Here is a 230,686-nt window from a genome sequence, read left to right as displayed (position 1 = left end):
GCTTATGCCGCTGCGGGTGTAACCGGCTGCCATGAGTGCGTGACCAGCGAAGATGTCGCACAGCGCGTGCGCCTCGGGATGTATGCCAAAATGCGCCGCGGATCTGCCTGGCACGATGTTGCAGCAACGATCAAAGCACACACCGAACAGGGCATTGACTCCCGCCGGATGATGCTCGTGTCTGATGACCGCATTTGTGATTCGTTGAAAGAAGAAGGACATATGAACTTCATCGTCAGACACGCGATCTCGCAAGGAGTGAAGCCCGTTACTGCCTTCCAGATGGCGACCATCAATACAGCAGAACGATTCGGTGTCGCAAGAGATGTAGGCTCAATCGCACCGGGTATCATCGCCGATATGATTTTGCTCGATGGGAATCTGGCTGATGTGAATGTCGTGATGACGATCGCACGCGGTGAGGTAGTGGCGGAAAACGGTGAAATGACGCTTGAACTACCTCCGTTCCCTTACCCTGCGTTTGCTGTCAACTCTGTGAAAATCAAGGCCGAGCTCACTCCATCTGACTTCATTATCAAGACCCCTGTTCCGTCTGGGACGATCAAGACGCGCGTGGCAGTTGTTCGCGAAAATCACGTAGAGACGGACGAAGTGTTTGTCGATGTAGCTGTCGCAAATAGTGAGCTTCAGATTACGCCAGAAAGCACCTTGTGCAAAATGGCTGTTTTCGAACGCCATGGGAAAACAGGCGGCTCTGCCATCGGGATTGTCGGCAATGTCGGTTTTAACCAGCCTGCAGCGATTGCCATGACTGTTGCCCACGACTGCCATAACGTGCTTGTCATCGGAAACGACGATGAGCGGATGGCACAAGCAGCAAATGCTGTGATCGGCATGCAAGGCGGTATCGCTGTCGTGACTGGAGACGGCGAAATTGTGGAGCTTCCGCTACGTTTAGCCGGACTGATGTCGACCGAGCCTTATGAAACAGTTGTGCAGCAATCCATGGAGATTAGCCAAGCATTGGTGAAGGCGGGCTGCACGATGAACTACGCCTTTATGACATTGTCATTGCTTGCTCTGGTCGTCATTCCGACCTTGCACATCTCGGATACGGGCTTAATTCGCATTTCAGATGCGGGATTTGAGCGGGTATCACTGTTTGTGGAATAACGACGACATCCCCTCTTTTGCGAATGTGCAGGAGAGGGTTTTCTCTTTTGGCTACCTTATTCTTCGACCAGCTGAACCACTTTGCATAATTGATAGAAATAGAAAACCCCACGCATTTGTACGCGATTCATCTGATCCAGATAGTGCAGCGTTTCCAAAGCGATGTTTCGCGCCTCTTTTACATCCTCTTCATTCATGTTCGAGATGGCTTCCTTTAGCTCCACAACCGATAAAGAATAGACAGCAGGTCGCAGCGTACGAAGCAGCATGATTTTGCGGATTTGCGAGCGATTGAAGAGACGATAGCCGTTTTTCTCATCGCGGGAAGTCGTAATAAGTCCAATCTTTTCCCAGTGACGAATGGTTGAGCTGGGCAGTGAAGTCATGGCTGCTACCTCTCCAATCGTCATCCATTCGCTGTTTCCAACTTTCTCGTACTTTCCTGCTCCACCGTCTTCGAGCATTGCCAAGTTTCGTTCGGCTAACTGCTTGTCCCTCTGTAGATTGGCCTGAGCCTCATTCACACGCCACAGAGCATCCTGCAACTGTCTATCCTGGATCAGTCGCATGACCTGCGCCGTCACTTCCATCCCAAAGCCAGGAGACATGGCTTGAATACAGGTAAAATAAGCGACATGCTCCTCCGTATACTTCCGGTAGCCACTCGCTGACCGTGCGACAGACGGAACCAGCCCATGCGCTTCGTAATTGCGCAAGGCGCTTGTGCTCAGCTTCAGCTTACGTGCAATATCAATGGGGCGTATGGCGACCACGCCTCCTTCCCGACTTTCTTCGATAAAGATTAAAGCTTAGTTGTAAAGTTATTTCAATCTTAACCCGCTTTATTCCTTTTTATTTGGAAAAACCTTCGAATTAGCACGAATGTTGTAAGATGAATGTGACAAGTGGAAGGAGGCGCATTAACCAGTGCACACAGCTGAATTCGAACGGCAACAGACAACTCTCATTCAAAAGGGCTATCCTGAAATGGCGGGCATGACCGCAGATGAGTTTACGAAATATCTGGCCCCGCTGCAATCACTGGCAGAAGCTCTCCCCATTCAAGAAGACGATCAGCAAGAAGGCCTCGTACCCTTTGTTCTCGTTGTGAAAGGCGATTGGTTCGACGGAGAAAAAGCGATGCAAGCAATCGAGCGGCAAAAGAAAGCTGGCTTCAGTGTCATGGATGCAGAAGAAATCCGGCGGTTTACACCTATAGAGGGCATCGAGCTTCCTACAGGAATGGCTTACCTGATAACCGGAATTGATACAGGAAAAGAGACGTTGAACGTCACACCGAATGACGCGATGCCCATCCTCTTGGAGCAACAGCGTTCTCCGCTCACGCTGGAGGAAGGGATAGCCCTGATCACTCACTTCCCGAATCAGGTAAAGAAAAACAACGGCTTTTCTCTGCTCGGCTCTCGCTGTGGCGACCGACGCGTAACAGCCATGTGGATCAGCGAAAATAAACCGAAGCTAGGCTGGTGCTGGGCCGGCAACCCTCATACGTGGCTCGGTTCTGCTTCCTGCCAAGCTCGTTTGGGCGAAAAAAAACCTTGAAGCTCATTCAAGGTTTTTTCTTACTTATTCTTTTTCATTCAATGTAACGCCATTTATTTTCAAATGAGCGCGAAACATTTCCATCATCAAAGGCATTGCCTCTTTTTCTGGCCATGAATCCGTCTTCCATACTCCTGCTTGTTTAAACGCGCGCGGGCAATGGAGGAAGCACTCCTCTACCTTCACGATCACGCCTATGCCGCTTGTTTTACCCTTCCATTCTTGCGCGGCGAGTAGCTCTGCATCTTTTGTAAGGCGGGCTGATCCGTTAATACGCAACACTTCTTCCAGACCCGGAATCAGGAAAATCATACCCACCTGCGGATTGGCAATGATATTCAGCAAAGAGTCGACCCGTTTGTTCCCCATTCGCTCTGGAAAAATAATATGGTGATCATCCAGCACTTTAACGAAACCTGGCTCGTCACCTCTCGGGGAAACGTCACATCTGCCTGAAGCATCTGCTGTAGACAAGAAAAACAACGGCGACATGGAAACGTAATGAATCACATGCGATTCAACCTGCGCGATGCTTTTTTTCACAACCGCCTCGTGCGGTTCTCCCACCAGACTTTTCAGTTCTTCTGCACTGGTGATGAGATCTTTTACTTCCAACGGATTCCACATAGGTTCTACTCTCCTCTCTCTATGTATATCTTTTCTTAGTCTATCGGTGCTTTGGCTACTCGGTTACTGATGTAATCTTTGTAAGCAACAATTTTACGTTCTAGCATACCATCCACATCGATTAAAGTTTTTATTTGTTGCTCAATATAGTGTTTGTGTTCTTCTAAAAGACTCAATCGAGCTGTGGTAGTATGTTCTCCTTCTAAAAACAGTGAAGCGTACTTCTTGATTTTCGAGATAGGCATTTGCGTTTCTTTTAACTTGATAACAAATTGCAGCCATTGAATATGCGAATCGTTATATCGCCTGTCACCGCTTTCATCGCGATCCGGAATAATTATTTTTTCCTTTTCATAATAACGCAACGTATGTGTGCTTATCCCTAATAGATATGCCACTTCACCAATCGTGCGCATGAGAAACCTCCAAATGGATTTTATACCCTTGACTTAGAGTTTACTCTAATCAGTATACTCAATGAAACATTCATTCTCAATTGAAGCTATTGAATAAATTCAGGAGGGATATACATGAATTATACAGTCATTACGGGAGCAAGTTCAGGAATTGGCTTTGAAACTGCACTGGCATTTGCTGCTCGTGGAAAAAACTTAATTTTAGCAGCTCGTCGAACGGAGGAATTAGAAAAGGTAAAATCAAAAGTGGCTGAAATCAACGCAAAATTGGATGTAGTCATTCGAACAGTTGACTTAAGTGTGAATGCAAATGTTCATGATTTTTACGACAGTCTAAAGGATTATGAGATTGAGACCTGGATTAACAATGCGGGGTTCGGAAACTTTGCTTCTGTTGGGGAACAAAACTTGAATAAAATTGAGTCAATGCTTCACTTGAATATTGAAGCACTAACTATTCTATCTTCTCGTTATGCTCGTGACTATGCACATGTTAAAGGAACGCAAATCATCAATATTTCTTCAGGCGGAGGTTACAAAATCATTGCTGACGCCGTGACCTATTGCGCAACGAAGTTCTATGTAAGTGCCTTTACGGAAGGTCTAGCACAAGAATTGAGGGAGAACGGAGCAGCAATGCAAGCAAAAGTCTTGGCACCTGCTGCAACAGAGACCGAATTTGCGAAGCGTTCCTTTGATATTGATCATTTTGAATATGCTGGTGCAGTTCCTAAGTTTCATACAGCTAAGCAAATGGCCGGTTTCTTGCTCGATTTATATGATAGTGAGAAGGTCGTTGGAATAGTGAATGGAGCAACATATGAGTTCGAGCTAAGGGATCCAATCTTTACGTATGTGACGAGGTCAAGAAACTAGTTTTTTTATCACTCCGAGACGCTTTTCGCATAAAAAAGAGGATGAGTAAGTCTCATCCCCTTTTTTATGATTACACCATAACTTTGCAAATGTCGTTCGTAAACTCTACCGGGTCTTGAATCGGCAAGCCTTCGATCAAAAGAGCCTGATTGTACAGGAGGGCCGTATACAGATTAACCTTTTCCTTGTCTGTGTCAAAGGCACCCTTCAACGACTGGAACACCGCATGGTTCACATTGATCTCCAGTACCTTGTCTGCCTTCACATTTGAATTGTTCGGCATCGCATTCAAGATTTTTTCCATTTCAATCGTCACTTCACCCTCTGTCGACAAGCAGACCGGGTGTGACTTCAAGCGTTTGGAGGCTTTGACGGCTTTGACTTTTCCTTCGAGCAGCGATGCCATATAGTCGAACAGCTCTTTGTTGTTCTCGTTTTCGGCTTCGGCTGCTTTTTCCTCTTCGCCCGGTTCAATCCCCAAATCGCCGCTCGATACCGATTTGAATTCTTTTTCCTTGTAGTTCATCATCATTTTGATCGCGAACTCATCGACGTCATCTGTGAAGTACAGGATTTCGTAACCTTTCTCGGATACGAGCTCTGTTTGCGGCAGCTTTTCGATTCGCTCGATCGACTCGCCAGATGCGTAGTAGATGTACTTTTGATCTTCTGGCATTCTCTCTACGTACTCTTCTAGCGTCACCAGCTTTTTCTCTTTGGAAGAGTAGAACATCAACAGGTCTTGCAGCGTTTCTTTATGTGTTCCGTAGTCGCTGTACATGCCGTATTTCAGCTGTCTGCCAAATGACTTGTAGAACAGCTCGTATTTTTCCCGCTCAGTTTTCAGCAAGCTTTGCAGTTGGTTTTTGATTTTGCTCGTGATGTTTTTCGCAATCAGCTTCAATTGACGGTCATGCTGCAGCATCTCACGGGAAATGTTGAGCGACAGGCTCTCGGAGTCAACCATCCCTTTGACAAAGCTGAAGTAGTCTGGAAGCAGGTCCGCGCATTTGTTCATGATCAGTACACCGTTCGCATACAGCTCCAGACCTTTTTCGTACTCCTTCGAGTAATAATCAAATGGCATGCTCTCCGGGATGTACAAAATCGCCTGATAAACAACGGCTCCATCTGCACTGATGTGGATGTGCCCCAGCGGCTTGTCGAAGCCATAGTGCTTGCTCGCATAAAACTGCTCGTAATCCTCTGTCGTCAGCTCGTTTTTATTTTTTCGCCAAATCGGAACCATGCTATTCACGATTTGTTCTTCCGTCACTTGTTCGTACTCGTTTTCGCTTCCCTCTTTTGGCTTATGCTGTGTAACGTCCATTTTGATCGGGTAACGAATGAAATCAGAGTACTTTTTGATAATCGCTTTTAAACGGTACTCCTCCAAAAACTCGTCGTAATTCTCTTCTTCTGTATTCTCCTTGATTTCGAGAATGATTTCGGTCCCGACGGAATCTTTGTGATAAGGCTCGATCGTGTAGCCATCCGCACCGCTGGACTCCCATTTGTACCCAGTGTCGCTGCCCAGTGCTTTACTGATGACCGTAACCTTGTCGGCAACCATGAACGCAGAGTAGAAACCTACGCCGAATTGACCGATGATGTTGTAGCCATCCTTCGCGTCGTTTTCTTTTTTGAACGCCAACGAACCGCTCTTCGCAATGACACCCAGATTATTTTCCAACTCATCCTGCGTCATGCCGATTCCGGTATCTGTCAGGGTCAGAGTTCTGGTGTCTTTGTTAACCGCTACTTTGATGTAATAGTTCTCTTTATCAAACACCAATTGATCATCGACGAGCGATTTGTAGTAAATTTTGTCAATCGCGTCACTCGAATTGGAGATCAACTCGCGCAAAAAGATTTCCTTTTGTGTGTAAATAGAATGGATCATCATTTCTAACAGACGTGTAGATTCTGCTTGAAACTGCTTTTTTTCCATGAAATACCCACCCTTCCGGACTTCTTATGTATTCCTATTTTGATATTAGCACTCTCACCTCACGAGTGCTATTCACTATTTTTATAACAGTCTTAGATTTTTCTGTCAATATGATCCAGCTAGAAAGAAGAACCGCCAGCATGAACAAATCGTGTGTTGTGTTAACCCAACCTCCAAATTCCTCCAAATCATCGACTGAAATATCATCAACACCCCAGGGCAAATTTTCACCATGTAATTTCCCCAAGAATTTAAAGTACCAGTTGGCTTAAGGAAACGTATTGCACTAGATTAAGAGCAGGCCTTATGATGATAAAAAGCAGAGGTGTGCATTTCATGTATTTCATACCATTTACTGATGAGTTAATTTCAGAGGCTGGGCGACTATTGTCCAAACGTCATAAACTATATCGAGAAATCCTTTCGGTACTGCCAAGTGAATGTGAAGATGAAAATTATGCAACGAATGCTGTTAAAACGATATGGTCAAAACCAAACAGTAGCGGAGTCGCAGCAATTGAAGATGGTAAATTAATCGGGTACCTAATTGGACAAAAGGTTGAAAATCCTCTTCGGGATCGACATGTCTGGATGAATTTGGAGGGTCACGCAATTTCTCGCAAAACCTCCGTTGAATTATATAGAGATCTTTATTCTGAGGCTTCTCAGCTATGGGTAGATGAGGGGTATTTCAGTCATTTTGCGCTAATTCCAGCCAGTCAACCCGAATTACTTCATTCTTGGTTCCGTTTAGGATTTGGCTTTGAACAAACACATGCATTACTCTCATTACTTGATCGGGAATCTCCCCTTCCCTTGAGCATTCCAGATGTTGAAATTCGCTTGGCATCCCCAGAAGACCGTAGTTTGGTAGAGGATATTGCAAATATTATTAGAACTCATCAAAATAAGGCACCCGTTTTTGGTTATTCTTTACGTGATGACCCTCAGGAATTACGTAAAGGCTATGCAAGTCTCCTTGATGATCATGAGGTCGATTTCTGGATCGCCTTAAAAGATGGAAAAATTGTTTCTTTCCAAGGATATTTCCCCTTAGATAAAAGTGATGTAAATTTGAATGTGCCCGATCCTTGTGTTGAATTAGGGGTTGCTGGTACTCTAGATCAATATCGCGGGCAAGGTATCAATTATGCACTTACACTACATGGACTTGCCCATGCGAAGAAAAAAGGATATGTCTACTGCATGACAGATTGGAGAGAAACGAATTTACAATCTTCACGTTATTGGCCTCGTCAAGGCTTCCTTCCTGTTTCTTACAGAGTTTCTCGCCTTATTGATAGCAGAATCGCCTCGGTGAAAGAGTAGTTCCAAATCCTCGTTTCAAGAATCCGTCTAATTTTTACAAATTTCCTTCTAAGCTGATCTACATTGGATCAGCCTGTTTACTTTAAGAAATGACACCCCATTGATATTAGTCATAATCATGATGTTCCTGATAATTCGATCATTCATATCGAGGTTTATGGAAATGAAGCTGAGCGATTGGGCTACAAGCCCCGCGATAATGCCGAAGCTTATGTCTCCGAATTCTCCGAAAGCACAAGTATTTGCTCATCATGGTCCCTCCTGCAGCGGCATTTCTCTCTCTACATAGTAGAATCAATTTACCTAAATGCATGTCAAAGCTGAAGAAGAAACCCTCGGGTCAATCGCCCAAGGGTCTCCTTTGCTCGCTACTTTTTATTTCACCGGAATATAGCCCGTTTTTTCTACTAATTCTTGTCCCTGTGGAGACAAAATCCATTCGATCAGTTTCTCTGCATTCGGATTGTCCGTTCCAGCTGTCACTGCGTAAAACTCGGCCGCAAACGGATACGCTCTGTTTTTTATCGTTTCCTTAGTAGGCGTAACCCCATCAATTGCGAGTAGACGAATGTTTCCGTTTCGCACCATTTCAGTGGCATAAAACAAGAACGAGTAACCGATGGCATTCGAATAATTTTTGTAGTTGGCTGCTTGCTCGATGACCCCACCCATTCCCGTTACCACGTCTTCTTGTGGAGCGGTCATGAGCTCCCTATCCCCCATGATCTTCTGCAGCATCGTCTGACTCCCACTATTCTCTGGTCGCTGAAAGGCGCGAACGAGCTCATAGCCGCCCCCGACTTCATCCCAAGAAATGATGTCTCCCGCATAGATATCCTGAATCTGTTGGGTAGTGAGTCCTTGAACAGGATTCTCTGCATTGACGAAAAAGACAAAGGCTTCCCTACCGATTGGTGTCAGTTTAAGCTCTACGCCTTTTTCTTTTGCTGCTAGGAGCTGTTCCTCAGAAGGACCTGCAGCAAAGATGACATCGACTTTGCCATCCAGTAAGTTTTCGTACGCTTGTGGTGTCTTGCTTACCATGACTTCGCTGTCGTAGAGGTCGTATGCTTTCTCGGGATAAACAGCCTGCACAAAGGAAGCGTAAAGAGGATACAAGGCGGTCGCCCCATCTATTTTGGGCAAATCAGACTGTAACGACAGTGTCGCTGGTTGATCAAGCTTTTGAATTTTGGAGCCTGCACCAAACGGTTTATACTGTTCCAGATCGACCTCCGCCTCACTGACCACAGGAATGCTGTTATGGTAATAGCTACTGATCTCATATCCTGCAACTGGCAGCGTACAAAAAAGAAAATAGACAAAGAGGGCTCGGTTCCATAACCGACTCTTTTGAGGGGCGAACATTTGGCCGATGATGTAGATGATAAAAACGACCGTTGTGACAGCCACAAGAAGAGAATAAACTCTTCCCTGTGCGTTCAGGGCAGTCATCACCACCGCCACAACTCCGATCACAGTGATGATCGCACCCAAAACGACACATCCAAAGATTTTCCCTACCAATTCTTTGTTCATTCCTTCTCCTCCCAGTTCTCCTACCGTTATTATAAATGATTGGAAGAGATTAGGAAGGAGAAGCATACCAAAAGAGCCAATTCACTCGACACCTAACCATTCCTTGTAATCTTTTGCCCATTTTTGCAAATCATTGATGAACAGGCTGGCATGATATCCATCACAAACTGCATGATGGACCTGCAAAGAAACTGGCAATAACGTTTTGCCTTCTTGTTCGAAATACTTTCCACTTGTAATGATCGGCAGCAAATACCGCCCATCTCCCGAAATATTCAGATTAAACCCACTGAAGCTAACCCAGGGAATACACGAAACAGGGAAAGTATAAGGCGGTTCCAGTTCTTTCGCCACAAGACCTTTGTTGTCCCCGTACTGTTTCATATCCGCTACGTAATTTTGATAAAACACAGGGAACTCGTCAGTGAATTCCGTCCACATCGTAGAAAAAGTTTGATCGTCCTGATGAAAAAAAGTATAGCTGGGTATCATGCTCTCCCAATAGCCCAACTCACCATCTGCATGAAAGGAAGTCCGAAATTCGCGATGCACATTGACTACATTCGTCACCATATACAGAAAAGCTGGGTACAGCTTCATCCCCTTTTGCCGTAGAGCGGGGAGCAATTCCGTTATATCAATATTAGCCGTCATACTGAAGGTGCAATTCACCCGGTTCAGATAATGCTCGAAATACGGCTTTCTGTTCCATTTATCTAGATCGATTCGCTGAAATTTCATTGGGTACCCCTCCTAAAATAGAAAACATGCTGTTTTAGGAGGTGATTCTGCGTGTCCTTTTCATAACACCAACCCCTTCTCCAATCCTGCCTTACCCCTCCAGCATACCATTTGCATCTCTTTCTGACATCAGCCTGTGTATAGCCGCCATGTTTAAGCAGAAATAGGGAAGGGAAAAGGAAAGAGATGGTAAAGGAGGAACATGATGAAAAATATCATTTTATGCTTAGCTCTTTTCGTTTCTATTCTTTTTTCAACTCCTGTATCTGTACACGCCAATCAGTTCAGCGATATCCCTGATGGACATTGGGCTGGGGAATCGGTTGATTTCATGGTGAAAAAAGGGGTTTTAAGTGGCTATTCCAATGGAGCCTTCAGACCGAATGAGGCGATTGACAGAGCCGAACTGACTGTTATGGTTCATAAGCTGTTTAATAAGCTTCGTCCGAATCTCAACCCATCAATCCCAGAAATGAAAATACAGAAGTTTGAAGATGTCCCCAAAAACCATTGGGCCTATCAGCCATTGATGGAAATGTACGATGCAGGCTCCTTTGGAATTGTTGCATGGTATGGAGGCAAACCATATATTTATCCCGAAAAAAAGGTGACACGCTGGGAAGCTATGTATATTTTTCAAACCTTCTTTGCTCAAAAGATGTATCAAATGCCCGACGATCAAGTCTTGCCAATACTTGTAGGAATTGACGACATTACCGTACAGTCGTTTGATTCAACTGGGTACTCAACGCGTTCTCCTGGTTCACTTGCTATAGATAAAATTGATGACGGTGAATACACGATTAGCTATAGTTACCTCGACACTGGAGAACTCATATTTGCCAACGGTGACATTGACACATTAAAAGCATATGCACTCGCATGGCTCGTCGGCAACGACATCATGAGTACGTGGGAAAACCAATTGGAAATACACGATCCACTCACACGAGCGGAGGCAGTGGTGATGCTGCAGCGTATTTACAATGTCTTATTGGCAGACGGTTCTCTATTAACTTATACGAGTAAATAATCCTCTCCCAAACTCTTATCTTGAAAAAGGAGCCCTCCCTTTCGGAAGGCTCCTTTCTAAGCAAGTCCCTCTTTACTCCATCTGCATTTTGCTCATATCCATATAAAGCACATTCCACCGATGACCATCCAAATCAGCGAAGCCTGCCCCGTACATTCCCGGACCATGCTCCCGCGGCTCACTGAAAACAGTGCCCCCAGCCGCTTTCACCTGATTCACCAGTTCATCCACTTCTTCCCTGCTCCGGGCATCGATCGAAAACAACACTTCCGTTCCGCGCTTCGTATCTGCCAGCTCATTTTGCGTAAACGATTGGAAGGTAGCCTCCGGGAACAGCATGATCAGCATATTTTTTTCGCCGATAACCAAGCCCGCTACATCTTTGCTATTCTCATGGCGAGGATGAAAAGAGAATCCAATTGCAGCAAAAAACGATTTGGACTTATCGATGTCCTTGACGGGCAAATTGATCCAAAGCTCTTTTGACATGGGAAATTCTCCTTCGCGTTTTATTATATGATGCTTGTTATTCTCCTTTAAGAATAGCAGAATCATGCTTGAAGGCTTCTTCCCGATTGCTATTTTTAGTCAAACCGTTCATTCGTATTATCCGATATTGACACTCGGAATTAGAACCGATAAAGTATTGGATAAACTTGGCTATACAAGTGCGAAAATTCAAAAATTAAAAACGAGGTGGGCACATGGCAAACGAGCTGATTCAAGCAATTACCCTGTTAAAACAAAAAGAATGGGTGGATCTCACGCACACATTCGGTCCAGAGTCTCCGCACTTCCACGCCTTTGACGCCGCCGAATTCCAAACGCTGTTTACGCATGACGACGGCTTTTTTGCCCAGCGCTTCTCTTTTCCTGGACAGTATGGTACCCACTTAGATGCACCGATTCACTTTGTGCGCAACAAGCGTTACTTGGACGAGATCGAACTGAAAGAACTCGTATTGCCACTCGTCGTCATCGACAAATCAAAAGAAGCCGAAGCCAACAACGACTACTCACTTTCCGTGGAAGACATCTTGCATTTCGAAACCGAGCATGGTCAAATCGAGAGCGGCTCCTTCGTCGCCTTGCGCACAGATTGGAGCAAGCGCTGGCCAGATGTAGAGGCCTTCAACAATAAGGATGCAGATGGCAATAATCACGCACCTGGCTGGTCATTGGAGGCCTTGAGATTTTTGTTCGAGGAAAGACAAATCAAAGCAGTCGGTCACGAAACCTTCGATACAGATGCGACGATCGATTACCGGAAAAACGGAGCGCTCTTGGGCGAATATTTTGTGCTTGATCAAGATACGTATCAAGTAGAGCTGCTCAAAAATCTCGATAAGCTCCCGGCCAAAGGCGCTGTCATTGTAAACATTACACCAAAGCCTGAAAAAGCCTCCGGGTTTCCTGTTCGTTCGTTTGCCATATTGCCTTAAAGTCAAAGCCGAGTAAACGCAGGTATCATCACCGATCACCTTTCATTCACTCGGCTTTTCATTTGAAAATGCCCTACGTATTCAACGAGGATTGACGGATAACCGCCACACTGGACTCCCTTACAATCAACCGCGGTTCGAACTGGACGCGTTCGTACGCCCCTGCTCCCTGCTCTCGAATCCGTTTCAGCAAAAGCTCAGTCGCCAGCCGCGCCACCTCTTCCCCCATGATCGAAACAGAACTGATCTGCGGAGTCGTAATCGTCGTCCACACATTGTTGTCAATTCCCACGACCGCGACATCTTCTGGCACGCGGACTCCGAGCTCCTTGAACCGATTCACGATCCCGATTGCCACCATGTCATTGACCGCATAGATGGCGTCCGGCATGTTTTTGAGGCTAAAAAAGTAATCAGCGGCACGAAGCCCTGTCTCAAACGAGAAGTCCTCACCAAAATACACCAGCGAAGGATCGACGTGCTGAAGTGATGCCTCATAGGCAAAATACCGCTCCTCGATCTTGTCCTTTGGCGCACCTGCGTAAGCGATTCGTGTCCGGCCAATTTTGATCAGATGCTCCATGACGAGTCGACCTTCTTGACGGGCCATGCTGACCACATCTGCTTTTACATTGTCTTCGAGCTTTTTTCCATAGTTAATAATCGAAACCGGAACACTCGCTTTGTTAATCATCTGGACCAACGTTTTTGGATAGGCGAGCGGCATGATAATCAGCCCGTCTACATGCAGCTTTTTGACCTCACGCACAGTCTCAAGCTCCATGCGGGCATTTCCTGCTGTATTAATTTGTACGACGCGGTAGCCATGCTGCTTGGCCGCTTGCTCGACCGACCAAGCGATATCTGGAATGATGGCATTGCGAATGTCAGGGACAGCCAGTGCGATTTGATAGGTTTGGCGCACCTTCAGACTTTGCGCAGAAGTGTTCGGAATAAAGCCCAGCTCGTCGATCACCTGCAAAATCAACGCTTTCGTCTTCGGACTGATCCCCCCGCTGTCATTGATGGCCCTCGATACCGTTGCGATTCCTACGCCCGCCTTCTTCGCTACGTCTTCTATTGTCACTTTATTTTTTGTATCCAACGCCTTGCTTTCCTTTCCATTTCGGAATCGTTTTCTATGTTTCCGAGCTAAAATGTGTTTTCCTACCGCTATTATAGCATACACAAAACCAGTGGTAACGAGGCATGAGCAAAACGTGCCAGGCAACCCCGCACCTGTTGCACAACACGTATACATCTTCTCAACTTAGCGAGAATCAACATCCTCTCCTCAACCGATTGCACACCACCCCCACTCTTGCCTAGGAAATCAAATTGACAAGATGTCAAACTTATGACATATTATTTTTCGGAAACGTTTCCTGTTTTACTTGCTGAATTTCATATAGAATCCAAATCGAACGAGGAGATGGCAGATATGAAAGCGTTACGTTGGCACGGTTTGAAAGACCTCCGTTTGGAAACCATTTCGGAACCGATTGCGTCCAAAGGTAAAGTGAAAATCAGAGTCGAGTGGTGCGGTATTTGCGGAAGCGATTTGCACGAATACGTGGCTGGCCCGATCTTCATCCCACAGGGAGCTGAACATCCGCTTACAGGCGAAAAAGCCCCGATCGTAATGGGTCATGAATTTTCCGGACAAGTGGTGGAAATCGGGGAAGGCGTGAACACCATCAAGGTTGGCGATCGCGTCGTTGTCGAGCCGGTTTTCGCTTGCGGAACATGCGCTGCGTGCAAACAAGGCAAATACAATCTTTGTGAAAAAATGGGCTTCCTCGGTTTGGCCGGCGGTGGCGGTGGCTTCTCGGAATACGTGGCTTGCGATGAGCACATGGTCCACAAAATCCCAGACAGTCTCTCTTATGAGCAAGGCGCTCTTGTGGAGCCATCTGCCGTAGCCCTTTACGCTGTCCGTTCAAGTCAGTTGAAAGCTGGTGACAAAGCTGTCGTATTCGGTGCCGGTCCTATCGGCTTGCTTGTCATCGAAGCACTGAAAGCAGCAGGTGCGGCTGAGATTTATGCAGTGGAGCTGTCCCCCGAACGTAAAAACAAGGCAGCTGAGCTGGGAGCTATCGTCATCGATCCAAAAGAATACGACGTAGTCCAGGAAATTCACAACCGAACAAATGGCGGTGCAGATATCGCCTTTGAAGTCACAGGCGTGCCTCCTGTCCTCACTCAAGCCATCGAATCTACCAAAATCGCTGGACAAATCATGATCGTCAGCATCTTCGAAAGAGAAGCGTCAATCAAACCGAACCACATCGTCATGAAAGAGCGCAACATGACAGGCATCATCGGCTATCGCGACGTATTCCCTGCTGTCATCAGCCTGATGGAAAAGGGCTTCTTCCCGGCGGACAAGCTGGTCACCCAGCGCATCAAGCTCGACGACATCGTGGAGCATGGCTTTGAAGCACTGCTGAAAGAGAAAAACCAGGTGAAAATTCTCGTTAGCCCGAGAGCATAAGCGAAAACGATTCCATAAATATCGTGCTGTTTCCTTCCACAGAAGGAATTACGTCATTCCGCTACTAAAAAACGGAGTGGAAAGCAGGGTTACTTCCTGTTTTCCACTCCGTTTTTTCTCGTTACCCTCTTCGATTTTTAACCTTGGGGTACCACCAACAAAACGCGGATTTCGTACGTTATCAAGACCTAAATTTTATAAAGTCATAAAAAATAAAGGATGTTACATATTAGTCATGTATAATATGTGACATCCTTTTACTTGTTGTTAAACAAACGCGCGCCCGATTGTTGAAGATCGTTATTGAACTAATGCCCCCGTTAGCTGAACAAGATAATTATATAAAGTACTGTTAACTTTTTTAATGAAAATCTCGGAACTGTAATATTTGATTTACTTCACCAATTTGTGGGTTCTACCATTCTTCTCTATCATGATTTTCCATATAAAATTGTTCAACAACACTGACAATCATAGTTAGCTAATTATTTATACAACAATAAAGAAATTCCATCCTATTAATAATGCAAATAATAAAGTTAACAAAGTAATTGTAAGAAAATAAAATACTTTACGTTTTTTAGAACTTACTATTTTTCTCATATATTTGATAGAGAAGAAGGCTGCAATAACTGTACATACGAGTAAAGGATAATTCAGTAAAAGATGAGGTTTGACCTCCGCAAAGGTACGGAATTTATTCATCATAATTCTTGTAATACATATTAGATTGTTTAAAAGGGTTATTGTACCACATAATATTAACATTGAATAGTAGAAATTAAATCTTTTATCTTCTAATTCTAATTGTTTCTTTCTATTTTTAAATTTAAGAATGAGTAAAATCAGTGGTGCAATTAAGAAATACAGAGTTGTACTTAATAATACTAAAACACTAGCAATTAAAACTGGGATTGTTCTATCAGGTGGTAGTTCAGATAAATCCATACCATGTCCTACAATTATCTGTTTCACTTTGCCTTCTTCCATTTTGAATTGTAAAATGGGATACGCATTTCTAAAAACAGGGAAATTTTCTTTAACAAGTTCATAATAATATGGTTTCGTCTGTACATAAGTACCTTTATATTGCCCTAAACTCATTGTGATTTCATTTTTGTTCGTTGCACTAACAGTATATAAATTTTGATAATTTGCAAATTCCAAAAAATTTCCCTCTTGCCGTTGAAATGGAACATATTTTCCATCTACTTCATTTGAAGAAGGTAGTTTTAGATAAGGAACTTTACTCTCTGTATGCTTTTTACCAATTAACAATTCTTGTACTCCAAATAGAATGTCCATTTCAGCACTTGCATTTGTAAGGATTACAATTCCAAATCTTTCTTCAGGTACTATCGCAAATTGACTTGAAAATGTTGCAGTATTACCTCCATGACCAATAGTACGGTATTCTCCCACATATTCAAAAAAACCATGTGCCGTTCCAACCATTTCTCCATCTAAACTGTAACTTGGTGAAAACATAGTTTCTAATGTGTCTGAATTATCAAATAGTGGTGACTTTTGACCTTTTTCTGGAGTTATTGCAATTGCATATTTTGCCAAATCTTCTACCGTACCGTTTATAGAACCTGCTGGATAATGAGAAACATATGACCAATTACCAAGTATGAAACCTCCTTCTGGATTTGGTAAATATCCCTTTGCTTTTGTTTCTAAAAGTTTTTTATTATCATCAAATGTTGTATTTCCCGTTGTATTATTCATCTCAAGTACATTAAATAAATGTTCCCGTTCATAATCATGAAATGGCTGTTTACTTATACATTCCACTACATAACCAGCAAGAGATGCTCCATAGTTACTATACGAACTAGCTGTTCCCACTTTATAATACTGTTTAGATTTATCAAGTAGTAATGCTTCTTCAAGAGGGAATAATCCATCCTTTGAAAAAGCAATTGTATTAAAGGCGTAGTCTCCAAATCCAGCAGCATGATTCATAAGATCTCTCATTGTAACAGTTTGTTGGAAATTAAGTTTTTTTGCAAAGTCAGAAGGTAGATATGTTTTAATATCCTCATCTAAATCAAGTTTACCTTGTTCAACTAATTGCATTGCAGATGTCCAAGTGAATAATTTACTTATGGATCCCCATTCAAAAACTGTCTTTGATGGATCAACTGAAATTTGCTTTTCAACATCCGCATATCCATAGCCTTTTGAGAGAATAATTTGACCATCTTTCACAACTGCAATTGCAGCCCCTGGTGTTGTTTTGTCTAAATACTTCGATACATATTGATCTATCTTTTCTTCCATCTCATTCAATGGAATACCCGAAGGTGTTTCCCCGTTAATTTTCTTTAATTCCGCTGCAAAACTAAGTTTTGTACTTAGTCCAAAAACAGTCAAAAACATAATAATACTAACTGTTAATATCAATCCTATTCTTTTTATCATTTTCGTATCCCCTCTCATAAAAGTATTAGTCTTAGATTAACGCCCTTAGAGAAAAGCTATAAAATCAATATCTTTAAGAGCATTTAACTCTGCATAACCAAACTTTATTATCGTTATCGATAATGATAAAGTAAGAGTTGAATGATTGCAATAATTATTCTCATTATTTATAATAGGAATGAAAAATTGGATGAATAAGAGGGGATATTATGGTCAATAAAGTTGATGTTTTAATGCATCCCGTTAGAATGAAAATTTGCCAATCATTAATGAGAAATAAAGAAAATGGATTAACACCTTTAGAAATGGTCAAAATCATTAAAGATGTACCTCAAGCAACTCTATATAGACAGTTACAAATTATGATGGATTCTGGAATTATTCACGTTATTAAAGAAAAAAAAGTGAAATCAGTTTCTGAAAAATATTATGCTTTAAAAGAAGATGAGGCTAGAATCGATGCGGAGGAATGGAAAAAAGCATCGCAACAGCAGAAACTTGATTATGTTACTTACTACCAATTATCTCTTTTGTATCAATATCAAAGTTATCTTAAAAAATTAGAAGAGCAAAACAATTCAGAGGATAGTGCTACTTTTTCTTTAGCCGCGTTAACGTTAGATGATGAAAAATTCAAGCAATTCCAAAATGAATTAAACGAATTAATTATTAAGTACTACCATAATACAAGTGAAAATAATGGAGAAGATACTCCAGTTCGAACAGTTGCTATTACAATTATTCCAGATGCTTAAGAGACAATAATGCCTCTTAAGCATCTAGCATTGCACCCTAGTATTCTACGTTCTTCTTCAGCTAACCTGCCCCGTTACTTTAAGTACAAAACTTCACAATCTCTTCTAAAATCTAACATAAATATCCAATTTTCATTAAAGTGTTATTCAATTAAATGGCCCTTTAGTTGAATAAGGAGGGAACGATGTTCCCTTAGATTTTTTTATAAACCTCTGCATAAGCAAATTTTAACTGCTCACGTAGTTCTTTATTTTCTTCATCCAATTTCTTAATTTTACGTTTTAAAGATACTATAATTGCATCTTTATTATTCTCATCCATCTCACGTTTTATCTGCTTTGGAGTTGAAACTTGGGCTTGCTGCTCTCGTAACGATTCAATTCGTTCTCGTATTTCTGGTACCCCACCTTGCTGTCTGGTTGGAGCCAGCGCGATCTCGCGAATGTTTTCTTACCCGCAATCGAGCTGATATTTATAATCATACCCGTCTTCCGCTCGTATGCTTCAAAATGGCTTCGATGACGATATCCCAATCCCCACGTGGAAGCTCATGCCCTGTCCCTTCCAAGGTGAGCAAGACTGCTCCCGGAATGTTGTTCGCAAGATGTAAGGCATGCGCGAAAGGGATGAGTAAGTCTTCTGTACCGTGAATCACGAGAGCTGGCACAGCGATTTCCGCTGTCCGCAACAGGTACGGTTCACTGGCCGTCACAAAGGCGTGATTGTTCTTACTCGCATAATGATTGCTTCTGGCGATATCTATTTGGGCCAGTTCACGAACGCGCGACTCGTCAAAAGGATGCTTGGAACCGATCAGAACTTTCGAACTCGCCACTGCAACCGCTAAAACCTCTTGTTCATCCTCCCAGTTGATTTCTCCCATATTACTGAAAAACTCCGTCAGCTTTTCATCAATTGGCGGTAGGCCAGGAGCAAAATTTGAGGATGCGTGCAATGTGATTGTTCGAACTCTTTCGGGATGTCGCAATGCAATGATTTGCGCCAGCATTCCGCCCATCGACATACCGACGATGTGCGTCTGCTGTACCCCGTATGCATCCAGGACATGAACGGCATCATCCGCCATATCTTCAAACGTATAGCCCGGTTGGCCAACCTCATAAGTCGTGGAGCGTCCGACATCCCGATTATCAAAACGAATGACAAAGCGCCCTTCGTCAGCTAACCGCTGGCAAAATTCTTCCTCCCACCAAAGCATGGACGTCTGGGCTCCCATAATCAGCAAAATCGCCGGATCTGTGGGCTTACCAAAGCTTTCCGCACATATTTCCACACCGTTCACTTTTACTATCTGTTCTGCCATTATAAGTTTTCCTCCTCAACGAACTGAAATAAAAAAAACACAGGCTAGGCTGCCTGTGCTTACGTCATCGAAAAAGGAAGAAGAAACGAAAACCATAAACATCAGATACCAGCATCTGATTGTACAGAATTGGTTCCATTCTCTTCGTAGATCATACAAATAGAGGAGGTCATCACGCTTGCCTTCCTCACTCCATTTGCCCATGATTCAATTGGGTTACCGTAGCGGCAATCCATTTTTCGATTCGTATGCACACAACATAGCCTTTTCACGCTATTTCATCGATTGTGTTGTGCGAATAAAGTATCGAAAAATTAATTTGCCACACGTAACCCTCCGTTCCTAATAAGTTGTGCCCATCCTACCACATGCTTTTTCATCTGTCAACGATTGGCAGTTTCAATGGTTGTTCGTATCCCTAGCTCCGCAAAAGTCGTCTCAACGTCTCGGGTAAGCCGCAGCTCAACCACTTGATCACATGCCAGCTTGGAAAGAATCTGGTCATGCGTGATAATGACGATCGTTTTGCCTGCTTCGGCCAGCTTTTTCATCCATGCGGCTACCTTCAGCACTCCATCGCCGTCAAGTCCACTTGTCGGTTCATCCAGCACAATCAGTTCTGCCTCGGAGCAATAAGCGGCTGCCATCGTGACCCGCTGCTTCTCTCCACCGGATAATGACGCAGGATGCCGATCGCGAAGCTCGCGCAAACCGAAAGCATCCATCGCCTCATACGCCTTTTCGCGGAGCTCTTCATTCAAGACTTTTCCCAACACGATTTCGTTTCCGACACTGTCTGCGTAGAGCTGGTAGTCCGCATCCTGCATCACCAAATAGCTCACAGCTCGTCTTTTGCTGGCGGACAGTGAACGACCTTGGCGGACAATCGTTCCTTTTCGCTCACGAAGAAGACCGCATAAAATTTTGCATAGTGTCGTCTTGCCCGTACCGTTCTCTCCAGTCAACGCTGTTACGCTCCCCTCCGGAAGCGAGATGTTGATATCGGTGATTCCGTCGTTTTTCTTTTTATAAAAATAGCTAAGCCCTCTTGCTTCCACCATGAATTCGGACATCTCTGGCTGCTCACGTTTCTTTGTTGTCTCGGGAAGCGTCATGTCAGGATGACGCAAACCGTACATACGCACGTCATCATGAGATAGCTGATAGAATTCGTCCTTCGTCCACGTATGTGCGATTTTGCCATTTTCCATGCAGACAAACAAATCGACAACGGGTAGAAAAGGAACTAGCCGATGCTCGCTGATGAGCAAGGTGGTACCGTTTTGCTTGAGCTTGCTTAAGATTTCAATCAGGTTTTGCGTAGAGGAAGCGTCCAGATTCGCAGTAGGCTCATCCAGCAAGAGAAGTGGCGGTGTCAAAACGGATGCAGCCGCTATAGCCACCCGTTGCTTTTGCCCGCTGGACAGCTTATGTAAAGAGCTATCGAGCAAGTGGGAAATCCCGAGCTGGCTCGCCTGCCTATCCATCCGGCTTCGAATCTCGTCTGGTGCCATCCCGATGTTTTCTGCGGAAAACGCCAGCTCATCCCGGACGGTTTCCATAAAAAATTGGCTGCGGGGGTCTTGAAATACGACGCCCATTAGCCGGGTACGTTCCTCTGGCAGCATGCTCGCAGGACTTTTGCCACCCACGCTTACTTCACCCGTGAGACGTCCGGCATAAAAATTCGGTGCGAGACCATTGACCAGCCTCATAATCGTACTCTTGCCGCAGCCAGACCGCCCACATAGTACGACACACTGTCCGGCTTTTACAGATAAGCTGATCTTTTTCACGCCAGTCTCAGTGTCATGTCCCTCATCATCCTGTCCATAATGAAACGTGACATCGTTCAGCTCAATCACGAAATCATCCCTCCCGTCCAGTAAATTGCCGAGCCTATCAGCGCATACACCCCGACGACGATGCCATCTATGGTCTTGAAGCCAACTGGATAGATAGAGGTCCGCGCGTTTGTGCACTCGATGCCGCGGAGCTCAGCAGATGACGCTAGTTCTGACGACAGCTTCAGGCAACGGACGACCAACGGCATAAAAAAACATTCGTAGGCCATGGCCGGATGCTTCAGTGCGCTGTACCAATGTGGAAAAATCCCTCTGGCGCGGATCCCGTCACGAATCGCTTTCATTTCCAAAATGACCACGGGGAAAAACCGGATCAAAATGCAAATCATCACCAAAATCGGTTTGGGGACTGACATTTTCTCAAACGCACTCATGATACTACCAGGTGGTGTATAGATCAGAACCGTGCCGATCATGATGACAGGCATCATTCTCACCATCGTGTAAACAATGAGCTTCATCGTTCCCAATGCCAACGCATTCGGCATGAAAAACACAAAAGCCATGCACACGCAATAGAACACGACTAGTTGAAACGCCTTTCTGGACAGGTGATTCCATACCAAGTACACTACACTTAGTGCCACCAGTAAGTGCACCTGTATATCATCACGAACGGTCATGGCCAAGATACTCGCTATTACCAGCACCAACAGATGTGTTCTGGGACCGAGACGTCTCGTACGCGCTGTTTCTTTTTCATAAGCTTCTTTCTTCATCCGACAAACACCCCTACAACCGAGATCACACACAAACTTCGCCCTTACAAATCGTAATGATAATGATGATCATAATCTCTAGCAATACGACAGGTAGATATACGTCTTTTCGTAGTATGTTTTCGTCCGATCACGGCATGGGTGGTGACTATAATGAAAGATATTTTGACGGAACTACATACCCCGTGTTTAATTCAATGCGGCTTTTATCCTGACGACGACCACGGTCCATACAATCGCGAGGGTGTTTGCTTTTCTGTTTTGCCAGAGAAAGGGCAGGGGCGCTACTGGACTTATACGCGTGACAACCTGTTTTCGATTTCGATCCAAGATTTCGTCTTTTACGAGGATTTGTTTCTGGAGTTCCAGCAACCCAAGTACCTAAGCTTCAATTATTACGATTCCGTCTCTGGAGAAGAATTCAACCCGTATAAACGATTGTCATGCGGCTGCATCCGCGTCCATATCGGGTATAACAATGTGTATCGGGCCAGCTATCGCAAAAACATTCCCATTCGCTCGACGGCTATTGAAATCATGCCGGAGTATTACGAGGATTATTTGAAAAGCAAATATCCAGTAGAGTATAAGGACCTGCGCTCGTCCTTTATTACGGTAGATGGGATGACGAACTTCGCGGAGCTTGTTTTCTTGCTCCGACAGATACGGAATTTCCGGGGAACGGGAATTGCCGCAAAGCTGTACTACGAGGGGAAAGTCGCAGAAGCAGTATCACTGATCGTGGAGAAGGCCAAAGCACACAAAAAAACGCATCCAACCAAAAGCATATCCCGACAGGATTTGGACGGCCTGACCGCTGTGACCGCCTACATTGACGATCACTTCGCCTCCGAAATACACTTGGAGCACCTCGCCCGGATCGCCTGCATGGGACTCACCAAGCTGAAATACACTTTTAAGCAAGCAAACCAATGCACCATTACCGAATATATCCAAAACAAGCGCATGAATCACGCCGAGCAACTGCTCACGAGCACCGATTTGCACATTAATCAGATTGCGTATATCGTGGGCTACCACAACTCCAGCCGCTTCTCCCAGCTATTTCGCAAAAGCACCGGACTGTTGCCCAACGAATACCGGAGATTCACGGTTACAACCAAATAGGATCATGGAAAAAGCTGTAGCCGATGATGTGGCTACAGCTTTTCACTGAAAAACAGTTTTCGCACACGCTCATCCCGCAGCCACAATCCGCCCCACATCAAAATCGCGAGGTAGACAGCAAACAACGTATGGGAAAAGAGTGGTGCATCTACACGGATCTGGGTAGCAATGACCCCACCGAAAAACCCAGTTAACAGAAGTGCACCTAAAACTGCTGTCCGGGGAATCGCATACAGCACCGTTGATACAAGGGCGAGAATTCCAATCAAGCCAATGTGATGCTCCGCATAGCCGAGTACGAGGGTTCCCTCTACGACAGGGGCAGGCTGGATGAGTTTGAATACACCGTCAAATAGCATAAAAAGAATGACAAGTCCTCTCATAATCCGTGCAATCCACAGACGTGTTTTGGAAATTTGACTCCGCATGGGGGTCCCACCTTTCATTTTTTTCCTAAGCAGATCGTAGCACAATCAAAGCGGCAACATTTCTTCTGTATTGCTCTTTTGAGTTGAGGAACTGTCTTTTTCTAAAAACGAAAAAAACCTTCTCAAATGAGAAGGTTCTGAATTCGTATCAAAGATTAAACGGGAAGTGTAACTCTGTAACCTGGTTGGTTCTTTGGATGGTTTTGATTCACGAACACACCACGGTCATTTTTCAACACGATTACTTCAAAGAATGGACGGAAACGATCTTCCGAAATACCAAATGCAGTCAAGAACTTGCCAAACAGCTCTTGCTCTTCACGCTCAGGTTGGCCATCTGCCAGGGAGGAATCGATCAGGTTGACCAGGATGCACATTTTTTGAGCATCTGTGAGCAATGGAGTTACTTCGCTCAGGAATTTCTCGATAGAGTTATTGCGTGTATATTTCATTGCGTTTTCGAGCAACTGTCTGTTATTAGCACCTACACCAATCACGCCGTTGCTTTCTTCGCCGCCCAATACAGCGAGCAATTGACCAATTTCCTCGTGGTCCATTTCTCCATCCGATTTCATCATGTAGAGCAAGGAGCATGCGAATCCAAAATGAGGGGTCATTTCTTCCCCTTTGTCCGTCTTAAACATATCAAACAAGCCCACGCAAAATACCTCCTATGTATGCCAAGATAGTATAATTTTACTATCAACTGGAGAATGTTAGCAACAGTTGTCCGGGTAAGCAATTTTTCGGTAAACAAAAAAGAAGTGCCAGCCCGCGCCGACACTTCCTAATCTAGCTCTTATTTCAGTTGTTGGACGTTATAGCCCTTGGCTTTCAAATGATCAATAACCATGCCCTTCATTGAAAAGTGGGCTGCACCTACCACGACAAAAGAAGTAGTTTCCCCTTCTTTCTCCAACACCTCTGCCAGTTTAATAGCCATGTTTTTGTCTCGCTCACCGAGCAGACGCTGATTTACTTCGCCTTCACCGAAATCGCCATGTTCTGTCATGATCTTGGTAAAGCCGCCCAGATCACCTTCTACCCATTCTGTCTGCATATTTTTTAGCATATCTGCGTTTTCTTGAAGCCCTTTTTCGGTCAAAGCAACATCCAAAATGATATTCAATTCCTTCTCCTGTTGCTTTGCCGGAACACCTGAGAGCAAATCTGCTTGCAGCTTTATGCCTTCCAGCTCATTGATCGGCTTCTCATCCAGCATCGCCTTTGTCAGGAAGTACCTGTCGATACCGGAAAGCATTCCGAACTGAAGGTCTGTGTCGGTCTCTACGTAGCCCAGCGATGGCACAGACAAGGAAATGGCAAAAGGCTTGTAGGCATCAAAGGAATTGGCTGGCAGCTCCAGCTTCGCGAGCAGTTTTTGCAGCTTTTGATATGTCTCAGCAGATACATGATCCTTCAGTGTCTTGCCATCTGTATAGACCATTTTTTGCGTGAGATAATCACTGTCCCCATTAATAATGTCTGCCTCAACCCACAGCTCGTCTGACTCTTCATACGCTTCCCGGATGTCTTTTTGCATCGGGTACATCTCTGGGATTCCCACATGAATTGAGCCGAGCAAGTACATGGTGTTTTTATCGTTGGTCACTTTCCACATCAGACCTTCGGCACCAGCACCAACCGTATCGTATGCGAACTCAACCAGTCTGCTTGCCATCACCGTTGCTTGCTCCACCGTGCTTGGCTGTTTCAGCTCAAGACCAGCACTCGTCCCATTTACCAGGCCCTTTTTCTTCATGTAGTCAATCGGGGGCTCCCCGTTCATCTCGAATGCTGCTGGCAATTCGTAGTTTGCCAAAAGCTTGTACAAAGCAGTCGTGACCGCTTCTCTTGTCATGACCTTATCCTTTGCAAGCGGCAAAGTCGCATTCTTTTTCTTCAATCCCAGACGGTCCAGCTTTTTCGCTGTGCCTTCCAGCAAGATATTGAACTTCTCAGCAGAAATGGCTTGTTGAAAAGAGGCATCCTCATACCACGCCAGTGGAAAAATTCCGTATTTTTCCCCTTCGTTCAACGTAGTGACAGACCAAGGGCTGATAACAGGGGCTACGGGTGTCTGCCCGTGCACAGGCAACACATATCCCAGCAAAAGCGCCAAGCTGAGTGTACCTGTTCCCGCCCAGCGAGTCAGTTTGCTCCAGCGTTTGTTTAGTTTCATCAAACTTTCTCCTCTCGATTCTAAGCTGAATGATTGATGCCATTCTTTCTTAGTGGTAGATTATACCACATATTTCTGGAAGAGATACCCGAATGATAGAAAAGAATAGAAAATACGACCATTTTCACTATAAATAAAAAGCATCGACATTGATCGTCGACGCTTTCTCTATGAATCCGCAAGTTATCGATTCGGCTTGGTCAAATAAAGCCGCATCGTCAACGGAGCAAATATGACAATCAACAGCACACATAAAAAAACTCACCCTCTTATTTTACAGGAGGGTGAGTCCTTTTTCGAAATCGTTACTTCATGGATGCTTCTTCAATTTCTTTATACGCCCAATGACCAGGTACGACATCCGGCCATCTTTGCGGGCCAGCCTGGTTCTGCGGTACGCGATTCAGTACACGATTGAGAATCGTTACAGCTTCGGCACGAGTCAGCGCTTTCTCTGGCTGGAAGGTGCCATCGGGATAACCTGTCATGTAGCCTTTTGCAACAACTGCTGCAATGATTGGAGATGACCAGTGATCTCCCCTCACATCGAAAAAGGCAGTGCCCCCTCCTGTACCTTGCAAGGCCTTGTACTTGTAGATGACCGCGGCTATTTCCGCTCGGGTAATGTTGGCCGATGGACGGAATGTGCCATCTGTGTAGCCGCTCATCATACCCGCTGCACTTGCTTGATGAATCGGATTTACTGCCCAGTAGTTGTCGGCTACATCGAAGAACCGTCCCTTATTCACAGAAGACTGGTTCACCATTCCAGCGTTCAGTAAAATGGCAGCCATCTCCGCACGTGTCACCGTACGATCAGGTTGAAACGTTCCGTCAGGATAGCCATTGATATAGCCATGTTGGCTCTTACTTTTCTTAGTGGTTGCAGGGCGTTCCTCTTTCTTATCGGTAGAGCTGCCTCCAGTGAAAAAGCTGTTTGTCGGTGTGGTATAGGAATCTTTTTTACGGTCTCTGTCCCGGTCCCGATCTCTGTCACGATCATCGTCATCCTCTAGATTTCTCCATGCTTTCTTCAAATCGTACAGAGCGTCGTCTACCTCAGACTGCGTGGCACGTGGATCGTCGATGACATCCCATGCATGTTCGAGTGCATCTTCCAAATCACGCCAGCTTGATCTGGTGTAGTCGTCTTCATCCAAGTCTTTGTCCTCGATCTCTTCCACTTTGACTCTCAATTCTCTTTTATATACCGCGTCATCTTGTCTCTTCAAATCTTGTCTCGCTTTGATCAGTTTCTCAAGGGCCACATCTACGACAATCTGGCTCGCATGCGGATCATCCAGCACAAAGTAAGCCTGCCCTAGTCTATTCTGAAACTCTTTCCAGCTTGCCCTCGTGTAATCTTTTTCTTGCAGCTTTTCCACTGCAATTTCCTCTACTTTCGTTTGCAGTTTACTCTTGTCGACTGTACCTTCCTGCTTCTTCAGCCCTTCTCTTGCTATGACTAGCACGGACAAGGCACCATCGACTTCTGCTTGGGTGACGTTTGGCTTCGTCAGTACGGCTTTTGCAGCATCCAACGCATACACAAGCTTGCTCCAGCTGTCGGGCGTATATTTTTCCTGGACTAAATTTTCGGCGTTAATTTCATTGACTTTTCCTTGTAAGTGACGAAGATCTACAGTGGTTTCTACCGCGGCAGGTGTTTCCTCTGCACTTGCTGCTTGGCTTACAGGCACGAATATGGATGCTTGGAAGATCAAGCAAAAGAGGCTAAAGAAAACAAAACTCGTTACTGCTCTTCGAAAACGTCCCAATTCCCATCCTCCGTTCTTTACGATGACCTATCTGATCATCTTTTTCCAATCATTGACATTATATGTTGGAGACCGATAAGAGGATTCATATTTTTAGAGGCCAACAACCAAATAAAAAACCAAGTAGCCAATAGAGCAGCTGGTAATATCCCCTCATGGTTGACTGTGTTTAAAACCCCACTGTTACAATTGGGTAAGACACAATTGATCAGAGGGGATTTTTTTATGGCTAAAAAAGGACAAACATTTAGAGTTTATACGGAAGAGGAAAAAATGGAAGCCGTACGTCTTTACGAGTCCGGAGTATCTTCTAGAGAAGTCGCCAGAAGATTAGGCATTCCAGAAAAAAGACAGGTGTTGGACTGGGTTAATAAGGTTCGTAATGGGGAGGCACTAACAGCTTCTCGATCAAATCAGGCATGGCGAAAAGGGCGTCCAAAAACCAAATTCACAAGCGTTGAGGAAGAGTTAGCATACATAAAAGCGGAGAATGAATATCTAAAAAAGCGATATCCAAATCTAAACGGGGAGTGACTTCGAAGAAAGCAAGGTTCTCAATTATTGAACAAATGCAAACCAAATATCGATTATCATGGCTGCTCAGTTTTGCAAAAGTATCCCGTGCGGGATATTACAAATGGAGAAAGTCCAGAGAGGCATCTGTTCGACGTAGCGAAAAGGAAGCCAACCTAAAAGAACATATCCTAAGTATCCATCGCTTGCATCCTTATTATGGTTACTTACGAGTGACAGTTGCCCTTCGCAAAGAAGGTTTACAAATCAATCACAAACGTGTCTATCGAATGATGAAGGAATTAGGCATCCGCTCAGTAATTCGTAAAAAAAGACGATTCTTCGGCAGACAGGCATCAGTTGTAAACCCGGATCGTCTGGAAAGACAGTTTAAAGCAGAAGCACCTCTAAAGAAGCTGGTAACCGACATCACCTATCTACGAGTCGGAGAACGATTTTTTTATCTATCTGCTGTGCAGGATCTGTTTAATAACGAAATCGTTGCTTGGCATGTCTCTTCCCAAAACGATTTGTCACTCGTGATGAGCACCGTAGATAGTCTTTGTAAGGGAAGAGAGATGAACGGTTCCGTCCTACATTCGGACCAAGGTTTTCAATACACTTCCAGACACTACAATAAACGTTTGGATGAGTACGGAGTACTAGGAAGTCATTCGAGACGGGGAAATTGCCTGGATAATGCCTGTATCGAGTCATTCTTTTCTCATCTGAAGACAGAAATGATGTATCGATGCTCGGCAAAATCATTTTAGGAATTAAATCAATCTGTTGAAACATACATTGCATTTTATAATCAGAGTCGTTTTCAGAAAAAACTAGGCGACCGTTCCCCGATTGAGTATCGGAAAGCGATCGCCGCGTAACTATGGGTTTTTAGGCAGTCTACTTGACAGGGTTATGACCACAGCTGCTTGGTTTTTATTTTCTGATGCTAAGCAGATATAGGTTTTTCCGGGCGTTTCTTTGTCTCGCCGGAGATTGAAAAATTCGTCCACATTCGCAATAGTCGTTCCACTGGGCCATAACGGAACCGTTTTAGATACAGCGGGCTTAAGAAAAGCTGTCCCACATAAATCACGATCGCTAATCCGCAGCCAGCCAATACCCCGATCTTTCCAAACCACCCGAGTCCATAGCCATAGAAGATCGTCGTACATATGACGGTTTGCAAAAGGTAATTCGTTAAGGAGAGTTTTCCCACGGCTTGAAACCTTGGCAGCCAAGTTGATTCCGTGCTTCTGGAAAAGAACCAAACAAAGGCGAAAAGGTAACCGATGGCAAGGATGGTTCCCCCCGATATCTCACCGACGCCGCTCCACCAAGTTCCCGGCAGATACACATGCAACGCTTTTAACAAAAGTCCAGCTGGCAGGAAGATCAGCATGTTTCGAAGATACGAGGTGCGTTCTTCCTCTGGCTTCTCGAACCACCTGCGCTTCGCAGCATACATCCCAAAAAGGAACATGGGTGCACTCATAAGCGGCGTGATCAACAGTAAAAAAACTATCATGTATTCCGGCAAGCCAAGCGGATCTTCACTGTTTCTATGATGCACGATCTCCTCGTATGTGCCCGTGCCATAGACGGTCATTGTTTTGATGACATACACTTCCATACGAGCAGGGTCGGTAGTACTCGCAGGATCATTCGGATCATCTGGAATAAGACCCATTAAGCTGATGAGGCATAGTAGGACAATCCCCCAAATGAGCAACGTCTTCGGTTTACGGTTCATGAACAGCAACAGAAAGAAGCCCATCATGCCATAAAACCCCAAGATATCCCCTTCCCACAGGAAGTACGAATGAAGGAGACCAAGTCCGATCAACATTAGAAACCTGCGGGCAAGGTAGCGTTTTTGCCTCAAGCCTTTGGCAGCCAAGCTTTGCTGCATCTTGATCATACCAAAACCAAACATGAAGGTAAAAATCGGCATAAAGCTGCCTTCCACAAATATTTTCACAAGCTTATACACAGTCATTTCGTAATCGGGAAGGGCGTATAAATCCATTTCTTGGCTTCCCCAAATCCCATATTGGAAAATCAGCATATTCGCCAGCAAAATCCCTACTAAACTAAATCCCCGCAAGCCATCGATGATGCGAATGCGATTCTGCTTTAGCTCCATGACTATCACCTCAAGCCTGATTGTAACGAGCTAAGCTTAATGGCTTCTAAATCGCACCTTATCGTTACCTTAAATTTACATTCATCGTGGCTTGCGTATGGTGGACGATCAGGAGAACTTCAACCGATCAAATATCGCGACGAATATTTTAGCGATGTTTCTGGCATCATCCATTCCACGATGATGAGTACCTTCGAGAGGGATATTCAACATCTGCAATGCCTTCCCCATCCCCACACCACGCTCGACTCCAATGATCTTGCCGTGTTGATGCTTAATGCTGATATGATGACGAATCCAGCTTGATGGCACATTGTGTAATTCACAATCCATTTTCAATTGCTTCTTGTCGTAGAAGCCCCATGAACAAAGGTGATACTCACTGCCTATCCAGTTTTGAAAGTGGCTGATTGCTTCGCCAAAGCTCGGCGCTTGATCCACCTCTTCTTGAGAAATGGATGTTAATTTTTTGCAAAAGTCTGAGAGAATCGGGTTTAGCTTTGGCTTGATAAAGGTTTGAAACTCACCGATCACGGCAAGGTTCTCATCCAGCTTTACTGCTCCAATTTCTATGATTTCATTTTGCTTCGTCCTGTCGTTTTCCCAGCACGTAGCCTCCAGGTCAAAGATGATGTAATTCATAGTCAATCCTCCCCCATAGAACATCGCATCATAAACCTTGTATGGTTTCTTATGCAAGTATACCAATTTTCCCCTAAAAGCTAATGTTACATTATCAATCGAAATTGATCTTGTCTGCACCCAATATTGATCTCGTCTGCACTCGATCTTGATTTCTCTATTCTATGATATGGGTATATTGCAAGAAGGAGTTATTGCGTATGAAAATGGTACAACGATGGGTTAGCATTTTTCTGTCAGCGGCGATACTCTCGGCCCTCGTCGCCTGCAGCGCGGCCGACGACAAGGGTCAGACTCAGCTCGCTACGACGCAGGCGCCTGTAGGAAGCGCTCAGGAATTGTTCGGCAGCAGCTTGTTCGTAGGCGACTCCATTATCGGAGGACTGACGAACGATGACCTGCTGCCTGAAGCGAACGTTATGGGGGGATTGGGTGCAACGGTTCAATCTACGCTGGACAACGTCGAAGAGATCACGAGCCGCAAGCCGTCGCATGTGTTCCTGTCAATGGGGCAGAACGATCTCGGGGAACCGTCGAAGGAAGCGAAGAAGACGTTCATACAGCAATACACCCGGCTGGTCGATCGTATAAGGGAACTGCTGCCGGCGGCGCGCGTCTACATGCTGTCGATTACGCCTGTAGATGCCGCATCGCCGTTCGGTGCGTCCATGAACCCGCAGATTGAAACATTCAACGCAGCCCTGCAGAAGATGGCGAAGGAGAAGGGCGTAGACTACATTGACCTTACCCCCATTTTCCAGCAGCACAAGATTCTATACGATGAAGACGGCTCTCATTTCACGAACGCATTCTCCCCAATCCTGCGGGGCTATTTGAAGGAGTGGACGGATCTGGCCCATCAGCCGCGCGGTCCGGCGGTCACCGATACGAACGAAGCCTACAAAGCAGCGTTCAGGCACAGTGTTTTCCTGGGAGATTCCATCGTGGGGGCGTTGTCCTATCTGAACAAAGTGGATACGGCGAATGTCATCGCCCCAAGCGGCGCGACTCTCTCTCGCCCTCATGAATGTCGAGAAACTTGCCAGCCGGGCGCCGGAGCATGTATTCATTCTGCTGGGCAGCAATGACATTCAGTTGTCGGACAAGCAGGAATTCGTCGAGCGCTATCGCCAGCTGATCGGCAGCATCCGGAACAAGCTGCCGAAGACCAAGCTCCACATCCTGTCGATCCCGCCAGTCGCCGAGGAAGCCCTGAAGCAAGTGCCGCAGTATACGAACATTCCGGACTTCAACCAAGCGCTTGAACAGTTGGCCGATGAAGTCAAAGTCGATTACGTGGACTTGGCACCCCTCTTCTCCGCCAACAAAATCAAATACGCGGACAACGGCGTTCACTTCAAGCCGGATTTCTATCCGCTGCTCCTGGACTACTTGAAGGGACTTGTAAAGTAGGGAAATGACCGGTTAGTTGGCAAGCATCAAACAGCCCCCACCTTTTAACTAGGGTAGGGGCTGTGTATTTTAGCATTTTACAAAGTGGTTCCTGTATCCTTCCGTATTGATTTCCAACGCATTTAGTTGTCCACCAGAATAGCTACACCCGCCATCTATTCCTATTTTATCACCTGCTGTTGAATACCAAATTTGATTGGGTTCTGTATTCGATTTTATTCTAGAGGTTGGGGTATGTCCAAATATCACAACTTTGTCAATGCCTGTTGGACTTTCTATAAAATTCTCACCTATCCAGACAAAATCAGAAGGTGTTGTTTCTCGCCAATTCCTTGGACAAACTCCAGCGTGTACAAAAATATGTCCTTCATCTTCAAAGTAATAAGGTAAATGATTTATAAAATCAATTTCTTCTTTGCGCTCCACTTTGAGTGTTCTTTTAACAAGCTCTATATCGTTAAAAACTGAATCATCAACACCTTGAAGAAAACTTTCTATTGCGTTCATACCACCCATTTGATGGAGAAAAAACAAATCAAAGGAAGGGTTTCGAGAGTCTAAAAATTCAATTAAAGAATATTCATGATTACCCATTAAAGCAATTGCACCTTCCTCCTCCACCATTCTTTTTATCTCTGAAACAACTTTTAGAGATTCAGGTCCTCTACTTATATAATCACCAATAAAAATAACTTGGTCCTGTATAGGCTTATAATTTATTTTTTCCAGTAGCTGCGTAAGTACATGAAAATATCCATGAATATCACCAATAATAAGTTTCCGTTTCATAGCTACCTCCTTCCTGCTTACTCTTATTATCTCATATTCAGATTCTTTTTCCGAAAACTAGCAACAATTCTTTCGATCAAACGTACAACTCTTAGAAGATACATCATTTACCAATGTAATCGAGGTGTTAACAAGCATGGAAGCATCAATCTCAATTGTCACCTACCGCCCTGAGTTGGCCGCAGCGGTCGCAGATATGTGGAATGCCAGCCGAGATAGCTGGGGAGGCGGAAATTCGATTACGACAGCCGAACAAATCAGACAAGAAGAAGCAGCCTCTGACGCTATCACCGTCTATCTCGCAATGGAGGGTGAGCCGGTCGTTGGTTATTGCAGCCTGGCCGAATATCGGGAAGATACCGGTGCCCTCTACATCCCGTTGCTCAATGTACGTCCCGACTATCACGGAAAAAAAGTCGGCCGGATGCTGCTTTCATGCGCACTGGAGAAAACGATTGAGCTCGGCTGGCCCCGACTTGATCTGTATACGTGGGCAGGAAACACGAAGGCTGTTCCGTTGTATAAGAAGTTCGGTTTTTTCTGGGAAGACCGTGACGACGCCACCCATCTGATGAACATGATTCCTTCTGTGCTCCGTACTGAAGCGATCGCCCACTATTTTGAGGAGCTTGACTGGTATCAGGACTCCACGCGACAGATCGTTGTAGAGCCAGATGGACGTAAGGAAAACGGCTTTGATTACTTCACATACTCCTGGGCAAAAGGAGAAACGAGCTTGCGCGTGGAGTTTGAGCGGCGGGGTCGAGGCATGCGCCTCATCGAGACGGAAGATTATCTCGTGTCTGCCGAGGTGGAAAAGCTGGAGCTGGTCTTTGGACGGGAATATCAAATTCACTACCGGATCGTCAACAAATCGGGCAAGCCGTTACAGATTTCGTTTAACGGGCAACCGGGCGACACGATCCGCTTTGATTATCAGCACGAGCTGGCTGTGACAGGTGAAACGACGCTGTCAGCAAACTTTTTTGTCGACCCAATCACAGAAGAGCAAAGCATCTGGCGCACACATCCGCGTGTTTGTACCCACCTGCTGATCAACGGCAAGGCAGCTCTGTTTGAGGTAGGAATCCTTCCCAAGTTTCCTGCTACCCTTTCCTTGCATGTACCTGGCCTATCCTATCCGGGACAGACAACGCTGTTTTATTTGGACGTGGAAAACAACTTTGCGGAAGAAGCCGAATTTTCATTCGAGCTGCCGGTTTGTTCATTTTTGGGCTTACAAGAACAACGCCACACTTTGAAACTGTCTAGCAAAGAGCGCATTTCGCTTCCGCTGAACGCTGACCTGTATGAACACGGCTTTTACGAAGCCAACGTACAGGTGGAGGCAAAGCTCGCAGATGACAGATCGGTTTCTTTTGCCAAAAAAATCGGAGCTGCCTTTACGGGACTCGGTGCGATGGTGTCGGGAGAAACGGAACAGGCATGGCAAGTTCACCATGGCCGCCATACGCTCTACTTGAGCAAAGAAGATAATGAGATGACTGTTGTCGGCGGGACAGGTGGGGATCCAACCAACGTCCTCTATCCCAAGCTCGGCAAACCGTTTTCCAGCGAGTTCTCGAAAAAGCGTGCCGAGAAAGTTGAGTTTATCGTGGAAAAGGGAGCAGTCGGCATCCGTGCAACGTATCGCTCCGGTGCATACCCACAAATTGCGCTGGTTAGCAAAACGCTCCTGTTCGGAGATGGTACCGTAGAACACGGATTGGAGATAGAAAACCACTCTGCTGACAAGCTGACTACTGAGCTTTGGCTAAACCAAGGCTTTCATCACAGTTTTCATCGCCCCATTGTGCCGTACCAAGGCCGTTATGTTGAAACACCATCCTCGTATGGCAGCGATATGGATTATTGGGATGCTGAGTCAGTCAGTGAAAACTGGCTGTTTACACAGGATGAAACGGCCCCATGGGGAATGTGCTGGCCACCTGAATACCGTTTTGACATTCAAGGCTGGTATGTCACACTTGAAACCAATCTCGGCATGCTTGCTCCACATGAAAAAAAATCGTTCGGTCCCTTCCACTTCTCGCATGGGGGCTATGCTGACTGGAAAGAGTTCCGTGCCTTTGCCCGTAGAGAACCTATGCCAGCAGACCTGATCTTGACCTCTCACCTAGAGTTGAGCGCAAACGGGCAAAATCCGTTTGTCACAAGCAAGGAACTGGATGTACAGGTGAAAGAGTACAAGCAGCAGTACTTGGACGGAGAACTGATCGCATCTCTTTTGAATGAGTCAGCTTCCGAACAAACGCAGAGCTTTACAGAAGATGAGGAAGAGACGGAATCTGGCTTCTCCTTCATGACGCCGGAAAAACCATATGACCTCGTGCAAGTAGAGGGACGTTTTGATACGCATGTGACGCATTTGCAGAGCGCAATTTTCCCAATCGGTCAAGGCAAGGTCATCCAGGAGCAAACAGTAGAAGAGGGACAGCAGGTCTATATCGCCGACAATGGACGATTGCGGATCAAAGCCGCTCCAGATTTTGCTCCGACGCTCTACTCGCTTACAAGCAATGGGCAGGAGTGGCTGGACAGTGCCTTCCCTGAGAGGAAGCCGAAATCTTGGTGGAACCCGTGGACAGGTGGAATCGGCAACTATATGGAGGAGTTAAGCGCGTTTTCACTGGTTAAGGAAGAACGTACTGCTTCCTTTGTCGAGCTAGTCGACAACAAGAAAAATGCGTGGCAGGGAATCAAGGTGAGCTATCATGTGAAAAAGCAGGAGAAATATCGCGGGTTGACTTGCCACCAATATTACTTGCTGCTGCCAGGAGTACCTGTCCTCTGTCATACAGTAGAGATCGAACAAAATACCGGAACGTACTTTGCTGGCAACGAATTAGCCACTGACATCTTTTTGCAGCCAGGAACCGAGGACGAGGCGGTATGGCTGAAAACTGTCGGTACGAATGGCGAGGAGCTCAGCTACAAGCTGGCACAAGGTGAATTGGATGTCCTTGAAGTTTCAGATTATATTCTCCGGCGAGCTACCAGCAAAGATCAGATGCATATCGTGACTGACCTCGATACTGCGGACCTCCAAGTATATGCAAACAAGGAAGTGGCGGTAGCTTCTGTCATACGCGAACTGAATCTGCCAAACAACAGCACTACCTTTACTCCGCCTGTCTTTTTCCTGTTTGCCGACAACACGCTTCCGTCCAATGCCCTATCTGACTTACGGGCGATACGCTTTGCCAAATAAGGGAGGGCAACACAATGAAAATCATTGATGCGCATATGCATTTGTCCCATATCGAGGAATTCAAGCGGACGGCGGCAGAAAAGTCGTTTGTTGATTACTCCGTCGCTGGTCTCTTGCAAGAATATGCCGAGAATGGCGTGGTCCTTGGGATAGGCATGGGCTTGACAGAGACTCAGCCAGACGGCTTTCCCGATGTGGAAGCTGTCACTCCCATGGGACTAGACCTGACAGACGAGTTGCCGCCACAGTTCGTCTGTTGCCTAGGAATCAACCCGTTCAAGCTGGATGAAGCGGCAGTGGCACGCTTGGAAGCTGACCTGCAAAAGCCCAACGTGGTCGGGTTGAAAATCTATCTGGGCTACTATCCCTTCTACGCCTACGATAGCGTCTACGATCCCGTCTATGCACTCGCTGCCAAATACCAGGTGCCTGTCGTCTTTCACACCGGCGATACGTACTCAGAGCGTGGGCTCTTAAAATACTCCCACCCTCTCACACTGGACGAGGTGGCGGTAAAGCATCGAGACGTTACTTTCATGATGGCCCATTTTGGAGATCCGTGGGTACTCGATGGGGCAGAAGTCGTTTATAAAAACCGCAATATGTTTGCGGATCTCTCCGGCTTAATGGTCGGTGATGCAGCCAATTGCAAGCGACTTGCGGATTCCCCTCTCTTCTTCTCCCATCTGCGCCACGCGATCACCTATTGTGATCATTACGACAAGTTTTTGTTCGGAACAGACTGGCCCTTGGCACCAGTGAAGCCGTATATCCAGTTTGTACAGGACCTGATCCCTGCGGAGTATCACGAGGATGTGTTTTACAAGACAGCATTGAAGGTGTTTCCTAAAATCAAGCCGTTTGTTGAGTAGACGATACAAATCCCATGTCTCTTCCTCTCGAAGAAACATGGGATTTTTCTTGTCTGTGTCCCCTTTCCAGAATCCTCTCTCATTTGTTCAATAAAACTTCTTCTATTTACGACAAAAAACGACAGTTTTCGTATTATGATAGTATATGCGAGTTTGCTTATACAACATCAGTCTCGGACAACCATGAAGCTTTCGCTAGTAAAGATAGAGCAAGGTTTCTACTACAATGGGGGAGGACATGTTTCCTTGAAGAAAAAAATTGCCTGGGTTACAGACAGTACCGCACTCATACCTGATCGCATCCTGGAAGAGCATGACATCTACGTCGTTCCACTAGAGATTATCTTTGAAGATGGTACTTATGAAGACGGCATTGATTTAGCGCCTGAACAGCTTTATCAAAAAATTGTGCAGGCCAATTATGCTCCCAAAACGTCACAGCCTTCCTTAGGAAAATTTGTGATGCTCTACGAACGATTAAGGGAAGAGTATGAATGCGCGATTGCTGTCCACCTCTCCTCTGATCTGAGTGGGACCTACAATACAAGTGTAACGGCAGCCAAGATGGTAGACTTCCCTGTCGAGCCGGTAGATTCCAAGCTGATGTCGTACCCGATTACCTCGATAATCTTAAACGGAATCAAGCAAGCCAAAGAAGGAAAAGGCTATCAGGAGATTGCAGCTTCCTTGCGCGAGGAATACAAAAAGTTTGAGAACTATATCCTGGTCGGCAGTCTCGACCAGTTTTACAAAGGCGGCCGAATGACCGGCTTGCAATATTTCATCGGCAATCTGCTTCAGATCAAGCCGATTTTCCAAATTAAAGATGGGCTGTTTGAAGTATATGAAAAGGTTCGTACCGAAGGGAAAGCGGTCAAGCGCATGCTGGAACAGCTGGAGAAAGCCAAGCAGAATTACTCCGTGAAGCACGTGCAGATTTTGCATGGAAACGTCTTGGACAAAGCGCTGGAACTGAAAGAGAAAATTCAGAGCAAGTACTCCGATGTCGAGGTGTTGGTTGGACCGATCAGTTCGACGATTGGGGCGCATGCTGGGATGGGGACGCTGGCGTTGGCTTGGCGGAATGAATAAGAGCAACATCTAATGAACCATTACTACTAGAAAATGGGGCAGCTTCACATGCCGATTTTTTTCGGCAAAGAGCTGCCCCATTTGTATGTCATTTTGGCACAATTTCATCATGTTCCAACCTTGATCACGACATTCCCCTTCTTCCGCCCTGTCTCCACATACCTATGTGCCTCCGATACTTGTTCCAACGAATAACGTCTATCAATAACCGCTTTTATCTGCCCCGCCTCCATCAACTCTTTAAGAAAATCCAAATCCTCCGTCCGCACCTTTGCAATCCCTTGCCCATCGACTGTCAGGAATATCCCGTTCGGCGCTAATAGTTTTACGCACTCCGATTTCGTTGCTTTCCCTACGGCATCAAATACAATGTCATACCGCTCTTCTGTTTTCGTAAAATCTTCTTTCGTGTAATCGATGACGTTATCGGCTCCCAACGATTTCACCATTTCTAAATTGGCGGTACTACATACCCCAGTCACCTCAGCCCCAAAATATTTGGCAATCTGTACCGCGGATGTCCCTACCGATCCAGAAGCCCCGTAGATCAGCACTTTTTGTCCCTTTTGAAGCTTTCCCTTTCGAAAAAAATGCAAGGCGGTCGTTCCCCCAAAAGGAATCGCGGCGGCTTCTTCATGTGTTACATTTGTCGGTTTTAACCCCACGATTGCGTTTTCATGCAGACAGATGTACTCTGCATGCGCACCGCATCGCATCCCGCTTAATGCATAGACGTGGTCGCCTTTTTTAAATCGCTTTACATGTTTTCCGATCGCTTCGACTTCCCCTGATAGCTCTACACCAAGAATAGGATTTCTCGGTTTTGTGAGACCGAGTACGAGGCGCATAGGAATCCAGAGCAAGAACGGACTTTTGAAGGCGCGTATTCTGCAGTCTCCAGATGTAACCGTTGTTGCATGAACTTTTATCAGGATTTCATTATCCTTAGGAATAGGCTTCTCTACTTCTCTTAGCTCCAGAACATCTGGCGATCCGTATTTCGTGCATACCACGGCTCTCATTGACATCCCCCTATCATGCACTTTGCCATGAGTATAGCGAGAGCATGGTATTGGTATACAGATACTTAAGTATTGTTTTGGAATTTACAACAAGCCCAGCTGGCGAGCCCGTGCGACTGCTTCCGTCCTTCGCTGTACCTGCAGCTTGTCAAAGATATTCCGGTTATGCCCTTTCACCGTGCTGAGTGCGAGGAACAGCTGCTGGGCAATGTCACGATTCGATAATCCTTTTTCGATGAGCTGCAAAATTTCAAGTTCTCGCTCACTAAGTGGCTCGATCAGGGAATTAGCATGGTGGGACTGATTCGAGTTGCCCCCTTCCCTTTTCGGCTCTTCCTCTTTCCATTCCGCAAGCAGCTTTTCTATATAACGTGGCATCGTCCCATAGACTGCCGCATCACACAATAGCCTTTTCATCGGGATACCTTCGTCGACAAAAGTACGGATGAAGCCACCGGGCTCCGCTATTACCAAAGCGTCTTTTACCATTTGCGCAGCTTTTGCTTGATCTCCATGCGCATGCAGAACAACGGCTAGCAAAAGCATGATCTTGAGTTGTTCATCCTCTAACTGTTTTGCCTCTGCCTGCGCGAGTAGTGGTTCGAGCACCGCAAGTGCTGCGGACGTATCTCCCTGTGCCAGAAGTACACGGGCATGGAGCATAGGAAGGTCATGCTTCTGTGCCAATCCGGCTGCCGCTGTCAGGTTGTCCTGCTGCAGTAATAGAAGGACTTGTGCTTCCGCAATAAGGGGCATCTGCATGACAAAGCAATGCTTGCGAGCATCATGCTCAGCATTTGCAAGCATGGCAGCCGCTCCACTAACGTCTCCCTGTGCTAGCTTCAGTCTAGCGAGTAACACCTGCGCTGCCACGACTCTGTCCGTTTGTTCCAGTTGACGTGCTAATTGAATGGACTGTTGACCATGATGTTCCGCTGTATGCAGGTCGTTCCATTCATAAAAAATCCGGGCCAAGCCTAGATGCGCTTCACAAGCAGCTGGTAGCGGAGGGGAACCAGCCAATTTTCGTACATGCTGATAAGTCTCAGCCGCCATATGGAGCTGATTATCTGCCTCCTGTAGCTTCGCTAGTCCAAGCGTAGCCATCATGGTGATCACGACATGGCCAATCTTCTCACTGTTCGATAATGCATCCTGATAAGCCTTGCTGGCAGCGGTACGATTCCCTTGGAGGTGATAGGCATACCCCAACGACCAAGTAGTGGCTGTGCGGACAGGCAAGTTGTCAGGATGCAGGTACTCTAAGGCTCGCTTGGCCTCGGCCATGATGTCGTCTGATTGATGCTTGCTCACAGCCAATGTGGCGCGTATAGCAGCGATATGCCCAAGAGTATCTCTGGACCTGGCATCTTGCTCCAAACCTTGCAGTGCTTTTTCGGCGGCTAGCAATTTCCGTTCAACGCCAGTCATTTGACCAGTCATCAGCAAAGCAGAGGCGTACATCACCAAAAGCGCTGGCCTTGCATCCAACTCCTCGTGTGGTAACGACTCCAGCCAGTTCAGTACAGGGACTACCCCTCCACGAAAGAGCAGCGGCATCCTTTCTCCCTCCACCAGTCGCGTTGCTCGCGATGGATCATTGGCGGCCACTGCATGGTGAAAAGCTTCCATCTCCAGACCATTGTCTTCATACCAAATGCTTGCCCGTGTATGTAATTCTGCGACAATTCGCTCGGCCTCGCCTGTTGTCGATGAAAAACGCTGACGGAGCCTCTGCCGCAGCAAATCAGCAAAAAGATGGTGATAGCGGTACCAGCGCCGCTCGCTGTCCAGCGGAAGGATAAACAAATTGGCTCGTTCGAGGAATTCTAACGTTTCCTGACCTGAACTTGAACAGATATCACTCTGGCCAAAAACGGCGTCACAAAGAGGACCGGACAATCGGTCGAGGATGGATGTATGCAGCAAGAATGCTTGAATGCTCGCAGGTTGCTGGGTAAGCACTTCTTCCACCAAATAATCGAGAATAAAATGGTGACTGCCGGAAAAAGATGGAAGGAAGGCTGCGACATCCTTTTGTTCTTTCATGGAAAGAGCGGCTAACTGTAGACCGGCAATCCAACCTTCTGTGCGGGCTTCGAGCAGGGCGGTGTTTTCCGGTGATAGCTCTAACCCCATCACCTTCTCCAGAAATTCAGCTGCTTCCGAATAGGTAAAGCGCAAATCGGATGCGCGTACTTCATTCAATTGGTTTCGCACACGTAACCGGGCGATAGGCAGACGTGGTTCCTCACGGGTCACAATTACCAGTTGAATCTGCGGGGGCATGCGTTCAAGCAGGAATGAGATGGCATCATCGAGTGGCCCCGTTTTTAATACGTGGTAATCATCGAAGACAAGAACAAACGGGTTGGGTACTGCGATTATTTCATGAAGCAGAGTCGTGATCATCCATTCGATTGGTAGAGGTTGAGGAGAATGGAGCAAAGGGAATATGTCCGCTCCAATATTCGGGCCAATGTTTTGCAGAGCTGTGAAGAGGTATGTAAGAAAACGCGCAGGATCATTATCCCCTTCATCCATGGAAATCCAGGCAAAGGGTCGATCACCGCTGGCAAGCCATTCACTGACAAGTGTCGTTTTCCCGGAGCCTGCTGGTGCTGAAATGACCGTCAGTTTACGGTTTAAGCCCTCGTGTAACTGCTCGATCAGTCGATGACGGGTAACGGTCTTCAACCGTGGCGGGGGCATATACAGTTTGGTGGTTACAATTGGAATCGTCATAATAGAAATTATAAGGATCGCCGTCTCTAAGCGTCAACTCCGCCGCTTTTTGATTTAGCGGCAAAATGCACCAGATTTCCATGGAGGAGATCTCCTTTCTCGATTCAGAGGTGAATGCCTTTATTATCCCCAAACGTGCATGACACAAAAAAACACGCCGAGCTGGCGTGTTTTCGTTTTGGTGGCAAGGATGCTATTTCGTTATACGTTTTCCAATAGCCTCCACGAGCTCCCTCGTTGTCTTCGGCAGATTGGATTTTAGAATGGAATTGATCATGGGGCCCTTCACACCATGGGCGGTGATATCCAGACACCCCGTCATTTTCGTCCGCGCCTCACCCAATGCCTTCGCTTTGAAATAACCCTCTCCGGTAAAATTCCCGCTGATCCCTGTCAGGTTGAACCTCACCTCAGTAGGCGGAGTCCATTCGGTGATATCCACTTGCAGGCTGATCGTTTTCTTCATGATGCCGATATCGCCTGTAAACGTCCAAGCGACACGACGTTCATTGATTACCTCGTGGCTGATGTAGCCAGGTACCAGTGGAACCCAATTCTCCACTATACTCACAAACTGCCATACCGCCCCGATGGGCAGGTTCAGCTCCACATCATGTATTCCTTGAGGCATGATTTGCTCATTCCTTCCCCCAGTGTTCTTTGGTATCTTGTTATGTTTATTGTCGGAACACGGGAGATATTTCAGGAATATGGCGAGTTAATCCCACCAAAAATACCACACATCCTGTTTCATCAAATAATCGGCGTAATGCCCTAAGGAAGGAAACTCATCCAAGACGTACTGACAAAAGATGAAATGCTCTTGTGCCAGCTTTAGAGCCTCCTGGTTGGTCTGCGGTCTTGAACCGGCTTGAAAAATCCAAGTATCCTCTGTCACAGCGAGAATCTTGATCCCATACGCCTCCTGCCAGTGCTTTACGATAACGGACTGGTAAACGGGCAATGGGCATTCATTATAGCCGCCCATTGGAATCCACAACGGTGCTTCATAACCAGATGCTAGCGGCAATTCCAGGACAATCAAGGCCTCATCCTCTAATCGATCCTGTACCCATTCTTCACTGATTTGAAAGGACTCCGTCTCTGTTTCACTGAGTTGTTCATCGAGTAGCTCCTGGCCTTCCCATATCAGAGAATATGCCTGATAGATCTCTTCAAAGTTTTTCCCATCCAAATTTTTCAACTCGGAAGAAATGTCTGTATATAAAAGTCGAGATTTTGCAATGTGCCGAAAGACTTCCTCTACGGATAAGCGATGGGCTTCCTCTAACCGTTTATGTACATAATCAGAGAGTGATCCTTCTTTGTCTACAGCTTCTTCTATCATCTCAAGTATATTATAGCTAGGCAGGACCAAAATGCTGTGCTTATCTACCTTTGTGGCAGGCACCGAGAAGTCCTCCGCAGCAACCACTTCTATGTCACATTCCTTTAGGTAATTCGACAACTCTTCTACCATCGTCACACCTCTTTTTTCTGTTGTTATGTTCAAATCATAGGATTACTCATCCATTTTACTTCAATTTCCAGATACAGTGGAAATGAACAAAAAGCAAAAAGAAAAATGCTTGGATTCCCAAGCATTTATGATTTGGCAAGAAACTGTTCCGTAAAGATTTTCAGCAAATATTCGAGTGTGATCGGATCACTGTAGGTAGAAGCTTCCGTGTCAATCTCAATGATGCGATTTTGTTTGACAGCCGGAACGTTTTTCCATGTCGCGGATTGCAAGAAATCATTGGTACTACCATTTCTTCTGCTGAGGATGAGGTAATCACCAGCATAGTCAGGAATCGCTTCCAACGATAGCTTATAGTAACCAGGACCGAGAACGTCCTTTTCTACTTTGTCTGGCATGTTTAAGTCCATTGCTTGATAGAGGATTTCCGTACCACGCGCCCAGTTATTTCCGAAAACATAAAAATCTTTCGTATCATACTCGAAGACAGATACCGTTGCGTTTTCACCGATTTTCGCTTTAATTTGTTCACCAGCTGTTTTTGCACGGCTCTTGAAATCATCAATCCACGTCTGGGCTTCCTTTTCCTTGTTCAAAAGCTTGCCGATCTCCAACTGCTGCGACAAGTAATCCAATTTGCCCCACGTAAACACGACAGTCGGCGCAATTTTGCTAAGCTGATCAAGATTTTTCATTTCTGCTCCCGCCACAATCAGGTCAGGTTTCAGGGCAAGAATTTTCTCCAGATCTGCATCCGATACGACTTCCACGTCTTTTAATTTTTCTGTAAAAAGCGGATTTTGCTTCGTGTATTGATCTACTCCGACAAGTGTACCCTTCATCGATACAAGATTTGGGGCATTTGTTAGACCGATAATACGTTTCGGTTGCGCTGGAACCTCGACAGGTCCTTTTTCCGATTGGTAAATCACCATTGCCTCTTTCGTTTCGTTGCCTGACGCTGATGTCTCTGGCTGTGCAGGTTGAGCTTGTTGAGATCCACAAGCGCTAAGCAAGAGCATGAACATGAGAATGACAGGGATGAATGCTTTTTTCATGGTAAGCGATCTCCTTACTCCTGATCCTATTATTATGAAACTGATTATCAATCGCAATTACTCACCTACTATAGTAATTTCTCTTCTACTTGTCAATATTGGGAACTTTACGAGGTTTGGCCTTCGCTAATTTGCGCAGAACGTGAAAAAAGAGATAGTTCATCCCTTTTGCTTGATAGGTAGTCTGATTGAAGCTCCCGATCAGATATACTTCCATATTGGGGAAATAAAGCATATAGCTGCCACTCGCCCCTAAGTGTCCCCACCCCGTATACTTTTGCGTCAACGGAAGAAAACGCATCCGCATGAGTCCATAGCCATAATCCATGCCGATCCGCATGTTGTTCCACTGCTGCATAATCTCGAGGGTTTCTTTTTTGATCAGCTGGTTCTGGACGAGTGCTTTCATGAACCGCAGTTGATCTTCCAGTGTACTTACGGTTTGGCCTCCCGCGTAAAAACTGCTGAAGCTGCGGTAGTTTTCTACGTTTATTTTTATCCCATCCAAATAGAGATGGGCTACCGGATTTTCACTTTTGCTGACGGGCTTGGAATACTGAGATAAATAAGAGTGATTCATGTGAAGGGGCTTAAAAATGTAGTCATAGAGAACTTCGTGGTAGGGTCTGGTAGTCACCTTTTCAATCACGAGCCCTAACAGATTGTACCCTGTGTCTGTATAATGAACCCGTTTCCCGGGATCAAAGCGCGGTTGTAAGTGCTTTTTCGACCATTGTATGGTTTCTTGCGGCGTCCAATAGCGTGAGGAATCCTCCAGAATCTCTTCTAAGAAACCTTTTCCCTGCTTCGGCTTTTCTTCAAAGAAATCTGGTAATCCAGAAGTATTGTTGAGTAGATGCTTGATCTGGATTTCGTTTGTGTAATCTTTTCCTTTCCAGATGTGGAGATCTTTTCGAATCTCTGTGGGTAAATAGTCAGCAATGGGGTCGTCAAACGTGACGAGCCCTTTTTCTGCTAGGATCGATACGATAACAGCTGTAAAAGCCTTGCCCACACTAGCTGTGTGATAGGGTTGATTCGGGTTGGCTGTCCCTCCATCTGTACTGCCAACCGCTATTGGCCAGTGGATATCCAGCTTATCGGAATGGATTAACATGTACACATTGTGCAGTTGTGGATCAGAAGCTACTTTTGCCTTCAGGTTGTTCTCTATTTCAATTCTTATCCTTTCATTGCTCATTCGTCTCCCCCCACTTCATTCACCTGCAAGGACTTATGCACCCGCTACTGATAAGCTATGTGCATTCTCTTGCCAATTATTAATAGAGGAATAAATAAGCTCGGAATCGAGTAAACGATACCAAGCTTTGTTCCAAAATACTTTACGAATTTCTCCTTATTCTTTATCTATGCTTTTCGCATAAGCTTTCAGTTCCATCAATAAACGAGCTACATCAGCTTTTGTCAAAATCTTAGTAGGCTGCCCGGCTACTGACAGAGCTTCTTTCTTTTCTCTATTCCCTTGTAGCAACCCGGCAATCATCTCGTTTGCTCCCGCATTTGTGAGATTGCGATCTGGATCGAATTGCTTATTGCTGGTTGTTTTTTGTATCAAACCTCTTTCTATAGCATCTTGCACGGTTTCATAGAGGGGATGACCTTTATCGATATCCGTAAAAAATTGCTCATCTCCCGCAACTTCATAATAGTCTGGAAAGAAGTCGTAGGACTGCTGGGCTTTGAGCAGAATGCGCAGAAATTCTCCACGCGTAACAGGCTGATCAGGATCAAGCTTGCTGTTTGTGACAGGGAAATAACCGTCTTTCACAGCGTACAAAAGCTCCAAATAGTGAGGGTGAACAGCAATATCCTTTGGAATTTTTGATTGCTTGTAAGCCGTATAGCTCACCCATTTTCCAGAATCCGCATCAACCACACCATCGTCTCCTACCATTCTGTAAACCAGCTTTGGTTCACGACTGACCAGATAGGTTCCGTTTCGCCATTCTGAATGTGGCATGAAATAGGTGAGACGAAGCTCCTTGTTTCCCTTTTCTACCTGCTTTGCTTTTTGTTCATCGATTCTAGCTTTTTGTACCTGAATCATCTCGAGTGGTTGATAGGCTGGAAAGATGTGCATTCCCTTTACCTCTCCATTGACAGGGTCTACGGTTACCCCTGTTTCGAGGTTTTGGACAGGTATTCCTTGCTTTAACCAGCCAAAAGAAATGTAGTAACCACCATTTCGCTTAAACAGCCATTTCTTGCTCTCTTCTGTTGGAGGTAGATGGATCGCATACAGCTCTCCTTGTCGATCAGGATCCGTCAGCTTTTTTTGTTCCTTGCCCAACGTTCTGGTTGATGTTCCTATCGAGATTCGCGAATGCTGACTGATACTCTCCCCTAAAATCGTCATGGGTTGATTCGTCATCGCATCGATGAAGACTGGTGCTTTTTCATCGTAAGCATAAGCAAGAATCATTTTCTTCTGCGGAAATCCATATTTTCCGATCTGTTCCCCAGTATAAACATAATGAAGCGCTGGCTTCACCGACTCATCCCACCGTCTTCCTGCCTCTTCCGCTGATATGGCTGGAACAGGAGATGGCAGCTCTCCATCGTACCATTTGCGGCTGTACGTACCGATTTCACCTTGTGAATCGACAATCACTTGAAGATAGTTCTCCAAGAATGGAATCTCATTTTCTACGCGAACAAAATGAAAAACATGATTCATTACCTGCGGAGGAGTGGAATCGTCAACCTGATATTCATTTGCCTTGGAAATATGCCCTTGCACTTCAGGGGCTACCGTATTTATGAAGGCTTCTGCCTTTTTTAGAGCCTCTTCTTCTGAAATGATGTCCACGGCTGCTTCTTTGTTTTGATCATCCGTAGATTTTGTAAACTGAACTAACTTGCCTGTTTTTGCGTCCACATCTATGTATAGACTTTCATTCCCGCCTTTTTCTTTGACCCAGTAGCTCGTCCAAACCGCTCCGTTTTGACCAAAAGCGATAGTCTCATCGAGATAGATATCTTCCACGATGTAACCATTCGTATCGATAGGTATCTTTTTCATGAGAGGGATAACCTGTTCCTCTGTAAGATAAGAGGCAGGTCCCGCTGCAAGTGCAGTTGTAACGATACCTGTTTTTTCATTCATCGCTGGTACGCTGGAAAAATTACAGCCCATGATTGCTAGCATTGTTGCTGATTTTATGAAAAGAGAACGATTCATGATCTCACCCTGATATTTTAAATTTTTCTTGATTATACCAATAAGGTATTTTCATCATGTGCGATCATGAAAAAACTGCACCCTATTGAGGTGCAGTTTATATGCGACGAGAACTCATTCAATCGATGTGGAGACATTTTGCCTGATTTCATTCAAAACCTCTTCCCAATGAAGCTTCATTTGCTCCCTTGTGTTCATGTGATCCAAATTCTCTTGATGAAAACTAATCGTCGTGCGATCAGGCTTGTCTGATAGCAGCCGAATTTGCAGTGTAGAAGGCTTTTCCCAATCCTTCATCGACCACTTCAAACGAAACTGCCTGAACGGCTTTACAACACGAAATTGACCCGATATTCCATCGCTGGAAGTAAAGGTCTCCCCCTCGCTAAAGGTAAGATTCGATACATGTCCAAGCCATAATTTCACCCCTTCGGACGAGGTTAAAAACGCCCATGCCTGTTCTGGGGTAATAGGCATCGTTCTGCGTACACCTACTTGGAAGCCTGTCGCTGCCGTTTGTCCAACAATTTTGGATGATTCGGTATTTTGATTCTTCATCGTTAACACCTCATCTAATCGTTTTTTACTCCGTGCTTGGAATCAAACTTTTATTCTCGAATGTTTTCGAGAGCACAATTAAAGGTGTTGAAAATCCGTAAACATGGCATGTGTCCAAAAAGGCAGCCAGTGACTCGGTCGTCTCAGTCAGCACCTTCATCAAATAATTGTACTCCCCGCTGATCCTGTAGAGATCGACAATCTCAGGTGCTCGTTCGCAAAATGCAATGAAATCCTTACACACACTCGTTTTAAACAGTACAAATGCAGTGGTGTGCTTGCCGAGCTTATGGGGAGAAAGCTCCGTCCGATAAGCAGTGATGACGCCTTGTTCCTCCAGCTTTCGCACTCTTTCCGTTACAGCTGGCTGCGACATCGCGATTATTCGGCTCAACTCGGAAATGGGAATCCGGGCATGATCGTGAAGCACCGACAAAATTTTATGATCGATTTGGTCCATCCACACAGCACCTCATTTTTCAAAACTGAAATATCGAAAACAAATAAAAATGTAAGGTATATGATTTGAAATACCTTCAAAAACTTATGTAAATTATAAGCCATCTCCCATAAAATGTCACTCATAAACAGAAGAGGAGAATGAGAACATGACATTTACCGTAAACGACCCCATAAACATTGGCAGCTTGCGCTTAAAAAACCGGATCATCATGTCGCCCATGCAGCAGTATAGGGGAACTCCTGAAGGTTTTGCCACGGACCATCATATCGAATTTTACAGCCGTAGGGCCAAGCATGTGTCTCTGGTGATAGTGGAATCGACCGCCGTCTCAGCCAACGGCAGACTGTTTCACAACGACATCGGCATTTTTACCGACCAACATGTGGAACCTTTGCGCAAAATAACAGAAGCGGTTCACTCAGAGCACACCCCTATCTTCATCCAGTTGTCGCACGGCGGAAGGAAGGCTTCGCCTGATGTAACGAATCAACTGGTCGCTCCAAGTGCGATTGCGTACGATGATTACTACGGGACCCCTAAGTCGCTGTCTCTTACCGAAATAAAGAGCATCGTAGAAGAATACCGTTTGGCGGCAAAGCGAAGCGTCGAAGCAGGCTTTGATGGCATTGAACTTCACGCGGCGCACGGCTTTTTGCTTCATCAATTTTTATCGCCTTTGTCTAACACGCGCACGGATGCCTACGGTGGTACTTCCGAGAACAGGGCAAGATTTCTGAAAGACGTACTTCTGGCAATTCGAGCCGAAGTGGGACGGGATTATCCGGTGATCATCCGTGTTTCTGCCACAGATTTTGTCCAAGGCGGTCTAACCCCAGAAGACTGGGTGCAAATGCTAAAGCCGCTTGAGTCCGAATTGGATGCAATCGATGTCTCAACAGGAGGACTGCTCCCGATCCAGCCTAGTGACGTCTATACGGCTTATCAGTTGCCTCACGCAGCTGCGATCAAACAACATGTCAGCATTCCGGTCATTGCCGTGGGAAAAATCTATAGCCGCAGTCTCGCCAATCGAATTCTCGAAGACCAGCTCGTCGATAGTGTCGCGATTGGTCGCCCTCTCCTGGAAGACCCTGATTATGCAGAACGCCTTTTGATCCCATAATCATACAAAAAACACGCCCAAGATTGGCGTGTTTCCTTTTTTAAAGGTTTTTCATGACCATCAAATATAGGATGACAACCGGTAACAGCGTCGCGATGATACCAAAAACGGCCCATCGACGAGAAGCAATCGTGTATGCTGGGGAAATTTCTCCGCTTGCCATGCTTGCTGCGCTATGTCGTATCATGGCACGCTGCAAGGGAATGAGAACCGCTAGCCAGACAATTCCTGTGACGCCGAACAATAACAACGAAAGTGTAAGCCAATTCATCCCGTGCACTTGCCAATTCGCTGTCAGAGCCATTTGAATTCCCGAGATGATGATGAGAAGAAGTCCAGGCAGCGTAAAGACGTAATCAGCAAGCATCACGTTTTTTACTGTACTGTGTATCACCGTGGGGTCTTTCTGCAAATCCGCCCGAACCTTCCAAAACGCCGCCGTAATGATATTCCCCAAGAAGAATACGACACCGACCAGATGCAGGAGCAGCCATACACTCATGTGATCATCCCTCTTTATTGTGATTTCAACAAGCTTGCCATGAACGATGATAAATCTTGGGCTGTACAAGATGTAGACGTAATCGGAAAGGAAGAACGAACGCGCAGACCCAGCGTTAAAAGCACGAACAGCTCCGCCATCTTGTCTGGATCGACCGACTTTTGAATCACACCATGCTGCTGACCACTCATAATCCACTCTTTGGATAACTGCACAGAACGTTCATAAAAATGCTGGAGCACTTCCGCAATGGCTGGCTCATCTTCCTTGCCAATCAAGTAGTGAAGAACTTTGTTCGTCACATCATTTGCGTTTTCCAAAGCAGCCAAATTATTGGCGATGACTTGCATCGGACCTTCAAACGTTTTGCGGCTTTGATTCACTTCATCCATGAAATGGTGATGGATGGCTTCCAGCCGTTCTTGCAGGACCCAGGCGAAAATTTCGTCTTTGCTTTTCACATAATGAAAAATCGCCCCCTTGGATAATGCCGATTTTTCCATGATGTCTTTCATCGTAATCGCGTGACAGCCCTTTTCTTCTAACAGCTCTTTCGTTGCATCAAGCAATTGCCGGATGGTTTGTTCTCTTCGTTCCTCTTGTTTCAAAAGTAATTCCTCCATGACCGAACCAGGTAATTTTTTCTATATGCCTCATCATACATACCAACCGTTGGTTTGTAAATGGTTTTTAGAGGAGAAAAGCTGCATTCGAACGAAATCTAAGGAATACGCATGTTATATCCCTAGGGAGGAGCATGACCATGACCATGACGAATGAAGAGGTAAAAGGAATCATTGAAAATTATGTGCAGGCCTACAATTCATTTGATGTCGAAGGTATTGTGAAACTCTTGCATTCGGATATAGTGATGGATAACAAAGTAGAAGTGCAGATTGATTATGAAGGAATGCTCGCGATTGATTTGCCAAACGGATTTAAGGCTGGAGATACGATCCAATTAAAAGGGAAATCGCTATTTATGATGAAGGAAGAAAAAGTTTCCCTGATTGAAGATTACAGTTAAGAACACGGCAAATGAAATACACCGCCCTCATGATATCGACACAGGAATGACCCGAATTTGTTCACTTTCTTCATCAAAAAAAATGGTAGGATAGAGGCATCACTTCATAAAAAATGAGGAGAGTCACAAGTGCGGGTACATCCAATTTACTTTTTACGTCTTACAGGCCTATTCGATGGCCTTTCCTTATTAGTATTGCTGGGCATCGCGATGCCGTTGAAATACGTGTGGGGCTTAGACAAAGCCGTAACCATCATAGGAAGTATTCACGGCGGGATATTTTGTCTGTATGCTCTGGCGATACTCTATGCGGCCATTCGCGTGAGATGGAGCCTGCTCTGGTCTCTTGCTTCGTTGCTCGCCGCTTTTGTACCGTTTGGGAACTTCTTTCTGGATCGCAGACTGAAAACGGTACAGGATGTGTATCCTCTGAAGCCGTTTAACAATGCCCTGCTCGTATACGCCATCGTTTTTTTCTCGTTCTTTGATTTGTTCTCGCAACTGCCGGTCATGAGTACATTTGCTGCTTCCGTAGGTGCCAGCTCATTTGTTATAGGGTTTGTCATCGGTCTGTATTCGCTAGCCAATACCTTTGGCAATATTATCTCAGGCATACTGACAGATAAGGTTGGTCCATCCAAACCACTGTTGATCGGATTGGTTTTATCAAGCTGTGCCTTGCTGCTGTATCACATCGTCGATCAGCCGTTTCTGTTGATTATCGTGCGAATCATTCACGGATTTGTTGCTGGTTTGATCGTTCCTGCTGCTTTTACTTTTTCTGCCAATAACACTGCACATGAGCAGCAAGGACGAAAGGTTGCTTTCACCGGTACCTTTGTGGGACTCGCAGCGATTATCGGACCTGCATTCAGCGGCATTATGGCAAGCAAAACCTCCGTGCCTTTTGTCTTTACATGTGTAGCTGTTATGGGCTTTTTCCTAGCCATCCTGTCCGTCATTTTTCTGCAATCCACTCAGGCCTGCAAGAAAGAAAAGCTTAAGAAGGACGTTCCAACCTCAGCCTTGATCTTCAATGCTGGGATAATCAAGGCTTACGGCGGTGCCTTTTTGCTCATGTTTTCACAAGGTGTGATCGCTTACCTTTTGCCCTTGCATGTCCAATCGCTCGGATACGATTCAAAATTAAGCGGTACATTAATGAGCACTTTTGGGATGATTGCCGTCCTGCTTTTTGTACTTCCGACCAACCAAATTTTTGATCGTGTAGCTCCTTCCAAAACGATGTCCATCGGAATTGGCTTCATGGGCGTGAGTCAGCTGCTTATTGGTCAATCCAACACGACATTGGCACTGTACTGCATGTTAGGACTATATGGGATCGGCTTTGCTCTCTTGTTTCCCTCTGTCAATACGATGCTCATTCAATCGACGCCGCAAGAATTGCGGGGGAAAGCACACGGTTACTTATACGCCTTTTTCTCTCTCGGTGTGGTCGTCGGCTCAGGCCTTTTAGGTTGGCTGCCCTTCTCCATCGAGGAAGGGTTTCTGTTCACAGGATGTCTCCTGCTCGTGTTTGCCGCTTTCATTGCCGTGCATAAGCGGCGAGAACGCTTGCTGAATCAACAAAATAATCAATAGCAGCCATCGTTTATAACAACAAAACCTCCTCAACCACTAAGCTAGTGGCGAAGGAGGTTTTGTGCTAATTGCTTTCAACCGCGTAATCACTGCGAATTAGGCATGCAGCCAACAGACCAATCCCTAGTACAATTGCAAGCAGTACAAAAGTAAGTTCATAGCTTCCAAAATTCATTAATCGGATGGACAATATCGGCCCAAGACTTGTTCCCGAAAACAGGATAAACGTATAAACCGAAACCGCAATTCCCCGCGATTTGCCCCCTAGCTGTCCAACAAGCGTGATCACGGAAGGAACGGATAACGCAATTCCGGCAACGAAAAGCACACTCGTACCGATCAAAAGAGCCAAGTTAGATATCATACCGAGGGAAGCCATACTGACCACTGCCAGACCTAATCCGCAGCGGAGCACGGTACGTAAGCCAAACCGTTTTGCCAGTCCGCCCGCCAGCGGAGAAATGAGCATGCCCACTACACCAATCGTTCGAATTAGCAGAATCTCCTTGTTGCTAAGCCCAAAATCAGATCCCGCCAAATAACTGCCCAAGACCGTATACATATTAACGAATGACATAAGCAATACAAGAGCGATTATGTAGCTCAAGACGATATTTTTTTGTTTGAACATGGAAGGAATTCGCTTAATCGGCTCCCAAATATTAACGGTAGCAAGGGGGCTCTCTTCTTTTGGCAGCCACCTTATCACCACAAACAGCGTCACGAAATAGATAGCAGCAAGCATATAGAATACGGCGTGCCAACTGTATTGTTGACTCATTACGGTGCTGAGCACTTGACCAATGATTCCTGCCGCCAAAAATCCTGTGCTGATAAATCCGATTGCCGTTACCCGTTTTGCCGCAGGGAACATTTCCACAGCATAGGCGAGTGCAACAGGCGAGAACGTAGCAGCGGCAGCACCTTGCAAGCCCCTGAGTACAATGATCCATACGAAATCATTTGCACTACCAAGCAACAAAGAAAATAGAGCAAGGGCAATCATCCCGATCACAATAACGTTCTTGCGGCCATACTTTTCGGACAACGGTCCGTAAATCAGGCACCCTATGGCAAACCCAACCGAAAATGCGCTGCCTACTGCTGCAGCCTGTGTCAACGTAATACTGAAAAGATCGGCAAATAGGGTCATAAGGGGAATCGTAACGTATAAGCTCGACATGACGACGATTCCAGACCAGCATAGGATTGCCGTCATGAGTGAGTAATTTCGCTGTGACATCGCACACCTCTGTTTCAATTTTTTACACACATTATAGTTAGATTATCTAATTATATTCACAAAAAAATATGATCTTATCTTCCCACCCCCAGTTTCTTTTCCATGCTGCTATTCAGCTTCGTCAAGATTTTTTCCAGCAGCATCCGTTCTTCCTCTTCTAATTCACTCATAATGGAGGCGCAGGCAGACCAAAAAACTGGCAGTGCTCTGCCTACTAATTCTCTGCCTTCCTGTGTTATTTTGACATGAATCTTGCGACCATCCAGCGTGCTTTGCTCTCTGATTATCCAGTGCCTTTTTTCCAGCCAGTCCAGCAAAGCTGTAACAGAAGCACGCCGAATACCCAGCCTGTCTGCAAGCGAAGAGGGGGTGATAAGTTCTCTGTCTCTATGTAACGTAAGCAACAGCAATACGTCCCATTTACACTCCGTTATGCCGAATTTCTCCAAATTCAAATCAATGATGTCTATGACGTTATCCCCCAGCCATAGCATCAATAACCCCAAATGAGCCAATTTGCGATCCGTATTTTGCAGAGCTGTTTTTTCCATTAGATTCAAATACGGCTGAATACCAAGCTTCGGCAATTGATCGGATGTATGCTCGCACTTGTTTTTTCTGCTCATGATCCACCTTGAATATAATTAGATTATCTAACTAAAGTCAATATAAAGGATTTTTTTGGTTTTTGCAACCCCCCTGGCAAGACGAAAGCCGAGATCATCAATTCGAAACGTGGGGTGACTGCGTCTGCGGCACGTCGCCCCACAGCCTCTGGCCTCTTCCGCCCAGCTGCCACCGCGAAAAATTCGGTAGGAGCCGTATACGTTCACATCATAAAGGTCCCAGCACCACTCCCAAACATTTCCCAGCATGTCGTAGAGCCCCCACGCATTCGGCAGCTTTTGTCCTACCGCATGTGCTGTACCCGTAGCGTTCTCTTGGTACCATGCGATCTCATCCAGCACTCCGTACCGATAACCACCTGTCCCTGCTTTGCACGCGTACTGCCATTCCGCCTCTGTCGGCAGACGATAGCCATCCGCTTCCTCGTTCCATACTATACGCTCACCATCTTCACTTATCGAGTAGCATTCCGTGAGACCCGCTTGCTGAGATAGCAGATTGCAAAACGAAATCGCATCGTTCCACGAGACATTCACAACCGGAGCCTCTGGGTGGTCATTCGGTCCAGCTGCTTTTTGGGCAACCGAGAAGTATAACGCATTCGTAACAGGAACTGATGCGAGTAAAAAAGAGTTCACCTCGGTTGTCCATGTGGCCTTGATTCGATCGTCCCGTAATTCGATTTGCCCTGCTGGGACGTTCACCATGGTGTACGCTCGTTCCATCTTTATTTCACCTGGCTTAACTTCTCGATCGCCTGCTCTTCGGTCGGCAAGAAAAAGATGTCGTTACCGTTGTTGGATTCATAGATGAAGTCTTTTAGACTATTACTTGTGTACACCGAAAAGTCACCTACAATTGCTATTTTCACCCGATAATTGATGAACTTCTGAAGGATTTCGCCAGCAAGGCGTGTTTTCAAATCGAAAAAGCTTTCGTTAATCAATGATTTGTTCATAATGATACGATTACTGTCTGCCTCATAGTGTACGGTTGCAATCAGATCCAGGGCTGACTGCACATCAATAATCAATACCTCGCTTCCGCTCACGATCGCAATGTTTCCCACAGCTGCTTCTACCTTTGTAATATTCATGTATATCCTCCTCACTTTCTATTGGTAATCTGCCTCACATAATCCTCACAAATATATCGATTGTCTTCGCCATTTGCTGGTGGAATGTTCGCCACTCGAAAGAAGCTCAAGCCCACAACCATCGCCATGAGTCCGTAAGCAGCGCTTTGCGAATCCTCTACAGACATGATTCCGGTTTGATTGCCGTAATCAAAAATCTTGGTGATGCCCTGCAAATCTCTCGTATAACTTTTCGCAACCACTTCTTGGAGATTGGGGTCCAATGCGGCTTTGGAGAAGAATTGTACAAAGAGTCTTGCTTGATCTTCATGCGGGATGTACATCTCAGCGATGCCATCCAACTGCGAAACATTGATCCGTTTTTCCTTGTCGTTAACGTATGGCGGCAAGATATGCGTAAGCGTAACGTCCATCATTTCCTGGGCCGTCATGGTGTTCTCAATGTCAGATTCGATTTTCAAGCCATAATAGGCCAAGAATGCCTGAAAGGCTTCACTCGTCAAATTATCCTTATTCTTAAAATAATACGTGACGACACCCTTTGAGCAGTCCGCATACTCCGCCACCTTATCCAGCGTCATGCCATCAATTCCGTGATTGCTAATACATGTTAGGGTCGCATTGATGACATCTGCTCGGCGCTTTGGTTCCATTCCTAATTTGGGCATGATCTTACCTCGTTTATTTATACTGTACGGTCGGAATAAAAAATTGTACACAAAAATTTTCCAGTTTGTCAAACAAATAGGTTCGACAACAAAAAACACGCTTACTCAGCGTGTTCCTTCATGACGTTACATGGCAAGTGCTTGGCGACTGATCCGATATTGCCCTGGTGTCAGCCCTGTCCATTTCTTGAAAGCATTTTGAAAGGCGCTTGGATCTGAAAAATGCAGCAGGTACGCGATCTCTCCGATGGAATGCTCCGCTTGCTGTAAATACCCCATTGCCATTTCTTTGCGGACATTCGTGGACAATTCATGATAGGAAGTGTCCTCCGCCTTTAGTTTCGCTTGCAGGGATCTCGTACTCATATGAAAAGCAGCAGCAGTTTGCTGTAAGGTCGGAAAAGCCGCAGGCATACATCCCATCATCCATTGAAACACGCGGTCCGAAAATTCCCGCCCTCTGATCAGCTTCTCTCTAATTTCTTCCGCGATGGGTTCAAAAGCTTTACGCAGCCGGACATCTGAATACAGAATCGGGTATTGCAAAACTTCTTTGCCTACCAAGAGCCCATTTTCTTTTGCACCAAAGTGAGGCTCCATTCCGAACAAATTCAAATAAGGTGCGATATCGGCCGTAGCGTCGTGTGTGAATTGTATCGCCTGTAACGGATTAGACCGATGACTCATACGGACGATCAAGTGGTACAAGGAGCTGACCATATCCTCCATGCAATGTCGAGAAACGCCCCCTGGGCTTTGTCTATGAAACCGCAGGAAAACATCGTTCCCCCGCTCTTCCCAATCCAGCTCGTACCCGCTGCAAAGGATCACGTGATACCGCTGATAAGCCTTCAATGCATCGACGATTTTCTCCGAATGCATCATGACATAGCCAAGAATACCCAGATCGGCAATATCCGTTAACTGTCCTTGATGCAGTCCGAAATGATCATCCTGCGTGTATATGGCAGCTTCTTTCATCAAGCGCTCAAGCTCCGCTTCGTCAATGCGAGCCTCTACATCTTTTAGCAAGCTGCTATCGAAAGAAATATGATCACAAAAACGCTCAAAATCAAGCTTCTTGTGAGTAATTGTTTTCATAATCGGATACACCATCGAAATCGCAAACCCATGCGCATTTTCCAAGTACGGAACCTCCTTTGCGTGAATCTACAACATTTATGCGCTTTCGATCATTCATCTGTTCCATTCCACACGATATGCTGAATACAGTTCAGTTTACCACGATCTGTCGGTTATGGAATCAACTCTACAGGGGGATATGAAAATGAACATTCTCGTTATCATCGGACATCCAGATCCCGAGAGCTATTGCTCTGCGTTGGCGCACGCCTATATGAAAGGAGCTAAAAGCAAAGCAGCACAGATTCGAACCATTGATTTGAGCCAAATCTCTTTCGACCCGAATTTGAAGTACGGATATCGGAAAAGAACGGAGCTAGAGGATGACTTAAAAGAAGCGCAGGACCTCATCCGTTGGGCGGATCATCTGGTCATTGTCTATCCGACCTGGTGGGGCACGATGCCCGCTATCTTGAAGGGGTTTTTCGATCGTGTCTTGTTACCCGGATTCGCCTATAAATATCGGGAGGGTTCGCCACTCTGGGATAAGCTGTTAACGGGTAAAACCGCGCATGTGATTGTGACGATGGATACCCCATCTTGGTACAACCGCTTGATCTACTGGCAAGCCGGACATCTTGTGATGAAACGCAACATTTTGAAGTTTTGCGGGATTAAGCCTGTGAAGGTAACGGAGATCAGTGGAGTGAATGCCTCAGCGGAGGAAAAGCGCAAGAAGTGGCTGGAGAAAGTGAAACAGCTTGGGGAGAGGCTAGCCTAAGCGTACGGTGAAAAAGCCGGATCAAAGCGACAAAACAAAAACTCAAGCCCTATTTCAGCTTGAGTTTTTCCTGTTGCCTTACTTATCGAGGTGCTTTTGCACACTTTCTAGAAACTTGATGCGGCTATAAGCGGGGCCGCCTTCCAGCAGCGGATCAACCACGTTGACGTATACATGATCTTGTTTAAAGGCATTCGTGCTTTGGATAATCGGATTCTTTTTCAATTCTTCAAAGGCATTCTTTGCATCTTGCGTTTCACGTGTGGAGAACTGTACAAACAAATAATCTGGATTCATTTCAGCCAGCTGCTCGACAGAAATCGCTTCTTGCGTTTTCGCCTTACTGATCTGTTCCGGAACTTTCAGACCCAATTCATCGTACAAGACCGGGTTGAAATAGACATCTTTCGGGTAAACGTAAGCTTGTGTACCACGAATGCGAACAGCGGCTACTTTTTTCCCCTGTAGCTTTTCTTTCAGGGCTGCTTTGACTGCTTGTGTATTTGTTTCATATTCGGCTAGAACCTTTTCTGCCTCTGCTTGCTTCCCTGATAATTCACCCATTAGCTTCAGATTGGATTCCCAGTCGGTCGAAATATGCGACACCAAAATGGTAGGAGCGATTTTTTGCAAGTTCTCCATCACTTCTTTTTGGAACTTGGTGGAACCCAAAATGACGTCTGGCTTCAATTGCAATACTTTCTCGAAGTTCGGCTGCTGTTTTTCACCAATGGATTCCGACTTACCCGTTACGGAAGCAAATATTTCTGGAAACTGTCCACCTACCGATATGGCCCCTACTGGATGAACGTCGAGGACTACTGCATCCTCCATCGCTTCCATCGCTCCAGCGATCACTATTTTTTCTACCTTTTCTGGAACGGTATACTTTTTGCCTAAATACTCAATCGTTCTTGTTTCGCTTGTTCCTGTCTGTTGTGCATGATCTCCGCTGATGCTAGCGGTTGAACTTGATTCTGCCTGTTTGCCTGCCCCACATGCTGCTAAGACAAGCATCCAGACTGCTATCATGCCAACCAGCATTACTTTTTTGTTCATTTTTCTCCTGAACCCCTTTTCCAAGGCTTATCTTATTCCTAAATGTTCTCGCAAGGTGACACCCGCATACTCGCTTCTGAACAAGCCTCTTTCAACCAATTGCGGCATCAGCTTCTCAAAAAATAATTCCATCGATTTTTCTGAACCGCCTGGAAGGGCAATAAATCCGTCCATAGCTCCAGACTCAAACCGCTGAACAATATCGTTCAACACGTCCTCAACCGTTCCAATGGAAACCCAGTGAGCAGACCCGACAACCTCTGGCCTTGCCAATACCTCTTCCACTGTAGGCCTATGATTTATGATATAGCGGCGCAACAGATCAGCGTGTGTACGGCTGCGCACTGGCTGATTCGGATCAGGGAGCATATCGACAGTTACGGGATGATCCAGAGTAAAGCTGCGCAAATCAAGGCCCAGTACGGATTGGAGCGATGCATGTCTGCGTTCCAAACTCAAATGCGCGTGTGCTTCTTTATGTAATTCATGCGCTTCCTCACGGGTATCGGCCAAGAAAAAATATAATCCAGGCAAAACTTTGATAGCGTCCGGACTACGACCTTGTTCCTCGGCTCTTCTTCTCAAGTCGTTTCGCAATTCCACTCCCGATTCCAGATCTGGCATCGCCGCAAATATCGCATCTGCTACTTTAGCGGCAAAGCTCCGTCCCGTATCCGACGCTCCTGCTTGAAAGAAAGGAATGGAGCCAGATGGATGGGCAGGCAACGTAAGCGGCCCTTTGACACTGAAAAACTCACCCGAATGATCAATGGCGGTAACCTTCTGCCTATCAGAAAACATGCCTGTCTCACGGTCCATCACAATGGCTTCGGACGGAAAACTATCCCACAGCTTTTGTACGACCTCCGTAAATTCCGCTGCTCTCGCATATCTTTCTTGGGGAGAGGGCATAGGGGAATCACCGAAATTTTCCGAGCCCTCAATAGAAGTGACAATATTCCAGCCAGCACGCCCATTGCTCAGCCAATGCAAAGATTGAAGCTGCCTGGCAACAACATATGGCGGATTAAACGTCGTGGAAATCGTCGTAACCAGTCCGATCCGCTCGGTTTCTCGGGCAATCGCTGCGAAAATCAGCGTAGGGTCAGGGCTGCCGAAATTTGCGGAATCGCCTAACATCGTGGGGTGAACATAAAGATAATCCGCACGGAAAAGAAAATCGAGCTTTGCCTTCTCGGCCATTTTAGCCAAGTCAATGTAATAGTCGATGGAGCCCATTTTCTCCACACCGCTGTCTGGACGCCGCCAGCCTTCCCCTTTCATCCAAGTTGCGTTTATGGATAATCCAATGCACAATTGTCTGTCTTTCGTCATTTTTCTCTACCTTTCCTACACTTTTATTAAAAATGATTCTCATTATCAATAAACAGTGTAGCAAGGCCTGGCACAAATGCAAATACACAAATCCCCAATGTGATATGCATCATTATTGAAACTGGCGACGAAAGGAGCGTTTATTGACTTGTGTAAGAAGAGGGAGAGACCCCGAATTTCTTTTTAAAAACTCTACTGAAATATAGCGGATTGTCGTACCCCACACTGAAGGCTACATCACGGATGGAATAATTGCCTGTTAGAAGTAATTCGCCCGCTCTCTCCATCCGATACTGGATGACATAATCGATTGGACGGACCCCCGTATATTTGTGGAAGAAGTAAGAGAAGCTTTTAGGAGTCATTGCATGCAACTCCGCCAATTCATCAAGCGTCAATGGATTCCTATACTGTCCGTTTATGTATGCAATGGCTTGCTCTATCACCTTTTTACTAGGAGAACTCTCACTCTCTCGATGCCTGCACCCCACCAAAACTTGATACATAATACCAAGGAATAATTCCTTGATACGAAGCTTCCCTATTCCGTCAACGGCCTTGGCACTCTGATGAAGCATCATCAGCAATTCGGTCACTCTTGGATTTGCTCCCGGTTCCAGCTTGAAATGGGCGTCGCATTCTTGTACGCCAACTTCATCATGTAGGTTATCAAATCGATACGTAAGCAAATAATACTCGAACTCTGCTTCGCCAATGACTCGCGTGTCCAGCAGCATGTCTGGCGCCGCATGAAATACGGTTCCTGGATGTAATTCGTAGACAGTCCCATTCACACACATTCTGGCTGCTCCGCGAATGGTAAAAAGAAAACCATGCCATACGGTCCTGAATTCACGCAATACACTGTTCGGCTGAATGACTAAACGGTAGGTACCTACTATCTCAGAGGAACCACTAGCAAATACTTCGGCTAGTTTATCCAAATCTGTCACTGTCTTTGCACCTGCTTCCTGTCCAAGATATGGGTCCATTTTTACAGCCATATTTTATCACATGCCTTTATCCAGCGTATCTCTTCCATTGGAATGATTTACCTAAGCAAAGAAATCGTGCAAAGTGTATTTATTATGTAGCTGATTCTGAGTATGATAATAGTAAAAATAAGAAAGAGGCTGTCATATGGATTCTACTTTTTCATCAAGAAAAGCAACAAAGACGAAAACCTTGGTTATTAACGCACTTTTTATCGCTTTTACTCTCGCAGCCACCATGTTTATTAACCTAAGACTCCCGATCATGGGTAACGGTGGCCTCATCCATCTCGGTAACGTGCCTCTTTTGATCGCAGCATTTGTGTATGGCAGAAAAACAGGGGCCATCGCTGGAGCTTTTGGTATGGGCCTCTTTGACCTTATCTCTGGTTGGACAGCATGGGCGCCGTTTACCTTCGTAATCGTAGGTGCAATGGGCTATGTAGCTGGCCTCATCGCCGAAAAGATGCCTGGCAATCGGGTATTTGTGTACACACTCGCAGTTGTCGCTGCCTTGGTGATTAAGATTGTGGGCTACTACTTTGTTGAGGTTATTCTTTACGGTAACTGGATTCAGCCGTTTGGCTCCATTCCGGGGAACGTTTTGCAGGTGGTTGTAGCAGCGGTTATTGTCATCCCGCTGGTGGGACGCTTGAAGAAGATTGTAGGGCAAGGGTAAAAAAGGAAGGATGGGGCAGAGCTCCATTCTTCCTTTTTTACAAAAATAAAAAGATCGGGAAACGTGTAGGAGCAGTACAAATTACCTTTGGGAAAGGCCGGCAGCACAAAAACCAGATTATCGCCCATGACTCCAAAGCTGTCTTTCCTACTCCTTGCCCAGATCTAACTGATACAAGGCGATATTGTGCTAGAGCATAAAATACTTCTTGTTGCCCAAACTCCACATATTCAGAAATGTCAGCAAAGGCAATCTTCATGTACTCCGCTGCAATTCGCTGCACACTCATTCCCAACTCGGCTGCCATTGCTACTTTCTGTCGCTTGATCTCTGCCTGAATCTGAGGTTTCCTCAAGTTCTCCCATCCGATGGCATAAGCGGTTTTCTTACTGTAGCCGACAGCCATTGCAGCACGAGTAGCGATGAAGTCTCGAAGGTACTCCAAAACAAAAAGCCTATGCTTTTCAGTCAGAGACCCATTGTCGTTATGGACTTCAGGTGGAGGATAGAAGCGTTCCTTTAATGCCTTGTCTCGGTTTGGGTCTCTTGCTCTTCCCACTACATCACCACCACCATTGTTTGAGTTGTTTTGCAAAAGAAAAAGCACCACTTGGGTGCATTAATCTCTCGTTGCCTTTATGTAATCCATTCCATTTTGATTTATTTTCATATACACCATGGTTATTTTTCCGGAAGTTCTTAGAAAGCTTATATTGTCAGCTAAATTACTGCTCTCAATAAAAAGCGCCGCCTCTTCAAATCCCGCCGGCTCTCCCATGCCCCTCCACGATGCAAAGCCACTACCTTTAGCCTTCTCCAGCATTGATGTTACTAAATCTGCATTAATATTAATCGCCTCTTTATTACCATTTTCATACTGACTATAACGCTTGTCTATTAGAAAATCCCGCACAGTTTCCCAGGCGGAAGAAGGGGTTCATTCGCGAAAGACAAAGTCCTTTCACTTATAGGTGGCAATTGCACGACAAAAAACCAGCATCCGCAAGTTGACAGTTTAATCAGATGTCACTATGCAAAGGCTGGTTTATAACTTGGCATTGTAAAGTTTTATGACAAGTTAAGAGCAACTCAGTGATTAAGCAAACCAACGAGCATGCCTAATAATATTATGACTGACAGGATGACTGGAACAATAACGAGCTTATGTTTGCTGTACTTTCTTGCATTAAAGAATGCGATGACATTCAGTACTATTAAGAGGAGGATTAATGAAATCATTATCGCCAAGTATTCTCACATCCTTATAGTCCTGATTTATAACTAATTTAAAATTATAGTTCATCGAAATCGATAACTTCAATTCTTCTGAAATTTGAGTGTATATCCTTACGGATGTCTTGGGCATCTCCAAACAAAGAAGCAGCATAGACTGCAGCTCCTAAAGATAACGCGATTCCGACAACAGTAGAAACACCAGCAGTTACTGGTGCAGCTGCTACACCAGCAACAACAGATGCCACCCCAGTTGCAAGCGCTGCCTCAGCTGCTCTTTGTTTGCTTCTTAAATTTTGCATTTGACCTGAAAATTTCTCCAATCTTGAGGAATTTGCTGATGCTTCCCAAGTTGTCTTAGTGTCTTCACCATCTGAGAGGTTCCACAACATCTCATTGATTTCATAATAATCGTAACTAATTACGTATGCATCCCACCAATAATCCTCATAATCATCAACCACATCGTAGTCCCCAAGGTCAACCTTCGCTTGAAGAGCTGCCATTTTTCTTTCAGCTTTTGGCCGTTCTTCTGCTAAATTGATTTCGTACGTTTCTCCATTTTCTTCAATTCTTAAAATATCCCTTTTTTTGTCATACTCTACTATGCTTGTCTCGTTTTCTGCAATAACTTTTACCTTTTTGACATTCTCATCGTCCTTTTGAATCTGAGCACTTATTCCCAATTTTTCATCTTTAATTTCCTGAATAAATGCCTCATTTTGTTGCGCTGAGACAATTTGTGCACCTGTGCTACTGGCCAAAATGCTTAAAGATAGGACGCTTGCAACAGCTATTTTCTTCATGTTTACAACTCCTGTTATTTTTTTAATTTTTACATTAATATACTATTTCTTTCGCGATACATATGTCAATATTTTCCATTCAAATACTTAATTGAAAATAAAAAAAGTCTCACCCAACGAGGAAGAGACTGTTTATAACACGTTCTGATATTTTTGTTGTGCTCTCTTAATGTGAGTGTCCACGCTGCTCTTCGATATTCCAAGCATACCCGCAATTTCTGAATGGGAGAAGCATTGTCCATATGCCAATACATAACACTCTCGTTCCCGATCACTCAATACGCAAAGTGCTTCTTCTATCTGCTCGTGCTGCCATTCCGTTAAGTTTGCTGGGCTGCCAGTTGTACTCCGGGAGACAAACGCCTGCCTTCTTAACGGGTCCATAAGCTTCTCCCGTTCATAATCGGCCCTACGTTCTATCCCGCGCTTGTTCCCAGGTCGTCTCCCTGTCTCCAGCCATTCAATGATCCAATCCACTTCACCGCGCATCTCACCAATCAATTGACGCTCAGCCATTGCCTCCTCATTACCTACCTCAGCACCAACTCTACGCTGCTCGTAGGCGTCGTTTAATCCTTTCTTCGTCTCTTTTAGCTCTTTAGTAAATCTTGCATGAGACCCCCTCCCCAATGCGTCTATTTACGTCCGTTGCTTTTATATTTCAGGAACTGCCGTCTTCCTGTGTCGTCCATCAATCGTTTTATCTCTTCGATCGTCATTACTTCAGCCGGCCTTGCAGATACCGGCTTTTGCCCTTTCCAAATGCTTTGCAAAACTGAACGGCTCCTTTCGACGCTTCTGCTTCTCATGCATGATTTCATAGAGTCTAGCCATGGCTTGTCCTCCTCTCAGGCAAAATAAAAAGGACGCCAGAACACACCGATAGTAGGTGTGAATCTGACGCCCTCCCGTTTCTCGGTATCAGGCTTATATTAAAATAATTCGCTCTCGCGGTAATCAACTTTGGCAATCTTTCCCTGACTCGATTTTACCACGGTTTCACCATGTTCTACCAGTGGGACTATCTTTGCTTTACCTTGTTTTGGATCTACCAGAATCATAGCTGGATTTTTCCCTACAGGTACTGTGATTGTCATGCTTTCAGTGTGTATCTGTACTTCTTTTGCTCGTGCGCTCATAATCCGTTCCCCCTGTCCAGTTACTTATGGTATAATATGGTTACAAATGCATATTCAAGCTCCCAGATGGGGGCATTTCTTTTAGGAGGTCATTCAATGCCAGAAATCTCTCTAGGGATGCCAGCATGGTTAGAAACCTTTCTTTTCTTGGGAACAATCACTTTACTTTCCTTGAGCTTTTATGCAAAGAGCAGGTAACTTTCCTCAGCCGCACTCCTTACTAGGAAGTGTGGCTTTCGCTTTTCACTTGAAATAGTATGTTAAATAGACGTTTTACTTAAAAAGGAAACAACAACCATATTTTTACGTATAACATGTAAACGAAATATTGGAGTGATAATAGAATGTTCGCAAATGACTTTGGACCATCTTTCTCCAGTGGTTTTGGTCCACCCTGGTGGTTTTTAGTGATTGCTGGAATAATTGTACTTGTCATCTTAGGAGCGATCATAAATGGTATCAGGATTTGGATGTCAAATAATTCCTCCCCACTCTTATCTAAACCTGCAAAAATAATTAGTAAACGCACAAGAACTTCAGGTGGCGGTAATGATACCAGTGTATCAACATACTATTACCTTACTTTTGAACTAAGCAATGGAGAAAGACTAGAATTCCATGTAAAAGGTAGTGAGTATGGCTTACTGGTCGAAGGAGATACAGGCACATTAACTTATCAAGGCACCAGATATAAGGAATTCAGCAGACGACCTTTGTAAAATAGGGTCGTCTTTCTACATTCCTATCTCCTTTCTATACCCCCTCGTCACAATTTCTCTTTTGTTAAATCAGTGAAACCTATTACTCCCTGTGACGTAAACTTGGGTAATACTAAAAAGGGGAGTCCATTTTGATTATTAGAAAAGTGGGAAATAAAACTACTGCTCTTATTATTGGTTGTTTTTTTATTGCAGCTTTTATTTTTACTCTCTATTCATATTTTGCTGGAAAATCTGCTCATAAAGAAGTGATTCAGGAGTTCATTGGTTCCAAGGGTGGAGCTGTAATTAGTATCGAAAGTGTTTCCTTAGAATCAACACCGTTCCCCGTCTATTCCGAAAATGGGCGACGTAGGCTCGAGGCAGGGCATCAATTTTATAAAGTTACCTACACAAAAAACGGAAGTGAATATACTGCCTGGTACCGTGGTGTCAATGGTCCGTTTGCAATACATAAACAAACTCAGACAAGATCAGGTGTACCTATAGAAGAAACACCAGAGAACGAACAATTTATTTATAGTTATGGTGAACGCTGGATCTTTTCTGACTAAATACAAGTAATGTTAAGTTAAGTCCTCTTCCCCAAAAACTGCGTCCACTTTGGTATTCAACACCATCTGAACTTTTCGTCTTCTTGAGAAATCCATCTTTCCATAATCGCCATCGAAGGAGAATCCGTTATAAACGATCTGGTTTGCTACTGGAAGGATCGTCACCTGATCGACCATAATCACCGAGACACTATCAGGGTCTTCAATCAAAAAGCGCTGGTTTTCATCGAGTTCTAAAACGATTTCTGTCATGCACGAACCTCTCCTTTACAAATCGATTATTTTGTTAATCCCTCATCACTTGGATCCATCATGTTGAAATCAAAATCTGTAAATATTGACATATTTGTAGTACGCTTATTTTGCCCGTTGTAAAAATCCTTCTTATCCGTTGATGGAACGCCGTGTGCGATGAAAGTCGCCCGCACGGTGTAGGCTCGAACGAAAACCCTCACGAAGAGAAGGGAATAAGTCGAGAATAGCTATACTGATCCAATATTCACTTTGCAAGACAATCTAAATGGTCAATATCCCTACCATTTCGTTGAAGGCTCCTCCCAATACCTTATGCCAAAATTTCTCGCCACCCAGCCATTAAGAAACGCGACTCTAACTTTTGATTTGAATGATGTTTTCACTCCAGATGCAACCGATTTGTATTACATTGCTTCTGGTCGCAATGAAATTGGTGCTGATAAAATTAATGGCTCCGTAATTACGATTCCTAATGTTACTCTTGATAAAGGACAGTTAATCATTTTTGACTTAGGATCTTACACAATGCCTTCTGCAGGAACGTATAAATTTTTCATTTCTGTTGATTCAAAACACACGCAAGAAATGGTATTGGATATTTCTAAAAATTAATTATCCATCAACAGCCCTCGGGATGGACCCGGGGGGATATTTTTTCGTCGAGACTGAAGGCTCGCCCCCCCCCCCCCGCTGCAACTGCCCCTCTATTTATCAAATCGTGTGTTTTGTTAACCTCAGCTCTTTAATAACACAATCACAGAAAGTTATAACTTTAGTTAGCGGACAATTTAGATTGATTGGCGTAGCGTTATATTTGCCCGTTGTAAAACATTCTTTCTTATCCGTTGATGGAACGCCGTGTGCGATGAAAGTCGCCTGCACGGTGTAGGCTCGAACGAAGACCCTCACATTTAGTAGGGAATAAGTCGGGAATAGCTATGAATTGATTGCCAGACCTGCTCAAATTTTGCAACCAGCTGGACTTGCGATTAGCCAAGCAAACGTCATCGTTAAGTATGGTGAGTATACGTATTGGTCGTATACCCCTTCATCGAATGACCTTGTTTTGGTTGTCGTCGCATTTGATTCCAACAATCAGGAAGTCAAACGCTGGGAAGTTCCGGGTTATAGGTATACAATCGACATTGGGATCGATAACCAAAATAAAACAGTGGTGTTCTACATGTGGCAAAAGGTAGGAGTATTTGAAAACGGTTCTTATCCGGTTTCGTTTACCTGGGAACAGTTGAAAATCAACTAATCCACCATCAACGGCCCCCGGGTTAATCCCGGGGTATTTTTCTCACCAAGTTGGGGAATTTCCTACTTTCTACAATTACCGTTTTGTTAAAGTGACCACTTTCAGTGCTGCGTTACAGATCGCTTCTTGTACCGTCATCCCAGTGCCGATCTTCTGGACAGACACATCATCAAAGTCTGCTTGCCAAGCGTACTTTTCATTGTCCTCGGCGTAACTAAGGACAAAGAAGTGCGTTTGTTCTTTGATCTTCTCCACCACTTGCCACGCATCGGCTATGTTTTGGAGTGGGTTCCAGTCTTTTTCCTTTGTTTTAAGCAAGCCTTTTTCAAACCAAAACAGCTCTCCTGCATGCCTGCCAAGCTCCCATTCCATCCCCTTCGTTGCCAGCGTTTCTATGATTTGTTTTTCGGTCATTGTCATTTTCCACCCAACCCTATTTTCATCGGCTCCAACACTTCCCTTGTGTCCACATCTACAATCTGCCACTTACAAAAGCTGTCGGCGTACCACCTAGCTACATACGAAACGTGCCTGAAGTCGCTCCAATGAGTAGCTTCCTCGATACTCTCCACATCATCATACGGATAGGCGCACGGATTGTAGCTCCCGTTATGCTTCAGAAACGACTTAGTCTCCTTGTTTTGAACTGCGTATTTCTTCGGCAATTTGATCTCCCTTTCATTAGCCATCATCGTACTTTCTACAGCTAACAAAATGTCTTCGATTTCCTTTCGGGTAGGTCGCCAACCAGCAGCCCACATCTTGATCCTGACTTCTTCCAGCATATCGGGAGGTAATCTCCAACCCTTTATTGCATCTTCCGCGCTAGCTCAAGGAAACATATCTTTCACCCCTGATTTTTGTTTGGAAAGAAACTCGGTAGTTTCTTATGTTTGTCGCAAGCGTTGACGGTTACAGGTGCCAGTCTATCGCTCTTGCCCTTCTTCGTGAACACCGTCCCTTTCGTCGTAGCCTTTTCGGTGCATCCGTTGTAATTGCAGTCGCCCACTTCGTTCACTCCCTAACTATTTCGATAACCCCATCGACACATATCTCTTTCACTTCTGATAAGATCGATAAGTTGCCAACTTGTCGTTTCCCACCCGGTTTTCATTACTGTGATATAATGAAAATAAAAACAATGGGGTGTATTGTTGAAGAGACAGTTTTTGATGATTGTAAGTGATGTAACAAAACCACAAATGGATAAAGTCACCGAAGTAGTAAAAGATTTTAACGAATTTATTGACTTGATTCCAATTGAGTCTAAATCTGATGGAGGCTATAGCCTATACATCGACATTCAAAAAGGCGATGTTGCTATAACAGTCTCAGATACACGAACATTCCTGAGAAATTGGTTTAAGCCTTTAAAAATAGAATGTGATTCAAATCCACGAGACTTTTATTAAAAGTCTTTTTTAATACACATTTTGTAAAACTATATCCCCTCTTGTTCCTAATACTGATGTACAGTAAGATTTAGGAAAAACCATTAGGGAGTGGAAAAATGGTCACTTGTTACGTGAAATATGTTATTGATCCATATCAGGTAAGTGTTTTTGAAGAATATGCAAAGATGTGGATACCTCTTGTCAACAAGTTTGGCGGACATCATCATGGCTATTTCCTTCCTCATGAAGGTGCTAATAATATTGCTTATGCCTTATTTAGTTTTCCTAGTTTGGCAGAATATGAAGATTATCGAAAGAAAATACTGGTCGATGAAGATTGCCAACTTGCCTTCTCACTCGCAGAGCAAACAAAGTGCATCATCAGTTACGAGCGAAGTTTCTTGCGTCCGGTGTTTGAATAATTTTCCTTCAACCTTGTCCATCCTTAGATAGGATGGGCTTTTTTATATAATGAGCATTTTGTATCCATCCGCTATATGCCGGGCAGCGAGAAGATTGTCTGCTGCCCCACTTGATCAGCTGCCACTGGATTGATTCAGATAACTTCTGTTCTGATGCGCCCCACTTCCGCCAAAGCTACCCTTCTCATCCTCGTCAAGTCGAGCAACTGCGTCTCTGCTGTTTACAATCTCAAGGGCAGCGCAAACGTCACGGGCCAAAAACCAAGGTTCTCCATCCTTTACCACTACTCGAATCTGTTTATCTTGATAGTTAAAAACGTTTTGAAGTGCCTGCATTGTATATTCCTCCCCTAACTTCTCGTTGTCCTTGAACTTCTCATGCGATCCAGCATTCCCATCAGTTTCGGGTCATCCCGTAACAAGCGCGGTGATTCCCGTGACTGGAAAACCCCTGCAGGCCGTTTAGGAGGCTCTAAAAGAGAAGGGAAAACCTTCTGTCCGTGTAAGAGTTGCTTTCTTTTTTGCGTTCGTACGAGATCGGCGCGGAAATACGAAAAATCGCTCAGAGGATCATCTATCCCTTGAGCGATTTTTCGTATTTCAACGATATAAAATGATTGATTCCAATTTTTTGAGCTCTCTTTAAAGGGACAGGCTTCCGGCTGTATACTTGGAACCCTAATTTCTGGTATAACTTCATAGCGGGAATATTCGTATCTGCTACTTCTGCGATGAGAAATTGTTCATACGGGGTATTTTCCATCATATGACGGAGAATCATCATTGCCGCCCCCTGCCCTCTGAATTCGGGAGCCGCTCCGACGAAATCGATTGAGCATTTCACGGGAGAAGGATCAGACAGAGTAGCTTCAAATTCTTTTTTCAAAAAGAGTCCGGCGAGGGTACCTTTATAGAATCCCAAGTGTTTTCGCAGCTCTTTTTGATTCAGTTTGACCGAAGAGACAGTGCCATCCGTGCATGCAGCCATACCAGCAACTTTGCGATCCTCCGTTACCGCTACATAAAATTGATTTAAAACGAACATGTGAGCAAAAGCTCTTGCAATGGTTAGCTTGTCATTGGAAAAAAAGCCAAGCCACTGCGTGAATCCCTCCGAAAAAAATGTGAGACATTTGCTCTCTTGCATCGAATTCTACTTGATCCGCCCTGATCACTGTAAACATGTACGGTTATTCTCCTTCCTTGTATAGAAAAGAAGTGAGGATAGAGGATGAAGGCATCGTGAAGTGGTTTTTTCGCATCATTTTCATCATAGCTAACCCGTGTAGTGTCGAATAGAAAAATACGACCATTTCATCTGGGTCCCCTGATCGGAATTCGCCGAGCGCCTGACCTTTTTTGACAAGCTGGGCTGTAGCGTGAAACAACTTGTCGCTAAGGCGAGCTACCTCGGTTTGTTTATCGCTTGTTCCTCCCCCCGCTAGAAACGATTGAGCCATCAATATCAGCAAATTCGCAAACTCTTCGCCTGTCGTCATGTCGCTGTGAATTTCTTTCACAAACTGATCCAATGCTTGTTTGGGTGAAATAGCTGACTCGAAGAAATCGATGTTTTTCTTCAAGCCTGCAAGTGCGTAATCCACCAGGTCGTCAAACAAGGTTTCTTTCGATTTGTAATGCCGATACAAAAGCCCGATGCTGATGCCAGCCGTATCCGCAATGTCCTGGACATTCGTCGACCCGAATCCTTTTTGAACGAATAACTGCATGGCTGCTGATTGTATTTTCTGCTTTGTCGCGTTGCGCATTTGTTCGTATTGTTCTTTAGTGCGGGGCATTGGGGGACCTCGTTTTTTGAGTGAGTTTTTACTCATTATAAAAGCAGGAGTTTTGAAATGCAATCTTTTACAGTTCGGTAATGCAAAAAACGGCATCTCTGCCGTTTTTCGTTGCCCCTATATTCTTCAATCTAGTCCTTTGCAGTGTTCAGCTCAGCTTCGATCTGGGAGTTTTTCGACGACTCACCCATGCGCCAGTAAACGAGGAGGCTTATGGCAATACAAGCTGCTACATAGTAGTAAAAGAGAGACTCGTTCCCGATGCTTTTGAACCATAGCGCGATGAATTCCGCTGTTCCTCCAAAGATCGCGACAGTCACCCCGTATGGAAAGCCTACACCAAGAGCGCGAATGGCGGTGGGAAACATCTCGGCTTTCACGATCGCGTTGATGGACGTATAGCCAGTAACAATGATAAGACCAGACAGCATCAACAAGAAAGCTACATAAGGGCTAGTCGTTTGTTCCAGAAGCAAGAACATCGGTACGGTCCACAACGTTCCAAGAACACCGAAACCAATCAACAGCGGGCGCCGTCCAATTCGGTCAGACAGCATACCGGCAAGCGGCTGCAAGACGACGAATACGAGCAATGCGGTAAAGTTAATCCAGCTAACTACCTCTTTCGGCATTCCTACCGTAATCACCATGAATTTTTGCAAATAGGTCGTGTAGGTGTTAAAGGCGATGGTTCCCCCGAGCGTAAGGCCGACGACTGCCAGCACCGCCTTCGGATGCTTCATCAGCTCTCGAAGCGTACCCGCCTTCTCCTTGTTTTTCGACTCCATTTTGGTATACTGCTCCGATTCATCCATACTGCGGCGCAGCCACAACACAGCTACTGCCCCAAATGCTCCGATGATGAACGGAATTCTCCAGCCCCATGCCATCATCGCATCTTCACTTAGTATTTGCTGCAGGATAATTTGCACACCTAGTGCCAGCAATTGTCCACTGATCAGTGTGACGTACTGGAAGCTGGAATAGAACCCTCGGCGACCACTCGCCGCCATCTCGGACAGATACGTTGCAGATGTTCCGTATTCCCCGCCAAGCGAAAGACCTTGGAGCAGGCGGGCAAGAACGAGAATGATAGGAGCAAACACGCCGATGGTTTCATAGTTTGGTGTTACGGCAATCACCAGAGAACCACCTGCCATGATAGTAACTGACAGCGTCAACGCGGCACGGCGCCCATGACGGTCAGCGTATCGGCCCAGGAGCAAGCTCCCGATCGGTCTCATTAAAAATCCGATAGCAAAAACAGCGGCAGTATTCAGCAACTGGCTGGTAGCGTCGCCTTTAGGAAAAAACTGAGATGAGAAATACACCGCAAAAGCTGCATATACGTACCAGTCGTACCATTCAATCAGGTTCCCCAGTGAACCTTTAAAGATGTTGCTTGTGATTCGCCGCGTATTTTCACGATCACTCGATGGCTTCATTGCTGTCCCCTCCTTATGTTTGACCCGAATCCATTCGCAATTAGGATTATTTAACCGCTTTCAAATGAAACAATGCTTTGAAAGGGTTTACATATTTACCAGGATGGATTCTCGAAGAACTGTTTTTATTCTAAGTTGTTTGTTTTGCTAGAATCTATTGAATACTTCCGGATGTGCAAAAACGGCATCCGAGCTGCCGAAAAACCCAGTTGAGTTACATTGATTTTTCGACCGGATCGGGCTACCCTTTTCCATAGGGAGGCGGCTGTTATGACAATCACTATGCTTCTGGGACTGCTTGAAAACATCTCTGTAATTGCAGTCATCGCCCTTATCATCGGCCAACTGGATTACTTTCGGAACATCGTGTACGGGAAAAACAACTGGATGCGGATCGTGATCCTCTCTACGCTGTTCGGGTTCCTGTCGGTAATCGGAACGGAGAATGGACTACGGGTCGATGACGCACTCGCCAATACGCGCATTGTCGGTGCCGTCGCGGGTGGGTTGATCGGGGGGCCTGTCGTCGGTTTTTTTGCCGGCCTTATAGGAGGTATTCATCGCTATTCGCTAGGTGGATTTACCGCATTCGCCTGTGCCATCTCGACCATAATGAACGGCTTCTTAGCCGGGATCGTAAGTACAAAAATGAATATGCTGCGTCTGAAATGGCAGCATATCGTACTGATTGGCGTTGCAGCCGAGCTCATTCAAAAAGTTTTGGTGCTTCTCATGGCCAAGCCTTTTTCTGCGGCACTTGAACTGGAAGTAAAAATCGCGATCCCGACCACAATTATGACCATTGCAGGACTGCTGCTTTTCACTCGCGTTTTCCAAAATCTCAAAATGATGCAAGACCAGTCCGGCGCATTGGGGGCAAACCTTGCCTTGTCGATTGCAAGCCAGACGTTGCCTCATCTGCGGACGGGGCTAAATCAACATTCTGCGAAAAAAACCGCTGAACTGATCCGTGAAATGGCCAGGGTGGATGCAGTCGCCATTACCGACCGCGAAAAGCTGCTCAGTGCAAAAGGCCATGAACTGGAGAATCATTTTCAGAAAGAGACGCTGTGCGCACAAGTAGCGGAGGCTGTTTTGACCCACCCTACAGGGGTATGGCGCGACAAAGATTTTGCTCTTCCGCGTCCGCCTCGCCTAAAATCGATCAGCGCCGCATCGTTGTATCATCAAAACCAGAAAATCGGGACGTTGCAATTCTACTATAAAACCTCTTCCTCCAAGACGTCCCAGACCAACGAGAAGTTAGTGGACGGCCTCGCCAAGCTGCTGTCGGTCCAAATTGAACTGGCGGAGATCGAGCATCAAGCGAAAATGCGGAAGCAGGCTGAAGTGAGCGCCCTGCAAGCACAAATCAATCCGCATTTTCTGTTCAACACGCTGGGGACGATTATGTCCTATTGTCGTACAGACCCTGATCAGGCGAGAAACTTGATCGGTCATTTAAGTGACATCTTCAGGCGCAATTTGAAAAGCAAGGGAAATCATCACAGCTTGCAGGAAGAACTGGACGGAATCAAGTCGTATTTGGAAATCGAGAAGGTCAGATTTGGCAACCGATTTAAGGTGAACATGGAGATCGACGAAACTCTGCTGACCCGCAAATTGCCTGTCCTGACTTTGCAGCCGATCGTGGAAAATGCTATTCACCATGGACTTTCTCCAAAAGTTAGCGACTGTCTGCTCACGATTCGAGTAGAACCGTATGACCAAGAAGTGAAAATCAGCATTGAAGACAATGGAGTTGGAATCAGTGAAGAGCGTTTGGCCGAAATCTGGAACAACCAATCGAAAGGGATCGGCCTCGTCAATGTCCATTCACGGCTTCAATCCATTTATGGCAAAAAATATGGCCTCACGATTCAAAGCAAGCCTGGTTTGGGAACAGTCGTATCCTTTGTCGCTCCGTTATCCGTATTTGTAAAGGAAGTGCATCCAGATGCTCCTGAAAACGATCATCATTGATGACGAGCCAGCCATTTGTTCCGAATTGGAATATTTGCTGAAAAAATATATTGATATCCAGGTGGACGCAATCTATACCAATCCGCTGGAAGCATTGCCCCATATTATCAATTCCGAGCCTGATTTGCTTATGCTTGATATTCAGATGCCCGGGATGAATGGGCTTGAATTTGCCAAAACATTGAGTCAGATGTCCAATCCCCCATTGATCGTTTTTTCGACCGCCTATCATGAACACGCTCTGGAGGCCTTTTCCACGCTGGCTGTGGGATATTTAACCAAACCGATCATGGAATCGAAATTGGACGATGTGATCCAAAAAGTGAGGACACTGAGGAAGCGCTCGGTCATGAATGACCGCACCGCGGCAGTTCCCCCGATGGAAGAGCATGTCTGCATCAGGAAGACCAACAAAATCATCCCGATCCCTGTAGGGCAAATTTACTTTGCGTTTGTGCGGGAGAAAGATTTATATGTTGCGACAAAAGAGAGTATCGACAAGTGCGACTTGTCCTTAAATGAGCTGGAGGAGATTTTGAACCGATCCCGCTCTTTCTTTAGAAGTCATCGGAACTATATTTTGAACGTGAAGCATATTAAAGAAATCATTCCTTGGTTTAATAATACGTATTTGATTAAGATGAATGATGACAGTCAGACGGATATTCCTGTAAGTAGAGGGAAAATGAAAGCGTTTCGGGGTTTGATGAATTTGTGAGTTTGGGGGAAGAAGGATTAGGAACGGAGCGAGGAGAGAGTAGCTTTTCGCTCCTTTTTCTGGATAGCGCTTTATTTTCAAGTTCGAAGGATGGTTACTCAAGCTATAAGGTTTCCGAAACCTCCGTCGAAATGGGGGATTTGTTATACAAAAGATACAAAATGAAAAAACGGCATCTCTGCCGTTTCCGTAATCATTATATGGTGGACCTATCGGGATCGAACCGACGACCTCTTGACTGCCAGTCAAGCGCTCTCCCACAGTGCTTAGTTGTACTACCCGGGATTGCCAAACTTAAGGCTTGTATCTGAACACGGTATGGCACGCTCAATGGACATCTCTTTATTTGAACCGCTGGGCCTGCCTTGAAGGCATAATGGTCAGTTCCGGAATGTTGACATGCTCAGGCTGCTCCAGTGCATAGAGTGCCGCCTCTGCAACATCATCGGGATGTAACGGCAAGACCCTCGAAGCAAACGCGCGAATTTCATCCTCGGAATACCCGGCCACCTGAGAAAATTCTGTTGCCACCGCCCCGGGCTGAATCGTAGTAACGCGAATTCCCTGAGAGATTGTCTCCAAACGCAATGCAGACGCTATGGCGTTAACGCCGTATTTGGTGGCACTGTATGGGCCTCCTCCGGCAATCACTTCCTTGCCCGCAATGGAGGAGATTATGATGACATCTCCCTTACCCTGGCCCAGCATTGGCGGGAGTCCGTACCGCAACGTCAGCATAAGACCGTGTACATTCGTCCTGTACAGCTCCTCCCATCTTTCCAGATCTACTTCTACCAAAGGACTTCGATACCCTAATCCGGCATTGGCGACTACAATGTCAAGACGCCCCCAGCGGTTAATAATGACATTGACAACATGCTGTACTTCTTCAGCTTTTTGAATATCGGCAGGTACCGCCATAACCTCGTACAATCCCTCTTTATACAAGTCGTGAACCAGCTCATCTAATAAATCTCGTCGGCGTGCCACTACGGCTACATATGCGCCACGCTTTGCCAGTTTCCTGGCAATCGATGCCCCAATGCCGCTGCTGGCGCCTGTCACCAAGACTACTTTTCCGGCCAGACTCTCCTTCGTATTCCAAGATAACGCCAAATCATCCAGTTTCATTACGCACTCTCCCATTCCAACATTATTTTGTTAAAGGCAGGCGATGAACACCCTGGCTGCCTCCTGGCGCAGTTCCTATATATAAATATCCGTTATGGCTTGCAGCCGTAGTAACGCCATACAGTGTGCCTTCCGGATCGTGCCAGCTGCCGATAAGCTCCCCCTGCGGGCTGAATTCCGCAGCAAGCCCATGCTTCGCCGGTGCGCTTGCGCCGCTAAGCAGCGCCTGCGGTACTTTGGCCATGATACTGGCCAACCAAGGGTTGCTATGCATCTGATCTACAAAAGCAATGCGAGTCGTGAAGATACCGACCCAGAAATGACCTTGCTCATCGCGCGTAATGTTGTCTGGAAAGCCTGCGAGATTGTCTGCGAAAATATCAGATGTACCCTTCTTTGGACCTTTCAGCCAGTATCTGGTCAACTGATAATGATACGATTCCGCCACAAGCACAAAATCTTCATCCGCAGACAAGGCAATCCCGTTTGCAAAATAGAGGCCTTCTAACAGGACGGTCGTCTGTTTGGTCATTGGATCGTACTTCAGCAAACGTCCATGCGGCTTGTTCTCGGCAATTTCTTTGAAGGTCACGCTGCCGTAGTTCGAGGTATCGGAAAAATAAATCGAGCCATCCTGGGCAATATCAAGTTCATTAGCTAAATAGATCGGCTGGCCGCCCACTTGATCGGCCAATACTACTATGCTCCCGGATGGGTTTATAGACAGCAGTCCCCTCTTGATATCAGTAACAATCAAATTTCCATTGGCGTCGAATTTAAGCCCATTTGGCGTGCCTTTGGTGTCTGCAAACACTTGAGCCTTTTGCGGATTGCCCTTTGCATCGAAAGCAACCTTGTAAATTTTCCCGCCCGAATCTCCAGTATACAGAACGCCTTCCTTATCAAATGTAATGAACTCCGGGAATCGGGGAGCATCCGTAACAAGCTGAGCCGAGCTCAGTTTGTTGTTCTGTTTCCACGGACCTTCCTGCTGAAACGAGGGGGGCGTTGGCGCAGACCATTTGGCCGGTTCAACAGGTGAAGGCGCCAGCAAGAGAACAGTCACTCCAATCAGCGGAACCGCAAGAAGCGCCAGCCCCCATCTTAGTACTCGTTTAAGCGAGGAGCGTTTCCGACGATTCGTGTCTTCAGCAGTTTTTTTGGAGAGAGCTGATGTATGAAGGGGCATTAGTTAGTCTCCTTTATCATGTAAGCAAGATTTTTAGATTTGGACTACTATTTTGCCGAAATATTGCTTTCCTTCAGCCAAGAGCGTGAATGCTTCTCCAATTCGATCCAGCGGGAACACACGGTCGATGACGGGATGTAAAGATTGATGAGCAATCGCTCGGTTCATCCGCTCAAAGTGATCGCGGTTACCGACTTGACTGCCGCGAATTGTTGCGGCTTTCTGCAAAATGCCAGTGACATCATATTCTGGAATGGTCAAGCCCGATAAGAACCCGGCCAAGCTTAAGGTTCCTCCAATGCGAAGCGCATTTATGGATTTTTCCATCGTTTCAGCTCCTCCAACATCCAGAACATGATCGACGCCGCAGCCAGTCAGCTCTAACGCTGCCTTATCCCAATCGGGAACTTCCGAATAGTTGATCGTTTGCCATGCGCCGAGAGCTTTCGCCCGTTCCAGCTTGGCGTTGCTGCTCGAGGTAATGATAACCCGTGCTCCTGCCATAACAGAGAATTGAAGCCCGAAGATGGAAACACCGCCTGTTCCTTGCAGCAATACGGTGTCACCCGCTTGCAAACCACCGTATTCGATGAGCATGCTCCACGCGGTTAATGCTGCGATCGGCAAGGTGGAGGCTTCCTCCCAAGAGAGGTGATCCGGAATAGGGACAACTCCGTTTTCCGAGAGAACGACATACTCGGTCGCTACTCCGTTCAACGGACCTCCCAGGCTTTCTCCTAACACATCCGGTCTTGGGTTGCCGGCAATGAAGCGTTGTTGCAGATTACCCGCTACCCGGTCTCCAACCTGAAACCTTGTTACTCCCTGGCCAACGGCTACAATTTCTCCCGCTCCATCTGATAATGGAATGAAGGGAAATTTGATTTCGACCGGCATGAATCCATTCAGGATCACCAGATCCCGGTAATTAAGAGAGGCGGCCCTCATGCGAATCAGTACTTCTTGTGGGCCCGGCGTTGGTATTTCGAGTTCCGTCAAGGCCAAATTATTTAAGCCGAAGCCATTTGTCAGTTGTATAGCTTTCATCGAGTTATTCCCCCTGCAAGATCAGATTGATTTCCCGGATTCTTGTAATTACCGGATCCTTCGCGCGGACGAAGCATGCTTCCCACAAGCCGAAGGCCTTGCTTTCGTGTCATGAATCGCGATAGCTGCGCTCCGAAATAATTCTGTACACCCGGAACCACATACAGTTTTCCAGCCTTCAACGCGCGAAGTGCAACCTCTACGACTCTTTCCGGACTGTCTTTCTTACCGACGGAGGCTTCTTCCGCTCCTACAACATTAAAGAAACGGGTGTCCGTCGAACCGGGACAAAGCGCGAAGAACTTTATGCCGCGGTCGCGGTTTTCCCACCATAACGCTTGAGTAAACGACAATACGAAAGCTTTCGTCGCCCCATATACGGCCATATAGGGAAGTGGTTGAAATCCGGCGGTTGAAGAAACATTAATAACTGCACCTGAGCTCCTGCGCAACATGTCCGGCAAGAACAAGTGGGTCATATCTACAACAGCAGCGACATTGAGCATGACCTCTTCATGCTGACGCTCACCTGATACTTGCTCAAACAAACCATGCGTAGCAAAGCCTGCATTGTTGACCAGCAGTTCGATCCCCACTTTCAAAAGTTGGCATTGCTGATATAACTCGCTAGGCGCGCCCTCCTTCGCAAGATCCATGGAGATAACCACGGCTTTAATGTCATACATCTTTTTGAGCTCGGATGCCAGGCTCTCGAGCTTGCTCTCCGATCTGGCCACAAGCACCAAGTGGCTGCCTTGTTTGGCCAGTTGCCTCGCGAATTGCTCACCAATACCGGAAGAAGCTCCCGTGACGAGCGCCCATTTTCCTTTGATTGTCATAGCATTATTCTCCTTTTAGATACTATGTTTTAATTCAGAAACACCGTTACTGTATGATCAAAAATAAACCCCAACTTCCAAGAAAGTTAAGAATCATTGAACTTTAAAGGTAACGGTGTTTCCATTGGGACTCATTGTAATCTCCCTTTTCTAGAAAGTCAATATGATCTTTGAACATCCATCGTCACATTGACAACTGCCCAACAACTATATAAAATTCCTGATAAGAGAATCGGAAACTTTGTTTCCTAACGAAAACGCGATAACCAAAGGTGATGATTATGAGAGACCGAGATATCTCCTCCAATGCGAACACACGAATGTTGAAAACCTACCAGGAAGCTCGCTTGCAAAATATTGAAAATCTCCGCAAGCTCGTTGTTGATGCTGCGGCAACACTCTTGCAAGAAGAAGGTCCGGAAGCCGTTACCGTGCGTAAAGTAGCGAAGAAAATGGATTGCTCGACAAAAATCATATATAGCTTGTTTGTCAATAAAGAGGGCTTGGCTCAGCAGTTGTATCTGGATGGTTGTAAGCTTCTCACTAACCAATTAGAGGGGGCGCCGCAAGCTGCTGATCCATCACAGCAATTGTTGAATTTAGGGGAAGCATTTTGGCAATTCGGGCAGCGTTATACCAGCTATTATAAGTTGATGTTTGGAGGAGCCTTCGCAGATTTCAAACCAGACGAGAAAAGCATGCATGGCACTGTAACAGCCATGCAACAATTATTGATCGTGATCAACAATGCGAAAGAGCGAGGACTGATTCCCGACCAATATGACACGGAATCTGTTGTACGTATGTTCTGGGCCTCACTCCACGGCGTTATTCATCTTTACATTGGTGGACACTTGGGAGATGTACAATCCGCCTATGCGGTTTACAGTCAAACGTTGTCTTTGATTGTCAGCTCGTTGTTGCCAGATCATAGCACCTAAAGAGGTCTTCAGAAAATCTTGTGCAATAATATGGTATGATTGTGTGTCTTTATGGCATCCCATAGAGGGATGAGCTAATTTTGATCTAATGGCTGACAATTCATACTCGCTGGGGACTTTTAATGGTAGATTCAGATGCCGTGCTCCTCCGTAAACGCCAAATAACCCCCAACTTTTGAAAAGATGGGGGTTATTTGACGTTTGCCAGATTCTATTATGTATTTGAAGTTACAGACGAGATGCAAGAATTAAATCCAATTACCATCAAATTATTAATGAAATAATTGAAAGCAAATATTTTTTATATGATGGTTGTTAAGTATTGTAAATCCAGACGCCGTGCGCGGCAATCTTCTAGTCTCAGCTCATATTGTGAAAAAACAAAAAAGCGGTATCTCTGCCGTTTTGAAGGTCAAGTATGGTGGAGACAAGGGGGATCGAACCCCTGACCTATTGACTGCCAGTCAAGCACTCTCCCGAAGTGGTTAGTTTCACTACCTATTTGAATATTAAGGATCATCATCATTAAGGTAAATGTGTTAGGTTAAGCCCAAATCGGCATCCTTAACACAGCTTCATTCTTATGCTCGTTATTTACCGTCCAAATTAATTGTCGCTGTTTCCAGCATAGATTTCCAATCAGCAAAATCCGTCTCCCTTGCAACATACCGATTAAAAAGTTCGTCAGGAATATTAGTAATATCTTCTTGCGTCTTTATTTGAAAGTTGCCTTTCTGTACAAACTCTCCAAAGCTCTTAAAGCTGGAATGCTTACTCATAAATGCTTCATTAAACAACTTCTCTAATGAAATATGAGTCGGATCTTCTTGAATCGTTCTCTGGCCTTGTAAGTCCTTCAGCAGTTCATCAAACGACATTGGCTTTTGCTTTCTCAGAATACCACCCCTAGATCTATTTTATCGATTCCTTGCTACCTTGTCGACAACGAAGCTCACGTGTTTTCAAGCCACTTCCCAAAGTCAGCGCCTTTTTTCCTTGGCGGTAGTTGAATATCTTCGCCAAATTCTTTGAGCTTACGGAATGCAGCCTCTTGAACTTTATACACGGCATCATTCTTCATTCTATTCGTGAGTACAGCGATGGTTTGTTTGTTTTTCCACTGACCTAACTCTTCTACAGCATCTAAACGTTCTCTCCAATTGGATGCTCGGCTCGCAGATATTTTTAATTGCTCATAATTTGAAGGTAACTCATTTTTAAATTCATTTTTATCCAAATGATCCCATCCTGTTTTATTTTTATTGCCTACATTTCAGGCTTTGCCGCCTTTTTGATTACCGGAAGTGGTTCCGCCATCCTGATTCGTGCCTTTGCTTTTATAGGGTTTTGGTGCGTTTTTTGCTCTGTTGTCACTAGCTTGCCAACGGTTCCAGCCCTTTTTGTCTGTTCCCCTGCCTGTTCCACCCTTGCCCTTAGCTTTACTCAATTAATCACCCCATTATGGCTTATGATTAACTTCTCACTACTAACATACGGCACTCCACATGCGTGATATACATGAAGGAAACCATAGCGACTTCATCGACTTAGAACAGTATAACTTAAGTATTTAAAAAAAACGACATCTCTGCCGTTTCCGTAGTAGTTAAATATGGTGGACCCTATCGGGATCGAACCGACGACCTCTACACTGCCAGTGTAGCGCTCTCCCAGCTGAGCTAAGGGCCCATATATATGGTACTTCCAGCGTTTACCGCTTCAGTAAAATCAGTATAGCATACGCCCGCCGTACACTGCAAGCGAAAAAAACCGATAAATCCCCGTCCCAACTGAAAAAACCACGAAAAAAAGCCAACCGATCTCAACCGGTTGGCTTCTCTCATTTCCCAATCAATCCTACTATCTTACCGTCACCACAATCGGTGTCTTCTTCCCACCATACTGCACATAAATCGTTGCTTTACCCGACCCTGTCGCTTTGATGACGCCGTCCTTCACATCGGCTACCAACAGGCGAGAAGTGGTCCAGAGAGCTGGCTTGGTGACATTTTGCTCAGAGCCATCCATGTACGTCGCGATGGCGGTCACTTGCTTCACTTCGCCTTTGCTCATCACGAGCTGGACGACATCTGTCTTCAAGTATTTCAACATATCAACATCGACTGGGATGGACACGCTCTTGTCGTTGTATCTCGCTGTAACCGTCGTTTTGCCGTAGGCACGTCCTGAAACGAGGCCTTTGGTTACATCTGCTACCTTGTAGTTGCTCGTCTTCCAGTCAGCCAGATTGGTAACATCCATCGTGCGGCCATCTGAGAAGGTAGCTGTCAAGGTTACTTGTACGTTGCTGTTCGACTTCGTAGATACGAAGCGCTTGTTTGCTTCCAGCTTGCTCACGATTCCGACTTCTACCGGGATGCTGATCGATTTGCCGCCGTATTTCGCGGTGATCGTCGCACGTCCGTTTGAGAGACCTGTTACGCGGCCGTTTACCACATCCGCTACTTTCAACGAGGACGAGGACCATTCTGCATCGTTGGTCACATTGTCCGAATTGCCAGCGGAGTCTGTTGCGTTCAGCTTGATCTCTTTTGATTCATTGACGTTCAAGATCAGCATGCGAGGATCAACAGAGAGATTCGTCGCTTGGTCTACTTCTACCGCAATCGTAACCGATTTGCCATCGAAGGTACCCGTTACGGTCGTTTTCCCTGCTCCTGTCGCCGTGATCTTCCCGTTCATGACTTCTGCTACAGCAGCAGAAGCCGTGCTCCATGTCGCTGTATCTGTTACATCCTTGGTCGTTCCATCTGCGTAAGCTGCTGTCAGCTTAACGGTTTCGGACTTGCCATTTCCAAGCACGATCTTTTTCTTGTCTACCGTCAATGTCTGCATGACGCCAACCGATACGGAAATGTTCACTGTGCGTGTTCCGTATGTAGCTGTCACAGTCGCTGCACCTGTCGACACACCTGTAATCAAGCCTTGACGCACGCTTGCTACGTTTGGTGCACTCGAAGACCAAACAACTTTTTGTGTGACATCTTCAGCAGGAGTGCTTCCATCTGGATACGAAGCCTTTACCGTCACTTGCTTCGCGCCCCCTACTGGGATCGCTACAGTCGTGATATCTGCGGTCAAGTTTTGCGGTACATCTACATCGACAACCAGTGTCGCTGTTTTTCCGCCGTATTTAGCGGTTACATTCGCCGTTCCAGCTTTGTAGGCGGATACGGTCTTGCCGCTTGCAAATACAACATCTGCATTATCCGAAGACCACTCTACTTTTGAAGTGATATCTTCACTTTTTCCGTTTGCGAAGGACGCGTTTACAATTACGTCTTTCGTTGTTCCGCTTTTCATCGGCAGGTAAGCTGGAACGATATACAAGGAACGAGGTACTTCTACATCCACGCGTACCTGTACAGATTTGTTTCCGTACTTGGCAGTAATCACGGCTTCACCGGACTTGACCGCATGGATTTTCCCGTTGCTGTAGTACGCAACCTCCTCGCGATCAGAGGACCATTCGGCCTTATCATTCACAACTGTGGAACCGCCGCCGTTGGCATAAGTTGCTTTCAGCTCTATGTCTTCTTCCTTGCCCACATTCATAAAAATGTTTTGCTTGTTTAGCTCCAATTTTTGCGTTGTATCCACATCGACTTTGATCGTCGCTGTTTTTGTTCCATACTTCGCCGTAATGGTTGCTGTACCCGCGCCATAGGCCTTGATCGTTCCTTTGAGCGCATCGGCTACAGCGGTATTGTCTGAAGACCATTCAGCCTTGTCGGAGACATCCTCCGTTACACTTCCATCCGGGAAAATGGCCTTGAGCTTGATTGTTTCTTCGCCGTTCAGCAAGAGTGAAACCTGGTTTTTGTTAGGCTCCAGTCTGTGAGCAATCTCTACGTTTACAGAGATCGTCGTCGTCTGGCTGCCAAACTTCGCTGTCACGGTACCAGTTCCTGAATTCAAACCTTTGATTGCACCGTTGACTACAGTCGCAATCGCAGGATTATCGATGGACCAGTCTGCTTGAGTTGTTACGTCTTCTGTTGTCCCATCGCTGTATACTGCTGTCAGCTTTACGTTTTCCGTGTTGCCGATCCGTACGTTCAACGTTTGATCTTCTGTCGTCAGTGCCTTTACCTTTTTCGTTACGGTTACACCTACTACAACAGGCTTACCCATATACGTAGCTGTTACGGTTGATTTTCCTACCGATTTGGCTGTAATCTGTCCCGCATATACAGAGGCTACATCCGCATTTTGCGTGGTCCATTCTGTCTTGACGGTGACGTCTTCCGTTTTTCCGCTCACATAAACAGCGGTAGCCGTCAGTTTGGTAGAATCTCCATTTTCCAATGTTACCTCGTTCTTGGACAGAACGAGTCGGCTGATTTCATCGGCAGCCAATCCTACCCCTGCGTTTCCAGTCCCCACTAATAGCAGGACGGCCAGAAACAAGAGCATCGTTTTTTTCCAGAACATCACTAGCCTCCCTCGCAAGTATGAAATTTGCTGTTCTTCGAAACCACTCCACCATTACTATATCGGCAAAGAGCAAGGAACAATTTACTAGTTTTTCGTGTCAGGCGTGTGTCAAGGTTTGTAACTAGCTCCCCTTTCAAACGTCTAAATAAAGAGAGCGACTACGAGGGAGATTTCGAAGAATGAAAAATCGAACGATAAACGCACAGCGTCCTTGCTGGCGCGGGATATGGATAGTATTGGGGATTGTCATGCTGCTCGGTCTGATATGGTCGGGCTACAACTGGTACCGCATCGAACAGACGATTGAGGGAGCTAACGCCCGGCCCGCAACGGTCGGCATTGTCCTGGGTGCAGCTGTCTGGGGTGAGGGGCCTAGTCCTGGTCTGCGCGAACGTCTGGAGCAGGCGGCGACTCTGTATGAAGAAGGTTATGTATCGAAGCTGTTGGTCACAGGCGGCCTTGGTGAAGGCAAAACAATCACGGAAGCTGCTGTGAGCAGAAATTACTTGGTTGCCAAAGGAATTCCCGAAGAGGACATTTTGCTAGAAAGCAAGTCTACCAGCACATACGAAAACCTGCTGTACGGCCAGCAGGTCTTGCAGGAACACGATATTCAAGACGCCCTGATCATCAGCCACGACTATCATTTGGCCCGTGCAATGGTCATGGCTGACTCACTGGGAATTGTCGCCTCGCCTGTAGGGACGACGTCACACGTCCTGTTTGGACCGTATCATAAGGCGAGAGAAGTACTCGCACTCACGTATTGGGAGCTCTCTCGCCTCTGGACACAAGTGCTAGGAACGGTGGTTCTCGCGTAAAATTTCATACACATCGACAAAATGGCGGATTCGCTCCATGATGCGAGCCGCTTTTGTTTGTTCAATCCGATTTCCGTTGGAGATAGATAGATGCTCTTGCAGTTCATTCAGCGCGTAGTTTGAGGTAAACAGCGTTGGCAAATGGTTGTTTGCCCGCTGATTTAATATTACCCCCAAAATCTCGTCCCGAACCCATGGTGTCAGGTTCTCCGCACCGATATCATCGAGGATCAGTACCGGTACTTCTTTCAGCAGCTCCAGCTTCCCCGCGTAGGATTGATCCGAGATAGAGTCCTTCATCTCCCGGATAAAGTCAGGTACATAAACCAGCAAGGAAGCGACATTGCGCTCCGAGAGCTCGCGACCGATTGCTCCCATGATGTAGCTTTTTCCAACCCCAAACGGACCGTGCAGATAAAGCCCTTTTACCCGCTCGCCTGTTCCGACTTTTTCACAGAACTGAATCGCCGCATCTACGGTAGCCAAATTCCCGGAGTCAATGACCAAGCCCTCAAAGCTCGCATTCAAGGTCTCTTCGGAAACGTAATAGCTGCGCATCAGTCGGCGGCGGCGAATCTCTTCCTCGTGCGACAGTTGCTTGGAACAGGGCGTCATCGAGCTGATAATATGCTGGTGAGCCAGCTCCAATTGAGTGCTATGCCCCTTGACCAAATTCGGGCATTCGCCAAGACCCGGACAACGCTCACACCAATACTGCTCTTTGACTGCCGTATAGATGTTGGAGAGCGAGCGGAGGTAATCGTCCCTGGTCAATTCGGGATGCTCTTGTTGAAATGCTTTTAAATACGCGGACGAACGGAACATTTTATCTAACTGCTGATCCGGTGTCAGCAACTGACGCGGTGTTCGTTTGGCGAGCTCTTGCATGAACTCACTGATAGATTCCACGTTCCCTCACACTCCTTATTTCCGTTTTCGCAAGGTTTCCAGTCTTTTCTGCAAGTCTGGAAAATCCTGAATGGATTGTTTCTTTTCAGCGTCCGATGCGGATTTCTCCTGCGACAGCTGCCACTCGACAGATGCTGGCAGCTTGTCCTGCAAAATGGCTCGACCATTCCGTCTGACAGGGGCCGATTCCTTCTTGCCCGCTTTTGCCTTCTCAGCGGTTTGTGCCCGTTGATCCGCACGTTCGAGGATCTGCTTGACTGCCTCGTCAACTGTCGCGATTCGCTTCGCTTTCCAGCTGTCACGAATCGTCTCCATGTACGCTTTTGGCAACTCCATTTGCATGCTGGCTAGCGTATGGATTAACAGCGCATTGACGACTTCCGGTTGCATCCCATCCGCAAATACAAGCGTTTCAGCCCGTTCCAAAAACACCTTGCTGATTCTGCCACCAACGACCTTTTCCAACAGGGTCACCGGAGATAACTGGCGACAAGCACGGATAAAGGCTTCGCTGCCTGGCTCAGGCAAGCGACCAGGACCCCATCCATCCTCTGTCGTATCAGTTGCAGGCGCAGTTCGGTATAGCTTGTCTTCTGTGTAGCGTTGCACCAAACGCTTGCGCAAAACTTCTCCGTCCAAACTCCGATCCGATTTGTACAACGTCCAATCACGCAGCTCCTGCCCCATCCCCCAGCTGTCCAGCTGATAGAAATGGCACAGCGAGAACAACAGCTCCATGCTCTTGCCTTCCAAAACTTTGACCGAGTCGGCATTATCCGGCAAGTACAGGCGCAAGGACGATACACTCAACGAATGGTTGACTTGTGCCTCGTAGCCAGATTTCATCGGAGCTTGCGGGAAGCTGGTTTCCATCTCGGTTAAAAACTGATCGCGCTCCGATCCTTTTTTCACTTCCAGCTCCGATTGTTTTAACGACTGGAACACATCATGGAAGTCTTTCGTGACGTTTTCCACAATAGAGTATTCTTGATCCAACTGACTGCCAAGCGTATCTGCATAATGCTGGCGCAGTTGCGAATAGCGAACGTTTTCGATTTTGTTTAACAACATCAACGACAGTACATAGTCTGCAAAAAACTCAGCCGGACTAAGCGGCGGTTTGATCAAGTACTCGTAATAATAGTCACGCTGCTGATTTTCCCTGCGGCGCACCTCGACTAGCCCGATTGCCTCCAGACGTTCACGCGCATCTAATAGCCGATCCAGAGAAAGCGAAGTCGTCAGCATCAAACTGCGATGGGTCCCCTCCGAGGAGGCTCCGCTCACCTCCTGCACGCCATGGACGAGCAGTTGGTAGAGAGCGTACGATTCGACACCGATGATCGGCAAGTATAGCTGCGTAACAAAGCCCATTTCGGCAAAGCCAATCGGTCTTGCCATCCGCACCAGATAACGATCCTTCGGCAACAATTCGTTCCAAACTAAACGACGCATCAGATCTTTCCTTCCTGACAAAATTCGATTCTTTTATTATAGCACGACTACCCATTCATTCGCGGAAAAATCAGCTGGAAAGCCAAAGAAGCCCTGGCGGATCGGCCGCAAGAGCATGAGGGAGAAGTGCGAGTCTGGTAGAAAAAAGCTTATCTATTCTTTTGGAAACGAGCTGTTTCGCGCTTGAGCCAAAAGCTCCTCCAGCTCTTTCATAAATACATTGATATCTTTGAATTGGCGGTATACAGAAGCGAAGCGCACATATGCGACCTCATCGACATGGTATAAACGCTCCATGACCTTCTCCCCAACGTCATTGCTTGGGATCTCCGCTTGCCCGCAGCTGCGCAATTCTTTTTCAATGTCGTTCACTACATTTTCAAGCACTTCCAACGGCACTGGACGCTTTTCGCAAGCACGCACCAACCCGCGTAATATCTTGTCTCGACTGAATTCCTCGCGTGTTCCGTCCTTTTTCACAATTAACAAAGGTGTTTCTTCTACCATTTCAAAGGTAGTAAAACGGCGCTCGCAGGCTTCGCACTCACGGCGACGACGAATGGATTTATTATGATTGAAAGGACGTGAATCCAGGACTCTAGTCCCATTATATTCGCAAAATGGACAACGCATATCAGAATCAACTCCAATACTGACAATACTTGTCTACAGTGTCCCTCATATTCCTGTCAGAAGTCAAGTCAATCCTTGTACCTATTTAAAGCATAAGTCGAATGGAGTACAATTATGGTACTGTTGGAGGGATAGTCATGCGTTTAGTATCTTTAAGGCACCTACAGCCTGGAATGAAATTGGGACGTACGGTCTTCACAGAAGATGGAAAGGTGCTACTTGGAACTGGTATGCAATTAACGGAACGACTCATTTCCGGATTAGAGCGAGCTGGTGTTGATTCGGTGTATATCGATGATCCCCGTACCAATGACATCGTTGTGGAAGAAGTGATTCGCCCACAAACCAGGCAAGTAGCTGTGGAAGCCATCGAGAAGACTATGAAACAAATTACAAACTCAAACAAGCTGGCCCGGAAAATTTCCTTAAAAGAAATGGGGCTTCATTTTCAGCGTGCCTTTAGTTCGATTTTGGACGACCTGATGCAAAACAAGCAAATGGTTGGACATTTGACGACGATCTCTTCTCATTCGCCATCCTTATACCATCACTCCGTGAATGTGGCCGTGCTGGCGACTGCTGTGGGCATGTCTCTGGGTTACAATCGCACACAGCTCATGAACTTAGGGGTAGGCGCCATGCTGCACGATATCGGCAAAGTGAGCCTGCCTGAAGAGCTGATGCAAAAAACAGAGCGTTGGACGGACGAAGAGAAGGAAATCGCCAAAGAGCACACGATGCTTGGCTTTAATTTGTTGCGAAAGCAGCATGACATCTCGCTTTTGTCAGCACACGTCTGCTTGCAACACCATGAACGGCTAAATGGAAGCGGCTATCCGCAGGGATTATCTGGCAAGCAAATACACGAATTCGCACAAATCGTCGGCATCTGTGATATCTATGACTCCTTGACTTCCCCACGTCCATGGCGCAAGCGGTACATGCCACAGGATGCTGTGGAATACCTGTTTGGATCTGGCGGTACGCTGTTCGAGCATCATCTAGTAAATGCTTTTATCAAGCACATAGCTATCTTCCCGATTGGAAGCAGCGTCGTTTTGAATACCGGAGAAGTCGGGGTAGTAAGTCGGGTTGATCCGGACTATTCACATCGCCCTACTGTACGTGTGCTAAAAGACGGCCGAGGAAACGATGTTCCTAGCCCTTATGACCTCGATCTCAAGGCGAACATCCGACTGTTTATTGTCGGCTTTGAAGATGATGATCTGTTTAACGTGAACTCATTAGATGAATCTTCTACCTCATCGTAAATACGAAGCAACGAAAAACCCCTTTGCTCGAAATCAGCAAAGGGGTTTTGTTTATGCTACTTATTTCACACCTACAGCAGCTGCTTCTTTTGTTGCAGCTTGATTGTTCTGCTCGGATACGTGGCGAACCAAGTCTACGACACGGCAGGAGTAGCCCCACTCGTTATCGTACCAAGCAATCACTTTCACCTGATTGTCTCCCATTACCATCGTAGACAGACCGTCGATGATCGAGGAGTGATCGTTGCCATTGAAATCGCTGGATACGAGCGGCTCGTCGCAGAACTCGAGGTAGCCTTTCATGCTGCCTTCGCTCGCTTCACGCAGGACGCGGTTTACTTCGTCCAATGTAACTGGCTTCTTCGTATTGACCACCAAGTCTACAACAGAAACATTTGGAGTCGGTACGCGCAAGGAAAAACCGTTCAGCTTGCCATTCAATTCTGGCAGAACGATTCCTACTGCACGAGCAGCTCCTGTCGTCGTTGGAATGATGGACTCGCTAGCTGCACGTGCACGACGCAGGTCTTTATGTGGATTGTCGAGATTCACCTGATCGTTTGTAAACGAGTGAATTGTAGTCATGAGACCTTGTTCGATACCGAATGCATCGTTGAGTACTTTTGCCACAGGTGCGAGACAGTTGGTCGTGCAGGAAGCATTGGAGATAATGTGGTGATTGGCATGGTCGTAGGTGCCTTCGTTTACACCCATCACGATCGTGACGTCTTCTTCTTTCGCTGGTGCTGTAATCACAACTTTTTTCGCACCGCTTTGCAGGTGCTTGCCAGCGCCTTCGCGATTGTTGAACTTGCCTGTAGCTTCTACTACGATCTCTACTCCGAGGTCGCCCCAAGGCAGCTTCAGCGGATCACGGTCAGACAGTACAACTGTTGCTTTTCCATCTACGATAATCTTGTTGTCTTGGACTTCCACTTTATTTTGCAGGCGTCCGTGGATCGTATCATATTTCAACAAATGTGCAAGCGTCTCCGCTGGGTAGCTGGCGTTAATTGCAACGATTTCAATGTTGGGGTCCTGGATAGCGCGGCGGAATACCATGCGGCCAATACGTCCGAAACCATTAATACCGATTTTAATTGTCATATATAGAAACCCCTTTCGAATTGAGTTACGCTTATCTGATACTTTTATTATAATAAGTATGACACAATTATCAATGTGTTTTACTGAAAAATAAATATTTGGACGATTTACCCTACCCAAAAATAGAGAAAAAAGCCGCTCTCTTATCAGCAAGAGAGCGGCTTTTCATGATTTTTAACGTAATTGAAAGTCGTATATATTTTTGTAACGATCATGATAATAGAGCACTCGCTGGACATATTGTCGGGTCTCCCCATATGGAATGTCCTCAATCGTCTCTCGAGTTCCGTTCCATTGCTCACTCGCGAGCCATCCGTTTACTTTGCCCGGACCGGCGTTGTAGGCGGCAATGACTTTGACAATATCCCCATCATAGCGGGATAGCAAAAAATCGAGATACCATGTCCCAATATCGATGTTCATGACAGGGTCGTACAAGTATTGACTGTCCTTTGGGCGGAAGCCTGCCTCCTTGACGATCCACTGCGCTGTTTCCGGCATGATTTGCATGAGCCCGACCGCACCTTTTTTCGAAACGCGATCTGTCGCAAACCCACTCTCGGAACGAATGACGGCCAATACCAAATGAGGGTCCACCTCGTATTTCAGTGCAGCCGTCACAATCTGTTGCTCATATTTGATCGGGTACATCCATTTCCACACCAATGGCGTGTTTAGCAGCAGAAATACACTCGCCAAAACGAGCAAGATCAATGCTGCACGTTTGCCAAAACTCATGATTGACGCTCCGATCGAATCGCGGCCAATACGGCCTCCACTTGACGCTCGGTTTCTTCACGCGAACCAGAATTATCGATCAAAAAGTCTGCACCCTGCTTCTTCTGATCAATGGGAAACTGCGCCCGCAGTCTTTTTCGTGCTTGTTCTTCTTCCAATTCGTCGCGCTCCAGCATTCTCGCCAATTGCATCTCGTAGGGCGCATAGACGACCACGATTTTTTCTACCATATGCGTAAGCTTGCTCTCATACAGCAGAGGAATGTCCATAAAGACGATCTCCGCTCCATTCGCTTCCGCTGCTTCGGCCTCTTCCCGCATGACGCGGCGTACCTCGGGATGGACGATGGCGTTCAGCTTTTGACGCTCGGACTCGTCCGAAAACACGATCTCACCTAGTTTTTTCCGATCAATTTGACCATCTTCCAATAGGATTTCTCTTCCAAAATGGCGCACGATCGCTTCATAGGCTATTTTACCTGGTTCTACGACCTCTCTGGCGATTTGGTCAGCGTCAATAACAGGAATTCCACGCTCTCGAAGCATACCTGTCACCGTGCTTTTCCCAGTGGCAATTCCGCCTGTTAACCCTAGTATCATGCCCATCCTCCTCCCTTGGTAGAAATGTTATTGCTGCTTTGTGAAAAACTTCTCGAAGTTTTTCATGAAAATATAATGACCGCTTGCGGTCGCCAAAAGAAACGGTCACTACCGGTTCTTTTGGCAGTCCGGGCAAATATGCGTCCCTCTGCCGCCGACTACAAACCGAATGATTTCGGCCCCGCACTTCGTACACGCCTCATCTTTTCGTCCATAAACTAATAGAGATTGCTGAAACATTCCCATCTCGCCCTGTCCGTTCACATACGACTTGATGGAGCTACCACCTTGTTCTACCGCTTCTTGCAAGGTAGAGACGATGCTTTCATGCAGTCGGATAACTTCTTTATCTGTCAGCGTTGCTGCTGGTTTCTCCGGATGAATGCCTGCTTTAAAGAGTGACTCGTCCACATAAATATTCCCCAGCCCTACAATACATTCCTGGTTTAGGAGAAGCGGCTTAATTTTTGTTGACCGTCCTTTTAACAATTTCCCCAAAACTTCAGGAGTAAAACTTTTATCTAGCGGTTCTACCCCCAGTTTTGCCAAAGGTCCGACGGTTGTTTCCTTCCCCTTAGGGAACAAATCCATCGTCCCGAACTGGCGAACATCCCGATAACGCAGCTCCGTTCCGTCCGTAAAATGGAAGACGACATGGGTATGCTTCTCAACGGGATCATCCGCCTGATACACGCCATAGCGCCCTTCCATTCGCAGATGGGACACGAGCACGTCCTCGTTTAAGAAAAACTGAATGAATTTTGCCCGCCGTTGGATATCCTGGATGGTTTGTCCCACCAAAAGAGATTTGAAAGCTTCCACATCATCTGGCTGACGCACAATACGCGCCAAATGAACACTTACTTTCTCAATCGTTTTTCCCATAACCAAGCCACGCAGAGTCCGTACGACGGTTTCTACCTCCGGCAATTCTGGCATATGCCCTCCTCCTCTCGCTGTCTATCGATCTTTATGTTCTAGGCATGCCTACTTCGCATCATACCAGGTACGTCCATCACTGACGTCCGCCTTGAGCGGAACGTTGAGGGACAACGCACTCTCCATTACTTCTGGCACCAGCTGGCGCATGACCTCAAGCTCATTTTCTGGCACTTCAAATACAAGCTCATCGTGCACCTGCAAAAGCATGCGGCTAGCGAGACCTTTCTCCTCGATTGCCTCCTGCATGCGAATCATCGCCAGCTTGATCACATCGGCAGCTGTCCCCTGGATCGGCGTATTCATCGCGGTACGCTCAGCAAACGAACGCAGGTTAAAGTTGCTGCTGCGAATATCAGGCAGGTAGCGGCGGCGGTTCAACAAGGTCGTCACATAGCCATCCGCCTTCGCCTGTTGAACAATCTCGTCCATCCAGCGCTTCACACCGGAGAAGACATCAAAGTAACGCTCAATGAAGTCCCCGGCTTCTTTACGGGTAATATTGAGGTTTTGCGACAGACCGTAATCGCTGATGCCGTATACAATCCCGAAGTTGACCGCTTTGGCCTGACGGCGCATCAGCGAGGTCACTTCTTTCTCACTCACACCAAATACGTCCATGGCGGTGCGGGTATGAATATCCATTCCTTTTTGGAAGGCGTCAATCAAGTTCTCGTCTTGTGATATATGGGCCAAAATCCGCAGCTCAATCTGGGAATAGTCGGCCGCCAGCATGTACCAGCCGTCCTCTGATGGGATAAACGCCTCGCGAATCTTGCGTCCTTCTTCCATGCGGATCGGGATATTTTGCAGATTCGGGTCCGTACTGGACAGGCGCCCTGTCGCCGTTGTCGCTTGGTTGTAAAGCGTATGCACCTTGCTCGTCTTCGTATGGATTTCCTTGGTCAAACCCTCAATATACGTAGAGCGGAGCTTGCCGAGCTGACGGAAGGTCAGGATCGCATCGATGATCGGATGATACGGCGCGAGCTTCTCCAATACATCTGCACTGGTAGAAGGCCCTGTTTTGGTCTTTTTCAATACAGGCAGAGACAAGCGGTCAAACAAAATCTCACCCAATTGCTTCGGCGAGTTGATGTTGAATGCTCCACCCGCCAGCTCGTAAATTTGATCTGTCAGACCCGCGAGCTTTTTGTCCAAGTCTTCCCCCATTTGCACGAGGCGCTCACTATTTACCTTCACGCCTTGCTTTTCCATGAGTGCCAGTACCATACTCAGCGGAGCTTCCAATTCGCCGAGCAGCTTTTCCATTTCATTTTCTGCCAGCTGCTCACGCAAAACAGGCACGCTCTGCCAGATTGCGGCCGCTTTATGCGCCACATGCTCGCTCAGTACGTCCATTTCAGGAACAAGACGCTTGGCACCCTTGCCGTACACCTCTTCATCTGACAAAACCCGTGTCTGTGCGTATTGTGCCGCAATGCTATCCAAGGTTGGGTTGCTCTCAGCCGCATTCAGCAGGTAAGAAGCGAGGTACACATCAAAGCTGATGCCTTTTATCGCCAATTCATGCCAAGCGAGTCCAACCGTGTCTCGCTTGCCATCAAATACCCACTTCTCCTTCGCCGGATCAGCCAGCCACTCACAGAGTGCCTTCCATTCCTTGGCTACGTCCCATGGAACGAACATCACCGTATCTTCCGCAGCCAGTCCCATTCCGAGGAAAGGCGCATGATGATAGTTTTCCCCGTCCATTTCGATGTAAAGGGCCATTGGCGAAGTCAGCTTGGACTCGTACGCCGCTTTGTTTTCCTCTGAAATCCTCTCAAACGAAAACGGCTTAGCGTCTGCTTGTCCGCTTCCATCTGCTGGTTGTGCCACTTTGATCTTGGACAAGAGCGATTTGAACTCCATCTTTTTAAAGAACTCGCTGAGAGGCACGCCATCATAGCCTTCATAGCCGGTCTCTTGCACATCCAGCTCCACAGGCGCTTCACGCAAAATGGTTGCCAAGGCTTTACTCATGTTCGCCTTGTCCACATTCTCACGCAGGTTCTCTTGCAGCTTTTTGCCCGAGACTTTATCAATGTTTTCCAGTACTTGCTCGACAGAGCCGTATTCGTGCAGCAGCTTCAGCGCTGTTTTCTCTCCGACACCAGGGACACCTGGAATGTTGTCGGACGAATCGCCCATCAAGCCTTTCAGATCAATTATTTGCAGCGGCTTAAGGCCGTACTTTTCTTGAATTTCTTGCGGAGTATACAGCTCGATTTCGCTGACTCCCTTGCGCGTCAAAGCGACGGATACATGCTCAGACACGAGCTGCAGCATATCTTTGTCTCCGGTAATGACAGTCGTTTTCCAAGCTTGCTCATCTGCCTGCTTCGTCAACGTACCGATAATGTCATCCGCCTCGTAGCCTTCCAGCTCGAAGCGTTTGATTGAGAAGGCATCCAACAGCTCCCGAATCAATGGAAACTGTTCAGACAGCTCCGGCGGAGTTTTGCTGCGTCCCCCTTTGTACTCTGCATACTCGCTATGGCGAAACACGACTTTTCCCGCGTCAAAAGCAACCATAATATGCGTTGGCTTCATTTCCTCCAACACTTTTAACAGCATAGTCGTAAAGCCCAGCACTGCGTTCGTATGCAGTCCTGCCGATGTGGACAATAAAGGGAGCGCATAAAACGCCCGGTTCGCAACACTGTTTCCATCAATCAACACAAAATGACTCAAGGAATTCGACCCCTCTCGTTACAAAACTACTATCTTTAATCGTAACATAGGGCAAACATCAAAGCCAAGCCGTAGATATGGCGGGTAAAGCACAAGGTGATTGAACAAACTAAGAAAAAAATGGACAAGGAAGGTGATTGGATGAATTGGAGGAGATTGCTTCCTCTCTTGCTCGCATTATTTCTATCCTTTGGCTCGTTGCCAGTGACGGCCAACCCTAGTGTGGAGCCCAAACCCACTGGAAAAAAGCTGATGGCATTTGTCATCGATGATTTCGGAAACAACATGCAAGGAACAGAGGAAATTTTATCGATGCCCATCTCTCTAACTATCGCCGTCATGCCGTTTCTGCCAAGTACAAAGAAGGATGCCGAGCTCGCCCATCAAAAAGGGCATGATGTAATCTTGCATATGCCTATGGAGCCGATGAAAGGAAAACGCTCCTGGCTTGGTCCCGGTGCCATTACGGCTGATCTGTCCGACGAAGAAATTCGCAGTCGCGTCGAGAAAGCGATTGACGATGTGCCTCACGCGATTGGCATGAACAATCATATGGGTTCAAAAATAACGGCTGACGAGCGGATCATGCGCATCATCATGAAAGTGGTCAAAGAACGCGGGCTGATTTATTTGGACAGCAAAACGACCGACAAGAGCGTTGCAGGTAAAGTTGCAGCTGAAATGGGCGTGCCTTTCGCAGAAAATCTATATTTTCTCGATGATATCTATACTGTTCCCCATATTACGAAGCAAATGGAAAAGATCTGCCAAAGAATCGGAAACCATCCGATCTGCATCGCGATTGGTCATGTTGGACCTCCTGGTAAGAAAACAGCCTCCGTTCTGCGCCAGTACATCCCGCGAATTCAGAAGGAGGCCGAGTTTGTAACCATTTCAAAGCTTATCCAGCAAACTGCTCATTAATTTTCGCCACCAGCTCTCCTCAATACTCGCCTCCGTTTTCTTATTTCCCGACAACTTTACGTATTCGCTCACGGCTTCTGTAATGGCCTGAGCGATTTTTTCTTGTGCTTTGGGATTCGTTAACATTTCGCGGTCCTGCGCGTTGCTGATAAACCCCATTTCCACGATGACAGACGGACAGTAGTTATGACGGAGCATGTAGTACGTCTTGCCCCTGACTGGCTTTTCGTTGGTTCCTGTGAGCTTGTTTAGCGAGTTTTGCAGCAGCTCTGCCAACAGGTAGCTCTCTTCTGTGTTTTGATGCAAAATAATCGCGCCCCTGCGCCGAGGACTGGGCGACCAGTTTACATGCAAGCTGAGCATCATCTGTGGACCGATTTCTTTTGCCAAGTTTTTGCGCTGTGCCAAGTCTCGTATATGCCGCGATCGGTTGTCTAACCAACGATTGTCATCACTCAGGGCAACATCCTTGTTCCGATTCAAAGCCACGGTGTATCCCGCTGCTGTCAATTGTTGATACAGTCTTTTGGCTATTTGCAGATTGATATCTTTTTCGTGCAAATCCCCATAAGAAGTGCCCGAATCTACCCCTCCATGTCCAACATCAATCAAAATGTGAAACGGGGTGAGCGGCAATGCCTCGCTTCGCGTCGGGATACAGATCAGGATAAGGATGAAAGCAGCGATACGGAAAATAGCCTGTAAGTTTCTCATGCCAGTAGGATAACCGGATTGAAAAAAAACCTTACAAGCGGCTAGGTACACATAACATTGTGAATTTTTTAATCCGACTGTACAATTACAATAATGAAACATGACCTTACCCGCATAAGAAGGTGTACTGATGAATCAATCTTTGGAAAAACCGTTATTCCCCCCGTATTTGGCTCTCTTAATCGGGGTGATCGCCATTTCCTCTTCTGCGATCTTTGTAAAGCTATCGGATGCGCCTGCTCCGATTATCGCTACGTATCGCCTGATTTTTTCCGTTCTCTTAACGCTTCCTTTTTTATTCTGGAATCGTGGCGCCATCGCAGAGATTGGAAAAATGTCCAAAAAAGTGTGGCTACTCTGTATTTTATCCGGAGCCTTTTTGGCAAGCCACTTTCTGTTGTGGTTTGAATCGCTGAACTACACGTCTGTAGCGAGTTCTACTGTGCTCGTTACCTTGCAGCCATTATTTGCATTCATCGGCGGTTATTTCTTTTTTGGTGAAAAAGTTCGATTTCTGGCTCTATCCGGCGGCTTGCTGGCGATTGCGGGAAGCTTCGTGATTGGCTGGGGAGATTTTCAGGTAGGCGGCATGGCTCTGTGGGGTGATTTCCTCGCATTAATGGGAGCTGTCACCGTGACGGGCTACTGGCTGGTCGGGCAGTACGTTCGCCAGCATATGTCCTCCTTTGCCTATACTCTTGTCGTCTATACGGCCACCAGCGTGATTCTGGTCGCCTATGATCTGGCTCTCGGGTATTCGCTCGTCGGTTACCCTGCGGCGGATTGGGGCTGGTTCTTCTGTCTCGCCCTGTTCCCAACCTTGCTTGGACATTCTATTTTTAACTGGATCATTAAATGGCTCAATACGACGACGATATCCATGGGGATTTTGGGAGAACCGATCGGGACTGCAATTCTCGCTTACTTCATCTTGGGTGAAGTGGTAACGCCTCCGCAATGGATCGGCGGCTTGATCATTATCGCCGGCATTTATGTGTTCATTCGCTTTAACCAACCTGCTAAAGGAGTGTCCTCCATTGAACAAGCAACCGGAGAACCGAAAAAGCTTGCGTGAATTCGTCAAGAGACTGAGTATTTGGGCGAAGATTGGCTGGACAATTCTTCTTGGCTACATCGTAGGACGGATTTTGTACTGGTTATTTAAAATGATGTCCTAACAGGCAAAAGGGGCAATTCCAAAGAAGTCTTCGATAAGACTTGCGGAATTGCCCCTTGCTATTAGGCTGTTGCCTTTTCTGTTGCTGGCACCTGTTGCGCTTTTTTCGGCTTTTTATGCAGGAAGTACAGAAGTGGAATCGAGAGGACAATAGGGATAACTGAGACGAGGAAAGTATCCCCGATGCCTTGGACCAACGATTCTTTAGCGATCATTCCGTACAAAATCGCGCTGGCTCCCCCTGTCGCACTCGCCGCATCTACCCCTACTTGCCCATACATTCCTGAAATACCACTGATAAACTGCATCGCCATATCCGTATTCAAGTTTTCAGAGATGGAGGCCATGTGAAAATTTTGACGCGCCTGCATGATCACTGTCAGAATCGCAATGGCAAACGAGCTCATGACCTGACGCAATACGTTGGACAGCGGAGAGGCATCCCCCACACTTGCACGCGGAACGGCGTTCATCCCGACGGTAGACAGCGTCATCATGCACAATCCGATTCCAATCCCACGAATGGTCAAGATCATATCGATCCACGAGTGCATGCTGTCAGCAGATAGATTGTGCAGTTCATACGTCGTGATGCTCATGATGGTCAAACCGACCAATCCAATTGGTCCAATCCCGTATTTATCCATCAGCTTCCCGCTGATTGGCATCATGATCGCCATGGCAATCGATTGCGGCATCAGCAGGATTCCTGACTCCATAGCCGTCAATCCCTGAATGTTTTGGAGGAAAATCGGCATCAGGAAGATACCGCCCATCATCCCCATCATGACGAAGCCGGAAGTCAAAATGCTGATGGTGAAGGTAGGAATCTTCAAAAGCCGCAAATCGAGCAGCGGACTTTCTTTCCCCAGTTCCACCCAAACAAACAGGATCAAGCTCATCACGGCAACGAAAAACAGACTGACGATGAAAAAGGAGGTCCAGCCCTCTGCTTGCCCTTTACTTAAGGCGAGCAGCAGGGTCCCGAAACCGACGATGGCAAGAAATGCTCCCAAAAAGTCGAACTTTAACTCTGGCTTTTTCGGCGTTTCCTTGAGCAGAACGATACTCATGATCACCGCAAAAATACCAAAGGGTACACCGACCAGAAAAAGAAATTGCCAGCTTAAAAATTCAATGAGATATCCACCCAATGTCGGGCCCAGCGCAGGGGCAGTCATAGAAGCAATCCCGAAAATCCCCAATGCCATTCCGATCTTTTCACGCGGAACGATCATGTAAATCATCGACATCCCGATTGGCATGATCATCCCCCCACTGACACCTTGCACGACGCGAAAAGCAATCAGCGAAGAGTCACTCCACGCCAAGGCACAAAGGATGGACGAAAAAGTAAACGCGGATAAGGAAAATACAAATATTTTTTTCGCCCCGAATTTGGCAGACAACGAACCGCTCATCGGAATCATGACGGCGTTTGCCAGCATATATCCGGTCAATACCCACTGCATGGTCTCGGTAGTCGAACCAAAAATATTGACCATGGCAGGCAGGGCAACGTTAATCAAGCTATTGTTCAGAATCGCAACGAAGGTTCCTGAGAGGATGGCGAGAAGAGACAGCCACATGCCGCCGTTCCCGCTTTTCTCCTCTCGGTGTGCCACCGCTTCCGCCATGTGTCAACACCCCCGTTAGTTTGCAATCACCTTGCTGCCCTCGGACAGTTTGTCTGTCGGGTTCAGCACAATTTGATCATTGTCTTTGACGCCATTCGTGACAGTTGTCCAGTCGCCGCTTGCGTTCTCTACCGCAACTTCCACCTGGTGTACAACGTTGTCGTTTACGGTATAGATGTAATGCTTGCTGTCCTTTTCCAGCACGGCTGACGTCGGTAATTTTGTTCCTGGCGTTGCTTGGCCCTGGAGCATGACTTCTGCTACCATACCTGCGCGCAGCAAGCCGTCCTGATTATTTACCTTCACTTTGACTGGGAAAGAACTGCTGTTGGTATCCGAAATCGGAGAGACAAACTCAACGGTACCCTTCAGCACTTTCCCACCCAGACTGCCGACCTTTACATCAACAGTAGAGCCGACCTTCACTTGGTTGATTTGGTTTTCCGGCACGCTTGCTTCTACTTTGACATCTGCCATATTCACAAGCACCATGAGAGGCGTCCCCGCTGCTGCCATTTCTCCCGGGTCAACCGAGCGCTTGGCGACGATACCTGTGATTGGCGCACGAATAATGGTATTATCATAATTGCTTTTCGCCAGCTCCAGATTGGAGCCCAAACGGCTTACTTCTGCTTGCAGAGCCGCTACCGTGTCGGCAGTTGGGCCTGCTTTTGCCAGATCGTATTGGGCTTGTGCTTGTTCAAGACCTGTGCGCGCCTTTTCCAATTCCAGCGAAGATTTCTCCAGCTCAGCTTGGGACAATGCACCTGCATCAAACAGTGCTTTCATCCGATTGTAGTTGCTCTCGACCACCTTCTGGCTGGCTTCTGCCTGGGTGACAATACTTCCAAGCTGCGTCAGCTGCTCATTGCGCGCACCTGCTTTCGTATCTCTCAGCTTTGCCTGAGCGCCTGCAATGGCTGCCTGGGCCTGATTGATCTGCTGCTGATAATCGGCTGCCTCCAGCGTGACCAGAACATCGCCTTGCTTGACGACTGCACCTTCTTTTACATTCACGCTCGCTGCTTTTCCAGATACTTTAGAAACGACTTGGATCTCCTCAGATGCTGCCACCTTACCATTGGCGATGACACCCGTAGAGGCAGAGGTCACCTTCCACGTCTTCACGACAGGGACGTTCTCGCTCGTTTGCGATGCAGAAGATGTCTCGCTACAGCCCGCCGTAATAAGCGAAACGGCCGCCATGACTGCAGCGATTGTTTTCCATTGTGCTGTCTTTTTCATGCTTGATTACATCTCCTTCACGTGCACTTTGATCTCGGCATTCAATCCGGCCACGAGGTCCAGACCTGCTGTGTCATCTATGGCGATTTTGATCGGGATACGCTGGGTTACCTTGGTGAAGTTCCCGCTCGTGTTGGTCGCTGGCATCAAGGAAAATGTAGAATTCGTCGCCTTTCCGATCTCTATCAAATGACCGCCCAATTTCTTACCTGGGTAAGCGTCAATCGTAAAATCGACTTTTTGGCCGAGTTTCAACCGTTCGATCTCAGTCTCTTCCAAATTGGCGGAGATGTACAATTTGCTTTCGTCAATCACGAGAGCTACCGATTGCCCTGTCGAAACAATCTCTCCCTCTTTTGCTTGCGTTTTAATCACGGTACCTGTAATGGGAGAACGCAACACGCTATTTTCCAGCATCGTCGTTGCTACGTTAGTTGTATCTTGCTGCCCTACGATTTGGTCCGCTATAACGGTGTCGCCTTCTTTGACAGCGAGTCCGGTCAGTTTGCCTGTCATTTTTGGCATGACGCGATAAATGTCTCCCGCAATCCGAGCATCTTGTGTGGTCACATAATGTGTACCTTGATACCAATAGTAGTAACCGATTCCTCCACCACCTGCCACGAACAGGAGCAAAATGACATACAAAACCAGTTTTCGCTTCATGGTTTCTCCTCAACTTTCTCGTTCTTCTAGTTTCGCAATCAATGTTTCCATCGACTGAATAATGATGTCTAAATCCTCATCGGAAAATCCATGGAAAATACGCTTGTAAAAGTTCTCTGAGAAAAAATCAACCTTTGCGAACAGCTCAGAAATCTTCGGTGTTTTACGAATCCAGACAACACGCCGATCATTCTCATCACGTACACGTTCTACGAGTTGTTCTCGTTCCAAACGATCTATAATGCCAGAAACGGTGCTGTACGATAAGTCTACAGCTTTGCTTATCTGACCGATCGTTTTGGGATCAGGATGTATTTCTCGAATGACCATCAGCTGCGGGACAGTCACACCATATTGGGACAGTTCTTTTGTGGCCATTGTTCCAAATGTCTTGTTCAACCGTTTTAACAAGTCCCGAATATGCAGTGATTTATTCATAGCGCACTCCTTTCTTAAGTAATATTTCGTGTACGAAATTTATCACATGAAAACTATACGATGTTTTTCTATCCATGGCAACTATTTCTTTAGGTTAAACTTTAACTAGGCAACCTTTTAAAAGCAGTCGTTGGTCGAGCTGTAGTGCTGAGGAGGAAACAGGAGAAAACGCTCAGATTCTAGGTCCACCCGCTGTAGGATTGACTGCCCGGCTCCATGAAAAAAAGCGAAACCCGCGTCCAAAGTCGTCCATTCAGGAGGCGTCTCAGAGGTGGACGCTAAGAGCTTGTTTCTCTTTTTTTCATTGCGCCTCGGTCGGTGGTCCCTAAGATCTTCGCTTATTTCTCCTGTTTCCTCTACGAGCTTTTCTTGTAAACCGGGGCTTAAATGCCTTAAAAGATGGAAGAATTTGAGCAGTTACGACAGAGAAGAATATTTCCGGACGTAGCGACTTGTGGAGTCCTACCGAGCGGAGAAGGGATTTGCGGGCAAAAGAAACGCAACGTGCCCTAACTTCGAAGCGGCTACCACTTTTGCGTTTCCCCGCAAATCCCTTCGGAGCGGACAGTCTCTACCCTCAGCGGGACGGAGCCTGGAGCCTAGACTGGAAATATTCTTCTCCCCACCGCAGCCTCATACTAAAAACGAAAAACCGACACCCCTTTTCATCTCTAAGGGATTGTCGGTCGATTTTCATTCAAAATAGATGGAGTATCCGGTGCTTCCTCTGGGGTCGTACGGCGTACGCTTGGTACATTTCGTGGTTCATGCTCAATTTCTGGGAAAGAGTGAACCGTCACGTACATGCTTCCGTTGCTCGCGATCGCACGGATCAAGACGGGATAGGCGTATTTGTTTTGAAACACAAAATCAGGGCCGTACCAGCTCACGGTTGCATCACGGCCTGGGGGTACGTACGCTACGTTTCGGCTGTGAGAATAGCGCTGCATAATGTGCAAGCCTGCCTGGTCTACCGCATTGAACAAGGTAGACGATACTTGGCAAATTCCTCCCCCGATGCCCTCTGACAGCTCTCCTCTGACAATGATGGGCGCCTGCAAATACCCTTTTTCTTTTGTACGCTGGCCCACTACCTTATTAAAAGAAAAAATTTCTCCCGGCAATACGACGTAATTGTTAATCGCCTGCGAGGCGAGCTTGATGTTGTGTACACGATTTCGGTTACCTGCATTGAAATAGGTCGCATATTGTCCGATCCTTTTTTTCCGAACCTGACTCATGAGAGACTTGTCTATCTTCGGGAATATCACTTTATAGCTGACATTCATGCTTGCGGCTCCCGTACCGTAAAAATAATCGTAAAAACGTGCGCGAAATGCCAGGTCATCTAACCTTCTTCCCTTGGTTTCTGGAACAATGGCCCCGGCGTTATTAATCGTCGCATTGATGGGCTCGATGTGCGCTTTTTTCGCCAACTCTTCCACCATTCGCGCAAGCTTGCTTTCATCAACCAAAGGAACGCCATCAAAGGGAAGAGAATAATCAGCCCGATTGAGAATAGCTACCGTCCTGTCCTCCATCTCTATTTGCAAAAAATTCGTTGGGTCGAGGGGATTGATTAACAGTAACAGAGCCAACGTCATAGCAAAACCCATCCGGCTGCTCACCTCCTTCACTCAACAACGATCATCTTCCGTTATTGTAGTATGAGCAGTCGAATGGGTTTCATTCCACGATTTGAATATGATTAGCTCATCTTCGTCAGTCTGCTGACGATTGCTTGCGTAACTGCCTTGAGACGCTGCTGATCCACTGCTTCCTGATAAGCGTTGTTCAACTGGTCACGCAGCTCCTTGGCCGCAAGAAGATTCGCCGTTGCTTCTTTCACTTTCTGCTTATATCTTACCTTGATATCCATTAATTCTTCTTCATATACCTCATCTGTGCCAGGTTCAATTGCCCGTTCGTACATATCGATAACCTCATCTGTATCTTTACTTGGAAAATACTCATGAGGTGCGGTGCTGTCAAAAATAGCGAGGCCCTTTTCAGGAACTATTACCATATCGAGGCTGTGCGGGTCTAGACCGCAGTGGTACACTTCCACGTCAAAGCCTCGTGTTTTGGCTTCCTCCACCAGCTTTTTCAGCATAGTGGACTTGCCAGAGCCTGGTCTGCCCTTAATAAAGTAGCGTTTCTCCAAATGGTCGGTCAGCTTCATGATATGATCCACGGGTCCCTGCGGCGTCGCTGCCCCCAAATACATGCGCCGTACCTTTGTTTCCTTCGCCAGCTGCTCCTCCCCGAAGAACAACGCTTTTACTTCCTCCGTGACGCGATTGGCTTCTTCTCTGTTCAGGTTCTCAATATAAGGAGCCTCCCACTCATCATGGATGCGCAGGGCCTCTCCAAAAGCTTGATATGCCTCTTCACTCTTCCTAAAAATCTCTTCGTACCAGCCGGCAATCTGGTCTTTGTAATCCACGAGCTGATCAATGTGGACCATCGACTGCAAATTGACCTGAATTTCCTTTACACCAGGAGAAGTGGGTCTCCAAATCCGGGGATAGCTACCATCCATAATCGCCACTTTATATTTGGGAAAAATGACACCATCAAACTGTCCGTTCACAAAAGGGGAATGAATCCACTCCACTTCGTCTGTTTTTCGTGCCATTTGATTTCCAATAGACTCGATCAATGGGGATGTAATTCCTTCCACTGTCCCTGTCAAAATATAAACGCGCTCCAAGCCTTCCAAAACGGAGTCATAAAATGTCTTGTATCCTCGCGCAGTATTCCCTGCGGCATATATATGGCGCACTTTTTTCGTCATTGCTTTTCCCTCCTGTACTTCTTCTCGCTGCGGTTGAGACGATGTATTGTATGCACAACAGGAGAAATAGGCGTCTGTCTACAACGTGGAAAAACCGCTGCAAGCTATTATTCTTAGCTCACAGCGGCTTTTTGTCTTTCGGGTATTATTTATTCAAATCCGTCATTTTACCAGTAGACATGTAAATAATCCATTCGCAGATGTTCGTAACATGATCGGCAATCCGTTCCAAATATTGCGCGACCAAGAGCAAATGCGTTCCTTGCGAAATGGCCTGACTGTTTTTTGTCATCAATTCAATCAGATCATGGAAAATCGTGGAGTACAGTTTATCAACAATGTCGTCGCGCGCGGCAATCTCTTCTGCTGCTTCTTTATTGCGTGCAATATATGCATTTAAGCAATCGCGCACCATAGCCTTGACGTGATCAGCCATCATCGGAATGTCGATGAGGGGTTTCACGTACGGGTCCGCCATCAAGCGTCGGGTCGTCTTCGCAATGGAAACGGCATGATCACCCATTCGCTCCAAATCCGTCACCAGCTTCAACATTGTTCCCAAGCGTCGCAAGTCACCTCCGACTGGCTGCTGCAATGCAATGAGACGGAAGCAATCGCTCTGTATTTCTTGCTCCAACTCATTGATCACAGGATCGTTTGCGATAACCTGTTCAGCCAGTTCAGCATCCCGCTCAACCAGACTCTTAATGGATTTATGAATAGCTTCTTCCACCAATGTGCCCATCGTCATGAGCTTGCGGTGCAGTACATCCTGCTGTTCTTCAAAAGCGTGCCGTGACATTTCCCTCTTCCCCCTTCTAGTGTCTGACATGTCAAATGGTACAAGGCGATTGTATTGTAGAAGTAAAGCTACTATTTTGTTTGTGTAAATGTTTTTGCAGTAGCTTTTTTAGGTAAGGGGAAGTGTAACTGTGAAGGTTGTCCCTCTTCCTTCCTTGCTCTCCACGCTAATATGTCCGTGCAAATTTTCCACGAGATGCTTCACAATGGCGAGGCCCAAACCTGTTCCACCTGAATCGCGGCTGCGCGCCTTGTCTACGCGATAAAACCGCTCAAAGATACGCGTGAGATCCTTTTCCGGAATGCCGATCCCGGTATCCATGACTTGAATAGTGATGTTTTCGCTGTCTGCTTCTGTCTTGACGTTGATTTTACCACCTTCTGGCGTATAGGCGATCGCATTCGTCAACAAATTCAAGATGATCTGCTGCAAGCAATCCTTATCCGTCATCAACCAAATATCTGGTTTCGGTGAGGGAAGCGTGATCGTCAATTCCTTGCGCTGTGCCTGGTCATGCATGATGGCAACTGCCGAACTGATCAAATCCTGCAAGTGAACCTGACTCAGATGCAAGGGGATTCGCTTCTGCTCGATTTTGGACAGGTCCAAAATATCGCGGATCATCCGGTAGAGTCGCTCGCTCTCATCCGAGATGATTTGCAGGAAATTGCGACATGTTTCCTCGTCCTGCATCGCTCCTTCAAGCAAGGTCTCTGTGAAGCCCTTGATCGAGGTAATTGGCGTGCGTAGCTCATGCGATACGTTTGCCACGAAGTCACTGCGCATCTTCTCCAGGCGGCGAATGTCGGTGATGTCATGCAGCACTACGACTACACCCCTTGACTCCCCCTTGAAGTTAATATAGGGAGCAAAATTCACGTCGAGGATGCGTTCCTGCGGGTAATAGATGTGTACCTCTTGGCGGAACTTCTCGCTTCTGTCGAGGCACCTGTCGATGTATTGGCTGAGCCCAAAGCTCTTGCCTGCCTCGATATGCAGCTTCCCTACGATCTCATGTCCAGCGGTCCCCAACAGCTTTTCAACGGCGGGATTGACCAGCATGATCCGACGTTGCTCAGAAATGAAGATCACGCCACTCGTCATATTGGTCAGCACCCCTGCTAGGCGCTGCTGATTCTCCGAGATTTCGTACATTTGCTGCTCCAGGCTCGATGCCATGAAGTTGATCGCACCTGCTAGCTGACCGATCTCATCCTTTGCTTTGATTCTCACACGGCTCTCATATTGGCGCTGTGTAATGTTGCGGGCTACCCGGGTGATCTCCTCGATCGGACGAATAATGGAAAAGGAAATGCGGGAAACGACAATCGATCCGACTACCAAAGTAACCAATAATCCTGTGAGCAAGCTGTACCACATTCTGTGGATCGTATCCGTAATATCTTTCATCGACATCGCTGAACGAACAACACCGAATATTTCGTTGTTCAGTTCAACAGGTACTGCAACGTACATCATGTCATAGCCGAGCGTCTCACTGAAACGGCGGGAAATCCCTGTTTCTCCTTTTAAGGCTGCTATCATCTCCGGTCGGTCCTGGTGGTTTTCCATCTCTTCCGGGTGGGAGGAGTTGTCGTACATCACCTGACCATCCTTGTCGATAATGGTAATCCGTACTTCATCCGTTGGCGCTACTTGTGTGACCCGATCCGCTAACGTCGCCTTATCGGTAAAGACGTCCGGGAAACGGACTGCCTGAGCGATGAGCTTCGACTCGCGGGACAATAGCTCATTCAGTGATTGGAGGTAGGAATTCTCCAGCACTTTGGCAAAATACATCCCCATCACCAATAGTACGAGGGAGATTAAACCCAAAATAGTCAAAGTGAGTTTGATTCGAAAGCGAGTCAAGGTAAATCCTCCGTTATCCTTCCAGTTTGTATCCTAATCCGCGAACTGTTTTGATGTATTTCGGGTTCTTCGTGTCATCCTCAAGCTTTTCGCGCAAATGACTGACATGCACGTCTACAATTCGAGAATCCCCGATGAAATCGTAGTTCCAAACAGCGTTCAACAATTGATCGCGCGTCAGTACACGCCCTTGATGGCTCGCTAAATAGTTAAGCAGCTCGAATTCCTTTGGCGTCAGCTCGACCTTGACGTCTTTACAGAACACCTCGTACTTCTCCGGGTAGATGCGAATATCCCCAAATTGGAGTAGTACCTCTTGCGGCGCTGTAGTTGCTTCTGGCGTGTTCTGAAACCGGCGAAGTATGGCTTTCACCCGGGCAATAACTTCTCTCGGGCTAAAAGGCTTTGTCAAATAATCATCGGCACCGAGCTCAAGCCCCAAAATCTTGTCGAGCTCATCATCTTTCGCTGTAAGCATCAAGATCGGCGTATTATTGCGTTCCTGGCGCAAGGTTTTGCATACGTCCATTCCATCCATCTTGGGAAGCATCAAATCAAGAATGATAAAATCTGGCTGCTCGCTCTTAACCATTTCCAAGGCCTGTTTACCGTCAAAAGCAGTTACGACCTGAAAACCTGATTTTTCAAGATTAAATTGCAATAGCTTTACAATGGAAGCTTCGTCATCCACTACCAATACTTTAATCATCTGTCTGTTTCCCCCTAGCGTTGCAATGCTTGCGCTCGATTTTCTAACCTACGTCCCCTGAAAAATGCTTCTCTCTACAATACTCAGTCTGCCAATGCTCATTGCGGAAAACAAGTAATTTTTTTGTAAAGACATGCTGAATGGGCATATAGAACTTGCTTGGCAATAGTATTCCTCTTTTAGGTAAAGGTACTATATCAAAAATGCCTTCAAACTGTAGTGGTCGGGAGAAGCCCTGCCACATGTTTTCCAGTCGCCTGTATCCTCTCTTCGTTCGGGCGGTCTCCTTCCAAACATGTGACAGTGCTTTCGTACAGCTGTGGATGCCTTTCGTGCTTTTAGTACGTTTCGCAAGTCAACAAAGCGGACCTTTTGAAGGCACTTCTTTGATTCTACTTTAAGAATAAAGGAAAAGCTGCGCAGAAGAAGCGAATTTCCAGTCCAAGCGCCTCTGGAGCCCATCTTAGCTTCGGAATAAATGGCGGGGAATTTCAGCTTCACCTATGGACTACCTCTTCGGAACTTCTACGTTTGAAGCGCTCCCGCCATTTATTCCGAAGCGTAGACTGGGAATTCGCTTCTTCCCCTACCACAGCAACTTTCATTTATTCCTAAAAAAAGACGCCTTCCCATAGAAAGGCGTCTTACATGTATTGATCTTATTTCAAAACAGCCATTACGCTGCGTACGGAGTCAGCAGATTTGTCGAGAGCTGCTTTCTCTTCGTCAGTCAGATCCAATTCAATCACTTTCTCGATCCCGTTTGCGCCGAGCAGAGTCGGTACACCCAGGTAGAGATCATTGTAGCCGTACTCTCCTTGCAGAAGAGCGATGGATGGCAGAATGCGTTTTTTGTCCTTGATGATGGCTTCAGCCATTTGTACCAAGGAAGCCGCGGGTGCGTAGTAAGCGGAACCGTTCCCCAAAAGGTTTACGATCTCGCCGCCGCCCTTGCGGGTACGCTCTACGATCGCATCCAGACGGTCTTTCGGGATTAATTTTTCCAATGGGATACCACCAGCATAAGAGTAGCGAACCAATGGAACCATGTCATCACCGTGACCACCCAAAACGAAACCCGTTACGTCTTCTACAGATACGTTCAACTCCATAGCCACGAAGGTACGGAAACGAGCCGTATCCAGAACGCCGGATTGACCGATTACGCGCTCTTTCGAGAAGCCGGACGTTTTGAAGAAGGTGTACGTCATCGCGTCAACTGGGTTGGACAGTACGAGCACGATAGAGTTAGGTGCATATGTTTTTACTTGCTCTGCAACAGATTTCATAATGCCAGCATTGGTGTTAACCAAGTCATCGCGAGACATGCCGGGCTTGCGGGCAATACCTGCTGTGATGATAACGAGATCAGCATCCTTGATGTCTTCATAGTTCGCAGTACCTGTGATGTTTGCATCAAAGCCTAAAACTGGCGAGGATTCCATCATGTCGAGCGCTTTACCTTTTGTTGGGTTCTCCAGTTGCGGAATGTCAACCAATACGATGTCGCCCAGCTCTTTTTGCCCCAAAATGAATGCAGTTGTTGCACCAGTGAAGCCACTACCGATAACAGCGATTTTTTTACGGTTGAATGCCATGAACTATTCCCCTCCAAAAATGTAAGTGTAAAAATTTGTACCCAAATCTATCTTACATGTTTTGAATCAGAGCGTCAGCAAACTCGGAGCATTTCAGTTCTTGTGCGCCTTCCATCAGACGAGCGAAATCGTATGTTACTGTTTTCGCGGAGATGGTTTTTTCCATGGAGTTGATGATCAAGTCTGCTGCTTCGTTCCAGCCCAGGTGACGCAGCATCATTTCTCCGGACAGGATCACGGAGGATGGGTTTACTTTGTCCAGACCAGCGTATTTCGGAGCTGTACCATGAGTTGCTTCGAAGATCGCATGACCAGTCAGGTAGTTTACGTTTGCACCTGGAGCGATACCGATACCGCCTACTTGTGCAGCCAGAGCGTCGGAGATGTAGTCACCGTTCAGGTTGAGGGTTGCTACTACATCGTACTCAGCTGGACGAGTCAGGATTTGTTGCAGGAACGCGTCAGCAATAACATCTTTCACGATGATTTTGCCAGCTGCTTCTGCTTCTTTTTGAGCTTTGTCAGCGTCGCCGCCTTCAGCTTTGATGCGATCGTATTGTGCCCAAGTGAATACTTTGTCGCCGTATTCTGCTTCAGCCACTTCATATCCCCAAGTTTTGAACGCACCTTCAGTGAACTTCATGATGTTACCTTTGTGTACGAGGGTAACGGATTTACGGTTGTTTTCGATAGCGTAGTCGATCGCTGCACGAACCAGGCGCTCTGTACCATCTTTGGATACAGGCTTGATACCGATACCAGAAGTTTCTGGGAAGCGGATTTTCTTCACGCCCATTTCGTTTTGCAGGAAGTCGATTACTTTTTTCACTTCTGGAGTACCTTCAGCCCACTCTACACCAGCGTAGATGTCTTCAGTGTTCTCGCGGAAGATTACCATGTCAGTCAATTCAGGATGTTTCACTGGGGATGGAACGCCATCGAAGTATTGAACAGGACGTACGCAAGCATACAGATCCAGCTCTTGACGCAGTGCTACGTTGATAGAACGGATACCACCGCCTACTGGTGTAGTCAGAGGACCTTTGATTGCGATCAGGTATTCACGAACAGCAGTCAGCGTATCTTCTGGCAGCCACTCGCTGTATTGGTTGAAGGATTTTTCACCTGCGAATACTTCGAACCAAGCGATTTTCTTCTCGCCTTTGTAAGCTTTTTCTACAGCTGCATCCAGAACGCGAACGGAAGCTTTCCAAATGTCAGGGCCAGTACCGTCACCCTCGATGAAAGGAATGATCGGATTGTTTGGAACTACTAGTTTACCGTTATCCACAGTAATTTTTTCGCCTACAGTTGGTTGCGTCAGGTTTTTAAACACAAAAAATCCCTCCAGTGTTATATATATTTGGTGATTATGAATATTTCCAGACGTAGGAGAACTACCACTCACTTGTGGTAGTTCTCAAGCTTGCGCTCAGGAGCGATCAGCCTGGCTGACCACCTGCCCTCCACGCTCGAAAATAGCGAGTTCTTAGCGGCGGTCAATTGGAACGTAGTGTTGGTTGACCGGACCGGTGTAATCCGCGCGAGGGCGGATCAGGCGATTATTTTCATACTGTTCCATGATGTGTGCCGTCCAACCGGACATACGGCTGATAGCAAAGATCGGTGTGAACAGGTCTGTTTCGAGACCGAGTGAAATGTAAACAGATGCGGAGTAGAAGTCAACGTTTGGCTTCAAGCCTTTTTCGCCGGAAATCATCTCGTCGATCTTCACAGACATCTCATACAGCTCAGGGCGACCGATTTGCGCGGTCAGTGCTTTGGACATTTCTTTCAACCATTTCGCACGTGGATCACCGTCTTTGTATACACGGTGTCCGAAGCCCATGATTTTTTCCTTGTTATCCAGCTTGGTGCGGATGTAGGATTCTACGTTAGCCATGCCGCCGATTTCGTTCAGCATTTTCGCTACTGCTTCATTAGCGCCGCCATGCAGAGGGCCTTTGAGTGTACCGATTGCAGACACGATACCGGAATAAATATCAGTCAGGGTCGCAACAGATACGCGAGCAGAGAATGTAGATGCATTAAACTCATGGTCAGCATGCAGGATCAGAGCAACGTCAAACGCTTTTACTGCCGTTTCTGTTGGCTCTTGGCCTGTGAGCATGTAGAGGAAGTTTTGTGCAATCGTGAAATCTGCACGTGGAGCTACTGGCTCCAGACCTTTACGCATACGCTCGTAAGCAGCGATCAAGGTAGGAGTTTGCGCCATCAAACGGATGGATTTCCGATAGTTGGCTTCAGGAGACATATCTTGCGCTTCTGTGTCGTAGAGCGCTAGCGAAGAGACAGCTGTGCGCAACGCCGCCATTGGGTGTACGCCTTTTGGATAGTGGCGAATGCTTTCCAGCACTTCTTGGGCCACTGCTGCATTTTCACCCAATTGTTTTTTCAAAGCGTCTAGCTGATCACGCTTCGGTAACGCTCCATGCCAGAGCAAATATACAACCTCTTCAAAAGTTGCATGTTCTGCCAGCTCATCGATGTTGATCCCGCCATAGCAAAGAACCCCATCGACGATCGAACAGATGGATGATTGAGCGGCAACAACGCCTTCAAGTCCACGAGTAGTTGTCATAGAACTCCCTCTCCTTTTCCACTCAAGTAGTAGTGCTTATCTAGTCTTCGCTTGTCCGCCATGACTGATAAACGACCTGATCAAGTTCAAAAAGACGACTTTTTGAACATCCTATCTATGAAATTGTAAGCAGCGGTTTCTTTCATCCACCACTCTTGACAGGGAATGTATCCACGCAAATCCTCACAAGGTCGTACATGAATATGACGCTCGTGTAAGGGGAGAGGCGAGAGAAAAGAATCCACTAAGACGACCCAATTATAAAAGATTATTGCGATTTTGTGAATAAGGTTGGCGAAAAAATGTTTCGAAGGGTGAAACGGAGTTTTGTTTTTTCGCGATTCTTGCTCCACCTATCAGGCATGCTGCATAATAGAAACATCAGTAATTTGTTCGCACCTTCGCGGCGGAAAGGAGAAATCGTTTGAATCAGGAAAACTGGGTAGAGCGCCTCTTTCAAATCATTCGCTTGTTATGGGTTTGCCTTCTTATCTATGTAGGGATTTGGGTATTCCAACATGCAACACCCTTACTGTACCCATTTATAATCGCTTTAGTCATTGCGCTCATCATCAACAAACCAGTTACGTTTATGACTAGAAAGTTCCGGATTCCACGCTGGCTTTCGGTCATTATCGCGCTCTTGGTTTTGATGCTGCTCGCGGGCGGAGTGGTCACACTGATTATCACGGAAACGGTCGTGGAAATCGGAGAGTTGGCCAAACGTTTGCCAGTCGTTTCACAGGAGCTGGCCCATTATTTGCAAAATACGATTTCTCAAGACTTCTTGATGGGTATTTACAATCAGATTCAGTGGTTTTACGATCAGCTCGACCCAGGTTATAAGGATAAGCTTGCCAGTACGGTAGGCAGTGCCATCTCGACCATCACGAATGTCGGACAGGACTTGATCGTCAAATTCCTGGATGGATTGAAAAACCTGCTTGTCTCCCTCCCAAATATGGCGACAGTTTCCGTCATTTCCATCATGGGTGCCTTCTTTATCTCCAAAGACTTTGCTCTTTGGGAAGCGCGGGGTCGCCGTCTTTTGCCAAAAGGGGTAAACAGCCGTCTCGATCAAATTTTTATCGATTTGCGCAATGCCTTATTCGGATTCGTCAAGGCGCAGTTGACTCTCATCTCCTTAACTGCTGCCATTGTGATTATTGGTCTGTTGTTCATGCGTGTCGAATACGCAATTACGATTGGCTTGATCACGGGCTTGGTCGATCTCTTGCCTTATCTTGGGACAGGGACCGTCTTCGTTCCTTGGATCATTTACATGTTTTTCAAAGGCAATTACACGATGGTCATCGGCTTGTCCATTTTGTATGGGGTCGTCTTGATTTTCCGGCAAATTATCGAGCCAAAAGTCGTTGCGGAAAACGTCGGTCTCGACCCGCTCCTCACGCTGGTCGCGCTGTTTGTTGGCCTCCAGCTGTTCGGATTCTTGGGCTTGATCATCGGACCTGTTTCACTCGTCATGATCAATGCTTTGGTAAAAGCCAACGTCTTCGTCGATGTATGGGGCTACATCCGCGGGAAGAAAACCTGACCCAATATAAAAAGAACCGCTTGCGAGCAGCTTGTGCACAGCTCGGAGCGGTTCTTTTTTACAAGAAATGTCTGTCTGTATTAGCGGCGGAAAAACAATTGAACACGACCAGACGAGATGAGGTTCCACAACCAGCGCTTCAACAGATAACGAATAATCATCCGTGTGTACGGAATGAGGAAGACCAGTCCAATCACATCCGTGACGAATCCAGGCAACAAGAGCAAAATACCACCGATCAAGATCAAAACACCATCGATGAGCGAATCCGTAGGCATTTGCCCACGCCCCAGCTGGTGTTGGACCATCCGAAATACTTGCATCCCCTGCTGCCTCGCGAGCCAAGCTCCCAAGATCCCCGTGAGAATTACCAGCACGACTGTATTCCAGCCGCCAATCCACGATCCAATGGTAATAAGCCCCCAAAGCTCTAATCCAAACGCGACGACAAACAGAATGGCAAAAAAGCGGAACATGCCTATTCCCCTCCTTTATGCTGGGAGTCCAACCAATCATAGATGTCGGGCTCTGCTCGCGACAAGCGAATCGGCCTCAAAGCTGTGTTGGTAAATACATGCATCGTCTCTCCTGACACCAACAGCTGTTGGTCAGGCAATCTAACAATCTCATAAGCAAAAGTGAGACGGACAGGACTGATCTCTTTTACACGCGTCCGTATTTCTACCTCATCGTCATAGCGGGCGGGCTGTTTGTATGAGATATTAGCGTCAGTGACAGGCAGAAGTACGCCTTTTTCCTCAAGCTCACGATAGGTGATCCCCGCATGGCGAATCAATTCTGTTCTTCCTACTTCAAACCAGTTCAAGTAATTCGTATGGTAGACCACACCCATCTGATCGGTTTCGCCATAGCGGACGCGCAATCGATGGGAATGAATAATGGGAGTCATTTTGGATCGCTCCTTTCTCTATAGGATGATTGTACCATAGTACCCCTATTTGGCTGTAGTGGTGGGGAGGAAACAGGAGAAAACGCTCAGCTTCTTGTCCCACCCGCTGGGGGATTGACTGCCCGCCTCCATGCAAAAAGCGAAACCGCGTCCAAAGTGGTCCATTCAGGATGTTATTTCAGAGGTGGACGCTTAAGGGCGTGTTTCGCTTTTTGCATTCCGTCTCGGTCGGTGTACCAAAGATCTTCGCTTTTTTCTCCTGTTTCCTCTACGAGCTTTCCAAATTGATCGTTTTTTTAAAGAAGTGAAAGAATGAAGAACCTATTCAGTTACGTCAGAGAAGAATATTTCCAGACGTAGCGACTTGTGGAGTCCTACCGAGCGGAGAAGGGATTAGCGGGCAAAAGAAACGCAACCGTGCCCACGCGACGGAGCGGCTACCACTTTTGCGTTTCCCCGCTAATCCCTTCGGAGCGGGCAGTCTCAGCCCTCAGCAGGACGGAGCCTGGAGCCTAGCCTGGAAATATTCTTCTCTCCACTACAGCCACATAAAAAAACAGGAGCAGACCGTTGTCTAACAGTCTCCCCCTGTCTCAATTTATTCGGATCGCTTAACGAATCGGGCAAGCTCCGCCTTCGCAAGATTCAGCCGTGGACAGATCAGCCTCGCCGCCGGTTTCATACTGCTGCAAAATCGCAGGATCAAATGACTTCATGGACTGCTTCAATGCCTCGTACTGTTCTTTGGTGCACTCTTCGTATGGAGCCAATTGGTAGTTTCCGCCATCCAATTGCAAGAAGGATACACCTACGAAATTATCCCAGTTATCGTAAACGATGTCTTCTACTTCTGCCCATTCTTCCTTGCGTACCGTAATGGTGTTCGAAGAGTTGTGCTCGGTATATTCTTTCTGGAAACGGAAGTACGTATCGAATTGGCGTTTTGCACTTACTTCGTTCTTCGTTTCTTCTGCGCCTGATGCTACAGGGAAATCGATTACGAGTGTACGTGCATTTGCCATGCGCTCTTCATAGGTTTCGCCTGGTGTTCCTACCTCTGGGTTGACTGTCCAGCCGAGAGTTTGTACCGCTTTTGCCAATGGGTCCTCAGCATTGATGCGAATGCGGCGGATGTAGTACGGCGAATGGGACCAGTGCAGACCGCTGGAGACACCACCAGCTACTTGAGACAGCGTACCTTCCGGCTTCACGGTCGTTACCAAGAGTGGAGAGTTCACACGCAGCTCATACGCATAACGGTTCGCCTCGTCACGAGCAGCATCGCCCAGCTGGCGCAGCAGTTCGAGCTCTTGCTCTTCTGTATAGCCAAGGGATGCCAACGCATCCTTCACACCAGTAAGGGAAGTTCCGAGCAAACGGTCACGCTGTTGAACGGTATCCCAATGCGGCAGTTCCAACGTAACCAGTGTCATGCGCAGACCGGCACGAGCAGATTTGCGTTGTGCTTCCAGCAAGCCATCGAGATCCAGATACTTGGAGCCATCCTCGCGATCCTTCACGAATTCAACCAGATTGACTGTCGTCAGGTTGCAGACGCCATAAGAATCGAGCAGGATTTCTGCACAAGGGTTCAAGCCTTCTGCATTTGGACGACGACGGTTTGCTTCTTCCAAGTTGATGAAGCCTGGTTCGCCTTCCAATTGCATCAAGGTGAACACGAGGTTCAAGAATGGCTTGGTCGGTTGTTTAGTAAAGGCGATGGAGTTGTTGGACATGCGGCGGTGATCCAGACCGAAGCGTCCGTCTCCTACATTTTGGATGCTGTCAAACCATACAGGCTTGTGCTCTCCCAACAGCTCTCCTACACGACGGTGGTGGTTCAGCTGATCCTCTGTCCAGAAGCCGTTGATCCCGTATTTCGCCAGCATGCACTCGTAGTCATCGTGATCGAACAGGAAAATTTCCGCTGTACGGCGTACGCCACCTACTACAACGTTTGCTCCGATGAGGTTTCCAATGTCGAGAATATGGATCGGACGGATTTTGCCGTATCCTTTTTCATCACTCTCGATTGGTGCCAAATGCTGGTCGATTTGGTTTTTCAACACTTTATCGATTCCTTCAAACATTTCACGAAGCGGCTCATGACCACTAGCAGTCCCGCCAAAACGCTTCAGTCGCTCGCCTTTCGGACGCACGCTGTTATAAGAGATTTTCACGGTGTGAATGTGTTCGTAAGTGGAATCTGTCAAAATTTGCAGGTAGAGGCGGAGGGATTCTACCCAGCCTTCTTTACTGTCTCCCACATAAATTTTGGCAAAGCCGTTATCCAGTACATTCAGCTCAGAACGCTCCAGGCGTTGATGCTTTGGTAGCGGTCTGTATTCAGAAGAGAGCAGGGAAACATTCGTGCGAATCGGGCCCAGTCCAGCAGCCATTTCCTTCGTGCATTTGAAGCCTACTCCAGTTCCTACCAAGAGAAGGTAGAAAAGATCGCCCAAGTCATCCCAAGACTTGATGTTCAGGAAGGAGCAGTTGAAGTTCGCCAACGGATACAAATCCGCTACGCCGTTGTCTGCACCGCCAACCCACAAGGTACGGCCAGACAAAAACTGGCGAAGGTTGAACATGTTGTCAAACAAACCTTCTGCCTCTTTTTCCATTGCGCGAGAATCAGCGTACATTCCGATTTTGTTCAAATGCTGATAAGCCAGCTTAATATTGTAATCCACCGAGCGGCGGCAAGTTTCTTTCCACGTTTCCCGTCTTCCTTTTTCCGGTACAAAGCGAGAATAAGTACGGTAGTAAACAAATTGTCCCAGAGGACTCATATGGATCGGAAAATCAGGATATTGATCTAAGAATTCATCCCGCAAAAATTGAGTTCGGGATACGGTTTCGGTCGCCAGCATATCGTTCCTCCTTCGAATCTTTCCTCTCTAGTTTAACTATCTTTATCTGTAAAACTCAATAGCTTTACCTATATATTGTGTGAAATAATTTTCGACAATACCAGATGTTGTGTTTGCTCCAAAAAAACACTTGACACAAAATCCCGAACATTGGACGTACAAAAGGACCGTTTTATGTTCAGCCTTTTTCTGGCAACAAGCGCTACAACACCCATTCTGTCATGATTTGGAAACCCCGAACGTATGGATTTCATCCGCACTGACACAAAGCCACCGACCGATTTTAACAGATTCCCACTCGCTTTGCACCACCTAATAATCACCGTTATCTGGGAAAACTTATCAGGTAGTTCGTCGGCTAATCCTTTTTACACCAAGCCAAAAAAGGGTGACCCTTGGTCACCCTTCAGAGGCATTCTCCATTAAAGATGAATAGTATTACCTACAAAATCCGAGCATGTCCTGAGTAAATATGCCCACGTTCAGAATCCACGGTTACGATTTGTCCGTCCTTCAATACATCCGTAGCAAATTGCACACCTACGATGACTGGAACGCCGAGATTCAGGCCTACGATGGCTGCGTGAGAGGTAAGTCCACCCTCTTCGCAAATCACCGCTCCAGCCTTGCCAAACGCTTCAATCATATCGGAGTCAGTACCGATGGTTACCAGGATTGCTCCTTCTTCTACCTTCGCCAGCGCCTCTTCAGCGGATCTAGCAATTACTACCTTGTTTGTGACAACTTTTCGTCCGATTCCTTGTCCTTTTGCTACCACATCGCCAATAACGTGAATTTTCATCAGGTTCGTTGTCCCAACTTCACGCACAGGCACGCCTGCAGTGATCACAACGAGGTCGCCATGACGAACGAAGCCTGCATCGAGCGCCTCCTGGACAGACATCTCCAGCATTTCATCGGTTGTATTCGCCATTTCGCCCTTCACCGGATACACACCATTTACGAGTGCAAGACGGCGAATAATCGCTTCATGCGGCGTTACAGCCACGATTGGTGCTTTTGGACGGAACTTCGATACCATGCGAGCTGTGTGTCCGCTTTCGGTCGCTGTAATAATTGCTGCTGCGTCCAGATCCAATGCAGCATTAGATACAGCTTGGCTGATAGCATCCGTAATCGTCACTTGTTTGAGTTGTGCTTGTGCATACAAGATCTCACGATAATTCAGCTCTTGCTCTGCACGTACAGCGATGCGCACCATGGTCTCGACAGACTCAACCGGGTATTTACCAGCAGCCGTCTCTCCAGAGAGCATGATTGCGTCTGTACCATCGAAAACGGCGTTCGCAACGTCACTCGCTTCCGCACGTGTTGGACGTGGGTTGCGTTGCATGGAATCGAGCATTTGTGTCGCCGTAATGACTGGCTTCGCGAGTTCGTTACACTTCTTGATCAGCTTCTTCTGAACAAGTGGTACTTCTTCTGCCGGAATCTCTACGCCCAAATCACCGCGCGCAACCATGATTCCATCTGTTACTACCAGAATATCGTCTACGTTATCGACGCCTTCCTGGTTTTCGATTTTCGCGATAATATCGATACGCACGCTATGGCGCTCCAGGATTTTGCGAATCTCCAAGATATCCGATGCTTTTCGGACGAAGGAAGCCGCAATGAAATCGACACCTTGTTCAATACCGAATTCGATATCCTGCGCATCCTTTTCTGTGATACCTGGCAAGTTGATTTTGACACCCGGAACATTGACGCCTTTTTTGCTCTTCAGTGTTCCACCGTTTTTGATCAAGCAGACGATTTCAGTGTCACTTACTTCTTGTACAGTCAACCCGATCAAGCCGTCGTCGATCAAGATTGTATCGTCAATTTTTACATCACGAGGCAATTCCGGATACGTAATGGAGACGCGCTCTGCGGTACCCGCTACTTCTTCAGTGGTGAGGATCAGCGTATTTCCTTCTACGAGCTCAACTGCATCTACTGCAAGCGTACCCGTGCGAATTTCAGGACCTTTTGTATCCAACAGGATTGCAACAGGTTTCCCGGTTTCTTTTGATGCCTGACGAATGTTTACAATTCGTGCCGCATGCTCCTCATGGGAACCGTGCGAGAAATTCAAACGCGCTACGTTCATCCCTGCTTCAATTAATTTTTTTAGTGTTTCAACCGTTTCACTCGCCGGTCCGATGGTACACACGATTTTTGCTTTCCTTAACATAGGATGTAAGCCTCCTCTACACTCCGAAAACTGTCAGTTTTATATAGATAGCGTGCGCGCCAATTGATAAATGGATAAATCCAATTGATGCTTGTTCGCCAATGCTTCTTGAAAATCAACATCAACGATCTGGTTGTTCTGAATCCCAACCATCCGGTCCTGCTTGCCTTCCAGCAACAAATCGACAGCTGCTGCACCCATTCGGCTCGCCAGCATTCGGTCCATCGCAGTAGGGGAACCACCGCGCTGGATATGACCCAGTACCGTTACGCGAGTCTCCCAGCCTGTCTCTTTCGTGATCGCTTCGGCATAAGAGGTTGCACTTCCTACCCCTTCCGCCACAATGATGATGGAATGCTTTTTGCCACGGCGTTGTCCAGCATGCAGACGCTCAATAATATCGTCCATCTCCTGCGACGCTTCCGGGATAATAATGGACTCAGCACCCGCTGCAAGCCCTGCCCACAATGCCAGGTCGCCAGCATCTCGCCCCATCACTTCAATAATGTACGTGCGTTCATGCGAGGTGGCTGTATCGCGGATTTTATCGATCGCTTCCACAACGGTATTCAATGCCGTATCAAACCCGATCGTGAAATCGGTGCATGGAATATCATTATCAATCGTACCCGGCACGCCAATGGTCGGGAAGCCTTTTTCGGTCAGCTTCTGTGCACCGCGAAACGACCCGTCTCCCCCAATCACAATCAGACCCTCAATTTCATGAGCACGTAATTGCTCCACTGCTTTTTCCTGCCCGGCTTCCGTCTTGAACGTTTCACTACGAGCAGAGTAGAGAATGGTTCCCCCCCGTTGGATAATATCCCCAACAGAGCCCAGAGACATCTCCTTGATATCTCCCCTCATCAGCCCTTCGTATCCGTGGTAAACCCCAAACATTTGTACCTCATGAAAATGAGCACGACGTACAGCCGCCCGGACTGCGGCATTCATTCCAGGAGAATCTCCACCGCTAGTGAGAACTGCAAGTTTCCGCATGGAATCCACCTCTCCAATCGTATCGTCTTTAGCATGCCATTTAACGGAAACAGTATGTACCATACTTTGTATGAAACACGCTGTATCACTCAATTCCTCATATCTGTTATACACTCAAAAGATATGTGCCATACTTTTTGAAAGCTCTGATAACTCTTTCATTCGACTTCGATTGTAGCAGATTTTCCTCGGAGAAAAAAGAAAAAAACGCCCCCTGTTTCTTACAGGGAGGCGAATTCTCCGATCTGTTTAAACTTCTCGTAACGGTCCTGTATCAATTCATCTGGAGTTAAACGGCCCAGCTGTTCTAGTTGTTCCGTGATGACCGCCTTGACCATCCCTGCCTGCGCGATCAAATCACGATGGGCTCCTCCGAATGGTTCATCAATAATTCCGTCAATGACTCCTAATTCCAACAAATCAGGTGCCGTAATTTTCATCGTCTCCGCTGCACGCATGCCCAAGCTGGAATCTCTCCAGAGAATCGCAGCGGCACTCTCCGGTGCAATCACGGAGTAATAGGAATTCTCCAACATATAGATGCGGTTGCCTACGCTGATCGCCAAGGCTCCGCCGCTTCCGCCTTCTCCGATAACGATACAAATAATCGGCACACCAAATGTCGCCATTTCACGCAGATTGCGAGCAATTGCTTCGCTCTGACCGCGCTCTTCTGCCGCTTTTCCAGGATATGCCCCTGATGTATTGATAAAGCAGATGATCGGCCGACCGAACTTGTCCGCCTGCTGCATTATACGCAAGGCCTTTCGATAGCCCTCTGGGTGAGCCATCCCGAAGTTGCGCTTGATGTTGTCTTTTGTGTCTTTCCCTTTTTGGTGACCGATGATCGTAACCGGGCGCCCATCCAGCTTGGCAATTCCACCGACAATAGAATGGTCGTCTCCGAACAAGCGGTCTCCATGAACCTCGATAAAATCAGTAAAAAGTAGTTGTATATAGTCCAAAGTCGTTGGCCGTTCCGGATGACGAGCCAGCTGTACGCGTTGCCAAGGAGTCAAGTTGCCGTAAATTTGCGCAGCAAGCTCTTTTGATTTTTGTTCGAGACGCTGTACTTCGTCAGAGAAGTCAATTCCCTTTTCCTCTGTAAAACGGCGCAATTCCTTAATCTTATCTTGTAATTCTACTAATGGCTTTTCAAAGGAGAGCTCGCCTGCCATGTTTCTACTCCTTCCCGAGACGTGTGCATCTCTACCAGTTTGGACAGCGTATTTCGCATATCCTTACGGTGTACCACCATATCGAGTTGCCCGTTTTTCAACAAGAATTCCGCTGTTTGAAAGTCTTTTGGCAACTCCTGACGGATCGTTTGCTCAATGACTCGACGCCCAGCAAAACCGATCATAGCTCCTGGTTCTGCGATATTGTAATCTCCCAACGAAGAAAAGCTGGCTGATACCCCACCATATGTAGGATTCGTCATGACCGAGACAAACAGCAAGCGTTCGCGATCCAATCGAGACAACGCTGCGCTGGTTTTCGCCATTTGCATCAGGCTCAATACGCCTTCTTGCATACGCGCTCCACCAGATGCACTGAACAGAATGAAAGGCAAACGCCGTTCGATCGCTTGCTCAATTGCGCGCGTGATTTTTTCCCCGACGACCGATCCCATACTCGCCATACGGAAACGAGAATCCATGACCCCAATCACGATCCGGTTCCCACCCAGGAGACCTTCGCCTGTAATGATCGCCTCGTTCAAGTTGGTGTTGGCCATATCTTGCTCCAGTTTTTCCAAATAGCCAGGAAAACCGAGTGGATTGGCTGTAATCAAATTGGCATCAAATTCTTCTGTCAGAACCCCATCATCCAGAAACGCTTGCAGACGCTCTGGAGCGGACATGGAGTAGTGGAACTGGCAGCCTTTGCAGACGCGCAAGTTCTTCTCCAAATCCTTCGAGTAGTGAATCGTCCCACAATGTGGGCATTTATTCATCAATCCCTCAGGGACTTCCTTTTCTTTCGTACCCGCTTCCTTGCTAGTGTTGGTGGAAGCAGGGACACGTGCTAGTGTCTCTGAAGGAACTGTAGCGAATTTGCGCTTTTTCCCAAAAAGATCTTTAAGCACAGGTACACCCACCTTTCTCTTCAGTGAAGGATCGTGCCGAGTACATCCCGGACTTCGTTTAGTTCGCTCTCCGGCACAAGAATCTCGTATTGCTTCGAGACCTTACCTTCGCGAACCTTTACCAAAAACCCTTCATCTGTCAAACGTTGCTGTATCCGTTCTGCAATTCTAGCGCTAGGAGCGATGTAGATGACCGTCCACATGCTGGCTTCCTCCTCAATCGTCCAATACAGGTCTGCATCATCATATCACAGCGCCAACGCCCCTCGCAAATTGGGGGAAAACTAAAGCTTGCTGTTCTCCAAATGCTTTTTCATTCTCTCTAATGCGACGTTCACATCGCCTTCGCGAATGGCTTCCATAATCTGTCGATGCTCTACGAGTGCTGCACTCGCTCTGCCTTCACGCGACAGTGATTCAATACGGATACTGTTGCTGTATTCAACCAAAGGCGTCCAGATGCGATGCAGAATCGAGTTGCGACTGGAGCGACATATGACGCGATGAAACTGATAGTCTTCCTCCGCTGGTACCTCGCCTCTTGCTACTCTTTCCTCTGCAATGGCCAGTATGCGTTCCATTTCATCAAAATGCTTGTCAGTCGCCCGTCTACAGGCTAAGCGGACAGCATCCAGCTCTAGCATTCGGCGCATTTCGATCAAGTCCTTCTTGGTTTTGGTATCCCGCAGGATAAAAAAGCCAAGAATATCGATCAGCCGATTGTGTCGGTAATGCTTGAGGAAGGTGCCTTCCCCGCGACGGGTCTCAATGAGCCCGAGCAACTCCAGAGCCCGAAGAGCCTCGCGTACAGAGGAACGACCTGCTCCCAGTTGCTCGGACAGCTCTCGCTCAGACGGCAGCTTGTCCCCGGGCCGCAAGTTTTGCTCCTGAATGATTTCATGCAGTTGCAGGAGAATTCCTTCGTAAACCTTTCGATCTTGGGAAGAGTCGAGCACGATTATCCTCCTTACTCGTACCTTCAACGAGGAGCACCCTCCACGTTTATAAAAAGCCTACGTTTTTGCGGAGGGTGTGTTTGCGAATGCCTCGATAAAGAGTATGTTACGCTTCTTGGTAAGAGATAGCTGTCAATTTCGTTGTCTTTTGTTTTACTTCTTCCGGATCAACTGTGATGCGAGCAACACCCGTTTCCATCGCTGCTTTTGCTACTGCCGCAGCTACGTTTGGCGCTACACGTGGATCGAATGCGGAAGGGATCACTTTATCCGCAGTAAGCTCTTCTGGCGTGATCAGGTCTGCGATTGCATATACAGCAGCCAGCTTCATTTCTTCGTTGATCTCCGTTGCACGTACATCCAAAGCGCCACGGAAGATTCCCGGGAATGCCAGTACGTTATTTACTTGGTTCGGGAAGTCGGAACGGCCTGTACCGATTACTGCCGCACCTGCTTCTTTTGCTTCTTGCGGCATGATTTCTGGTACTGGGTTTGCCATAGCGAAAATGATCGGATCGCGGTTCATCGAACGAACCATATCCTGTGTAACAGCGCCAGCTACAGATACACCGATAAATACGTCAGCGCCCTTCATTGCATCAACCAGGTCACCTTGCAGCATGCTGCGGTTCGTGATTTTCGCCATTTGTTCCTTCACCGGATTCATACCGAATGGACGGCCTTCGTACACGATTCCTTTTGTATCAACCATGATCACTTCTTTAACGCCCATGGAAATCAAAAGCTTCATGATTGCGATACCAGCTGCACCTGCACCGTTCGCTACTACGCGGATATCTTCCAGCTTTTTGTCAACCACGCGCAGAGCATTGATCAGTCCTGCCGCTGTAACGATTGCTGTACCGTGTTGGTCATCGTGAAAAATCGGGATGTTTGTTTCGCGCTTCAGACGCTCTTCGATTTCGAAGCATGCAGGAGCTGCGATATCTTCCAGGTTAACGCCACCAAAAGTAGGCTCGAGCAGTTTTACTGTCTCTACGATTTTATCTACATCTGTTGTATTCAAGCAGATCGGGAATGCATCTACGCCTGCGAAGGATTTGAACAAAACTGCTTTACCTTCCATAACCGGCATTGCTGCTTCTGGTCCGATGTTTCCGAGACCCAGTACAGCAGTACCGTCGCTGACTACTGCAACCAGATTGCCTTTCATCGTGTAATCGTACACTTTGGACTTGTCATCAAAAATATCTTTGCAAGGTTCAGCAACCCCAGGAGAATAGGCAAGACTCAGATCGTAAGCATTGCGAACGGGTACCTTGGTCACTGCCTCCAATTTTCCTTGATGTTTTCTGTGAAGCTCCAGTGCTTCCTCTCTCAGGTTGGACATGAGATCCCACTCCATTTCACGATAATAGTTTCTATGATTGCTTGTAGGCAGTAAAAACGCCTGGGTTATTCCAAGTGGTCTGACCACTCATTGAGTTATGCTCTCAATATAATAAAAAACTGTTCTCCTGTAAACCTGCCGAAAACGGCGAAAAAGGGAGGACATTCCTCATCCTCCCCAATTTATAGGCATTTCTTTCCGAATTACGCTGTCAGGCCCCACAATTTCTCGCGCTTGCTCCAAAAATGACTCATCTACGTCAACCCAATTTGCTTCTGGCAGGCGAATTGTCTGTCTTTTTCCTTCGTAGAAGAGGATAACGGGAATCGTTCCTTTTTTTTCGACAAACAGCCGTGAAAGTCTTTTCAGCGTCGAATCGTGTTCTTGCTCTGCCGATATTTTGACAAATAATACGGTCTCGGACTTTGGCTGGGGCAGCGTTTGTGCATCCCAGAAACGGGAAGCCAAGAGCTTGACCATATCGTCCTGATGATCGACTCGGGCTTCTGCCACGACGATTTGCTCGCGTTCGAGCAATGGCGCATACTTCTGATACACCTGCGGGAAGACGACCAGCTCTACGGGCGCCGTTTTGTCCTCTAGCGTAATAAACGCCATCGGGTCCCCTTTTTTTGTTTGGATGCGTTTGGCTTCTGTTATCATTCCGAATACTTTTACCGTTTTGTCGCGCGGCACATCCCCCAATGAAGAGATCACTGCTACTTCCGGGCGACTCGCGACATGGGCAAACTGGTCAAGTGGATGACCGGAGATGTATACCCCGATCAAATCCCGCTCCTCTTTTAATTGCTGCGTATGTGAGAGCGGCGGTACCTCAGGATATTCTGCCAGCTCGCGCAAAGGTGCCGCATTTTCTTCTCCCGCAAATAGATTGAGCTGGTTGGCGTCTCGCTCAATTCTCTTGCTGTTTGCCTTCCCTACCGCTTCATCCAGCAATAGCAAAAGCTGACTGCGATGTCCTGGCAGCGAGTCCAGCGCGCCGCATAAAGTGAGTGACTCTACTACTCTGCGATTGACTAACCGTGCATCCACGCGGGCACAAAAATCAAAGACGTCGCGATACGGTCTGCCTTTGCGCTCTTTCACGATCGATTCAATGGCACCGTAGCCGACGTTTTTCACTGCGGCCAGACCAAAGCGAATCGCATCCTGCTCCACTGTAAAGTAGGCCAGGCTCTTATTCACGTCAGGCCCGAGCACGGTAAGGTGCAGTCGCCGCGCTTCTTCCGTGTACTCGGCAATTCTCGTCTGACTGCCAATCGACAACGAGAGTAGCGCTGCCATGAACGCAAGCGGATAAGTTGCTTTCAAATAAGCCATCTGGTAGGCGATGACCGCATAAGCCACCGAATGGGCTTTGTTAAAGCCGTAATCGGCAAAGCGCACGATCAAATCGTAGACTTGATTGCCCAGCTCTTCTCCGTACCCTTGGCGGACACAACCAGCCACGAACTTCTCCCGCTGCTCCGCCAATAGCTCCCGTTTCTTTTTCCCGACCGCTCGGCGCAAAATATCTGCCTCACCAAGACTGAAGCCTGCCAGTGTCGAGGAAATCTGCATAATTTGCTCCTGATAAATCATAAAACCGTGCGTCTCCCGCAAAATCGGCTCAAGGACAGGATGAGCGTACTGTACTTGGCTAGTCCCGTGTTTGGCGGCGATGTACTGCGGGATGATCTCCATCGGCCCCGGGCGATACAATGCCAGAACCGCAATGATGTCATCGAGGCTGCTCGGCTTCAAATCTCGCAGCACATTGCGCATCCCCGAAGATTCCAGTTGGAAAATGCCAGTCGTCTCCCCACGCGAAAGCATACGGAACGTTTTCTCATCGTCTGTCGGTAGCTTATCCAGATCAAGCGATATTCCCTGCTCCTGCAAATGACGTAACGTCTCCTGAATAATTGTCAAATTGCGCAAGCCGAGGAAGTCCATCTTCAACAATCCGACTTCTTCGAGAATTTCCATCGGATACTGCGTGAGCGCCAAGCCTTCATTGCCCGTCTGTAATGGAACGTAATTCGTCAGCGGTTCACGCGAAATGACGACACCCGCCGCATGTGTGGAGGCGTGGCGCGGCAAGCCTTCTACGCCCTTTGCTGTTTCGATCAGTTGTGCTGCCTGTTTGTTTTCCGCGCATAGCTTGCCGATATCCGGGTTGATCTGCATGGCTCGTTCAAACGTCATGCCTGGCGATTGCGGAATCATTTTGGCCACGCGATCCACGATGCCCAAAGACAAGCCTAGCGCCCGCCCAACATCACGCACTGCTGCACGAGCCGCCATCGTACCAAAGGTAATGATTTGGGCAACACGATCATGACCGTACTTGCTCGCTACATAGTGAATGACTTCGTCACGGCGCTCTACGGAAAAATCAATATCAATATCGGGCATCGTCACCCGCTCCGGGTTAAGGAAGCGTTCAAAGAGCAACTGAAAGCGAAGTGGATCGACATTCGTGATTTTCAAAACGTACGCGACCAGACTACCTGCCGCAGACCCGCGTCCTGGTCCAGTCGGTATCCCGTTTTCGTGAGCGTATCGCATGAAATCCCATACAATCAGGAAGTAATCGGTGAAGCCCGTCCCTGTAATAATCGCCAGCTCGTGATCCAGACGCGCTTGCACCTCCGGCGTAATCTCGCCGTATCGCTCCAAGCAGCCCTTTTCACATCGTTCACGCAAATACTGTGTTGAATCTTGTCCCTCTGCCAAGGGAAATTCCGGCAAAATATGCGCGCCAAAGGTAAGGTCCAGCTTGCACCTGTCTGCAACGGCTATCGTATTCGCTAACGCCTGGGGTGCAAAGGCAAAGAGCGCCGCCATTTCCTCAGCACTTTTCAGATAGTATTGATCCGTCTCGTAGCGAAAACGGTTTTCTTCGCCAATCGTCTTGCCTTCTTTGATCGCCAACAAAATATCATGCTGCTGGTGATCCTCCCTGTAGATGTAGTGAACATTGTTCGTCGCAATCAGCGGAATCCCCGTTTCCTGACTCAGTTTCACGAAACGAGTATTCAGCCTGCGCTCCACTTCCAGGCCATGATCAGCCAGTTCCAAATAAAAATGCTGTTCACCAAACATTCGCTGATACTGGAGGGCTGCTTCTTTCGCAGCGTCTGCTTCTCCAGCCAGTAGCAGCTTGGCTACTTCTCCTTGCTGGCAGCCGCTCAGTGCAATGAGGCCGTCTGTATGCTTTGCCAACACCTCTTTGTTGAGACGCGGAAGAATGTAGTTGCCGTCTGTATTCGCGATTGTCGCCAGCTTCAGGAGATTCCGGTAGCCTGTTTCGTTTTCAGCGAGAACGATCAGATGACTAGGCGGCGGTGCATTTCGCACGCGATCTTGAAGATTTCCTTCTATTACGTATATCTCCATACCGATAATCGGTTGGATGCCTGCCTCCAGACAAGCTTTATAAAACGGGATCGCCCCGTACAGATTGGCATGGTCTGTCATAGCCAGTGCATGCATGCCCAATTCATGGGCTCGCTTCACTAGCGAATCGATACGTGCTGCTCCATCCAGCAGACTGTACTCCGTATGAACATGCAAATGGACAAAGGAGGTCATGATATTACCCCTCTCACTTTTCACGATTGAAACTTTCTCTCTTACATTATACCGGAAGTATAGCTCATACGGACGTTAAGAACAAACGTTCTTACTTGTATTTGACCGTTCTCCCCTGATTTTGGTAGGATGGGTAATACCAGAATGGCTAGAAAGGATGAATCCATATATGTGGTCTGCCTTTTACTTGACCGGTGTTCTCGCTTCCCTGGTAGCCAGCGTCTACTATAGTATCCATGCGCGCAGACGAGGCATCCATCCGCTTGAATCGCGTATGTTGCTGGGGAAAATGAATGTGTCATTGGGGATACTCGTTTCTTTGTTCGGCATCAATCAGTTTACTTTTGATTCTCTCGATACGATCCGCATTGTTGTTGCGTTGATCATGCTGATTGTAGGGGCTATGAATTTATTTTTGGGAACTCGCAATTATTTCCGTTATCGTACAGCTTGGCAGGCAGAATTGAAAAAAGGGGTATAAGTGTTCAAAACCTCAATAAGAAAAAGGCATGGGAACAAATTACGTTCCGCATGCCTTTTTCATTTTTGGGAAAACGATGACTGGAAATACTTTTCCTCTATTCCCAGCTGTTTATCATACAAACCTGATAGAGCTCTCGCTATAATGAATTTGTGTGACATTCTATTGCTTCGACAACCTGAGCGGCAGTGCCGAAGGTTGTCCTTTTTTCTGTTCAATTCAGAAGGAAACAATTTCCCGCTATTGCAGGTCTTCGGCTTTTGCCCAGATTTCCTCCGGGTTCAGCTCATAAATGCTCTCTTCTCGATACATATAATGATTCATGATGAATTCCCGGCGAATCGTAGCATAATCCTCGTGGAATTGGCGAATGTATTCGTTGATCTCTTGTTCCTTGTACTTGCGACCTTTTTCTAACCCACGGACCATGTATTCAAAGACGATCAGCTTTTTCTTACGCTGGGACGGGATTTGTTTCAGCTTGCCATCTGCCGTAATAAAGCTGCGAATGACCTGCATTTTTTCCGCTGCCATCTGGTGCCTCCTCTGAACATGTGAGTTGTCTTGCTCAAAAATGTCCTCTGCTGTCGAATCCTTTGCCTTTTCCATGACGTTCACGATTGCTTGCGACTGGCGTTTTACATTGGCTTCGTGCAAGTAGAAGTAAATGGTGTTTTTATCACGACGTTCGTAAACGACACCTGCTTCTCGAAGCTTTGCCATATGGTGGGTAATGGTGGGAGGTGTCACGCCGAGCTTGCCTGCCAACGCCTGTCCGTGCAGGGGGCCATTTGCCAAAATCGCGAGAATGCGCACGCGCGTCGGGTCTCCGAGTGCTTTGTAAAAGGTGACGAGTTGGTCTAATTGCAAAACGGGGCACTCCTTTCTTTGTTTAATCGCTCTGATTAGATGATATTCTAATTAGATGATAAGTTGAATTGCTTTGCCTGTCAATTCGTGGGCGACATAACCATTCTATATCGTTACTGTTGGTGACAGCGGAAAAAGGAGAAAACACTCGAGCTTCTTGGGCCCCCTGCATGGGGGTCATTCCTGCACGGCTCCGTGGAAAAAGGGAAACCGCGTCCAAAGTAGTCCTCCAGGGAGCATGTTCAGAGGTGGACGCTTAAAGGCGTGTTTCCCTTTTTCCCCTGCGCCTCGGCTGGTGTCCCAAAGAGCCTCGCTTATTTCTCCTTTTTCCTCGAAGCGGCTGTAGTCTTTGTTGAAGCTTATTTTGTCAGTCAATCAGGGATGTTTTTTACTTCATGGAAGAACTTACAAGATGCTTTTTTACCAAAGCTGCGTAGAAGAAGCGCATTTCCAGTCCAAGCGCCTCTGGAGCCCTACTCAGTGTAGGAATGAATGACGGGGAATTTCAGCTTTTATTACATACAAAAACGCATTTGCGTTTTCTGGTTTGAAGCGCTCCCGCCATTTATTCCGAAGCGGACAGTCAATCCCCCAGTGGGGCGGAGGCCGAAGCGTAGACTGGAAATGCGCTTCTTCTCTCCACTACAGTTACTTTTCCAAACAAAAAAGAACAGTCATAAAGAGACTGTTCTTTTAACGCTCAATAATTTGCGCAGTAATCATTGCCTGCCCCACGAGCTGTTCGCCGTGGAATACGGATACTTCGACTTTTCCGAAGCGGCGGCTGATGTCCAATAGGCGCGGCTTAACTTCGATGTGACTTTCCATCTGGACAGGCTTCAAGAAATAGACGGTGATATTTTCCGGTACCATGTCGCCACGACGATGGTGGCGCAGCAGGTTACAAGCAGCCTCGACCATGACCGTCGTCATGATTCCGCTGGCAATCGTACCGAGATGGTTGGTCATTTGTGGGCTCACATCCCCCAGATAGACCATCTCATCTGCCTGTCGCTCCTCACGGAAATGCGACATGATCAAATTCGGGAACGTTTCACTCATCTGTGGTTGCTTGGCTGTAAATTGCAGCGCTTTTAACACGTCGTTGCGGCTCAAGACCCCTACGAGCTTGCGATGGTTGTCAACGACAGGCAAAAGCTCGATTCCTTCCCACACCATGGTGTGCGCAGATGACGCTACGGATACCCGTGGTGAGGTCGTAATCGGGTTCTTTGTCATGACCTTGTCGATCGTCGCAGTTTCCTCATGACCAATGATGTCTTTGGAGGTAACAATCCCAATCAGGCGCATCTGCTCGTCAACGACGGGGAATCTCGTATCCTGATACAGCTCCGTATACTGGTGCCACTTGGCAACAGAATCTGATGTCAATAATACAGGCGTTTCTGCAAGCGGCTTCAAAATATCCTCTACCATTACAATTTCTTTTTTGATCAGGCGATCGTAAATGGCTCGGTTAATCATCGATGCTACCGTAAAGGAGTCGTAGCTGGAGGAGATGATTGGCAGCGCTAAGCGGTCAGCCAGCTGCTTGATTTCCTCACTTGTATCGAATCCCCCGGTAATTAATACGGCAGCCCCTTGCTGCAAAGCGATTTTGTGCGCCTGATAGCGGTTACCGACAATCAAGAGACTCCCCGCATCAATATAGCGCATCATGGCTTCGAGCTGCATGGCCCCTATTACAAATTTATTCAAGGTCTTATGTAAGCCTTCACGTCCGGCTTGCACATGACCATCGACGATGTTCACAACCTCCGCAAAGGTCAAACGTTCAATATTTTCCTTTTGCTTCTTCTCGATTCTCACCGTACCGACACGCTCAATGGTGCTGACGTATCCTTGCGTTTCCGCTTCCTTGATCGCGCGGTATGCAGTCCCTTCACTCACATCCAGGTCTTTCGCGATCTGCCGCACGGAAATCTTCGAACCGATCGGAAGGCGATCAATATGTTGCAAGATTTGTTCATGCTTCGTTGCCATATTGCTATTCCCCCTTCCTTTTCTCCCACCCGTTCCATGTACGTGCGCTCCTTCGACCAATATACCCGAAGGCGGGGCAAAAAAAAAGGGTAGCTTTTTCGAAAGCTACCGACCAGAAAGTATATCATTAAGGGGGTTTTCATCGTGCTTTTATCATACCCAAGGAATATTACAGGATTATTACAACACAGTTACAGTTTCTTTTCAGTTTTTGAACTTCCTTTTTCTTAGCCGAGGAAGTTTGCCAATAATCCTTGGAAAAGCCCAATAATCGCGCCAAGGATAAATCCGAGCACGGTAATCATGCGGAATTCCTTGCCTGAGATTCCGACTACCATCTCTTCAATTCTTTCAATCGGGAAACCCTCTACTTGCCGGGTAACAATATCTCGAATGGCCAGGCGCGAAAATATTCTCTCTATGTTTTGTTGCAGCGTGTCCACCATCCACTTTGCCAAACGAGGAACGAGTTCCGTTGTCACCGTCTCAGAAAAAGGCGCTGTCAAACGAGACAGAGGCTCGTCCACGATGCGCAGGCTTTGCTCCTCCAGCTTGGCAAAAAGCTTCCGCGCCCAATCGTCCACTTGATCTCGCCCAATCCAGGCAACCACCTCGCCCACATTTTTGTCCAAGAGCTTGTCCGCTTCCTTATGCAAAAAGTAGTGCACGCGCTCCGAAAGCTCTCTGCTTTGCAAAAGCTCATCGAGATACGGGAGAATCTTGCCCAAAATCTTGTCATCCCCAAGAAACATCCCGACTAAGCCACCAAACATGCCTCCGCCTCCACCGAGCAATCCGCGAACCATGTTTTGCAAGGTTTGCTGGCCTTCCGGAGAATGTAAATATTCGCGAAAACGTTTCAAGAGCAGTTCGCTCACACTGCCAAGTGCAGCATCCAGACGCTCTCGTCCGTTGTCCGTAACCAACTCTCGCAGTTTTTTCTCTTCATATTGTGCCAGAACCCGTTCGACAAAAGTACACCATTTCGCCTCGATAGGCGCGCGGACACCGTCACTCCACGTTCCGTCTTCCTTAAATAACTGTGGCATCACCGTGAGCAACGCTTGACGTAGACTACGCTCATCTGTCATCCAGTCGCGAGCAATGGTGTTCATCCATCCTGTCAGTGTGCTCTCCAAACCACTCTGGTTCAGCGCACGCTTGACCCCCTCTGTCGTCAGCAAATGTTCTTCGACGAGTCTGCCCATTTGTATCGCGATATCGTCCCGTCTTCTCGGAATCAATCCCGGGGTAAAAGGCACTTTCCACCTGCCTATATACCACGGTTTTACTGGTTTAAACAGCATTCGGATGGCTAACTCATTCGTCACTCCACCGATGACAGAGCCTACTGCAATGTTCACTAATAGTATCCAAGCGTTCATAAATCCTAACAACCTCTCTTCTCTACATGGCACCAAACGTTTTGGATGCTCATACCATAGACTAACTTTGCCTGATGGGAAGGGGATACTCATGTCCTACGTTCCAACAATCGTTGTCGAAAACGAGATAATATCAGAAGTAGACCTTTACCTGCCCCAGGCGCACTTGCGCAAATGGAATCTTTCAACACCGTCCACCATTGCTGTTCAATTTGGGAGCAAAACCGTTTCCGCACGCGTAGGCGGATGGGAACGGGGAGGCAAAACCTCGGGTAAAACCTTCATTCGACCATCTTTAGCTCAATCACTTCATCTGCCCAGGGGCGTTCCACTCTTAGTCCGTTATGATACGAGTCAGAAAACAATCGTTTTCGGACCGTATGTAGGTGTTCTTGTTTCGAGCTACAATGCAGCGTTCTCGCAAGGACCCTTTGGACACCTAAACTCTTTCTTTCAGGAGATGTCCGATATCACCCGTAAACGCGGAGGTATCCTTTGCGCATTTCGGCTTCAGGATGTCAACTGGGATGCGGGAATCGTTCGCGGCCTCGTTAGAAAAGGGGGCGTCTGGAGACAAACCTTTCTTCCGCTTCCACAATGCATTTACAACCGGCTCGTATCCCGCCAACGCGAACGAAGTGAACAGATGGCCAACTGGGTTCAACGCTGCAAGGACGCTTCTATTCCCTTTTTTAACGAGCGTTTTTTGAATAAGTGGCATGTACACGCCGCTCTCGAGAATCAACCGACAGCCTCCGAACATCTTCCCAGTATGGTTCGTTATTTGAAACAGGAAGACCTGCGGCAAATGCTATCTACGTATCGCACCGTTTATGCAAAACCAGCTAACGGCAGCATGGGACGCGGGATCATTCGAGTTCGCAGTTCGCCCGAGGGATACCAGCTCGCGTTCCCCGGAGGATTGCGCAAATCATTTGCTAGCATTCAAGGCTTACATCAGTATTTGCAAAAAAGGACAAAAGGTACATCCTATTTGCTGCAACAAGGGTTACCGTTAATCGGCATCCAAGGACGACCGACAGATTTTCGTGTATTGGTACAAAAAGACCGAAAAGGCGAATGGTCCATCACTTCCATGGTAGCTCGCCTGGGATTAAACCACATTGTTTCCAATATATCCAGAGGCGGGCAGATGATGACTCCCCTTCAGGCGCTGCGAGTTTGTGGACCACGGGCGAGCGCGATTCGACCATCCCCTCAAACGTTACGCGCAGTAGCACTTAAGCTCGCCATCCTTTTAGAAGAATCACTGCCCGGGCAGTACGCAGAATTCGGAATTGATCTGGGAGTCGATGTCCATGGACGGGTGTGGCTATTGGAGGTTAACAGCAAGCCATCCAAGTCAGCCAAAACTGTTCCATTGCCTGAGGGTGCCGAAGAGCTACCTCGGCGTGCTCGCCCTTCTGTCATTCGCATGCTGGATTATTCCGCCTTTCTAAGTGGTTTTCCCCGGACCATTCAACCACAAAAGACGATAAAAAGAAGACCGAAGCGCAACAAAAACAGGCGAAGGTGACCTACATGACAGCATCCGAGAGAAGTCTTGGCATCATGGCCCGGTGCCAAGGCTCCCACTTTGTAGACAAAGGGTACTACAAAAAGCTTACGCTCTATGGACGCAAGCACGGCATTCGCGTCTTCGTTTTTTCACCACGTCAGGTTAACTTTTCCACCCGTATGGTAAAAGGCTTCGAATATCGCAATGGGTCCTGGCACGCAAAAGACTTCCCAATCCCCGCCTTTATCTATGATCGTTGCTTTGTGGGCCCATCTTATCGCCACTATAAACCATTTGTGGAAAAGTTGCAAAACGATCGCAACATTACGTTTTTGGGGCATGGTCTGTCTGGAAAATGGCAAGTGCACCAGTTGCTCGTTAAGTCCCCTCTCCTCGCCCCGCTGCTCCCGCCTACTGAAATATTCTCATATCCTGTGCTCCATGCAGCCTTGCAAAAATACGGGGCAGCCATCATCAAGCCGATGGCGGGAACTCACGGTATTGGCGTCGTGAGAATCAAAGAAATGCGCAGTGGCTATGAAGCTTCTGGACGAAACCGAGACAATAAGCCTTTCACCAGGCGAATTCCTGACATTGCCGGATTAAAAAGTTTTGTGTCTGTCTTTACTGCTGGCCGCAAGTTCCTGGTTCAGCCCTATTTGGAATTGCATACCCAGGATGGTACCCCATTCGATGTCCGTGTTCTCGTTCAAAAAAACGAGCTGGGTAAATGGGGGACAACTGGCAAAGCTGTGCGCCTGGGAGACAAACGCAGTATCACCTCCAATTTGCACGGAGGAGGGAAAGCAACACCTCTGGCCTCTTTCCTGCCCATTCACTTCACATCCGCAAAAGCGGCACGCATCGAGCAAACAATCAACCGAGTGGCGGAAGAGCTTCCCCGTTTTTTGGAAGAGTCACACGGCAGACTCGTTGAGCTGGGAATCGATATTGGCATCGACACCGCAGGTAATGTTTGGATCATCGAGGTAAACAGCAGACCAGGGCGAACCGTTTTTCGCATGATTGACGACCCGACTGCACAACTGCATTCGATTACTCAGCCTGTTCGCTACGCCCACTATCTCATGAAAGAGCGTGTAGGAGGTTAAAGCATGGAAACGTTCAGAATGCGGCTTCGCTTCCTTTCAAACCCCCGTATCAGTGGGATTATCCTGCCAGCTACTCTCTTCCAACAGCTACAGCTACGGCAACGCCAAAAAATTAAAGTCTTACTGGGTAAAAAGGAAGTAGTCGCAACTGTCTTACAAGATAAACGCAATCCGGATACGAACGTCATGAAAGTGACGACGCTCTTGCAAACGGAGCTGGGCATTCCACACCCTGGCTTGATCCAGCTCAAACTTGAGGGCTCCGCACTCCGGATCGGTCCTTCAATCGGGATCGTTACGACTGGCATAAGACGAGATCCCAAGCAGCCCATTGGCCCTCGAACCTCGTTTTTTTACAATCTGTTACAAGCTCAAGAAGGGAAAGGCGTTTTCTACTATATCTTTTCCCCAACCGATGTGGACTGGGAATCCAATACGGTCAAAGCTTGGTTTTTGCGAAGAAGCAAGTCAGGCGGCTACTTTTGGAAGAAGCATGTTACCGCCATGCCCGATGTCGTCTATGATCGTATCCCCTCTCGTTCGGCAGAAAAACATGAAGCTGTTCAAGAATTCAAGTATCGACTCGCCAGTTACCCCAATTTACCGATGTTCAATCAGGGCTTTTTTAACAAATGGGGCGTGCACCAACTGCTGTATCCGAATCCAGAAGTGAATGAGCATATCCCGGAGACTTACACCTCTCCTTCTCTTACAACTGTTCGAAACTTGCTGCGTAAATACCCCATCGTTTACTTGAAGCCCAAAAATGGAAGTCTCGGGTACGGTATTGTCAAAGTTGTTCGCCAGGCAGGCGGTGGCTTTACTGCCTCCTATCATACAGGCAGCGGCAATGTAAAAAGACAATTTTCCAAGCTATCCAGCCTTTATCAGCATGTCTTCCGCAGTCGTCGCGTCAGTTCGTATCTGGCACAACAGGGCATTTCGCTCATGACATTCCATGGACGACCGTTTGATTTCCGTGTTCACTTGCATAAAAACCAGCAAAACGAGTGGGTCGTCTCCTGCACGGCAGCCAAGGTTGCCGGTTCTGGCAGCGTAACTACCCACGTACGCACAGGTGGAACTGTCATCCCCGGCGATGACCTGTTGCAGCACCTGTTTGGCAAACAAAAACCCCTCATGACTCAGCGCATTTCTGACGCGTCGATCCGACTCGCTACCGCAATTGAACTGGCAAAAGGGATTGATTTAGGAGAATTGGGGCTAGACATGGGGATTGATACCCAAGGCCATGTCTGGATGTTCGAAGCGAATTCCAAGCCTGGCCGTTCCATATTCAAGCACGCCCGTCTCAGGCAGGCTGATCACGAATCACGCAAGCTGCTCGTCGATTATAGCTGTTACTTGGCCAATTTCTAGTCGCACGCGATCTGTACCGTTTTTCAGGAAGGAGGAACACCATGCTTCAGCAGCGTTCCGGGTGGCTGACGATCCTCCCTAGCGGTAGATGGTTCGTACAGTTACCTCGGCTAGTCCTTAAACGCTTGCCAAAGCCACTGGTCGCCAATCTCGGTCCCTTTTCTCATACGAAACGGATATACGCTGGTTTACCCCGCGTGCAAGCAAGCCGTATTCGTACACGTATTAACTGGAAAATGGCGGGCGACTCCCTGAAGCTTGGCCCATTATTTGGCATATTGACCGTTGGTGAAGGGGCAACATTTTTAGGAAATCGCGAGAACTTCAAGGATATTACGCAATCGGGAAAGCAATGGGGTGCACTCGTATATGTGTTCACTCCACAAGGAATCAATTGGGAGAAGAAAAAGGTGCGCGGCTATTTGTACAACAATCGTCTAAACTCGTGGCAAGAGGTGATTCTACCTTTCCCCCATGTGGTTTACAACCGAATTCCGACGAGAAAAGCAGAACGGCGACCTGAAGTCCGAAGAGCATTGAACCGTATTCATGAGATGCCAAATGTCACATTGTTTAATCGTGCCTTTTTTGACAAGCAACAGCTGTTTACGATGCTTGAGTCCCACCTAGAAGTTCAGGCTTTTCTACCAAAGACGAAACAGCTGGACACCTTGGCTCGCTTTCGAAGCTTTTGCACGGAACATCGCTTTGTCTACTTGAAACCTGTGCGCGGTAGAGCTGGTCAGGGAATTATGCGCATTGATTTCAAAAACGATAAGTGGTTCCTGCAACGGTTAAAGGAGCAAAAGGCCATTACTCGCCGCTTTTCCAATTTGAATGACGTATGGAAGCACATTAGACTTCATGTCAAACAGCAGAAGTACATCATGCAGCAAGGTATCCGGCGTGCCCGTTACAACGGCAAACCTTTTGATGTGCGCGTCCTCGTACAGAAAGATGGCGAGGGAGAGTGGAGCATAACCGGAGTTGGCATCAGAAGGTCTGGCTCGCAAAGCATCACCACTCATGTACCACGCGGCGGCTCAATCCACTCGTTATCAACCGTTATGCAAGCCTTGTTCAAAAATGATCACGAGCAAATGGAAAGACACATTCACGATACGGCGCTCGCCATCGCACAGTCTTTAAATGCAGAATGGACGGATTTGGCAGAGATGTCGATGGACCTTGGCTTGACAGAAGAAGGAAAGCTATGGTTTTTTGAAGCGAATGCAAAGCCGGAGAAATTCGATGAACCATCGATTCGACGATTATCGTTAGCAAATTTGATTCACTACGCACAGCATGTCTCCCGCTTGCAAAACAAGCGAGGGAATGCCGCAGGATAAGGGAGTCGAGCAGCACTAGCTGATTCACAGACGACCTTGGTGCGATTTGCCCGTCAGGAAGGGGAACGGCGCATCACCCAACGAACGACTGGCTGACGCGATTGACCCCCAGGATGTTGGCTCTTTAGGCTCAAAAACGTGAAAACATTCGCCGTTTCCTGTTGGAAATGGGGTCAATCCTTCCTGGTTGTAGATAAACGCTACCGCAATGGTGAATCGGCATGCTGGCTGTACGTGCGGTAGCACTGAACACGGAGGCAAGTCTCACAATTTGATCTAAAGGAACATGCCGTTTAGACACCGGCATGTTTTTTTCGTTATCGGATGCATGACAAATCCAAGCTTGGAAAAAATACTCCATGGAGGTGGTCTTAACCATGACCTACACAAATAACAATATGATGCAATCCCAGCAACAACCTCAATTTTTCGGAGCAGTAAGCCCTGCAGGTTCTATGTTCCAACCAGGCTTCGCCGGAACAAACGTACAAGAAGTACAGTATTGGAACCAAGGCGGTCATGCACAATCCTTAGGAACTCCTGCATTGGGTATTTCCTCCGGTGGGGCACAATCCATTTTCTCCCCTGGTTTTGCGAATACCAATGTACAGGAAGTAAGACAGTTGAATAACACTGCTTACCCTCAACAACAGCAGCAATACAGCTATGGGCAAAATCCAGCGCTTCAGTCCATGCAAAACCAATTCACTGGCTATGCACAAGGCCAGCAAGCTTCTTACGTGCAGGCACAGCCTCCCTATCAGCAATCGGTTGGACAAGGCTCCATTTTCTCTCCAGGCTTTGCCGGGACAAATGTGCAAGAGGTTCAAGCTCGCAATCAAGCTGGCTTTAGCGGCTATGGTGGACAAGCTGGCTATACGAATCAAGCAGCGTTTCCTCCAGCGATTACAGGCAGTATTTTTTCACCGGGCTTTGCCAATACCAATGTCCAGGAAGTTCGCCAATTGAATAACACTGGCTATGGCTTCCAAGCACAACAAGGTCAGTTGCAACAAGGTCAGTTGCAACAATCTCAGTTTCAGAATCAGGCTGGCGCAGGAGCGCAATCGATCTTCTCTCCTGGCTTTGCGGGCACGAATACGCAAGAGGTTCGCCAATTGAACGCTCCAGGTCAGGCTGCTCCACACACAGGGTCAATCTTCCCTGGCACTTTCTAAATAAGAAAAGCGTGACCATCCATCGCGACGGTCACGCTTTTTGTTATGGTGAGGGTTCAGCGATCTGCATTTTCCCAAATCGCCTGATACACAGCATGCAAATCTTGCAGACTCTCTTCATCCACTGTAAAAATGATGTTGCCAAACACGTAGGCATCATTCTGCACGCAGGACCATCCATCCCCGGTTGGTTGAAACTGCGCCTCTACACACGCCTCTGTCTGATCCAGCAGTTGCCGTACCGCTACATGCTTTTCCAACGATGGTCGATATCTTTCCATCACTTGCGCAAGGCGTTCATCCTGACGGGCCAGCCGATACAGGGCAAGCTCAATCTGGAGCCAGCAGGTCACATAAAAATGGAACTCCAAAAATAACGTGTGTACGGCTGCACGGATTTTGTTGTGGTCACCAGCTTCCAAGGCTACACGTGCTTCCTGCTTTTTCTCCTGAATCAGGTCAAAATGACTGACTGCTCCGCGGTAAAACTTGCGCACCACGTTGTACAACATCTCTGGCGTACGCTGTGGAAGATTTCGATGTCGGTTTTGCACATCTCGCATGGCTTGTTCTCCTCTTTCCGACGCTCGTTTTCTTCTATTGTACAACAATGGTGCACGATGCAGGCAGCCTACTCTTTCCCGTTTTTCCAGTAGTCATAGGCATGTATGGCTAGCCCCCAATACGAGGAGTACCGATCCAGCGCTTTTGTCACCAGATCCAGCTGCCGATCCATTTCGCCCATGCCTTCCTCGTGAAAGGTAATCCCGTTCCCTTCGTGGCTCTCTTTTGTCTCCACGGCGACGACCAGCTTTTTCTGGAGGCTCTCTGCGTACTTCATCTGATTTTCAACCAAGCCGATGATGCCAGGAGCCCGATCACGAAAAGCCATCAAGGTCGTATGATCAAGCTGTTTGATCATCCAATGCGAAAACGGTAATTCGGGCTGACCCGGAGTCGGTGTCTTGTCCAGCCATGCAGCGAGGTCGATGCTTGCTTCCAAAGAAGTTCCGTTCTTGGTCTCTTCGACAAATGCTTCGATGTTGCCCATCCACTGGCGCAAGACTTCCTCTTTATCCTCGCGCCAGACAGGAAGGACGTACGGCTCAATGTCTAAGTGAATGCCGTGAAACTGCTCTTCTGTCGAGACAGCCTCATTGTAAGCTCTCACCCAATTCACGAGCTTCATGATCTTGCTCCGACTTTCAGACAGAGCCCAAATCGGATGACCGCCCATCGCATGAACCTCGATACCCGCTTCACGAGCCTCTCTCACAAAATCGCGATAATAGGAAATCGGCTGCTCCAAATCAAGACGAACATAGAGGAGATTCACCCCGTTTTGTTCCGCAAAGGAGAGAATTTCCTCCTTTTCCGTGCCAATCAATTCTGCACGCCATATGTAGGTGCCTTTGTAGCGTTGCTTCGTTACCGGGGGCAGTGGAGTCGCCTCCTTCCAGTAGCGGTAATCGTGAATCGCGACACCGGAGAAGGACGGATGCTGGGCCAAATGGGCAGGCAATTGCTCTAATCGCTGGTTCATGCGAGCTGGGCCTTCCTCTGCAAAAGAAGAGTGGTCTTCATCCAGCGGCTTCATATTCACAGCGACCAAGACACGTGCCTCTAATTCATCCGCTTCCTTCATTTCCTGATCAATCAAATTCAGGATGCCGTTTTGACCGGAAAGTGTGTCACGGTACGCCATGATACATACCGTATCAAACTGGCTGATCATCCATTTGGACAGAGACATCTCTTCTTGTCCCGGAACGAGAATATCGTCCAGCCAAAATGGAATGGCTGCACTGGCAACCAAATCCTCATCTTTTGACACCTCGGCTGTGAACGCCTGCACATTGGCTTGCCATTCCCGAATAATCCGCTTCTGATCGGTCTCCCAAAACGGCAGGAGATACGGCTCGATGTCTAACTGAATCCCGCGAATCCGCTCATTTTTTTGCGCTTCACGGTTGTAGCTTTTTACCCAGTGGACGATGTTCATCATCCGCTTTTCATTGCTTTTGAGCGCCCACGCCGGATGACCGGCTACCGCATGAACCTCGATCCCCATCGCTGTCGCTTCGCGGATAAAATCGCGGTAGTATTCATAGGGCTTGTTCATTTCGATTCGCAAGTAGACGAGATTAATATCGTTACTTTTGCAGAAGTCGAGAATCTCTTGTTTCTCTCTCCCGATCATTTCGGACTGCCAGATCCACGTTGCTTTACTCTTCTTCTCCGCGGGGGAGAAGCCGAACAGAAAGCCGACCGTCAGGCAGAGAACACTCAAATAGATGCGCGCAGCTTTCATTCGTCAAAGTTGCTCCTCTCGTTGACTTGCGTGCTTCCAGCTCTCGTAATCATGGATCGCACTTCCTGCAAACGCCGGATTGTTTGACAGCTCCTCCTGTAAAATGGCCAACTGGTTGTTCATCTCTTCTGTGCCTTCTTCATAAAAGCTCACATGAGCGCCTTCCATCGTTTCCATGATGTTGACGCCTACGATGACTGACCCTTTTTTGCGTACATTGGCATCATCGACGATCTTTTCTACGATTTCGACGATCCCATTTTGCCCAAGGGCTTGATTGCGGTAGGCCATTAACGTAATACTGTCGAGTCGCTGCACCATCCAGTTGCTCACTTTCTCATCACTGCCAGGAACGTTTACGGAGTCGATCCAAAAAGGCAAGTCGGCACCGACCGCGAGATCCGTATCCTTCTTCGTCTCTGCTGCCAGATAGCTGACATTTTTCAACCATTGCTGGACGATTTCTTCCTGGTCTTCCTTCCATGCAGGCAACAAATACGGCTCGATATCGACGTGAATCCCCGAGAATCGTTCATCTGACTTGGCACTGCGATTGAAGGCCTTCACCCAGGAGATAAGATCGTCGATGCTCTGGCGATTCGCTGTTAACGCCCAATTGGGGTCACCGCCAAGCGCCTCTACCTTGATGCCTGTCTGGTTGGCTTTTTCAATGAAGGCACGGTACGTCTCTGGCGCAACAGCTGCTGGTTCAACGTGAAGATAGATCAGGTTGATGTCGTTTTTCTCGGCAAACTCGATCATTTCATCAGTTTGGGCCTCAATTTGCTTGGCATCCCATATCCAGGTTGCTTTTGTCAGGGCGGAGCGGGTGTTTGCCAACGACAACATGATGATCGAAGCCACTGTCACAAGGAGCAGGGCTATCCAAAGCCAGCTATATCGACGAATTACCTGCATCAGTGCTGGTCGATACCGTACTGTTGTGTCGTCGCTCCCACTCCCGCAAAAGCCCGCTCACCAAACGTACTGCCGTCAACCGCTGAAAACGGCTGAATTCTAGTGTAATCCTCGATGCTCTTGTTTTTGACCAGCGCGTGCGGCCCGATCTGGCAGCCTTCACCGATCTGTGTGTCGCCAAAAAGGCAGGTTCCTGGATAGAGCACCGTATCACGCCCGATCATTACGTCAGAATCGATGTACGTCGAGCCCGGGTCTATCATCGTAACTCCGTTTCGCATATGGAAATCGTTGATTCGCTTGCGCATCAGCTGTTCCAAATCAGCGAGCTGCACACGATCATTGACGCCATTGCCTTCTTCGGGATCATCCGTTGCAAACGCCGCTACCAAATGACCTTGCTCTTGCAAAAGCCCAAGAACGTCTGGCAAGTAAAACTCCCCTTGCGCGTTTTCGTTTGAGACCATCGGCAGCATCGAAAACAGCTTTTGATTGTCGAAGCAAAAGATTCCGGTGCTAATCTCGTTCACCTTTTTTTGTCCCAAGGTCGCGTCTTTTTCCTCAATAATTTTTCGGACATCGCCGTTCTCGTCGCGAATGATCCTGCCATAGCCAGTAGGCTCGTCCACAATGGAGGTCAAAACCGTGGCTGCTGCCTGTTTGAGCTGGTGATACTCAAGCAAACTTTGCAGTGTTTGTTCTTGCACCAGCGGTGTATCACCATTCATGACAATTGTTACGCCATCCTGCGCCCCGAGAATTTCGTGGCTCATCCAAACAGCATGAGCGGTGCCCAGCTGTTCCGGTTGATACGCATACTGAACGCGGTTTTTCAGCTGCTCTTTCACCACTTCTGCTCCGTGACCGACAACAACGACCAAGTGGCGAAGTGACAATGCTTCCAATGTCTCTACGACATGTTCAATCATCGGCTTCCCGCAGATTGGATGCATGACCTTGTAGAGCGAAGATTTCATTCTGGTTCCTTTTCCTGCTGCCAATACTACTGCATGTATGTTCATCCTATCGCCTCCGTCTTGGTCAGCTCCCCTTTTGCAAGCTGACCTTGTTGGATTTGCTGATCGAAGTATGGTTTCAATTCATAGGTCAGTGTGTCAATCATCATGCTCAAATTAATGTCTTTCCTCTGCACGCCCAGCTGATAGGCCTGAAGCATAATCTCCAGTAATTTCTCCTGATTCAACGTCCGCTTCGAGGTGTTCATTCATCTTTCCCCCTTTTTCCTATTACTCTCTTACTTCATAACGACTGACGTTTGTATTTACTCAACTGTTACACTTTTAGCCAAATTTCGTGGACGATCTACGTCATTGCCGAGCGCAACAGAAGTGTAATAGGAAATGAGCTGGAGGGGGATAACGCCTAGAACGGGTGTAAGCAAGGCATCTGTCTGCGGAATCAGGCAAACATCGTCAACCGAGCGGTGCAGCTCTACATGTCCATCTAAGGTAATACCGAGAACCTTTGCTCCACGGGCTTTTACTTCTGTAATATTACTGATCATTTTCTCATGCAGCTCATCCTGGGTAGCCAAGGCGATGACTCTCGTTCCCTCTTCGATCAGCGCCAGCGTGCCGTGCTTTAGCTCCCCTGCCGCATACGCCTCCGAGTGAATATATGAGATTTCCTTCAGCTTGAGCGAGCCTTCCATAGATACTGCATGATCGAGTCCTCGTCCGATGAAAAACAGATGCTGCTCGTCCTTGATCGATTCAGCGAAATGACGTATCTCATCCGCATGCGCGAGAATATGCTCGACTTGATCCGGGAGTGCGGTCAGTTGGTGAAGCAGTGAGGCACGGGTGCCAGCATCCAGTGTCCCCTTCGCTTGCGCCAAATAGATGCCGAGCAAGTAAAACGCAATCAGCTGTGAGGTGTATGCCTTCGTTGAAGCCACCGCGATTTCCGGACCTGCATTTGTTGTAATCACGTCATCGGCATCACGGGCAATCGAGCTTCCGACTACGTTCGTAATAGCGAGTACTGCTGAGCCGTTTCGTTTGGCTTCACGCATGGCTGCCAATGTATCTGCTGTCTCCCCTGATTGGCTGACGGCAATCGTGAGCGTATTGGGTTGAAAGAGCGGACGACGGTAACGGAACTCCGACGCTACATCTACTTCTACCGGAATCTGTGCCAGTCGCTCGATCACATGCTTGCCGATCAAGCCCGCATGATAAGCGGTACCGCATGCGACAATGTAGATTTTCTCCACACGTTTGGCACTCGCTTCTGATAACTGAAGATTAGGGAAAATAACCTTTTGCTGGCTAGCATCGATTCGACCTGTCATTGTATTGCGCAGGGCACGCGGCTGCTCGTAAATTTCCTTTTGCATATAGTGAGCAAAGCCGTCTTTTTCCGCTTGCTCCTTGTCCCACTCAATCCGTACCAACTCTCGTTCGATTGGCTCCGTCGTATCCAGACGCATGACGTGAACTGAATCTTTGGTCAGAATCGCCAGGTCTCCGTCTTCCAGAACGTACACATCACGCGTATGCTCCAAGATCGCCGGGATATCAGAACCGATGAAATTTTCATTCTCCCCTACCCCGATAATTAACGGGCTCGCCATACGAACTGCAATCAGCTTGTCAGGCTCATGCTCCGTCATCACACCGAGGGCAAATGCTCCGCGAATTTTGCCAGCGACCTTCTGTACTGCCGCAACCAGGTCGTTGTCGTATTCCTGCGCCAAAAGGTGCACGATGACCTCCGTGTCTGTCTCCGAAGTAAACGTCACGCCTTTTTCGATCAACTCCTGCTTGAGATCCAGATAGTTTTCGATAATGCCGTTATGCACGATCGAGAACTTGCCGGATTGATCAAAATGAGGATGAGAGTTTTCGTCAGACGGTCTTCCGTGTGTCGCCCAGCGCGTATGACCAATGCCGATGGAGCCCTGCAAGCCGGATTTTTGGGTTTGGCTCTCCAGTACGTCAATTCTGCCCTTTGCCTTGCGAATGCCGATGGTTGCTCCGTCACAAATCGCAATGCCAGCTGAATCGTAGCCTCTGTATTCCAGCTTTCGCAGCCCATTGATTAGAATCGGCTGCGCTTCCCTGTTCCCGATATATCCCATGATTCCGCACATGTTTTCGGTTCCTCCCTTGTTGCGTTGCGTAAAATGTTCGGACTTTGTATTATGCCAGCAAGCTGACGACTTCCTTCTCCTGCCTAATAGCGACGGAGGTTCCAATGCGATATACATTCGGATTCGTGATGCCCTCAAACGCATTGCGTGTATCGATAATGGCCACTCCCAAGTCCGCCAGCTCCTGATAGGCAAAGCATTGGTGATTCGTAATGAGCACCATGCAATCGTATGTCTTGAACGCCTCGTAATCATTGGCGATGGAATGGACAACCTCACCCTTTTTATTCACAAAGCTCTGCGCATACGGGTCGTAATAGTCGACAGTTGCTCCGCTATTGGTGAACAGCTCGTAAATTTCCAGACCTGGTGATTCACGCAGGTCATCTACTTCTGGCTTGTAGGCCATGCCGAGAATCAAGATGCGCGAGCTGTTGATTGCTTTGGCGTAAATGTTGAGCACCTGTGCTGTCTTATTGCGCACATAGTCCGGCATGTTGTCGTTAATCGATTGGGCGATCTCAATAAATTGGCTGTGAAAACGAAAGCCCTTGGCCTTCCACGACAAATACATCGGATCGAGCGGTATGCAATGCCCACCGATTCCGGGTCCCGGGTAAAACGGCATGAACCCGAAAGGCTTGGTCGATGCGGCCTTGATTACTTCCCAAACATTGATGCCCATTCTGTCGCACATCATTGCCATCTCATTCATGAAGGCAATATTGACGCTGCGGAAGGTGTTTTCCAAAAGCTTGGACATCTCCGCCACCTTTGGCGAGGAGACTGGCACGACGGTTTTGACCAGGCTGCCATACAAGAGTGTGCCTAACTCCATGCAACGTTCTGTCGTCCCACCGATCACCTTTGGCGTATTGTACGTACTGTATTTCCGATTGCCCGGATCGACCCTCTCCGGCGAATAGCAGAGGAAGAAGTCGATGCCAGCACGATAGCCCAGCTTTTCAAATTCGCGCTGGATCAGCTCTTCAGTCGTTCCCGGGTAGGTTGTGCTCTCCAGCGTAATGAGCATTCCTCTTTTCATGAATCTCTTGATTTGCTCGACAACGTTTGTAATGTAAGAGGTGTCCGGGTCCTGATTGGGACTGAGTGGAGTAGGAACGCAAATGCTAATCGCATCCAGCTCCTCGATTACACTATAATCAGTCGTCGGAAAAAAGCGATTGGTTGCGAGGCATTCCTGCAAGGTTTCATTGGAAATATCCTGAACGTAAGACTCTCCTCTTTTCAGGCTCTCGATTTTTCCGGCATGCAGATCGATTCCGATTACGGTATAACCGCTCTTGATCGTCTCTACCGCCAGCGGCAGCCCTACATACCCAAGCCCAATGACACCCACTCTCGCTGTCTTCCGTTGAATCTTTTGTTGCAGTTCCTCGTATCTCGCCATCCTCGTTTCTCTCCCTTTCTCTTTCTAGAATTATGAAATCAGCCTTTTCACCCTGGCTTCCAGTTCTACCGGGGAGAATGGCTTGGTAATGTAGTCAGATGCTCCCATCGCAAACGATTTTTGCACGTCTTCTTCCAGACGTTTGTCTGTGAGTACCATAATTTTGCTCATCGAAGCGCTGATATGCTTGATTTTTTCCATGAGCTGGTACCCATTGAGAATAGGGAGATTCAGGTCGGTAATTACAAGATCAGGGGCGACCTCCTGATATTTTTCCATGCCGTCCATCCCGTCATTGGCTACCGTAACGAGATACCCTTTTCGCTGAAAGTAGATGCTCAAAAACTCGTTGACAGTCTCATCATGGTTCACCAGCAAAATACTTGCCGGCTCCTCTTTTTGAGCGGGATTCTGCTCGTAAATCTTGATCTCCCCATGAGCGCCTGGCTCTCTCATCTCCTGGATCATCCGCATCAGCATTTGACCAGACGAGCGCGAGCTTTCAGGAAAACTCGCAATCAAAAGGCTGCCCGCAAGCAATTTGTGCTCTTGCAAATAATCTTTTACACGCAAAGCATAGAAGTGGGTGCTCGAAAGCTTCTGTCCCTCAAGCAATATTCCGAAGAGCTGCTTGTTTTTGTCATACGCGAAGTGCAAAGCAATCTCGGAGCCGTCTCCTGAACGAGTGCCCAGGTCTTGCTTGATCAGCTCCATTGACTCTTTCGTGAGGGTTTTGCAAGCCGCCAGAATAACCCCACACGCTAATTGTTTCTCTTCCATCTTGCTCAGATGCTCGTAAAAAACAGGTACGAGATTACTCATGATCTAGCCTCCAAACTTGAAATGTTTTCGCTGCCCTTCGTCTGCCAGCTCGTCCGCGTCATCGTTCCCCAGGAGTTGTTGTTGCGCAAATATTCAATATGACCAAGGAATCTCCAGATGACGCCGATTTGCCGATAGCCGAAGAACATCAGAATCGTATAGAAAAGCATTTTGACGATGTCCCGAAAACGCGGATACCGTCGAAACGCGATTTCCTCCAGCAACAAGGAACCAATGCCAAGCAGCATGCCATACAGCACATTGAGCAAGCCGTAGATTAAGAGGACGTAGCCGTTGGTCATATCCAGCAAGGTGTAACCGATAAGGGCCAATAGACCCGTGATGCGGAAATACGGATTCAAGGTTTCAAACAAGATATTGAACGGTAGCGTGAGCATCCCGAACAGCTTGTACTTGGGGCGAAACGCCATGTGCCTGCCGTACTCAATCATGTTTTTCAGATTGCCGCGTCCCCATCTGCGCCGTTGACTGCCCAAAATTTTGAGCGTATCCGGCGCTTGTGTCCAGCAGACCGCATCGGGGCAAAATGCCACTCGGTACGGCAGCTTATTTTCCAGCATGTACTTGTGCAGCTTGATGATGATGTTCATGTCTTCACCCGGATACCCCTCGCGATAGCCGCCTACCTTGATGATGTAATCCTTGCGAAAAACACCGAATGCGCCTGAGACGATAATCAAACCGTTGATCGCGCTCCAGCCGATCCGTCCCCCGAGAAACGCCTTGAGGTATTCGACGGATTGCATCATCGGCAAAAACTTGTCTGGCAAACGAATGTCTTTCACGACACCGTCTTCGATCTTGCAGCCGTTGGCAATACGGATATCTCCGCCGATGGCAACTGTTTCATCTGGGTTTTCCATATACACCTTCGCTATGCGAATCAGCGCGTCTTTTTCCAGCAAGGAGTCTGCATCAATAGAAGCGATCAACGGATAGTGGGAGAGATTGATCCCCGCATTGAGCGAGTCAGCTTTTCCTCCATTGTCTTTGTCGATCAAATACAGATTCGGAAAAGCCGGATTGTGGTAGACTCCCTTGATCTTCGACGTATGCAGAAGCGGCTGCACCGGCATGTGCTCGGAGTAAACCAGCGAAAACTCGTTAATCAATACCTGTAAGGTAGCATCCTTCGACCCATCGTTGACCACGAGCACCTCGTAGCGCGGATAGTTCAAGGATAAGAGCGACCTTACATTTTCAATAATCGTCAGCTCCTCGTTGTATGCTGGCACGAGAATCGAAATCGGCGGAACGTGCTCAGAGCCTGAAAGTGTCTGGAATCTCGAATAGATGGAGCTTTTTAAGATTCCCATGATGCTCTTGAACGAGAACAGCATGATGATGAAGTACAAAGAGTTGATCACGATGACGTAATAGACCGCAAATACTCCGTAGTAAAGTAGAAAATCTCTCATGGCAGCCTCCTTTCGCTCTATCTTTCCAGTGCCTGAACCGTGGAGATCGTTTTGCGATACGACTTGCGGTACAGATGGAGCTTTTCGTTGTATTGCACGAGCTTCTCTGTCGCTGTCGCACTCTGTAGAACCAGCTTCTCTTTTTCCAGCTCCTCCTGGATCACTTGATGAGCCATCTCGCTCTTATGACCGTTTTTCTCTTCCTGCAAAATTTCACACAGGGCCGCAAAGCCTTCGACCTCTAGCTGCACCAGGCTACGCGCACTGTGATGACGAACCCACCAGTTCGCATCGCCCACCGCCTTTTTCAGTGAGGGGATGTACGAATGCAATTTCAGAGAGCCAATTGCCTTCGCTGCCATTGCCCGAATTTCCCAATCTTTGTGATTCATAAAATCAATGACTGTCTGCTCATTCATATAGCGGAAATCCCGACACATGAGCTTGACTGCCTTAATTCGGACTTCCTTGTCAGGCGATTGAATGAGGTGGTATAGTGCAGGCTCAATGCCGGGCTGGGCATGCACGGCGTAGCCAATCAGTCCGATTTTGACCAGTTCAGCATCGGATTCTTGTAAAAACTGTTCAAAAAGCGGTGCCGTATCCACCTGCGAATCACTGATGATGTCCACGATGAGCTGGTGGACATTTTTCTTCGCTCCGACAACGTGGGTCACCATTTCCCGCAAATCTTCTGTGTTGCGTGCACATTTGGCGACGGATCGCGCAATGATAAAAACACTGATGTCATTCGTGTTTTTATGCAGGAGGGTTAAGAGAGCAGGCACGGCCAGCTTGGAGCGCATGATCCCCAAATTGTAAGCGGCATCCACTCTCGTCCATTTCCACCAGCCATTTAGTCTTTGCATGTCCAGCTCTACGAGTCCCATATCCTCGCAGAGCCAGATCAGCTTGTCCCGATGAATGCCTGTGAAGCACTCCATCAGCTCAAACAACTTTTTCTGAATGATTTGCTTTTCTTTTTGCGTCACATCGCCATAAGGCACTTGCAAGCGCTCCTCTTCTTCCCCGTGTGCTTGCAGGTAAACGAAGTAGTCGCGATATTTTTCCAAACAACGCATGGTCTGTTTCTCCACCGAAATGTTGCGCAGCTTCAGTGCGAACAAGACAAGCAAGCCTAGTACTGTCAATCCACATAGCGCGTACAGAAAAACAATTGCCGTCGCCAATGGTGTTTGCACGTTTGCCACTCTCCTATCCAATTAAGGTCGAGTCCCGTTCTTCACCGGAGCCTCAATCTCGTGGAATGCTTTTTTTAGTATGGAATAGCTCTGTTTTTTGCGTTCGTGATAGCCGACCTGCTCCCAGCCTTGCCATGTATACATCGGGAGCTTCGTCACTGCATAATCGTTTTGCCCGACGATTTGTTTCGTAGCTGTATCCACCAGGAGCGGCAGGATGCGAATGCCTTTCGCCTTCTTCGTCGTGAAGCTTTTGCCAGCATCTTCATAGCTCATGACGGACAAGGAGCTCGGGTCTGTAAATCCAAGCAGCATCCACGGTACTCTCAGCTCTACCACTTTGCCCTTCGCTTGCCACGCGGTTCGTGAGTCGTACTGCGGGTCTTGGGCATCTGTCGTTCCCCGGGGCAACTTACCAACCTCGACTTCCTCAAACGGATAGTACTTCTTGCTGTCTGGCGGCTCCATCTCCAGGCTAACGGCCAGCTTCCACGGCTTGAAAATCCCGGAATTGTCTTTTTGCTCCTCTTCCTTGACCGCAAGCATGCCATAGCGTTTTCCGTATAAGCGTGCATGAAAGTCGTAATTGGCAGCGATTTGAATCTGGCTCTCGTCTGCTTTTCCTAACGCGATCAGCGTCTCTAGCCCCTCGTCCAGCGTCAGGCCGGGAAGCTGAGCAGCATGCTTGTTCCCGCCAGGAAGCGTATCAACACCCACATAGAGTTGTTGTTTCGCCGGATCAAACTCTTCCTTCAATTGAGCAAGGAAATAGACATACCCCTCATCATGTGTCATCCAAATTTCGTCGACGCCCGGGACTTGAACATCGAGGCGTTGCTTTTCTTCCGGCACGAGCTGATCCCAATCTGTGCGATTCCCATCGATGGTCAGCACGCCTTCTTTGTTCGGGTACATGCCGAGGACGCCAAACAGAGACTCGTTGGTCAACACATTGATCCACAGGGAGCGTCGATCTTCGGGCAGCTCAAAGCGCATCGTGTTCCATGTCTTTTTGAACCACTCGTCATGCCAGACGAATACGATTGCTCCCGCATACCCTTCCTGATGGATTTCTTGCAAAAGCTCGACATCGATCTCTCCCTGCTGCTTTTCTGAATGACCACCCTGATTGCGCCCCAAATTGCCAAAATGGGCGACTCCCACCGATGCTGGGACCCCGAATTCCGTCACCATGATCGGCATGTTTTTGTGATACTGCTTCAGTTGTCGCAAATACGCTTTGTACGTATCGATTTTCCCTGCAGCGTTTTTCAGCTGTTGCAGGGTAGTGTCGTAGCGGAAGAAATCCGGATAATACGGGTAAACGTGATAGGAAGCGAAGTAGCCTGCCTCCCACTGCGTTGGCTCTATATGGGTAGGATCGACACTGACCAAATCTTCATGATGGATCGGCTCTCCCGGATGCGATAAGGGGTCTGTTGTCACCCAATTGGTGAAGGTCATCGGATGCTGCCAACCGTATTTGCTCTCCTCCACTGCGACGGTATCCACCATTTCAGCAAGCCATGTCTCAAAAGCGGTTGCATTCGGTGTCGCGTGGAAGTACTTCCCTTGATAGGGGGCAACTTTTTGATGCAGGCGGTTGGTGTTTTGCACCATCCCGGGGTCCCACTCGGTCCCTGTGTGCCAGCCGATCAAGTATTTGCCCGCATTGGCACGGTATGTACCACTTGCCTTTCCCGGTTTTTCTGGCAGAGTGATGTCTCCGTAGACAGCGCCGACTGCATCCTTGATTTCCTGTCGAAACTCCTCGCGAATCTCTGGCAGATAGGCGTCTTTCTTTTCAATCAACAGCTCTTCTGGACTCCAAATGCCCTGCATCAAATAGAGAGGGTCCCCTTCTTTTCGCCGATTGTAATCGACCAATGCTTCGTAAAAGACAGGAGCATGGATGGTATACACACGAATAACGTTCGCTCCCATCTCGTCGATCATCGCGAACCAGCGCATGTAATCCTCTCTTGTTATGGGAAGCTCACCCGGATAATGACCCGGTAACGATGCTCCCAGATTGACGCCTTTCGCGAAAAAGGGCTGCCATTTCTGATTCTGATAGACCTCGAACAGCTCGCCATTCGCGCGAAATTTTAATTGAGCACCTGCAGTCGTCTCCATGCTTTCCACACGATCTGCTGCCCAAAACCACCAGAAGGCACTTGCCCCCACCACGATCAGCATGGTCAGGCTCATCCAGCGCCATCTTTTTTTCTTTGTTGGCTCCATTTCTCGTCAACCTCCGATATGTTGCCACGTCACAGTCATTGTAAACATAGGGAGCAAATCGTTCCCATAGACAAAATTCACTATTGTGTCTTTTTCAGATTTGTCATGAAAATGTAATGTTGGGACGGATTCGCCTCCATCGTCCTACGTTTTTTGGAGAGAAGTCCTGCAACCGGGACGGTCTTCTGGCCCACACTTTTTCTCAATTAGGTATATTTACTCTTCCTTTTTTTTCCTTTTGGCTTGTGAAAATGGTAGGTTGCTACTATTTGGAAGTTGCTGGATTTTGCCGAAATAAGGGATTATTTACAAAAAGAATACAAAGTGTTTCTCGGCTTGATTCTTGGGAAGGTTTGTTTATAATAGATATCAAGAATCTATAATAGATTCATTAATTGTGCTGGGTGCTTCTCTTAGCCCCAAGCTTCTTGCAGGAAACTAGAGAGAATGAGCTTTTGCTTTCGTATTATAGATATAAAGAATCGATAAAGGTGGTATACAGACATGAATCAACTTATTGATGTAGGAATTATTGGCGGCGGACCAGCAGGTATGAGTGCCGCTCTCGCACTTGGCAGGGCAAGAAAAAGTGTAGTTGTTATCGATGAAGGCCGTCCACGCAATCGCGTTACACGTGAGTCGCATGGCTTTCTTACGAGAGACGGCATCACTCCGAGCGAATTTCGTCACATTGCAAGGGAGCAAATCAGCGCCTATCCCTCCGTTCACTTTGTGGAGGATACAGCTGTAAAGATCACGGGGTACGATGGAAATTTTCTCATTACAACTGCACAGGGGACGACTTATCAAAGTAAAAAGCTGCTGTTCGCAGTGGGAATGAAGGATCTTCCTTTGGCTGTTAACGGATTAGCAGACGTGTATGGAAAAAGTGCTTTTGTCTGCCCGTATTGCGATGGATGGGAACTACGCGACCAGCCACTCGCCTTGATCGCCAACGGAGAAAAGGCATTGCATTTGGCAAAAATGCTGTCTGGTTGGACCAATCAATACACCATTTGCACCAATGGACCAGATGAATTCACAGAAGAACAAAGGTTGGAGCTGTTGCAGCATCGCGTTCCGGTCTTTGACTCCCCCATTGAGCGCATTGACTCTGTCGATGGGATGGTACAACGTGTTGATCTTGCGGACGGCAACAGCATTTCGTGCACGGGGATCTTTTTTGCTCCCAAGCTCGTGGCTGGTTCTGACTTGCCGGAAGCATTAGGCTGCCAGGTAACAGAAGCAGGTACGGTCATCATCGACAATTTTGGAAAAACGAGCGTACCGGGTGTCTACAGTGCAGGTGATGCAGCAACTACAAACTACCAGGTGATGAGTGCCGCAGCTCTAGGCTCTGTGGCTGGTATGAGTATCAACAACGAACTGCTTTTAGAGGAATGGAATCGTCAACGTTAGTCCCTTCTCCACGTGTTCCTTCCATAAAAAAAGGACAATCCCTCCGTCTGTAATAGACGAGTAGGATTGTCCCTCTTCTTTATTATAGAAGCAATAGCTCTTTCTTTGATTACAATGTCTTCTGTCCTGGCTTCCAGTTCGCCGGGCACAGACCGCCAGCTTGCAGGGCTTGCAAAATACGAGTTGTCTCTGCAACGCTTCGGCCTACGTTCATGTCAGTAACCACTTGGTAGCGCAGAATGCCGTCTGGATCGATGATGAACAAGCCACGGTGAGCTGCACCGGTCTCTTCGTCCAGGACACCATACGCTTGTGCCGTCTCTTTTTTGAAGTCGCTCGCGAGCGGGAAGTTTACTTCACCAATGCCGTTTTCATCGCGCGGTGTTTTGATCCATGCCCGATGCGTATGTACGCTATCCGTGGATACGCCCAACACTTCGCAATCCAAATCTTCGAACTCTTCCATGTTGTCACTAAACGAAGTTACCTCTGTCGGGCAAACGAATGTGAAGTCGAACGGCCAGAAGAACAAAATCAGCCATTTTCCTTTGTAATCAGCCAGCGACACACGTTCTTCCAGTGTCTCGAGGTTTTTGGTCGTGAGCATGTTAAAGTCAGGTGCTGGTTTTCCTACTTGAAGTTGAATCATTTGCTGTGTTGTCATGATAAATCTCTCCTTTTTTTATGGTGACTGATGAAAATTACTTCGCAGCCTCTTCCAATGCTGCCAGTGCTTTTTTGATACGTGTCGGGTTGAAGCCCAAAATTTGCTTCTCACCAATGACTGTCAAAGGAACAGACATCATTCCTAAACGGCTCAGCTCCTGGCCGTACTCTTCTTTTTCATCGATGTTTCGCTCTTCGAAAGAAATGTTTTGTTCTGTCAAATACGTCTTCAATTGCTTGCAGAAGTTGCAATTTGTGCTGGAGTATACGATTGCTTGTGCCATGTTTGTTTCTCTCCTTTTCTTCTATTTGTATTGAGGGACAACTTTGGAACGCTTGTTGATGTATTTGTCTACAGCCATAGCTGCAATAGCACCGTCTGCCGCAGCGACTACTGCTTGCTTCACAGGTGTTTTGCGCACCTCACCCGCTCCAAATACGCCTGGAACAGAAGACTGCATGAACTCATCTAGAATCATAAATCCTTCCTCATCGAGGGGAACTTGGCCATCCAAGAAATCGGTACCCGGCTTGCTGCCAGACAGGAAGACGAATACTCCATCTACGGACAGCATTTCTTCTGTTCCTTCTGCTGTGCGAATGCGCAACCCTTCGACCGATTTCTCACCCACAATTTCCAATGGGCGCGTACGGAAACGTATTTCGGTATTCGGCAGCTCAGGTAGTTCTTCTACCCCTTGAAGATCAGCACGCGGCACCAAGAAAGTGATTTTGTCCGTAAATTTGGTCAGTGCATGCGCTTCTTCCAATGCTTCCTCCGTATCACCGATGACCGCAACGTGCTTGCCTTCATAAAATGCTCCGTCGCATGTCGCGCAAGTGCTCACGCCTCGTCCGAGCAATTCCTCTTCTCCTGGAAGCATACGGTTACGTCCTTTGGAACCAGTCGCTACGATCACGGCCTTCGCTTCGAAAGTACCATGAGCCGTGAAGATGCTTTTTTCCTCATCCTCTACATCTACTGCAGATATCGTAGTCTGGATGAATTCTGCACCGAATCCCTCCGCTTGTCTGCGCATTTTATCCAACAGTTCTTTCCCAGTCATCTCGCCTTCCACCCCTGGGTAGTTAGCGATTTTATGTGTCAGGGCAAGTGCCCCTGTTCCGGGTGCCTTATCGATGACGAGCGTCTTTAGATTTCCACGAGCTGTATAAATGGCAGCGGAAGTACCAGCTGGTCCTCCACCGATGATGATGACATCATACATGAACGGCTCCCCCTTCCTTATTATCAAATTATAATTATTATCAACTAGTAACAATTATCATTGTACTTGATATAATTTGAAAGTCAATATCTTTTTATAATAATTTTAAATAAGGGTTTTAAGATTCGTCTAAGACTTTTGAAGGCCGTCCATTTTTAGCAGTTGAGAAAACAAGTCCAATCAAATAAGAATTTTTTCGAATACGCTACCTTACATCTTCTGAAAAGAGGTGATCTCTCTTGAAAAAGAAAAAATCCAAGAAGTTCAAGAAAATAAATGGTCGCTTGGTACAATGTTCACCTGGTCCTAATCCAGCTCCAGATTTTTGTCGCCTTTGTTACTGGCAAGAAACTTGGGGGCGATCATGCGGATGGTGTTGTAGATTTCCAGAGTAGTTTGACTTTGCCTATAAAAATAAAGGGACAATTCCTTCCGTCTATACTAGACTTCAGGGATTGTCCCTCTCCTTTTCTCCTTACGATTCGTCTCACTCGGACCCCTACATACTTATCTGTATTATTTTACGATTCCGAATTCACCCCATCTCGTTGACGAAACAAGTAATTCAGGATAAAGTACCACTAACACTTGAACGCACGAAAGCAAAAAAGCAAGAAAGCAAGAAAGCACAAAAGTACGAAAGTAAAAATGTACCTTCTCACTGCTTCAGCCTGATTTAACAAGGAGTTGCCATTATGAACAAGCCATTATCTTTTTCGCAAAGTATTTGGGTGCTTGTCACCGTATTCGGAATCTTGTTTCCCGCCCTTTTCTGGGGCAAAGTTGAGCCGCACATGCCGCTCTTCCTCGCAACCATTGGAGCTGCCACTCTTCTCTTCCTGTTCGGCGTTCCGTGGAAGCAAATGGAGGAGGGCTTGATCAAAGGAATTCAAACCGCGATCGCCCCCATGCTGATTCTTTCCTTAATCGGAATTTTGATCGGGGTATGGATGATGAGTGGAACCGTTCCGATGATTCTGCACCTCGGCATTTCGATCATTTCACCAGAGTACTTCACACTCTCCGCCCTGTTTCTGACGGTAATCGTTTCTACCGTTACAGGAAGCTCCTTTACCACGATTAGTACGGTAGGGGTCGCTATGATGGGGGTCTCAACTGCTCTGGGGCTTGATCCATTGATTACAGCCGGAGCCATTATTTGTGGAGCATGCTTCGGGGATAAAATGTCGCCGCTCTCCGACACGACCAACTTTGCAGCAGCCATTGCAGGCGTTTCCTTGTCAGAGCACGTCAAGTTCATGTCACGCACTGCCGTTCCTGCCCTTGTCATTACCGCGATTTTCTTCGGAATTCAGGGACAAAGTGCCAGTGTGAATCTAGACGCCATTCAAGAAATCCAGCTTGCTTTGGAACAAAACTTCTCGCTTGGCCTTTTATCGTTGCTGCCAGCATTCGTCGTCCTGTTATGTTCAGCACTGCGAAAACCGATTTTGCCTACATTGGTATTCGGGATTTTGAGCGGGATTGTCACAGCTGCTCTTTCGGAAGGGGTTACTTCTCCAGTCGAATGGATGACGGTCATGCAAAAAGGCTTCGTCAGCAATATCGCCAATGAAGCCGTTGCATCAATTGTTGACCGTGGTGGACTGTTGTCGATGACCTGGTCCCTCGCCTTGATTTTGATTGCCTTGTCTCTAGGTGGCATTCTGCAATACAGCGGTGTGTTTCATTCACTCTTTTCCGGATTCATCAATCGAATCAAACGAGACGCTGAGATGGTCGGACTTGCCGGATCTTCTTCTATTCTCGTGAATCTTTTGACAGGAGAACAATATTTGTCCATCCTACTCCCTGGACAGATGTTTCGTGAAGCATTCGCAGCTCGCGGAATGGCGGGCAGACGACTGTCTCGTACTCTAGAAGACTGCGGGACACTCGTCAACCCACTCATTCCATGGGGGGTAAGTGGTGCATTCTTTACCGCTACCTTGCATGTATCCACACTGGAATACTTGCCTTACGTCATCTACCTGTGGATCTCGCCAATTTTGACGTTTCTATTCGCCATGCGTCGGCAAAAAGCTTAGCCGGCTGCATACACGGTCGTACAGTTTTTTCCTTTGCGCTTGGAGCGGTACAGTGCCTCATCTGCTGCCCGCTTCAAGCCATCTGCCGTGTTTGCGTCTTGAGGGTAGCGCGCAATGCCGACACTGACCGCAATCAAGATGCAGCAATCGTCCTGTGTTAAGGGGCGCAAGCGCAAATACTCCCGAATGGCATGTGCTTTTTCCTCCGCTATCTCCAGGGACGATCCTGGGCAGAGCAGCATGAACTCGTCTCCCGCATAACGATACGCATTATCCTCTGGTCCCGCCACTTCTTTCATCGCTTCGGCAATTTGCTTAATCAATGCATCCCCTGCGTGATGACCATAATGGTCGTTCACGGCTTTTAAGCTGTCTGAATCCAGCATGATCAAAGAGACAGACGCATCCTCTTCACTTAGTAACTTTTCCAAATCACGATGGAACGCACGATAGTTCGCAATCCCTGTCAGCTCATCCTGAAACGACATCTGGTACATTCGCTCATACAAACGCGCCGTTTCGATAGCACTTGCTACCTGAAAACCAATGATTTTCAGTAGTTCCTCGTGCTCTTTTTTATAGGCGAATTCGCGATAAGACTGGGCAGAAATAACGCCCTTGATCTGGTTCCCCAGCATGAGTGGAACGAAAATGCATGTATTCGTATCAATTTCCGGGCTTCCCCAGCGGATCATTTCTGGCTCGCTTGGCTCGTCTTTCATCGTCTTGATGTGGATTGTTTCCCGTGTATCAATCACTTTGGATACCATCGCTTGCCCATAGGGAATCGTGAGCGGACCATAATTGACCCCATCATCGATGCTGATCGGAATTTTGATCTCGCTGTCGCCTTCATCATAAAAGGCAATAAAGAAAGCATCTGCACGCATCACGCGCGAGACCAGCTCGAATGCTTTCCACAAAATTTTGCTTTCCTCAAACGTTTTCGCAAAAATGTGGCTGAGATCATGCAAAATCTTCATATGCTCGGAGATCCACATCATTTCGGTTACCTTATTTCGCAGCTCCACAATCTGCTTTAGCAGTTCTGCATGCAAGGCACTGTCCTGTTCCGACAGCATACTGTCTACCTCACGGGATAACGCTTCAACCTCGCCAAGCTCGACTTCTTCTATGTTGCCGAGCCATTGGCTATAACGCTCCAACAACTGTCTTGCATACGCTTCTCTAACCTCGTGCTTCTCATGCATATTTAACCCGTTGCCAAAAGATTATAAAAGTCTACACATCTTTTGTTTGCTTCCTGCTTCTTCGTGTCTGCTTTTGCCGTAGCTAATTGCATTTGGTGTAACACTCCACAGGCGTAAATTCGGATACAACGAATCCTACACATTAACAGCAACTTGCCGGTGTTAGCCTGCTAATTTCGCTAGATTGATAGAAGCGTTGAAGTCTCTCTCCAGTTCTAGACCACAACCACACTTAAATACCCGATTGGATAGTTTCAAGTCTTTCTTTATTTCTCCGCAATCAGAGCAGGTTTTTGATGATGGATACCATTGCTCAGCTTCCAGGAAGCCAATACCATATTTCTCACACTTGTACTGTAATTGTCTTTTGAACTCATACAATTTCTGTTGTGCAATGGCTTTCGACAAGTGGCGATTCTTCATCATACCTTTAATATTTAAGTTCTCCATCACTACTTTGCTAGGTTTGGTTTTCACGATAGCATTAGTAGCTTGATGGATATGGTTTGTACGGATGTTCGTCAGTCTCCGATGAAGCAAACGAATCGATTTTTCAACTTTTACAATGTTACACGTTTTGACGAAACGGTTCCCCTCCTTGTTCATTTGGTATTTACAAGAAACCCTACGCTGCAACCTACGCAAACGCTTTTCGGCTTTCTTTACTGCTCTCGTTTTGTTAATGTTTTTGAACACCATTCCATTCGAGCAGACAGCAAGATTTTTGATTCCTACATCAATTCCAAGAGCTTCACCTGTTCGTTCCGGCTTTTGAATCTCTTGTTCAAAACCTACAGATATATACCAATACTTACCATCAAATGAGATACGGGGATTGTTATACTTGACATCCATGGGAAGTTGTTTCGATGTAGAAACCCAACCTACCTTCTCGATGAGAACGCGACCAAGCTTTGCCTTTAGCTTCACAGGGTCGTTGTAAAACGATGGCTTAGTACGTCTACGGCTCTTGAATCTCGGTTGATCTGCCTGTCTCTTGAAGAATCTCTTATACGCATCACATGCGTCTTTGACAGCTTGTTTGGTAATATTGTTAGAGACATCGTATAACCAAGCATATTCCTTTGACTGTTTCAGTTTTGTGAGCTCTTTTCTCAAGTCTCCATCTAACAGAAACGCGCCACCTTTATGATAGTTTACTTCTTGTCTTAATATCGTCCAGTTGTATACCCAACGAGCAGTTCCTGCAGATTTCCAAAGTTGCTGTTCTTGCTCAGGGGTTGGCTTGAGCCTAATCTTCTTCGCCAGTATCACCCTCAGCCAACTCCTTTATCATTTTCTTAGCTTTGGTTGGTCTAGTTCCTTGGATAACTCAATCTATTAAGTTGCAGTAGTTTACGTCTTTCTCAGTTGATGATTCTACCAATCTTACAGTTTAATGTCGTAGGCTAAGGTAGCTTTACGCTTTTTTTTCATGATATCGCTCAATAGCTGCACGGATGGCTTGCAAGACAGCTCCCTGACCAGGTGCTAAAAAACGTTCTTGGATCGCCTTTGTGATCTCCTGCATGCCATCTGCAACCGTCTTGCCTACAAGCAAGCTCACCAAAAACTCGCTCGTCTTGTCCATGACAAAGGTAAAGCTGGCGTCGCAAATCACTTCGGCGTCTACATCAATGATGAGTACACAGCCTACCATGGTAGAAACCTCGTACAAGGTAGTTCCCTTGGGGATTTGGGCGAAGCCTGCTGTCAGTACCGTATTTTTGTTCATCCAGTCGTCCTCCTAGCTGCTGATCGGCAAGCATACCTCGACTGCCGTTCCGTTACCTGGGGTGCTTATCAACCGCAGAGTCCCCCGATGGTTCTCGATGATTTTGCGGCTCACCATCAATCCCAGGCCCGTCCCCGTTTCCTTCGTCGTGAAAAAAGCCTCTCCCAACCTCGCCATCTGATGGGCCGGGATACCCACTCCATTATCTTCAAACCGAATGACGACTCGGTCATCCTCACACCGCAGTCGAATCACAATTTCTCCATTCCCTGCGGTTGCTTCGATCCCATTTTTCAAAAAGTTAATGAAGGCTTGCTTCAACTGATTCTCATCGCAATGGATCAACGGGACCTCCGATTCGAAAACGACCTGAATCATGACCTTTTTCAAAATCGCCTCCGTTTCCAAGAGCGTCACCACATGCGTGATCAGGTTGGACAGGTCGCGGGCTTCAAACACAGCCGTATGTGGCTTCGCCAAGACCAACAGCTCTGAGACAATCATTTCGATCCGCGCCAATTCCGAGCTCATGATCGAAAAATACTCCGGCTTTCTCATGCCATCCTTTTGCATTAATTGTACAAAGCCTTTTAACGAGGTAAGCGGATTGCGTATCTCATGTGCGATCCCTGCCGCCAATTGCCCGACTAACGCGAGTTTTTCCGAGTTTTGCAAAAATTCTTGCGCCCGTTTGCGTTCGGTGATATCTCGGATCAGTATGTATATGGAGGGCTTTTCCTGCATCGGCACGGATGTTCCACACACTTCTACCTCCGTCCGACTGCCATCCAAGCGGACCAGCTCGACCTCAATCGGCGCGGCTGTTTCCCCTTCTTCCAAAATGCGGAGGAGCGCCTTGATCTTCGGTACATCACGGGGATGGAAAAACGACTGAAAAGGATACCATAACAGCTCGTCCAAACCAGAAGCCCCAACTAGTTGCATCCCTGCTTGGTTGACGTATTGAAGCTCCCCAGCATGGTAGATGAACGCACCTTCACCGGAAATATCCAATACTCTGCACCTTTTGGAACCATATCCGTCCCCAAATGCGGCCGGCAGCTTCTGTACCATCGCATAATACCCAATAGACGTGCCTTCCTCCCAAAAGGTTCCATATGTAATATGCACAGGAATACTTGTCCCATCCTTATGACGAAAAGCGGTGTAAAAAGGTCTCGGATCGCCATCCATCGCAAATTGTGTTTGAAGGCGCACCATTTCCTGTTCTTCCGAAACAGCCAGCTTCCAAAATGAGGACCCTTCCCATTCTTCTACGGAGTAGCCATTCAACACTTGGCAGGCAGGATTGCCTTTAAAAACTCTACCAAATTGATCGAGCAGAAAAGTGGCCTGAATCATTTGATCAAAGAAGGAACGATAGAGATGACCACTTCTCCATCCACTATCCAATAAGTTTTTCATCGTGCCCCTCCCTCCTGGGACGAGAAAACGGCTACTCCAAATTTCGGAAATAGCCTGCAACGTTCTCAAATCCTATTCTCATCCAATTTTACCCTATTCGTTCTGTTGTTTCCATCCCCCGGAAAATTTAAATATGAGATTTTTCCAGTACCGCTGCGCTGACACGCAGTTGCTCTGCCATTTTTTGGTCAACAACTAAGCCCAGCTTTGTGAAAGCCGCTACCAGCGCTCCGACGACTGGTGAAACTGTGGGAATGACCGTTTGAAACGAAGCTCTCGCAGCCAGTTGTTTCCGAAGGATTGTACTGGCCCCTAACAATCCTCCCGCCAAAACGACCGGTACAGGCTCCTGGACCTTTTTTAAGCAAGTTTCGGCCAATTCTAGCAAGTCCCCCACTGCTTGCATGATCAAGGCATTCGCCACCGGATCGCCTAGTGTTGCGGCTTGTTCCACGAGCTGACTCGTTTTTGCCAGCTCCATTCGCGGATTGCTTCCCCCGTAGATCAAGTTGATCAGCTCATCAGGACGTTCTACGCCATAGTGGTCCATAAACAGTCGCGTCAGTACTGTCGATTCACCGCGCCCATCGTATTCGCGCAATACGGCGATTGCCGCTTTTTTGCCCAAATCAAACCCGCTGCCCTCATCTCCTACCAGATACCCCCATCCGCCTACACGGTGCCGCGCCCCCTCTTTTGAAAAGGCACAGGCAATCGAGCCCGTACCAGCAAGGAGAACGACGCCTGGCTGCCCCCACGTCCCAGCGTAAAGGGCTGCGATTACATCGTTATCAATCAACAGCCGTTCTCCCCACTCATCGACAAAGGCATGCTGTATTCTTTCCTTGATCTGCGGACGATCTGCACCGCCAAGCCCAATAAACAGACCGGCTACTTCCTCTTCTTTGGCACCTGCATTTATCCTCACAGCTTCAATGAGTTGGCGTAGCGTAGCTTCCACGTCCCCCCAGCTCCTGGAGAGCGGATTTGATGATTCCCCCACCACTATTGCCCCTACCTGTCCCGCCTCATTGCAGATGGCTGCTCTGGTTTTGCTTCCGCCTCCATCGATCCCGATAAACCACTTTTCCCCATTACTTGACTGCACCTGCCGTCAACCCTTCCATAAACTGCCTCGATGCCATCAAAAACACGATGATCATCGGTAAAGCAGACAACGTGAGCCCAGCAAACAGCAGGCTCCAATCCGTTTCATATTCTCCAAACAGCACCATCATGCCTACCGGAATCGTCTTGAGCGCTTCCTCTTGAATGAAAATCAACGGGAAGAAAAAGTCGTTCCACGCATGGATGAAATTAATAATGATCACCGTAGCCAAGGCCGGACGAATCAGCGGCAAGAGCACGCGCCAAAACACCTGAAAATGGCTGCACCCATCGATCCTCGCCGCTTCCTCCAGCTCAATCGGCAACGTTCGAAAGAAGCCCGTCAAAATAAAAACAGAGATCGGAATACCACTCGCCGTATAAATCAGAATCAGCGACCACAGTGAATTCAAGAGGCCGAGATTCTTCATCAACAAAAACAAGGGAACGATCCCCAGCTTGATCGGAATCATCAGGCCAATAATGAAAAAGAAGTATAGCCCCGCTGTCCATTTAAAGGAAAATCGCGACAAGTAAAAGGCCGCCATCGCTGAAAAAACCGTAATCAACAAGACAGACATGGCACTGACGAATACACTGTTCCATAAAAAATCAGCAAAAGGCACGGCTTCCCACAGATTTTTATACGTATCCAAGCTAAACGTCTTCGGAAGGGAGAGCGGACTCGCAAATATCTCCATATTCGTTTTCAAGGAAGAAGAAATCATCAGTACGATCGGATATAGGGCGATTAACGCAAATAAATACGCCAGCACATAAGATACAGCTCTCCCACTTACAGTCATCTTCACATCGCATCCTCCTTTCCACTCAGGAACACGCAACTAGTGTTGAACTTCTCGTTTCCTCATCAAATAGAGTGACAGCGCCGAAACAGATCCGACGATGAAAAACAACACGACAGCCAACGCCGAACCGAGTCCAAGTGTGACATCCCCAGCTCCGCTGCTAAACGCCATGCGATAAAAGTATACAGCCAGCGTATCCGTCGAATAAAACGGCTCACCCATCGAGCCTTGCATGGCGTAGACGAGCTCGAACGCTTCAAACGCCTGAATGAACGTAAATATCGTCATAATCGTGATCGCTGGCATGCACAGCGGCAGAATCATTTTCCACAGCATCCGAAAGCCTGTTGCCCCATCCAACCTCGCCGCCTCGATCAAATCCTCCGGGATCGACTGAAGTCCCGCCAAAAAGATCAGCATGGCAAAGCCTATGCCAAACCAGCAGTTAATCAAAATAATTGCGAGAAGCGCTGTATCCGGGTCACCGAGCCAAGGTCTGGCCCATTCTTCCAGCCCAATTTTTGCCAAAACAGTATTAAGTGCTCCGTAATTCGGATTCAAAATTAACTTCCATAAAAACCCAATGACAATAACAGACAACAGCCTTGGCATGAAATAAGCAATTTTGAGGAACCCGGAACCTCGTATTTTGCGATAGATGAGAAAAGCCAGTCCGAAAGCGATCCCATTTTGCACGATCATTTCGACCACAAAGTAGAGGACGTTATGCCGAAAAGCATTCCAGAACATTTCGTTGAAAGGCTCTACCGTAAACAGCGTAATGAAATTTTGCAGTCCGACAAAAACTCCGCGCTTGATGCCATTCCAGTCGTACAAGCTGTATAAGAATGCCGAAAAGATCGGGTACACGACAAACAATGTATAAATAACGAGCGCGGGCAGCGGAAACAAGTGAATCAGCCAGCGCACTTGCCCCTTTGTTCGAATGCTTTTCTTGTTTACCGTCTCGATGATACCCACCCCTTTTTTACGAAAATCATCGCAGCCTGTTCAGAAGCCGGGAGTGAACCCAACTCGGGTCCACTCCGGAATCCGTCTGCTACTTTCTACTTTTTAAAGGGAGGAAACCAGGTAGCCGCCGACTTTTGTACTTCTTCTACGACCTGTTCAGGGGTGAGCTTGCCTAAATACATGCCTTGGAGGGCATTTTCCAGTGTTTGCTTCGTGGTCGGTTTTCCTTCCGCAAAGTTGACGACCATCAAATAGGGTGTGGCGCTTGATTGGGATAGCTCTGCCATCTTATTTACCAACGGATCGTCAGTCGATACACCTGGCACCGCGCTGATTCGTTTGAACTGATTTGCGAATAGCTCCCCGAACTTTTTCGTCGCCATAAATTCCATGAATTTCAATGCCTCTGCTTTGTGTTTGGACTTAGCATTGACGGCATAGGAGCCATCGACCCAGGTTGTCAGAACTTGTTTGCCGTCATCGGTTGGCATCGGGAAGAAATCAAGTGGCAAATCGGGGTTTAGCTTTTTGATTCCTTCCAGTTCAAAGCTGCCATTGATGAACATCGCTGCTTTTTCCGTGGCGAACAACGTCCGCATATCATTCAATTCGAGACCTACATAATTTTCCGGGAAATAAGGGATAAGTTCTTTCATACGCTGCACGGATTGGAGGAACTCGGCGCTTTTTAGGTCACTTTCTCCTTTTAGCAGCTTGTCGAGATAGTCCGTTCCGTTGTAGCTAGCTGGAGCAATCACACCATGGCTGAGAGAGAGGAGCCATCCTTCCTTTGCTCCGAAAGAGATTGGGATGATTCCTTTCTCTTTCAATGTTTTGGCTGTCGCGATCAGCTCATCCCAGCTTTTCGGTGCCTGGAGTCCGTTTTGCTCGAAGATTTTCTTGTTGTAGTAAAATTGCGTGGAGTTCAGGGAAAGTGGGACACCGTAGACTTTACCATCTTTACCTGTGGCCGCTGCGAGGACATCTTTTGGTATGGTAGATATACCTGGCACATTGTCGAGAGGCTCCAGATGTCCAGCTTCAGCCAGGGTAATCCCTGGAGCGTAAGGACGCAGCTGCAAAATATCTGGACCACTGTCGCTTTGGAGCGCCGTGTTCAGGATGGTATTGTACTCTGTTGCTTTGAATGGTTTGAAGTCGATCTTGATATTCGGATTGTCTGCCTCAAAAGCTTTGATGATGGCTTTGTAGCCCTCCGTGTCTTCTACACGCCAGCTATGCATCGAGAGTGTAACCTGCTGTCCTCCGCCCTGCCCGCCGCCAGACTCTGTTTCGGTTCCTCCACTGCTACATCCTGTCACCACCATAACTGCAGCCAACACGATTGAAGCTACATAGCGAAAACGAAATTGCTTCATGCGAAACCCTCCCCTTTTTCTTCCCTTAGGTCTGCAAAAGCTGGGCCGTAACAGCATCGTGCAAAATCGGACGTAAACGCCGAAGCTGATGATTGCGGCCTAGATGAACAGCGTTAGTGAGAAAGATGACAGCAAACTGTTGCTCCGGGTCGATCCACATACTGGTTCCAGTAAAGCCCGTATGCCCGAAGCTCTTACGATGCAAGCCGCTTCCACAGCTCAAGGTGGTGGATGCTTGATTGAGCTCCCAGCCATACCCTCTACTCCCCCCTGCTTGCTCCGTATGATTACGAATCGCCAGTTCGTACCACTCGCTCGCAAGTATTCGAGGATCTTGGTACAACCAGCTCATCGCGTATCGGCACAGATCGTCAGCCGTTGAAAATAGTCCAGCATGTCCGGCAACCCCTCCCATCGCATATGCTTTCTCATCATGAACCTCGCCTGTAATGTAGGCGTTGGTGAGGCTGCAATATTCAGTAGACGCAATATTCCGATAAATTTGTCGATTTGGACAGTAGACGGTATGTGCCATGCCCAATGGGGTGAAGATGCGCCGAGTAACAAATTGGTCCAAGCGCTCTCCCGTTACTTGCTCGATAACGAGGCCCAACCAAATCATGCCCAAATCACTGTAAACTACCTGGGCCCCTGGCTCGTGAATCAATTCTTGCGCATACAACAACTCTGGCAAATCGATCACGCTATCGCGCTTTCTTTCTGCCAAATCAGCCGGCATTCCTGAGGTATGCGCAAGCAGCTGCGCGAGTGTGATCCGCTTTTTATCAGCGGGACAATCGGGAAAAAATCGACCAATCTGATCATCTAGCGCTACCACTCCCTCCTGCACGAGCAAGAGGATAGCAGGCAGCGTCGCCGTCACTTTGGTGAGCGACGCCAGGTCAAACATGGTATCCGGCGTCACCCGCTGGTCTTTGGCGATACTCGTCGTTCCGACATCACACGCATACCAGATACGACGATCACGCACGATTCGCACGGCAGCTCCCGGCAGCAAACCGTTGTCCACCCATCCTTGCAATAGCCGCTCCAGATCGTCCATGTCTTCCCTCCCTTCTCCTACGTTGATGAGCGTTTCGTTCGACTCACAGCAAGCCTTGATTTTTCCAACAGGGGAATGACTTGCTCTTGCATCCTGCTGATCATGGTAATAAACAAAATATCGATGACGTTCAATTGGGCAATGCGTGAAGCCATGGCTCCGCTGCGAATGCTTTTTTCTACCGAGCTGGTGAACAGCCGGATGTTGGCTAGTTCGGCTACTGGCGAGGGACCGAATTTGGTCAGGGTAATGATCGTCGCTCCCTGCTGCTTGGCCTCCGTCAACGATTGAATAATGTCTTCGGTCTGTCCTGAATAAGATATGCCGATAACCACGTCTTTTTCCGTTAAAGTGACTGCCGACGTCAATTGTGCGTGAAAATCCGAATAAGCCTCACACCACAAGTTAATCCGCGAAAATTTTTGCCGGATATCATCAGCGATGACTGCCGATGCACCGACGCCGTAGACATCGATCTTCCTCGCTACTGACAGCACGTCGACTGCTTTCTTTACTTCTTCGTTGGACAAGACAGAGAGCGTATCCTGGATGGACTGAATATTATTCCAGCTGACCGCTTGCATAATCGATTCAACGGAACCCTCCATCATAATCTCCTGATAGCTGCCCATCGCCGTCTGTTTCGTCAAATCTCCCGCGACGCGCAGCTTTAGCTCCTGATAGCCCTTCATATTAAGAGAACGAGCCAAACGGATAATCGTCGCCTCGGAAACCCCACTCAATTCCGCCAATTTTTGGACAGAAAGCTTCACGACATCTTCCGGGTGAGCCAGGATATAATCAGCGACTTTTCGCTCCGAAGGCTTCAATTGATCCAAGATTGCTTGCAGGCTGACAAGCCCTCCATTTAACATATGTGACATCGCTTTCTTCCCCCAAATCTTATCTACATTTTATGTAGCATTATTTCTCTCGTCAATTGTTATCTAATAAACAATATTTCAAAAGTATTAGGCTCAGCACTTTTCACCTGAATTTGTTCTCTCTTTTTCTAAAAATTCCCTCCTTGACTTTCTCGCGGCGTCAAGCTTTACGCTTGCATCGCTACCAGGAACAATAAGGAGGATTTTCCCATGAAAACGTTACTGATTAAAGACTGCATAATATTGACGATGGTTGAGGGAGAGAAGCCATTTCTTGGGGATATTTGGATCGTGGATGGTCGAATCGCCAAAATCGGACCATCCCTTGAAGAGGAAGCAGACCGTGTCATACTGGCTAAAAATAGAGTCGCGATGCCCGGTCTCATCAACGCCCACAACCATGCCAGCATGTCCTTGCTGCGTGCTTTTTCCGATGACCTCAAGCTGATGGATTGGTTGGACAAAAAGATGTTGCCCGCTGAAGCCCGGATGACAAGAGAAGATGTCTACTGGGGAACGACACTTGGAATCGCGGAAATGATCGCTTCTGGCACGACCGCTTTTGCCGATATGTACGTGCATATGGATGCTGTTGCCCAAGCGGTACTTGATTCCGGTATACGCGCTTCCTTGACTCGCGGCATGGTCTTTCTTGAGGATGACGGAGGACGACGAATGGCCGAAGCCGTAGACCTCATCGACAACTGGACGGGGGCTGGCGATGGCAGAATCACGACGATGCTCGGTCCGCACGCTCCTTATACGTGCCCGCCGAAGCCTTTGCAAGGAGTCATCGAGCTTGCCCGCAAGCGCCAACTCCCGCTCCACATCCATCTGGCTGAAACGCTTGAGGAAGGAGAGAAAATCCAGGCCAAGTACAATCAGACTCCCACGGAATATTTGCATGAACTGGGCATGTTCCACGATACGCATGTCTTACTCGCGCATGCTGTCCATTTGAATAAGCCGGATGTCGCACTTCTTCGCGGGATGAGAGGCGGTGTCGCACATAATCCTGTCAGTAATTTGAAGCTCGGCTGCGGCATCGCCCCTGTCAGAGAGCTGATCGAGGCTGGGGTTACTGTCGGAATGGGAACAGATGGTGCCGGCAGTGCTACGACTCTCGATATGTTTGCCGAGATCAAAGCCGCGACTTGGATGCAAAAGCTCAAGCACGGCGATCCGACGGTACTTCCTGCCGAAGCAGCCTTGCGCATGGCTACCATCGAAAGTGCGAAGCTGCTTGCGATCGATCACGAGGTCGGAACTCTGGAAGCCGGGAAGAGAGCTGATCTCATCCTGATAGATCTGGATAAACCGCACCTGCAGCCTGTCCATGACATCCCTGCCCTGCTTGCATACAGCGCGACGGGAGCCGATGTGGATACAACCATTGTGAACGGAAAAATTTTGATGCATCAGCGCCAATTCCAAACCCTTCATTGGGAGGAAATAAAGAGAGAAGCAACAGCACGAGCCAGCCGACTCGTCGAGGGTCTGTAATTGCTTTTGTGCTCACAGGTTGAGTAGGCAAAAGCCAACCGCGAGACACATCGCAAATACGCTCCACATGAAATAGGGAATGAGCAGAGAGGATGCTATTTTGTGATGGGGACGAATGGCGCGAATGAGCACCCATGTCGAATACATCACCAGAATGGTATCCAGCGCAGCCAACACGAGCAGTTGATAACCGATAAACAACACGAAAAAAAGTTGATGAAAAAACCAATTGATTCCATATAGAAGCAAAAGCTCGCGGTCTATCTGCTTCGTTCGAATCAAGATCAGTAACGACCATGCTATGAGTGCGTATAAAATGAGCCAGATGATACGAAACAAGTAGATTGGCGGTGTTCCATCGGGCTTGGCAAGGGAATCATACCAGGCCCCACCGTCTGGAAAAGCGATACCACCTAGTGAATAGAGGACCACTCCCGCAAGAAATAGAAGAATATTGTGCACCAATCTCATCCAGGCAGTCACCCTTTCCTCTTCTTTCTCTTCTTTACTCTTCTATGTCTATGAGTGGTCCTTCTGTTTTCATGCTAGTTTGAGAGATTTTAAAAAACGTCTTGGTACGTTGCTGTAGTGCCGGGGAGGAAACAGGAGAAAACGCTCAGCTTCTTGTCCCACCCGCTGGGGGATTCACTGCCCGACTCCATGCAAAAAGCGAAACCGCGTCCAAAGTGGTCCACTCAGGATGTGTTTCAGAGGTGGACGCTAAAGGCGTGTTTCGCTTTTTGCATTCCGTCTCGGTCGGTGTACCAAAGATCTTCGCTTATTTCTCCTGTTTCCTCTACGAGCTTTCCATGTTAAACGGGTTTTAAATACCTTAAAAGATTGAAGAATCACATCTGTCACGACAGAGAAGAATATTTCCAGACGTAGCGACTTGTGGAGTCCTACCGAGCGGAGAAGGGATTTGCGGGCAAAAGAAACGCAACGTGCCCCTACTTCGAAGCGGCTACCACTTTTGCGTTTCCCCGCAACTCCCTTCGGAGCGGACAGTCTTAGCCCTCAGCAGGACGGAGCCTGGAGCCTAGACTGGAAATATTCTTCTCCCTACCGCAGCCACTTCATAGTTTCCATAAAAAAACCGCTAATCTGATCCTCTACAGATTAACGGTTCTATGTATCGTGTTATGGTAAACGCAATGTCTCCCCTGGCTTCAATACCTTGCCTCTGATGTCTTTCTCAGCCAGCTCGGCTACGAATGCTTCCCCATCCTGTTTGATCGGCGGGAATGTATCGTAATGAATGGGCACAACAAAATCAGCTTGTATCCACTCGGCAGCCACGAGTGCATCCTCAGGTCCCATTGTGAACACATCTCCAATCGGCAGGAACGCCAAATCGATGTTATGACGCTCTCCGATTAGCTTCATGTCACCGAACAATCCTGTATCCCCTGCGTGATAGAGCGTTTTTCCACCCAGCTCGATCACAAAGCCCCCTGGCATTCCCATGTACACGATTTGTTTCTCATCATCCAGCACGACACCGGAGCTGTGGAACGCCTGGGTCATTTTCACTTTTCCAAATGGCAGTTTGACAGAGCCTCCCAGATTCATCGAGATGGTCTTGACTCCCTGCCAACTCAAATAGGTAGCAAGCTCATGAGTTGCAACGATTGTCGCATCGTTTTTCTTGGCCAATTCTACCGCATCCAAAATATGATCTTGGTGTCCATGTGTCAGAAGGATGTACTGAACAGAGATGTCTTCCAGCTTGGTTGCTGCCACTGGGCTTCCTGAAATAAATGGATCAATCATGATTGAATGCCCTTCACTTGTTACCTGCACGGAAGAATGTCCGTGAAACCGAATATCCAACATAGTGGTACCCCCTCTATTCGCAGCATTTTTTCAGTCCCTTTTATGTTACCATGCCGCAGGGTGTAAAGAATAGGAAAGGCCGTCGATCACTCGACAGCCTGAGAAACAAATCCTAATTTTCTACAATCCGTACTTAGCAATCGCCGTCATGTTCGGTAACGGCAACAATTTTCGAATCGCGAATAATGGTGCGGTTGTTACCATTGTTTTCTCGCAGAATAATAGTAGACGATTTTACCTCTACCAATCTGCCGAAAAAAGTTCCATCTACGGTTTGAACCCTAACATTTTTGCCTTCGAACTTTTTTACCTGGTCTTTGAATGCCATGGTCAATCCCTCCTTCTCATGCATCCTATGTACATTTGGCACAGCCCTACTGAGCACATGCGGAGTTCAAGAGAAAATGTACTTGTACCCGTCCGTCATTTGTCCCCATACCTTCCCTCCAGCTTTGTCGTCTGATGGCAAATTCACACCAAACTACAGCGCCGCATGCGAACACTGTGAGATTTTGTCGCACGATTCCAAAAGGAAAACCATTTTGACGTACAGAAACGGTATAGCAAGAGATGAGCGGACTTTCGCAGAGGAGGGATTTCCATGGGAGAGGTTATCGAATTATTGGCACGGGAGAGAACGTACAGTGGCAGAGATGTTGCGGGTCTGTTAGGTATTGGAGCGAGCACATTGCGCAAGTGGAGCATGCTCTTAGAACAGCACGGCTACTGGTTTTTGCGAGATAGTCAGAATCGTCGGGAGTACAGGCAAGTAGATATTACGTGCCTTCAGCGGTTTTATAGCTTAACCAAGGATCAACTCATTCCACAAGATGAAGCTGCCCGAATGGTTGCTACGCAAAGCTCACCTGAACCTGCCCGAAAGGAAACGGCCGTTGCGGTTGCATTCCCGCCTGTTACCTCACATCCGGCTCTGAACCACACTGCTATTGAAGAGATAGATGAAAAGCTGCATGCCTTGGCTTGCCATGTCCAGCAACAAGACGCCGCCTACTTAGCGCTGTTAGCGCATGTAGAAAAACAGGAAACCTATATTACCAACAACCTGAAGGAACGAGATCGCCGCTTGACCAAGGCAATGAATGACATTATGGATGCCAAAATCGAGTTAGCCAAAATCAGAGACGCTGAACGGAAAACATCGATTTGGCAGAAGCTTTTTCGGATTCGCTAGACAACTGCAAGATTTATATTGTCGTTATCTTTTTTCTTGCTGCCAGCTGACTTAGGATGCCCGGACGTCTTGCTTACGAAATGGCCAGATTCCCATGATAAACGCTCCATTCAGTTACTCCGGGCAGCCTTCGCTCCTATCACAAAACTCCTCTTTTTTCCGCGGTTTTTCTCCTGTATTCGCCATTCTTTTCTATGGAAAATTCTTATTGATAATAGTAATCATTCTCTATATAATCATAATCAATTCAAAAGAGATTGATTCTCATTATCATAAATTTTCAGGAGGCTACGTACATTGAAACACGCAGGATGGAAAACCGGGATGATTGCTTTGCTACTGACAGGTGTAGTTGGATGCAGCAATTCCGCGTCCCCCGAAGCTGCCACACAACAATCCGCCACCAGCTCACCGTCGGACTCGTCGACATCAAGCCAACAAGCCGTTCATACAATCAGCGTAGATGAAAAGAAAGTTGCAGAGCTACTCACCCAATTCAAAACCCAGCCACCTACAAAAGTCGTGACCGTTTCTGTAGCGATTACAGAGATACTGAACGAACTGGGCGTCACTCCCGTTGGTGTACCGACGACAAGCAGCAAGCTGCCAGCCTCCCTCGACAATGTTTTGCGTATCGGCACTTCTCACCAGCCTGATTTGGAGCAGGTCGCGAAGCTTCAGCCTGACGTCATTCTCGGTCCTACCTCAATCCAAGCGAGCATCGATAAAAAATTCAAGCCCGCCGCGCTGCCTACCGCGTACTTGCCTGTAGACTCAATCGACGAGCTCAAACTCTCTACCGTCGTACTCGGACGTCTGTTCAAACAGGAAGAAAAAGCAACAGCGCTTCTTCAATCTATCATGGAAAAAGAAAAAACCATCATAGACGCAACCAAAGGGAAACCCGCTCCCAAAGTATTGTTCTTGTTCGGTTCAGCCGAAGCCCTTATGGTCATGAATGAAAATACATTTGTCGGAAGCCTCGCCCGTAATCTCGGCGCATCCAACGTCGCTTCCGATGTCCTGAAACAAACCGAAACATACGTGCCACTCAACATGGAATCGATCGTAGCTGCCAATCCCGATGTCATTTTACTGGTAGCGCATGGCGATCCGAGCGCAGTGACCAAAAAATTCGAAGAAGACGTGAAGAAAAACGGCGCATGGGAAAAACTGAGCGCATTCAAAAATGGCAAAATGAAAGCACTCGATTACAGCACATTTGGGATCGCCTCTCTGGTAAAAGTCCCGGCTGCCTACGAGGAGCTCGTAAACATCCTGTATAACAACTAAGGAGTTTTTCCAGTGACCCAGAACATTCCGAACAGGAAAGCAGCTCTCTTGGTGACAGCTTGCATCATGCTTGTTGTAGCTGTACTGCTCTCCATTGGTCTGGGGAGTGTACGCCTCACGCTTGCCGAAACGATAGAAACCATACTCGGACACGGCGATGCCGCCAGTCAAACCATCCTGTGGGATATCCGGATTCCGCGTGTTTTTCTCGCCCTATTGATTGGGGCCAATCTCGCTGCATCGGGTGCCCTCCTGCAAGCAGTCATGCAAAATCCGCTTGCCGATCCTGGCTTAACTGGCGTATCCAGCGGGGCAGCCGTTACGGTGTTGTTCATCATGCTGGTTGTGCCCGACTATTCTTACTTGATACCCCTAGCTGCCATCATTGGCGGCGGAGTAGCAGCAGGCATGGTCTACTCCATGGCTTGGAAAAAACAGGGCGGATTAACACCTGTGCGCATCATTTTATCGGGGGTTGCCGTCAACGCTGTCTTCGGTGGAGCAATCGGGTTATTGTCCATCCTGTACAGTGACAAGCTACCGGGTGCGCTGCAATGGATGAATGGCAGTCTCTCCGGAAAAGGCATGGGCGATGTCATGGTGATGCTTCCCTACTCGATCGTCGGGTGGATCGCAGCGCTATTATCGATCAGGCAGGCAAACATTTTACGCCTCGGAGAACAAGTCGCTCACAATTTAGGGCAGAACTTGCATCGCTTGCGGCTCTCTCTTTCTATCATCGCGGTCTATCTGGCAGCTGTTTCGGTATCGACTGTCGGCCTTGTTGGGTTTATCGGACTCGTCGTGCCGCACATGGCTCGCATGCTCGTCGGCTCTGATTACCGTCTGAGCTTGCCGTTTAGCCTCGTGCTTGGCTCTCTAGTCTTGCTTATTGCCGATACGTTTGGTCGGACTGCATTCGCTCCTTTGGAGATTCCGGCCGGGATTGTGATGGCAATCGTGGGAGGACCTTATTTCCTTTACTTGATGCGAAAAGGGGGCATGTGACATGTTACAGGTGCAATCGTTGAACATCAGCTACGGTCCGCGTACAATCGTCCATGACTTTTCCCTCGATATCCAAGAAGGAGAGGTTGTGTCGATCATTGGTCCAAACGGTTCAGGAAAATCATCGATTCTCAAAGCGATTTCACGGCTGATTCCTTGTGAAAGCGGCCGTGTCTGTATTGCGGATCAAGAATTGAACAGCCTGAGTATGAAACAAATCTCTCGCATCATGTGCATGCTTTGCCAATCCAACACGTGCCCGTCAGACGTAACTGTAGGAGAGCTGGTCGGATACGGTCGCGTTCCCCATAAAAAATGGTTTGAGCGCCTGAGTGGCGAAGACTTTGAGATCGTCACATGGGCTTTGGAACAAACCGGTATGCTAAGCTACAAGGACCGCTACCTCGTCTCTCTGTCTGGCGGGGAAGCACAGCGTGCATGGATCGCGATGGCTTTGGCTCAACGGCCGAAAATCTTGTTGCTCGATGAGCCAACTACCTATTTGGACATCGCCCATCAATTGGATGTGCTTGAGCTCGTTCGCAAGCTAAATCAGGATTTGAAGCTGACGGTTGTCATGGTGCTGCATGATTTGAATCACGCCAGCGCCTACAGCGATAAAATTTGTGTGATCAAAGATGGAAGCCTGCGTGTTTTTGGAAAACCTCAAGATGTACTCACAATGGAGCTGATTCGCAGCGTGTACGGTGTCGAAACCGAGATTCAGTACTCGCCAGACAGCTCTAGTCCCAGAATTCACATTTTGAAAAAAGCAAACTAAACAAGTGAGGTGCTCGTATGAAAGCGATGGATAAGGAAGCGATGAAGGCCCAGTACCAATCGTTTGCTGCGAACATGAAGACACTCATGTTAAGCACGGTCGACGAGCATGGAAAACCGTTTCTCTCCTACGCCCCGTTCGTCAAATACGATGGAAAGTTCTACATCTACATTAGTAAAATTGCGAATCACTATCGCTACATGGAAGAAAATCCGGCAGTCGATGTCATGCTCATTGAAGACGAGTCGAAAGCGACCAATCTGTTTGCTCGCCAGCGCGCCCGCTTCGTGTGTTCGGCCCTGAATTTGGGTAATGCCGGTTACGATGAGATTTTCGAGCTGTTTGCACAGTCATTTGGAAAAAACATGATGGATATGCTGCGCGGCCTTGATTTTTCCTTGTTCGAATTGACGCCATCAGAGGGACGCTATGTAGCTGGGTTTGGTCAGGCTTACGACATTGACCTGACAGCCGATAAATTTGTCCACGTCAACCGAGATGGTCACACATCCCAAAAATAACGGAGGACATCATTCATGACCTATTCAACTGCATTGACACTGTGGAACACCATCCAGGAACGTTTTCACAAGACTGCGAAAAGCTTGCCCGAACAAGATTTGCGTTTGAGCATGAATGCAGTCTCCATCGGGTATATGCTGCGCCATAGCGCTGAGGTCGAGTACATGTTTGCCGAATGGTTTTTCGGTCGGAGCATCCCAGCGGACGTAGAGCTGTTGACGAAAAACGGTCCTGCCGGAACCAAAGTTGCATTTACCAACGTGCAAGAGCTCGCTGATTTCATGACTGCTTCCAACCAACACTTGATCGATGCCATGCGTGACTTACCGGAGGAAGCTTGGCATAAGCCTGTTGAAACGCCATTGGGGTCTTCTACTCCATTAGAAGCATTGGGTCGCCTCATGTATCACACGGGTATCCATGCCGGACAAATTTCGCAGATTCAAAAATCATTTCACAACAAAGAAAAAGAACTCACCCACTAAGGTCTGATACCACCTTTCGAACGCCAAAAAGAGCTTCCCGTCTCTCTTGACTGGAAGCTCTTTTTGCATGTGTGCCACTCTCGTTACATCACGATTTTTCTTGCTGCGTTGACGAACATTTTTACGCCGACTTCGAGCGCATCCTCGTCGATTGTAAAACGTGGATGGTGGTGCGGATAGGTGATGCCTTTTTCTTTGTTTCCGGCAGCGACGTAGAAGAAGCAGCCTGGCGCTTTTTGCTGGAAGGCGGAGAAATCCTCACCACCCATGGTTGGACGCATATGCTCTACCCATTCTGCTCCCAGTGATTCTTCGACGACCTCTTCCATCAATTTCGTCACTTCGGCATCGTTGATAACCGGGCGATAGCCAAATTCGTATTTGAACTTGTACCCCGCGCCGTGTGCTTCTGTAATGCCTTTGATCACGCGTTCCATGAGTCCCGGAACGGACTCACGCAAATTTTTGTCAAAGCTGCGGACTGTCCCACAAATCTCTACAGCACCTGGAATGACGTTGTGTGTCGTTCCCCCCACAAATTGTGTGACAGAAAGAACCAGATTATCGAGCGGATCTGCATTGCGGGATACGACGTGCTGGAGATTAGTCACCACTTGTGCCGCAATTGCGATGCTGTCGATTGTTTCATGCGGAAGCGCCGCATGTCCGCCTTTTCCAAGAACAGTGATCCAGAACGTATCAGGAGCTGCCATCATTGGACCTGGGCAGATACCCACTGTCCCAAACTCCATCGTCGACCACAGATGCGTACCAATCACCATATCTACGCCGTCCATGACGCCTGCCTGTACCATTTCCTCCGCTCCGCCTGGGTATACTTCCTCTGCGTGCTGAAAGAAGAAACGAACCTCTCCCTTGATCTGATCCTTCATCCCTGACAGCAGCTTTGCCGTTCCGAGCAGCATGGAAGTATGTCCGTCGTGTCCACACGCATGCATGACGCCAGGATTTTTCGATACGAATTCAAACGTATTCTCTTCCGTAATCGGCAATGCGTCCATGTCAGCGCGCATGGCGAGTACTTTCCCGGGCTGGGAACCGATCAATCTTGCCATTACACTGTTTTTCGTCGGTCTGGACACTTCCAGATTGCCAAAGGTAAGCAGTGTGTCGTATACAAACTGTGCTGTTTTTTCTTCATGGAAGGATAATTCAGGGTTCTCGTGCAAATACCGTCTCCACGCGATTACCTGATCCTTGATTTCTTCAACCGCCTTATTAAGCGTTACCACTGCCGTTGCTGTCATGCCGCTCTCCTCCTGATTTCCGTGGCTCCCCCACTTACTATCTCTTATGCCTATTTTGCTAAGGATAAAACGGTGCGGTACAGTACTTGCGCTCCGTTCGCACAATCCTCTTTTGTCGTGAACTCTGCCGGGTTGTGGCTAATGCCATCCTTGGAACGAGCGAAAATCATGCCAACCGGGCACAGCTCAACTAGCTGCATGCAATCATGCCCTGCGCCACTCGGCAGTCTAAATGCTTCCAAGCCTTCTGCCTCACACGATTCGGCTACAGCATTCTGGATATCGTCCGAGCATACAGCAGGAGCTATGCGTTGTAGTAGTTCTACTTTCAACGTCACATTGCGCTCGGCACAGATCGCTTTTGCCCGTTCGTAAATGCGCTGTTCCACTTCATCGCGGATCGCTTCGTCCACGTCGCGCAAATCAAGCGAAAACTCGACGCGTCCAGGAATGACATTCACTCCGCCTGGGAAAGCTTGCAGCCTTCCTACCGTCCCTACACTGGTTCCTGTCCGTCCTGCTTCTTCCTCGATGGCAAGCATCACCTGAGCGGCGGCTGCCATCGGATCACGGCGCAAATTCATCGGCGTTGCCCCAGCATGACCGGCTTCTCCCTCTAGCACGAAATTCAACCAGAGCGGACCCGCCACTCCTGTCACGATCCCGACAGATAGCCCGCGGCTCTCCAGAACCTTGCCTTGTTCGATATGTAGCTCCACATACGCTTTCACACTTCCGGGAGTTCTCGCAGCGAGACTGGTGCGGTCCGGATCAAGCCCCGTTTGCCGCATGGCTTCAGCAATCGTGACCCCATTCTTGTCTGCTTGTTCCAGCTCGTCACGCTTGATCAGACCCGCGATACCGCGACTGCCGATCATCCCGTAACCAAAACGCGTTCCTTCTTCATCCGTGAACGCGATGACTTCGATCGGATGCTCTGTTTCGATCCCCAACTCCTGCATCGTCTGTAAGACTTCTACGCCAGCCAGTACGCCAAGTGGCCCGTCATAATCGCCGCCATTTGGTACGGAGTCGATATGCGAGCCAACCAAAACGACAGGAGCGGCCGGATTTTTCCCTTCTTTTCGCCCAATCAAGTTCCCAACCTCATCTTCGCGAACGGTGAGACCGGCTTCCTTCATAAAGCCTGTGACGAGATCTTTTGCCGCCCGTTCTTCAGGCGTAAAAGACAACCGCGTGATGCCGCCCGCCTCTTGCTTCCCAATGTTGCCAAGCTGTCCCAATCGATCCCACAATCGATCCGAATTGATCATGACGCGCCACTCCTCCTTTTATGCAGAGCCAATAACGGTTGATTAACGGTTATGTCCCTAATTGTATAATAGTCTGTCTATTTTGAAAAGGCGGCAGCCATGGACCCCGAAATATGGTCATTCTTCAACGTTATAATTGATTTCTACCAATGCTTCCGCAGCAGTTTGCCTAATATCATCGTTCGGAGAATGTAAGTATGGCTCAATTACTTTTATAAATTTTCGGTTTTTTGAACAACCAAGGATAGTTAACGCATAAACGAGGATCGCGTCGTCTAGTGTTGGCAGAACGTTTGCTAATCGATCCCATTCTACATTTCTTGCGATTCCTTGAAAGGTTACTGCATTCATAATTAGATAAAACAAACTTTCTTTTACACCAAAGTTTTCTTCTGTAATTGCAAGCTCTAAGGCATACTCTGTAAATGTTATAACTTCATTCAGATTATGGGTTCCATACTCCAGCAAATCACCAATATCGCCCAATCTAAGTTGTAAATCTTCCCTTCTATTTAGGAATAATCCTTTCAGGTAGGTAACCTCGATCATGTGGACCTCCTATCAATCATTCTCAATTCCCCTGTCAAATGCCCGACCGTCTCTACTCGATCCTTCTCCTCTTGCTCATCAAACAAGAGCTGCTCTAACAGTTCACATATATCTTCCAACCTACGTCGGATTTGATAGAATTCCAGCGCTTGTCGATTGATCACATAATTTGTATGTGTCTTCCGATAAATAGCCATAAACTCCTCAAAAAAAGGCTCATCTACCAAAAACATAAGATCGGCTTCTACCGGAGCCAGCTTCAATCCTTCCCAGTCTATGAGAATGAGCTGTTGACCAGATTGCATCAGGTTCCAGTTGTGAATGTCCGTATGGCAAAGCTTCATTTTTACCCCACTGCCTCGCAATTCCTCGGCAATCATCTCCAACTCATTCATGCGGGTAGCCAGTATGTTGGCAAAAGGTTTGACGATTTCATTCACATCATCAGGCAGACGGTGGATATTTTCGTTCAGCATTTCTCTAAACTGCTCGGCAAATGGGATGCAGAAGTCTTCCTTGATTGCAGCTGTACTGATCGGGATTTCTTCCCCGTACAAATGCAACTCCGCTATGATTTCTGCTAGCTGGCGAACTTGCAACGAGTTTAACGCTTGGTTCCCAATGGTTTTCCCCTCAATATATGCAAACAGTTGATAGATACCCATGTCGTCTTCATGTTTATACGCTGCGTTTCTAGTCAGCAACGGAACTGGAAGTTTGCCTTGTAGATTGGTTTGACGAGATAGCCACTGAATAATGGGAACATAGTTGTCGATCAGCGCTGTCCACTTGGGCGTAGATGCTCTGCTTTTATCATAGACCTTCAAAAAATAGGAGTGCTGGTCGCTGTTGACTTTATAAGCTAGCGCCGACCATCCTCCTTGCTGAGGGGTAACATCAACAGCGTCTATATCATAATGGTGTCTCAATATGGTTTTGAAATGATCCATGAGGTACTCCTTTCTAACTCCATATACACACGCGGTAAATTACCACCAACATACAAAAAATTGCCTTGCCCCACAATAGGAGCAAGACAATTTTTAATAGTATGACAAATATTTCGTGTCACAAAATATTTTAGTGATTATTGCACACCAATTGCATCATACGCATCTCTTACTGATTCTACTTGTTGGGAATTAGCACCGAAAAGAACTGTTGCGGATTGAATAGCTGCTTGTCGCATAGCGGAGAAATTAGAGTTTGGATTGAGGTAGTTTGTTAGGGCGTAGTAGTAGATTTTTGCTGTGTCATTGCGACCGATGCCTGTGACCGTTACACCGTGGTGTGAACCACCCTCTGCGAGGAGGTATGCCGCTTTGTTGTTGATACCGCTGTTAATGTGTACGCCTCCGTTGTCATTTGGACCCGTGTAGCGATCGCTGTAGTGGTCAGGATCGCCAGCCACTGTCGGATCTTCGAGAGAGCGCAGTGCGTCTCCAGGCGTTCCTGGTGTGTATACATCTTCACCCATCAGCCAATCATCGTCGTCAATCATTGCCCCGAAGATGTCAGAGATGGATTCATTTAACGCACCGGACTCATTTTGATAGATCAGATTGGCTGTTTTTTCTGTAACGGCATGTGTCAATTCATGTGCGACGACATCCAAGCCAGCAGACAGTGGGCGGAATACGCTGCCATCTCCATCCCCGTATACCATTTGCACGCCGTTCCAGAATGCGTTGTTGTAGTTGCTACCGTAATGGACAGTAGAAATCATTTTCGCACCATTGTTGTCATAGCTGTTGCGGTTATGTGCGTTTTTGTAGTAATCATAGGTTTTCTGTGCATAGGCATGCGCGTCTACAAGTGCACCATCTGTCCAATTGTTATCCGAGTCAGAGCCAAGAGTGCCTGGGAGGGTATATCTGTTCCGTGCGTTGTACGTTTCAATTCCTTTTCCGCGCGTCGTATCTTTCGCCGTGTAGCTTGTATTGCTTACTTTCGTTACTTCGAAGGACTTAGAGTCACCAAGTACCCCTGTACCAGTCCCTGTAATCTCATGGAGCATATTGTATTTGTTGATCACGTCACCAGAATTTGCATCGATGAAATACTTCCAACGCCCTGGCTGCGGATCGAGGAAATTCAGCTCCACTTCGTAAGCCAAATACGATTCATCTTCGTGGATGTAGATATAGAGGTTTCCTTTTGGCTTCACCTCGAACTTCTCCACTTTTTTGTTGATCTCATCCTCCAAATCCTTGATCGCCTCTTTGACCGCTTTATCTGCCTTGAGTTTTGGTTTTTTCGTCAGCTTATCATTGTTTGACAGATCAGGAGCGTAGTTTCCGAGGAACGCCGTTACATTCCCATCATCGTTAACGTGAATCGTCTGCTGATAACCATAGACCGGGATGCCCTCGTACATTTCTTGTACGCGGTAGTGAGTCATGTCTGTCTCTCTGTCTGTCACTTCATCTAGTACTTTAAAGTGATCTTTCACATCTCCATCAATGCGGAAGGAATCTTGATGTTGCTCCAGGAATCCCCAAACTTTGTCTTCGCCATCCAGATCTTCTGCCTCGAACTCTTCTCCGATAAATTCGGGGGTATCCCACTCAGCGCTATAGAGGATGTTTTCGGATTCGGCCTGCGCAGCTAGCGGCAGGAAGGTGGAAGTACCTAGTGCAAAGCTGAGTGTTACTGCAAAAACCGATTTTTTCATACTTGTTAACTCCTCCTTGGAAAATATTGTTTTTTATGTAAGTTCATAGTTGTTTACATCTCTTATTATTTGTCATAAATGTGAATTTGAGAACAATTTTTTAACGACAAAAAAATCATTTCCCGAAAGAAATGATTAATTGGTAAATTTATTACAATCGCGATTACAATTGCGATTGCCATACGATCTGATACACCTTGCGCGGTCTGCCCCGCGGGTGTGGGTTTTCCTCCCTGATCACCTTCGCTAGTCCCTTTGACTCCAGTTCAATCAGGATTCGTCTGGCGCTTCGTGGCAGAATTTGCAGATACGAGGCTAATTCTGTCGCATGAATTTCCTGAGAGCCTCGCTTTTTGAGTATGGAGTAGAGCTTGGCGAGCGTCATGACACTGAGAGAGGTAAGCTGGCTGAGCTCTTGCAGCTTTTCTGAGTCGTACCGATAGGTGATCTGTTCAGCACGACCAAGCGGCCCTACGACGCTTTTGTCATCAAAGAAGACCATCCAGTTGCCTGTCCCGCGCTCTTTGGCGTGCAGCAAAGCCGCGCCACCGTGGATTTCTGCTTCATAAGCGGTCTTGCCGATCCCGATTCCGCACGTCACCAGATCAGCGCGAATGCCAAACAGCTCTTCCAAATCCGGCATGGTCGCATAGTCACGAGTCACTTCTTGCAGGTTGCCCCGCGTTGTAAAAATGACGTAGCGTCCGGGACCTGCTGTCTTCAGTGAGCCTTGCAAATGCTTCGCGTAGCGCAACAGCTTTTCCATCGTCTTGATCTCGGCATTTTGCCATTCATCTGTGGAAAAGTTCCCACCAGCAAGCTCGCGAAATGGATCGATCTCCATCATCTGCACGGCAATTTGGGTATCTTTGAAGTGAAGCATTTCGTGCGTTCGCAAAAGCATGTGAATAACCGAAATCACGCCTGCACGTGTCGGCACGACCCGATGTACAGGGACACCTCTACGTGCCAGCTCTACATCTGCTGTCCGCAAGCAGGTGACAGCCACCTTTGTCTTGCCTGCCCTCCAAAGCTGTTCGTGGTAATCGGCCAGTTCATCGGCTGAGATTGCTCCCTCATAATGCTTGAGCCATTTGTAACCACCAGCGATACCCGCTTCGTCCATAAAATGCTCCAGTTCTTCTGGTGAAAATGTATCAAAGCTCACTTCATCCACCCGGATTCCCAATTGATGGGACAGGTGAAGCAAGGTTCTGTACAAGCTCGCACCGAGATGAGGCACATAAGCCATCGGCACTTGGACCTTGCCTGACTCGCTCACCATGGCATAAGGAACCTGTCCGGAGAAAAGCCACATATCCACCTCATCCACATGCGGCAAGATCAGATCGAGGATTTCTTCTTCTTTCCAATAGACAATCGGCAAGTATTCAATTTCGGGAAACTCTCGCATGACTGATTCGATGATGGCAAGTGAATCATCCGCGCCTATTACGCCTAGTCGCAGCTTCAACAAAATTCCCTCTTTCACACCAATCTCTTCCTACTTGTGGACTGCTTCTGTGATCAATAAATGACTTTTTGAACAACCTCTACTAGGATAACATACTCCCTTTCTTTTTCTCATCGGGGGAGCACTTTCCCTGCTGCCTCCCCAATCCGGTGTGCCACGTACAAAACAGGTATGATCAGCAAGCTGTACGGCAACGTGCTCCATATTAACGGCCACGTCACAAGCCCAGCCTCAAGCAATCGATCATACGTATACAAACTATATGGCAAAACGAATGCCACAGCCGTCACCACACCAGGTGTGTACGTGCGAAGGACAACGGTGTGACCAACATGCATGAAAACATGGAGAAACATCACGTGCAAACAAACCAGAAAAAACGGGAGGTACGTTCCAGCCGAAAGCGTCGTGACAGTCATGATGACCGCTGCCGATAAAACGGCGAAAATACAAGAGACTGCGACGGCAAATTGCGCCGTGTTCATCGAAAGCGAGGGCTCCATCATCTTCATAAGCCGTTCTGGCACCGTCTGTCTAATGATGTCTTTCTTTGCTCGCACCCAACCTTCTACCATCACGATCTCCTCGAAATCATGAAACATGAAAACGACTAAAAACAGCCAAATCAGATGGGACAGCTCCAGCATACAAGCACCCTCTTCCTATTCGTTTGCCTGCAAAATTCCATAGGCCAAAAAAGATACTGCGTCATCCGCAAGCTGCTCCGCTGTTTTCTCGCCCGTTAGCAAATACCGCGTCGTCATACGGTCTACAACTGCGATCATTGCCTCTGCCGCCACTTCCACAGACAACTCGACACGGACGTGCCCAGCAGTCTGATTTTGTCGCAGGTTGACAGCAACAATTGAAGCCAGCTTACGATGCAACTCTTCGCCCTCTTCCGCCTGATACAGCACGATCCGGGTCAGGTCAGGCTGCTCTTGAAAAAATCGGAACAAGGCGAGCAGATTCTCCCGTACCTGATGGAAAACATCTACCTTCGTCAAGGCCGTTACCTTTTGACCGCTGTCCGCCAATTCCCACAGCTTGGTGACGAATGCGTCCGTCAACTGCTGATACAAGCCTTCCTTGCTGTCGAAATACTGGTAAAATGACGCCTGTGTCAGGCCTGCTGCTTTCACGATGTCACTCACCCGTGTGCGATGAAAGCCTTTTGCCGCGAACTCAGAAGCAGCAGCCGCAAGCAACCGACTGCGACTCAGCTCCCCTTTCGACAATTTGTCATTGGTCATTTTCTCACCCCCGAAAGTAACTCGCCAGTTATATAACTCTTGAGTTATTTTTACAACTTTTAGATTTTCTTGTCAAGACCCTCTTGCTTTTTTATTCCACTCTATGTAAAATGTTTGCTCAAAGGGTATCATTTGATGGCAATGAGGAAGAAGAGTAGTCATTTTTCGAGACTTCAGAGAGCTGATGGTTGGTGCGAATCAGTGTTAAGGAAATGATGAATGGGCTTCCGAGCTCCAAACCGAACCCGCTCTCATGGCGGCAGTAGGCTTTGGCGTTACGTCCGTACGTTACAATGGACACCGTATCAAGCTGTTTTACACAGAAACGGTACGGGTCAAAGAGATTTTGCGTATGGATGATTCCGTACGTGAAATAACAAGGGTGGCACCACGGTTCATTCGTCCCTGTCCAGGGCGGATGGACTTTTTTGTATTTTAAAGCGGATGTTCAAAAAATCTAAACTCGCATCTAACATTGAAAGGAGCTACTTTCCCATGAAAACGATCTTTTCCGGCATTCAACCGAGCGGCATTCTGACACTCGGCAACTACTTGGGCGCAATGAAGCACTTCGTTCCGCTACAAGATCAGTTCAACTGCTTTTACTGCATCGTAGACCAACATGCGATCACCGTTCCACAGGAGCCTGCTGTCCTGCGCGAAAACATCCGTCGTCTCGCGGCTCTCTATTTGTCCGTTGGGCTCGATCCGAACAAAATGACCCTGTTCGTCCAATCGGAAGTACCGGCCCATGCCAAGCTCGGCTGGATCATGCTGTGTACCTCTTACTTGGGTGAATTGGAGCGCATGACCCAATTCAAAGACAAATCCGATGGACGTGGCGAATCCATTCCAGGTGGTCTGCTGGCTTATCCTCCATTGATGGCTGCTGATATTTTGCTGTACGGCACTGATTTCGTCCCTGTGGGCGAGGACCAGAAGCAGCATCTGGAGCTGACTCGTGATTTAGCCGCTCGTTTTAACAGCCGTTATGGCGACATTTTCACCATTCCAGAGGTTCGCCTGCCAGAGACTGGCGCACGCATCATGTCTCTTGCAGAAGGCACCAAGAAAATGAGCAAATCCGATCCAAATCAAGGCGCCTTCATCTCCATGCTGGATGATGCAGACACCATTACGAAAAAAATCAAGCGCGCGCAAACGGATTCCGACAGCGGTGTGCGTTATGACAAAGCAGAAAAGCCTGCTGTCTCTAACCTCATGACCATCTACTCTCTCTGCTCCGGTAAAACACTGGATGAGATCGAAGCGATGTACGAGGGCAAGGGCTACGGCGCATTCAAAACCGAGCTGGCTGAAGTTGTCGTAGAAACACTCCGTCCAATTCAAGAACGTTTCGAGCAGCTGTTCCACTCCTCTGAGTTGGATGATATCCTGACTGCCGGGGCAGACAAAGCCAATAAGGTCGCGAACGAGATGCTGTACAAAGTTGAAAAAGCGATGGGGATGGCACGTATCTAGTCCATTTCCACAACAAAAAACGGGCTGGGAAGCTATCTCCCAACCCGTTTTTCACATTTATCGTGTCTAGATCCTACTTGAATTAGTCTTTTGTAACAAAAACGCTAACCTTGGCCGTTTTACCGCCATACTTGATTGTAATAGACACTTTGGTTCGTGGCTCTGCATCATCGGAGACAAAGACACGTCCTGTCTCGTCTACCTCTACCTGTTTAGGTTTGCTCGATTCATACTCGATTCCTTCTGCTTGGGTAACGTCTTCGGTAGTCCCATCCTCGAATTTAGCCTGAACCTCGAGCTCTGCTTCCTCTCCTTGCTCCAGCCTTAGTGATTTCGGTTTAACCTCGATTGATTTAACCGCTGCATTCCCAGCATCACCGACGACATATGAATCTGCTGAGTATACGGTAAAGGTCGCCAGCTCTTCTTCTTTTGTCACCTTGATCAGCTTGCCTTTTCCTCCTGTAACTGGTTTCCACGAATTGCCTCGGTAAGAGTAGACCTGTAGCTTCTCACTAGCACCATCAGCAATCGGCAGTCCGAGCGTAAAGCCCGTTTTGCCTAAGCCATTCAGCTTCTTATCATTGCTCCACGCTTTCAATTGATAAGCTTCCCCTGGATTCGGCACTCCTTTATAGCCGTCCCCTTTTACTTCGGTCAGTGAGATGGCGAACTTTTTTGCACGCTCATCAGCAAAGTAGTCACCTGACACTTCTACCCATGCTCCGGCTGACAACGTTAATCGAATCCCTACCTCTTTGTTCTTCAGCAACTCTACCAGCTTCTGATCCAAAATCATCGTTGGATCATCGGAGTCCTTCTTATGTGAACGTGGTTCCTTCACGTCACGATCGCTTTCTTGTACCAGAACGAATAGCACTGGGGAGAAGCCGATCTTTTCCTCCACTGGCTCGATCGCTTCCATGAATTCATCGAGTATATCAAGCAATTCTTCCACTTGCTCGTCCGATGCTTTGATCTCCTCTCCGTCATCGATGATAATTGTGCCAGCCTTTTTCAAGAGCGCTTCTGCCAATAAACGGACATGTTTGGCTACCTCTTTAGAAATGTCCTCGTCATCGAGCGGTTCCAGTATCGTTTTCGCCAAACTGGTCAACGAAGTGAAGCCAAAACGGGCAAGCTCCCCATCCTCGATTCCATCCTTCATAAGAGGGTCAAACGCTTTTTCCAAAAAGTTCTTAATTACATCGTTTAGCGTCTCTTCGCTAATGACATCCCGCTCTGTCTGCTCAGCTACCGCTGCGAGTACGGTCGTGATCGTATGCGAAACCGTTTCCCACTTCTCGGTAGCTGACCATTGTTCCGACTCGAGCAGTTTTTCCAGACTGCCGAGCACCTGACCCACCTGCTCCAGAATCAATTGCTCCTCGGTACTGGAGGAAATGATCTGTTCTGCTTGTTTGTTTAACTCTCGTTGCGTGTCCGGAGTTGGTGGTGAGTCCGGCTTGGCTGGAACCTGCACGGTCAATGCTTTCGTTACTGCTGTCGATTGATCGGATGCTCGTGTGACCTCCAAAATCAGGTCTACATTCGTCTGACGATTTGGCGGTGTAATTTTGCCGTCCAGCGCAATGATCGCTGTATCACTAGACGACTTGATCGCGATGGTAAAGCCTGTAGGTACTTCTGGCAGCTTCAAGCGCGTCTCACCCGCTGCTGGCTGTGTGAGCTGCGTGATGCTTTCCACTACTTCTTGTGCTGTTTTTTCCGGCGTGCCGCGATCCTTCAAGTCCAGCTGTACAAGGACAGGATTATGATCACTCACACGTCCCTCGTTCTCGGTCAAGCCAGCATTGATGTGAACGATATCAACTTTCGTGTCATCCTCCAAATGGTTGCTGACCAGAATTTGATCCAAGACTTGGGAGTTTCCTTGGTACACATACGTATACTGCTCACCCTTTGGCAGTTTCTCCACCATATTGGTCAAAACCCCATCTGCCAATTCCTGCACCGGATTCGAAAACGGGAAATCGTTGAGATCGCCCAGCACGACAACATTTGCTTTCGTTTCCGCCGCATGGATTTCTTTTACAAAGCTATTTAACACACGGGCAATTTTCATGCGCTGTACTTCGCTCACCAGCTGTGGCGGCTGATCTTTTCCAAACAGCGCTTGATCTCCACCCTTGGAGTTGAAATGGTTGGCGATGACAATGACAGGCTCGCCTTGGAAAATGAATTCCGCTGCCAGTGGCTTACGGCTCGAAGCAAACGCCTCGTTTGTCGGATCTACCCGCCCTGGATTGAGAGACAGATGCGCCACGCCATCTCGTGTCTCGATTTGTACCGCATCTGTCGCACCTCCTGGCGTTCCTTCTGCCAGCTGTACCCGTTCTGGGTTGTAGAAGAAACCAACACGGATGTTTCCTCCCGGCTGTCCACCATCTTGATTGTTCTGTGGCGCGATATCGGTGTATCGGTAAGTCGGGCCGTTTTTGTTTTCAATTGCTTTGATCAATGCGTCCGCAGACTGCGTAGCATCTGTTTGCCCATTGTCTGTTGGGCCATTATCGTCCTGCATTTCCACCACACCGATAATATCCGGCCCCTTCATGTTGTCCACGATCGTCTCGGCGATGCGGTTGATTTTAGCAGAATCGGTATTAGCCGAAAAATTCTCGATGTTGTACGTAGCGATTGTCAGCTTGTCCTCTTTTGGGGAAATACTCGTCACTGGCGGCTCATAATGGCTTGCCTGTACCGTAAATGGTTTTGTATGGAACAGCTTGTAATTCGCAAAGCTGTAGTCAATGATGCCTACCAGTGGTCCGTCAAATTTGTCTCCGACTTTTACCTCTCCAGTAATCGTTTCGAGTTTGTCTGATACCGTGATACGCTCTGGGTGAAAATCATTGGCTTCCAGTACCACACCGCCAGCTGGCGTACGTGGCTGATTCGGATGGGCTTGATCATCGATGACGACAAATTCCGTTGCGCGTGGATTGGTAAACGTCTTGGTTTCGCCAACTACGATTGGATTGTCGATCTGCACCAGCATGCCTTCGAGACTTTCCCAGAAGTCGATGCCGTCTTGGTCTGGATCGAATTTGCCGAGACTGTCGTTGTCGATGATTCCGTTCGGATATTCGTGGTTGTCTTTGCCCAGGATGAGTGGGTCTGGGAGTGCCTTTCTAGCGCCAATAACAACTGTGGTCGCATCAATTTGCGTCTGGGTGAGGTCTGTACCCGCCCTGTTCGATGGCACGTATTCCTTGACGGTTCCGCTAACGGTTACTTCATCGCCTGGGGTGACCGCTGCTTTTGGCTCGTAAACGTAAATTCCTTCAGAGGTAAATGGGTCTGCGTCCGGGATCGGGTCTTGCATATAAAAGCCTTGTACATTACTGCCGCTTCGGACGATAGCCGTTACGATTCCCGGAACATTATTCACTGTTCCATCGGCCATCGATGATCGGTGCGATGTTCCTTGAATGTCGTAAATGCGAATGTTTTCTTTTTGAATCACATAGCGGAAGGTCGCAACATTGCTGTCTGTGTAACCATCCTTGACGGCTATGGCTGAAAGGGTCGTATCCGCATCAATCTGGATCGGACCCGTATACTTCATGCTTTCCTTGCTCGGTATCGAACCATCTATCGTATAGAAGATCGTTGCGTCAGCCATCGTCGTTGAGAGCGTTACTTTTGTTCCTTGTGTCACCATAGGACCTGCTGGACTCGCTGTGACCATCGGGACTTTATTCTCGTCCTCTACGAGATCAGCCACAGTTCGCGGCACCAGCTTGTACACATTGCGGTCGTAGTTCACTACGCCTGTAATAGCTGCATAGCTTTTGTTCACTGGAAGGAGAAGAGTGGCATCCGGGCGAGACACAAACGTACCGTGCGGATCCTCCAGCGTATAATTGCCACTTGATACTGATTTGACAGTAACCACCTTAACCGTCACCAGCTTGCCTTCCAAAGCCTCTCCTGTAGCAGCCGCAAAATCAGTAGAAGTCACAACTTGCGGGTTAGGCACTCCCGCTTGCTTTTGCACAATTTCCACGTTATTGGTGAGCGCTTCGAGTTGAGCCAGTCCATAATAATCACTCATTTTTCCTGTAGCTTGGATTTTGTCTCCTACTTCTATTTTGCCAGTCAGCCCTGGCGCACGAAGTACGAGTCCTGCCGTATCATCTTGGAAATACACGTTGTTTTGTCCGCCCGCTTCAAACATCGCCGTCACCGTTCCGACGACAATCACGTTCGTTCCTACCGGGGTATTTCTTGCTTCAGCAATCGTCTTCGAACTTACTGCTGATTTGGTAACGCTAACTTCCGGGCTCTCAAACGATTTGCCATATTCCCCAACTGTTTGCTGCGTTACGAGAATATGATCCAGCTGGTCGATATTTGGAATCGTGAAGGAAAATGACCCGTTTGCCTGTGCCGTTCCTGTTTCTTTGTTACTAAGCATCAGCGGTTGTTTTTGCGGATCGTATGCGCGCAGTATCGCATTCCCTGCTGCCGCTCCTGCTTCTCCTCGCAGTTCGCCCACACCGTTCAATGCTTGCAGGCTGACTTTTTCCTGGATCAAAGCTGGACTGGCTACCGCTGGCCTCAGCTCGATGCCGGCACTCTCCTTCTTACTCCCTTCCGTTGCAGTCAGATAGACTCCCTGCGCATTTGGATCGGGATTGGCAAAAGTCAGCTCGATAAGTCCGGAAGCATCCGAATTTTGCTGTGCCAAAGGAGTATCGCTACCTGTTCCTGTAGGCTGACTCGCATAAACCTTAATCGTCCGCCCATGACCGACGTAGCCGCGAATTGTTGCTTGGATAGGATCAGTATGATCAAAAATAAGTTCTGTAGCGTTCAGCTTGTCGGTTACATCTGTTGGTAGCGGCGGTTCTACTGGACTTTGCGTGTTTTTCGGAGTAGGCGCTCCTGTGATAAAATCGTTGCCGTTGTTGTTCGTATCCCAGCCATTTCCTCCGTTCGGCACAATGCCGCTGGCGTCGCTTATGCGTTGGGCGCTGGTCGAGTTTGAAGTAGCTGATGCAGGAGAGTTGCCCTCGTATGCATTTGCTCCCCCGTATCCGACCATATCTACAACACCTGGTTGGGAGGATACATCCGCCCCAGTTAAAGGCGTAGTATGGCTAACCAATGCGACCTTTCCTTGTGCTCCAGCCATTGCAAGCGTTCCCGTAACTTCAGGAGCAGGGAGGTCTGCTACACCACCCGATCCTGCTGCTTGCTGGATCAAATAAAACCCATAAGGAGCTATGCTTCCTGTCAAATCGGTCTTGTTCCAGTTGGTTCCAGTAGCACCAGCATACTGAACAGACCACCCTACAAGCGAAACAGCCGTTTCTGTCGGGTTATACAACTCAATGAAATCGTTCTTGTAATGGGCGCCAGAATTCCCCCCACCCCCATACACCTCACTGATCACCACATGATCAGCCCGCGCGGCTTTTGCCTGTGGCATCCACCCTGTCGGTAAAACAGTTCCCATCATGACCGCGGCTATTAGTGCCAGCTTCGGCCATCTGGAAGAACTTCCTCTTTTTTTCAGCATTCTTGCATCATTCCTCCTCACATCATTCGGAAGTAGCTACTATAAAATGGTAAACGCATAACCTGAATATTATGTAAATTTGATGTAAAGTTTGTATAATCCTTCTAAACATGTTAAAACAAAAACCGCCAAGCTCCATCGTTCTTGGCGGTTTTTCTGTGTTTTTGTCAATTAGCTTTCGTCCACTTTCATACTGCGTGCGATATAAAGAACCGGCGTCGAAGCTGCCGATACGACAAACTTGATCAAGTAGGTAGTCAACAGGATTTGCCACCATACGTCCATTGGGAATTCTCCCAAAAAGGCAATCGTACAGAAGGTAACCGAGTCGAGCAGTTGACTGAAGAGCGTACTTCCATTATTGCGAATCCAGAGCTGATTGCGGCCTGGACATTTTTTCTTCAACCACGAATAGATTTTCACGTCGACAAATTGGCTGACAAAATACGCACACAAGCTACCCAAAGCAACTCTTGGCATCAAACCGAAAATCGTCTGCAAAGAACCTTGGGCAATATCTGTTTCCTGTGGTTCAAATACCAGCACGAGCTGCATGATGATCGTTGCCGCAATTAAGGTAAAGAAGCCGAACCACACGGCTTTTTTCGCTTCTCTTTCTCCATACTTCTCGTTCAATAGGTCGCTTACCAAATAAATAGAAGCATAAATCGTATTGCCGAGAGTCATGACCAAGCCGAACATCTCGATTGTTTTGACCACCTGGATGTTGGCCAGCACGGTAGCCATCCCAATCCACGCATACAGTCCCATTCTGCCAAACAGTCGGTAGCAGAGCAGGAACAGCCCGAAATTCACCAGAGCAAAAAGCACTCCGATCCAAAAATTAAACATATGATTTCCTCCTAGTTTTGATAACGCGGGAGTTTACGAACCGCGGCCCGTTTTGAGCATTCAATCATTTTACTTGCATTCTTTTATTTTATCAACCATTCTCGATGCATGCACAGCAATCGACATTCGGGACACCAACACAATTCCCTCATCGACCAAACTGGCTAATGCTAATGAAACGGTTTCTCTGGTCGCCCCTACCATGTTGGCAATTTCCTGATGGGAGAGAGATACAGTCAATTTCCAAAACGGCTCTTCTACTTTTCCAAATCGCTGACATAACTGAACCAACAGATGGAGTACGCGATCCCTGACCGATTCCAAAGCCAGCTTTTCCATCCGCTCCTCTTGTTCGCCCAATCGTTTGGCCAACTGGAACATCATTTCTTTCAAGCTTGGTGGACATGCTTGCAGCAATTCTTCCATCCGAGTCGCACTCCAATGAGTAAGGGTCGTTTTTTGCATCGCTTCAATGTAGACAGCGCGTGACCCTAGCACCATTTCCTCAATCTCGCCAAAAACAGCTCCAGGTCCCAGCAATCCCACGGTAAAGGCCTTTCCATCCTCGTTTAGCCGAGAGAGACGCAGGAGTCCCTTTTGAACGAAGAAAATGCCCATTCGAGTGTCAGCTGGTGTCTGAAATACCGTTTTCTTGGCTAGAACGATTTGCTCCCCCATTCTCTCATGCTTGATCGGCTCATTCATGATACATCCCTCACCAATTTAAATACCTAGTTACCTATACTTTTATGTATTTTAATTCATTTGTCAATCACTTCCTTCTACATGAAAAAATGACCACCTAATAAAAGGCGGCCATTCTTTACTGTGATACTGCTATACCCAAAACACAGGATACGCACGTTTCTTATGCATGTTATTGACGAACAGAGCAATCAGCACAACCACTACTGCACCTATGAGTACCGGAGACAATAAAAACTCCCACCCCTTGCCGTCCATGACAATGACGATCGGATTGGCACCCGCAGGAGGATGTGTCGTTTTCGTCACATGCATGGCGACAATCGCAAGACCAACACTAACTGCTACTACCCACAGCTGCGATCCGCCTATTTGATAAAGAATCACGCCGACCAAGCTGGTGAAAAAATGCCCCCCGATGATATTGCGCGGCTGAGATAACGGCGAATCCCAGGCCACAAAAGCAAGCACACAACTTGCTCCAAATGAAGCCATCAACCAGACAGCGGTGGTTAATTCCGTCAGCATGCCCAGTACCCCTATCGTCACTAATCCCCCAAGGCCCCCAATCAGAGCAACCGGGCCAGATATTTTCAAGGGCGTTCTGCTTCTCCCCTTCATTTTGGCTACAAATTCCTTTACGCTCCATCCATCACTCATCACAGCCACCTCCTACTCACATCGTAGCAAGCGACCCTTCCTTGTTCTGTAAGGTATCTTACAAAAACACAAATAATAGCTAGTTACCTAGATATTTAGTAAAATGAATACAAACACCAAACTGTGAGGCGAATAACCATGGCTCAATCACTTGTACGGCTAAATGCGGACTTTCCAATCCCGATCCATGTGCAAATTAAAGAACAATTGAAGCTTCTCATTGGCCTAGGACACCTTCAACCTGGCGAAATGCTTCCACCCGCTGCCCAATTAGCGGATCAGCTGCAAGTCAACCGCAACACCATCAATGTTGTATACACCCAGCTACGGGATGAAGGCCTCGTCCATATGCAAAAGGGTCGCGGTACTTCTATCGCCGACAAACCTGCGATTACTACCTTTCGCATGCGCCAGCAATCGCTTTATGATCACGCCAAAACATTCATGACCGAAGCACAGCAGCTTCCGTTTTCGCTGGATGAGCTTATGCTTGCTTCCATTGCTTACGGACATTTGTTTCTTTCCCGGTCCAAAAAAGAAGCTCGATGGCTCTTGGTGGAATGTCACGAGCATGATCATCCTTTTTATCGTAGGAAAATAGAAGAGATCATCGGCCAGCCCATTCAGGTTGCCTATCTTGAAAACCATTCAGATATCCTCTCTGCCTTTCAAGATGCCGACCAAATTGTCACCACCGTCAACCATGCAGATGAAGTAAAAGAATTAGCTGCTCGTTATCACAAATCAGTCCTCATCATTGGAGCAAATGCCCAGACGAGCACGCTTCTGGAGATCGCTCGCTTGGAGGCAGGCCGTGCAGTTGGATTTGTTTGTCTCGGAAAAAAAGGCGGGGAATGGATGGCCGGACGTGTACAAGAGGCAGGTATCGAACAGATTCAACACATGATCGCAGGATTCGCTGATGAACGCTCCTTGCAGCAGATTATCCACGATTCTGACTTGCTCTATGCCTCTGCTGCGGTATACGATCAGCTCCTCGCGTTAGCTCCAGACAAAACACGTCTCTATCCCATGCTGTTGGAGCAAAGCAGCGAGGCACTGCTAAAAGAAGCGAGCAACCTCCTAGCACCCTAACATTTACCTGTTACTGATTTGTAGGATTTATGACGGTAGTCTGTAACCAATGCATCCACACTATCGTACATAATGAACGTGTAGCAAGGACAAGCACAACATACAGCACACTACACATGACATCATGATCAGTCAGCAAGACTGGGGAGGAGATTCATCACATGAAACACATGAAACACTTGAACAAACTCGTAACAGGAACGGTACTTACTTCCGTACTTTTCACTGGTGGGTATGCAATGACAGCAGATGCAAGCAACACAACTTCTACAGCAAAAGGCTTGCAAGAAATTACGAAAAAAACAGCAGACGTAACGGGTGACAAGACCGCAGACACAGTCGTTCTATACGGAAAAAAAGAGAAAAACAGCCCATACGTTAAGGACCTGACTATTAAAGTAACAGATGGCAAAACGAAGAAATCTTTTAACATCGACGTGAAGGACAACGGCTACGAGCCGAAGCTCTCCGTTCAAGATTTCACTTACGATAAAAAAGGCGAGATCATGGTTACTGCAAGCACTGGCGGAAGCGGCGGATACACAACCAATCACATCTACACCACGAAGGATGGAAAAGCGAAAGAACTCAGCCTGCCAGGTCTGGATAAAAACAAAGCAGGTGTAGTCGGAGCGGACTTCGTAGAACTCAAACCAATCGATCTCAACAAAAATGGTCTCTACGTACTGGAAGGCACAGAGCGTCTTACTGGTGATTACAATGCAGATGTTCGCGGCTACCTCAAATCCAAATGGAAGTGGAACCAAACCAAATGGGAATTGATGAGTGCCAACTTCGAACCAGCTGTAAAACCACTCGAAGTCTATCACGATACTTTCAAAAGCCAAGACTCTGCCTTTGCTTTTAAAGGTCCAAAATCCTGGAACGGCAACATCCTTGTTGAGGAAAAAACTGGCCCAAATGCAGACGAATACTTGCCAGAAGCAAAGAGTGTAACCCGCTTCATCTTCAATGCTGACAAAGCAGAAGATCGTACACCTGTTGTGGTTATCACCGCGTTTGACCTGAATGACTGGAAAAAACTGAACAACCCGGACGAGCCACCAGTAGGCTACGAAATTGCACGTAACCAAGCAACCAACACGGTTTATGTAGCAAGCTTGCCACAAGACACAGTATTTGACCCAGCAAGCAAAGAAGGTAAGAAATTCATCCCTCTGATGATGTCTCTGGACCAAGTAAAACAAGCGTTTACGCTGGTAAAACGATAATCAATCCACAGCTCTCCACAAAAAAGTCCCTTTGCCTCTCTCATTGGCAAGGGACTTTTTCATTGTTTTTAAGGTTTTCCGAGGCATATCGCACGGGAGAACGGAACAACGGAACAAAAAAACCCCCGACCGAAGTCGAGGGTAACCCACTCTCTATGCGAATATCGGCAGCATGAGATTCAGCAAGAACAATCCCGCAATGACGTACATCAGCGCAGGCACTTCGCGACGTTTGCCCAATGCGAGCTTCATGAGCGGATACGCCACGAATCCAAACGCAATTCCATCTACAATGCTGTAGGACAACGGGATAATCACGATGATCAAAAAGGCAGGGAAGCCTTCCGAGAAGTCCTTCAAATTGATATTCTGTACATTTTGCAGCATCAGTGCGCCAATGATGATGAGCACGGGAGCAATGGCTCCATCCGGAATCATTTTAATGACAGGAAGCAAACCGAGCGAGAGCAGGAACAAGGTGCCTGTTACAAGGGCGGTCAGTCCTGTCCGTCCCCCTGCTGCGATTCCTGCCGCGGTCTCCACCGTCGAAACTGTCGGACTGGTTCCCAAAATGCCAGAGATGGCAGCCGACAACGCATTCGCTTGCAGCGAACGGCCGAACTTTTGCGGCTGTCCAACCATCGAGGTATGCCCATGAATCAAGCCAATATTTTCAAAGACGATGACCATCGCCAATGAGAAGGTCGCAATCCAAAATGGCAACGCCCAAATGGCAGAAAAAGAAAGACCCGCAAATACGCTTCCGTAATCTGCAAACGAAAACGATCCTCCCCCTCCTGGTTCGACAATCCCGAACAAAAAGCCAAGTCCTGTACCAACCGCAATTCCGATCAAGAAGTTACCCGGTACATTGCGAACAAACAAAATCAACGTAACAATCAAAGTAATCAGCGTGACGATTACATGCGGGCTGGATAAGTCCCCCAGCGCGACAAATGTAGACGGGTTCATGACGATCAGCCCGCCTTTTTGCAGACCGATGAAGGTCAAGAACAGCCCAATTCCAACGGTAATCGCTTCTTTTAGCGATGAGGGAATCGCATTGGACAATATCGTCGCGGCCCTGGTAAAGGCAATCACAGTAAAGATCAGACCAGAAACAAAAACAGCAGCCAATGCTTCCTGCCAAGTGAGGCCCATCGATTGGCATAACGTGTACGTAAACAGGGCGTTGATCCCCATGCCGGGAACCAGAATAATAGGAGCATTTGCCCAAAAGGCCATAAGAAGTGACCCGATAAATGCCGTCAATACAGTCGCCAGAATGCCTGCTTCCATCGGTATTCCAGCATCATTTAAAATCGAAGCGTTTACGGCAACAATGTAGACAATGGTGACAAAGCCAATAAATCCGGCGATGAGTTCCCTTTGAAACGTCGTGTCGTAAGCGCGCAAGTGAAATAGCTTTTCCATCCACGTACGCACGGATTTCCCCTTCTTTCCTTTATGTCTATTCCATGAAGTGAAGATTCACAGGAAACATGCTATCATAGCTTCATCAATATGAAAAATATCTATAAAATCTAATTTTCATATCGTTTTCATATGGAACCATTCTCGTAAGGAAAGAAGGCATTGTGTGTGGATATTCGGCAACTGCGTTACTTTATCGCCATAGCAGAAGAAGGTCAGATAACGGGGGCGGCTAAAAGACTGAACATGGCCCAGCCGCCTTTGAGTCAGCAGCTGAAGCAAATGGAGGAGGAGCTCGGGGTCATGCTCGTAGAGCGCTCAGGAAAACAAATGGTCCTGACAGAAGCAGGCATCACCCTCTATAAGCAGGCGCTCAATATCGTTCATCAAATGGAGGAAGCTCTCTCCGAGGTCAAGGAAACAGGCGAAGGCATTCGGGGGACGTTATCCATCGGTGTCAGTGCACTGTCAGCCTACCGCCTGCCAGAACAAATTCGTGTGTTTCAGCAAAAATATCCGCTCATTACATATAAAATCTGGAAAGGTGATACGCAGCTTCTCAATCAGTGGCTGGAGCGAAGAACCATAGAAGTCGCTATCGTACGCCTTCCCCACTCGTTGAACAACTGCACCATGATTCCGTTGGAGGAAGAGGATTTTGTGCTCATCGTTCCTGCCACCTCCCCCTATGCCGATCGCAAGGAAATCGAAATGCGCGAGATCGCCGAGCTACCGCTAATCATGCCGAGCACACCAGGATTGGGCATTTACGACTTGATTATCAAGGAATTCTCCCGTTTAGGCGTGGAACCGCACGTTATCTGCGAGTGCCCGGACATCTCTCTCATCGTCAGCATGGTCGCCTCCTCGGTCGGTTCCTCCATCGTCCCCATCTCGGCATGGGAGACTCATCAGAGCGAACAAATTCGCGGGATTCGACTCTCCGGAACTTCCATTTATTCTTCCGCTGCTGTCGTTTGGCAGTCTGGACGCCATCTGTCCAAAGCAGCGAATCGGTTTATCGAGACGTTTTCACCGTAACTTCATTCAGGGCGGTCACATCCGGAATAATCTTGGAAATCACGCGGGATGATAAACTATTACCATTTCTTGTAGATTCCCGGGAGGATAAAGATGACTTTCCTGATATCCTTGGTCATTGTATTTGTCATTGTGCTGTTCGGCGCGATTTCTCCTGAGCTTTTCGCCTCTGCGGCTTCCCATGTACTGAAAGTGACCACGACGAATTTTGGCTGGTTTTATTTGATCGTGACTTTCGGTTTTCTGATCTTTTGCATCTTCCTCGCCTTTAGCAGATACGGACAAATCCCTTTGGGGAGCGACGATGACGAGCCAGAATATTCGTTGCCTACATGGTTTGCCATGTTATTTTCTGCTGGGATGGGGATTGGTCTTGTCTTCTGGGGAGTAGCGGAGCCCGTCTCTCATTACTTCTCTCCGCCAGCAGGTGTGACTGGACAAACGACCGAAGCCGCACAAACCGCTCTGCGTTATGCATTTTTTCACTGGGGCCTGCATCCTTGGGGGATCTACGCTCTCATCGCTCTCGCTCTCGCGTATTTTCAATTTCGCAAAGGAGCGAAGGGCTTGATCTCCTCCACCTTTGGCCCGCTGCTCGGTGAGCGCATACACGGACCGCTCGGAAAAGGGATCGATATTCTGGCTGTCATCGCCACGGCATTCGGTGTCGCCACCTCACTTGGTCTCGGAACTCTGCAAATAAACGGAGGCTTGTCTCACCTCTTTGGATTGCCGTCCAACACCACCGTGCAAATCATGATCATTTCCATTATTACGGTACTATTTCTGCTCTCGGCTACGACAGGGCTGGATCGGGGAATCAAATATTTGAGCAATACGAATCTGGTATTGGCCTTGTTGCTCCTCCTGCTGACGCTCGTATTGGGACCAACCTCGTTTATTTTTGACGCTTTCACCAGCACGCTGGGCAGTTATTTGAACAATCTCATCTCGATGAGCTTGCGGCTGACCCCTTTTACACAAGGAACATGGGTAGCCAACTGGACGCTGTTTTACTGGTCGTGGTGGATTGCCTGGGCGCCGTTCGTCGGCATGTTTATCGCACGCGTCTCCAAAGGTCGCACGATCAAGGAATTCGTCATTTGCGTGATGCTCGTACCGAGTTTGTTGAGCTTCATCTGGTTTTCCGTGTTTGGCGGGACTGCGCTTCACCTCGAAATTTTTGATCAAGCACCTATAGGGGCAGCGGTACAACGTGACATCTCGACTGCGTTGTTCCTCGCACTGGAGCAGTTGCCCATGGGATATATTCTCGATGTCGTTGCGATTTTGTTGATCATCACGTTTTTTATCACGTCGGCGGATTCAGCTATTTTCGTGCTCGGCATGCTGTCTTCTGATGGCAACCTGGACCCTTCGAATCGGGTAAAATTCACCTGGGGTATCCTCCAATCCGCTATCGCAATCGTTCTTTTGTTAAGCGGCGGCTTAGAAGGCTTGCAGACAGCCTCCATTGTGGCAGCACTGCCTTTTACTGTCATCATGGTCCTGATGTGCTTTTCTCTTGTCATGGCACTGCAAGAAGAAGACCGGATTGCGAAAAAGAAACGGAAGGATCAGCAGAAGAAGCTGGAGCGGTTGTTGAAGGAGTTGTAAAAATTAGGAAGACCCTTCCATCAGGCATTATGCTTCGTGAAGGGTCTTCTTTATGGTATCATATGGTAAAAATTCCAAAGGATCTGATTAAATGGAGCTAGATCGTTCTTTTCGAAAAAAGATTGTACCGATACCGTACTGGAAATTGACGACTGTCTTCATCCTATTCATTGCCTCGTTTATTATCTGGCAAGTATGGGAATATGAAAATCGCCTCTATAATGACAATCTGTACATGAAACGATCGATTTTTACAGGTGTGATGTTTCAAGTGGAATTTCTCAAGGAGCCAGACGGGGAAGAAATAGAGCTGTACAGCTTTGTAACCCCAGGCGCTCGAGTAGATCGCCAACAAATGCACAAAGACAACCAACTGGAGTTTTCATTACTGGAGAATAAAATCGATCTGCTCATTCGAGAAGAGCGCAATGTCATCTTTTATTCCCTAATCTTGTCGTACACTCTGGCCGTTTGGTTTTTACTGCGAAATCTTATTCTTGATAGTGGCCTTCCTATTTTCACATTTGTTGGATGTGTTTTCTTTAGTTTTTCTGTCTGGCGTTCTTGGTTCAAAATACAGGAGTTGCTTGAAGAGACCGCCTATTATATGAGCAGATTGTAAAAAGGGACGCTACCCATCGCGTCCCCTTTTATTATTCATTGGATACTAATGACTCAGATATTACCTCAATCCCGTTTCGGCGAAACAGCGCCGCCGTCAGACCGACACCCGGCACTTTTTTCCCGGAAAAGCTGCCATCGTAAACGAAAGAGCTTCCACAGGACGGGCTGTTTTCTTTTAAGATGGCAGATGTGGCTCCAACCGTTTTCGCCAGCTTCAGCGCTTGGTTCGCCCCCATCAAAAATTCCTCGGTGACATCTCGACCTGTATTGTCTATGATGCGTGCTTTGCCATCCAAAACATCTTCTCCAGTCCCCCCGATGATTTCTGCTGGCGGTCGTGGTGTTGGCAAGCCTCCCAGCTGTTCAGGACAGACGGGTATAGCCTTTCCTTCCCGGAGCAATTGCTCCAGCTCTTGGTCCAAGCATGACTTCTGATCGTAACGGCATTCACAGCCGATCAAACAGGCACTAATCACTTTCATGACAACCGTCTCCCACCTTTTATCTATAGCTTGCGCAGCTTTACGCTTTGTATCATATGATCCTGTCCCTTGTCCAAAATCAATTGAGCGCGAACACGCGTCGGCAAAATATTTTGGCGCAGGTTGGCTCCGTTGATCTCCGTCCAAATGCCAGTGGCTACCTCAGTCGCCTCCTCATCAGACAGACTCGCATAACGCTTGAAATACGAGGATGGATCGGAGAACGCGGTCTGACGTAGTAGCTTGAACCGCTCTACATACCATTGCAGGATATGCTTCTCTTCCGCGTGCACGTAGATCGTGAAGTCAAAGAAATCGGAAACAATGACCTCGGAAATACGAGCATCGTTTTCGTCACCTCTGGGAGGTTGCAGCACATTCAAGCCTTCGACAATCAAAATGTCAGGCTGTCTGACGGTCTGCCATTCATCTGGTACGATGTCATACACAAGGTGGGAATAAACTGGCGCTTTCACTTCAGGCAAACCCGATTTTACATCGGATAAAAAATGGATAAAACGGCGCAAGTCATAACTTTCCGGGAATCCCTTGCGCTTCATGATTCCTCTATCTTCTAGAACCTTGTTCGGATACAGGAATCCATCTGTCGTTACTAAATCTACCTTCGGATGATTCGGCCAGCGGGACAACAGCGTCTGCAATATGCGAGCCGTTGTGCTTTTGCCTACAGCTACACTACCTGCGATACCGATAATAAATGGAACCTTGCCATCCTGGTTCCCTAAAAAAGTGTGAGTCGCCTGGTACAGCTCCTGCGTGCCCCCGACATACAAATTCAGCAGACGGGACAACGGAAGGTAAATGTCGGAGACTTCCGTCATGGACATTTTCTCGTTCAAGCCCTGCAAAAGGGAAAGCTCGTTATCAGATATGGTCAACGGCGTGGAAGCCCGTAAAGCACTCCACTGCTCGCGATTAAATGTAACATAGGGTGATGCCATGGGAATGTACATCCTTTCCATCATGAAAGTGCTTTCTCTAATTCAACACAAAGTTAGTTTACACCAGCATGTCTTTCTTGGGAACATGGGTGTTGTCCCAAATCAGGCCAGACCTGCACTTTGCCTTCATGAGTACATAGGAAAAAAGCCGATACCCCATGGCATCAGCTTTGCTTGCAAAAAGAATTTCTCGTTATTTTCCCAAGTGAGCTTGCAGCATCCACACATGCTTTTGCAAGCTGTCCATGATCCCCAAGAACATATCCCCAGTCGCTTCATCGTCCCCTGCTTCCGCGGCTGTAATACCTTCTTTGAGCTCTTTGATCAGGAGTGTAAAATCGCTCACGACTGCCTCTACCATCTGATCCGCAGACTCTCCACCTGTCGCTTCCTTAATGGAAGCCTGCTCCATACAAGCCTTCAACGTCGAAACAGGCTTGCCTCCAACCGTTAACAACCGCTCCGCCAGCTCATCCACATTTTTGGCTGCCTCGTTGTATAGCTCCTCGAATTTTTCATGCAGGGTAAAAAAATTCGGGCCTTTGACAAACCAGTGATAATGATGCAGCTTCATATACAGCACAGACCAGTTGGCAACCTGTTTATTAAGTACGTCGGTCACGGGCCGACTCATTGTCATACTCATCCCGCTCCACCTCTCATGGTATAGATATAGCGTTTGTAGTATGTGGTGAATGGAGTGGTTCTATTCTTTTTATGTCAGTCCATTTTTTCTAACACTTCATATCTGTCATTCCCATACTTCACCATAAAGTAGCCATTCACACATATATCGGTATAGAAGCTGTCTGTTATTAAAAGAAAAACCATCCTACACAATTGCATAATTGCTTACGTTTCTATCATACATTTTCTCCCTACAAAAAATGTATCGACTTCATTCCTTTCGAGTAAGTCCTCAAATTTTTCCGTTCCGTTTAGTATCAGGTAGTCGTATTCCGCTTGCGAGATAAAGAATGCTAACAGAATCGTACCGCCTTTCTTTGTACTTCCCGTACAAACATGGCTGTATTCTACAGGGAAAGCAAACGGCTCCGTAAAGTAAATGGCATGTTTTTGATACTTTTCAACGAATGACTTATCAAATCGTTCAATCCCTCTAATTGCAGTTCCTCGCCCTATTTCCAATGCATTCTGTATACAAAAAAACAAAGTGTTGGCAAGGATATTTCCCGTACTGCTAAAAACGGAATCCACTACCATTGAAACTTCCACAAGATCTATTAGTATGTCTTCATAATGACTCACTCCAAGCGTGTTGAAAACGAGGCAATCTTGAAATACATTTTCATATTTCAAAATTTGTATGTTTGGATGGTCATCGCTATATTTGTCACTTCTCCATTCTATTGCTTTGGTTGCTATATAGTGGTGATAACTAGCCATGTAATTTCTCAAGAAAATCCACTAATACTCGTCTGGCTGCAACACCAGCTGTGGGAATCAATTCATTTACCCGTTCGACAATGGCGGAATTATCTCGTATTATTTGCTTACCTTCCGGAGTCGTATAACTTCTCAACGTATCTACACAGATCACGAAAAGTTCCTCATCTTCCGTACTCAGCAACGATAATAGAATATTCAGTTCATGTTCGTTACAAGAATTGTCCATGCAGTACGCGAGTTTTCGCTGCCATTCTAACGGTTTCATCATTACATGACTGACCAGGTCTTCCCAATCCTTTTGGCTGAACTTCGCTAACATGTCAGTCGCAATTATGCACCCATAGTCATACCAATAATCGACGGTATTTTGGCAGCCAGTTATAAAATTATCTAATTCTTTGTACAAGTTGATCACCTCAATTCTATATTCAAGTTTTTTCTCATGGCTTCCAAATACTTTTCAAGCCCTTGCTTTTCCTCCGATCTTTTTTCTACATATCTCTTCGCTGCTATTTTAAAATAATCATACAGAATATTGATCATATCTATTAAACATATACTATTGAGCCAATTGGTATATCAGCTGATCTAACATTCTTACCAAGATGTATACCTAACATCCTTAAACATGAAAATGCTCATTCCTTCTAACTGGCCAGATGGAACAAGCAGCTTTTGCTTCAAATCTTATTACAGTTTTTTTTGAGTTGGACTCGGTAAATTTTCAAACGCATACCCATTAATCCCGGCAAAATCCATCTTTTTACGCAAATCACTGACAAACTGCGTAAAATAAAGCCCTCGATCCATGCTGCCAGCATATTTTCTCAAGTCGTAATCGTAGGATAATGAATCGTATATGTGATGTAAATCATCAACAAGCACCTTTTTCATATCCGCTTTTTTAATAGATGGATCGATACTGCATTCGTTCACGAGCGCCTGTAATGTTTCCTTGAGAGCATCGTTGTCATAGGACGGGTGAGAGAGTAAAAATTTCAAATCGTACAAGTCTTTAAACCTCGGCCTCACAATCGTTTGATGCAGCTTCCAAGCAACCTGGATGGACAAGGGCACAGTGTACGGAACAAGAAAGCTTTCCCCAAAAACAGGTTGGTACTCTAGCGGAACCGGGTCTGCATCCATTTGCAGGTTAAACGAAATATCCAGATTCAGCTCGTTATAGTTATCCGCTTCCCTTGGTTGACCTTTGAAATAATAGGCAATATCCGTATTGATCGTCGGAAAATCATCTGCCATTGCGTAGTCGATATATCTCCAAAATGCATTCTCTCGAAAACTTCTAAACACGACGCCGTCGTTCAGATCCATTTCGGTTACTTGAATCATCCATTGTGTAAATACTTCATGCGCATGTTCGACGTCCCTGATCTTCCCCGCATACAATAAGTCGATGTCATCCGCGTCCCGAATCTCTCGGTTGTCCAAATATTGTCTGGTTAGAAGGCTGCCTTTTAATACAAAGGGCATATTCACTAGAGCAATTCTTCTCAACAGTGCTTCTAAAACAACAAGCTCTCTCGCCTCATATTCCAGCTCTGCTACATCCTCATACGTAATCATCATGATCCTCCATCTAAAAATTAGGAAATCCAGCCGCTGTCCAGTTCTTCGCGGCTGTCATAAATACATAGTTCATATTGTTCTTTGATTAGCCCGATCTGATTTGCTTGCAAAATGGTATGTATCTTTTCTACTCGATCATAAAACTGTTTCGGGCTCTCATATTCTCGGACGGTGATAAATCTCACTTTTCCATTCGCATTCAAAGAGTTTCTCGAAATATGTCCGCCATGGCCCTCACATAAATTTTGTAACGCGGCGACATCATCGACCTGTACTTTGCCATGCCATTCGAAGTAAGGCTTCGAATGTTTTAGGATGGGCTGGTAAAAATACGTTTCTTCCTTTGGAGAAATCTCTACTTTTTTTCGGACGATGGTAAAACCGTTGTTTTGAAACGTAGCTGCAATCTTTTCCATCTCTTTATTGGCTTCATGAAAATCTGGTCGTTTGATTACTCCTGTTATCATCGGTTGATTGATGTAATTTCCCTGATCCAAGACGATCATGACCGGTTTCACTTGTTGCGATTGGCAGAGATCGACAAAAGCTGCCTTTTCATCAAATTGGAGATCGTTGAAGGTAACATGAAACTCAAATTCCATTGCTTCACTCCCTGACTTTCCTTGTATGGCACAATCAATTTTTTCCTTTTCTTCCTAATTTGTATCGACATTTCTTTTCTATTTCTTAACCGTTTCGTTTAAATAAAAAAGTAGAGGTACGTTGAAAATCATTTCTCAACATATCTCTACTTTGTTAGAGTGCTAGTTGCTAACCATTTAGCTTGTGGTTGCTGAAAAGTCCAGAGAGTGTACTTTTATTGACCAATGCCCCAAGATTTCATCGAGTCTTACATCTTGAATCCTAACCTTTAAGCCTAAAGAGCTTTGACACGTAAGTTTTGAAATCTGAACGTTCATCTTTGAGCTTTCATCCTCGTATTCGCTAAATAATTTGTAGGATGGCCTAGTTAACCCACTAGGCAAGGGACTCTCGTTTATCAGCTATTCAAATGACTAGCAAATCACACAACTGTTAATCCACAAGATTGATTTTGGTAATCGTATTGGATTCACTTAGGATAAAATCGACTTCACACTCAAACTCATCGATTTCTTTACTAAGCGTGTCCATTTTCTCTTTCAACTTCAATGGGTCTACGAGCTTCGCTTCATTTTGCTCTTTAAATGGTTTGGAGATGGCTTCCATTTCCGTATCCTTCACCTTGGAGTCTTTGCCAAAGTTCGCTTCGAGCAGCTTTTCCAATCGCAGCTGTACTTCTTCATTTTTCGATTCAACCTGCGTGACAGCATGGTTGTAATCTCTTCTCATTTTCTCCAGCAGTAATTTCTCATATTGAATGGACGTTTTTCGCTCGATTGCTTCGGCAACTGTCATTCTCTTGCCGCTAATCGTTACCATCGTCTTTGCGTTGGACTCGACGATCAGTGACTTAATTTTTTGTCTTCTTTTTATTAAATCAACGACTGATTGGTAGTTGCGCTCTGTCGTTTCCTCATACAGCTCTGTTGAAGTATAGCCAGATACTGGCTTATGTCCAATCGCCGAAGACATGAAAGTCGTTTCATTGATTCCTTTTTGGATTCTTTTATCAAGTAATTTTAATTCTGAGAGTCCTCTTGTGATAGACATTTCCATCGTGTCATTCCTCCTCGTGGAGTTTTGATAGGAGAATTGTTTATGTATATAGGGGTTACATTTGATAGTTTAATATACAACTATCTGTAAATAGCTGTCAAATTGAACGGAGCATTGGTGTGGATTTGTGAAATACCTTTGAGCAATCCCCATTTCCCATACAAAAAGCCAGGGCCTACTCTCCCTGGCTGTCATACGTTACAGAAGTCCTTCCCTTTGCCCTTTTTCTACTGCGTCATCCCGATTCCGCACCCCGAGCTTGTCATACAGAGCCGATGCATAGTTACGCACTGTCCCGTCTGACAAATACAGCTTGGAAGCGATCGTTTTATAGCGCATGCCTTGGGAAAGCATCTGCAAAATCTCCTGCTCCCGCTTCGTTAAACCATAAACATTCTCGTCTTTTTCGCTTATATTCGGTGCAACTAGCAAATCTTCCTGTTCGGTTACTGGCTGTGAATCCAGCATTTTATGAAACAGGTCCTGCGCAATCATCGTACCGCCGCGATGGACGAGGCGAATCGTTTCCGCAAGCTCGCGTGATTCAATTGATTTCAAGAGATAGCCGTCTGCACCACTGCGCATGATTTCCTTGGCTTTTTCCGTATCCTGAAACGTAGACAGGACAAGGACACGAATACCGGGCCATTTTTCCTTGATTCGTTTTGTCGCAGTGATCCCGTCCATATTCGGCATCTCCACGTCCATCAGCACTAGGTCTGGTTCTAGCTCCTCACACAGCTCCACAGCCTGCGCCCCATCCTCGGCCGTCCCGACTACCCGCAGGTCCCGCTGTCCCTCGAGTATAGTGCGCAAGCTATCCCGAATAAACGAGTGATCATCGACGATAAACAAACGAATGATTTCATCGGCGCTCTCCATCAGCCTCGGCACAAAACAAGTAATGAGCGTTCCTTCTCCCCGCTCTGAGTATACGGATACTCTTCCTTGCAATTGAGCGGCCCTCTCTTTCATTGTCGTGATCCCGAAGCCATCCTTCCAGTTTTCCACCCCGTGACCGTTATCCTGTACCTCCAGCCTGGTCTGTTGCTGCTCAAAATGCAAGGAAACGACGATGTCCGTAGCCTGCCCGTGGCGTACGGCATTCGTCAAAGATTCCTGCAAGCAGCGAAACAAGGTCATTTTCACCTGCTTACCAACAGGATACTCTTCTCCGATCGCACGAAACCGCACATTCACCTTTGCATGTGTCTGAAACTCCTCCGCGAGCTGCTTCAGCGAATGAACCAAGGGAAGCGTTTCTTGCGGTGACCCCATCTGATGCAAGTACCCTCTCACTTCCTTCATGCCGTTTCGCGCAAGCTTCAAGAGGGAGTCGAGCTTTTGCGTCCCTTCCTGCGACACCACATCCTGACGCAAGGTTTCCAGCCCCATGATGATCGAGACATAGGAATGCCCCATCGTATCATGCAGATCCTTGGAGAGTCGGTCCCTCTCTTCCAGCAGCGTCACTCTCTCGATTTGGGTGAGGTACTGCTCCAGCACACTGTTTTGCTTGCGAATAATTTCATTTTGCCGATGATTGACGATAAGCAAATGAAAGGCAAACCCCACCACATAAGCAAGCCCTACTTGCGGGAATATCTCGAGCAATTCAATTTTCCGCGAAAAAAACATAATCAACAGTGGGATGAAAACAATCGTAATGGGAGCCGACCAGCGATACGATTTCTCCGCACTATTGGCTGCAATCAAAAAAGCTGGCATCAAAAAAGTAAGGTACGCCTCCGGAAACATAGACGTGAGATAAATCGATAATCCGCCAAACATGAGCATTTCTGCAATCAGGTAGTAACGATAGTTCAGCAGTAAACAAATCCACGGAACAGAAAAAACCATAATTTCCCACAAAATGACAATCCACAAGGGCAGAGTAAGAGAATCTACATATTGTGCGGTCGTAACGGTGAGAAAAAAGCAAATAAGCAAACGTAAAAAAAGCATCACCCAGTCATACCAGGCCCATTGTTTTACGATATCTAACAAACCATCATCTCCTAATTGCTTTGAACATCAAGCGGGTATACCCACCAATTAATTGTACCAGTCCGTTCCCAATCATGGAGCACCCGATCATGAGTATGAATCCCAAACTCATAATTTGCAATGCCATCAGCTCTGAATCCACCGGGATCCCGAAAAAAGTTAACTCCAAATAAGGATAGAGCAACGGTATGAACGCAAAACATATGGGTGCAATGTAGATGAGCACTCCGATCACAAGGCAGATACAGCCTATGACAAATTTTTGCATCAGCCAATAAACCGAAATCCAGTTTCTCACATTCATTAATTCCGCCTTTGCCTGCATCCATTGATTTCCCTCTGCTCTTTGTCTCGTTTCCAAAGGTTCTATCGAAATATCAGTATAAATCTTCGTCTGAATACGTTCATGCTGGACAAAGATTTGGGTTGTACGCAACACATTGGTGAGCAACGGAATTCCCACTACGGTAAATGACAAGGCCAAGCCAAGCATGATACTGACCAAGTAAAAACATACATAAAATAACCCCGAGGCAAATGTAAACAGCAAAAAGATAACATTTTGAACGTTGCGCATGATCGCTCTTTTCATCTAAGCTAATTCTCTCCTATCTATACCTTTTTCCGACACGATGATGACGGTCTGCCCTTACCGTAATCCACTACGCGTCACATGAGCCAGTATCAAAATGTCATATGACAGGCTAAGTCATGTCATTTCATCAAAGAATTTTGTAAGTCGGAAAAGTGATGACAGAAAGTAACTACCGAGTATGACGCGAGCTTTGCCATACTGTGCTCAAGCGCTCACTTTCGGAGTCGGTGCGTCAAAATGTGTTGCCACAACAAAAGGAGAATCTCACATGAAAAAAGTGATACAAAAAATGAGTCTCGTCGTTTTTCTTCTCTCCACGACCTTGATTGCCGCGTGCACGCAGCCGCTAAATGCTGTGGAATCCAATCAGGCTTCTTCCATTGCTGCCAAAGGACCGCTGGATGCCAAAGAAATAGAAGCGTTTGCCGATCCACTGTTTGCAGAGAAAATGAAAGAATATAATGTGGCTGGTTCCAGCTTTGTTGTCGTCCGTGATGGCAAAGTCATCGTGAACAAAGGCTACGGCTTTGCTGACAAGGAAAAGAAAATCCCTGTTGATAAAGACACGGTGTTCCAAATTGCCTCAGTATCGAAAACCTTTACCGCCTTGGCTGCCATGCAGCAAGTCGATGCGGGTAAAATTGACCTGCATGGCAATATAGAGGAATATCTCGGTGGGCTAAAAATTCCGAATAAGACAGGAAAACCGGTCACCATGTACGACTTGCTCACCTACACAACCGGCTTCGAATTGCCTGACGAAACTACCTTTACCGGTCCACAATACATCGGGCAGGACATCTCTATGGATGAATTCCTTCCAAAGCACATGCCGACCGTCATCCGACCACCTGGCGAAGCCTATACGTATGATAATACAGGATTCTTGCTCGCTGGCTACGCCGTGGAAAAAGCAAGTGGAATCCCCTTTGCCCAGTATATGGATGAAAAAGTGTTCAAGCCTCTCGGAATGACCTCGACCAGTGTACGTTTCAAGCCTGAGCTCTTGAAGAGAATGGCTGCCCATTACGATCTTAATGGCGAGCCACGTCCGGCAGAAGGACACGCTCCAACTGATGGTCCGCAGGGAAGCATTCTATCAACAGCAGAAGACATGGCAAAGTACATGATCATGCAGCTGCAAAACGGAAAATTTGACGGCAAGGAAATCGTCAGCCAGAAAAGCATGGAATTGATGCATACGCACCAGATTTTCGCGGAGAAGGACATCCCGATCACAACCGTAGGCTTTGAAAACTATTTTCCAGAGTATGCAAATGGTCAGCACGTTGTTTTGAAGGGCGGAAACATGCCAGGCCATTCTTCCCTGATGGTATTGATCCCGGAACAAAAAACCGGCTTTTTCATGTCCTACAACAATGATACAATGATTAGCGCTGATATTTACAAAGAATTCATGGATCATTATTTCCCCGAAAAAGCCAAAGCAAAAGCAGATCCAGAGCCTGTTTACTTGCCCTTGAGTGAAGCGGATGCGCAAAAATATTTCGGGCTGTATCAAAATACGCGTGCCTATTGGACTCGCACTTCTATTACCTATGAGAATGGATCACTCGTGCTTGAGGGTAAGGAAACCGGAAAACAAAAGCTGCGAATGATTCACCCATTGCTATTTGTAGATGAGGAAGGCGAAAAACTCGCGTTCAAGGAAGACAAAAACGGTAACATCAAATACTTCTATCATACAACACCAAAAGGCGTTAGCCTTGCTGCCGATTCACAAAAAATGGAAATGAAAAACACCTACTCAGACGTCCCTAACACCAGCAGCTATAAGACCCATATCAACAACCTCAGCGCCTTTTCCATTATGGGAGCGAAAACAGGAAGTAAATTTGATCCTACAGGAACCATGACACAAAGCGAATTTGCTGACGCCCTGATCAAAGCACAAGGCCAGTACGTAATGGCCGGAAGTGAAGACGGAATTAGACAGCAATTGGCCGCGGGCATCCCTAATTTGAACCCATCGGCACCAATCACAAGACAAGTAGCTGCTGCCATGATCCAAAATTTAAAGCAGCTTGAACCTGTAGCAACCAGTAAAGTGACGCTGCAAGACACAGCCGATGCATGGGCAGCAGATGCGATCACTGCTCTTGTTTCACAAGGCATCGTCGATCCTGACACGAAGGTAAACGCAGATGGCTCTTTCACATTCCGTGGAAAAGATTTACTGAAGCGCCAAGAAGCAAGTGCCTTGCTTGATTTAGCGTTTGGCTACTATTCATTGCCGATTAAACGATAAGCAGCCTTTTCCTCTTTTTGGGATAAAGTAGGGACTTGTTGTATACCCTACTCCTTTGAGGGAGGTGACTGGTCGTGGAAAATAGCGATAAACACAAGGGACAAGCTGAGCAAAAAAATTCAAGTGACTTGAATGAGAAGCAAATCGAGCTTCAGCATCAATATCAAATGTTCCCTACCCCGGATGAAAAATGCGCTTCAAAAGTGATTACTGAGCTGAAAGATTAATAACTACTCTCCCCCACTGTATGGCTGTTGAGAAACTCGACAGCCTTTTTCATTTGCTCCGTAATGCGCTGAACGCGATATGAGAGAGTGCCAAAATGCCATATGACAGAAAGTAACTACCGAGTATGACACAAGCTTTGCCATATTGTGCTCAAGCGCACACTCTCGGAGTCGGTGCGCCAAAACGTGTTAGCAAAAACCTAAAGGAGAATCATGCTGCCACTAACATAAAAGGACAGCTGGATGCCTAAGAGATAGAAGCGTTTGCCGATCAACTGTTTGCAGAGAAAATGAAAAAATTTAATGTAAAAGGTTCCAACTTTGTTGTCGTCCGTGATGGCAAGGTCATCGTGAACAAAGGTTACGGCTTCGCTGACAAGGAAAAGAAAATTCCGGTTGATAAAGACACGGTGTTCCAAATTGGCTCTGTAACGAAAACCTTTACCGCCATGGCCGTCTTGCAGCAAGTAGATGCGGGCAAAATTGACCTGCATGGCAATGTAGAGGAATATCTCGGTGGGCTAAAAATTCCCAATACGACAGGAAAACCGGTCACCCTGTACGACATGCTTACCTACTCAAGCGGCTTCGACCGTCATCCGACCACCTGGCGAGGTCTATACGTATGATAATACTGGATTCTTACTCGCTGGCTACGCCGTGGAAAAAGCAAGCGGAATCCCATATGCCAAGTATATGGATGAAAAAGTGTTCAAGCCTCTCGGAATGACCTCGAGTAGCGTACGCTTGAAGCCTGAGCTTTTGAAGAGAATGGCTGCCCATTACAGACCTAATGGCGAGCCACATCCGGAAGAAGGATTCATTCCAAGTGATGCTCCACAGGGAAGCATTCTATCAACAGGAGAAGACATGGCCAAGTACTTGATCATGCAACTGCAAAACGGAAAATTTGACGGCAAGGAAATCGTCAGCCAGAAAAGCATGGACTTGATGCATACTTACCAGATTTTCGCGAAAAAGGACATCCCGGTCACAACAGTAGGCTTTGAAAACCTTTATAGAGAGCTGGCAAATGGTCAGCACGTTGTTTTCAAGGGTGGAAACATACCTGGCCATGCTTCCCTGATCGTATTGATCCCAGAACAAAAAACCGCCTTTTATATGTCCTACAACAATGATTCGGACATGAGATCCGATATTTTCAAAGAGTTCATGGATCATTATTTCCCGGAAAAAGAAAAAGCAGAGCCTGATTACTTGCCATTGAGTGAAAAGGAAGCGCAAAAATATATCGAGCTGTACCAAAATACGCGTGGCTTTTGGACCCGCACCTCGCCTACGAGAATGGCTCACTCAAGCTGGAAGATAAAAGCAATGGAAAACAAAAGCTGCGAATGATTCATCCACTGCTGTTTGTAGATGAGGAAGGCAATAAAATCGCGTTCAAGGAAGACAAAGACGGTAACCTCAAATACTTCTATTATTCCACGCCAAAAGATGTCACACATGCTGTTGCCCATTCACAAAAAGTGGATAGGAAAGAGACTTACTCAGACGTCTCTGACACCAGTAGCTATAAGACCTATATCAACAATCTCAGCGCTCTTTCCATTATGGGAGCAAAAACAGGAGGTAAATTTGATCCTACAGGCACCATGACATAAGGTGAATTTATTGATGCCTTGGTCAAAGCATATGGCTGGTATGGATTTTCTGGGGATAAAGACAGGAATAGACAGCAATTGGCCGCGAGCATCCCTGATTTGAACCTTTCGGCACCTATCTCAAGACAACCGCTGCTGTCATGATCCAAACTTTGAAACAGCTTGAACCGGCGGCAACCAGCAAAGTGAATCTGCAAGACACAGCCGATGCATGGGCAAAAGATGCGATCAGTACTCTTGCTTCACAAGGCATCGTCGATCCTGATACGAAGATAAGCGCAGATGGCTCTTTCACATTCCGCGCAAAAGATTCGCTGAAGCGTCAAGAAGCAAGTGCCTTGATTGATTTAGTGTTTGGTTATCATTTTCTGCCGATTAAGCGGTAGGCAGCTTTTTCCTCTTTTTTGGGGTACAGTGGGTACTCTTCTCCATTGAGGGAGGGGACTGGTCGTGGAAAATAGCGATAAACATTAGGGACAAGCTGAGCAAAAAGATTCAAGTGAATGGAATAAGAAGGAAGTCGAGCTTCAGCATCAATATCAAATTTTCACTATCCCGGGTGAAAAACGTGCTTCAAGAGTGATTACCGGGCTGAAAGATTCATAGCTGCGAAGAAAAGAAGAATTAGGAGATTCCCTTCCCCTATTTTAAGGCTGTCGAGAAACTCGGCAGCCTTTCTTCGTCTAGAAAAAGGAATCCACTTATTGGAACTCTGCAATGGTTGGGGAAGCCTTCTTGAAAGAAAAAGCATTCTCGTTATATAGTTACACTCTCTTCGATCACCAGTTCACCATTTGTCGCGTCGAGACTGGCCTCTACGCCCAGAGGGAGAGCGATGTTGCACGCGCCATGCCCGATCTGAATGTTCCAAATGGTCGGTTTTCCGTACGGTACGACGATATTTTGAAACACATCCCAGACAGAGAAGCCTTCGCGCTTTTTCGGCTCACAATCGGTCCATGTCCCGATAACGACGCCCGCACAATCATCAAACAAGCCACCCAAGGCAAGCTGTGTCAGCATGCGGTCAATCCGGTACGGCTCTTCGTCGATATCCTCCAGGAACAACAGCTTGCCTCTCGTATCGAGCTGGTAGGGTGTCCCCATCAAGGCGGAGACAAGCGCGAGATTCCCACCGACTACGGGTCCAGCTGCCTGACCTTCGACGAGACAGACGATTTCTTCCCCAGGCGGATTAATGATCGCTCCCAATGGCTCGGGTCGAGTCATGGCGCGCAGCAAATATTGCTTGGACCAGTCATCCAGTCCATGTGCGATGTCTGAGGTAGCCATTGGTCCGTGAAGGGTAGCCAGATTCGCCCATTGTCCGAAAACGGTATGTAGCGCCGTAATGTCACTGTAGCCGATAAACAGCTTCGGGTTTTGGGCGATGAGGTCATAATCGAGCAAGGGCAGGATTTGTGGGGAACCGTAACCGCCGCGCATGCACATGATCCCGTCCACTTCCTCGTCGACGAACATGGCATTCAGCTCAGCCGCCCTGTGCTCAGGAGTTCCCGCCAAATACCCACCGTACGATTCTCGGCACGTATCCGATATTTTCACCTTGTATCCCAAACCTTGCAGCTCTGCCATTGCTTTGTTCAGCACTTCTTCTGTAGCAGGGCTAGAGGTTGCCACTACTCCGATTGTATCTCCCGCTCGCAATGCTTTCCCTTTGTTCATCTGACCACTCTCCTCCTCCGGTTTCTCTCCCCATTATCGTATCGTACATCTGTGTCAAATGGTGCATAGCCATTTTCGCAGCTTGCGACTTGCAGACGGCTGGCTGATTCCGAGCGCTTCCGCTACCTTTGTCGTTGTCTTATGCTGCTCATACGCCCGGTGCATGAGCTGGCGCTCAACCTCGTCCATGGCATCCTGCATCGCCATCACACGATCGACCTTGATTCCTTTGTGCTCACTGTATTCTTGGTTATGAATATAACGCGGAATTTGCGCGGGCGTAATGAGGACATCGTTCGACGTGACGACGAGCCGTTCCACCACATTTTCCAACTCTCGTACATTGCCAGGCCAATCGTATTCGCTGAGGATGCGATAGCAGGTATCTGTGAGCTGTCTTTCCAAACAGTACTTTTGCGAAAAGACATTGAGAAAGTAATGAACGAGCACGGGTATCTCTTCCTGCCGTTCGCGCAGCGGTGGAATTTCCAATGGAACGACATGAATGCGATAGTACAAATCCTCGCGAAACCTGCCTTCCTTGACCATTTGACGCAGGTTTTTATTCGTGGCAGTGATCAGCTTTACATCTACTTTTCGCGAAACAGAGCTACCTACGGGCGTAATGGTTTTTTCTTGCAACACATTCAACAGCTTCACTTGCAAGGAGAGTGACATTTCTCCGATCTCGTCCAAAAACAGCGTGCCTCCGTTTGCCTTTTCAATCAAACCTGCCTTGCCATCCTTGTCCGCTCCTGTAAAAGCACCCTTTTCATAGCCAAACAGCTCTGATTCCAGCAATGTCTCAGGAATGGCTCCACAGTTGATGTGCACGAATGGCTTGTCCACTCGCGGACTGCACTCGTGGATGTATTTGGCCAGCACGCCTTTTCCGACACCCGATTCTCCTAACAGGATCATGGATGATTCTACCTGTGACAGTTTTTTAGCCATCATCGCGACCTGCTCCATGGACTGACTGCGATAGATCAAGCTAGTCTCTCCCTTTTTTCTGTTGTTCTCCTTGGTCATTTCACTCTGCAAGACAGTCCCAACATATTTGACTTCATGTAATTCCTGCTGTAGTTGCTCCTGGCTTGTTATATCAATGAACGTATGGATCACTCCGCTAAATTTTCCTTCCTGATCCCAAATCGGTGTGCCTTCGACAAAAAGCTTGCGATTTTTCCGGGTGGTTTGAATCGTGTGTACCTTTTTCTTGTCACGAATGACCCGCATTGTGATCGTTGGCGCAAAATAACCGAGATGATGAAACTCCTCGATCGGCTTGCCCATCATCTCCCTGGGATCGATTCCGAAAAATTCCTCGTATCGTTCCGAGCCATACAAGGTTCTGCCTTCTGCGTCTGTTACATGCACGATATCAAACAGCGAGCCTATCAGGGCTTCATAATCGATCATGGCGCTCTCTACCTCCCGTGCCCCCCGCATCTTGTGGAGTGACAAGTAGATAGCGATTTGTCGGTCTGCCTACCCCACCATAGCTGACATCCATTCGGACACTCCCGCTCTTCTCCAGATAGTCCAAATACCGCCTGGCCGTCACTCTCGCGATCCCTACGCGTTCGGCCACGTCATCTGCCGAGAGCGGCTGACTCTCTTTCTCGATTTGGCGCATGATTTGCTCCATGGTGACAGCGTGCAGTCCCTTCGGTAGCACTGCCCTGCCTGTAGTAGCTTCGGCTTGTTCTTTTTCCGGGCTTTTGCGGAATAACAGCTGGTCGACCTCATCCTGGGATGCGGTTCCCTCCCAATCAATCCGTCGGCGAAACTCCCGATAGTTTTCCAACGACTGCTTGATCCGTTCAAACTGAAACGGCTTGATAATATAGTCCATCGCCCCATTGCGCAGCATAGACTGGATCGTGGTCTTGTCCTTTGCAGCTGTCACGACGATGACGTCCACAGCATGTTTGGCGGCGCGCAACTCCATCAGCGCCTTCACCCCGTCCTGGATCGGCATGAAAATATCAATGATCACCAAGTCAGGAGTGAGCTCATTCACTAGCTTGAGTCCATCTGCCCCGTTGGCTGCAATTCCGACCACGACAAAGCCCGGTACACGCTCAATGAATTGCTTGTTGATTTCCTGTACCATCGGATCGTCTTCCATAATCAGTACGCGAATGTTATCGTTATCCTTCTCCATGACTTTCCACTTCCCCCATCGGAAACGTTATGAGAAAGCTGGCCCCTTCTCCTCGTGCCGAATGGCAAACCAGCTCGCCTCCCCCTTTATTGACCAATTGATGCACCAGATGCAGACCAAGTCCACGGTGCGCACGTTCTTTCGTAGAAAATCCCCGTTCCAGCATGCGTTGGCGCGTCTCTTCGTCCATGCCGATTCCGTTGTCCTCCACCAGAATGGAACAAATCTCTTCGTCTTGCTCGATACTGATCATGATCTCCTTATCCTCGCGTTCGATTCGCTCCAGAGAATCAAAGGCATTCTCGATCAGATTCCCCAAAATAAGCACGAAATTATGATGATCCATGTACGGCGGAAAACGTTCCAGATGACTCCTGCGATCAATGACGACACGGATGCCCAGCTCTCTTCCGCGACTTACTTTGCCAATCAAGAGCCCAGATAGATTCTCATCCATGATCCGCGTCGTTAAAAAGGAGGTGAGCTCCTCCTGCTGCTCGTTGACCTCGAACAAGTACGCGAGCGCCTTTTCATGCTGATGGAGCTGGAGCAAGCCCGCGATGGTATGCAAATGGTTCATGTGCTCGTGATTTTGTACCCGCAGTGCACCGACGAATTCTCTTACGCCTGTCAGCTCCTCCGCCATTCTCGCTACTTCTGTTCTGTCCTGAAAAATCGCAATCGCGCCGACGATCTTTTCCTCGACCTTGATCAGAAAACGGTTGGACCAGAGCAGTGTATTGCCGACGTGAATTTCTGTGTTGGTAAAATTCTGGCGAAGCTCCAGCACTTCTGGTAATCTGGTGTCGTGCAGGACAGACCGTATTTGCTTGCCCAGCACCTCTCCTTCTATGCCAAAAATTTGCTTCGCCCGGTCGTTAAAAATCGTGATTCTCTCCCGAATGTCGATGGCGATGACCCCCTCGTGCATAGCATGGAAGGTCGCGGTTCTCTCTACCAGGATTCGTGCGATTTCGTCCGGCTCCAGGTCGAGCATCTGCTTTTTCATGTGACGGGCCAACTGATAGGAGCCCCACACCCCGAACAATAAGGAGAAGAAAAAGGTCAGCGCGATATTGTTTCGCTCACTGTACAAGATCCCCCAAACATCAGGCATGACACGTCCGACCAAGACAACACCCACCTGCTGATGCTGGTCATCCATGATTGGCACGTAGGCCCGCAAAGCCGTTCCCATCTCTCCTTTGACTTTTTGAAAATAGGAGTGCTCGGCATAGGCCTCATCAACCGCAGGATCCATAAACACCGTACCAATCCGCTCATCTAGCGGGTCTGAGTAACGGACACGCTCCATATTCAGCACGACGATATACGTCACATCGTTGACGACGCGCAAGCTATTTGCTGTCGGTTGGATGACCTTCCACCCGTCTGGTTCCTGAATGCTTTTTTGTACATTGGGAATCGTCGCAACCGTGCGCGCTGTGGTCATCAGCCGTTGTCCCAGTTGGGTTTCCGTAATCCGAATAATCCCTCCGGCCATGATCAGGTTTCCGATAATCAAGGAAAAAAGAACGATTCCGACGGAGAGCAGCATAATCTTCCATTTAATTGTTAAGCGTTCGAACAGGTTCGTTCTTTCCTTTCCATTGGGTTTGCAACTCAAATTCATTCAACGTAAGCAGGTGTATGAAAATGAAATCGTTGGTAACCAGTACATTCATTGTCCTTCTCGGACTTGTGAGCGCTGTCATTATAGGCTTCGGACCGGATCTCCTGATGGAAAACAGAGGATACGACGAAGAACAGGTAGGACTGTCCAACCAAATTATTATCAAGTTCAGCCACGTGATCGCGGAAAATACGCCAAAGGGGCTAAGCATCGAACGATTTTCCCAGTTGGTGAAGGAAAAGACAAACGGACGTGTAGAGGTACAGGTCTTTCCCAACAGTATCCTTCACACCGAGAAAACCGAGATGACTGCCTTGCAAAACGGAGAGATCCAGATGATCGCACCTGCATTCTCCTATCTCTCTAACAGCATTCCTGAGTGGGCTGTCCTTGATCTGCCTTATCTGTTTCGATCGCAAGAAGATGTCGAAACGGTATTCAATGGAGAAATCGGCCAAATACTATTTGATAAGCTAGAAGATTCCGACATGAAAGGACTCGCCTTCTGGGGAAGCGGCTTTAAGCAAGTGACAGCCAATCGCCCGTTGATCATGCCTTCCGATTTTGTCGGTCAACGATTGCGCATCATTCCAGGCAACGTGATCGAAGCTCAGTTTCGCACGCTCCAGGCAATCCCTGTAGGCTCTTCCTTCAATGAATTATACAGCATGCTGGCTACCGGAAAAGTAGACGGCGAAGAAAATACGATCTCCAATGTGTACACCAAACGACTCTACCAAGTACAAAAGCACATGACGATCAGCAATCACAGCTATCTGGGTTATGCCGTCGTGATCAATAAAACGTTTTGGAACAACCTCCCCGCCGATATTCAGCAGGCCATATCTGAAGCGATGCAGGAGGCGACAGCTTACAATAATCAATTGGCTGTTTCGATGAACGACAAACAGCTGCGCTTGCTCCAAGAAAATGGTGAAATGCACATCCACATCCAGACAGCAGAAGAACGTGCCGCCTGGATCGAAGCATTGCAGCCAGTCTACGATCAATTCGCTCCGAGTATCGGACAACCATTGATGCAAAAAATCAGAGAGCTCCACCAACGCCGGTGAAGCTCTCAAGCAATCTCCTCGCTCTGCTCCTTGCGCTCGGGCAAAATCAGCGTAAAAACAGATCCCTCTGACGTGCTTTTTGCGAGGAGGAGATCGCCGCCAAGAGCCTTCGCCATCATGCGAGAATAGGACAGCCCCAAACCGAGTCCACGTACTTTGTCTTTTTTATTGCTTCCCCGAAAGAAACGCTCGAACACAAGAGGCTGTTCCTTTGCGGGTATTCCTGGCCCATCGTCTTTGACGTCGATTCGTAAATCCATGTTCGTTTCGTAGAGAGTGAGCTCTATGTTCCCAGCCTCACCGACAGCCTGTTTCGCGTTGTTCAAAAGGTTAATCAAGATTTGCTGCACACGGCCCGGATCGACATAGATCATCGTCTGCTTCTCCAGAACCCCAACGGTAAACGAGACGTGACCGAGGTCGTGGACAATCTGCCATTGTGAGGCGATCTCGCGGATCAGCTTGTTCACGTTTTGCTCTTCCTGACAAACCGTGATCGCTCCTACGGCAAATGAATTGAAGTCTAGCAAATCCTCTACCATTTTTTGCAGGCGCTTTGTTTCCTTTAGGCAGATTTCTAAAAACTCCTTCTGCTCCTCACCGGAAACCACCTCGTCGTTAATTGCCTGGATTAATCCGCTAATGGACGTAACGGGGGTTTTCAGCTCGTGTGTCACCCCAGCCAAAAGCTCTGTTCGCATGCTTTCCAGCTGCCGAAGACGGTCGGCCATTTCCGCAAACGTATGCACCAGCTCGTGAATTTCCTTTTCCTTGATCGTTTTATTGATCAAGACGTCGTAGTTTCCTTCTACGATCTGTCGTGCAGACATCACCACATTTTGAATCGGCTCAGACAGCTTCCGCGCGTGAAAATAAATAACCGCCCAGCCAAGTACACCCAAACTGCCCAGCATAATGACCAAATATTGGATTTCTTCTTTACCTACCTTGATATCTGTTTCTGGGAAAAGCAAGATCACCTTGCCAATGATTTGACCATTGTACTCCAAATACTTCCTGATTACATACAGGGTCTCACCTGACGGATGCCTCACTTTATTTCGCGTGTCCGCCTGCTCCAACAACTCAGGTGCTGCCTGCTGCAAAGGAGGCGGGAGCTTGGTTGGCCGACTGTAAACGACCTCTCCTTTTACATCTTCAATGAACAAAATCAGATTGCGATCAACACCCATAAACTTGCGCCGATTATCCAATACCTGATGAAGTTTTTCCCCTACCAAGATATTTCCAACATCATCGACGACTCGATCAGCCACTTCCTCTGCAAACAGTCGCGTGACCTCGATCTGCTTTTCAATCGCAGCGTACTTGATCCAATAGGCAGAAACAGCCCCAATGATGAGCAGTCCGATCACGAGGGTCAGTAGATAGCGTGTGGTCCAATAGCGCAGCAGTGATACGGGCTCATTGTTTTTTATAAACACAGAATTGATACCCAACCCCTCTTTGCGTCTTGATCTCGCCTTCCTGAACTGGCCAATTCTCCAGTGTCTTTCTGACCCGCTTGATCGCCAGGTCTACAGCCCGGTCACTGCCACCATAGTCCATTCCCCATACTTGTTCGATCAATTGCTCGCGGGTAAAGGTCTGATTCGGATTTTGTGCCAGAAAAAGCAGCAAGGACAAATCACGCGGGTGAAACGTCAGTTCGAGACCGTGCAACGTCACGTGGTGGGACTGAAAGTTTATTTTTAAGCTTCCAAATAGTCGGGTTTCCTGATCTTTTACCAAAATAACGGAGCGGCGCAACACCGCATTGACTCGTGCAACTACTTCATCCGCGACAAAAGGTTTCGTTATGTAGTCATCAGCGCCTTGATTGAGTCCTTTGAGCTTTTGGTCTGTCTGACCGAGCGCAGTCATGATAATGACCGGACAGGAGCTCTTTTCGCGAATGTACTGGAGGATCTCCCAGCCGTTGCGTTCAGGGAGCATGACATCCAACAGAACCAGATCCGGCTTTTTTTCGTCAAAAAGCTCCATCGCCTCGATTCCGTCGTTCGCTTGCCAGACCTCATACCCTGCCTTTTGCAAATAAGCCTTTAGCACGCGCGATATCACCAGTTCATCTTCTACCAACAAAATGCTTTTCATAACTTCCCTACCTGATTTACAGACATATGATCATTCCTATTCGAGAATTCTCGCATGGTCTCTCTAATAGTCTACGTACTTCTATTCTATCAGTTTACAACCTCGTATTAAAATTTGGCTTTGATGTTTTTGGAAAATAGGAAAAAAGCCTTGCATCCTGTGAAAAGGAGCAAGGCTTTTTTTGTGAGAAACGTCCCCACTTTAGATCATTTTACACGTCAAAGTTGATGTCTTCGTCGCTAGCATCGCCTTCGAACTCATAAATCGTATCGTCAGTGTCGCTGTCGATGACTTCACCTGTAATGTCGGCATCTTCGAAATCCTTGTCGTCCCAGATATCTTTGATAATATCTTCAACGAGAGCCTCTACATCGCCATCGTCATCCAGATCTTCGAACTCATCTTGGTATTTATCCAGATTGATCTCGATTTCTACGTCGACATCATCCTCATCGCCACTCAGAGAGATGCTCCATTTGAGGTCTTTGTAGTCATCATAATCAGAATTCAGATCATCTTCCAGATCATCCAAGGCATCCTGAATATCATCATCGTCGTTGTTATTATTGTTTTTCTTGTTGTTTTTCAAATCAGAGATCTCTTTGTTCAGGCTATCGATGGTGTTTTGCAGGCTTCTGATTTGAGCATCACGTGCAGCCAACTCGTTTGCGTGCTGGGAGTTCGCCTTGTCTTTTACCGTGATGGTGTACTTCGTGCCATCCCATGCTACATCCTTGCTGAACACGTCCGCCATCATACGAAGTGGAATGTACGTCGTTCCGTTTACGATGAATGGTTCGATTGTAGTCGGAACAGCTGCGCCGTTATAGATAACTTTAATGTTGTTGTACTTAGCTTGCAGATTCTTCGTTCCAGTCGCTGCTTGAGAGCTCGTCGGAATAAGTGTGGTAGTCAGAATCAACGCTGAGGCAATCGCCAGATATTGCTTCTTGAACATAGAAAGTCCTCCATTCTCCCGGTTGTCTATTTCTTTCGTGTCACTATGTACATCTCTTACTTTACCTATCGTTCGTGTCGAGAGTATGTCAACAATCGATTTTTTCCTTTCCAATTTGAGGGGACTTCTGTGACCAAAAGGACCAAAACAACCAATATGACCGTATCATTTTCAATTTTTCACACAATTTATACAATGCGAAAGAGAGAGATAAAGCGCTTTCAAATCTTGGAGGAGGAGTGGATTCTATGCGGATCAACTTTAAAAATCTGACCGTACAGGTCGTTATTGCCATCATACTCGGTATCCTAGTTGGTCATTTTGCACCTAAATTTGGCGCAGAGCTGAAGGTGTTGGCCGATATTTTTGTCAAACTGATCAAAATGGTCATTCCACCGATTGTCTTCTTCACCGTAGTGAATGGAATTGCCAGTATGGGAGACATGAAAAAGGTCGGTAAGATCGGCGGCAAAGCGCTGCTCTATTTTGAAATCGTTACCACAATCGCATTGGCAATCGGACTGCTCGTGGTCAACATGATCAAGCCTGGGGTAGGCTTTGACAAAACGGGCCTGACTAGCGGGGACGTCTCCAAGTACACGGAGGCTGCCGCTTCGAGTAACAACGGTTTTATTGATTTTATTACGGGGATCATTCCGGAAAATGTCGTCGGGGCTATGGCAAATGGCGAGCTGTTGCCCATTCTGTTCTTCGCTGTCCTGTTTGGCCTCTCACTCGCTGCCATGGGTCAAGCGTCCCAGCCTGTCATCAAGCTGTTTGATAAGCTGGCACACGGATTTTTTGGTGTCGTCAACATGATCATGAAGGTTTCTCCATTGGCTGCATTTGGCGCGATGGCGTACACGATTGGCAAATTCGGCATCGGTTCGCTGACCAGACTGGGCCTTTTGATGACGGCTGTTTACATCACGATGTTTTTGTTCATTATTCTCATACTTGGCGGTATCGCACGCTACCACAAATTCAGCATCTTCTCGTTTATCAAATACATTCGGGAGGAAATCCTGCTCGTACTCGGCACATCCTCCTCAGAATCCGCTCTACCGAGAATGATGGATCGGCTGGAGAAGTACGGCTGCTCCAAATCCGTTGTCGGTCTGGTCGTACCGACGGGCTACTCGTTTAACCTGGATGGTACCTCGATTTATTTATCTATGGCTGCCATTTTTATCGCCCAGGCATATGGCATCGAGCTCAGCTTCTGGGAACAGGTCACCCTTTTAGGAATCCTGATGATTACGTCAAAAGGGGCTGCCGGTGTCACAGGTTCTGGTTTCATTACACTCGCCGCTACCTTGGCCGCCTTCCCTATCATTCCGGTCGAAGGCATTGCCCTCTTGCTCGGCGTTGATCGATTCATGTCAGAAGCTCGTGCCATCACGAATCTGATCGGAAATGGCGTCGCTGCCGTGGTCATAGCCAAGCATGAAAATGAGTTCCATCCGGGACGCGTCCAGCAAACAGACGAAACCGCCATCGAATCGGACAACGATTCAGACGCAAAACCGATCATGGCCTAGTCTATATAAAAAAGAGGTTCTCCTACTTCAGAGAGAACCTCTTTTTGCTTTAGTCATTTGGCCATGTCTTACGAAGCTCAACCTCGAATTGACGCAGGTGATTAATTCGCTTCTGTGCTGCCTGATACTCCTCCTGCCAGCCCTCTTTCTCGCGCTCCTTGATAAGCTCCGCCTTTTTCTCCAGCTCCCTTACCTCATTGCGCAATGCGATCACGATGTCCAATAGCTCATCCATATCCATGGACCGCATGTCTTGAATAAAGATCCATTCAGCTTCTGTTAATCGATACTGTTTGTTCGCCATGTTTCATCATCCTTAAAATAACCTCTATCGAAGCTCACTCATGAGGAGCGACCGCGTTTTAGAGGAAAGTTAATATGCCTATCCGTTTATAAGTGTGTCATTTTTTAATAAAAACGTTTCATTTTGAAGAAAAATGACGTCATTTCGTGTATAATAGTGGATGTAGGTATGAATGTCGACAATAATCCGCATAACAGGGGGGATTATCACTAAAATATCACCGGAATGGATATAATTCCAAATAATTATTGACGACTTGTTGCCCACTGGGAAAAAAGAGCAGCTATCTATGCCAATACAGTGTTTTTTCGCAAAGGAGGATCTTGCATGTTCTCTATTAGAGAATCCGATTTACCAGGAATCGGTAGGAAGTACCAGGTCGAAACCAGAAGTGGCGACAAGCTGGTTATCGTCATTCACGATGACGGCCGCCGGGAAATGTATCACTTTGACCGTGATGATATGGACGAAACAATCTCCATGGTTACCCTTGACGATGATGAGGCGAGACAAATTGCTGCCATCGTAGGCGGCTTGACGTACAAACCATCTGCACTGGAAACAGTCGAGGTTGCGTTAGACAAACTCATGATCGAATGGTACAAGATTGAGTCGAACGCCCCTGCTATAGGCAAGACGATTGGGGAACTCAACATTCGTCAAGAAACCGGCGCTACCATCATCGCCGTTATCGAAAAAGACCACAAACAAACGATTAATCCCGGCCCCGAGTATGTCCTTTGTACAGGATCTACGTTGGTCGTTGCAGGTGAACGGAAGCAGGTGAAGGCTCTCAAGACTATTCTCAGCAACGGAGGTGAGTGATATTGGAGCACATCGTTTTTGAAGTCGGTCTTGCCCTCGCACTCATAGCAATTGCGGGGTTCCTCTCTATGAAGTTAAAATTCTCCATCGTACCCTTCTACATTCTCGTCGGGATGATCGTGGGTCCACACGCTCCCGACATTGGATTGTTTGATCTCCGCTTTATTGAAAGCGCCCCGCTCATCGAATTTATGGGTAGACTTGGCGTACTCTTCCTGTTGTTTTACCTCGGACTGGAATTTTCGGTAGGCCGTCTGATCAAGGCTGGTCGATCTATTGCCGTTGGCGGCACCATCTACATCGTCATCAACTTTACCCTCGGCCTCGTATTTGGTTGGGCCGCTGGATTTCCACTCAAAGAAGTTTTAATTATCGCCGGTATTACCACTATTTCCTCCAGTGCCATTGTGGCAAAAGTCCTGGTGGATCTCAAACGTACAGCAAATCGCGAAACAGA

Annotated in this window: 212 protein-coding genes, 1 tRNA gene, 5 pseudogenes and 1 other annotated feature (2 of these 219 running past the window's edge); of the genes and pseudogenes, 63 read left to right on the top strand and 155 right to left on the bottom strand. The window is 47.2% G+C overall.

What is annotated here, in order from left to right; translation table 11 throughout:
* Positions 1-1,134, top strand: partial view of an adenine deaminase gene (locus ACKKE8_RS08515; RefSeq protein WP_409177786.1) — the 3' portion only. The gene continues 696 nt to the left of window position 1, outside the view; 1,134 of the gene's 1,830 nt are visible here — the last part of the coding sequence; its start codon lies beyond the left edge, outside the window; the stop codon is at positions 1,132-1,134.
* Positions 1,135-1,190: 56 nt separating this feature from the next.
* Here the strand turns inward: ACKKE8_RS08515 and ACKKE8_RS08510 are convergent, their stop codons facing one another.
* Complete coding sequence (locus tag ACKKE8_RS08510) at positions 1,191-1,898, bottom strand: MerR family transcriptional regulator (RefSeq protein WP_409179083.1); 708 nt, start codon at positions 1,896-1,898, stop codon at positions 1,191-1,193.
* 163 nt (positions 1,899-2,061) lie between these two features.
* Here ACKKE8_RS08510 and ACKKE8_RS08505 point away from each other — a divergent pair, with 163 nt between their 5' ends.
* Positions 2,062-2,697: a DUF5701 family protein gene (locus ACKKE8_RS08505; protein ID WP_409177785.1), complete on the top strand. Its 636-nt coding sequence runs from the start codon at positions 2,062-2,064 to the stop codon at positions 2,695-2,697.
* A 24-nt stretch (positions 2,698-2,721) separates the two neighbouring features.
* On the opposite strand, the gene ACKKE8_RS08500 is transcribed toward ACKKE8_RS08505, so the two are convergent.
* Positions 2,722-3,324 carry an MSMEG_1061 family FMN-dependent PPOX-type flavoprotein gene (locus tag ACKKE8_RS08500; protein WP_409177784.1) on the bottom strand — a complete coding sequence of 201 codons (603 nt, stop codon included), beginning with the start codon at positions 3,322-3,324 and terminating at the stop codon, positions 2,722-2,724.
* A 35-nt stretch (positions 3,325-3,359) separates the two neighbouring features.
* On the bottom strand, positions 3,360-3,740 hold the full coding sequence (locus ACKKE8_RS08495) for a MerR family transcriptional regulator (RefSeq protein WP_409177783.1): 381 nt from the start codon (positions 3,738-3,740) through the stop codon (positions 3,360-3,362).
* A 114-nt stretch (positions 3,741-3,854) separates the two neighbouring features.
* Between ACKKE8_RS08495 and ACKKE8_RS08490 the strand changes: the two genes are divergently transcribed.
* Positions 3,855-4,616 carry an SDR family NAD(P)-dependent oxidoreductase gene (locus ACKKE8_RS08490; RefSeq protein ID WP_409177782.1) on the top strand — a complete coding sequence of 254 codons (762 nt, stop codon included), beginning with the start codon at positions 3,855-3,857 and terminating at the stop codon, positions 4,614-4,616.
* A 70-nt stretch (positions 4,617-4,686) separates the two neighbouring features.
* Here ACKKE8_RS08490 and htpG read toward each other — a convergent pair whose 3' ends face one another.
* The gene (gene htpG / locus ACKKE8_RS08485) at positions 4,687-6,567 is read right to left on the bottom strand and encodes a molecular chaperone HtpG (protein ID WP_409177781.1); all 1,881 of its coding nucleotides are present in this window, start codon (positions 6,565-6,567) and stop codon (positions 4,687-4,689) included.
* Positions 6,568-6,903: 336 nt separating this feature from the next.
* Between htpG and ACKKE8_RS08480 the strand changes: the two genes are divergently transcribed.
* Positions 6,904-7,896, top strand: a complete 993-nt coding sequence (locus ACKKE8_RS08480; protein WP_409177780.1) for a GNAT family N-acetyltransferase — start codon at positions 6,904-6,906, stop codon at positions 7,894-7,896.
* A 375-nt stretch (positions 7,897-8,271) separates the two neighbouring features.
* Here the strand turns inward: ACKKE8_RS08480 and ACKKE8_RS08475 are convergent, their stop codons facing one another.
* Positions 8,272-9,435, bottom strand: a complete 1,164-nt coding sequence (locus tag ACKKE8_RS08475; protein ID WP_409177779.1) for a PstS family phosphate ABC transporter substrate-binding protein — start codon at positions 9,433-9,435, stop codon at positions 8,272-8,274.
* Positions 9,436-9,516: 81 nt separating this feature from the next.
* The gene (catA, locus tag ACKKE8_RS08470) at positions 9,517-10,176 is read right to left on the bottom strand and encodes a type A chloramphenicol O-acetyltransferase (protein ID WP_409177778.1); all 660 of its coding nucleotides are present in this window, start codon (positions 10,174-10,176) and stop codon (positions 9,517-9,519) included.
* Between the two features lie 205 nt (positions 10,177-10,381).
* Between catA and ACKKE8_RS08465 the strand changes: the two genes are divergently transcribed.
* The gene (locus tag ACKKE8_RS08465; RefSeq protein WP_409177777.1) at positions 10,382-11,209 is read left to right on the top strand and encodes an S-layer homology domain-containing protein; all 828 of its coding nucleotides are present in this window, start codon (positions 10,382-10,384) and stop codon (positions 11,207-11,209) included.
* 72 nt (positions 11,210-11,281) lie between these two features.
* On the opposite strand, the gene ACKKE8_RS08460 is transcribed toward ACKKE8_RS08465, so the two are convergent.
* Positions 11,282-11,698 carry a VOC family protein gene (locus ACKKE8_RS08460; protein WP_409177776.1) on the bottom strand — a complete coding sequence of 139 codons (417 nt, stop codon included), beginning with the start codon at positions 11,696-11,698 and terminating at the stop codon, positions 11,282-11,284.
* A gap of 215 nt (positions 11,699-11,913) precedes the next feature.
* On the opposite strand from ACKKE8_RS08460, the gene ACKKE8_RS08455 reads away from it, so the two are divergent.
* Entirely contained in the window at positions 11,914-12,651 is a 738-nt protein-coding gene (locus ACKKE8_RS08455) for a cyclase family protein (RefSeq protein WP_409177775.1), read from the top strand.
* Between the two features lie 73 nt (positions 12,652-12,724).
* Here ACKKE8_RS08455 and ACKKE8_RS08450 read toward each other — a convergent pair whose 3' ends face one another.
* Positions 12,725-13,756: a LacI family DNA-binding transcriptional regulator gene (locus ACKKE8_RS08450; RefSeq protein WP_409177774.1), complete on the bottom strand. Its 1,032-nt coding sequence runs from the start codon at positions 13,754-13,756 to the stop codon at positions 12,725-12,727.
* Between the two features lie 336 nt (positions 13,757-14,092).
* Between ACKKE8_RS08450 and ACKKE8_RS08445 the strand changes: the two genes are divergently transcribed.
* Positions 14,093-15,145 carry a 2,3-butanediol dehydrogenase gene (locus ACKKE8_RS08445; protein WP_409177773.1) on the top strand — a complete coding sequence of 351 codons (1,053 nt, stop codon included), beginning with the start codon at positions 14,093-14,095 and terminating at the stop codon, positions 15,143-15,145.
* Positions 15,146-15,634: 489 nt separating this feature from the next.
* Here ACKKE8_RS08445 and ACKKE8_RS08440 read toward each other — a convergent pair whose 3' ends face one another.
* Positions 15,635-17,572, bottom strand: a complete 1,938-nt coding sequence (locus ACKKE8_RS08440) for a serine hydrolase domain-containing protein (RefSeq protein WP_409177772.1) — start codon at positions 17,570-17,572, stop codon at positions 15,635-15,637.
* A gap of 209 nt (positions 17,573-17,781) precedes the next feature.
* On the opposite strand from ACKKE8_RS08440, the gene ACKKE8_RS08435 reads away from it, so the two are divergent.
* Positions 17,782-18,327 (top strand): helix-turn-helix domain-containing protein, encoded by a 546-nt coding sequence (locus ACKKE8_RS08435; protein WP_409177771.1) that lies wholly within the window; start codon positions 17,782-17,784, stop codon positions 18,325-18,327.
* Positions 18,328-18,520: 193 nt separating this feature from the next.
* On the opposite strand, the pseudogene ACKKE8_RS08430 reads toward ACKKE8_RS08435, so the two are convergent.
* From ACKKE8_RS08430 to ACKKE8_RS08410, 5 genes and pseudogenes are all read right to left on the bottom strand, one after another.
* Positions 18,521-18,724: pseudogene (locus ACKKE8_RS08430) on the bottom strand (DUF6262 family protein); the annotation flags it as partial.
* A complete protein-coding gene (locus ACKKE8_RS08425; RefSeq protein WP_409177770.1) occupies positions 18,658-18,810 on the bottom strand; it encodes a hypothetical protein in 153 nt (50 codons plus the stop codon). The gene ACKKE8_RS08425 and the pseudogene ACKKE8_RS08430, both read right to left, overlap by 67 nt.
* On the bottom strand, positions 18,807-19,652 hold the full coding sequence (locus ACKKE8_RS08420; RefSeq protein WP_409177769.1) for an alpha/beta fold hydrolase: 846 nt from the start codon (positions 19,650-19,652) through the stop codon (positions 18,807-18,809). The genes ACKKE8_RS08425 and ACKKE8_RS08420 overlap by 4 nt, the downstream gene beginning before the upstream one ends.
* Positions 19,653-20,035: 383 nt before the next feature.
* The gene (locus tag ACKKE8_RS08415) at positions 20,036-21,517 is read right to left on the bottom strand and encodes an ABC transporter ATP-binding protein (RefSeq protein WP_409177768.1); all 1,482 of its coding nucleotides are present in this window, start codon (positions 21,515-21,517) and stop codon (positions 20,036-20,038) included.
* Entirely contained in the window at positions 21,514-22,236 is a 723-nt protein-coding gene (locus ACKKE8_RS08410) for an energy-coupling factor transporter transmembrane component T (RefSeq protein ID WP_409177767.1), read from the bottom strand. Before ACKKE8_RS08410 ends, ACKKE8_RS08415 begins: the two co-directional genes overlap by 4 nt.
* A gap of 153 nt (positions 22,237-22,389) precedes the next feature.
* Here ACKKE8_RS08410 and ACKKE8_RS08405 point away from each other — a divergent pair, with 153 nt between their 5' ends.
* On the top strand, positions 22,390-23,364 hold the full coding sequence (locus tag ACKKE8_RS08405) for a helix-turn-helix domain-containing protein (protein WP_409177766.1): 975 nt from the start codon (positions 22,390-22,392) through the stop codon (positions 23,362-23,364).
* Positions 23,365-23,396: 32 nt separating this feature from the next.
* Here ACKKE8_RS08405 and ACKKE8_RS08400 read toward each other — a convergent pair whose 3' ends face one another.
* From ACKKE8_RS08400 to ACKKE8_RS08385, 4 genes are all read right to left on the bottom strand, one after another.
* Complete coding sequence (locus ACKKE8_RS08400; protein ID WP_409177765.1) at positions 23,397-23,792, bottom strand: DoxX family protein; 396 nt, start codon at positions 23,790-23,792, stop codon at positions 23,397-23,399.
* 155 nt (positions 23,793-23,947) lie between these two features.
* Entirely contained in the window at positions 23,948-24,451 is a 504-nt protein-coding gene (locus ACKKE8_RS08395) for a TerB family tellurite resistance protein (protein ID WP_088906399.1), read from the bottom strand.
* A 140-nt stretch (positions 24,452-24,591) separates the two neighbouring features.
* A complete protein-coding gene (locus tag ACKKE8_RS08390; protein ID WP_409177764.1) occupies positions 24,592-25,974 on the bottom strand; it encodes a TraB/GumN family protein in 1,383 nt (460 codons plus the stop codon).
* A gap of 305 nt (positions 25,975-26,279) precedes the next feature.
* A complete protein-coding gene (locus ACKKE8_RS08385; RefSeq protein ID WP_409177763.1) occupies positions 26,280-27,752 on the bottom strand; it encodes an S-layer homology domain-containing protein in 1,473 nt (490 codons plus the stop codon).
* A 225-nt stretch (positions 27,753-27,977) separates the two neighbouring features.
* On the opposite strand from ACKKE8_RS08385, the pseudogene ACKKE8_RS08380 reads away from it, so the two are divergent.
* A pseudogene (locus tag ACKKE8_RS08380) lies at positions 27,978-29,149 on the top strand (IS3 family transposase).
* 68 nt (positions 29,150-29,217) lie between these two features.
* Here the strand turns inward: ACKKE8_RS08380 and ACKKE8_RS08375 are convergent.
* Both ACKKE8_RS08375 and ACKKE8_RS08370 read right to left on the bottom strand, forming a co-directional pair.
* Positions 29,218-30,414, bottom strand: a complete 1,197-nt coding sequence (locus ACKKE8_RS08375; protein WP_409177762.1) for a DUF418 domain-containing protein — start codon at positions 30,412-30,414, stop codon at positions 29,218-29,220.
* A gap of 108 nt (positions 30,415-30,522) precedes the next feature.
* Positions 30,523-31,056 carry an exonuclease domain-containing protein gene (locus ACKKE8_RS08370; RefSeq protein ID WP_409177761.1) on the bottom strand — a complete coding sequence of 178 codons (534 nt, stop codon included), beginning with the start codon at positions 31,054-31,056 and terminating at the stop codon, positions 30,523-30,525.
* 200 nt (positions 31,057-31,256) lie between these two features.
* Here ACKKE8_RS08370 and ACKKE8_RS08365 point away from each other — a divergent pair, with 200 nt between their 5' ends.
* Both ACKKE8_RS08365 and ACKKE8_RS08360 read left to right on the top strand, forming a co-directional pair.
* Positions 31,257-32,144, top strand: a complete 888-nt coding sequence (locus ACKKE8_RS08365; protein WP_409177760.1) for a GDSL-type esterase/lipase family protein — start codon at positions 31,257-31,259, stop codon at positions 32,142-32,144.
* A complete protein-coding gene (locus tag ACKKE8_RS08360) occupies positions 32,080-32,469 on the top strand; it encodes a GDSL-type esterase/lipase family protein (RefSeq protein ID WP_409177759.1) in 390 nt (129 codons plus the stop codon). The genes ACKKE8_RS08365 and ACKKE8_RS08360 overlap by 65 nt, the downstream gene beginning before the upstream one ends.
* 69 nt (positions 32,470-32,538) lie before the next feature.
* On the opposite strand, the gene ACKKE8_RS08355 is transcribed toward ACKKE8_RS08360, so the two are convergent.
* Positions 32,539-33,258 (bottom strand): metallophosphoesterase, encoded by a 720-nt coding sequence (locus ACKKE8_RS08355; protein ID WP_409177758.1) that lies wholly within the window; start codon positions 33,256-33,258, stop codon positions 32,539-32,541.
* Between the two features lie 136 nt (positions 33,259-33,394).
* On the opposite strand from ACKKE8_RS08355, the gene ACKKE8_RS08350 reads away from it, so the two are divergent.
* The 3 genes from ACKKE8_RS08350 to ACKKE8_RS08340 all read left to right on the top strand — a co-directional run bounded on the left by ACKKE8_RS08350 (position 33,395) and on the right by ACKKE8_RS08340 (position 38,454).
* Positions 33,395-36,490 (top strand): GNAT family N-acetyltransferase, encoded by a 3,096-nt coding sequence (locus ACKKE8_RS08350; protein WP_409177757.1) that lies wholly within the window; start codon positions 33,395-33,397, stop codon positions 36,488-36,490.
* 14 nt (positions 36,491-36,504) lie between these two features.
* A complete protein-coding gene (locus tag ACKKE8_RS08345) occupies positions 36,505-37,362 on the top strand; it encodes an amidohydrolase family protein (protein WP_409177756.1) in 858 nt (285 codons plus the stop codon).
* A 246-nt stretch (positions 37,363-37,608) separates the two neighbouring features.
* On the top strand, positions 37,609-38,454 hold the full coding sequence (locus tag ACKKE8_RS08340) for a DegV family protein (RefSeq protein WP_409177755.1): 846 nt from the start codon (positions 37,609-37,611) through the stop codon (positions 38,452-38,454).
* A gap of 107 nt (positions 38,455-38,561) precedes the next feature.
* Here the strand turns inward: ACKKE8_RS08340 and ACKKE8_RS08335 are convergent, their stop codons facing one another.
* The 9 genes from ACKKE8_RS08335 to ACKKE8_RS08295 all read right to left on the bottom strand — a co-directional run bounded on the left by ACKKE8_RS08335 (position 38,562) and on the right by ACKKE8_RS08295 (position 48,979).
* A complete protein-coding gene (locus ACKKE8_RS08335; RefSeq protein WP_409177754.1) occupies positions 38,562-39,476 on the bottom strand; it encodes an NAD(P)-dependent alcohol dehydrogenase in 915 nt (304 codons plus the stop codon).
* Between the two features lie 84 nt (positions 39,477-39,560).
* Positions 39,561-42,221 (bottom strand): LuxR C-terminal-related transcriptional regulator, encoded by a 2,661-nt coding sequence (locus ACKKE8_RS08330; protein ID WP_409177753.1) that lies wholly within the window; start codon positions 42,219-42,221, stop codon positions 39,561-39,563.
* 193 nt (positions 42,222-42,414) lie between these two features.
* The gene (locus ACKKE8_RS08325) at positions 42,415-42,852 is read right to left on the bottom strand and encodes a CoxG family protein (protein WP_409177752.1); all 438 of its coding nucleotides are present in this window, start codon (positions 42,850-42,852) and stop codon (positions 42,415-42,417) included.
* Between the two features lie 87 nt (positions 42,853-42,939).
* Entirely contained in the window at positions 42,940-43,701 is a 762-nt protein-coding gene (locus ACKKE8_RS08320; protein WP_409177751.1) for a DUF4253 domain-containing protein, read from the bottom strand.
* 125 nt (positions 43,702-43,826) lie between these two features.
* Positions 43,827-44,759 carry an iron-hydroxamate ABC transporter substrate-binding protein gene (locus ACKKE8_RS08315; protein WP_409177750.1) on the bottom strand — a complete coding sequence of 311 codons (933 nt, stop codon included), beginning with the start codon at positions 44,757-44,759 and terminating at the stop codon, positions 43,827-43,829.
* Between the two features lie 85 nt (positions 44,760-44,844).
* Complete coding sequence (locus tag ACKKE8_RS08310; RefSeq protein WP_409177749.1) at positions 44,845-45,960, bottom strand: serine hydrolase domain-containing protein; 1,116 nt, start codon at positions 45,958-45,960, stop codon at positions 44,845-44,847.
* 156 nt (positions 45,961-46,116) lie between these two features.
* The gene (locus ACKKE8_RS08305; RefSeq protein ID WP_409177748.1) at positions 46,117-47,961 is read right to left on the bottom strand and encodes an S-layer homology domain-containing protein; all 1,845 of its coding nucleotides are present in this window, start codon (positions 47,959-47,961) and stop codon (positions 46,117-46,119) included.
* A gap of 114 nt (positions 47,962-48,075) precedes the next feature.
* Entirely contained in the window at positions 48,076-48,519 is a 444-nt protein-coding gene (locus ACKKE8_RS08300) for an SRPBCC family protein (RefSeq protein ID WP_409177747.1), read from the bottom strand.
* 25 nt (positions 48,520-48,544) lie between these two features.
* Positions 48,545-48,979 carry an Lrp/AsnC family transcriptional regulator gene (locus ACKKE8_RS08295; protein ID WP_409177746.1) on the bottom strand — a complete coding sequence of 145 codons (435 nt, stop codon included), beginning with the start codon at positions 48,977-48,979 and terminating at the stop codon, positions 48,545-48,547.
* Positions 48,980-49,127: 148 nt separating this feature from the next.
* Here ACKKE8_RS08295 and ACKKE8_RS08290 point away from each other — a divergent pair, with 148 nt between their 5' ends.
* Positions 49,128-50,105 carry a tRNA-dihydrouridine synthase gene (locus tag ACKKE8_RS08290; RefSeq protein ID WP_409177745.1) on the top strand — a complete coding sequence of 326 codons (978 nt, stop codon included), beginning with the start codon at positions 49,128-49,130 and terminating at the stop codon, positions 50,103-50,105.
* Positions 50,106-50,145: 40 nt separating this feature from the next.
* Here the strand turns inward: ACKKE8_RS08290 and ACKKE8_RS08285 are convergent, their stop codons facing one another.
* A complete protein-coding gene (locus tag ACKKE8_RS08285) occupies positions 50,146-50,607 on the bottom strand; it encodes a DUF2269 family protein (RefSeq protein ID WP_409177744.1) in 462 nt (153 codons plus the stop codon).
* Positions 50,608-50,621: 14 nt separating this feature from the next.
* Complete coding sequence (locus ACKKE8_RS08280) at positions 50,622-51,215, bottom strand: TetR/AcrR family transcriptional regulator (RefSeq protein WP_409177743.1); 594 nt, start codon at positions 51,213-51,215, stop codon at positions 50,622-50,624.
* 155 nt (positions 51,216-51,370) lie between these two features.
* Here ACKKE8_RS08280 and ACKKE8_RS08275 point away from each other — a divergent pair, with 155 nt between their 5' ends.
* Complete coding sequence (locus tag ACKKE8_RS08275; RefSeq protein WP_409177742.1) at positions 51,371-51,634, top strand: hypothetical protein; 264 nt, start codon at positions 51,371-51,373, stop codon at positions 51,632-51,634.
* 129 nt (positions 51,635-51,763) lie between these two features.
* Positions 51,764-53,236, top strand: coding sequence for an MFS transporter (locus ACKKE8_RS08270; RefSeq protein ID WP_409177741.1), 1,473 nt, complete (start codon positions 51,764-51,766; stop codon positions 53,234-53,236).
* A 64-nt stretch (positions 53,237-53,300) separates the two neighbouring features.
* Here ACKKE8_RS08270 and ACKKE8_RS08265 read toward each other — a convergent pair whose 3' ends face one another.
* From ACKKE8_RS08265 to ACKKE8_RS08240, 6 genes are all read right to left on the bottom strand, one after another.
* Positions 53,301-54,479: an MFS transporter gene (locus ACKKE8_RS08265; RefSeq protein WP_409177740.1), complete on the bottom strand. Its 1,179-nt coding sequence runs from the start codon at positions 54,477-54,479 to the stop codon at positions 53,301-53,303.
* Between the two features lie 74 nt (positions 54,480-54,553).
* A complete protein-coding gene (locus tag ACKKE8_RS08260) occupies positions 54,554-55,105 on the bottom strand; it encodes a MarR family winged helix-turn-helix transcriptional regulator (protein ID WP_409177739.1) in 552 nt (183 codons plus the stop codon).
* A 27-nt stretch (positions 55,106-55,132) separates the two neighbouring features.
* A complete protein-coding gene (locus tag ACKKE8_RS08255) occupies positions 55,133-55,831 on the bottom strand; it encodes a formylglycine-generating enzyme family protein (RefSeq protein WP_409177738.1) in 699 nt (232 codons plus the stop codon).
* A gap of 2 nt (positions 55,832-55,833) precedes the next feature.
* Positions 55,834-56,202: a DUF4180 domain-containing protein gene (locus ACKKE8_RS08250; RefSeq protein ID WP_409177737.1), complete on the bottom strand. Its 369-nt coding sequence runs from the start codon at positions 56,200-56,202 to the stop codon at positions 55,834-55,836.
* 11 nt (positions 56,203-56,213) lie between these two features.
* Positions 56,214-56,870 carry a TetR/AcrR family transcriptional regulator gene (locus tag ACKKE8_RS08245; RefSeq protein WP_409177736.1) on the bottom strand — a complete coding sequence of 219 codons (657 nt, stop codon included), beginning with the start codon at positions 56,868-56,870 and terminating at the stop codon, positions 56,214-56,216.
* A 126-nt stretch (positions 56,871-56,996) separates the two neighbouring features.
* A complete protein-coding gene (locus ACKKE8_RS08240) occupies positions 56,997-58,016 on the bottom strand; it encodes an AraC family transcriptional regulator (RefSeq protein ID WP_409177735.1) in 1,020 nt (339 codons plus the stop codon).
* A gap of 142 nt (positions 58,017-58,158) precedes the next feature.
* Here ACKKE8_RS08240 and ACKKE8_RS08235 point away from each other — a divergent pair, with 142 nt between their 5' ends.
* The gene (locus tag ACKKE8_RS08235) at positions 58,159-58,734 is read left to right on the top strand and encodes an NAD(P)H-dependent oxidoreductase (RefSeq protein ID WP_082517326.1); all 576 of its coding nucleotides are present in this window, start codon (positions 58,159-58,161) and stop codon (positions 58,732-58,734) included.
* Positions 58,735-58,812: 78 nt separating this feature from the next.
* Here ACKKE8_RS08235 and ACKKE8_RS08230 read toward each other — a convergent pair whose 3' ends face one another.
* From ACKKE8_RS08230 to ACKKE8_RS08220, 3 genes are all read right to left on the bottom strand, one after another.
* The gene (locus ACKKE8_RS08230) at positions 58,813-59,793 is read right to left on the bottom strand and encodes an ABC transporter substrate-binding protein (protein WP_409177734.1); all 981 of its coding nucleotides are present in this window, start codon (positions 59,791-59,793) and stop codon (positions 58,813-58,815) included.
* A gap of 27 nt (positions 59,794-59,820) precedes the next feature.
* On the bottom strand, positions 59,821-61,128 hold the full coding sequence (locus ACKKE8_RS08225) for an NtaA/DmoA family FMN-dependent monooxygenase (protein ID WP_409177733.1): 1,308 nt from the start codon (positions 61,126-61,128) through the stop codon (positions 59,821-59,823).
* A 140-nt stretch (positions 61,129-61,268) separates the two neighbouring features.
* Positions 61,269-62,081, bottom strand: coding sequence for an AraC family transcriptional regulator (locus ACKKE8_RS08220; protein ID WP_409179082.1), 813 nt, complete (start codon positions 62,079-62,081; stop codon positions 61,269-61,271).
* Positions 62,082-62,268: 187 nt separating this feature from the next.
* Between ACKKE8_RS08220 and ACKKE8_RS08215 the strand changes: the two genes are divergently transcribed.
* The gene (locus ACKKE8_RS08215) at positions 62,269-62,799 is read left to right on the top strand and encodes an ECF transporter S component (protein WP_409177732.1); all 531 of its coding nucleotides are present in this window, start codon (positions 62,269-62,271) and stop codon (positions 62,797-62,799) included.
* 40 nt (positions 62,800-62,839) lie between these two features.
* On the opposite strand, the pseudogene ACKKE8_RS08210 reads toward ACKKE8_RS08215, so the two are convergent.
* The 5 genes and pseudogenes from ACKKE8_RS08210 to ACKKE8_RS08190 all read right to left on the bottom strand — a co-directional run.
* Positions 62,840-63,358, bottom strand: a pseudogene (locus tag ACKKE8_RS08210) (terminase small subunit); the annotation flags it as partial.
* A gap of 60 nt (positions 63,359-63,418) precedes the next feature.
* Positions 63,419-63,712 carry a hypothetical protein gene (locus tag ACKKE8_RS08205; protein WP_409177731.1) on the bottom strand — a complete coding sequence of 98 codons (294 nt, stop codon included), beginning with the start codon at positions 63,710-63,712 and terminating at the stop codon, positions 63,419-63,421.
* Positions 63,713-64,091: 379 nt separating this feature from the next.
* The gene (locus tag ACKKE8_RS08200) at positions 64,092-64,838 is read right to left on the bottom strand and encodes a geobacillin-26 family protein (protein WP_409177730.1); all 747 of its coding nucleotides are present in this window, start codon (positions 64,836-64,838) and stop codon (positions 64,092-64,094) included.
* Between the two features lie 132 nt (positions 64,839-64,970).
* Positions 64,971-65,354: a sigma factor-like helix-turn-helix DNA-binding protein gene (locus tag ACKKE8_RS08195; RefSeq protein WP_409177729.1), complete on the bottom strand. Its 384-nt coding sequence runs from the start codon at positions 65,352-65,354 to the stop codon at positions 64,971-64,973.
* A gap of 416 nt (positions 65,355-65,770) precedes the next feature.
* Positions 65,771-65,977, bottom strand: coding sequence for an XtrA/YqaO family protein (locus tag ACKKE8_RS08190; RefSeq protein WP_409177728.1), 207 nt, complete (start codon positions 65,975-65,977; stop codon positions 65,771-65,773).
* 344 nt (positions 65,978-66,321) lie between these two features.
* On the opposite strand from ACKKE8_RS08190, the gene ACKKE8_RS08185 reads away from it, so the two are divergent.
* A complete protein-coding gene (locus ACKKE8_RS08185; RefSeq protein ID WP_409177727.1) occupies positions 66,322-66,696 on the top strand; it encodes a DUF2500 domain-containing protein in 375 nt (124 codons plus the stop codon).
* Between the two features lie 131 nt (positions 66,697-66,827).
* The gene (locus tag ACKKE8_RS08180; protein WP_409177726.1) at positions 66,828-67,250 is read left to right on the top strand and encodes a hypothetical protein; all 423 of its coding nucleotides are present in this window, start codon (positions 66,828-66,830) and stop codon (positions 67,248-67,250) included.
* A 12-nt stretch (positions 67,251-67,262) separates the two neighbouring features.
* On the opposite strand, the gene ACKKE8_RS08175 is transcribed toward ACKKE8_RS08180, so the two are convergent.
* Positions 67,263-67,502 (bottom strand): hypothetical protein, encoded by a 240-nt coding sequence (locus tag ACKKE8_RS08175; RefSeq protein ID WP_409177725.1) that lies wholly within the window; start codon positions 67,500-67,502, stop codon positions 67,263-67,265.
* A gap of 315 nt (positions 67,503-67,817) precedes the next feature.
* Here ACKKE8_RS08175 and ACKKE8_RS08170 point away from each other — a divergent pair, with 315 nt between their 5' ends.
* Complete coding sequence (locus ACKKE8_RS08170) at positions 67,818-68,117, top strand: hypothetical protein (RefSeq protein ID WP_409177724.1); 300 nt, start codon at positions 67,818-67,820, stop codon at positions 68,115-68,117.
* A gap of 331 nt (positions 68,118-68,448) precedes the next feature.
* Positions 68,449-68,766, top strand: a complete 318-nt coding sequence (locus ACKKE8_RS08165; protein ID WP_007717182.1) for a hypothetical protein — start codon at positions 68,449-68,451, stop codon at positions 68,764-68,766.
* 75 nt (positions 68,767-68,841) lie between these two features.
* Here ACKKE8_RS08165 and ACKKE8_RS08160 read toward each other — a convergent pair whose 3' ends face one another.
* The gene (locus ACKKE8_RS08160; RefSeq protein WP_409177723.1) at positions 68,842-69,180 is read right to left on the bottom strand and encodes a BC1872 family protein; all 339 of its coding nucleotides are present in this window, start codon (positions 69,178-69,180) and stop codon (positions 68,842-68,844) included.
* Positions 69,181-69,182: 2 nt separating this feature from the next.
* Positions 69,183-69,551 (bottom strand): hypothetical protein, encoded by a 369-nt coding sequence (locus tag ACKKE8_RS08155; RefSeq protein WP_409177722.1) that lies wholly within the window; start codon positions 69,549-69,551, stop codon positions 69,183-69,185.
* A 387-nt stretch (positions 69,552-69,938) separates the two neighbouring features.
* Between ACKKE8_RS08155 and ACKKE8_RS08150 the strand changes: the two genes are divergently transcribed.
* Together ACKKE8_RS08150 and ACKKE8_RS08145 are read left to right on the top strand one after the other, a co-directional pair.
* On the top strand, positions 69,939-70,178 hold the full coding sequence (locus tag ACKKE8_RS08150; protein WP_409177721.1) for a hypothetical protein: 240 nt from the start codon (positions 69,939-69,941) through the stop codon (positions 70,176-70,178).
* 98 nt (positions 70,179-70,276) lie between these two features.
* A complete protein-coding gene (locus ACKKE8_RS08145) occupies positions 70,277-70,582 on the top strand; it encodes an NIPSNAP family protein (protein ID WP_409177720.1) in 306 nt (101 codons plus the stop codon).
* A 114-nt stretch (positions 70,583-70,696) separates the two neighbouring features.
* On the opposite strand, the gene ACKKE8_RS08140 is transcribed toward ACKKE8_RS08145, so the two are convergent.
* From ACKKE8_RS08140 to ACKKE8_RS08125, 4 genes are all read right to left on the bottom strand, one after another.
* Positions 70,697-70,918 (bottom strand): Bro-N domain-containing protein, encoded by a 222-nt coding sequence (locus tag ACKKE8_RS08140; protein ID WP_409177719.1) that lies wholly within the window; start codon positions 70,916-70,918, stop codon positions 70,697-70,699.
* A gap of 238 nt (positions 70,919-71,156) precedes the next feature.
* Positions 71,157-71,627, bottom strand: a complete 471-nt coding sequence (locus ACKKE8_RS08135) for a GNAT family N-acetyltransferase (protein ID WP_409177718.1) — start codon at positions 71,625-71,627, stop codon at positions 71,157-71,159.
* Between the two features lie 145 nt (positions 71,628-71,772).
* Complete coding sequence (locus tag ACKKE8_RS08130) at positions 71,773-72,381, bottom strand: TetR/AcrR family transcriptional regulator (protein ID WP_409177717.1); 609 nt, start codon at positions 72,379-72,381, stop codon at positions 71,773-71,775.
* A 131-nt stretch (positions 72,382-72,512) separates the two neighbouring features.
* Entirely contained in the window at positions 72,513-73,826 is a 1,314-nt protein-coding gene (locus ACKKE8_RS08125; RefSeq protein ID WP_409177716.1) for an MFS transporter, read from the bottom strand.
* Between the two features lie 270 nt (positions 73,827-74,096).
* Between ACKKE8_RS08125 and ACKKE8_RS08120 the strand changes: the two genes are divergently transcribed.
* Positions 74,097-75,809, top strand: coding sequence for a LytS/YhcK type 5TM receptor domain-containing protein (locus ACKKE8_RS08120; RefSeq protein WP_409177715.1), 1,713 nt, complete (start codon positions 74,097-74,099; stop codon positions 75,807-75,809).
* A complete protein-coding gene (locus ACKKE8_RS08115; protein ID WP_409177714.1) occupies positions 75,784-76,527 on the top strand; it encodes a LytR/AlgR family response regulator transcription factor in 744 nt (247 codons plus the stop codon). Before ACKKE8_RS08120 ends, ACKKE8_RS08115 begins: the two co-directional genes overlap by 26 nt.
* A 342-nt stretch (positions 76,528-76,869) precedes the next feature.
* Here the strand turns inward: ACKKE8_RS08115 and ACKKE8_RS08110 are convergent, their stop codons facing one another.
* Genes ACKKE8_RS08110 through ACKKE8_RS08095 form a run of 4 tightly spaced genes read right to left on the bottom strand, consistent with a single transcriptional unit; the run spans position 76,870 to position 80,733 of the window.
* Positions 76,870-77,658, bottom strand: coding sequence for an SDR family oxidoreductase (locus tag ACKKE8_RS08110; protein ID WP_409177713.1), 789 nt, complete (start codon positions 77,656-77,658; stop codon positions 76,870-76,872).
* A 22-nt stretch (positions 77,659-77,680) separates the two neighbouring features.
* Entirely contained in the window at positions 77,681-78,847 is a 1,167-nt protein-coding gene (locus ACKKE8_RS08105; protein WP_409177712.1) for an SMP-30/gluconolactonase/LRE family protein, read from the bottom strand.
* Between the two features lie 33 nt (positions 78,848-78,880).
* A complete protein-coding gene (locus ACKKE8_RS08100) occupies positions 78,881-79,894 on the bottom strand; it encodes a zinc-dependent alcohol dehydrogenase family protein (RefSeq protein ID WP_409177711.1) in 1,014 nt (337 codons plus the stop codon).
* Positions 79,891-80,733, bottom strand: a complete 843-nt coding sequence (locus ACKKE8_RS08095; RefSeq protein ID WP_409177710.1) for an SDR family NAD(P)-dependent oxidoreductase — start codon at positions 80,731-80,733, stop codon at positions 79,891-79,893. The genes ACKKE8_RS08100 and ACKKE8_RS08095 overlap by 4 nt, the downstream gene beginning before the upstream one ends.
* A 281-nt stretch (positions 80,734-81,014) precedes the next feature.
* On the opposite strand from ACKKE8_RS08095, the gene ACKKE8_RS08090 reads away from it, so the two are divergent.
* Positions 81,015-81,674 carry a TetR/AcrR family transcriptional regulator gene (locus ACKKE8_RS08090; protein ID WP_409177709.1) on the top strand — a complete coding sequence of 220 codons (660 nt, stop codon included), beginning with the start codon at positions 81,015-81,017 and terminating at the stop codon, positions 81,672-81,674.
* A 590-nt stretch (positions 81,675-82,264) separates the two neighbouring features.
* Here ACKKE8_RS08090 and ACKKE8_RS08085 read toward each other — a convergent pair.
* The 5 genes and pseudogenes from ACKKE8_RS08085 to ACKKE8_RS08065 form a co-directional block, all read right to left on the bottom strand.
* On the bottom strand, positions 82,265-82,552 hold the full coding sequence (locus tag ACKKE8_RS08085; protein WP_409177708.1) for a hypothetical protein: 288 nt from the start codon (positions 82,550-82,552) through the stop codon (positions 82,265-82,267).
* 107 nt (positions 82,553-82,659) lie between these two features.
* A pseudogene (locus ACKKE8_RS08080) lies at positions 82,660-82,911 on the bottom strand (HEAT repeat domain-containing protein); the annotation flags it as partial.
* 36 nt (positions 82,912-82,947) lie between these two features.
* Positions 82,948-83,121, bottom strand: coding sequence for a DUF3934 family protein (locus ACKKE8_RS08075; protein ID WP_087344747.1), 174 nt, complete (start codon positions 83,119-83,121; stop codon positions 82,948-82,950).
* A 166-nt stretch (positions 83,122-83,287) separates the two neighbouring features.
* Positions 83,288-83,363 (bottom strand) — tRNA-Ala (locus tag ACKKE8_RS08070).
* A 171-nt stretch (positions 83,364-83,534) separates the two neighbouring features.
* The gene (locus ACKKE8_RS08065) at positions 83,535-86,129 is read right to left on the bottom strand and encodes an Ig domain-containing protein (RefSeq protein WP_409177707.1); all 2,595 of its coding nucleotides are present in this window, start codon (positions 86,127-86,129) and stop codon (positions 83,535-83,537) included.
* A gap of 182 nt (positions 86,130-86,311) precedes the next feature.
* Between ACKKE8_RS08065 and ACKKE8_RS08060 the strand changes: the two genes are divergently transcribed.
* On the top strand, positions 86,312-86,953 hold the full coding sequence (locus ACKKE8_RS08060) for a YdcF family protein (RefSeq protein WP_409177706.1): 642 nt from the start codon (positions 86,312-86,314) through the stop codon (positions 86,951-86,953).
* Here the strand turns inward: ACKKE8_RS08060 and dnaI are convergent.
* The 3 genes from dnaI to nrdR all read right to left on the bottom strand — a co-directional run bounded on the left by dnaI (position 86,930) and on the right by nrdR (position 89,950).
* Positions 86,930-87,862, bottom strand: coding sequence for a primosomal protein DnaI (gene dnaI, locus ACKKE8_RS08055; RefSeq protein ID WP_144617152.1), 933 nt, complete (start codon positions 87,860-87,862; stop codon positions 86,930-86,932). The genes ACKKE8_RS08060 and dnaI overlap by 24 nt on opposite strands.
* 15 nt (positions 87,863-87,877) lie before the next feature.
* Entirely contained in the window at positions 87,878-89,317 is a 1,440-nt protein-coding gene (locus tag ACKKE8_RS08050; RefSeq protein WP_409177705.1) for a replication initiation and membrane attachment family protein, read from the bottom strand.
* 153 nt (positions 89,318-89,470) lie between these two features.
* The gene (nrdR, locus tag ACKKE8_RS08045; RefSeq protein ID WP_012685137.1) at positions 89,471-89,950 is read right to left on the bottom strand and encodes a transcriptional regulator NrdR; all 480 of its coding nucleotides are present in this window, start codon (positions 89,948-89,950) and stop codon (positions 89,471-89,473) included.
* A 137-nt stretch (positions 89,951-90,087) separates the two neighbouring features.
* Here nrdR and ACKKE8_RS08040 point away from each other — a divergent pair, with 137 nt between their 5' ends.
* Positions 90,088-91,221, top strand: a complete 1,134-nt coding sequence (locus ACKKE8_RS08040; RefSeq protein ID WP_409177704.1) for an HD-GYP domain-containing protein — start codon at positions 90,088-90,090, stop codon at positions 91,219-91,221.
* Between the two features lie 60 nt (positions 91,222-91,281).
* Here the strand turns inward: ACKKE8_RS08040 and ACKKE8_RS08035 are convergent, their stop codons facing one another.
* From ACKKE8_RS08035 to polA, 5 genes are all read right to left on the bottom strand, one after another.
* Entirely contained in the window at positions 91,282-92,328 is a 1,047-nt protein-coding gene (locus ACKKE8_RS08035) for a glyceraldehyde-3-phosphate dehydrogenase (protein WP_047070639.1), read from the bottom strand.
* Between the two features lie 174 nt (positions 92,329-92,502).
* A complete protein-coding gene (locus ACKKE8_RS08030) occupies positions 92,503-93,066 on the bottom strand; it encodes a lytic transglycosylase domain-containing protein (RefSeq protein WP_409177703.1) in 564 nt (187 codons plus the stop codon).
* A complete protein-coding gene (gene coaE, locus ACKKE8_RS08025; protein ID WP_409177702.1) occupies positions 93,063-93,671 on the bottom strand; it encodes a dephospho-CoA kinase in 609 nt (202 codons plus the stop codon). The genes ACKKE8_RS08030 and coaE overlap by 4 nt, the downstream gene beginning before the upstream one ends.
* Positions 93,672-93,773: 102 nt before the next feature.
* On the bottom strand, positions 93,774-94,604 hold the full coding sequence (gene mutM / locus ACKKE8_RS08020) for a DNA-formamidopyrimidine glycosylase (RefSeq protein WP_409177701.1): 831 nt from the start codon (positions 94,602-94,604) through the stop codon (positions 93,774-93,776).
* Positions 94,605-94,652: 48 nt separating this feature from the next.
* Positions 94,653-97,301, bottom strand: coding sequence for a DNA polymerase I (gene polA / locus ACKKE8_RS08015; protein ID WP_409177700.1), 2,649 nt, complete (start codon positions 97,299-97,301; stop codon positions 94,653-94,655).
* Between the two features lie 141 nt (positions 97,302-97,442).
* Between polA and ACKKE8_RS08010 the strand changes: the two genes are divergently transcribed.
* Entirely contained in the window at positions 97,443-98,225 is a 783-nt protein-coding gene (locus ACKKE8_RS08010) for a divergent polysaccharide deacetylase family protein (RefSeq protein ID WP_409177699.1), read from the top strand.
* On the opposite strand, the gene ACKKE8_RS08005 is transcribed toward ACKKE8_RS08010, so the two are convergent.
* Entirely contained in the window at positions 98,196-98,939 is a 744-nt protein-coding gene (locus tag ACKKE8_RS08005) for an N-acetylmuramoyl-L-alanine amidase (RefSeq protein WP_409177698.1), read from the bottom strand. The genes ACKKE8_RS08010 and ACKKE8_RS08005 overlap by 30 nt on opposite strands.
* A gap of 130 nt (positions 98,940-99,069) precedes the next feature.
* Between ACKKE8_RS08005 and ACKKE8_RS08000 the strand changes: the two genes are divergently transcribed.
* Together ACKKE8_RS08000 and ACKKE8_RS07995 are read left to right on the top strand one after the other, a co-directional pair.
* Positions 99,070-100,014, top strand: a complete 945-nt coding sequence (locus ACKKE8_RS08000) for a DMT family transporter (RefSeq protein WP_271755934.1) — start codon at positions 99,070-99,072, stop codon at positions 100,012-100,014.
* Entirely contained in the window at positions 99,977-100,117 is a 141-nt protein-coding gene (locus ACKKE8_RS07995; protein ID WP_409177697.1) for a hypothetical protein, read from the top strand. Before ACKKE8_RS08000 ends, ACKKE8_RS07995 begins: the two co-directional genes overlap by 38 nt.
* 61 nt (positions 100,118-100,178) lie before the next feature.
* On the opposite strand, the gene ACKKE8_RS07990 is transcribed toward ACKKE8_RS07995, so the two are convergent.
* The 12 genes from ACKKE8_RS07990 to citZ all read right to left on the bottom strand — a co-directional run bounded on the left by ACKKE8_RS07990 (position 100,179) and on the right by citZ (position 114,482).
* Entirely contained in the window at positions 100,179-101,753 is a 1,575-nt protein-coding gene (locus tag ACKKE8_RS07990) for a DHA2 family efflux MFS transporter permease subunit (protein ID WP_409177696.1), read from the bottom strand.
* A 15-nt stretch (positions 101,754-101,768) separates the two neighbouring features.
* Positions 101,769-102,998, bottom strand: a complete 1,230-nt coding sequence (locus tag ACKKE8_RS07985; protein ID WP_409177695.1) for an efflux RND transporter periplasmic adaptor subunit — start codon at positions 102,996-102,998, stop codon at positions 101,769-101,771.
* A gap of 6 nt (positions 102,999-103,004) precedes the next feature.
* Positions 103,005-103,664 carry an HlyD family secretion protein gene (locus tag ACKKE8_RS07980; RefSeq protein ID WP_409177694.1) on the bottom strand — a complete coding sequence of 220 codons (660 nt, stop codon included), beginning with the start codon at positions 103,662-103,664 and terminating at the stop codon, positions 103,005-103,007.
* A gap of 9 nt (positions 103,665-103,673) precedes the next feature.
* Positions 103,674-104,102: a MarR family winged helix-turn-helix transcriptional regulator gene (locus ACKKE8_RS07975; RefSeq protein ID WP_012685124.1), complete on the bottom strand. Its 429-nt coding sequence runs from the start codon at positions 104,100-104,102 to the stop codon at positions 103,674-103,676.
* 671 nt (positions 104,103-104,773) lie between these two features.
* A complete protein-coding gene (locus ACKKE8_RS07970; RefSeq protein WP_409177693.1) occupies positions 104,774-105,718 on the bottom strand; it encodes a VanW family protein in 945 nt (314 codons plus the stop codon).
* A 92-nt stretch (positions 105,719-105,810) separates the two neighbouring features.
* Positions 105,811-106,899: a PRK06851 family protein gene (locus tag ACKKE8_RS07965; RefSeq protein ID WP_409177692.1), complete on the bottom strand. Its 1,089-nt coding sequence runs from the start codon at positions 106,897-106,899 to the stop codon at positions 105,811-105,813.
* A gap of 145 nt (positions 106,900-107,044) precedes the next feature.
* Positions 107,045-107,701, bottom strand: coding sequence for a phosphate signaling complex protein PhoU (gene phoU, locus ACKKE8_RS07960; protein ID WP_144617167.1), 657 nt, complete (start codon positions 107,699-107,701; stop codon positions 107,045-107,047).
* 108 nt (positions 107,702-107,809) lie between these two features.
* Positions 107,810-109,573 carry a two-component system histidine kinase PnpS gene (gene pnpS, locus ACKKE8_RS07955; RefSeq protein WP_409177691.1) on the bottom strand — a complete coding sequence of 588 codons (1,764 nt, stop codon included), beginning with the start codon at positions 109,571-109,573 and terminating at the stop codon, positions 107,810-107,812.
* A 13-nt stretch (positions 109,574-109,586) separates the two neighbouring features.
* Complete coding sequence (locus tag ACKKE8_RS07950; protein ID WP_007725334.1) at positions 109,587-110,282, bottom strand: response regulator transcription factor; 696 nt, start codon at positions 110,280-110,282, stop codon at positions 109,587-109,589.
* A 659-nt stretch (positions 110,283-110,941) separates the two neighbouring features.
* Complete coding sequence (gene mdh, locus ACKKE8_RS07945; RefSeq protein ID WP_409177690.1) at positions 110,942-111,880, bottom strand: malate dehydrogenase; 939 nt, start codon at positions 111,878-111,880, stop codon at positions 110,942-110,944.
* Between the two features lie 52 nt (positions 111,881-111,932).
* On the bottom strand, positions 111,933-113,216 hold the full coding sequence (icd, locus tag ACKKE8_RS07940) for an NADP-dependent isocitrate dehydrogenase (RefSeq protein WP_409177689.1): 1,284 nt from the start codon (positions 113,214-113,216) through the stop codon (positions 111,933-111,935).
* A 153-nt stretch (positions 113,217-113,369) separates the two neighbouring features.
* Positions 113,370-114,482 carry a citrate synthase gene (gene citZ / locus ACKKE8_RS07935; RefSeq protein WP_106841708.1) on the bottom strand — a complete coding sequence of 371 codons (1,113 nt, stop codon included), beginning with the start codon at positions 114,480-114,482 and terminating at the stop codon, positions 113,370-113,372.
* A gap of 424 nt (positions 114,483-114,906) precedes the next feature.
* On the opposite strand from citZ, the gene ytvI reads away from it, so the two are divergent.
* A complete protein-coding gene (ytvI, locus tag ACKKE8_RS07930) occupies positions 114,907-116,037 on the top strand; it encodes a sporulation integral membrane protein YtvI (RefSeq protein WP_409177688.1) in 1,131 nt (376 codons plus the stop codon).
* Between the two features lie 80 nt (positions 116,038-116,117).
* Here the strand turns inward: ytvI and ACKKE8_RS07925 are convergent, their stop codons facing one another.
* The 11 genes from ACKKE8_RS07925 to ACKKE8_RS07875 form a co-directional block, all read right to left on the bottom strand.
* Complete coding sequence (locus tag ACKKE8_RS07925; protein WP_409177687.1) at positions 116,118-116,513, bottom strand: FxsA family protein; 396 nt, start codon at positions 116,511-116,513, stop codon at positions 116,118-116,120.
* Positions 116,514-116,515: 2 nt separating this feature from the next.
* On the bottom strand, positions 116,516-116,947 hold the full coding sequence (locus ACKKE8_RS07920; RefSeq protein WP_409177686.1) for an acyl-CoA thioesterase: 432 nt from the start codon (positions 116,945-116,947) through the stop codon (positions 116,516-116,518).
* 611 nt (positions 116,948-117,558) lie between these two features.
* Entirely contained in the window at positions 117,559-119,820 is a 2,262-nt protein-coding gene (gene nrdJ / locus ACKKE8_RS07915) for a ribonucleoside-triphosphate reductase, adenosylcobalamin-dependent (RefSeq protein WP_409177685.1), read from the bottom strand.
* 442 nt (positions 119,821-120,262) lie between these two features.
* The gene (gene pyk, locus ACKKE8_RS07910) at positions 120,263-122,017 is read right to left on the bottom strand and encodes a pyruvate kinase (RefSeq protein WP_409177684.1); all 1,755 of its coding nucleotides are present in this window, start codon (positions 122,015-122,017) and stop codon (positions 120,263-120,265) included.
* 39 nt (positions 122,018-122,056) lie between these two features.
* Positions 122,057-123,016: a 6-phosphofructokinase gene (pfkA, locus tag ACKKE8_RS07905; RefSeq protein ID WP_409177683.1), complete on the bottom strand. Its 960-nt coding sequence runs from the start codon at positions 123,014-123,016 to the stop codon at positions 122,057-122,059.
* 221 nt (positions 123,017-123,237) lie between these two features.
* Positions 123,238-124,194 carry an acetyl-CoA carboxylase carboxyl transferase subunit alpha gene (accA, locus tag ACKKE8_RS07900; protein WP_409177682.1) on the bottom strand — a complete coding sequence of 319 codons (957 nt, stop codon included), beginning with the start codon at positions 124,192-124,194 and terminating at the stop codon, positions 123,238-123,240.
* Entirely contained in the window at positions 124,161-125,105 is a 945-nt protein-coding gene (gene accD / locus ACKKE8_RS07895) for an acetyl-CoA carboxylase, carboxyltransferase subunit beta (RefSeq protein ID WP_409177681.1), read from the bottom strand. Before accD ends, accA begins: the two co-directional genes overlap by 34 nt.
* Positions 125,106-125,125: 20 nt before the next feature.
* Entirely contained in the window at positions 125,126-125,308 is a 183-nt protein-coding gene (locus ACKKE8_RS07890) for a hypothetical protein (protein ID WP_007725347.1), read from the bottom strand.
* Positions 125,309-125,389: 81 nt separating this feature from the next.
* A complete protein-coding gene (locus ACKKE8_RS07885) occupies positions 125,390-126,061 on the bottom strand; it encodes a FadR/GntR family transcriptional regulator (RefSeq protein ID WP_012685105.1) in 672 nt (223 codons plus the stop codon).
* Between the two features lie 106 nt (positions 126,062-126,167).
* A complete protein-coding gene (locus ACKKE8_RS07880; protein WP_409177680.1) occupies positions 126,168-127,412 on the bottom strand; it encodes an NADP-dependent malic enzyme in 1,245 nt (414 codons plus the stop codon).
* Between the two features lie 168 nt (positions 127,413-127,580).
* On the bottom strand, positions 127,581-131,009 hold the full coding sequence (locus ACKKE8_RS07875; protein WP_409177679.1) for a DNA polymerase III subunit alpha: 3,429 nt from the start codon (positions 131,007-131,009) through the stop codon (positions 127,581-127,583).
* Between the two features lie 169 nt (positions 131,010-131,178).
* Here ACKKE8_RS07875 and ACKKE8_RS07870 point away from each other — a divergent pair, with 169 nt between their 5' ends.
* Complete coding sequence (locus ACKKE8_RS07870) at positions 131,179-131,490, top strand: YtpI family protein (protein ID WP_409177678.1); 312 nt, start codon at positions 131,179-131,181, stop codon at positions 131,488-131,490.
* A 240-nt stretch (positions 131,491-131,730) separates the two neighbouring features.
* Here ACKKE8_RS07870 and ACKKE8_RS07865 read toward each other — a convergent pair whose 3' ends face one another.
* The 3 genes from ACKKE8_RS07865 to ACKKE8_RS07855 form a co-directional block, all read right to left on the bottom strand.
* The gene (locus tag ACKKE8_RS07865; protein ID WP_409177677.1) at positions 131,731-132,360 is read right to left on the bottom strand and encodes a metalloregulator ArsR/SmtB family transcription factor; all 630 of its coding nucleotides are present in this window, start codon (positions 132,358-132,360) and stop codon (positions 131,731-131,733) included.
* Positions 132,361-133,053: 693 nt separating this feature from the next.
* Positions 133,054-134,364, bottom strand: coding sequence for a DRTGG domain-containing protein (locus tag ACKKE8_RS07860; RefSeq protein ID WP_017250740.1), 1,311 nt, complete (start codon positions 134,362-134,364; stop codon positions 133,054-133,056).
* 227 nt (positions 134,365-134,591) lie between these two features.
* Positions 134,592-135,749 carry a DUF445 domain-containing protein gene (locus ACKKE8_RS07855; protein ID WP_409177676.1) on the bottom strand — a complete coding sequence of 386 codons (1,158 nt, stop codon included), beginning with the start codon at positions 135,747-135,749 and terminating at the stop codon, positions 134,592-134,594.
* Positions 135,750-135,840: 91 nt separating this feature from the next.
* On the opposite strand from ACKKE8_RS07855, the gene ACKKE8_RS07850 reads away from it, so the two are divergent.
* The 5 genes from ACKKE8_RS07850 to ACKKE8_RS07830 all read left to right on the top strand — a co-directional run bounded on the left by ACKKE8_RS07850 (position 135,841) and on the right by ACKKE8_RS07830 (position 142,287).
* Positions 135,841-137,286, top strand: a complete 1,446-nt coding sequence (locus tag ACKKE8_RS07850) for a YheC/YheD family protein (protein WP_409177675.1) — start codon at positions 135,841-135,843, stop codon at positions 137,284-137,286.
* A 5-nt stretch (positions 137,287-137,291) separates the two neighbouring features.
* Positions 137,292-138,380, top strand: a complete 1,089-nt coding sequence (locus ACKKE8_RS07845; RefSeq protein ID WP_409177674.1) for a YheC/YheD family protein — start codon at positions 137,292-137,294, stop codon at positions 138,378-138,380.
* Between the two features lie 3 nt (positions 138,381-138,383).
* Positions 138,384-139,760 (top strand): YheC/YheD family protein, encoded by a 1,377-nt coding sequence (locus ACKKE8_RS07840; protein WP_409177673.1) that lies wholly within the window; start codon positions 138,384-138,386, stop codon positions 139,758-139,760.
* Between the two features lie 41 nt (positions 139,761-139,801).
* On the top strand, positions 139,802-141,109 hold the full coding sequence (locus ACKKE8_RS07835) for a YheC/YheD family protein (RefSeq protein ID WP_409177672.1): 1,308 nt from the start codon (positions 139,802-139,804) through the stop codon (positions 141,107-141,109).
* A 377-nt stretch (positions 141,110-141,486) separates the two neighbouring features.
* On the top strand, positions 141,487-142,287 hold the full coding sequence (locus tag ACKKE8_RS07830) for a hypothetical protein (RefSeq protein WP_409177671.1): 801 nt from the start codon (positions 141,487-141,489) through the stop codon (positions 142,285-142,287).
* A 56-nt stretch (positions 142,288-142,343) separates the two neighbouring features.
* On the opposite strand, the gene ACKKE8_RS07825 is transcribed toward ACKKE8_RS07830, so the two are convergent.
* The 11 genes from ACKKE8_RS07825 to ACKKE8_RS07775 all read right to left on the bottom strand — a co-directional run bounded on the left by ACKKE8_RS07825 (position 142,344) and on the right by ACKKE8_RS07775 (position 155,749).
* Complete coding sequence (locus ACKKE8_RS07825) at positions 142,344-142,850, bottom strand: hypothetical protein (protein ID WP_409177670.1); 507 nt, start codon at positions 142,848-142,850, stop codon at positions 142,344-142,346.
* Between the two features lie 68 nt (positions 142,851-142,918).
* Entirely contained in the window at positions 142,919-144,598 is a 1,680-nt protein-coding gene (locus ACKKE8_RS07820; RefSeq protein WP_409177669.1) for a hypothetical protein, read from the bottom strand.
* A gap of 3 nt (positions 144,599-144,601) precedes the next feature.
* Complete coding sequence (locus tag ACKKE8_RS07815) at positions 144,602-145,468, bottom strand: hypothetical protein (RefSeq protein WP_409177668.1); 867 nt, start codon at positions 145,466-145,468, stop codon at positions 144,602-144,604.
* A gap of 47 nt (positions 145,469-145,515) precedes the next feature.
* Positions 145,516-146,538, bottom strand: coding sequence for a bifunctional UDP-N-acetylglucosamine diphosphorylase/glucosamine-1-phosphate N-acetyltransferase GlmU (glmU, locus tag ACKKE8_RS07810; RefSeq protein ID WP_409177667.1), 1,023 nt, complete (start codon positions 146,536-146,538; stop codon positions 145,516-145,518).
* On the bottom strand, positions 146,535-146,741 hold the full coding sequence (locus ACKKE8_RS07805; protein WP_012685087.1) for a hypothetical protein: 207 nt from the start codon (positions 146,739-146,741) through the stop codon (positions 146,535-146,537). Before ACKKE8_RS07805 ends, glmU begins: the two co-directional genes overlap by 4 nt.
* Positions 146,742-146,798: 57 nt before the next feature.
* Positions 146,799-148,631, bottom strand: coding sequence for a glutamine--fructose-6-phosphate transaminase (isomerizing) (gene glmS / locus ACKKE8_RS07800; RefSeq protein WP_409177666.1), 1,833 nt, complete (start codon positions 148,629-148,631; stop codon positions 146,799-146,801).
* 49 nt (positions 148,632-148,680) lie between these two features.
* On the bottom strand, positions 148,681-150,042 hold the full coding sequence (locus tag ACKKE8_RS07795) for a nucleotide sugar dehydrogenase (protein ID WP_409177665.1): 1,362 nt from the start codon (positions 150,040-150,042) through the stop codon (positions 148,681-148,683).
* A 30-nt stretch (positions 150,043-150,072) separates the two neighbouring features.
* Positions 150,073-150,864, bottom strand: a complete 792-nt coding sequence (locus ACKKE8_RS07790) for a response regulator transcription factor (protein ID WP_409177664.1) — start codon at positions 150,862-150,864, stop codon at positions 150,073-150,075.
* Entirely contained in the window at positions 150,861-152,303 is a 1,443-nt protein-coding gene (locus ACKKE8_RS07785; protein WP_409177663.1) for a glycosyltransferase family 2 protein, read from the bottom strand. Before ACKKE8_RS07785 ends, ACKKE8_RS07790 begins: the two co-directional genes overlap by 4 nt.
* A gap of 17 nt (positions 152,304-152,320) precedes the next feature.
* Entirely contained in the window at positions 152,321-153,505 is a 1,185-nt protein-coding gene (locus ACKKE8_RS07780) for a HEAT repeat domain-containing protein (RefSeq protein ID WP_409177662.1), read from the bottom strand.
* Positions 153,506-153,526: 21 nt separating this feature from the next.
* Complete coding sequence (locus ACKKE8_RS07775; protein ID WP_409177661.1) at positions 153,527-155,749, bottom strand: hypothetical protein; 2,223 nt, start codon at positions 155,747-155,749, stop codon at positions 153,527-153,529.
* A gap of 504 nt (positions 155,750-156,253) precedes the next feature.
* Here ACKKE8_RS07775 and ACKKE8_RS07770 point away from each other — a divergent pair.
* Positions 156,254-157,168 carry an NAD(P)/FAD-dependent oxidoreductase gene (locus ACKKE8_RS07770; protein ID WP_409177660.1) on the top strand — a complete coding sequence of 305 codons (915 nt, stop codon included), beginning with the start codon at positions 156,254-156,256 and terminating at the stop codon, positions 157,166-157,168.
* Between the two features lie 109 nt (positions 157,169-157,277).
* Here ACKKE8_RS07770 and ACKKE8_RS07765 read toward each other — a convergent pair whose 3' ends face one another.
* From ACKKE8_RS07765 to ACKKE8_RS07755, 3 genes are read right to left on the bottom strand one after another with little or no spacing between them, the layout of a single operon-like run.
* Positions 157,278-157,832 (bottom strand): peroxiredoxin, encoded by a 555-nt coding sequence (locus tag ACKKE8_RS07765; protein WP_409177659.1) that lies wholly within the window; start codon positions 157,830-157,832, stop codon positions 157,278-157,280.
* Between the two features lie 37 nt (positions 157,833-157,869).
* Positions 157,870-158,118, bottom strand: a complete 249-nt coding sequence (locus tag ACKKE8_RS07760; protein WP_173620030.1) for a glutaredoxin family protein — start codon at positions 158,116-158,118, stop codon at positions 157,870-157,872.
* Between the two features lie 21 nt (positions 158,119-158,139).
* On the bottom strand, positions 158,140-159,063 hold the full coding sequence (locus ACKKE8_RS07755; RefSeq protein ID WP_409177658.1) for an NAD(P)/FAD-dependent oxidoreductase: 924 nt from the start codon (positions 159,061-159,063) through the stop codon (positions 158,140-158,142).
* Positions 159,064-159,758: 695 nt separating this feature from the next.
* Between ACKKE8_RS07755 and nhaC the strand changes: the two genes are divergently transcribed.
* The gene (gene nhaC, locus ACKKE8_RS07750; protein ID WP_409177657.1) at positions 159,759-161,111 is read left to right on the top strand and encodes a Na+/H+ antiporter NhaC; all 1,353 of its coding nucleotides are present in this window, start codon (positions 159,759-159,761) and stop codon (positions 161,109-161,111) included.
* On the opposite strand, the gene ACKKE8_RS07745 is transcribed toward nhaC, so the two are convergent.
* The 10 genes from ACKKE8_RS07745 to ACKKE8_RS07700 form a co-directional block, all read right to left on the bottom strand.
* A complete protein-coding gene (locus ACKKE8_RS07745) occupies positions 161,108-162,322 on the bottom strand; it encodes a diguanylate cyclase domain-containing protein (RefSeq protein ID WP_409177656.1) in 1,215 nt (404 codons plus the stop codon). The genes nhaC and ACKKE8_RS07745 overlap by 4 nt on opposite strands.
* 162 nt (positions 162,323-162,484) lie before the next feature.
* Positions 162,485-163,597 carry an RNA-guided endonuclease InsQ/TnpB family protein gene (locus ACKKE8_RS07740; RefSeq protein ID WP_409177655.1) on the bottom strand — a complete coding sequence of 371 codons (1,113 nt, stop codon included), beginning with the start codon at positions 163,595-163,597 and terminating at the stop codon, positions 162,485-162,487.
* 145 nt (positions 163,598-163,742) lie between these two features.
* Positions 163,743-164,057, bottom strand: a complete 315-nt coding sequence (locus tag ACKKE8_RS07735) for a DUF3870 domain-containing protein (protein ID WP_007725309.1) — start codon at positions 164,055-164,057, stop codon at positions 163,743-163,745.
* A 12-nt stretch (positions 164,058-164,069) separates the two neighbouring features.
* Positions 164,070-165,482 (bottom strand): ATP-binding protein, encoded by a 1,413-nt coding sequence (locus ACKKE8_RS07730; protein ID WP_409177654.1) that lies wholly within the window; start codon positions 165,480-165,482, stop codon positions 164,070-164,072.
* Between the two features lie 127 nt (positions 165,483-165,609).
* Entirely contained in the window at positions 165,610-166,590 is a 981-nt protein-coding gene (locus tag ACKKE8_RS07725; RefSeq protein ID WP_409177653.1) for an N-acetylglucosamine kinase, read from the bottom strand.
* Positions 166,577-167,401, bottom strand: a complete 825-nt coding sequence (locus tag ACKKE8_RS07720) for a carbohydrate ABC transporter permease (RefSeq protein ID WP_409177652.1) — start codon at positions 167,399-167,401, stop codon at positions 166,577-166,579. The genes ACKKE8_RS07725 and ACKKE8_RS07720 overlap by 14 nt, the downstream gene beginning before the upstream one ends.
* A gap of 33 nt (positions 167,402-167,434) precedes the next feature.
* The gene (locus tag ACKKE8_RS07715) at positions 167,435-168,328 is read right to left on the bottom strand and encodes a carbohydrate ABC transporter permease (protein ID WP_409179081.1); all 894 of its coding nucleotides are present in this window, start codon (positions 168,326-168,328) and stop codon (positions 167,435-167,437) included.
* 137 nt (positions 168,329-168,465) lie between these two features.
* On the bottom strand, positions 168,466-169,749 hold the full coding sequence (locus ACKKE8_RS07710; protein ID WP_409177651.1) for an extracellular solute-binding protein: 1,284 nt from the start codon (positions 169,747-169,749) through the stop codon (positions 168,466-168,468).
* Between the two features lie 25 nt (positions 169,750-169,774).
* Positions 169,775-170,812: a serine hydrolase domain-containing protein gene (locus ACKKE8_RS07705; RefSeq protein ID WP_409177650.1), complete on the bottom strand. Its 1,038-nt coding sequence runs from the start codon at positions 170,810-170,812 to the stop codon at positions 169,775-169,777.
* A 17-nt stretch (positions 170,813-170,829) separates the two neighbouring features.
* Positions 170,830-171,696, bottom strand: coding sequence for a MurR/RpiR family transcriptional regulator (locus ACKKE8_RS07700; protein WP_017250708.1), 867 nt, complete (start codon positions 171,694-171,696; stop codon positions 170,830-170,832).
* Positions 171,697-171,906: 210 nt separating this feature from the next.
* Here ACKKE8_RS07700 and ACKKE8_RS07695 point away from each other — a divergent pair, with 210 nt between their 5' ends.
* Positions 171,907-173,199, top strand: a complete 1,293-nt coding sequence (locus ACKKE8_RS07695) for an amidohydrolase (protein ID WP_409177649.1) — start codon at positions 171,907-171,909, stop codon at positions 173,197-173,199.
* 12 nt (positions 173,200-173,211) lie between these two features.
* On the opposite strand, the gene ACKKE8_RS07690 is transcribed toward ACKKE8_RS07695, so the two are convergent.
* From ACKKE8_RS07690 to ACKKE8_RS07680, 3 genes are all read right to left on the bottom strand, one after another.
* The gene (locus ACKKE8_RS07690; RefSeq protein WP_409177648.1) at positions 173,212-173,670 is read right to left on the bottom strand and encodes a TspO/MBR family protein; all 459 of its coding nucleotides are present in this window, start codon (positions 173,668-173,670) and stop codon (positions 173,212-173,214) included.
* 669 nt (positions 173,671-174,339) lie between these two features.
* Entirely contained in the window at positions 174,340-175,035 is a 696-nt protein-coding gene (locus ACKKE8_RS07685; RefSeq protein ID WP_409177647.1) for a metal-dependent hydrolase, read from the bottom strand.
* Positions 175,036-175,168: 133 nt separating this feature from the next.
* The gene (locus ACKKE8_RS07680; protein WP_409177646.1) at positions 175,169-175,363 is read right to left on the bottom strand and encodes a hypothetical protein; all 195 of its coding nucleotides are present in this window, start codon (positions 175,361-175,363) and stop codon (positions 175,169-175,171) included.
* Positions 175,364-175,636: 273 nt separating this feature from the next.
* Here ACKKE8_RS07680 and ACKKE8_RS07675 point away from each other — a divergent pair, with 273 nt between their 5' ends.
* The 6 genes from ACKKE8_RS07675 to ACKKE8_RS07650 all read left to right on the top strand — a co-directional run bounded on the left by ACKKE8_RS07675 (position 175,637) and on the right by ACKKE8_RS07650 (position 180,316).
* Entirely contained in the window at positions 175,637-176,227 is a 591-nt protein-coding gene (locus tag ACKKE8_RS07675) for a hypothetical protein (RefSeq protein ID WP_409177645.1), read from the top strand.
* A gap of 297 nt (positions 176,228-176,524) precedes the next feature.
* Entirely contained in the window at positions 176,525-177,520 is a 996-nt protein-coding gene (locus tag ACKKE8_RS07670) for a helical backbone metal receptor (protein WP_409177644.1), read from the top strand.
* A gap of 12 nt (positions 177,521-177,532) precedes the next feature.
* Positions 177,533-178,528, top strand: coding sequence for a FecCD family ABC transporter permease (locus ACKKE8_RS07665; protein ID WP_409177643.1), 996 nt, complete (start codon positions 177,533-177,535; stop codon positions 178,526-178,528).
* A gap of 1 nt (position 178,529) precedes the next feature.
* Positions 178,530-179,309, top strand: a complete 780-nt coding sequence (locus ACKKE8_RS07660) for an ABC transporter ATP-binding protein (RefSeq protein WP_409177642.1) — start codon at positions 178,530-178,532, stop codon at positions 179,307-179,309.
* A 17-nt stretch (positions 179,310-179,326) separates the two neighbouring features.
* Positions 179,327-179,830 carry a HugZ family protein gene (locus ACKKE8_RS07655; RefSeq protein ID WP_409177641.1) on the top strand — a complete coding sequence of 168 codons (504 nt, stop codon included), beginning with the start codon at positions 179,327-179,329 and terminating at the stop codon, positions 179,828-179,830.
* A 15-nt stretch (positions 179,831-179,845) separates the two neighbouring features.
* Positions 179,846-180,316 (top strand): DinB family protein, encoded by a 471-nt coding sequence (locus ACKKE8_RS07650; protein WP_409177640.1) that lies wholly within the window; start codon positions 179,846-179,848, stop codon positions 180,314-180,316.
* Positions 180,317-180,399: 83 nt separating this feature from the next.
* On the opposite strand, the gene ACKKE8_RS07645 is transcribed toward ACKKE8_RS07650, so the two are convergent.
* The 8 genes from ACKKE8_RS07645 to ACKKE8_RS07610 all read right to left on the bottom strand — a co-directional run bounded on the left by ACKKE8_RS07645 (position 180,400) and on the right by ACKKE8_RS07610 (position 188,808).
* Positions 180,400-181,584 (bottom strand): M20 family metallopeptidase, encoded by a 1,185-nt coding sequence (locus ACKKE8_RS07645; protein ID WP_409177639.1) that lies wholly within the window; start codon positions 181,582-181,584, stop codon positions 180,400-180,402.
* A gap of 50 nt (positions 181,585-181,634) precedes the next feature.
* Entirely contained in the window at positions 181,635-182,858 is a 1,224-nt protein-coding gene (locus ACKKE8_RS07640) for a Zn-dependent hydrolase (protein ID WP_409177638.1), read from the bottom strand.
* A 117-nt stretch (positions 182,859-182,975) separates the two neighbouring features.
* Positions 182,976-183,407 (bottom strand): HEAT repeat domain-containing protein, encoded by a 432-nt coding sequence (locus tag ACKKE8_RS07635; protein WP_409177637.1) that lies wholly within the window; start codon positions 183,405-183,407, stop codon positions 182,976-182,978.
* The gene (locus tag ACKKE8_RS07630; RefSeq protein WP_409177636.1) at positions 183,404-184,357 is read right to left on the bottom strand and encodes an aminoglycoside phosphotransferase family protein; all 954 of its coding nucleotides are present in this window, start codon (positions 184,355-184,357) and stop codon (positions 183,404-183,406) included. Before ACKKE8_RS07630 ends, ACKKE8_RS07635 begins: the two co-directional genes overlap by 4 nt.
* A 137-nt stretch (positions 184,358-184,494) precedes the next feature.
* A complete protein-coding gene (locus ACKKE8_RS07625) occupies positions 184,495-186,081 on the bottom strand; it encodes a M4 family metallopeptidase (protein WP_409177635.1) in 1,587 nt (528 codons plus the stop codon).
* Positions 186,082-186,244: 163 nt separating this feature from the next.
* Complete coding sequence (locus tag ACKKE8_RS07620; protein WP_409177634.1) at positions 186,245-187,573, bottom strand: ArsR family transcriptional regulator; 1,329 nt, start codon at positions 187,571-187,573, stop codon at positions 186,245-186,247.
* 92 nt (positions 187,574-187,665) lie between these two features.
* Complete coding sequence (locus tag ACKKE8_RS07615; protein WP_409177633.1) at positions 187,666-188,202, bottom strand: HXXEE domain-containing protein; 537 nt, start codon at positions 188,200-188,202, stop codon at positions 187,666-187,668.
* Positions 188,203-188,217: 15 nt separating this feature from the next.
* Positions 188,218-188,808, bottom strand: a complete 591-nt coding sequence (locus ACKKE8_RS07610) for a TetR/AcrR family transcriptional regulator (protein WP_409177632.1) — start codon at positions 188,806-188,808, stop codon at positions 188,218-188,220.
* A gap of 132 nt (positions 188,809-188,940) precedes the next feature.
* Positions 188,941-189,218 (top strand) — a binding site (T-box leader).
* Positions 189,219-189,303: 85 nt separating this feature from the next.
* Between ACKKE8_RS07610 and trpS the strand changes: the two genes are divergently transcribed.
* Positions 189,304-190,290 (top strand): tryptophan--tRNA ligase, encoded by a 987-nt coding sequence (trpS, locus tag ACKKE8_RS07605; RefSeq protein ID WP_409177631.1) that lies wholly within the window; start codon positions 189,304-189,306, stop codon positions 190,288-190,290.
* A gap of 82 nt (positions 190,291-190,372) precedes the next feature.
* Here the strand turns inward: trpS and ACKKE8_RS07600 are convergent, their stop codons facing one another.
* From ACKKE8_RS07600 to ACKKE8_RS07585, 4 genes are all read right to left on the bottom strand, one after another.
* Positions 190,373-195,841 carry a chitobiase/beta-hexosaminidase C-terminal domain-containing protein gene (locus ACKKE8_RS07600; protein WP_409177630.1) on the bottom strand — a complete coding sequence of 1,823 codons (5,469 nt, stop codon included), beginning with the start codon at positions 195,839-195,841 and terminating at the stop codon, positions 190,373-190,375.
* A gap of 171 nt (positions 195,842-196,012) precedes the next feature.
* On the bottom strand, positions 196,013-196,693 hold the full coding sequence (locus ACKKE8_RS07595; RefSeq protein ID WP_409177629.1) for a queuosine precursor transporter: 681 nt from the start codon (positions 196,691-196,693) through the stop codon (positions 196,013-196,015).
* Between the two features lie 69 nt (positions 196,694-196,762).
* The gene (locus ACKKE8_RS07590) at positions 196,763-197,398 is read right to left on the bottom strand and encodes a Crp/Fnr family transcriptional regulator (RefSeq protein WP_409177628.1); all 636 of its coding nucleotides are present in this window, start codon (positions 197,396-197,398) and stop codon (positions 196,763-196,765) included.
* Positions 197,399-197,530: 132 nt separating this feature from the next.
* The gene (locus tag ACKKE8_RS07585; protein ID WP_409177627.1) at positions 197,531-198,058 is read right to left on the bottom strand and encodes an HPP family protein; all 528 of its coding nucleotides are present in this window, start codon (positions 198,056-198,058) and stop codon (positions 197,531-197,533) included.
* A 138-nt stretch (positions 198,059-198,196) separates the two neighbouring features.
* Here ACKKE8_RS07585 and ACKKE8_RS07580 point away from each other — a divergent pair, with 138 nt between their 5' ends.
* Positions 198,197-199,153 (top strand): GntR family transcriptional regulator, encoded by a 957-nt coding sequence (locus ACKKE8_RS07580; RefSeq protein ID WP_409177626.1) that lies wholly within the window; start codon positions 198,197-198,199, stop codon positions 199,151-199,153.
* Positions 199,154-199,314: 161 nt separating this feature from the next.
* A complete protein-coding gene (locus ACKKE8_RS07575) occupies positions 199,315-200,385 on the top strand; it encodes a hypothetical protein (protein WP_409177625.1) in 1,071 nt (356 codons plus the stop codon).
* Positions 200,386-200,538: 153 nt separating this feature from the next.
* Here ACKKE8_RS07575 and ACKKE8_RS07570 read toward each other — a convergent pair whose 3' ends face one another.
* Positions 200,539-201,819 (bottom strand): NCS2 family permease, encoded by a 1,281-nt coding sequence (locus ACKKE8_RS07570; RefSeq protein ID WP_409179080.1) that lies wholly within the window; start codon positions 201,817-201,819, stop codon positions 200,539-200,541.
* Between the two features lie 168 nt (positions 201,820-201,987).
* Between ACKKE8_RS07570 and ACKKE8_RS07565 the strand changes: the two genes are divergently transcribed.
* The 3 genes from ACKKE8_RS07565 to ACKKE8_RS07555 all read left to right on the top strand — a co-directional run bounded on the left by ACKKE8_RS07565 (position 201,988) and on the right by ACKKE8_RS07555 (position 205,099).
* Positions 201,988-202,860 carry a LysR family transcriptional regulator gene (locus ACKKE8_RS07565; RefSeq protein WP_409177624.1) on the top strand — a complete coding sequence of 291 codons (873 nt, stop codon included), beginning with the start codon at positions 201,988-201,990 and terminating at the stop codon, positions 202,858-202,860.
* A 93-nt stretch (positions 202,861-202,953) separates the two neighbouring features.
* Positions 202,954-204,477 carry a BCCT family transporter gene (locus ACKKE8_RS07560; protein WP_409177623.1) on the top strand — a complete coding sequence of 508 codons (1,524 nt, stop codon included), beginning with the start codon at positions 202,954-202,956 and terminating at the stop codon, positions 204,475-204,477.
* 91 nt (positions 204,478-204,568) lie between these two features.
* Complete coding sequence (locus ACKKE8_RS07555; protein ID WP_409177622.1) at positions 204,569-205,099, top strand: hypothetical protein; 531 nt, start codon at positions 204,569-204,571, stop codon at positions 205,097-205,099.
* A gap of 31 nt (positions 205,100-205,130) precedes the next feature.
* Here ACKKE8_RS07555 and ACKKE8_RS07550 read toward each other — a convergent pair whose 3' ends face one another.
* From ACKKE8_RS07550 to ACKKE8_RS07505, 10 genes are all read right to left on the bottom strand, one after another.
* On the bottom strand, positions 205,131-205,583 hold the full coding sequence (locus tag ACKKE8_RS07550) for a DUF523 domain-containing protein (protein WP_409177621.1): 453 nt from the start codon (positions 205,581-205,583) through the stop codon (positions 205,131-205,133).
* Between the two features lie 23 nt (positions 205,584-205,606).
* Complete coding sequence (gene coaA, locus ACKKE8_RS07545) at positions 205,607-206,545, bottom strand: type I pantothenate kinase (protein ID WP_409177620.1); 939 nt, start codon at positions 206,543-206,545, stop codon at positions 205,607-205,609.
* Between the two features lie 193 nt (positions 206,546-206,738).
* A complete protein-coding gene (locus ACKKE8_RS07540) occupies positions 206,739-207,191 on the bottom strand; it encodes a Dps family protein (RefSeq protein WP_007726053.1) in 453 nt (150 codons plus the stop codon).
* A gap of 206 nt (positions 207,192-207,397) precedes the next feature.
* Positions 207,398-207,952 (bottom strand): suppressor of fused domain protein, encoded by a 555-nt coding sequence (locus tag ACKKE8_RS07535; RefSeq protein ID WP_409177619.1) that lies wholly within the window; start codon positions 207,950-207,952, stop codon positions 207,398-207,400.
* Complete coding sequence (locus tag ACKKE8_RS07530; protein ID WP_409177618.1) at positions 207,945-208,361, bottom strand: hypothetical protein; 417 nt, start codon at positions 208,359-208,361, stop codon at positions 207,945-207,947. The genes ACKKE8_RS07535 and ACKKE8_RS07530 overlap by 8 nt, the downstream gene beginning before the upstream one ends.
* A 284-nt stretch (positions 208,362-208,645) precedes the next feature.
* Entirely contained in the window at positions 208,646-209,539 is an 894-nt protein-coding gene (locus ACKKE8_RS07525; RefSeq protein WP_409177617.1) for a nucleotidyl transferase AbiEii/AbiGii toxin family protein, read from the bottom strand.
* Positions 209,540-209,559: 20 nt separating this feature from the next.
* Complete coding sequence (locus ACKKE8_RS07520) at positions 209,560-210,144, bottom strand: hypothetical protein (RefSeq protein ID WP_409177616.1); 585 nt, start codon at positions 210,142-210,144, stop codon at positions 209,560-209,562.
* Positions 210,145-210,577: 433 nt separating this feature from the next.
* On the bottom strand, positions 210,578-211,201 hold the full coding sequence (locus ACKKE8_RS07515) for a hypothetical protein (RefSeq protein WP_409177615.1): 624 nt from the start codon (positions 211,199-211,201) through the stop codon (positions 210,578-210,580).
* Between the two features lie 198 nt (positions 211,202-211,399).
* Complete coding sequence (locus ACKKE8_RS07510) at positions 211,400-213,208, bottom strand: response regulator (protein WP_409177614.1); 1,809 nt, start codon at positions 213,206-213,208, stop codon at positions 211,400-211,402.
* A gap of 4 nt (positions 213,209-213,212) precedes the next feature.
* Positions 213,213-213,800, bottom strand: a complete 588-nt coding sequence (locus tag ACKKE8_RS07505; RefSeq protein ID WP_409177613.1) for a sensor domain-containing protein — start codon at positions 213,798-213,800, stop codon at positions 213,213-213,215.
* Between the two features lie 271 nt (positions 213,801-214,071).
* Here ACKKE8_RS07505 and ACKKE8_RS07500 point away from each other — a divergent pair, with 271 nt between their 5' ends.
* From ACKKE8_RS07500 to ACKKE8_RS07490, 3 genes and pseudogenes are all read left to right on the top strand, one after another.
* Positions 214,072-216,072 carry a serine hydrolase gene (locus ACKKE8_RS07500; RefSeq protein ID WP_409177612.1) on the top strand — a complete coding sequence of 667 codons (2,001 nt, stop codon included), beginning with the start codon at positions 214,072-214,074 and terminating at the stop codon, positions 216,070-216,072.
* 74 nt (positions 216,073-216,146) lie between these two features.
* The gene (locus ACKKE8_RS07495) at positions 216,147-216,299 is read left to right on the top strand and encodes a hypothetical protein (RefSeq protein WP_409177611.1); all 153 of its coding nucleotides are present in this window, start codon (positions 216,147-216,149) and stop codon (positions 216,297-216,299) included.
* 251 nt (positions 216,300-216,550) lie between these two features.
* Positions 216,551-218,310 (top strand): annotated as a pseudogene (locus tag ACKKE8_RS07490) (serine hydrolase); the annotation flags it as partial.
* A 370-nt stretch (positions 218,311-218,680) separates the two neighbouring features.
* Here the strand turns inward: ACKKE8_RS07490 and ACKKE8_RS07485 are convergent.
* The 4 genes from ACKKE8_RS07485 to ACKKE8_RS07470 are packed head-to-tail and all read right to left on the bottom strand — an operon-like array spanning position 218,681 to position 223,338.
* Positions 218,681-219,610: an LD-carboxypeptidase gene (locus ACKKE8_RS07485; protein WP_409177610.1), complete on the bottom strand. Its 930-nt coding sequence runs from the start codon at positions 219,608-219,610 to the stop codon at positions 218,681-218,683.
* Between the two features lie 54 nt (positions 219,611-219,664).
* Positions 219,665-221,032 carry a sigma-54 interaction domain-containing protein gene (locus tag ACKKE8_RS07480; protein WP_409177609.1) on the bottom strand — a complete coding sequence of 456 codons (1,368 nt, stop codon included), beginning with the start codon at positions 221,030-221,032 and terminating at the stop codon, positions 219,665-219,667.
* Positions 221,019-221,780, bottom strand: coding sequence for a response regulator (locus tag ACKKE8_RS07475; RefSeq protein ID WP_409177608.1), 762 nt, complete (start codon positions 221,778-221,780; stop codon positions 221,019-221,021). Before ACKKE8_RS07475 ends, ACKKE8_RS07480 begins: the two co-directional genes overlap by 14 nt.
* Positions 221,767-223,338, bottom strand: coding sequence for an ATP-binding protein (locus ACKKE8_RS07470; protein WP_409177607.1), 1,572 nt, complete (start codon positions 223,336-223,338; stop codon positions 221,767-221,769). Before ACKKE8_RS07470 ends, ACKKE8_RS07475 begins: the two co-directional genes overlap by 14 nt.
* Before the next feature lie 98 nt (positions 223,339-223,436).
* Here ACKKE8_RS07470 and ACKKE8_RS07465 point away from each other — a divergent pair, with 98 nt between their 5' ends.
* Positions 223,437-224,486, top strand: a complete 1,050-nt coding sequence (locus ACKKE8_RS07465) for a DctP family TRAP transporter solute-binding subunit (RefSeq protein WP_409177606.1) — start codon at positions 223,437-223,439, stop codon at positions 224,484-224,486.
* 5 nt (positions 224,487-224,491) lie between these two features.
* Here ACKKE8_RS07465 and ACKKE8_RS07460 read toward each other — a convergent pair whose 3' ends face one another.
* The 3 genes from ACKKE8_RS07460 to ACKKE8_RS07450 form a co-directional block, all read right to left on the bottom strand.
* Positions 224,492-225,946, bottom strand: coding sequence for an ATP-binding protein (locus tag ACKKE8_RS07460; protein ID WP_409177605.1), 1,455 nt, complete (start codon positions 225,944-225,946; stop codon positions 224,492-224,494).
* Positions 225,912-226,601, bottom strand: coding sequence for a response regulator transcription factor (locus tag ACKKE8_RS07455; protein ID WP_007725990.1), 690 nt, complete (start codon positions 226,599-226,601; stop codon positions 225,912-225,914). The genes ACKKE8_RS07460 and ACKKE8_RS07455 overlap by 35 nt, the downstream gene beginning before the upstream one ends.
* 211 nt (positions 226,602-226,812) lie before the next feature.
* Entirely contained in the window at positions 226,813-227,559 is a 747-nt protein-coding gene (locus ACKKE8_RS07450; protein WP_409177604.1) for a stalk domain-containing protein, read from the bottom strand.
* A 248-nt stretch (positions 227,560-227,807) separates the two neighbouring features.
* On the opposite strand from ACKKE8_RS07450, the gene ACKKE8_RS07445 reads away from it, so the two are divergent.
* Positions 227,808-229,100, top strand: a complete 1,293-nt coding sequence (locus tag ACKKE8_RS07445) for a dicarboxylate/amino acid:cation symporter (protein WP_409177603.1) — start codon at positions 227,808-227,810, stop codon at positions 229,098-229,100.
* A 49-nt stretch (positions 229,101-229,149) separates the two neighbouring features.
* Here the strand turns inward: ACKKE8_RS07445 and ACKKE8_RS07440 are convergent, their stop codons facing one another.
* Entirely contained in the window at positions 229,150-229,404 is a 255-nt protein-coding gene (locus ACKKE8_RS07440; RefSeq protein ID WP_088906257.1) for a hypothetical protein, read from the bottom strand.
* Positions 229,405-229,731: 327 nt separating this feature from the next.
* On the opposite strand from ACKKE8_RS07440, the gene ACKKE8_RS07435 reads away from it, so the two are divergent.
* Positions 229,732-230,229 carry a cation:proton antiporter regulatory subunit gene (locus ACKKE8_RS07435; RefSeq protein ID WP_069846275.1) on the top strand — a complete coding sequence of 166 codons (498 nt, stop codon included), beginning with the start codon at positions 229,732-229,734 and terminating at the stop codon, positions 230,227-230,229.
* A gap of 2 nt (positions 230,230-230,231) precedes the next feature.
* Positions 230,232-230,686, top strand: partial view of a cation:proton antiporter gene (locus tag ACKKE8_RS07430; protein WP_409177602.1) — the start only. The gene runs 778 nt beyond the window's last position; 455 of the gene's 1,233 nt are visible here — the first part of the coding sequence; it begins with the start codon at positions 230,232-230,234; its stop codon lies off the right edge, out of view.

This window comes from Brevibacillus fortis (assembly GCF_046196545.1).
Taxonomy (GTDB): domain Bacteria; phylum Bacillota; class Bacilli; order Brevibacillales; family Brevibacillaceae; genus Brevibacillus; species Brevibacillus fortis_A.
Note: the sequence above shows the minus strand (reverse complement) of the source record. Positions and strands in the feature narration are given on the sequence as shown.

What these genes read in the sequence shown, in the direction of transcription:
- ACKKE8_RS07635 (WP_409177637.1), bottom strand. Translation starts at nt 183,407, where the DNA reads ATGATCGAGGTTACCTACCTGAAAGGATTATTCCTAAATAGAAGGGAA.
- ACKKE8_RS07595 (WP_409177629.1), bottom strand. Translation starts at nt 196,693, where the DNA reads ATGTTTAATTTTTGGATCGGAGTGCTTTTTGCTCTGGTGAATTTCGGG.
- ACKKE8_RS07875 (WP_409177679.1), bottom strand. Translation starts at nt 131,009, where the DNA reads ATGACCTCCTTTGTCCATTTGCATGTTCATACGGAGTACAGTCTGCTG.
- ACKKE8_RS08150 (WP_409177721.1), top strand. Translation starts at nt 69,939, where the DNA reads ATGATTGTAAGTGATGTAACAAAACCACAAATGGATAAAGTCACCGAA.
- ACKKE8_RS08120 (WP_409177715.1), top strand. Translation starts at nt 74,097, where the DNA reads ATGACAATCACTATGCTTCTGGGACTGCTTGAAAACATCTCTGTAATT.
- ACKKE8_RS08435 (WP_409177771.1), top strand. Translation starts at nt 17,782, where the DNA reads ATGGTCAATAAAGTTGATGTTTTAATGCATCCCGTTAGAATGAAAATT.
- coaA (WP_409177620.1), bottom strand. Translation starts at nt 206,545, where the DNA reads ATGGCATCACCCTATGTTACATTTAATCGCGAGCAGTGGAGTGCTTTA.
- ACKKE8_RS08495 (WP_409177783.1), bottom strand. Translation starts at nt 3,740, where the DNA reads ATGCGCACGATTGGTGAAGTGGCATATCTATTAGGGATAAGCACACAT.
- ACKKE8_RS07630 (WP_409177636.1), bottom strand. Translation starts at nt 184,357, where the DNA reads ATGGATCATTTCAAAACCATATTGAGACACCATTATGATATAGACGCT.
- ACKKE8_RS08130 (WP_409177717.1), bottom strand. Translation starts at nt 72,381, where the DNA reads ATGCCCCGCACTAAAGAACAATACGAACAAATGCGCAACGCGACAAAG.
- ACKKE8_RS07760 (WP_173620030.1), bottom strand. Translation starts at nt 158,118, where the DNA reads ATGGCACAAGCAATCGTATACTCCAGCACAAATTGCAACTTCTGCAAG.
- ACKKE8_RS07485 (WP_409177610.1), bottom strand. Translation starts at nt 219,610, where the DNA reads ATGAACAAAGGGAAAGCATTGCGAGCGGGAGATACAATCGGAGTAGTG.
- ACKKE8_RS08125 (WP_409177716.1), bottom strand. Translation starts at nt 73,826, where the DNA reads ATGAAGCCATCGAGTGATCGTGAAAATACGCGGCGAATCACAAGCAAC.
- ACKKE8_RS07830 (WP_409177671.1), top strand. Translation starts at nt 141,487, where the DNA reads ATGACCTACACAAATAACAATATGATGCAATCCCAGCAACAACCTCAA.
- mutM (WP_409177701.1), bottom strand. Translation starts at nt 94,604, where the DNA reads ATGCCAGAATTGCCGGAGGTAGAAACCGTCGTACGGACTCTGCGTGGC.
- ACKKE8_RS07435 (WP_069846275.1), top strand. Translation starts at nt 229,732, where the DNA reads ATGTTCTCTATTAGAGAATCCGATTTACCAGGAATCGGTAGGAAGTAC.
- ACKKE8_RS08000 (WP_271755934.1), top strand. Translation starts at nt 99,070, where the DNA reads ATGAATCAATCTTTGGAAAAACCGTTATTCCCCCCGTATTTGGCTCTC.
- ACKKE8_RS07805 (WP_012685087.1), bottom strand. Translation starts at nt 146,741, where the DNA reads ATGAACACCTCGAAGCGGACGTTGAATCAGGAGAAATTACTGGAGATT.
- ACKKE8_RS08455 (WP_409177775.1), top strand. Translation starts at nt 11,914, where the DNA reads ATGGCAAACGAGCTGATTCAAGCAATTACCCTGTTAAAACAAAAAGAA.
- ACKKE8_RS07440 (WP_088906257.1), bottom strand. Translation starts at nt 229,404, where the DNA reads ATGGCGAACAAACAGTATCGATTAACAGAAGCTGAATGGATCTTTATT.
- ACKKE8_RS08300 (WP_409177747.1), bottom strand. Translation starts at nt 48,519, where the DNA reads ATGAAGAATCAAAATACCGAATCATCCAAAATTGTTGGACAAACGGCA.
- ACKKE8_RS08365 (WP_409177760.1), top strand. Translation starts at nt 31,257, where the DNA reads ATGAAAATGGTACAACGATGGGTTAGCATTTTTCTGTCAGCGGCGATA.
- ACKKE8_RS08145 (WP_409177720.1), top strand. Translation starts at nt 70,277, where the DNA reads ATGGTCACTTGTTACGTGAAATATGTTATTGATCCATATCAGGTAAGT.
- ACKKE8_RS07845 (WP_409177674.1), top strand. Translation starts at nt 137,292, where the DNA reads ATGACAGCATCCGAGAGAAGTCTTGGCATCATGGCCCGGTGCCAAGGC.
- ACKKE8_RS07585 (WP_409177627.1), bottom strand. Translation starts at nt 198,058, where the DNA reads ATGAGTGATGGATGGAGCGTAAAGGAATTTGTAGCCAAAATGAAGGGG.
- ACKKE8_RS07850 (WP_409177675.1), top strand. Translation starts at nt 135,841, where the DNA reads ATGTCCTACGTTCCAACAATCGTTGTCGAAAACGAGATAATATCAGAA.
- ACKKE8_RS08115 (WP_409177714.1), top strand. Translation starts at nt 75,784, where the DNA reads ATGCTCCTGAAAACGATCATCATTGATGACGAGCCAGCCATTTGTTCC.
- ACKKE8_RS08235 (WP_082517326.1), top strand. Translation starts at nt 58,159, where the DNA reads ATGAACATTCTCGTTATCATCGGACATCCAGATCCCGAGAGCTATTGC.
- ACKKE8_RS08215 (WP_409177732.1), top strand. Translation starts at nt 62,269, where the DNA reads ATGGATTCTACTTTTTCATCAAGAAAAGCAACAAAGACGAAAACCTTG.
- ACKKE8_RS08060 (WP_409177706.1), top strand. Translation starts at nt 86,312, where the DNA reads ATGAAAAATCGAACGATAAACGCACAGCGTCCTTGCTGGCGCGGGATA.
- ACKKE8_RS08255 (WP_409177738.1), bottom strand. Translation starts at nt 55,831, where the DNA reads ATGGAACGAGCGTACACCATGGTGAACGTCCCAGCAGGGCAAATCGAA.
- ACKKE8_RS07525 (WP_409177617.1), bottom strand. Translation starts at nt 209,539, where the DNA reads ATGATTACGTATGAGGATGTAGCAGAGCTGGAATATGAGGCGAGAGAG.
- ACKKE8_RS08225 (WP_409177733.1), bottom strand. Translation starts at nt 61,128, where the DNA reads ATGACGAAAGACAGACAATTGTGCATTGGATTATCCATAAACGCAACT.
- ACKKE8_RS07475 (WP_409177608.1), bottom strand. Translation starts at nt 221,780, where the DNA reads ATGGAGAAGGATAACGATAACATTCGCGTACTGATTATGGAAGACGAT.
- ACKKE8_RS07765 (WP_409177659.1), bottom strand. Translation starts at nt 157,832, where the DNA reads ATGACAACACAGCAAATGATTCAACTTCAAGTAGGAAAACCAGCACCT.
- ACKKE8_RS08085 (WP_409177708.1), bottom strand. Translation starts at nt 82,552, where the DNA reads ATGTCGTTTGATGAACTGCTGAAGGACTTACAAGGCCAGAGAACGATT.
- ACKKE8_RS07860 (WP_017250740.1), bottom strand. Translation starts at nt 134,364, where the DNA reads ATGGCAACGAAGCATGAACAAATCTTGCAACATATTGATCGCCTTCCG.
- ACKKE8_RS08245 (WP_409177736.1), bottom strand. Translation starts at nt 56,870, where the DNA reads ATGCCCAAATTAGGAATGGAACCAAAGCGCCGAGCAGATGTCATCAAT.
- ACKKE8_RS08335 (WP_409177754.1), bottom strand. Translation starts at nt 39,476, where the DNA reads ATGAGAGCCGTGGTATGCACGAAATACGGATCGCCAGATGTTCTGGAG.
- ACKKE8_RS07550 (WP_409177621.1), bottom strand. Translation starts at nt 205,583, where the DNA reads ATGAAAGTGATTAGTGCCTGTTTGATCGGCTGTGAATGCCGTTACGAT.
- ACKKE8_RS08475 (WP_409177779.1), bottom strand. Translation starts at nt 9,435, where the DNA reads ATGAACAAAGAATTGGTAGGGAAAATCTTTGGATGTGTCGTTTTGGGT.
- ACKKE8_RS07560 (WP_409177623.1), top strand. Translation starts at nt 202,954, where the DNA reads ATGACTTTCCTGATATCCTTGGTCATTGTATTTGTCATTGTGCTGTTC.
- ACKKE8_RS07990 (WP_409177696.1), bottom strand. Translation starts at nt 101,753, where the DNA reads ATGGCGGAAGCGGTGGCACACCGAGAGGAGAAAAGCGGGAACGGCGGC.
- ACKKE8_RS08390 (WP_409177764.1), bottom strand. Translation starts at nt 25,974, where the DNA reads ATGAAACTAAACAAACGCTGGAGCAAACTGACTCGCTGGGCGGGAACA.
- ACKKE8_RS08480 (WP_409177780.1), top strand. Translation starts at nt 6,904, where the DNA reads ATGTATTTCATACCATTTACTGATGAGTTAATTTCAGAGGCTGGGCGA.
- ACKKE8_RS07455 (WP_007725990.1), bottom strand. Translation starts at nt 226,601, where the DNA reads ATGAAAAGCATTTTGTTGGTAGAAGATGAACTGGTGATATCGCGCGTG.
- ACKKE8_RS07695 (WP_409177649.1), top strand. Translation starts at nt 171,907, where the DNA reads ATGAAAACGTTACTGATTAAAGACTGCATAATATTGACGATGGTTGAG.
- ACKKE8_RS08345 (WP_409177756.1), top strand. Translation starts at nt 36,505, where the DNA reads ATGAAAATCATTGATGCGCATATGCATTTGTCCCATATCGAGGAATTC.
- ACKKE8_RS08190 (WP_409177728.1), bottom strand. Translation starts at nt 65,977, where the DNA reads ATGAGCGCACGAGCAAAAGAAGTACAGATACACACTGAAAGCATGACA.
- ACKKE8_RS08095 (WP_409177710.1), bottom strand. Translation starts at nt 80,733, where the DNA reads ATGACAATCAAAGGAAAATGGGCGCTCGTCACGGGAGCTTCTTCCGGT.
- ACKKE8_RS08265 (WP_409177740.1), bottom strand. Translation starts at nt 54,479, where the DNA reads ATGTCACAGCGAAATTACTCACTCATGACGGCAATCCTATGCTGGTCT.
- ACKKE8_RS07675 (WP_409177645.1), top strand. Translation starts at nt 175,637, where the DNA reads ATGGGAGAGGTTATCGAATTATTGGCACGGGAGAGAACGTACAGTGGC.
- ACKKE8_RS08410 (WP_409177767.1), bottom strand. Translation starts at nt 22,236, where the DNA reads ATGAAGAAAGAAGCTTATGAAAAAGAAACAGCGCGTACGAGACGTCTC.
- ACKKE8_RS08375 (WP_409177762.1), bottom strand. Translation starts at nt 30,414, where the DNA reads ATGGAGCTAAAGCAGAATCGCATTCGCATCATCGATGGCTTGCGGGGA.
- ACKKE8_RS07600 (WP_409177630.1), bottom strand. Translation starts at nt 195,841, where the DNA reads ATGCTGAAAAAAAGAGGAAGTTCTTCCAGATGGCCGAAGCTGGCACTA.
- ACKKE8_RS07755 (WP_409177658.1), bottom strand. Translation starts at nt 159,063, where the DNA reads ATGTATGATGTCATCATCATCGGTGGAGGACCAGCTGGTACTTCCGCT.
- ACKKE8_RS08110 (WP_409177713.1), bottom strand. Translation starts at nt 77,658, where the DNA reads ATGAAACTGGATGATTTGGCGTTATCTTGGAATACGAAGGAGAGTCTG.
- ACKKE8_RS08175 (WP_409177725.1), bottom strand. Translation starts at nt 67,502, where the DNA reads ATGACAGAAATCGTTTTAGAACTCGATGAAAACCAGCGCTTTTTGATT.
- ACKKE8_RS08200 (WP_409177730.1), bottom strand. Translation starts at nt 64,838, where the DNA reads ATGAAGAAAATAGCTGTTGCAAGCGTCCTATCTTTAAGCATTTTGGCC.
- ACKKE8_RS07570 (WP_409179080.1), bottom strand. Translation starts at nt 201,819, where the DNA reads ATGGAAAAGCTATTTCACTTGCGCGCTTACGACACGACGTTTCAAAGG.
- ACKKE8_RS07450 (WP_409177604.1), bottom strand. Translation starts at nt 227,559, where the DNA reads ATGTTCAAGAAGCAATATCTGGCGATTGCCTCAGCGTTGATTCTGACT.
- ACKKE8_RS07705 (WP_409177650.1), bottom strand. Translation starts at nt 170,812, where the DNA reads ATGGACGATCTGGAGCGGCTATTGCAAGGATGGGTGGACAACGGTTTG.
- ACKKE8_RS07680 (WP_409177646.1), bottom strand. Translation starts at nt 175,363, where the DNA reads ATGGCATTCAAAGACCAGGTAAAAAAGTTCGAAGGCAAAAATGTTAGG.
- ACKKE8_RS08040 (WP_409177704.1), top strand. Translation starts at nt 90,088, where the DNA reads ATGCGTTTAGTATCTTTAAGGCACCTACAGCCTGGAATGAAATTGGGA.
- ACKKE8_RS08140 (WP_409177719.1), bottom strand. Translation starts at nt 70,918, where the DNA reads ATGCAGGCACTTCAAAACGTTTTTAACTATCAAGATAAACAGATTCGA.
- nrdJ (WP_409177685.1), bottom strand. Translation starts at nt 119,820, where the DNA reads ATGCTGGCGACCGAAACCGTATCCCGAACTCAATTTTTGCGGGATGAA.
- ACKKE8_RS07470 (WP_409177607.1), bottom strand. Translation starts at nt 223,338, where the DNA reads ATGCTGCTCTCCGTCGGAATCGTTCTTTTTTCCTTGATTATCGGAAAC.
- ACKKE8_RS08460 (WP_409177776.1), bottom strand. Translation starts at nt 11,698, where the DNA reads ATGTCAAAAGAGCTTTGGATCAATTTGCCCGTCAAGGACATCGATAAG.
- ACKKE8_RS07515 (WP_409177615.1), bottom strand. Translation starts at nt 211,201, where the DNA reads ATGGAAATGTCTATCACAAGAGGACTCTCAGAATTAAAATTACTTGAT.
- ACKKE8_RS07965 (WP_409177692.1), bottom strand. Translation starts at nt 106,899, where the DNA reads ATGACGAAAAAAGTGCGCCATATATATGCCGCAGGGAATACTGCGCGA.
- nhaC (WP_409177657.1), top strand. Translation starts at nt 159,759, where the DNA reads ATGAACAAGCCATTATCTTTTTCGCAAAGTATTTGGGTGCTTGTCACC.
- ACKKE8_RS08290 (WP_409177745.1), top strand. Translation starts at nt 49,128, where the DNA reads ATGACATTTACCGTAAACGACCCCATAAACATTGGCAGCTTGCGCTTA.
- ACKKE8_RS07580 (WP_409177626.1), top strand. Translation starts at nt 198,197, where the DNA reads ATGGCTCAATCACTTGTACGGCTAAATGCGGACTTTCCAATCCCGATC.
- ACKKE8_RS08065 (WP_409177707.1), bottom strand. Translation starts at nt 86,129, where the DNA reads ATGTTCTGGAAAAAAACGATGCTCTTGTTTCTGGCCGTCCTGCTATTA.
- ACKKE8_RS07555 (WP_409177622.1), top strand. Translation starts at nt 204,569, where the DNA reads ATGGAGCTAGATCGTTCTTTTCGAAAAAAGATTGTACCGATACCGTAC.
- ACKKE8_RS07950 (WP_007725334.1), bottom strand. Translation starts at nt 110,282, where the DNA reads ATGATTAAAGTATTGGTAGTGGATGACGAAGCTTCCATTGTAAAGCTA.
- ACKKE8_RS07650 (WP_409177640.1), top strand. Translation starts at nt 179,846, where the DNA reads ATGACCTATTCAACTGCATTGACACTGTGGAACACCATCCAGGAACGT.
- ACKKE8_RS08170 (WP_409177724.1), top strand. Translation starts at nt 67,818, where the DNA reads ATGCCAAAATTTCTCGCCACCCAGCCATTAAGAAACGCGACTCTAACT.
- ACKKE8_RS08185 (WP_409177727.1), top strand. Translation starts at nt 66,322, where the DNA reads ATGTTCGCAAATGACTTTGGACCATCTTTCTCCAGTGGTTTTGGTCCA.
- ACKKE8_RS08090 (WP_409177709.1), top strand. Translation starts at nt 81,015, where the DNA reads ATGAGAGACCGAGATATCTCCTCCAATGCGAACACACGAATGTTGAAA.
- ACKKE8_RS08250 (WP_409177737.1), bottom strand. Translation starts at nt 56,202, where the DNA reads ATGAATATTACAAAGGTAGAAGCAGCTGTGGGAAACATTGCGATCGTG.
- ACKKE8_RS07520 (WP_409177616.1), bottom strand. Translation starts at nt 210,144, where the DNA reads ATGGAATTTGAGTTTCATGTTACCTTCAACGATCTCCAATTTGATGAA.
- ACKKE8_RS07660 (WP_409177642.1), top strand. Translation starts at nt 178,530, where the DNA reads ATGTTACAGGTGCAATCGTTGAACATCAGCTACGGTCCGCGTACAATC.
- ACKKE8_RS08355 (WP_409177758.1), bottom strand. Translation starts at nt 33,258, where the DNA reads ATGAAACGGAAACTTATTATTGGTGATATTCATGGATATTTTCATGTA.
- coaE (WP_409177702.1), bottom strand. Translation starts at nt 93,671, where the DNA reads ATGGGCATGATACTAGGGTTAACAGGCGGAATTGCCACTGGGAAAAGC.
- glmU (WP_409177667.1), bottom strand. Translation starts at nt 146,538, where the DNA reads ATGAACATACATGCAGTAGTATTGGCAGCAGGAAAAGGAACCAGAATG.
- ACKKE8_RS08160 (WP_409177723.1), bottom strand. Translation starts at nt 69,180, where the DNA reads ATGACCGAAAAACAAATCATAGAAACGCTGGCAACGAAGGGGATGGAA.
- ACKKE8_RS07730 (WP_409177654.1), bottom strand. Translation starts at nt 165,482, where the DNA reads ATGAAAAACTTATTGGATAGTGGATGGAGAAGTGGTCATCTCTATCGT.
- ACKKE8_RS07535 (WP_409177619.1), bottom strand. Translation starts at nt 207,952, where the DNA reads ATGGCTAGTTATCACCACTATATAGCAACCAAAGCAATAGAATGGAGA.
- citZ (WP_106841708.1), bottom strand. Translation starts at nt 114,482, where the DNA reads ATGACAACTACTCGTGGACTTGAAGGCGTTGTTGCCGCTCAATCATCC.
- ACKKE8_RS08490 (WP_409177782.1), top strand. Translation starts at nt 3,855, where the DNA reads ATGAATTATACAGTCATTACGGGAGCAAGTTCAGGAATTGGCTTTGAA.
- ACKKE8_RS08500 (WP_409177784.1), bottom strand. Translation starts at nt 3,324, where the DNA reads ATGTGGAATCCGTTGGAAGTAAAAGATCTCATCACCAGTGCAGAAGAA.
- ACKKE8_RS07590 (WP_409177628.1), bottom strand. Translation starts at nt 197,398, where the DNA reads ATGAATGAGCCGATCAAGCATGAGAGAATGGGGGAGCAAATCGTTCTA.
- ACKKE8_RS08445 (WP_409177773.1), top strand. Translation starts at nt 14,093, where the DNA reads ATGAAAGCGTTACGTTGGCACGGTTTGAAAGACCTCCGTTTGGAAACC.
- ACKKE8_RS08310 (WP_409177749.1), bottom strand. Translation starts at nt 45,960, where the DNA reads ATGAGCAATGAAAGGATAAGAATTGAAATAGAGAACAACCTGAAGGCA.
- ACKKE8_RS08465 (WP_409177777.1), top strand. Translation starts at nt 10,382, where the DNA reads ATGAAAAATATCATTTTATGCTTAGCTCTTTTCGTTTCTATTCTTTTT.
- ACKKE8_RS07840 (WP_409177673.1), top strand. Translation starts at nt 138,384, where the DNA reads ATGGAAACGTTCAGAATGCGGCTTCGCTTCCTTTCAAACCCCCGTATC.
- ACKKE8_RS07540 (WP_007726053.1), bottom strand. Translation starts at nt 207,191, where the DNA reads ATGAGTATGACAATGAGTCGGCCCGTGACCGACGTACTTAATAAACAG.
- ACKKE8_RS07465 (WP_409177606.1), top strand. Translation starts at nt 223,437, where the DNA reads ATGAAATCGTTGGTAACCAGTACATTCATTGTCCTTCTCGGACTTGTG.
- pyk (WP_409177684.1), bottom strand. Translation starts at nt 122,017, where the DNA reads ATGTTAAGGAAAGCAAAAATCGTGTGTACCATCGGACCGGCGAGTGAA.
- ACKKE8_RS08285 (WP_409177744.1), bottom strand. Translation starts at nt 50,607, where the DNA reads ATGAGTGTATGGCTGCTCCTGCATCTGGTCGGTGTCGTATTCTTCTTG.
- glmS (WP_409177666.1), bottom strand. Translation starts at nt 148,631, where the DNA reads ATGTGCGGAATCATGGGATATATCGGGAACAGGGAAGCGCAGCCGATT.
- ACKKE8_RS07625 (WP_409177635.1), bottom strand. Translation starts at nt 186,081, where the DNA reads ATGAAAAAATCGGTTTTTGCAGTAACACTCAGCTTTGCACTAGGTACT.
- ACKKE8_RS08275 (WP_409177742.1), top strand. Translation starts at nt 51,371, where the DNA reads ATGACCATGACGAATGAAGAGGTAAAAGGAATCATTGAAAATTATGTG.
- ACKKE8_RS07685 (WP_409177647.1), bottom strand. Translation starts at nt 175,035, where the DNA reads ATGTTGGATATTCGGTTTCACGGACATTCTTCCGTGCAGGTAACAAGT.
- ACKKE8_RS07505 (WP_409177613.1), bottom strand. Translation starts at nt 213,800, where the DNA reads ATGAAAAGAGCGATCATGCGCAACGTTCAAAATGTTATCTTTTTGCTG.
- ACKKE8_RS08230 (WP_409177734.1), bottom strand. Translation starts at nt 59,793, where the DNA reads ATGAACAAAAAAGTAATGCTGGTTGGCATGATAGCAGTCTGGATGCTT.
- ACKKE8_RS08440 (WP_409177772.1), bottom strand. Translation starts at nt 17,572, where the DNA reads ATGATAAAAAGAATAGGATTGATATTAACAGTTAGTATTATTATGTTT.
- ACKKE8_RS07645 (WP_409177639.1), bottom strand. Translation starts at nt 181,584, where the DNA reads ATGACAGCAACGGCAGTGGTAACGCTTAATAAGGCGGTTGAAGAAATC.
- ACKKE8_RS08195 (WP_409177729.1), bottom strand. Translation starts at nt 65,354, where the DNA reads ATGGCTGAGCGTCAATTGATTGGTGAGATGCGCGGTGAAGTGGATTGG.
- ACKKE8_RS08400 (WP_409177765.1), bottom strand. Translation starts at nt 23,792, where the DNA reads ATGCGGAGTCAAATTTCCAAAACACGTCTGTGGATTGCACGGATTATG.
- pfkA (WP_409177683.1), bottom strand. Translation starts at nt 123,016, where the DNA reads ATGCGGAAACTTGCAGTTCTCACTAGCGGTGGAGATTCTCCTGGAATG.
- ACKKE8_RS08260 (WP_409177739.1), bottom strand. Translation starts at nt 55,105, where the DNA reads ATGAGCAGAAAAAACAAGTGCGAGCATACATCCGATCAATTGCCGAAG.
- ACKKE8_RS07870 (WP_409177678.1), top strand. Translation starts at nt 131,179, where the DNA reads ATGTGGTCTGCCTTTTACTTGACCGGTGTTCTCGCTTCCCTGGTAGCC.
- ACKKE8_RS08135 (WP_409177718.1), bottom strand. Translation starts at nt 71,627, where the DNA reads ATGTTCGTTTTAAATCAATTTTATGTAGCGGTAACGGAGGATCGCAAA.
- ACKKE8_RS08105 (WP_409177712.1), bottom strand. Translation starts at nt 78,847, where the DNA reads ATGCCCCTTCATACATCAGCTCTCTCCAAAAAAACTGCTGAAGACACG.
- ACKKE8_RS07890 (WP_007725347.1), bottom strand. Translation starts at nt 125,308, where the DNA reads ATGTGGACGGTCATCTACATCGCTCCTAGCGCTAGAATTGCAGAACGG.
- ACKKE8_RS08315 (WP_409177750.1), bottom strand. Translation starts at nt 44,759, where the DNA reads ATGAAAAAAGCATTCATCCCTGTCATTCTCATGTTCATGCTCTTGCTT.
- ACKKE8_RS07775 (WP_409177661.1), bottom strand. Translation starts at nt 155,749, where the DNA reads ATGGAGCCAACAAAGAAAAAAAGATGGCGCTGGATGAGCCTGACCATG.
- ACKKE8_RS07975 (WP_012685124.1), bottom strand. Translation starts at nt 104,102, where the DNA reads ATGAATAAATCACTGCATATTCGGGACTTGTTAAAACGGTTGAACAAG.
- ACKKE8_RS07700 (WP_017250708.1), bottom strand. Translation starts at nt 171,696, where the DNA reads ATGTCACATATGTTAAATGGAGGGCTTGTCAGCCTGCAAGCAATCTTG.
- ACKKE8_RS07920 (WP_409177686.1), bottom strand. Translation starts at nt 116,947, where the DNA reads ATGACTCCCATTATTCATTCCCATCGATTGCGCGTCCGCTATGGCGAA.
- ACKKE8_RS08425 (WP_409177770.1), bottom strand. Translation starts at nt 18,810, where the DNA reads ATGATTATAAATATCAGCTCGATTGCGGGTAAGAAAACATTCGCGAGA.
- ACKKE8_RS08420 (WP_409177769.1), bottom strand. Translation starts at nt 19,652, where the DNA reads ATGGCAGAACAGATAGTAAAAGTGAACGGTGTGGAAATATGTGCGGAA.
- ACKKE8_RS07820 (WP_409177669.1), bottom strand. Translation starts at nt 144,598, where the DNA reads ATGAAAGCTGCGCGCATCTATTTGAGTGTTCTCTGCCTGACGGTCGGC.
- ACKKE8_RS07610 (WP_409177632.1), bottom strand. Translation starts at nt 188,808, where the DNA reads ATGACCAATGACAAATTGTCGAAAGGGGAGCTGAGTCGCAGTCGGTTG.
- ACKKE8_RS07880 (WP_409177680.1), bottom strand. Translation starts at nt 127,412, where the DNA reads ATGTCCAACCTGAGAGAGGAAGCACTGGAGCTTCACAGAAAACATCAA.
- ACKKE8_RS07770 (WP_409177660.1), top strand. Translation starts at nt 156,254, where the DNA reads ATGAATCAACTTATTGATGTAGGAATTATTGGCGGCGGACCAGCAGGT.
- ACKKE8_RS07735 (WP_007725309.1), bottom strand. Translation starts at nt 164,057, where the DNA reads ATGAACAAAAATACGGTACTGACAGCAGGCTTCGCCCAAATCCCCAAG.
- ACKKE8_RS07925 (WP_409177687.1), bottom strand. Translation starts at nt 116,513, where the DNA reads ATGTTCCGCTTTTTTGCCATTCTGTTTGTCGTCGCGTTTGGATTAGAG.
- ACKKE8_RS08010 (WP_409177699.1), top strand. Translation starts at nt 97,443, where the DNA reads ATGAATTGGAGGAGATTGCTTCCTCTCTTGCTCGCATTATTTCTATCC.
- phoU (WP_144617167.1), bottom strand. Translation starts at nt 107,701, where the DNA reads ATGTCACGGCACGCTTTTGAAGAACAGCAGGATGTACTGCACCGCAAG.
- ACKKE8_RS08325 (WP_409177752.1), bottom strand. Translation starts at nt 42,852, where the DNA reads ATGCCTCAAGGAATACATGATGTGGAGCTGAACCTGCCCATCGGGGCG.
- ACKKE8_RS08350 (WP_409177757.1), top strand. Translation starts at nt 33,395, where the DNA reads ATGGAAGCATCAATCTCAATTGTCACCTACCGCCCTGAGTTGGCCGCA.
- ACKKE8_RS07445 (WP_409177603.1), top strand. Translation starts at nt 227,808, where the DNA reads ATGCGGATCAACTTTAAAAATCTGACCGTACAGGTCGTTATTGCCATC.
- ACKKE8_RS08405 (WP_409177766.1), top strand. Translation starts at nt 22,390, where the DNA reads ATGAAAGATATTTTGACGGAACTACATACCCCGTGTTTAATTCAATGC.
- ACKKE8_RS07785 (WP_409177663.1), bottom strand. Translation starts at nt 152,303, where the DNA reads ATGAGAGATTTTCTACTTTACTACGGAGTATTTGCGGTCTATTACGTC.
- ACKKE8_RS08035 (WP_047070639.1), bottom strand. Translation starts at nt 92,328, where the DNA reads ATGACAATTAAAATCGGTATTAATGGTTTCGGACGTATTGGCCGCATG.
- ACKKE8_RS07745 (WP_409177656.1), bottom strand. Translation starts at nt 162,322, where the DNA reads ATGCATGAGAAGCACGAGGTTAGAGAAGCGTATGCAAGACAGTTGTTG.
- catA (WP_409177778.1), bottom strand. Translation starts at nt 10,176, where the DNA reads ATGAAATTTCAGCGAATCGATCTAGATAAATGGAACAGAAAGCCGTAT.
- ACKKE8_RS07615 (WP_409177633.1), bottom strand. Translation starts at nt 188,202, where the DNA reads ATGCTGGAGCTGTCCCATCTGATTTGGCTGTTTTTAGTCGTTTTCATG.
- ACKKE8_RS07825 (WP_409177670.1), bottom strand. Translation starts at nt 142,850, where the DNA reads ATGCGAGATGTGCAAAACCGACATCGAAATCTTCCACAGCGTACGCCA.
- mdh (WP_409177690.1), bottom strand. Translation starts at nt 111,880, where the DNA reads ATGGCATTCAACCGTAAAAAAATCGCTGTTATCGGTAGTGGCTTCACT.
- ACKKE8_RS07690 (WP_409177648.1), bottom strand. Translation starts at nt 173,670, where the DNA reads ATGAGATTGGTGCACAATATTCTTCTATTTCTTGCGGGAGTGGTCCTC.
- ACKKE8_RS07480 (WP_409177609.1), bottom strand. Translation starts at nt 221,032, where the DNA reads ATGATCGATTATGAAGCCCTGATAGGCTCGCTGTTTGATATCGTGCAT.
- ACKKE8_RS08030 (WP_409177703.1), bottom strand. Translation starts at nt 93,066, where the DNA reads ATGAGTTTTGGCAAACGTGCAGCATTGATCTTGCTCGTTTTGGCGAGT.
- ACKKE8_RS07790 (WP_409177664.1), bottom strand. Translation starts at nt 150,864, where the DNA reads ATGAGTAATCTCGTACCTGTTTTTTACGAGCATCTGAGCAAGATGGAA.
- ACKKE8_RS08295 (WP_409177746.1), bottom strand. Translation starts at nt 48,979, where the DNA reads ATGGACCAAATCGATCATAAAATTTTGTCGGTGCTTCACGATCATGCC.
- accA (WP_409177682.1), bottom strand. Translation starts at nt 124,194, where the DNA reads ATGGCAGGCGAGCTCTCCTTTGAAAAGCCATTAGTAGAATTACAAGAT.
- ACKKE8_RS08005 (WP_409177698.1), bottom strand. Translation starts at nt 98,939, where the DNA reads ATGAGAAACTTACAGGCTATTTTCCGTATCGCTGCTTTCATCCTTATC.
- htpG (WP_409177781.1), bottom strand. Translation starts at nt 6,567, where the DNA reads ATGGAAAAAAAGCAGTTTCAAGCAGAATCTACACGTCTGTTAGAAATG.
- ACKKE8_RS07655 (WP_409177641.1), top strand. Translation starts at nt 179,327, where the DNA reads ATGAAAGCGATGGATAAGGAAGCGATGAAGGCCCAGTACCAATCGTTT.
- ACKKE8_RS08330 (WP_409177753.1), bottom strand. Translation starts at nt 42,221, where the DNA reads ATGACGATTCCAATTGTAACCACCAAACTGTATATGCCCCCGCCACGG.
- ACKKE8_RS08370 (WP_409177761.1), bottom strand. Translation starts at nt 31,056, where the DNA reads ATGAATTACATCATCTTTGACCTGGAGGCTACGTGCTGGGAAAACGAC.
- ACKKE8_RS07500 (WP_409177612.1), top strand. Translation starts at nt 214,072, where the DNA reads ATGAAAAAAGTGATACAAAAAATGAGTCTCGTCGTTTTTCTTCTCTCC.
- nrdR (WP_012685137.1), bottom strand. Translation starts at nt 89,950, where the DNA reads ATGCGTTGTCCATTTTGCGAATATAATGGGACTAGAGTCCTGGATTCA.
- ACKKE8_RS08360 (WP_409177759.1), top strand. Translation starts at nt 32,080, where the DNA reads ATGAATGTCGAGAAACTTGCCAGCCGGGCGCCGGAGCATGTATTCATT.
- ACKKE8_RS08305 (WP_409177748.1), bottom strand. Translation starts at nt 47,961, where the DNA reads ATGAATCGTTCTCTTTTCATAAAATCAGCAACAATGCTAGCAATCATG.
- ACKKE8_RS07980 (WP_409177694.1), bottom strand. Translation starts at nt 103,664, where the DNA reads ATGAAGCGAAAACTGGTTTTGTATGTCATTTTGCTCCTGTTCGTGGCA.
- ACKKE8_RS07835 (WP_409177672.1), top strand. Translation starts at nt 139,802, where the DNA reads ATGCTTCAGCAGCGTTCCGGGTGGCTGACGATCCTCCCTAGCGGTAGA.
- ACKKE8_RS07985 (WP_409177695.1), bottom strand. Translation starts at nt 102,998, where the DNA reads ATGAAAAAGACAGCACAATGGAAAACAATCGCTGCAGTCATGGCGGCC.
- ACKKE8_RS07855 (WP_409177676.1), bottom strand. Translation starts at nt 135,749, where the DNA reads ATGAACGCTTGGATACTATTAGTGAACATTGCAGTAGGCTCTGTCATC.
- ACKKE8_RS08050 (WP_409177705.1), bottom strand. Translation starts at nt 89,317, where the DNA reads ATGCGTCGTTTAGTTTGGAACGAATTGTTGCCGAAGGATCGTTATCTG.
- ACKKE8_RS08320 (WP_409177751.1), bottom strand. Translation starts at nt 43,701, where the DNA reads ATGGTAGAAGAGTTGTCGAATTACCTAAAGGAATGTGACATAGAAGTG.
- ACKKE8_RS07575 (WP_409177625.1), top strand. Translation starts at nt 199,315, where the DNA reads ATGAAACACATGAAACACTTGAACAAACTCGTAACAGGAACGGTACTT.
- ACKKE8_RS07970 (WP_409177693.1), bottom strand. Translation starts at nt 105,718, where the DNA reads ATGGGTTTTGCTATGACGTTGGCTCTGTTACTGTTAATCAATCCCCTC.
- trpS (WP_409177631.1), top strand. Translation starts at nt 189,304, where the DNA reads ATGAAAACGATCTTTTCCGGCATTCAACCGAGCGGCATTCTGACACTC.
- ACKKE8_RS07710 (WP_409177651.1), bottom strand. Translation starts at nt 169,749, where the DNA reads ATGAAGCAATTTCGTTTTCGCTATGTAGCTTCAATCGTGTTGGCTGCA.
- ACKKE8_RS07640 (WP_409177638.1), bottom strand. Translation starts at nt 182,858, where the DNA reads ATGATCAATTCGGATCGATTGTGGGATCGATTGGGACAGCTTGGCAAC.
- ACKKE8_RS08100 (WP_409177711.1), bottom strand. Translation starts at nt 79,894, where the DNA reads ATGAAAGCTATACAACTGACAAATGGCTTCGGCTTAAATAATTTGGCC.
- ACKKE8_RS07795 (WP_409177665.1), bottom strand. Translation starts at nt 150,042, where the DNA reads ATGGCGAGATACGAGGAACTGCAACAAAAGATTCAACGGAAGACAGCG.
- ACKKE8_RS08155 (WP_409177722.1), bottom strand. Translation starts at nt 69,551, where the DNA reads ATGCTGGAAGAAGTCAGGATCAAGATGTGGGCTGCTGGTTGGCGACCT.